This window comes from Algoriphagus boritolerans DSM 17298 = JCM 18970 (genome assembly GCF_900108085.1).
In the GTDB taxonomy this organism is placed as follows: domain Bacteria; phylum Bacteroidota; class Bacteroidia; order Cytophagales; family Cyclobacteriaceae; genus Algoriphagus; species Algoriphagus boritolerans.
The window spans coordinates 1-230686 of the sequence record NZ_FNVR01000004.1 but is presented as its reverse complement, the minus strand read 5'-3'; the positions used below and the strand labels follow the sequence as shown (position 1 = coordinate 230686).

General features: G+C 42.0%; 222 protein-coding genes, 2 tRNA genes and 3 pseudogenes (1 of these 227 cut by a window edge). 74 read left to right on the top strand and 153 right to left on the bottom strand.

Annotated features, from left to right (window positions below):
• The 15 genes from ftsZ to C4S61_RS06210 all read right to left on the bottom strand — a co-directional run.
• A protein-coding gene (gene ftsZ / locus C4S61_RS06285) for a cell division protein FtsZ (RefSeq protein WP_103923956.1) crosses the window boundary here: on the bottom strand, window positions 1-213 show its 5' end (the start). It extends 1410 nt beyond the left edge of the window; the window shows 213 of its 1623 coding nt (coding positions 1-213); it begins with the start codon at window positions 211-213; the stop codon falls past the left edge of the window.
• Window positions 214-330: 117 nt separating this feature from the next.
• Complete coding sequence (gene ftsA / locus C4S61_RS06280) at window positions 331-1638, bottom strand: cell division protein FtsA (protein ID WP_103923919.1); 1308 nt, start codon at window positions 1636-1638, stop codon at window positions 331-333.
• 9 nt (window positions 1639-1647) lie between these two features.
• Entirely contained in the window at window positions 1648-2403 is a 756-nt protein-coding gene (locus C4S61_RS06275; RefSeq protein ID WP_103923918.1) for a cell division protein FtsQ/DivIB, read from the bottom strand.
• Complete coding sequence (murC, locus tag C4S61_RS06270) at window positions 2400-3806, bottom strand: UDP-N-acetylmuramate--L-alanine ligase (protein WP_103923917.1); 1407 nt, start codon at window positions 3804-3806, stop codon at window positions 2400-2402. The genes C4S61_RS06275 and murC overlap by 4 nt, the downstream gene beginning before the upstream one ends.
• The gene (gene murG, locus C4S61_RS06265; RefSeq protein ID WP_103923916.1) at window positions 3803-4915 is read right to left on the bottom strand and encodes an undecaprenyldiphospho-muramoylpentapeptide beta-N-acetylglucosaminyltransferase; all 1113 of its coding nucleotides are present in this window, start codon (window positions 4913-4915) and stop codon (window positions 3803-3805) included. The genes murC and murG overlap by 4 nt, the downstream gene beginning before the upstream one ends.
• A gap of 8 nt (window positions 4916-4923) precedes the next feature.
• Window positions 4924-6096, bottom strand: a complete 1173-nt coding sequence (locus C4S61_RS06260) for an FtsW/RodA/SpoVE family cell cycle protein (RefSeq protein WP_103923915.1) — start codon at window positions 6094-6096, stop codon at window positions 4924-4926.
• Window positions 6093-7448 carry a UDP-N-acetylmuramoyl-L-alanine--D-glutamate ligase gene (murD, locus tag C4S61_RS06255; RefSeq protein WP_103923914.1) on the bottom strand — a complete coding sequence of 452 codons (1356 nt, stop codon included), beginning with the start codon at window positions 7446-7448 and terminating at the stop codon, window positions 6093-6095. Before murD ends, C4S61_RS06260 begins: the two co-directional genes overlap by 4 nt.
• A 9-nt stretch (window positions 7449-7457) precedes the next feature.
• Window positions 7458-8669 (bottom strand): phospho-N-acetylmuramoyl-pentapeptide-transferase, encoded by a 1212-nt coding sequence (gene mraY, locus C4S61_RS06250; protein ID WP_103923913.1) that lies wholly within the window; start codon window positions 8667-8669, stop codon window positions 7458-7460.
• A gap of 1 nt (window position 8670) precedes the next feature.
• Window positions 8671-10134 (bottom strand): UDP-N-acetylmuramoyl-L-alanyl-D-glutamate--2,6-diaminopimelate ligase, encoded by a 1464-nt coding sequence (locus C4S61_RS06245; protein WP_103923912.1) that lies wholly within the window; start codon window positions 10132-10134, stop codon window positions 8671-8673.
• Window positions 10131-12239 carry a penicillin-binding protein gene (locus C4S61_RS06240; protein WP_103923911.1) on the bottom strand — a complete coding sequence of 703 codons (2109 nt, stop codon included), beginning with the start codon at window positions 12237-12239 and terminating at the stop codon, window positions 10131-10133. The genes C4S61_RS06245 and C4S61_RS06240 overlap by 4 nt, the downstream gene beginning before the upstream one ends.
• Complete coding sequence (locus tag C4S61_RS06235; protein ID WP_103923910.1) at window positions 12236-12619, bottom strand: FtsL-like putative cell division protein; 384 nt, start codon at window positions 12617-12619, stop codon at window positions 12236-12238. Before C4S61_RS06235 ends, C4S61_RS06240 begins: the two co-directional genes overlap by 4 nt.
• Window positions 12616-13527 (bottom strand): 16S rRNA (cytosine(1402)-N(4))-methyltransferase RsmH, encoded by a 912-nt coding sequence (rsmH, locus tag C4S61_RS06230; protein WP_103923909.1) that lies wholly within the window; start codon window positions 13525-13527, stop codon window positions 12616-12618. Before rsmH ends, C4S61_RS06235 begins: the two co-directional genes overlap by 4 nt.
• A 4-nt stretch (window positions 13528-13531) precedes the next feature.
• Window positions 13532-13966: a division/cell wall cluster transcriptional repressor MraZ gene (gene mraZ, locus C4S61_RS06225; RefSeq protein ID WP_103923908.1), complete on the bottom strand. Its 435-nt coding sequence runs from the start codon at window positions 13964-13966 to the stop codon at window positions 13532-13534.
• Between the two features lie 405 nt (window positions 13967-14371).
• Window positions 14372-16303 (bottom strand): M56 family metallopeptidase, encoded by a 1932-nt coding sequence (locus C4S61_RS06215; protein ID WP_103923906.1) that lies wholly within the window; start codon window positions 16301-16303, stop codon window positions 14372-14374.
• Between the two features lie 2 nt (window positions 16304-16305).
• A complete protein-coding gene (locus C4S61_RS06210; RefSeq protein ID WP_103923905.1) occupies window positions 16306-16674 on the bottom strand; it encodes a BlaI/MecI/CopY family transcriptional regulator in 369 nt (122 codons plus the stop codon).
• 328 nt (window positions 16675-17002) lie between these two features.
• Here C4S61_RS06210 and C4S61_RS06205 point away from each other — a divergent pair, with 328 nt between their 5' ends.
• From C4S61_RS06205 to C4S61_RS06185, 5 genes are all read left to right on the top strand, one after another.
• Complete coding sequence (locus C4S61_RS06205; RefSeq protein WP_103923904.1) at window positions 17003-18115, top strand: alkene reductase; 1113 nt, start codon at window positions 17003-17005, stop codon at window positions 18113-18115.
• 50 nt (window positions 18116-18165) lie between these two features.
• Entirely contained in the window at window positions 18166-18915 is a 750-nt protein-coding gene (locus tag C4S61_RS06200; RefSeq protein ID WP_103923903.1) for an NRDE family protein, read from the top strand.
• A gap of 12 nt (window positions 18916-18927) precedes the next feature.
• On the top strand, window positions 18928-19902 hold the full coding sequence (locus C4S61_RS06195) for a YpdA family putative bacillithiol disulfide reductase (RefSeq protein ID WP_103923902.1): 975 nt from the start codon (window positions 18928-18930) through the stop codon (window positions 19900-19902).
• A 75-nt stretch (window positions 19903-19977) separates the two neighbouring features.
• On the top strand, window positions 19978-20445 hold the full coding sequence (locus C4S61_RS06190) for an antitoxin Xre/MbcA/ParS toxin-binding domain-containing protein (RefSeq protein ID WP_103923901.1): 468 nt from the start codon (window positions 19978-19980) through the stop codon (window positions 20443-20445).
• A gap of 2 nt (window positions 20446-20447) precedes the next feature.
• A complete protein-coding gene (locus tag C4S61_RS06185) occupies window positions 20448-20906 on the top strand; it encodes an RES family NAD+ phosphorylase (protein ID WP_103923900.1) in 459 nt (152 codons plus the stop codon).
• A gap of 63 nt (window positions 20907-20969) precedes the next feature.
• Here C4S61_RS06185 and guaB read toward each other — a convergent pair whose 3' ends face one another.
• From guaB to C4S61_RS06160, 5 genes are all read right to left on the bottom strand, one after another.
• Window positions 20970-22448 carry an IMP dehydrogenase gene (gene guaB / locus C4S61_RS06180; RefSeq protein WP_103923955.1) on the bottom strand — a complete coding sequence of 493 codons (1479 nt, stop codon included), beginning with the start codon at window positions 22446-22448 and terminating at the stop codon, window positions 20970-20972.
• A gap of 142 nt (window positions 22449-22590) precedes the next feature.
• On the bottom strand, window positions 22591-23358 hold the full coding sequence (locus tag C4S61_RS06175) for a hypothetical protein (RefSeq protein WP_103923899.1): 768 nt from the start codon (window positions 23356-23358) through the stop codon (window positions 22591-22593).
• Window positions 23336-23788 carry an ABA4-like family protein gene (locus C4S61_RS06170; protein ID WP_103923954.1) on the bottom strand — a complete coding sequence of 151 codons (453 nt, stop codon included), beginning with the start codon at window positions 23786-23788 and terminating at the stop codon, window positions 23336-23338. Before C4S61_RS06170 ends, C4S61_RS06175 begins: the two co-directional genes overlap by 23 nt.
• A gap of 208 nt (window positions 23789-23996) precedes the next feature.
• On the bottom strand, window positions 23997-25196 hold the full coding sequence (locus C4S61_RS06165; RefSeq protein WP_103923953.1) for a methyltransferase domain-containing protein: 1200 nt from the start codon (window positions 25194-25196) through the stop codon (window positions 23997-23999).
• 33 nt (window positions 25197-25229) lie between these two features.
• Window positions 25230-26060 carry a hypothetical protein gene (locus C4S61_RS06160; protein WP_103923898.1) on the bottom strand — a complete coding sequence of 277 codons (831 nt, stop codon included), beginning with the start codon at window positions 26058-26060 and terminating at the stop codon, window positions 25230-25232.
• Between the two features lie 53 nt (window positions 26061-26113).
• Here C4S61_RS06160 and prmC point away from each other — a divergent pair, with 53 nt between their 5' ends.
• The 3 genes from prmC (at window position 26114) to C4S61_RS06145 (ending at window position 28222) form a co-directional block, all read left to right on the top strand.
• Window positions 26114-26956, top strand: a complete 843-nt coding sequence (prmC, locus tag C4S61_RS06155; RefSeq protein WP_103923897.1) for a peptide chain release factor N(5)-glutamine methyltransferase — start codon at window positions 26114-26116, stop codon at window positions 26954-26956.
• 85 nt (window positions 26957-27041) lie between these two features.
• On the top strand, window positions 27042-27434 hold the full coding sequence (locus C4S61_RS06150) for a DoxX family protein (protein ID WP_103923896.1): 393 nt from the start codon (window positions 27042-27044) through the stop codon (window positions 27432-27434).
• Between the two features lie 446 nt (window positions 27435-27880).
• Window positions 27881-28222: a hypothetical protein gene (locus C4S61_RS06145; protein WP_103923895.1), complete on the top strand. Its 342-nt coding sequence runs from the start codon at window positions 27881-27883 to the stop codon at window positions 28220-28222.
• An 86-nt stretch (window positions 28223-28308) separates the two neighbouring features.
• On the opposite strand, the gene C4S61_RS22620 is transcribed toward C4S61_RS06145, so the two are convergent.
• Together C4S61_RS22620 and C4S61_RS22270 are read right to left on the bottom strand one after the other, a co-directional pair.
• Window positions 28309-28425: a Fic family protein gene (locus C4S61_RS22620; protein ID WP_407640572.1), complete on the bottom strand. Its 117-nt coding sequence runs from the start codon at window positions 28423-28425 to the stop codon at window positions 28309-28311.
• On the bottom strand, window positions 28392-28535 hold the full coding sequence (locus tag C4S61_RS22270) for a hypothetical protein (RefSeq protein WP_235009824.1): 144 nt from the start codon (window positions 28533-28535) through the stop codon (window positions 28392-28394). The genes C4S61_RS22620 and C4S61_RS22270 overlap by 34 nt, the downstream gene beginning before the upstream one ends.
• A 604-nt stretch (window positions 28536-29139) precedes the next feature.
• Between C4S61_RS22270 and C4S61_RS06130 the strand changes: the two genes are divergently transcribed.
• Window positions 29140-30447, top strand: a complete 1308-nt coding sequence (locus tag C4S61_RS06130; protein ID WP_160111210.1) for a sensor histidine kinase — start codon at window positions 29140-29142, stop codon at window positions 30445-30447.
• Entirely contained in the window at window positions 30422-31099 is a 678-nt protein-coding gene (locus C4S61_RS06125; protein WP_103923891.1) for a response regulator transcription factor, read from the top strand. Before C4S61_RS06130 ends, C4S61_RS06125 begins: the two co-directional genes overlap by 26 nt.
• 69 nt (window positions 31100-31168) lie before the next feature.
• On the opposite strand, the gene C4S61_RS06120 is transcribed toward C4S61_RS06125, so the two are convergent.
• The 3 genes from C4S61_RS06120 to gap all read right to left on the bottom strand — a co-directional run bounded on the left by C4S61_RS06120 (window position 31169) and on the right by gap (window position 37214).
• Window positions 31169-33901, bottom strand: a complete 2733-nt coding sequence (locus C4S61_RS06120; RefSeq protein ID WP_103923890.1) for an outer membrane beta-barrel protein — start codon at window positions 33899-33901, stop codon at window positions 31169-31171.
• A gap of 666 nt (window positions 33902-34567) precedes the next feature.
• Window positions 34568-36139, bottom strand: coding sequence for a SulP family inorganic anion transporter (locus C4S61_RS06115; RefSeq protein ID WP_103923952.1), 1572 nt, complete (start codon window positions 36137-36139; stop codon window positions 34568-34570).
• A gap of 70 nt (window positions 36140-36209) precedes the next feature.
• Window positions 36210-37214, bottom strand: a complete 1005-nt coding sequence (gap, locus tag C4S61_RS06110; RefSeq protein WP_103923889.1) for a type I glyceraldehyde-3-phosphate dehydrogenase — start codon at window positions 37212-37214, stop codon at window positions 36210-36212.
• A gap of 343 nt (window positions 37215-37557) precedes the next feature.
• Between gap and C4S61_RS22265 the strand changes: the two are divergent.
• The 3 genes and pseudogenes from C4S61_RS22265 to cfa form a co-directional block, all read left to right on the top strand.
• Window positions 37558-37991, top strand: a pseudogene (locus C4S61_RS22265) (GTP-binding protein); the annotation flags it as partial.
• 356 nt (window positions 37992-38347) lie between these two features.
• Window positions 38348-38623, top strand: a complete 276-nt coding sequence (locus C4S61_RS06095; protein WP_103923887.1) for a hypothetical protein — start codon at window positions 38348-38350, stop codon at window positions 38621-38623.
• A gap of 105 nt (window positions 38624-38728) precedes the next feature.
• The gene (gene cfa, locus C4S61_RS06090; RefSeq protein WP_103923886.1) at window positions 38729-39844 is read left to right on the top strand and encodes a cyclopropane fatty acyl phospholipid synthase; all 1116 of its coding nucleotides are present in this window, start codon (window positions 38729-38731) and stop codon (window positions 39842-39844) included.
• Window positions 39845-39931: 87 nt separating this feature from the next.
• On the opposite strand, the gene C4S61_RS06085 is transcribed toward cfa, so the two are convergent.
• Entirely contained in the window at window positions 39932-40264 is a 333-nt protein-coding gene (locus C4S61_RS06085) for a TraR/DksA family transcriptional regulator (RefSeq protein ID WP_103923885.1), read from the bottom strand.
• A 227-nt stretch (window positions 40265-40491) separates the two neighbouring features.
• Here C4S61_RS06085 and C4S61_RS06080 point away from each other — a divergent pair, with 227 nt between their 5' ends.
• From C4S61_RS06080 to C4S61_RS06035, 9 genes are all read left to right on the top strand, one after another.
• Window positions 40492-40755 carry a hypothetical protein gene (locus C4S61_RS06080; RefSeq protein WP_103923884.1) on the top strand — a complete coding sequence of 88 codons (264 nt, stop codon included), beginning with the start codon at window positions 40492-40494 and terminating at the stop codon, window positions 40753-40755.
• A gap of 49 nt (window positions 40756-40804) precedes the next feature.
• Window positions 40805-41083, top strand: coding sequence for an acyl carrier protein (locus C4S61_RS06075; RefSeq protein WP_103923883.1), 279 nt, complete (start codon window positions 40805-40807; stop codon window positions 41081-41083).
• A gap of 47 nt (window positions 41084-41130) precedes the next feature.
• Complete coding sequence (locus tag C4S61_RS06070) at window positions 41131-43185, top strand: HelD family protein (protein ID WP_103923882.1); 2055 nt, start codon at window positions 41131-41133, stop codon at window positions 43183-43185.
• Between the two features lie 460 nt (window positions 43186-43645).
• On the top strand, window positions 43646-45184 hold the full coding sequence (locus tag C4S61_RS06065) for a SulP family inorganic anion transporter (RefSeq protein WP_103923881.1): 1539 nt from the start codon (window positions 43646-43648) through the stop codon (window positions 45182-45184).
• A 93-nt stretch (window positions 45185-45277) separates the two neighbouring features.
• On the top strand, window positions 45278-46327 hold the full coding sequence (locus C4S61_RS06060; RefSeq protein WP_103923880.1) for a hypothetical protein: 1050 nt from the start codon (window positions 45278-45280) through the stop codon (window positions 46325-46327).
• An 81-nt stretch (window positions 46328-46408) separates the two neighbouring features.
• Window positions 46409-47674, top strand: coding sequence for an MFS transporter (locus C4S61_RS06055; RefSeq protein ID WP_235009822.1), 1266 nt, complete (start codon window positions 46409-46411; stop codon window positions 47672-47674).
• 485 nt (window positions 47675-48159) lie between these two features.
• The gene (locus C4S61_RS06045) at window positions 48160-48486 is read left to right on the top strand and encodes a hypothetical protein (RefSeq protein WP_146064352.1); all 327 of its coding nucleotides are present in this window, start codon (window positions 48160-48162) and stop codon (window positions 48484-48486) included.
• 722 nt (window positions 48487-49208) lie between these two features.
• On the top strand, window positions 49209-50588 hold the full coding sequence (locus tag C4S61_RS06040) for a Fic family protein (protein ID WP_103923950.1): 1380 nt from the start codon (window positions 49209-49211) through the stop codon (window positions 50586-50588).
• On the top strand, window positions 50564-50761 hold the full coding sequence (locus C4S61_RS06035) for a hypothetical protein (protein WP_146064351.1): 198 nt from the start codon (window positions 50564-50566) through the stop codon (window positions 50759-50761). Before C4S61_RS06040 ends, C4S61_RS06035 begins: the two co-directional genes overlap by 25 nt.
• Before the next feature lie 187 nt (window positions 50762-50948).
• Here the strand turns inward: C4S61_RS06035 and C4S61_RS06030 are convergent, their stop codons facing one another.
• The 7 genes from C4S61_RS06030 to C4S61_RS06000 all read right to left on the bottom strand — a co-directional run bounded on the left by C4S61_RS06030 (window position 50949) and on the right by C4S61_RS06000 (window position 61724).
• The gene (locus C4S61_RS06030; RefSeq protein ID WP_200820545.1) at window positions 50949-52523 is read right to left on the bottom strand and encodes a bifunctional metallophosphatase/5'-nucleotidase; all 1575 of its coding nucleotides are present in this window, start codon (window positions 52521-52523) and stop codon (window positions 50949-50951) included.
• Window positions 52524-53181: 658 nt separating this feature from the next.
• A complete protein-coding gene (locus tag C4S61_RS06025) occupies window positions 53182-53790 on the bottom strand; it encodes a TlpA family protein disulfide reductase (RefSeq protein ID WP_103923875.1) in 609 nt (202 codons plus the stop codon).
• 45 nt (window positions 53791-53835) lie between these two features.
• On the bottom strand, window positions 53836-55263 hold the full coding sequence (locus C4S61_RS06020; RefSeq protein ID WP_103923874.1) for a bifunctional metallophosphatase/5'-nucleotidase: 1428 nt from the start codon (window positions 55261-55263) through the stop codon (window positions 53836-53838).
• Window positions 55264-55523: 260 nt separating this feature from the next.
• The gene (locus C4S61_RS06015; protein ID WP_200820544.1) at window positions 55524-56504 is read right to left on the bottom strand and encodes an efflux RND transporter periplasmic adaptor subunit; all 981 of its coding nucleotides are present in this window, start codon (window positions 56502-56504) and stop codon (window positions 55524-55526) included.
• A gap of 134 nt (window positions 56505-56638) precedes the next feature.
• Entirely contained in the window at window positions 56639-59809 is a 3171-nt protein-coding gene (locus tag C4S61_RS06010) for an efflux RND transporter permease subunit (protein WP_103923872.1), read from the bottom strand.
• 9 nt (window positions 59810-59818) lie between these two features.
• Complete coding sequence (locus C4S61_RS06005; RefSeq protein WP_103923871.1) at window positions 59819-61204, bottom strand: TolC family protein; 1386 nt, start codon at window positions 61202-61204, stop codon at window positions 59819-59821.
• A 118-nt stretch (window positions 61205-61322) separates the two neighbouring features.
• Window positions 61323-61724 (bottom strand): hypothetical protein, encoded by a 402-nt coding sequence (locus C4S61_RS06000; protein WP_103923870.1) that lies wholly within the window; start codon window positions 61722-61724, stop codon window positions 61323-61325.
• A gap of 542 nt (window positions 61725-62266) precedes the next feature.
• Between C4S61_RS06000 and C4S61_RS05995 the strand changes: the two genes are divergently transcribed.
• Both C4S61_RS05995 and C4S61_RS05990 read left to right on the top strand, forming a co-directional pair.
• A complete protein-coding gene (locus tag C4S61_RS05995) occupies window positions 62267-62746 on the top strand; it encodes a hypothetical protein (RefSeq protein WP_146064350.1) in 480 nt (159 codons plus the stop codon).
• Window positions 62747-62801: 55 nt separating this feature from the next.
• Complete coding sequence (locus tag C4S61_RS05990) at window positions 62802-64982, top strand: TonB-dependent receptor family protein (protein ID WP_103923868.1); 2181 nt, start codon at window positions 62802-62804, stop codon at window positions 64980-64982.
• A 237-nt stretch (window positions 64983-65219) separates the two neighbouring features.
• On the opposite strand, the gene C4S61_RS05985 is transcribed toward C4S61_RS05990, so the two are convergent.
• The 5 genes from C4S61_RS05985 to C4S61_RS05965 all read right to left on the bottom strand — a co-directional run bounded on the left by C4S61_RS05985 (window position 65220) and on the right by C4S61_RS05965 (window position 71815).
• Window positions 65220-68315 (bottom strand): efflux RND transporter permease subunit, encoded by a 3096-nt coding sequence (locus C4S61_RS05985; RefSeq protein WP_103923867.1) that lies wholly within the window; start codon window positions 68313-68315, stop codon window positions 65220-65222.
• Between the two features lie 12 nt (window positions 68316-68327).
• The gene (locus tag C4S61_RS05980) at window positions 68328-69845 is read right to left on the bottom strand and encodes an efflux RND transporter periplasmic adaptor subunit (protein ID WP_103923866.1); all 1518 of its coding nucleotides are present in this window, start codon (window positions 69843-69845) and stop codon (window positions 68328-68330) included.
• Between the two features lie 12 nt (window positions 69846-69857).
• Entirely contained in the window at window positions 69858-70097 is a 240-nt protein-coding gene (locus C4S61_RS05975; protein WP_103923865.1) for a hypothetical protein, read from the bottom strand.
• 21 nt (window positions 70098-70118) lie between these two features.
• Entirely contained in the window at window positions 70119-71300 is a 1182-nt protein-coding gene (locus C4S61_RS05970; protein ID WP_103923864.1) for a TolC family protein, read from the bottom strand.
• An 80-nt stretch (window positions 71301-71380) separates the two neighbouring features.
• Window positions 71381-71815 carry a hypothetical protein gene (locus C4S61_RS05965; protein ID WP_146064349.1) on the bottom strand — a complete coding sequence of 145 codons (435 nt, stop codon included), beginning with the start codon at window positions 71813-71815 and terminating at the stop codon, window positions 71381-71383.
• Window positions 71816-72207: 392 nt separating this feature from the next.
• Between C4S61_RS05965 and C4S61_RS05960 the strand changes: the two genes are divergently transcribed.
• Window positions 72208-72408 (top strand): hypothetical protein, encoded by a 201-nt coding sequence (locus C4S61_RS05960; protein ID WP_103923862.1) that lies wholly within the window; start codon window positions 72208-72210, stop codon window positions 72406-72408.
• Between the two features lie 14 nt (window positions 72409-72422).
• On the opposite strand, the gene C4S61_RS05955 is transcribed toward C4S61_RS05960, so the two are convergent.
• The 15 genes from C4S61_RS05955 to C4S61_RS05875 form a co-directional block, all read right to left on the bottom strand.
• Entirely contained in the window at window positions 72423-72674 is a 252-nt protein-coding gene (locus C4S61_RS05955) for a hypothetical protein (protein WP_103923861.1), read from the bottom strand.
• 452 nt (window positions 72675-73126) lie between these two features.
• The gene (locus C4S61_RS05945; RefSeq protein WP_103923859.1) at window positions 73127-74032 is read right to left on the bottom strand and encodes an ArdC family protein; all 906 of its coding nucleotides are present in this window, start codon (window positions 74030-74032) and stop codon (window positions 73127-73129) included.
• 823 nt (window positions 74033-74855) lie between these two features.
• A complete protein-coding gene (locus C4S61_RS05935) occupies window positions 74856-76808 on the bottom strand; it encodes a heavy metal translocating P-type ATPase (protein ID WP_103923857.1) in 1953 nt (650 codons plus the stop codon).
• Between the two features lie 13 nt (window positions 76809-76821).
• A complete protein-coding gene (locus C4S61_RS05930; protein ID WP_103923856.1) occupies window positions 76822-77439 on the bottom strand; it encodes a hypothetical protein in 618 nt (205 codons plus the stop codon).
• A gap of 15 nt (window positions 77440-77454) precedes the next feature.
• A complete protein-coding gene (locus C4S61_RS05925; protein ID WP_103923855.1) occupies window positions 77455-77823 on the bottom strand; it encodes a DUF3703 domain-containing protein in 369 nt (122 codons plus the stop codon).
• A gap of 109 nt (window positions 77824-77932) precedes the next feature.
• Window positions 77933-78349 (bottom strand): Fur family transcriptional regulator, encoded by a 417-nt coding sequence (locus C4S61_RS05920; RefSeq protein WP_103923854.1) that lies wholly within the window; start codon window positions 78347-78349, stop codon window positions 77933-77935.
• A 14-nt stretch (window positions 78350-78363) separates the two neighbouring features.
• Window positions 78364-79566, bottom strand: coding sequence for an efflux RND transporter periplasmic adaptor subunit (locus C4S61_RS05915; RefSeq protein WP_103923853.1), 1203 nt, complete (start codon window positions 79564-79566; stop codon window positions 78364-78366).
• 14 nt (window positions 79567-79580) lie between these two features.
• Entirely contained in the window at window positions 79581-83957 is a 4377-nt protein-coding gene (locus C4S61_RS05910; protein WP_103923852.1) for a CusA/CzcA family heavy metal efflux RND transporter, read from the bottom strand.
• Window positions 83958-84105: 148 nt separating this feature from the next.
• Window positions 84106-84504, bottom strand: coding sequence for a hypothetical protein (locus C4S61_RS05905; protein WP_111390975.1), 399 nt, complete (start codon window positions 84502-84504; stop codon window positions 84106-84108).
• A 57-nt stretch (window positions 84505-84561) separates the two neighbouring features.
• On the bottom strand, window positions 84562-84771 hold the full coding sequence (locus C4S61_RS22260; protein ID WP_103923850.1) for a GDCCVxC domain-containing (seleno)protein: 210 nt from the start codon (window positions 84769-84771) through the stop codon (window positions 84562-84564).
• Window positions 84772-85371, bottom strand: a complete 600-nt coding sequence (merTP, locus tag C4S61_RS05895; protein WP_077353374.1) for a mercuric transport protein MerTP — start codon at window positions 85369-85371, stop codon at window positions 84772-84774.
• Window positions 85368-85736, bottom strand: a complete 369-nt coding sequence (locus C4S61_RS05890) for an ArsR/SmtB family transcription factor (protein ID WP_200820543.1) — start codon at window positions 85734-85736, stop codon at window positions 85368-85370. The genes merTP and C4S61_RS05890 overlap by 4 nt, the downstream gene beginning before the upstream one ends.
• A gap of 98 nt (window positions 85737-85834) precedes the next feature.
• Window positions 85835-87061, bottom strand: a complete 1227-nt coding sequence (locus C4S61_RS05885; RefSeq protein ID WP_103923848.1) for a hypothetical protein — start codon at window positions 87059-87061, stop codon at window positions 85835-85837.
• Entirely contained in the window at window positions 87058-87498 is a 441-nt protein-coding gene (locus C4S61_RS05880; RefSeq protein WP_103923847.1) for a Rieske (2Fe-2S) protein, read from the bottom strand. The genes C4S61_RS05885 and C4S61_RS05880 overlap by 4 nt, the downstream gene beginning before the upstream one ends.
• 12 nt (window positions 87499-87510) lie before the next feature.
• Window positions 87511-88695, bottom strand: coding sequence for a di-heme oxidoredictase family protein (locus C4S61_RS05875; RefSeq protein WP_103923846.1), 1185 nt, complete (start codon window positions 88693-88695; stop codon window positions 87511-87513).
• A gap of 716 nt (window positions 88696-89411) precedes the next feature.
• Here C4S61_RS05875 and C4S61_RS05865 point away from each other — a divergent pair.
• Complete coding sequence (locus C4S61_RS05865) at window positions 89412-89777, top strand: hypothetical protein (RefSeq protein WP_103923844.1); 366 nt, start codon at window positions 89412-89414, stop codon at window positions 89775-89777.
• A gap of 88 nt (window positions 89778-89865) precedes the next feature.
• Here the strand turns inward: C4S61_RS05865 and C4S61_RS05860 are convergent, their stop codons facing one another.
• From C4S61_RS05860 to C4S61_RS05640, 45 genes are all read right to left on the bottom strand, one after another.
• Complete coding sequence (locus C4S61_RS05860; protein WP_103923843.1) at window positions 89866-91047, bottom strand: pentapeptide repeat-containing protein; 1182 nt, start codon at window positions 91045-91047, stop codon at window positions 89866-89868.
• A 135-nt stretch (window positions 91048-91182) separates the two neighbouring features.
• Window positions 91183-91698 carry a hypothetical protein gene (locus tag C4S61_RS05855; RefSeq protein ID WP_103923842.1) on the bottom strand — a complete coding sequence of 172 codons (516 nt, stop codon included), beginning with the start codon at window positions 91696-91698 and terminating at the stop codon, window positions 91183-91185.
• A 165-nt stretch (window positions 91699-91863) separates the two neighbouring features.
• A complete protein-coding gene (locus C4S61_RS05850) occupies window positions 91864-94473 on the bottom strand; it encodes a DEAD/DEAH box helicase (RefSeq protein WP_103923841.1) in 2610 nt (869 codons plus the stop codon).
• Window positions 94473-95465, bottom strand: a complete 993-nt coding sequence (locus C4S61_RS05845; protein ID WP_103923840.1) for a virulence RhuM family protein — start codon at window positions 95463-95465, stop codon at window positions 94473-94475. The genes C4S61_RS05850 and C4S61_RS05845 overlap by 1 nt, the downstream gene beginning before the upstream one ends.
• A gap of 2 nt (window positions 95466-95467) precedes the next feature.
• Window positions 95468-97147: a site-specific DNA-methyltransferase gene (locus C4S61_RS05840; RefSeq protein ID WP_103923839.1), complete on the bottom strand. Its 1680-nt coding sequence runs from the start codon at window positions 97145-97147 to the stop codon at window positions 95468-95470.
• A gap of 21 nt (window positions 97148-97168) precedes the next feature.
• Window positions 97169-97366: a helix-turn-helix domain-containing protein gene (locus C4S61_RS05835; RefSeq protein WP_103923838.1), complete on the bottom strand. Its 198-nt coding sequence runs from the start codon at window positions 97364-97366 to the stop codon at window positions 97169-97171.
• A 96-nt stretch (window positions 97367-97462) separates the two neighbouring features.
• Window positions 97463-97684, bottom strand: a complete 222-nt coding sequence (locus tag C4S61_RS05830; RefSeq protein ID WP_103923837.1) for a hypothetical protein — start codon at window positions 97682-97684, stop codon at window positions 97463-97465.
• Window positions 97685-97993: 309 nt separating this feature from the next.
• Complete coding sequence (locus C4S61_RS05825) at window positions 97994-98311, bottom strand: hypothetical protein (RefSeq protein WP_146064348.1); 318 nt, start codon at window positions 98309-98311, stop codon at window positions 97994-97996.
• Window positions 98312-98566: 255 nt separating this feature from the next.
• On the bottom strand, window positions 98567-99364 hold the full coding sequence (locus C4S61_RS05820) for a cation diffusion facilitator family transporter (RefSeq protein ID WP_103923835.1): 798 nt from the start codon (window positions 99362-99364) through the stop codon (window positions 98567-98569).
• Window positions 99365-99500: 136 nt separating this feature from the next.
• On the bottom strand, window positions 99501-99989 hold the full coding sequence (locus C4S61_RS05815) for a hypothetical protein (RefSeq protein ID WP_103923834.1): 489 nt from the start codon (window positions 99987-99989) through the stop codon (window positions 99501-99503).
• Window positions 99990-100375: 386 nt separating this feature from the next.
• Window positions 100376-102628 carry a multicopper oxidase domain-containing protein gene (locus C4S61_RS05810; RefSeq protein ID WP_103923833.1) on the bottom strand — a complete coding sequence of 751 codons (2253 nt, stop codon included), beginning with the start codon at window positions 102626-102628 and terminating at the stop codon, window positions 100376-100378.
• Window positions 102629-102632: 4 nt separating this feature from the next.
• Entirely contained in the window at window positions 102633-104750 is a 2118-nt protein-coding gene (locus C4S61_RS05805; protein WP_103923832.1) for a copper-translocating P-type ATPase, read from the bottom strand.
• Window positions 104747-105301 (bottom strand): DUF2911 domain-containing protein, encoded by a 555-nt coding sequence (locus tag C4S61_RS05800; RefSeq protein ID WP_103923831.1) that lies wholly within the window; start codon window positions 105299-105301, stop codon window positions 104747-104749. The genes C4S61_RS05805 and C4S61_RS05800 overlap by 4 nt, the downstream gene beginning before the upstream one ends.
• A 77-nt stretch (window positions 105302-105378) precedes the next feature.
• Entirely contained in the window at window positions 105379-105843 is a 465-nt protein-coding gene (locus C4S61_RS05795) for a heme-binding domain-containing protein (RefSeq protein WP_235009820.1), read from the bottom strand.
• A gap of 9 nt (window positions 105844-105852) precedes the next feature.
• Complete coding sequence (locus tag C4S61_RS05790; RefSeq protein ID WP_103923829.1) at window positions 105853-106449, bottom strand: DUF3347 domain-containing protein; 597 nt, start codon at window positions 106447-106449, stop codon at window positions 105853-105855.
• Window positions 106450-106627: 178 nt separating this feature from the next.
• Window positions 106628-108112: a multicopper oxidase family protein gene (locus C4S61_RS05785; protein WP_235009818.1), complete on the bottom strand. Its 1485-nt coding sequence runs from the start codon at window positions 108110-108112 to the stop codon at window positions 106628-106630.
• On the bottom strand, window positions 108096-109070 hold the full coding sequence (locus C4S61_RS05780; protein WP_235009816.1) for a DUF3347 domain-containing protein: 975 nt from the start codon (window positions 109068-109070) through the stop codon (window positions 108096-108098). The genes C4S61_RS05785 and C4S61_RS05780 overlap by 17 nt, the downstream gene beginning before the upstream one ends.
• Window positions 109071-109102: 32 nt before the next feature.
• Window positions 109103-109471 (bottom strand): hypothetical protein, encoded by a 369-nt coding sequence (locus C4S61_RS21645; RefSeq protein WP_146064347.1) that lies wholly within the window; start codon window positions 109469-109471, stop codon window positions 109103-109105.
• Window positions 109472-109898: 427 nt separating this feature from the next.
• On the bottom strand, window positions 109899-110393 hold the full coding sequence (locus tag C4S61_RS05770) for a hypothetical protein (RefSeq protein WP_103923826.1): 495 nt from the start codon (window positions 110391-110393) through the stop codon (window positions 109899-109901).
• Window positions 110394-110563: 170 nt separating this feature from the next.
• Window positions 110564-111094 (bottom strand): hypothetical protein, encoded by a 531-nt coding sequence (locus C4S61_RS05765; protein ID WP_103923825.1) that lies wholly within the window; start codon window positions 111092-111094, stop codon window positions 110564-110566.
• Between the two features lie 70 nt (window positions 111095-111164).
• Window positions 111165-112286, bottom strand: coding sequence for a hypothetical protein (locus C4S61_RS05760; RefSeq protein ID WP_103923824.1), 1122 nt, complete (start codon window positions 112284-112286; stop codon window positions 111165-111167).
• 39 nt (window positions 112287-112325) lie between these two features.
• On the bottom strand, window positions 112326-112991 hold the full coding sequence (locus C4S61_RS05755; RefSeq protein WP_103923823.1) for a hypothetical protein: 666 nt from the start codon (window positions 112989-112991) through the stop codon (window positions 112326-112328).
• Window positions 112969-113895 carry a DUF4099 domain-containing protein gene (locus C4S61_RS05750; protein WP_103923822.1) on the bottom strand — a complete coding sequence of 309 codons (927 nt, stop codon included), beginning with the start codon at window positions 113893-113895 and terminating at the stop codon, window positions 112969-112971. Before C4S61_RS05750 ends, C4S61_RS05755 begins: the two co-directional genes overlap by 23 nt.
• Window positions 113896-113905: 10 nt before the next feature.
• Window positions 113906-114535: a M23 family metallopeptidase gene (locus C4S61_RS05745; protein WP_103923821.1), complete on the bottom strand. Its 630-nt coding sequence runs from the start codon at window positions 114533-114535 to the stop codon at window positions 113906-113908.
• Between the two features lie 11 nt (window positions 114536-114546).
• Window positions 114547-116538, bottom strand: coding sequence for a type IV secretory system conjugative DNA transfer family protein (locus tag C4S61_RS05740; RefSeq protein WP_103923820.1), 1992 nt, complete (start codon window positions 116536-116538; stop codon window positions 114547-114549).
• Window positions 116539-116580: 42 nt separating this feature from the next.
• On the bottom strand, window positions 116581-117417 hold the full coding sequence (traN, locus tag C4S61_RS05735) for a conjugative transposon protein TraN (protein ID WP_103923819.1): 837 nt from the start codon (window positions 117415-117417) through the stop codon (window positions 116581-116583).
• A 6-nt stretch (window positions 117418-117423) separates the two neighbouring features.
• Entirely contained in the window at window positions 117424-118647 is a 1224-nt protein-coding gene (gene traM, locus C4S61_RS05730) for a conjugative transposon protein TraM (protein WP_103923818.1), read from the bottom strand.
• A complete protein-coding gene (locus tag C4S61_RS05725; RefSeq protein WP_103923817.1) occupies window positions 118637-119068 on the bottom strand; it encodes a hypothetical protein in 432 nt (143 codons plus the stop codon). Before C4S61_RS05725 ends, traM begins: the two co-directional genes overlap by 11 nt.
• Window positions 119046-119654 (bottom strand): conjugative transposon protein TraK, encoded by a 609-nt coding sequence (traK, locus tag C4S61_RS05720; protein WP_103923816.1) that lies wholly within the window; start codon window positions 119652-119654, stop codon window positions 119046-119048. Before traK ends, C4S61_RS05725 begins: the two co-directional genes overlap by 23 nt.
• A gap of 2 nt (window positions 119655-119656) precedes the next feature.
• Window positions 119657-120811: a plasmid transfer protein gene (locus C4S61_RS05715; RefSeq protein WP_103923815.1), complete on the bottom strand. Its 1155-nt coding sequence runs from the start codon at window positions 120809-120811 to the stop codon at window positions 119657-119659.
• A gap of 78 nt (window positions 120812-120889) precedes the next feature.
• Window positions 120890-121678: a hypothetical protein gene (locus tag C4S61_RS05710; protein ID WP_103923814.1), complete on the bottom strand. Its 789-nt coding sequence runs from the start codon at window positions 121676-121678 to the stop codon at window positions 120890-120892.
• The gene (locus C4S61_RS05705) at window positions 121675-122337 is read right to left on the bottom strand and encodes a hypothetical protein (protein WP_103923813.1); all 663 of its coding nucleotides are present in this window, start codon (window positions 122335-122337) and stop codon (window positions 121675-121677) included. The genes C4S61_RS05710 and C4S61_RS05705 overlap by 4 nt, the downstream gene beginning before the upstream one ends.
• A complete protein-coding gene (locus tag C4S61_RS05700) occupies window positions 122334-122987 on the bottom strand; it encodes a hypothetical protein (protein WP_103923812.1) in 654 nt (217 codons plus the stop codon). Before C4S61_RS05700 ends, C4S61_RS05705 begins: the two co-directional genes overlap by 4 nt.
• The gene (locus tag C4S61_RS05695; protein WP_103923811.1) at window positions 122984-123646 is read right to left on the bottom strand and encodes a hypothetical protein; all 663 of its coding nucleotides are present in this window, start codon (window positions 123644-123646) and stop codon (window positions 122984-122986) included. The genes C4S61_RS05700 and C4S61_RS05695 overlap by 4 nt, the downstream gene beginning before the upstream one ends.
• Before the next feature lie 11 nt (window positions 123647-123657).
• Window positions 123658-126150: a TraG family conjugative transposon ATPase gene (locus C4S61_RS05690; RefSeq protein WP_103923810.1), complete on the bottom strand. Its 2493-nt coding sequence runs from the start codon at window positions 126148-126150 to the stop codon at window positions 123658-123660.
• Between the two features lie 2 nt (window positions 126151-126152).
• Window positions 126153-126434: a DUF4133 domain-containing protein gene (locus C4S61_RS05685; RefSeq protein WP_077353341.1), complete on the bottom strand. Its 282-nt coding sequence runs from the start codon at window positions 126432-126434 to the stop codon at window positions 126153-126155.
• A complete protein-coding gene (locus C4S61_RS05680) occupies window positions 126434-126739 on the bottom strand; it encodes a DUF4134 domain-containing protein (protein WP_103923809.1) in 306 nt (101 codons plus the stop codon). The genes C4S61_RS05685 and C4S61_RS05680 overlap by 1 nt, the downstream gene beginning before the upstream one ends.
• Before the next feature lie 57 nt (window positions 126740-126796).
• Window positions 126797-127126, bottom strand: a complete 330-nt coding sequence (locus C4S61_RS05675; protein WP_103923808.1) for a DUF4134 family protein — start codon at window positions 127124-127126, stop codon at window positions 126797-126799.
• The gene (locus tag C4S61_RS05670; protein WP_103923807.1) at window positions 127123-127515 is read right to left on the bottom strand and encodes a hypothetical protein; all 393 of its coding nucleotides are present in this window, start codon (window positions 127513-127515) and stop codon (window positions 127123-127125) included. The genes C4S61_RS05675 and C4S61_RS05670 overlap by 4 nt, the downstream gene beginning before the upstream one ends.
• Window positions 127516-127517: 2 nt before the next feature.
• Entirely contained in the window at window positions 127518-127862 is a 345-nt protein-coding gene (locus C4S61_RS05665) for a hypothetical protein (protein ID WP_103923806.1), read from the bottom strand.
• A 2-nt stretch (window positions 127863-127864) separates the two neighbouring features.
• Entirely contained in the window at window positions 127865-128491 is a 627-nt protein-coding gene (locus C4S61_RS05660) for a ParA family protein (RefSeq protein ID WP_103923948.1), read from the bottom strand.
• 10 nt (window positions 128492-128501) lie between these two features.
• A complete protein-coding gene (locus C4S61_RS05655) occupies window positions 128502-129830 on the bottom strand; it encodes a relaxase/mobilization nuclease domain-containing protein (RefSeq protein WP_103923805.1) in 1329 nt (442 codons plus the stop codon).
• Complete coding sequence (locus C4S61_RS05650; protein ID WP_103923804.1) at window positions 129827-130192, bottom strand: plasmid mobilization protein; 366 nt, start codon at window positions 130190-130192, stop codon at window positions 129827-129829. The genes C4S61_RS05655 and C4S61_RS05650 overlap by 4 nt, the downstream gene beginning before the upstream one ends.
• Window positions 130193-130344: 152 nt before the next feature.
• The gene (locus C4S61_RS22555; RefSeq protein ID WP_103923803.1) at window positions 130345-131265 is read right to left on the bottom strand and encodes a helix-turn-helix domain-containing protein; all 921 of its coding nucleotides are present in this window, start codon (window positions 131263-131265) and stop codon (window positions 130345-130347) included.
• The gene (locus C4S61_RS05640; protein ID WP_103923802.1) at window positions 131262-131831 is read right to left on the bottom strand and encodes a GNAT family N-acetyltransferase; all 570 of its coding nucleotides are present in this window, start codon (window positions 131829-131831) and stop codon (window positions 131262-131264) included. The genes C4S61_RS22555 and C4S61_RS05640 overlap by 4 nt, the downstream gene beginning before the upstream one ends.
• Before the next feature lie 689 nt (window positions 131832-132520).
• Between C4S61_RS05640 and C4S61_RS05635 the strand changes: the two genes are divergently transcribed.
• The 3 genes from C4S61_RS05635 (at window position 132521) to C4S61_RS05625 (ending at window position 134020) form a co-directional block, all read left to right on the top strand.
• The gene (locus C4S61_RS05635; RefSeq protein ID WP_103923801.1) at window positions 132521-132928 is read left to right on the top strand and encodes a helix-turn-helix domain-containing protein; all 408 of its coding nucleotides are present in this window, start codon (window positions 132521-132523) and stop codon (window positions 132926-132928) included.
• A 68-nt stretch (window positions 132929-132996) separates the two neighbouring features.
• Window positions 132997-133743, top strand: coding sequence for a ParA family protein (locus tag C4S61_RS05630; protein WP_103923800.1), 747 nt, complete (start codon window positions 132997-132999; stop codon window positions 133741-133743).
• A 7-nt stretch (window positions 133744-133750) separates the two neighbouring features.
• On the top strand, window positions 133751-134020 hold the full coding sequence (locus C4S61_RS05625; RefSeq protein WP_014773269.1) for a hypothetical protein: 270 nt from the start codon (window positions 133751-133753) through the stop codon (window positions 134018-134020).
• Between the two features lie 260 nt (window positions 134021-134280).
• Here the strand turns inward: C4S61_RS05625 and C4S61_RS05620 are convergent.
• The 28 genes and pseudogenes from C4S61_RS05620 to C4S61_RS05490 form a co-directional block, all read right to left on the bottom strand.
• Window positions 134281-135495 (bottom strand): annotated as a pseudogene (locus C4S61_RS05620) (IS256 family transposase).
• A 127-nt stretch (window positions 135496-135622) separates the two neighbouring features.
• A complete protein-coding gene (locus tag C4S61_RS05615; RefSeq protein ID WP_014773267.1) occupies window positions 135623-135853 on the bottom strand; it encodes a hypothetical protein in 231 nt (76 codons plus the stop codon).
• 10 nt (window positions 135854-135863) lie between these two features.
• Window positions 135864-136730 carry a patatin-like phospholipase family protein gene (locus C4S61_RS05610; RefSeq protein WP_014773266.1) on the bottom strand — a complete coding sequence of 289 codons (867 nt, stop codon included), beginning with the start codon at window positions 136728-136730 and terminating at the stop codon, window positions 135864-135866.
• 86 nt (window positions 136731-136816) lie between these two features.
• Window positions 136817-138187: a TolC family protein gene (locus C4S61_RS05605; protein WP_014773265.1), complete on the bottom strand. Its 1371-nt coding sequence runs from the start codon at window positions 138185-138187 to the stop codon at window positions 136817-136819.
• A gap of 11 nt (window positions 138188-138198) precedes the next feature.
• The gene (locus C4S61_RS05600) at window positions 138199-141273 is read right to left on the bottom strand and encodes an efflux RND transporter permease subunit (RefSeq protein WP_014773264.1); all 3075 of its coding nucleotides are present in this window, start codon (window positions 141271-141273) and stop codon (window positions 138199-138201) included.
• Between the two features lie 4 nt (window positions 141274-141277).
• A complete protein-coding gene (locus tag C4S61_RS05595) occupies window positions 141278-142312 on the bottom strand; it encodes an efflux RND transporter periplasmic adaptor subunit (RefSeq protein WP_103923946.1) in 1035 nt (344 codons plus the stop codon).
• Between the two features lie 71 nt (window positions 142313-142383).
• Window positions 142384-142977, bottom strand: coding sequence for a TetR/AcrR family transcriptional regulator (locus tag C4S61_RS05590; protein ID WP_200820542.1), 594 nt, complete (start codon window positions 142975-142977; stop codon window positions 142384-142386).
• 151 nt (window positions 142978-143128) lie between these two features.
• Window positions 143129-143560 carry a PaaI family thioesterase gene (locus C4S61_RS05585; protein WP_014773261.1) on the bottom strand — a complete coding sequence of 144 codons (432 nt, stop codon included), beginning with the start codon at window positions 143558-143560 and terminating at the stop codon, window positions 143129-143131.
• A gap of 52 nt (window positions 143561-143612) precedes the next feature.
• Window positions 143613-144101, bottom strand: a complete 489-nt coding sequence (locus C4S61_RS05580; protein WP_014773260.1) for a luciferase domain-containing protein — start codon at window positions 144099-144101, stop codon at window positions 143613-143615.
• A 13-nt stretch (window positions 144102-144114) separates the two neighbouring features.
• The gene (locus C4S61_RS05575) at window positions 144115-144996 is read right to left on the bottom strand and encodes a dioxygenase family protein (protein WP_014773259.1); all 882 of its coding nucleotides are present in this window, start codon (window positions 144994-144996) and stop codon (window positions 144115-144117) included.
• Window positions 144997-145080: 84 nt separating this feature from the next.
• Window positions 145081-145746 carry an NAD(P)-dependent oxidoreductase gene (locus tag C4S61_RS05570; RefSeq protein WP_014773258.1) on the bottom strand — a complete coding sequence of 222 codons (666 nt, stop codon included), beginning with the start codon at window positions 145744-145746 and terminating at the stop codon, window positions 145081-145083.
• The gene (locus C4S61_RS05565; RefSeq protein WP_014773257.1) at window positions 145746-146123 is read right to left on the bottom strand and encodes a DoxX family protein; all 378 of its coding nucleotides are present in this window, start codon (window positions 146121-146123) and stop codon (window positions 145746-145748) included. Before C4S61_RS05565 ends, C4S61_RS05570 begins: the two co-directional genes overlap by 1 nt.
• Window positions 146124-146234: 111 nt before the next feature.
• Entirely contained in the window at window positions 146235-146720 is a 486-nt protein-coding gene (locus tag C4S61_RS05560) for a hypothetical protein (RefSeq protein WP_014773256.1), read from the bottom strand.
• On the bottom strand, window positions 146692-147045 hold the full coding sequence (locus C4S61_RS05555; protein ID WP_014773255.1) for a nuclear transport factor 2 family protein: 354 nt from the start codon (window positions 147043-147045) through the stop codon (window positions 146692-146694). Before C4S61_RS05555 ends, C4S61_RS05560 begins: the two co-directional genes overlap by 29 nt.
• 83 nt (window positions 147046-147128) lie before the next feature.
• Window positions 147129-147890 carry an SDR family NAD(P)-dependent oxidoreductase gene (locus tag C4S61_RS05550; RefSeq protein ID WP_103923799.1) on the bottom strand — a complete coding sequence of 254 codons (762 nt, stop codon included), beginning with the start codon at window positions 147888-147890 and terminating at the stop codon, window positions 147129-147131.
• 45 nt (window positions 147891-147935) lie between these two features.
• A complete protein-coding gene (locus tag C4S61_RS05545) occupies window positions 147936-148805 on the bottom strand; it encodes an SDR family oxidoreductase (RefSeq protein ID WP_014773254.1) in 870 nt (289 codons plus the stop codon).
• 96 nt (window positions 148806-148901) lie between these two features.
• Window positions 148902-149168, bottom strand: coding sequence for an ArsR/SmtB family transcription factor (locus C4S61_RS05540; RefSeq protein WP_160111209.1), 267 nt, complete (start codon window positions 149166-149168; stop codon window positions 148902-148904).
• Window positions 149169-149538: 370 nt separating this feature from the next.
• Window positions 149539-150537 (bottom strand): DUF2971 domain-containing protein, encoded by a 999-nt coding sequence (locus tag C4S61_RS05535; protein ID WP_103923797.1) that lies wholly within the window; start codon window positions 150535-150537, stop codon window positions 149539-149541.
• A 141-nt stretch (window positions 150538-150678) separates the two neighbouring features.
• Window positions 150679-151884, bottom strand: coding sequence for an SIR2 family protein (locus C4S61_RS05530; RefSeq protein WP_103923796.1), 1206 nt, complete (start codon window positions 151882-151884; stop codon window positions 150679-150681).
• An 87-nt stretch (window positions 151885-151971) separates the two neighbouring features.
• A complete protein-coding gene (locus tag C4S61_RS05525; RefSeq protein WP_103923795.1) occupies window positions 151972-153882 on the bottom strand; it encodes an ATP-binding protein in 1911 nt (636 codons plus the stop codon).
• Between the two features lie 85 nt (window positions 153883-153967).
• Window positions 153968-154612: a tyrosine-type recombinase/integrase gene (locus C4S61_RS05520; protein ID WP_255590697.1), complete on the bottom strand. Its 645-nt coding sequence runs from the start codon at window positions 154610-154612 to the stop codon at window positions 153968-153970.
• Window positions 154610-154756, bottom strand: a pseudogene (locus C4S61_RS22490) (phage integrase N-terminal SAM-like domain-containing protein); the annotation flags it as partial. The gene C4S61_RS05520 and the pseudogene C4S61_RS22490, both read right to left, overlap by 3 nt.
• Window positions 154757-155006: 250 nt before the next feature.
• Window positions 155007-156023 (bottom strand): toprim domain-containing protein, encoded by a 1017-nt coding sequence (locus C4S61_RS05515; protein WP_160111208.1) that lies wholly within the window; start codon window positions 156021-156023, stop codon window positions 155007-155009.
• A gap of 192 nt (window positions 156024-156215) precedes the next feature.
• The gene (locus C4S61_RS05510; protein ID WP_103923792.1) at window positions 156216-157238 is read right to left on the bottom strand and encodes an AAA family ATPase; all 1023 of its coding nucleotides are present in this window, start codon (window positions 157236-157238) and stop codon (window positions 156216-156218) included.
• Window positions 157239-157515: 277 nt separating this feature from the next.
• Complete coding sequence (locus C4S61_RS05505) at window positions 157516-157818, bottom strand: hypothetical protein (RefSeq protein ID WP_103923791.1); 303 nt, start codon at window positions 157816-157818, stop codon at window positions 157516-157518.
• 69 nt (window positions 157819-157887) lie between these two features.
• Window positions 157888-158583 (bottom strand): hypothetical protein, encoded by a 696-nt coding sequence (locus C4S61_RS05500; protein WP_103923790.1) that lies wholly within the window; start codon window positions 158581-158583, stop codon window positions 157888-157890.
• Between the two features lie 2 nt (window positions 158584-158585).
• Complete coding sequence (locus C4S61_RS05495) at window positions 158586-159842, bottom strand: tyrosine-type recombinase/integrase (protein ID WP_103923789.1); 1257 nt, start codon at window positions 159840-159842, stop codon at window positions 158586-158588.
• Between the two features lie 171 nt (window positions 159843-160013).
• Window positions 160014-160086: transfer RNA gene (locus C4S61_RS05490), tRNA-Met, on the bottom strand.
• Between C4S61_RS05490 and era the strand changes: the two genes are divergently transcribed.
• The 4 genes from era to C4S61_RS05470 all read left to right on the top strand — a co-directional run bounded on the left by era (window position 160079) and on the right by C4S61_RS05470 (window position 163321).
• A complete protein-coding gene (era, locus tag C4S61_RS05485) occupies window positions 160079-161047 on the top strand; it encodes a GTPase Era (protein ID WP_262495008.1) in 969 nt (322 codons plus the stop codon). The two genes, C4S61_RS05490 and era, sit on opposite strands and share 8 nt — an antisense overlap.
• A 2-nt stretch (window positions 161048-161049) precedes the next feature.
• Window positions 161050-162363, top strand: coding sequence for a ribosome biogenesis GTPase Der (gene der / locus C4S61_RS05480; RefSeq protein WP_103923787.1), 1314 nt, complete (start codon window positions 161050-161052; stop codon window positions 162361-162363).
• A gap of 76 nt (window positions 162364-162439) precedes the next feature.
• Window positions 162440-162631, top strand: a complete 192-nt coding sequence (locus C4S61_RS05475) for a hypothetical protein (RefSeq protein ID WP_103923786.1) — start codon at window positions 162440-162442, stop codon at window positions 162629-162631.
• 66 nt (window positions 162632-162697) lie between these two features.
• Window positions 162698-163321, top strand: a complete 624-nt coding sequence (locus tag C4S61_RS05470) for a SprT-like domain-containing protein (RefSeq protein WP_103923785.1) — start codon at window positions 162698-162700, stop codon at window positions 163319-163321.
• Window positions 163322-163325: 4 nt separating this feature from the next.
• Here the strand turns inward: C4S61_RS05470 and scpB are convergent, their stop codons facing one another.
• The 4 genes from scpB to C4S61_RS05455 form a co-directional block, all read right to left on the bottom strand.
• Entirely contained in the window at window positions 163326-163886 is a 561-nt protein-coding gene (scpB, locus tag C4S61_RS05465; protein ID WP_103923784.1) for an SMC-Scp complex subunit ScpB, read from the bottom strand.
• A gap of 2 nt (window positions 163887-163888) precedes the next feature.
• The gene (locus C4S61_RS05460; RefSeq protein WP_103923783.1) at window positions 163889-164272 is read right to left on the bottom strand and encodes a TraR/DksA family transcriptional regulator; all 384 of its coding nucleotides are present in this window, start codon (window positions 164270-164272) and stop codon (window positions 163889-163891) included.
• Between the two features lie 248 nt (window positions 164273-164520).
• A complete protein-coding gene (locus C4S61_RS22030) occupies window positions 164521-164691 on the bottom strand; it encodes a hypothetical protein (protein ID WP_200820541.1) in 171 nt (56 codons plus the stop codon).
• Window positions 164692-164755: 64 nt separating this feature from the next.
• Entirely contained in the window at window positions 164756-167269 is a 2514-nt protein-coding gene (locus C4S61_RS05455) for a lamin tail domain-containing protein (RefSeq protein WP_103923782.1), read from the bottom strand.
• Between the two features lie 250 nt (window positions 167270-167519).
• Between C4S61_RS05455 and C4S61_RS05450 the strand changes: the two genes are divergently transcribed.
• The 3 genes from C4S61_RS05450 to C4S61_RS21795 all read left to right on the top strand — a co-directional run bounded on the left by C4S61_RS05450 (window position 167520) and on the right by C4S61_RS21795 (window position 169908).
• Entirely contained in the window at window positions 167520-168509 is a 990-nt protein-coding gene (locus tag C4S61_RS05450; protein ID WP_103923781.1) for an aspartate-semialdehyde dehydrogenase, read from the top strand.
• Window positions 168509-169693: a class I SAM-dependent methyltransferase gene (locus C4S61_RS05445; protein ID WP_103923780.1), complete on the top strand. Its 1185-nt coding sequence runs from the start codon at window positions 168509-168511 to the stop codon at window positions 169691-169693. The genes C4S61_RS05450 and C4S61_RS05445 overlap by 1 nt, the downstream gene beginning before the upstream one ends.
• A gap of 65 nt (window positions 169694-169758) precedes the next feature.
• Window positions 169759-169908, top strand: coding sequence for a hypothetical protein (locus C4S61_RS21795; protein ID WP_160111207.1), 150 nt, complete (start codon window positions 169759-169761; stop codon window positions 169906-169908).
• A gap of 6 nt (window positions 169909-169914) precedes the next feature.
• Here C4S61_RS21795 and C4S61_RS05440 read toward each other — a convergent pair whose 3' ends face one another.
• The 4 genes from C4S61_RS05440 to carB all read right to left on the bottom strand — a co-directional run bounded on the left by C4S61_RS05440 (window position 169915) and on the right by carB (window position 176548).
• Window positions 169915-170829, bottom strand: coding sequence for a DUF4249 domain-containing protein (locus tag C4S61_RS05440; RefSeq protein WP_103923779.1), 915 nt, complete (start codon window positions 170827-170829; stop codon window positions 169915-169917).
• A 5-nt stretch (window positions 170830-170834) separates the two neighbouring features.
• Window positions 170835-173201, bottom strand: a complete 2367-nt coding sequence (locus tag C4S61_RS05435) for a TonB-dependent receptor (RefSeq protein ID WP_103923778.1) — start codon at window positions 173199-173201, stop codon at window positions 170835-170837.
• 160 nt (window positions 173202-173361) lie between these two features.
• On the bottom strand, window positions 173362-173628 hold the full coding sequence (locus tag C4S61_RS05430) for a DUF4834 family protein (protein ID WP_103923777.1): 267 nt from the start codon (window positions 173626-173628) through the stop codon (window positions 173362-173364).
• 100 nt (window positions 173629-173728) lie between these two features.
• Window positions 173729-176548 (bottom strand): carbamoyl-phosphate synthase large subunit, encoded by a 2820-nt coding sequence (carB, locus tag C4S61_RS05425; protein ID WP_103923776.1) that lies wholly within the window; start codon window positions 176546-176548, stop codon window positions 173729-173731.
• Window positions 176549-176876: 328 nt separating this feature from the next.
• Between carB and C4S61_RS05420 the strand changes: the two genes are divergently transcribed.
• Window positions 176877-177512: a peptidoglycan DD-metalloendopeptidase family protein gene (locus tag C4S61_RS05420; protein ID WP_235009815.1), complete on the top strand. Its 636-nt coding sequence runs from the start codon at window positions 176877-176879 to the stop codon at window positions 177510-177512.
• A gap of 6 nt (window positions 177513-177518) precedes the next feature.
• Here the strand turns inward: C4S61_RS05420 and C4S61_RS05415 are convergent, their stop codons facing one another.
• Window positions 177519-178157, bottom strand: a complete 639-nt coding sequence (locus tag C4S61_RS05415; protein WP_103923774.1) for a hypothetical protein — start codon at window positions 178155-178157, stop codon at window positions 177519-177521.
• Between the two features lie 127 nt (window positions 178158-178284).
• Here C4S61_RS05415 and C4S61_RS05410 point away from each other — a divergent pair, with 127 nt between their 5' ends.
• On the top strand, window positions 178285-178533 hold the full coding sequence (locus C4S61_RS05410) for a type II toxin-antitoxin system Phd/YefM family antitoxin (RefSeq protein ID WP_103923944.1): 249 nt from the start codon (window positions 178285-178287) through the stop codon (window positions 178531-178533).
• Window positions 178534-178583: 50 nt separating this feature from the next.
• Here C4S61_RS05410 and xerD read toward each other — a convergent pair whose 3' ends face one another.
• Entirely contained in the window at window positions 178584-179480 is an 897-nt protein-coding gene (gene xerD / locus C4S61_RS05405) for a site-specific tyrosine recombinase XerD (RefSeq protein WP_103923773.1), read from the bottom strand.
• Between the two features lie 136 nt (window positions 179481-179616).
• On the opposite strand from xerD, the gene C4S61_RS05400 reads away from it, so the two are divergent.
• Genes C4S61_RS05400 through C4S61_RS05390 form a run of 3 tightly spaced genes read left to right on the top strand, consistent with a single transcriptional unit; the run spans window position 179617 to window position 181280 of the window.
• Window positions 179617-180099: an RNA polymerase sigma factor gene (locus tag C4S61_RS05400; protein WP_103923772.1), complete on the top strand. Its 483-nt coding sequence runs from the start codon at window positions 179617-179619 to the stop codon at window positions 180097-180099.
• A gap of 44 nt (window positions 180100-180143) precedes the next feature.
• Window positions 180144-180419 carry a hypothetical protein gene (locus C4S61_RS05395; RefSeq protein WP_235009813.1) on the top strand — a complete coding sequence of 92 codons (276 nt, stop codon included), beginning with the start codon at window positions 180144-180146 and terminating at the stop codon, window positions 180417-180419.
• Between the two features lie 15 nt (window positions 180420-180434).
• Window positions 180435-181280 (top strand): hypothetical protein, encoded by an 846-nt coding sequence (locus C4S61_RS05390; RefSeq protein WP_103923771.1) that lies wholly within the window; start codon window positions 180435-180437, stop codon window positions 181278-181280.
• Between the two features lie 371 nt (window positions 181281-181651).
• On the opposite strand, the gene C4S61_RS21790 is transcribed toward C4S61_RS05390, so the two are convergent.
• From C4S61_RS21790 to C4S61_RS05370, 3 genes are all read right to left on the bottom strand, one after another.
• Window positions 181652-181825, bottom strand: a complete 174-nt coding sequence (locus C4S61_RS21790; RefSeq protein WP_160111206.1) for a hypothetical protein — start codon at window positions 181823-181825, stop codon at window positions 181652-181654.
• Between the two features lie 100 nt (window positions 181826-181925).
• Window positions 181926-183608, bottom strand: coding sequence for a DUF885 family protein (locus C4S61_RS05375; protein WP_103923768.1), 1683 nt, complete (start codon window positions 183606-183608; stop codon window positions 181926-181928).
• Between the two features lie 93 nt (window positions 183609-183701).
• The gene (locus C4S61_RS05370; protein WP_103923942.1) at window positions 183702-184109 is read right to left on the bottom strand and encodes a GxxExxY protein; all 408 of its coding nucleotides are present in this window, start codon (window positions 184107-184109) and stop codon (window positions 183702-183704) included.
• Between the two features lie 275 nt (window positions 184110-184384).
• Here C4S61_RS05370 and C4S61_RS05365 point away from each other — a divergent pair, with 275 nt between their 5' ends.
• From C4S61_RS05365 to C4S61_RS05350, 4 genes are read left to right on the top strand one after another with little or no spacing between them, the layout of a single operon-like run.
• Window positions 184385-185272, top strand: a complete 888-nt coding sequence (locus C4S61_RS05365; RefSeq protein WP_103923767.1) for an ABC transporter ATP-binding protein — start codon at window positions 184385-184387, stop codon at window positions 185270-185272.
• A 9-nt stretch (window positions 185273-185281) separates the two neighbouring features.
• Entirely contained in the window at window positions 185282-188926 is a 3645-nt protein-coding gene (locus C4S61_RS05360) for an ABC transporter permease/M1 family aminopeptidase (protein ID WP_103923766.1), read from the top strand.
• A gap of 10 nt (window positions 188927-188936) precedes the next feature.
• A complete protein-coding gene (locus C4S61_RS05355) occupies window positions 188937-189299 on the top strand; it encodes a DUF6922 domain-containing protein (protein ID WP_103923765.1) in 363 nt (120 codons plus the stop codon).
• On the top strand, window positions 189254-189880 hold the full coding sequence (locus C4S61_RS05350) for a nucleotidyl transferase AbiEii/AbiGii toxin family protein (protein WP_103923764.1): 627 nt from the start codon (window positions 189254-189256) through the stop codon (window positions 189878-189880). Before C4S61_RS05355 ends, C4S61_RS05350 begins: the two co-directional genes overlap by 46 nt.
• A 42-nt stretch (window positions 189881-189922) precedes the next feature.
• On the opposite strand, the gene C4S61_RS05345 is transcribed toward C4S61_RS05350, so the two are convergent.
• A complete protein-coding gene (locus tag C4S61_RS05345; protein ID WP_160111205.1) occupies window positions 189923-191074 on the bottom strand; it encodes a DUF4221 family protein in 1152 nt (383 codons plus the stop codon).
• 75 nt (window positions 191075-191149) lie between these two features.
• On the opposite strand from C4S61_RS05345, the gene C4S61_RS05340 reads away from it, so the two are divergent.
• Together C4S61_RS05340 and C4S61_RS05335 are read left to right on the top strand one after the other, a co-directional pair.
• The gene (locus C4S61_RS05340; RefSeq protein ID WP_103923941.1) at window positions 191150-191542 is read left to right on the top strand and encodes a VOC family protein; all 393 of its coding nucleotides are present in this window, start codon (window positions 191150-191152) and stop codon (window positions 191540-191542) included.
• A gap of 37 nt (window positions 191543-191579) precedes the next feature.
• Window positions 191580-191819, top strand: a complete 240-nt coding sequence (locus C4S61_RS05335; protein ID WP_103923762.1) for a VF530 family protein — start codon at window positions 191580-191582, stop codon at window positions 191817-191819.
• 36 nt (window positions 191820-191855) lie between these two features.
• Here the strand turns inward: C4S61_RS05335 and C4S61_RS05330 are convergent, their stop codons facing one another.
• Complete coding sequence (locus C4S61_RS05330; protein ID WP_103923940.1) at window positions 191856-194798, bottom strand: glycoside hydrolase family 3 N-terminal domain-containing protein; 2943 nt, start codon at window positions 194796-194798, stop codon at window positions 191856-191858.
• 247 nt (window positions 194799-195045) lie between these two features.
• Here C4S61_RS05330 and C4S61_RS05325 point away from each other — a divergent pair, with 247 nt between their 5' ends.
• The 4 genes from C4S61_RS05325 to C4S61_RS05310 are packed head-to-tail and all read left to right on the top strand — an operon-like array spanning window position 195046 to window position 199014.
• Entirely contained in the window at window positions 195046-195450 is a 405-nt protein-coding gene (locus tag C4S61_RS05325; protein ID WP_103923761.1) for a hypothetical protein, read from the top strand.
• The gene (gene mutL / locus C4S61_RS05320; RefSeq protein WP_103923760.1) at window positions 195443-197284 is read left to right on the top strand and encodes a DNA mismatch repair endonuclease MutL; all 1842 of its coding nucleotides are present in this window, start codon (window positions 195443-195445) and stop codon (window positions 197282-197284) included. The genes C4S61_RS05325 and mutL overlap by 8 nt, the downstream gene beginning before the upstream one ends.
• Window position 197285: 1 nt before the next feature.
• Complete coding sequence (locus C4S61_RS05315; RefSeq protein ID WP_103923759.1) at window positions 197286-198077, top strand: rhomboid family intramembrane serine protease; 792 nt, start codon at window positions 197286-197288, stop codon at window positions 198075-198077.
• A 1-nt stretch (window position 198078) separates the two neighbouring features.
• The gene (locus C4S61_RS05310) at window positions 198079-199014 is read left to right on the top strand and encodes a rhomboid family protein (protein ID WP_103923758.1); all 936 of its coding nucleotides are present in this window, start codon (window positions 198079-198081) and stop codon (window positions 199012-199014) included.
• Between the two features lie 39 nt (window positions 199015-199053).
• On the opposite strand, the gene C4S61_RS05305 is transcribed toward C4S61_RS05310, so the two are convergent.
• From C4S61_RS05305 to rlmN, 3 genes are all read right to left on the bottom strand, one after another.
• Window positions 199054-199524, bottom strand: coding sequence for a hypothetical protein (locus tag C4S61_RS05305; protein WP_103923757.1), 471 nt, complete (start codon window positions 199522-199524; stop codon window positions 199054-199056).
• 56 nt (window positions 199525-199580) lie between these two features.
• The gene (locus C4S61_RS05300) at window positions 199581-202253 is read right to left on the bottom strand and encodes a TonB-dependent receptor plug domain-containing protein (RefSeq protein ID WP_103923756.1); all 2673 of its coding nucleotides are present in this window, start codon (window positions 202251-202253) and stop codon (window positions 199581-199583) included.
• Between the two features lie 72 nt (window positions 202254-202325).
• Window positions 202326-203390 (bottom strand): 23S rRNA (adenine(2503)-C(2))-methyltransferase RlmN, encoded by a 1065-nt coding sequence (gene rlmN, locus C4S61_RS05295; RefSeq protein WP_103923755.1) that lies wholly within the window; start codon window positions 203388-203390, stop codon window positions 202326-202328.
• A gap of 293 nt (window positions 203391-203683) precedes the next feature.
• Here rlmN and ccsA (C4S61_RS05285) point away from each other — a divergent pair, with 293 nt between their 5' ends.
• The 10 genes from ccsA (C4S61_RS05285) to dnaN all read left to right on the top strand — a co-directional run bounded on the left by ccsA (C4S61_RS05285) (window position 203684) and on the right by dnaN (window position 213520).
• Window positions 203684-204358 carry a cytochrome c biogenesis protein CcsA gene (ccsA, locus tag C4S61_RS05285; protein WP_103923753.1) on the top strand — a complete coding sequence of 225 codons (675 nt, stop codon included), beginning with the start codon at window positions 203684-203686 and terminating at the stop codon, window positions 204356-204358.
• A 1-nt stretch (window position 204359) separates the two neighbouring features.
• Complete coding sequence (locus C4S61_RS05280; RefSeq protein WP_200820540.1) at window positions 204360-204602, top strand: CcmD family protein; 243 nt, start codon at window positions 204360-204362, stop codon at window positions 204600-204602.
• Window positions 204603-204614: 12 nt separating this feature from the next.
• On the top strand, window positions 204615-205031 hold the full coding sequence (locus C4S61_RS05275; protein WP_103923752.1) for a cytochrome c maturation protein CcmE domain-containing protein: 417 nt from the start codon (window positions 204615-204617) through the stop codon (window positions 205029-205031).
• Window positions 205032-205059: 28 nt separating this feature from the next.
• Window positions 205060-207579 (top strand): cytochrome c biogenesis protein CcsA, encoded by a 2520-nt coding sequence (ccsA, locus tag C4S61_RS05270; RefSeq protein ID WP_103923751.1) that lies wholly within the window; start codon window positions 205060-205062, stop codon window positions 207577-207579.
• Between the two features lie 63 nt (window positions 207580-207642).
• Entirely contained in the window at window positions 207643-208227 is a 585-nt protein-coding gene (locus C4S61_RS05265; RefSeq protein ID WP_103923750.1) for a MarC family protein, read from the top strand.
• A 41-nt stretch (window positions 208228-208268) separates the two neighbouring features.
• Complete coding sequence (gene rnhA / locus C4S61_RS05260; protein ID WP_103923749.1) at window positions 208269-208724, top strand: ribonuclease HI; 456 nt, start codon at window positions 208269-208271, stop codon at window positions 208722-208724.
• Window positions 208725-208875: 151 nt separating this feature from the next.
• Window positions 208876-209787: a gliding motility-associated ABC transporter ATP-binding subunit GldA gene (gene gldA, locus C4S61_RS05255; RefSeq protein WP_103923748.1), complete on the top strand. Its 912-nt coding sequence runs from the start codon at window positions 208876-208878 to the stop codon at window positions 209785-209787.
• A complete protein-coding gene (gene gldF / locus C4S61_RS05250; protein ID WP_103923747.1) occupies window positions 209784-210503 on the top strand; it encodes a gliding motility-associated ABC transporter permease subunit GldF in 720 nt (239 codons plus the stop codon). The genes gldA and gldF overlap by 4 nt, the downstream gene beginning before the upstream one ends.
• On the top strand, window positions 210500-212212 hold the full coding sequence (gene gldG, locus C4S61_RS05245; protein ID WP_103923746.1) for a gliding motility-associated ABC transporter substrate-binding protein GldG: 1713 nt from the start codon (window positions 210500-210502) through the stop codon (window positions 212210-212212). Before gldF ends, gldG begins: the two co-directional genes overlap by 4 nt.
• A gap of 183 nt (window positions 212213-212395) precedes the next feature.
• Window positions 212396-213520, top strand: coding sequence for a DNA polymerase III subunit beta (gene dnaN / locus C4S61_RS05240; RefSeq protein WP_103923745.1), 1125 nt, complete (start codon window positions 212396-212398; stop codon window positions 213518-213520).
• 188 nt (window positions 213521-213708) lie between these two features.
• On the opposite strand, the gene C4S61_RS22550 is transcribed toward dnaN, so the two are convergent.
• From C4S61_RS22550 to C4S61_RS05220, 4 genes are all read right to left on the bottom strand, one after another.
• The gene (locus C4S61_RS22550) at window positions 213709-215643 is read right to left on the bottom strand and encodes an OmpA family protein (RefSeq protein WP_103923938.1); all 1935 of its coding nucleotides are present in this window, start codon (window positions 215641-215643) and stop codon (window positions 213709-213711) included.
• A 37-nt stretch (window positions 215644-215680) separates the two neighbouring features.
• Entirely contained in the window at window positions 215681-216169 is a 489-nt protein-coding gene (locus tag C4S61_RS05230) for a hypothetical protein (RefSeq protein ID WP_103923744.1), read from the bottom strand.
• Window positions 216170-216245: 76 nt separating this feature from the next.
• On the bottom strand, window positions 216246-217037 hold the full coding sequence (locus C4S61_RS05225) for a (Fe-S)-binding protein (protein WP_103923743.1): 792 nt from the start codon (window positions 217035-217037) through the stop codon (window positions 216246-216248).
• A gap of 99 nt (window positions 217038-217136) precedes the next feature.
• Complete coding sequence (locus tag C4S61_RS05220; RefSeq protein WP_103923742.1) at window positions 217137-218471, bottom strand: 4Fe-4S dicluster domain-containing protein; 1335 nt, start codon at window positions 218469-218471, stop codon at window positions 217137-217139.
• Between the two features lie 102 nt (window positions 218472-218573).
• Here C4S61_RS05220 and C4S61_RS05215 point away from each other — a divergent pair.
• The 6 genes from C4S61_RS05215 (at window position 218574) to C4S61_RS05190 (ending at window position 221929) form a co-directional block, all read left to right on the top strand.
• Window positions 218574-218646, top strand: a tRNA-Phe gene (locus C4S61_RS05215).
• A 281-nt stretch (window positions 218647-218927) separates the two neighbouring features.
• Window positions 218928-219422: an RNA polymerase sigma factor gene (locus C4S61_RS05210; RefSeq protein ID WP_103923741.1), complete on the top strand. Its 495-nt coding sequence runs from the start codon at window positions 218928-218930 to the stop codon at window positions 219420-219422.
• Complete coding sequence (locus C4S61_RS05205; RefSeq protein WP_103923740.1) at window positions 219419-219853, top strand: hypothetical protein; 435 nt, start codon at window positions 219419-219421, stop codon at window positions 219851-219853. The genes C4S61_RS05210 and C4S61_RS05205 overlap by 4 nt, the downstream gene beginning before the upstream one ends.
• Entirely contained in the window at window positions 219850-220395 is a 546-nt protein-coding gene (locus C4S61_RS05200; RefSeq protein ID WP_103923739.1) for a DUF4252 domain-containing protein, read from the top strand. Before C4S61_RS05205 ends, C4S61_RS05200 begins: the two co-directional genes overlap by 4 nt.
• 30 nt (window positions 220396-220425) lie before the next feature.
• Window positions 220426-220905 (top strand): DUF4252 domain-containing protein, encoded by a 480-nt coding sequence (locus C4S61_RS05195; protein ID WP_103923738.1) that lies wholly within the window; start codon window positions 220426-220428, stop codon window positions 220903-220905.
• A 454-nt stretch (window positions 220906-221359) separates the two neighbouring features.
• Complete coding sequence (locus C4S61_RS05190) at window positions 221360-221929, top strand: hypothetical protein (protein WP_103923737.1); 570 nt, start codon at window positions 221360-221362, stop codon at window positions 221927-221929.
• 92 nt (window positions 221930-222021) lie between these two features.
• On the opposite strand, the gene C4S61_RS05185 is transcribed toward C4S61_RS05190, so the two are convergent.
• The 3 genes from C4S61_RS05185 to C4S61_RS05175 are packed head-to-tail and all read right to left on the bottom strand — an operon-like array spanning window position 222022 to window position 225911.
• On the bottom strand, window positions 222022-223368 hold the full coding sequence (locus C4S61_RS05185; protein ID WP_103923736.1) for a dicarboxylate/amino acid:cation symporter: 1347 nt from the start codon (window positions 223366-223368) through the stop codon (window positions 222022-222024).
• 12 nt (window positions 223369-223380) lie between these two features.
• A complete protein-coding gene (gene aroC, locus C4S61_RS05180; protein ID WP_103923735.1) occupies window positions 223381-224466 on the bottom strand; it encodes a chorismate synthase in 1086 nt (361 codons plus the stop codon).
• Window positions 224466-225911, bottom strand: a complete 1446-nt coding sequence (locus tag C4S61_RS05175; RefSeq protein WP_103923734.1) for a BatD family protein — start codon at window positions 225909-225911, stop codon at window positions 224466-224468. The genes aroC and C4S61_RS05175 overlap by 1 nt, the downstream gene beginning before the upstream one ends.
• A 116-nt stretch (window positions 225912-226027) precedes the next feature.
• Here C4S61_RS05175 and C4S61_RS05170 point away from each other — a divergent pair, with 116 nt between their 5' ends.
• Window positions 226028-226216, top strand: a complete 189-nt coding sequence (locus C4S61_RS05170; RefSeq protein WP_103923937.1) for a hypothetical protein — start codon at window positions 226028-226030, stop codon at window positions 226214-226216.
• Between the two features lie 70 nt (window positions 226217-226286).
• Here the strand turns inward: C4S61_RS05170 and C4S61_RS05165 are convergent, their stop codons facing one another.
• A complete protein-coding gene (locus C4S61_RS05165; RefSeq protein WP_103923733.1) occupies window positions 226287-227528 on the bottom strand; it encodes an ammonium transporter in 1242 nt (413 codons plus the stop codon).
• 33 nt (window positions 227529-227561) lie between these two features.
• Window positions 227562-227900: a P-II family nitrogen regulator gene (locus C4S61_RS05160; RefSeq protein ID WP_103923732.1), complete on the bottom strand. Its 339-nt coding sequence runs from the start codon at window positions 227898-227900 to the stop codon at window positions 227562-227564.
• Between the two features lie 269 nt (window positions 227901-228169).
• On the opposite strand from C4S61_RS05160, the gene C4S61_RS05155 reads away from it, so the two are divergent.
• From C4S61_RS05155 to C4S61_RS05130, 6 genes are all read left to right on the top strand, one after another.
• Window positions 228170-229075, top strand: coding sequence for a sugar phosphate nucleotidyltransferase (locus C4S61_RS05155; RefSeq protein ID WP_103923936.1), 906 nt, complete (start codon window positions 228170-228172; stop codon window positions 229073-229075).
• Window positions 229076-229138: 63 nt separating this feature from the next.
• A complete protein-coding gene (locus C4S61_RS05150; RefSeq protein ID WP_103923731.1) occupies window positions 229139-229360 on the top strand; it encodes a hypothetical protein in 222 nt (73 codons plus the stop codon).
• The gene (locus C4S61_RS05145) at window positions 229357-229596 is read left to right on the top strand and encodes a type II toxin-antitoxin system RelE/ParE family toxin (RefSeq protein ID WP_200820539.1); all 240 of its coding nucleotides are present in this window, start codon (window positions 229357-229359) and stop codon (window positions 229594-229596) included. Before C4S61_RS05150 ends, C4S61_RS05145 begins: the two co-directional genes overlap by 4 nt.
• A gap of 172 nt (window positions 229597-229768) precedes the next feature.
• Window positions 229769-229969, top strand: coding sequence for a type II toxin-antitoxin system HigB family toxin (locus C4S61_RS22615; RefSeq protein WP_103923730.1), 201 nt, complete (start codon window positions 229769-229771; stop codon window positions 229967-229969).
• Entirely contained in the window at window positions 229947-230306 is a 360-nt protein-coding gene (locus C4S61_RS05135; RefSeq protein WP_103923729.1) for a helix-turn-helix domain-containing protein, read from the top strand. The genes C4S61_RS22615 and C4S61_RS05135 overlap by 23 nt, the downstream gene beginning before the upstream one ends.
• 189 nt (window positions 230307-230495) lie before the next feature.
• Window positions 230496-230686: transposase (locus tag C4S61_RS05130; RefSeq protein ID WP_407640571.1), on the top strand; the 191-nt coding region annotated here is incomplete at its 3' end.

Here is a 230686-nt window from a genome sequence, read left to right as displayed (position 1 = left end):
GAGACCTTCGGTGAGATTAGCTCCCAGCTGAAGCCTCAATGGAACGGGTGATGATTTGAGTGCCTGTGCGTCTGTATTGACCACGACAAACTCCACATCTTTAATCCCTTGGGCGTACATGTGGTTTACGGCGTTGCTGCCGCCTCCTCCCACTCCAATTACCTTGATAATTGACTTTTGGTTTTTGGGGAGGTCAAATCTGTAATCTTTCATGTTATCTGACATATTTATTGAATTGGTGAATGTTTTCAGTTTTGATGTATTCTAGAAAGGGATAAAGAGGGAAGTAATCTGCAAGGCGGATTACCTCCCCAATCATAAGCCCTAGTATTAGTATTCTTCCCCGATATCGTCGGAGATTAAATTTTTCAATCTGTCGGTTATTCCTTTAAAGAAATTATTTGCAATAGCTTCTCGTCTAGCAGCAATGGGAGGCTTGATACCTATGTTCGCCTTTCGTTTCAAATAGCCCTCCTCGCGGTTGTCCAGCGCCTTGAATCCCGCGAGAACGAGCCCAACGGAAGTGGCGTACATCGGACTTTTCACTTCCTCGATTACTGATTTACCCAGGTGTTCATTTGGAAATCCGATTCTTGAATCCAGGCCGGTCATGTATTCAAATAGTTGGGAAATGCACTGCAATTGAGAGCCTCCTCCAGTGATCACAATACCGCCGGCAAGCTTTTTATAGTAGCCGCTTTGCATGATTTCGTTTTGGACGATTTCGATGATTTCTTCCATCCTAGCCTGAATGATTGAGGCGAGATTCCGGATGGAAATTTCTTTTGGAGGTCGATTTCTCAGCCCCGGTATCGATACAATTTCATTGGGATTGGCTTCTTCGGCGATTGCTTTCCCAAATCGGGTTTTGAGCAATTCGGCTTGATTCTGCATCAGCATACAGCCTTCTTTGATATCGGCAGTGATGATGTTGCCACCCAGGGGAATTACGGCTGTGTGCCGGATGATATTTTCGTAGAAAATGGCAATATCCGTAGTCCCTCCTCCGATGTCCACAAGACATACCCCAGCCTCCTTTTCATCGTCACTCAACACGGAAAGTGAACTGGCCAAGGGCTCTAAAATCAATTGTTTGGACTCCAACGAAGCCTTTTTGACACATTTGTTGATGTTGTGAATAGCGGTAGTCTGGGCAGTAATGATATGGAAATCTGCCTCCAGACGTGTGCCTGCCATTCCAACAGGATCTTTGATTCCCCCTTCGTAGTCTACGGTATAATCCTGAGGCATCACATGGATGATGCTGTTGCCAGGGGGCACCACTATGTTGTGCATATCTGCCGACAGGCGCTGCACGTCCTCCACGGTGATTTCATCCTCTGTGGGCTGGCGCATGATGCTCCCATGCATGATTTTGCTTTGAATATGCTGGCCGGCTATCCCGACGATGACCTCCACGATGTTTACATCAGCCATATTGGAGCAATCTTCCACGGCTTTTTGGATAGCATGCACCGTCTTTTCGATGTTAGTCACAATTCCTCGATCCACGCCGTCAGAGACTGCCTTACCCATGCCCAGGACTTCGAGTTTGCCAAACTCATTTTTGCGTCCGATGATTGCGCAGATTTTGGTTGTCCCAATGTCCAGTCCTACAATTAATTTGTCGTTTTCCATATCCAAGCTTTATTCACAAACAATTTGATTTTTAAACTTCACGCTGATTCGCTCGTAAGCATTCCAGCCTTTTCTCGGTAATATTTCCTTGTACAGCACTTCGATTCGTCTGAATTTGCTCTCAAAATCAAGTGCATCTCCAAACTCTATCACCTGTTTTCCTACCTGCTGATACACACGGATGTCATCTCTCCTATTAATCTCCAGCTCGCTCACCTGAGCATTCCAAAACTCATTCTCGGTGACAAACCGAATCAACGGCATCAACTCCGGCATCGAATCGACACTCCCCTGATCCATCAATTGCTCGGCGTATGCACCTTCCAAAATCAAGACACGGCTGGTATAGCTTGGCGAAGTGGGAATGATCCTGCCTTCCGTGGTGAGGTATCCATCGGCAGCCATTGGTCTTGCTATTCTTGCGATCGGTTCGTGTTGATTGAGGGTCACTTTCAGGATTCCCTTTTGTCCAATAAAGGTTTCCACTGATTTGATAAAAGGATGACCTGAAAGCCTCGACTCTACCGCTGCCAACGGGACATCCGAGATCGGAAGACCAGCTTGAAGTTCAGGAAACGCGGATTTTAGAATTGCTTCTATTTCTTTTTCTTCAACAAAGTACACTCCACTGACAGCCTTCAGATCTACCTCTAATCCCCGATAGGCTTTGTCTTGGATTTGTTTTTCGACAAAGCCGATAAAGCCGATCAAAACCAGCAAAATGGTCACTAATCCAAGTACTTTTTTGAGTTTTGTCTTATTCATGCCTCAAATTGTTTAGTTCTTGAATGTGTCCATGCAGCAATGCCGGGGACCAATCGATCAATATCTCCTGCACCCATGGTCACCAGGACTTCGGGTTGAGATTCCTTCAGGTAATCCATGACCTGATCTTTACTTATCAATAGTTTCTTTCCTGTATTTATCCCCTCCAATAGCATCGCTGAATTCACTCCTTCGATTGGAAGTTCCCGAGCCGGATAAATGTCAAGCAGCACCACTTCATCGGCAAGGGAAAGACTTTCCGAAAATCCTCGTGCAAAATCTCTGGTCCGGGTAAATAGGTGAGGCTGAAACACGACCGTAATACGCTGAGTCGGATACATCGCCCGGACAGAACTGAGGCAAGCTTTGATTTCCTCAGGATGATGGGCATAGTCATCAATGTAGATGTGACCCGGAGCGTTGGAATGAATCTCAAATCTGCGCTTCACTCCTTTGAAAGTCTTGATTCCGGTTCGGATCTGATCTTCTGTCACACCATGATCTATTGCTACCGCAATGGCCACCAACGCATTTTCCACATTGTGAAATCCTGGGATATGTAGCTCCAAGCCTTTGATTTGGGATTTTGTCCCCACATAATCAAAAAGGAAAATTCCGGGCTTCGCAATGATGTTTTCTGCATGAATTCCATTGGATCTCAAACCATATTCTCTGATTCCGGAACTGATTCCCAGATTTTCGCCAAGTCGATACCAAGCATGAGCCTGTATATAGAGTTTGCCCTTTTTATCCAAAAGCTTGATAAAATCACGGAATCCAGTCAAAATTGTGGCCTCATCACCGTAAATATCCAGGTGATCCGGATCTGCGCTTGTCACTACTGCCTCATTCGGATGAAGTCTGAGAAATGAGCGATCAAACTCATCTGCCTCCACCACGACAATGGTGGCTTCTTTGGACTTACCCGGCAAAATGAGGTTGCTGTTGTAATTCTGGGTGATTCCACCCAAGAATGCGGCAACGGGTTTACCCGCTGATTTCAATAAATGAGCAATCAGCGAAGAAGTGCTCGTTTTGCCGTGGGTCCCTGCCACAGCTATCGAATAGAAATCTTTGGTAATCATCCCGAGCACCTCAGACCGTTTTTTCAGGTTATAGTGTGCTTGAAAGAAATTCAGAAGCACACTGTCCTTTGGAATCGCAGGAGTCCACACCGCTAAGACTTCATCTGGATTAGTCGTAAAATCAAGCGGAATAGAAGCTGCTGTATCCTCGAAACTGATCAGCATCCCTTCCTTTTCAAGCTCCTCGGTCAAAGGAGAAGGGGTCTTGTCGTATCCTGCTACAGGATAGCCTTCATGTCGGAACCATCGCGCCAAGGCACTCATGCCAATGCCGCCGATTCCAAGGAAGTAGACCTTATTTATACCTTTGAATGTCATTGAATCAGTTTTTCCAGTTCGTTCACGATGGCAGTGGCCGCATCCGGCTTAGCCAACTTTTTCATATTTTTCCCCAATGCAGCTGCCAATTCAGGGTTTTGCATCAGCGCTTCTACTTTACTTTTCAATTGCCCGACAGCTTCGGAATCCTTGAGCAACACAGCAGCCTGATGATTCACAAATGCCATCGCATTTTTGGTCTGATGATCTTCAGCCACATTCGGAGAAGGGATGAAAATCACCGGCTTGCCCACCAGGCTGAGTTCGGAAACCGAAAGCGCTCCAGCTCGGGATACGATTACATCTGCGCAGGCATAAGCCAAATCCATCTCCCGGATAAATTCTCTCAGGTGGATATGCTTCAGGTTGGATTCCTCCATTTTGGACAGCATGTCTTTGAAATAGAACTTTCCACTTTGCCAAAGCACCTGATAGCCTGCTTTCTCCAGCTCTGCCATGTCACGGAGAACCGCCAGATTGAGAGTTCGCGCTCCTAATGAGCCGCCTAAAACCAAAATCGTCGTCTTCTCCTCCACCAAGCCAAAGTGCTTGAGCGCCAAATCTCTTTTTCCGGACAAGTCCAGAATGTCTTTCCGTACCGGATTTCCTGTGATTCTGATTTTTTCCGCAGGAAAGAATTTTTCCATTGCCGGATAAGCCACGCAGATGGTTTTTGCCTTTTTGGAAAGAAGCTTATTGGTCAAGCCCGCATAGGAGTTTTGCTCCTGAATGAGGGTTGGGATGCTTTTATTTTGAGCAGCATAAAGAATCGGTCCACTGGCGTAGCCACCCACTCCGACAACCGCATCCGGACGGAAGTCCTTGACGATGCCGGAAGCAATCCGCAAGCTTTTCAAAAGCTTAATCGGAAAGCTCAGATTGTCCAAAGTCAGGCTACGCTGAAGTCCTGCCACGGGCAAGCCTTTGATCTCATAGCCAGCCTCAGGGACTTTTTGCATTTCCATTTTTCCCAAAGCACCCACAAACAGAATCTCACTGGCAGGATGTTTTTCCTTCCAGGCGTTCGCAATGGCAATGGCCGGATAGATGTGTCCGCCTGTGCCGCCGCCGCTGATGAGAATTCGATATGTTTTCTGAGTATTAATGATCTTTGGGTTTATGCTGTTCTTAATCTATTTCGTACTTCAGGTGTAGGTGCAACTTCATCCGAATGATCTCCGCGGCTCACACTCAGGATGATTCCCAGTGCGGTTCCGGTGAAAACCAACGACGTTCCTCCCATACTCAGGAGCGGAAGTGGTAACCCCGTAATTGGTCCCAAGCCAACTGCCACGGCCATATTGACCAAGGCCTGGATGACAAGGGCAAAGCTTAATCCTGCGGAAAGCAAGCCTCCGAAGGCTTTATTGGAATTGGCTACGATGCGCATTCCCCGATACAAAAGCGCGAGGTAAAGGAAAAGCACTGTCGCTCCGCCTACCATGCCGTATTCTTCAATGATGATGGCGTAGATAAAATCTGAATAGGGGTGTGGCAAAGAATTGCGCTGCTCACTGTTACCCGGCCCTTTTCCTGAAATACCCCCGGTCGCAATAGCGATGTAGGATTGCTCTGCTTGGAAAGGAATTTTGCTATCGTCCTCTTTTGATTCCCAGAACGCCTCAATTCTGGAGTAAAATGTTTCACCTCTTTGCCCTGTGAACACAGCGATCGTCAATCCCATAACCCCGACCATGACGACCAAAAGAAGGTATTTTAGAGGAACTCGGCCGATAAACATGATCAACAGACAAGTGATTAAGAGCAAAATCGCCGTAGACATATTGGCCATACCTATCAATGCACAGATAATTCCGATGGACAAAATCACCGGCAAAAACGTACCGGTAAAGTCCTTGATGTTGTTTTGACGCTTGGCCAGCATCGCCGCCAAGGCTGCAATCAGGGAAAGCTTCGCCAAATCTGAGGGTTGGAAGGCCTGATTAATGACCGGGATAGTCAGCCAGCGATTGGCTTCATTGATATTGGAGCCGAATAAGTAGGTAAATGCCAAAAGTGGAATTGACAAATACATGAAAAGTCGAGCATAAAGCGCGTACTTTTTATAAGGCATCTTATGCGCCAGCCACATCACAAAAAGGGATGCAAAAACCAAGAAAGAATGGCGCATCAAATACAATTCGGTATTTCCACCGGCAGTCTTGTAGGCCAAGGTCCCCGTAGCAGAATACACCACCAAGATGCTGAACAAAGACAGTAAAATCACGATCGCCCAGATGATGGGGTCGCCCTTAAACTGCTCGTCTATCCATGCTTTCAGCTGAATCATGCCTTTTGTTTTTCTTTTAATTCCAAAACCGCGCTGCGAAACTGCGCTCCACGGTCCTCATAATTTTTAAATAAATCGAAGCTGGCACAGGCCGGTGACAATAAAACCACTTCACCATAACTTGCCATGTCGTGCCCCCAAGTCACTGCCTGACGGATATCCTGTGTTTCTTTGATTTCTGATATAATTCCCGAAAAAGCATCCTTCAGCTTTTCATTATCCTTACCCAAACAAATAAGTGCTTTGACTTTGCCCTTATCCACCAGATCATTTAAGACTGAATAATCGTTGCCCTTGTCCACTCCTCCCGCTATCCATATCATCGGTTCGGTATAGCTTCCCAATGCGTAATAGGTCGCTTCGACATTAGTGCCTTTGCTGTCGTTGATGAATCGAACGCCATCGATTTCCCGAATCAGCTCCATCCGATGCGGCGCATTTTTAAAGGTCGAATAACCCTCAATCAGCTGCTCTTCCCCCAGTCCTACCATCGTTGCAGCGATTCCTGCACAGAGTGCATTAAGGATATTATGCGAACCTTTGATCGGTAGAATGGAACTTGGGATCTGCACCGTCTTTCCTTCGACTGCTATTTCCAGTGTCTCCAAATCGCTGAATCCGCCTTTTTTCTGTTTTTCCGCAAGGGAAATCCAATAGATTTCAGCAGTTGACTTCTTCATTTCGAGGCCTTTTTGAGTCAAAGGATCTTCCAAAAACATAATTGCTTTTTCGCGGGAAGTCATGTTTTTGAATAGGCTCATCTTCGAAAGAATGTAGTTCTCAATTTTATATTCGTATCGATCCAGATGATCCGGAGTAATGTTGGTAAGGATGGCGATCGTTGGCTTGAAGGTTTGGAATCCATCAATCTGAAAACTCGATACTTCAATCACCCACCAGTTGTGATCCTGATTGACCAATTGTCCAGCCCAGCTTTGTCCCACGTTTCCGGCTAAGCCGACGTCGTAGCCTGCTTCTTTGAGTAGGTGATAGGTCAGTAGCGTGGTGGTGGTTTTGCCGTTGGTTCCGGTGATGGCAATTACTTTTCCGGCGCTGAATCGGTAAGCAAACTCCAATTCGTCAATCACCGGAATACCTTCATTCAAAGCCTTCTTTACCAGTGGCGCCTTTGAAGGAATGCCGGGACTTTTGATAATGAGGTCACATGACAGGACTTTGGACTCGTTGTGTCCTCCTTCCTCAAAGTTGATTCCCGACTCCTGAAGTGCATTTTTCCGTTCGGAAGAAATCAAGCCAGAATCAGACACCCAAACCCCATAGCCTTCCCGCTTGGCGAGCAATGCTGCTCCCAATCCACTTTCTCCGGCACCTAGGATGGCTATTTGTTTCATATCTACTTACTATCTCAGTTTCAAGGTGGCCAAAGTGATCACAGCCAGCAAAATGCCGACGATCCAGAAGCGGGTCACAATCTTGGCTTCATGAATTCCTTTCTTTTGGTAATGGTGATGCAAAGGAGACATCAGGAAAATCCTTCGTCCTTCCCCGTATTTTTTTCGAGTGTATTTGAAATAGCCCACCTGAAGCATCACACTCACATTTTCAACCAGGAATATTCCGCACAGGATGGGAATTAACAGCTCTTTGCGAAGCGTCAAAGCCAATACAGCAATTACACCTCCCAGCATCAGGGAACCCGTATCGCCCATAAAAACCTGAGCGGGATAGGCGTTGTACCATAGGAAACCAATGCAGGCGCCAATAAAGGCAGACGCGAAAATCACCAACTCCCCTGAGTTGGGGATGTACATGATGTTGAGGTATTGGGAGAAAATCGCATTACCACTCAGGTAGGCGAAAATCGCAATCGCCAATCCGATTATGGCCGAGGTCCCAGCTGCCAGTCCATCAATTCCATCGGTAATATTTGCTCCGTTGGAGACAGCTGTGATGATGAAAATCGCCACTAAGATGTAAAGCACCGGCACCATGGATTCTCCAAGGAATCCCAACATCCGCTCATAATCCAGTTCGTTGTTTTTGACAAAAGGAATGGTGGTCTTCAGCGCCTTTACATCTTGAAATGACGGGGTCTCCACGATGCCTTCCTCGATAGAAACCGGAGTAGAAAACTCACGAATCACTACATCGTCATTGTAATAAAGTGTCGCTCCGACGATAATCCCGATTCCGATCTGACCGACGATTTTGAATCGACCTTTCAGACCTTCCTTGTTTTTGCGGAAGACTTTGATGTAATCATCCAAAAATCCAATCAAGCCCAGCCAAACCGTGGAGATCAATAATAGAATGATGTAAACATTATTCAGATTGGCAAAAAGAAGCGTCGGGATCAGAATCGCGGCGATCATCATCAGTCCACCCATCGTGGGGGTTCCTTTTTTCTGAGCCTGACCTTCCAGACCTAAATCCCGTACTGTCTCGCCGATTTGCTTTCTGCGAATCCAATTGATAATGGCTTCGCCGAATGTGATCGTGATGATCAAGGAAAAAACTGCCGCCATCCCCGCACGGAACGAGATGTAGCGAAACACACCCGTCCCCGGGATGTCCAGCACTCGGTCTAGGTAGTCAAAAATGGGATAAAGCATATCAGTTAGTTGTGAATTGTTCTAAGATTTCTGTCACTACTTCCGCGTCGTCGAAGTGGTATTTTACTCCTTTGATTTCCTGGTAGTCCTCATGTCCTTTGCCTGCAATCAGGATGATATCCCCTTTTCGGGAAAGCATCACGGCGGTTTTGATTGCTTCTCTTCGGTCTTCGATGGTCAGTGTTTTCCGGACTTCGGAAGGTCCCACTCCAGCCTGCATTTCCCGAAGGATTTCCATAGGATCCTCAAATCGAGGATTGTCTGAAGTGAAAATCACTTTGTTACTTTCACTCACTGCCAACTTTGCCATGATTGGCCGCTTGGTTCTGTCACGATTTCCGCCACAACCGACCACAGTGATGAGTTGCTCATTTCCGGTGCGTACTCCGTTGATGGTTTTCAGGACATTGTCCAAAGCATCCGGTGTGTGAGCGTAATCCACGATGGCAATGATTCCACCGATAGATATCCGATCAAACCGACCCTTTGCCCCACGGATGGCCGATAAGGTCCGAAGCACTTCCTCTTCCTCTTCTCCCAGCAAAACGGCCACTCCAAGCGCAGAAAGCAGATTGTAAGCGTTGAAAGCACCGATCAGCCGGAACCAGATCTGTTTGCTGTTGATTTCAAGCTCGAGTCCTTCGAGCGTGTTGGAAAGTATCTTGGCCTTGAAGTCAGCGGAAGATTTCAGCGCAAAAGAATGAGGCGTCGCTTTGCAGTTTTGAAGCATCACCGAGCCTCGCCTGTCATCTCCATTTACCAGGGCAAAAGCATCTTTGGGAAGCTCATCAAAGAGCTTTTTCTTGGCCTTGATGTACTCGTCAAAGGTCCCGTGATAGTCCAAATGGTCATGGGTGATATTGGTAAACACAGCTCCAGCCAGTTTCAATCCTGCAATTCGCTCCTGAACTATGGCGTGCGAACTTGCCTCCATGAAGCAATGCGTACAGCCCTCATCCACCATTCTGCGAAGCAAAGCCTGCACGCTAACTGCGTCAGGCGTAGTATGGGTAGCAGGAATCACCTGCTCGTTGATCTTATTTTCTACAGTGGAAAGCAACCCCGAGCTGTACCCCATCGCCTCAAAAAGTTGGTGCAACAGGGTCACTGTGGTGGTCTTTCCATTGGTACCCGTCACAGCTACTACTTTGATTTTTTCGGAAGGATTATTAAAGAAATTGGAAGCGATGATACCCAAAGCTTTGGCTGAATTCACAACCTGTACATAAGTAATTCCTTCGAGGATCTCCTCAGGAAGCTTTTCGCAGACAATCACCGTTGCTCCTTTTTCCAAAGCAGCGGAAATAAATTCATGGCCATCCACCTGCGTCCCGGCAACCGCCACAAAAGCACTCTGAGGCTCCACTTTTCTACTGTCGAAGACAATATTGCTCACGCTACAATCCATGTCTCCAATGGTCGAGGTCAGCGATACTTTATATAATATGTCCTTGAGCACTTTCATCCTAAGACCAGATTTATCGTTGCGTTTGGGGTCAGCTGAGTTCCCGGCAAAATGGATTGCTCCATCACTCTTCCTTTGCCTTTGTAGTTTACTTTGAGCCCTTTGTTTTCGAGGACAAAAAGCGCATCCCGCAATGGCATGCCTGAAACATCCGGCACGACCGCTTTTTCGGTATCATTTATCTTTAGTTCAATTTTCCCTTCTACCAGGGAAGCTTTGATCCAATCCTCAGCCGAGGGGCTTTTGGCCGCCACTCCCAGTTCATCCAAAATCCCCTGAAGCTCTTCTCCTTTTCCGGAAGAAATGAGCGGCATTTTGCTGGTTGTGTTTTCTGCCAAAAATATTTTGGACTGATCCACAGGATTCAGTTCCATGTCCAGCGCATAGATCCGATCAGCGATTTCTTTGAAAACCGGTGCAGAAACATCTCCTCCATAAGCAGCAAAACCCTTGGGACTGTCGATAACCACGATCATGCTGTATTTGGGTCGATCTGCCGGAAAGTAGCCTACAAAACTCGTGTAATATGTTTCGGTATATTTTCCATTGACGATTTTCTGAGCCGTCCCCGTTTTTCCGGCGATTTTATAATTTTCGTTTAGGATATTTCTTGCAGTGCCTCTGGTGACGACACCCTCCAAAAGCTCCTGGAGCTGCTTTACCGTTTTTTCTGAGGCGATTTGCTTACGCAAAACCTGCGGTTCAAAAGTCTCAATCAAGGTATTTCCTCTTCCCACTGCCTTTACAAAAAGCGGCTTCATCATCACCCCGTTATTTGCGACCGCATTGTAGAAAGCAAGGGTATGAATGGGATTGAGTTTGGATTCGTATCCGATGGAGATCCAAGGAAGTGAGGTCCCATACCAGGTTTTGGATCCTGGTTTTTTGAAAAAAGGCTTTCCTTCGCCTGATAACTGCAGGTCAAATGGCTCGGCTATACCTGCCTTATCCATGTAGGCCATATACTTGGATGGACTGGATCCAAAGTGCATATCCACTAGCTTGGAAATCGCCACATTTGAGGATTTCTCAAAAGCTTCCCGAATCGTGATGGTACCAAAGCCGCCGTTTTTGGCATCGTACATCGTCTGATTATAGAATCTGTGCGCTCCGTTACCGGTTTCGATCTTTTCGTTGAGGCTAACTTTATTTTCTTCCAAAAGTGCCAACATCGATACCAACTTGAAAGTTGAACCAGGTTCTGTATTGCCGATGTCACCCACAGCATAATTGTAGCTTTCGGAATAGCCCTTGCCGCTTTTATTGCGCTGCAGATTGGCCATCGCTTTCACATGACCTGTCTTGACTTCCATGACGATTACAGAGCCAAAAGCTGCATTTCGATCAGTCAGTTGTCTCCGCAACGCAGTCTCTGCTACATCCTGAATGTTTACATCCAAGGTGGTAAATACGTCATAGCCGTTATCGGGCTTAATATCTTCGGCATCAAAAACCGGCTTCCACACTCCTCCGGCCAATCTTTGAAACAAGGCCTTTCCGTCTTTTCCTTTGAGATAGGTATTAAAGCTATATTCGATTCCTGCACCGTAATCGTCTTCATTCAAAAAACCAACAGTCCGGCTTGCCAATGAATTAAAAGGTCTGTATCGCTTCTCTACTTTTTCAAAAATCACTCCTCCACCCAAGCGACCTTCCCTGAAAATTGGCCAAGCCATCATTTTTTGCATATCCTGATACCCAATTTGCTTTCTGTTGAGTATCAGGAAACGTTTCTTGTCTCCTCTCGCATCCTGAATCATGCGCTTGTAGGCTGTAGCTGATTTGTCTTTGTAAAATGCGGCGAGGTTTCTGGCAAGTGAATCGATTCCAGACTTGAACTTGGAGTCTTTGGCCATGGTCGGGTCTATCGCAACCCGATAAAAAGGCAAACTCGTAGCCAAAAGGCTTCCGTCGGTCGCATAGATGTTGCCACGTGTGGCGGGCACTTCCCGGTATTGAAAATTAACCTGCTCTGCTTTTGCTCTCCATTTATCTCCCTCCTTCACCTGCACAACTGCGATCTTGTATGGGATCGCGCAGGCAGCCAAAGCAACCAGGAGGAAGACCACTCTTACTCGGAGCACTATGGAGCGTTTTATGTTCACTTTTCTACCACTATTTTGATTGGCGGCTGATTCAATTCATAGATTTCAAGCTTGGCAACCCGCTTCGCCACTTCTGACTGCATGCTGCTCTGCATATATTCTGCTTCCAGGGTGGTGACATCCGCACGGAGATCCTCCACTTCCTGCTGGGCTTTTTCGATTTTTCGGACCATGCTCTCCGCTCGGTGATTGCTGAAAATGTAGATTAGCGCTAGGAGTACAAGGAAACCAACCGGGGGAACAAATTGAACAGGAACTCCTTCGCCCAATATCCCTTTCACATCGAGTTTCTCCTCGATCCAAGTAAAAAGCGTCCTCTTGGGACCTGCTTTCGGGGCATTTCCTTCCTTCAGCTTCTTTTTAAATGTGTTCTGACTCATTTTGCAATTTTTTTGGCTATTCTCAGTTTCGCACTTCTTGCTCTTGGATTAGCAGCTACTTCTTCCTCATCTGCCACTACCGATCCTCGACTTACCGGCTCAAGCGGCCGAATCAGGTTTCCGTAGAAGTCTTTCTCCACTTCACCCTGAAATTTCCCTTTGGCGATCAGATTTTTCACCAATCGATCCTCAAGGCTGTGGTAGCTCATGACTACGAGTCTTCCCTTTGGCTTCAAGAGCTCCACCGCACTAAGCAGCATCTCTTCCAAAGCCCCCATCTCATCGTTGACTTCGATTCTCAGCGCCTGAAAGACCTGGGCGTAGTATTTAAAATCCTTCCCCCTTGGTGCAAATCGCTTTAGAAAAGCAGTAAACCCTTCCGTCGTTTCGAAAGGTGTTTGAGCTCGCTCGGATACGATAGCTTGGGCGAGCGTCTTTGCGTTTTTCACTTCTCCGTATATCCCAAGGATCTTGTGAAGCCTCCCTTCATCGTAGGCATTCAATACATCCTTGGCCTTCAGATCGGCGGATTGATTCATTCTCATGTCCAATTCTCCACTGAATCGCGTCGAAAAACCGCGACTCGGCACATCAATCTGATGGGAGGAGATTCCCAAATCAGCCAAGATCCCGTCCACCTGCTTCACTCCATAAAGCCTGAGGTATCGCTTAATGTCCCGGAAGTTTGCCTGTACAAAAGTGAAACGTTCATCTTTAGGAGCATTTGCCAGGGCATCTTCATCCTGATCGAAACCGTAGAGATGTCCTTTATCCAAATACTTAAGGATTTCTCTTGAATGCCCCCCTCCACCAAAAGTGGCATCGACATAAGTTCCATTGGGATCTATAGCCAAGCCTTCAATGCATTGGGTAAGCATCACCGGGATATGGTAGGCAGAGGTTGTCATGACTTCAGGAGAGGTGTTTTTCCATCTGTTTTGACATTTCAATATCGTCTTCGATGACGAAGTCCTTATATCGATCTGCGCTCCACATTTCTATTTTGCTACCCACTCCAACCAGAATTACATCCTTGTCGAGCCCTGCGTATTCCTGAAAGGCTTTTGGGATCAGGAATCGGCCGGCACTATCCAATTCAACTTCAGTAATTCGAGTGAAAAAAGATCGCTTCAATCGACGGGTCTCTTCATTGTGATCCGAAAGTGCATTTACTTGACTTTCCAGCTTTCGAAACTCCACCATTGGATAAAGCTTAAGACATCTGTCAGCTGCCATCTGTAGCATAAGTGCATTCCCGTTAGCCTCTGGTATTGCCCCCTTGATTTTGGAAGGCAAAACCAGACGCCCCTTGGGATCCAGCTTACAATCATATCTGCAATTGAACATATCCTGACTCTTCTTTTTGATGAGTTTGAAGTAAAAACAAAAGTAGTAAAATCAACTTCACATTCTACCACTTTCCCCCACTTTTTCCCACTTTGAATTAAAAGTAGACAAAAGTTTCATCCAAGCCAATATTTTTTCTAAAAAATCAAAGAAATTTTTATTGATACTCAAGGTGTTAAGACACGCCACAATGTGTCCGAAAAATCCTCAAAATCGAATAAAAAGGCGTTTTTTTTTAAGGAAACAAACTTTCAAAAACAGAGGATTTCAATTCGACATCAAAAAGTGGGAGGATTTCCCATGAATTTCATTAGATTCCTACAAAGGGGGAGCAATTCCCGGCTAAACAATAAAAAAGACCCGCCCAAAGGACGAGTCTAATTATAAGGATCAACACACAATTAATTACTTATTGTCATCTTTTTTTAGCTCTTCCTGAACCAGTTTTTGAAACTCCTGAAGCTTGGCTTGGTGTTCTTTTTGCCAAACTTCCATTCGCTTCTGAAACTCTTCCATCTTGGGCTTGTGAGTGGCCTCCCACTCCTTCAATTTTTGCTCAAATTCTTTGATTTTTGGCTCTTGAGCTGCTTGCCATTCTTTCATTTTCTGTTCGAACTCCTTCATTTTTGGTTCGAATTCTTTTTTCCAGGCTTCCATCTTTGCCTCACGCTCGACTTCTTCTTCCTTCCATTTGGCAGCCCATTCCTCGGAACGCTTGGACCACTCCTGAGCTCGCTGCTCTGCTTGTTTTGCAAACTCTTTTGAGCGCTCAGCCCATTCTTTGGTCAATTTTTCACGTTGTTCTTGGGACATTTTGGTAGTATCCGAAAAGGCCATCATCGGCATGACTGAGCCCATTTCGAAAGCAAAATTCATAGGCTCCAAGAAAGGCATGGCCTCAACTGCAAAGGCATTGAGATTAGATGGGATTTCCATGTTAAAATCAGGGAGAGGAGCCATTTCAAAATTCATAGGCATCATTGGCGCATTCGGAATGTTAAATTCCGGGATAGGAGCACCACTAAATTCTTGAAGTTTATCAAAAGCAATTTTTGTTTTTCCCGAAAGGATAATGGTATCCTCATCTGAAATCAAAGTGTCCCCAGAGATCCTGTAGGAATATCCTCCATCAGAGAAAACCATTACATTTTTCCCGAAATGATAAGACCTTGGACTTTCTGGAGCTTCATATTTTTTGATTACCGTAGTATCAGGAGCGTTAGGGGCAATTGCGTCGAAACCGGCCACGGGTGCTCCGGCGGAAATTGGAGCTACCGGTTCCATTGGTTTCGGTGTGTCTTGCTGTGCGCTGCCCATCAGGCCGGCGCTGAGAAGTAGGGTAAGTAACATAGGGATAGAAATAATAGGGTTTTGAGGATAGTTTTGAGCCGGATAACCAAGCATTCGTTTGATTCTTTGAAGTGTTGGATTTCTCCTTTTACTAGCTGCCAGAGCCAATTCCGGAGGATTTTGCTTCGCAAAATTAAGCACCTCGGCCAAGCTTGTGGCAAGATTTTTAGGTTCAATGCCCGCTTTCATGACAAGATCATCTGCGGCATTTTCTCGAAGCTCTTTGACAGTATTATTCATCCACCAGTAGCAGGGGTGAAAGAAGAAGATAACCTCCAGACCCGAAAGAAGTAGATTGACGATGTAATCATTTCGCTTCACATGCGCCAATTCATGTGCAATAATTGCTTCGAGCTGAGCAGGCGAAAGCTGAAACAGTAAGCCTGCGGGCAGAAGAATAATAGGTTTGAAAGTCCCAAAAGTCAAGGGCGAAATGCACACCGTACTGATTTTCAACCGAACATCTCCTGTCACACCCATTTTGTTGGCTAGACGGTAGGCAATCCTTTGAATCTGAAAATCAACGACTGCTGTAGCGGATTTTCTCAAAATTCGTAATTCCGAGAAGCTGTTGATCAGCCTAAAAAGAAACAAAAGCGCTCCCAAAAACCAGAAATTCACCAATAAGGATATGTTTTGCTCAATCCAAGAGACCACTAGATTTGCTTCGGATCCAATCTGTGATCCACTTGAAAGATTAAGCGATTGATCGGTAAAAACCTTAACATTCCTACCGGTATTTTCCAATGTGACAGTGACAAGCTGAACCTCATACTGATAAGCAAAAGTCACAGCAGAAAATATAAATGCTAAAGCCAAAGCACCTACAGCCAACCCGTATTTTAAGGACGGTTTTGCCCGATGGACGATTTTAAGCGAGATCCACAGCACGGCGGCAATTAAAATAAGCTGCCAAACCGAGTGCACTAAAGTCCATCCAAGGGCTTTCAGCAGACTTTCTGAAACCCAATCGTTTAAAAGTCTCATTGCTAGTTATTTTCGAGTTGGTCTAGAAACGCTCTGATTTCATCTATTTCATCCTTCGAAGGATTGTCCTGTCCCAGGGCCTGCATGACCAGTGCCTTTGACGAACCGTTAAACGCAGTACTCATCAGGTTTTTCAGGAGTGACTTTTGAGTCTCTTGCTGATTTGTCGCCGGTTTGTAAATATGTGATCGGTTTTCTTCATCACGGGTGACCATTCCTTTGGCATGCATGATTTGCATGGTCTTCAAAGTGGTCGTGTAGCGGGTGTCTTTCGTTTCGGACAATCGTTCGTGGATTTGTCGTACGCTTGCCTCTTTCAGTTCCCAAAGCAGGGACAAGATTTCCAATTCAGACTCAGTGGGCTTATTCATGTTTGATAATACGATTTCTTTCGTACCAAAGATATACGAAGCGAATCGTAATCTCAAAAAATAGTACGATTATTTTCGTATTAAAATATGTTAAATACTGTTTCACTGAAATTTACCTGTAATTCCGGAGTGCTTGTACTCCTTTTAGCCCAAGCTTATTTCAAAAAATACGCTCCACTATTTTATTTGGTTTCGGCAATCCAGGTCAAGCTTGGGTCCCCTGTTAAAGGTTGAAGATTGGGTAAATTTATATTTTATTCAACCGGTGAACTAAGAAGGGATCATATTAGTTGTATATACATCTAATTCCAACTATTAATCAACAATCATGAAAAGTACCAATCAACCACTTTTACAGCCAATCCAAGTGGGTGACCTAACGCTAAAAAATCGCGTTTGGATGGCTCCAATGACCAGAAGTAGAGCAGCAAATGCAGAAAACAAAGTTTTTGAACTTCACGAAGAATATTACAGACAGCGGGCTTCGGCAGGCTTAATTATCACCGAAGGATCCCAAGTTTCTCCTCGGGCAGTTGGCTATATCAACACTCCGGGTATTTATTCTGCAGCGCAAACCGAAGCGTGGAAAGGTGTAACCAAAGCCGTACATGAGAAAGGCGGACACATCTTTATCCAACTATGGCATGTAGGCAGGATGTCCCATCCCGATTTTCATCATGGAGAGCTCCCGCTTTCGGCATCAGCCACCAATCCCCACTCAAAATCCTATACTCCGGAAGGATTCAAAGACACGGTAGCTGCCAAAGCAATGACATTGGAAGAAATCAAGCAGACCATTTTGGATTTTAAAAACGGAGCAAAGAACGCCATGGAGGCCGGATTTGACGGGGTGGAAATTCACTCTTCCAACGGCTACTTGTTTCATCAATTCTTCAATGGAACCTCCAACCATCGAACAGATGAATATGGAGGAAGTATCGAAAACCGAGCCCGAATTCTATTCGAAGTGATCGATGCCATCAAAGAAGTGATGCCTGAAAACAGAATCGGATTGAGACTCAACCCCTCCCTTCACGGTGTTTTTGGGATGACCATGGATGAGGAAACCATCCCCACTTTCGACTATATCATCCAAAGACTCAATCAATACGACTTGGCTTACCTCCATCTCTCCGAGCCGTTTACCGATGTAAGTGAAATCCCTTTTGCGGAGCAACACATTGCCAAAAGATACAGATCTATCTACAAGGGTACTTTAGTGATCAATAATGCTTTTGACCAGGAATCAGGTAATAAAGTAATCGAAGACGGATATGCCGATGCAGTTGCTTTTGGCAAACCCTTCATTTCTAATCCTGATTTGCCCGAGCGCTTTGCTGAAAATGCTCCACTTGCCGATTGGGATCAAAGCACATTCTATACTCCCGGGGAAAAGGGATTTATCGACTACCCGAGCCTAAAAGAGGCAGAAGTTAGTTAATTCACCCAGAGGGGCTGTCCGAAAACAGCCCTTTTTTATACCTTTACATCATGTGCTTAGTAGTTTTTTCCTGGAAGGATCACCCAACCTATCCACTCATTCTCAGTGCTAATCGGGATGAGTTTTTTGATCGGCCTACCCAAGTAATTCATCGATGGGAATCAGGAATTATTGCAGGAAAAGATCTTCGTGGGGGCGGAACATGGATGGGTTTTCATCCCGAAGGCAAATGGGCGTTACTGACAAATTACCGGGATTTCACACGGCCTCAACGCGCGGAAATCAGTCGGGGTAAATTGGTGCAAAACTTCCTAGAGAAAGAAGAAGATCCTGTAAACTATTTAGAAAGAATTTTTCTTATTAAAGATAAATACGAAGGCTTCAATCTTTTAGTCTCTGATGGAGAGCGGCTTTTCTACTTCAGTAACTACAAGAATGAAATTCAGGAAATCCAGCCCGGAATTCACGGATTGAGCAATGGATTGATCAATGATCCCTGGCCAAAAGTTGAGTTGGCTAAAAAGCAGTTGTCTGAAACCATATCTGGGGAAATTGAGGAAGATCGACTTCTGACAATTCTAAAATCGCAAGCAACCCATCCGCTGGAAAATCTCCCTAAAACAGGAGCGTCTGAAACGATGGAAATCGGGCTGTCTGCTCAACTGATTCGACTTCCTCCCAATTACGGTACAGTATCAGCCACAGCAGTAATCCGAGATCAAAGAGGAAAAACCGCAATCACTGAACGAACTTTTGATTGGGATCCTTCTATATTTTCAGAGACACGAATACACATTTAAATTATTACAAGAATGGAGAAGTTACACGACCTAATTATTATCGGCGGGGGGCCAATCGGCTTAGCCTGCGGAATTGAGGCAAAAAAGGCAGGCCTGGATTATTTGATTTTGGAAAAGGGCGCCTTGACCAATTCGATCTACAACTATCCGGTCAATATGACTTTTTTCTCCACCTCAGATCGACTGGAGATGGCCAACATTCCCTTTATGTCTGTTGCGGCAAAACCCACCCGGACAGAGGCCTTGGAATATTACCGGAGGATTTTCTTCCATTTCCAGCTAAAAGTCAATCTCTATGAAGAAGTTCAGACCTTGAGCAAAAATGCAGAGACGTTCTCCATAAAAACCTCCAAAGGCAATTACGAAACCAGAAAAATTGTTCTTGCGACGGGCTTTTATGATTTGCCCAACCTGATGGATGTCCCCGGGGAAAATCTCCCAAAAGTACTGCACTATTACAAAGAGCCATGGCCTTTTATCAATCAGAAAGTTCTGGTTGTGGGTGGTGCAAATTCTGCCGTGGACGCTGCATTGGAGACCTGGAGAAAAGGCGCTGAGGTCAGTATGGTTTTATTGAGAGATGAGGTGGACGAAAATGTCAAATATTGGGTGCGTCCTGATATCATGAATCGAATCAAAGAAGGTTCGATTACCGCATACACTCAATCCAAAGTCAAAGAAATCCGGGAACATGAGGTTGTCATCGCAACGCCAAAAGGGGATGTGACTATCGCCAATGACTGGGTTTTGGCAATGACCGGATACCAACCCAATTTTTCGCTTTTGGATCAGCTCGGGGTGGAAATGAGCCTGGACGAAAAACGTCAACCCTGCTACGATCAAACCAATCAAGAATCAAATGTACCGGGTGTGTATTTGGCTGGTGTAGTTTGTGGTGGACTTAATACACGGGAATTTTTTATCGAAAACAGCATCAGCCATGCAGCTGCGATTGTCGACGACATCAAAAGAAAGATGGAAAAATAAATATTGCAAAAAAGATAATCCAAACTTGCAAATAAGAATATTGTTTGTAAATTGGTGTGAATAAAGAATATAGCTATGAGTCAGACATGGAAGATTCGATTCTCAGACCAAAATCCAAAAGTGATTGAGACTGGTATTCGCCCCTATCATTTCTTCAAAGACTCAATATCGCTTGTCAATGAGCAGAGAGAGCCTTATGGAGCTGTTTTGGACTTCCATGAGACTAGTTCTTTCTTTAATTATTTGGATTTCACCACGCATGACATTGCAGAAGTAATGGAAGTAGATCCCAGTACACTTTTCCGCTGGAAAAAGGAAGACAGAAAACTCAGTAAATCGCTTACCAAAAACCTATTGGAGATGGATCAGATTATCGCCAAAGGCATCCGGATTTTTGGCTCTGAAGCCTTACTCTCCCAATGGCTACACACTCCAAATAGTGCACTTGGAGATCAAAAACCCGTCACCCTTCTCAAGAATCCTTACCAGATTTCCTTAGTCGATCAGGCTTTGGAGGCGATTTCTTGGGGTAATATCCTCTAATAATGCGGTATTTCCGGCTGATGGAAAATATACCCGGTAGGGAAAGTCTTGGATATGGACTTGGGCCAGGAAGGTGGAATCAATTGGGTACTCCAATGATCTATGCCTGCGCGGTGAGTTCGCTCAATTTCCTGGAGTTACTAAGCATCAAAGGACCTGTCGTCAGCCAAAGTAAATGGAAGTTGGGAGTGTTGGAGATAGAGGGTCCAGTCCCAGAACTTGATGTGGAATCCTTATCCTCAGACTGGAAAAACCGGCCCTTTCCAAGATCAACCCAAGAATTTGGAACAGCATGGGCGAAAGGAATGCTATCCTCAACTTTAAAAATCCCCTCAATCAGAATCCCTCTCAAAAGTTTTCCTCAGGAGCATAATTTATTGATCAATCCACTACACAGGGAATTTGCAAAAACTGTAAAATTGATCGAGGAATGGGAGGTAACTTTTGAAGTAAATGGATGATTTTCAAACCACAGCAAGTTAAAAAAAGAAGGCCGAGACTAGAGTAGCATCGGCCTTCATACTTTAAGATTTCAAACTATAATTAGGAGCTTCCCGAGTCACACTCACATCGTGTGGATGGGATTCTTTGACACCTGCAGTAGTAATCTTGACGAATTTCCCATTGCGCTGAAGGTCCTCAATTGTTTTTGTACCACAGTACCCCATACCGGCTTGGAGTCCTCCTACCAATTGGTAAAGCACTTCAGAAACCAATCCTTTGTATGGGACTCTTCCTACAATTCCTTCGGGAACCAGTTTTTTGATGTTGTCCTCGGCATCTTGGAAGTATCGGTCTTTGGAACCGGACTCCATTGCTTCGAGGGATCCCATTCCTCGATAGGACTTGAATTTTCTTCCTTCAAAAATGATCATTTCCCCGGGAGCTTCTTCAGTTCCCGCCAAAAGTGATCCGATCATAATTGAACTTCCCCCTGCGGCGATCGCTTTGACCAAATCTCCGGAATATCTAATCCCTCCGTCTGCGATTACAGGTATCCCGCTACCCTTCAAGGCTTCCGCACACTCAAAGACTGCCGAAAGCTGCGGAACTCCAACTCCGGCAATCACTCGTGTTGTACAAATAGACCCTGGCCCTACTCCGACTTTCACCGCATCCGCCCCGGCCTCAGCCAAAGCAATGGCTGCTTCCGGAGTAGCAATATTTCCGACGATTACTTCCAAATCCGGGAAAGCTGCTTTGATTCGTTTACAGGTTTCTATCACTCCTTTGGAATGCCCATGCGCGGTATCGATAGATACCACATCCACTCCGGCATTTATCAAAGCTTCCACACGATCTACGATGTCGGGAGTGACTCCCACAGCCGCACCTACTCTTAGCCGACCATATTCATCTTTACATGCATTGGGCTTATCTCTTCTTTTAAGGATATCTTTATAAGTGATCAGTCCTGAAAGCTTGAATTCATCGTCAACGATCGGTAGTTTTTCAATTTTATATTCTTGAAGAATCTCTTCTGCCTGCTCCAAAGAAATTCCCGACTTGGCAGTGATCAGGTTATCTTTGGTCATAATATCACGGATCAACCGGTTTTGATCTTTGATGAATCGGAGATCACGGTTGGTGATAATGCCTTTCAGCACTTTATCTTCATCAACCACCGGGATGCCTCCGATATGGTATTCCCGCATGATGGTTTCGGCATCACGGACTTTTGAGTCAATATGAAGTGTAATTGGATCGAGAATCATACCGGCCTGAGATCGCTTCACTTTGCGAACCTGAGCCGCTTGCTTCTCAATGGACATATTTTTATGAATGAATCCCATTCCACCTTCAAGCGCAATTGCAATAGCCAATTCAGCTTCGGTCACGGTGTCCATGGCAGCGGATACCAGAGGAATATTCAGTCGGATTTTTTTTGTCAGCTGGGTGGAAGTTTTGGTCTCGCGTGGGAGAACTTCGGAATAACCCGGCACAAGAAGCACGTCGTCGTAGGTGAGTGCTTCGTAAAGGAACTTAGATGAGTTTCGATTCATGGCAAACATTGGTTATAGGTAACCCTATTTGCCCGCCAAAGTTACACACAAAAACCGATGCGATCCCATTGCGATGCAAAAATTGTATCAAAAACCGACTAAAAGCTTGCAGGATAAGCAAGAAACGTTGGAAATCTTAGGTTTAAACCTGCCAAAATCCGTTTCCTTGAATTGCCATCCAGAGTGTGGCTGAACTGAGTAAAAAATAAAGAAGACCAACTATTCCGGAAATTTTCAAACTTTCTTTCCAAAAAAACCAGGCCAACAGGGGCAAGACTTGCAGCGCATGTAGGCCCAAAAAATGGAAAATTCGTAAATCTCCATATGCTTTTGCCCAGCCTAAAAGAAAAATCCCTTCCTGTCCGTCCACGGCACCTACGGTATGACCAAGCCTTCCTGCCATCACAAATCCCTCAAAACCTGCAATCAAAAAAATGATCAATCCGATCTGAATAGCGAGTGCATAGCCCTTGGGCAAATGAGAAACTTTTTTGAAGCAGATAAAAAACCAAACCACAACCAATGAATTTAGCAAGATGGCAATTCCCATTATCTGAAAAATTATGATATCCCAAAATGAGCTGATATTGAAATGTGAAAGTTTGCCTTGGGCAGCTTGGAATGTGATCAAAACCAACTCAATTACCATCAACCAGAAAATCAAAAGACTCATTATTTTTACTTTTTTCGGCTCCCCCAGATAGTCCATCAACCAGCCCATCGTCCAGAAAAAAATGCCTACAGAAATAAAAAATTTCAAAGGCTTGAGCCAGACACTCACGCCTTGCAGTTCCCGGGGATCAACAAATGGAAAAAAGGCCAACAAGGCAGCCAACAAAAAGCAAAATGTGCCTGATTTCGCTAAAAAATAATTTCTTCGATTTAATTCAATGTACCATGTTTTCAGCATAGGGATCCTGAGGAAATTTTTTCAAATAAATCACCCGAATTATGAAATAAAGCAAAAGTCCTGTGGGTCCCAGCATAAAGGTCAATAGTAAACAGGGCAATAAGACCCAGCGATTTATCTTTCGCTTGTCTGCATCATGACAAATCCACATGCCCACAAAAAGATCAAAAACCAAATAGTGAATCCAACCGGCAAGCACAGGCTCATCATTGGAAAAAAGCAGTTTCACGTTAGCTAAAGAATCAAAGCCACCGGGAGCATCTCCTCCGATCCCTTTCAGGATGAAAACAAGATAAACCGCAGCCATTGCAGTAAATACAAAAGAAAAAAGCACTCGGTAGACCCAGCGCTTCTGATATAAAATGAATAAAAGAATCCAGCATATAAATGCCGTGCTGTTTGCAATCGAAAAAATCAGCTCTAGTTTCATTCTGTTTTTTTTACTGAAATTAAAAATAAACTGCTGATTTTTAATTGAATGCAAAAAAACATTTCGGATTATACGCTTTTCTTCCAGTATACAAATATACCCTTGATTTTGGGCTGGGAGACCGAAGAAGTCCAATAATTGGCATTTACTAGTTCATTTGAACTTCGAAGTTAGCTAATGGCAGAGTTCCGTATATCCATAAAAATCTCTATGCGCTCGTCCCTTTTTTCAATAATCGAGCAATATAAAATCCGTCAAAACCACTCTCCTGGGCCAAGACTTTTTGGTCTTCTATCAATTCAAAATCTTTACCTGCTTCACTATCCAAAAACTTCTTAACCTGAAGTTCATTTTCAGATGGTAGTATGCTACAGGTGGCATAGACCATTTGTCCGCCAGGCTTGAGCATCGAAGGGTAACTTTGAAGAATTTCCTGTTGCGTATCCCGCACTTTTTGAATGGACTCAAGGCTTAATTTCCATTTGGTGTCCGGATTTCTTCTCAAAACCCCAAGACCTGAACAGGGGACATCCAACAGCAATCGATCGGCTGATTCCTTCAATCTTTTGATAGTCTTGGTTCCTTCGATGGCCTTTGGTTCAATGATCGAAATCCCATCCCGCCGAGCTCGCAGTTTAGTCTGTTGAAGCTTCCATTCCTCCACATCCATTGCCAGGACTTTACCTTTGTTTTCCATCAAAGCGGCCAAATGAAGGGCTTTCCCTCCTGCACCGGCACAGGCGTCGATTACCCGCATCCCCGGTTCTACCGCCAAGGCTGCAGCTACCAGTTGAGAGCTTGCGTCCTGCACTTCAAAAAGCCCTTCTTTGAATGCCGGATGACGAAAGACATTTTCCCGTTGCTCCAAAACCAGGGCATCAGGATAACCTTTGACGATGTACGTATTGATACCGTCGGCCGCAAGTTGATTTTTGAGTCGCTCACGGGTAGTTTTCAGTGTATTTACTCGAAGAACAACCTCGGCTTCTTCATTAAGCGAATGGATTTCGGCCTCCCATTTATCACCAAGTTCACTTTTGCCCAACTTATGAAGCCACTCCGGTATGGATTCCAGCATGGCAGGATCCTCGATTGACTCGTATTTTCCTTTCAATTTGTCAGGATTGATTCTGGCGAATTCTTCCCACTCCGGAAGTTGATTGCCTTGCATCAACCAGTATGTGCCAAAAAGATCCCAATAGTCTTTAGTTGGACTTAAATGACCGATGAGCCTCCACCAGCGAACCATTTCATAGGTAGTCTCAGCAATGAAGGAACGATCTCTGGCTCCCCATTTGGGATTTGACTTCAGGGTTCGTTCGATGACTTTGTCAGCGTATTGGCCTTCTTCGAATATGGCTTGAAGTGCGGTATGAACTCCGCGAATGGTGTTGTTGTGTAGCTTCATGGGAGGAAAATCTCTCCACAAAGGTAAGGGGAATTACTGAGCTTCGCCTTTTCCTTGAGAAAAGGGTCTCAAATTGACTGAAACACGAATCCCCTCCCTCGCGACAGCAGAGCCAAAATCAATTCTATTTCCATAATTCATTGGATAATTGAAATACCAATCCGGTGGATAATAACCATTGGTAAGTTGAGGATAACCGCTTAAAATTTGTTTTCTGAACTCCAAAAAGTTGGCTTTTATTCCTATCTCTACCCAAGAATTTAATTCCCAATTGAATCCTAGGTCTACTCCAAATCGCCATGTTTCCTCTTTAAATTTTGTTTCTATTGGGCCTGGAATTACACTCAAGCAATTGGCACAACCCCAACCTGGAAATCCAGTGTAAAAAAACTCCGGATAAACTTCAAAAATGCCGTTTTCTCCTGTTCCTTTCATACCATAAAGAGTAAAACTCAAAGCGGTCCTGTTTCCGATTTGGACATCTTTTCTTAGGAACGTCCCAAAGGAAAAAAATTCATTGGTTTTTGCCGCCTGATTATATACCCGTTGATATCCAATAATCTCCTGTCCACCTGGCTCTGTTGGATTAGGATTGTAAAGTGGGAAACTTCTTGGGATATCTTCCTCTCTGTCACGATAGGATAAAAAATCCCCCATCAGCCCCATTGACCATGATTTGCCTAGGCCTATTCCCACAAACGGTCTAATACTTCCATTTAGATTATTGTTTTTTTCTCCGTATGCTCTTAAGCCATCCTGTTTTTGCAAATAAACACCATCAAATTCAACCCAAATTTCTGTTTGGGTAAGCCCGATTAGAGGAAAAGTGAAAAATACAGTAAGGGCAAGTAGCAGTTTTCTCATCGGATTATCTTTTTGTTTTTACCTTTACGTCACCTCTTATTCATTCGCTACACATGGGCGCATTTTTGGAACTCGTAAATCGCTGGAGTTCTCATCTAAAACTTTACCCAAAGCCAGAAGCTGACTCACTCGTTCATTGGCTTTTGGAACATCATCTGGGAATGAGGCGGGTTGACATGATGCACTTTTTAGAAGAAAAAGACCTTCCGGAGGCACTTAAACAAGACTTTGAAAGACTGAAAACCGGAGAGCCGATTCAGTATATTTTGGGTCATGGGCCTTTTTATGGAAGGGAATTCAAGGTAAGCCCTGCCACCTTGATTCCCAGAAATGAAACCGAAGAGCTGGTCCATCTGATCATCAAAGAAAACCCCCAAGCCAACTTGAGGATTCTTGACATCGGGACCGGCACCGGTTGCATTCCGATTACCTTGGCTTTGGAAATGAAAAACCCGGAGGTGTTCGCTGTGGATATTTCAGAAGATGCGCTGGAAATTGCCAAAGAAAACGCAAAGGCCCTTCAGGCAAAAGTTAAATTCCTGCCCTGTGACATCCTTGCCGAAATACCCCCCCTTTCTGATTTGGATCTCATTGTAAGCAACCCTCCCTATATTCCGTTCAGCGAAAAGGAACAAATGCATCGAAATGTACTGGATTTTGAACCCCATTTGGCACTGTTCGTCTCAACCGATGATCCTTTGGTTTTTTACAAAAAAATAGCCGAAAAAGGAAAACACCTGCTAAAACCTCATGGGAAGCTCTATTTTGAGATTAATGAAAGGTTTGGAAATGAAGTTGTCAGGGTGCTTTCAGCCTTGGATTTTAAAGAAATACGGATCATCAAGGATCTCAATGGAAAGGACCGCATCGTATCAGGCCAAAAATCCGGTGAATAACTCAAGCTTGTCGTTTAAATAAAAGAACTTCCCCACCCAAAAACAAAAAATAATTTCAACTCAGAAAATTATCAACTCAACAGCTATGAAAACTAATTTATGGAATGATTTGGCCTTGCTGGTAATTCGACTCGGCGCCGGCGGAATGATGTTAACGCACGGTATCCCAAAGATTGGCCGTCTTTTCGGTGAAGGACCGGTTAAGTTTGCTGACCCATTTGGATTGGGTCCTGAAGTTTCCCTAGGATTGGCAATTTTTGCTGAAGTAATCTGTGCTATTTTGGTGATGGTCGGATTCAAAACCCGACTAGCGACTATCCCTTTGATCTTCACGATGTTGACAGCCGCATTTTATGCGCACTGGAATGACCCTTTTGGAAGAAAGGAGCTGCCGCTACTTTACATTTGTGTATTTATTGGAATCCTGGCTTTTGGAGCAGGAAAGTATGCCGTTGATCATTTCATGAAAAAAAGGTAGCCGATTGTGCTACCTTTTTTTTAAGCTTGGATTAGCGTCTCCAGATCATTTTTTTTCCTTTACAGAATGACCTATATCACTCATTGAGCACGATTAAAAAGCAGCCTCAAAAACATCATCGAAGTGCGGTAGAATATACTGATTCTAAGGCTTTCTGAACGACCTCTAAAAAAAACTGGCCTTACTTCAATAGCCTACTACAACAAGCTCCTACGCAGGAATTAGAAATTGTCAAATTGTTTAAAAAATAGAATCATAGCTACCAGTAGTCTAGAAAAGGTTTTGAATTTTTTAAACTGATTTTCACCTACATCCAATTTTTTTCTTCTATCGTAAATCGCTGGTCAAAAGGAATAACTTTTCTTAAAAATACCCAGTACTGGGTATTTTTAAGAACCTCGTGATTCTTACCTTGGCTCACATAAAATTTTTAGGCTTTTAACACGATGAAAAATAAGAAAAGCGAACTGGCTAATAGAAAAGGGACGAATATTTCTTCAATGAATAATTCTGCAGAAACAGTAAAAAGCGAGCTTCCAGTGACTAAAGATTCACAGATTATTAAAAGAAAAACACTTTTTTCAAAAAGATTTAAATTAAGAATGAACACAAAAATCAAAACCGCTTTAGTAAAGCTACATTACCAAAGGAAACTAAATAAACAGGATCAAATTTTAAAAACCCGCAAGGATAAACTGCAAAAATTCACAATAAACTATATCCCTTTGTGTTCAGATGAAGATTGGGAGGCGATGTCGGATTTTTACGCCAAGAATGCCAAGAAATAATTAACTGGTTATATTTCCGGAAAATCAACTAAATTTTTGAAGTAAAATTTAAACCGAAATATCCTGTTTGAAGAAAAATAAGGCCCTCATTCATTTTTGTATGAGGGTTTTTTGATAGATGCGATCGCTATACGTTTATTTCCATCTACAAAACCGTGATTTTCGATGCTTAAATATAAAATCGTAGCTGCTGCATCTTCCAAGGTTGGGTAAAATCTTCCTCTCCAAATCCTCTGCCAAGCTGTCCTATTGCGCTGGAGAAACTCCCCTCCATTTCTTTGCAAAAGAATCCGGATTCGAAGTCGGATCTCATGGAGGCAATTACACGCTGATAATCCTTTAGACTTGGGAAAATCAGCTGTTTTTTGGTTAAACCTCTTTTATCCAGATTCTCAAGATCCTAGTCATCCAGTAGTTCAAGACCTTTGGAGAAATAGTTGGATCATTCCAGATTTTAACCTTCGGCTTTTTGCTCAATGACTCTACTGAGAATTCTGATTCCAGCTTTGAGCGTTTGGATTTCCTGTTGTTTTTGAGCCAGTCTTCTCTTATTGATGGCATAGATTAGGATAAGGTTGTCCTTATGTCGATTGGATGCCCATTGGCGAAAAAGGGTCGCTATTCGATAAATTTACGCTGTAACCCACTGATAGCATCATATCAAGATCAAAGAGGTTCGTTTTCCATTTTTTACCGTTCGTAATAAGGTGTTCCCTTTTTTACTGTGGCGAAGTAACTTTTGGCTTGGAAAAACAAGACATCAGCTCGATGCTAGTTTTTCCAAAACCCTAAAGCAAAGGTTAAAAGCGTTAAGACGAAGTTAAGAAGTAAGCTTTACTGCAATAAAATAATTAAAATGCCTGATGATTGACAGGTTTCTAAATAGGTGGATAGATTTTGTACGAGATCACATTTACGTGATTACGATCTTGATTTCCATTTCATTGATCGGATTACTTTTTGTTCAATACAACCTAATCAAACTGGAAATTGAGATCCAAAAGGAGAATTTTGACGATGAAATTGATGATGTTCTTTTGGATATGCATCATCGAATCGAGGATGACGAAGAGATTAGCAATAATTTGATTCTGCTCATCGGCGATAAAGTTCCTGCGGATAAACGTGATTCGCTTGAAAAGTATATGATCACCGAAATTAGAGAATTCACAGACAGTATTCTTACCAATCGAGCGCTTGATTTTTTGGATTACGATTTTGCGTTTTACCAACGCTATGAGGACACCATCGCTTTTGCTTCTGCGAGTGATGCCTATCAGCCAGATTATCAAAAATATGCCATCAAAGCCGGGTGGAGAATCCGGGAGGCTTATGGTAAAGGGATTTTCAGATTTGGTCTTTTATTTCACAACAAATCTCTCTATGTGGTTTATCAGATTTTTTCTATTCTTATCATTACAACACTTTTCATCCTGATCTTATTGGGTAGTTTTTTCAGTACGTTTATGGTTTTAAACAGGCAAAAACGAATCTCCCAATTCAAGAATGACTTTATTAATAACCTGACTCACGAACTGAAAACTCCAATTTTTGCATCCTCCATCCTTTATAAAATCATCAAGGAAAAGCGACATGATTTTTCAGGCAAAGAACTTGACCATTATTTGTCACTTTTGGAAAAGGAAAACCACTTACTTAAAAATAAAGTGGAGAAAGTGCTAGAATTAACGGTCTTGGAACGTGAGAATCCCGGCCTGAAGCAAGACGAAATAAACCTGCATGAGATCATCTCGCAAAAAGCGGAAATCTACCGAATAATCATTCAAGAAAGAGGCGGAGAATTGAAAAGCAGTCTGGTTGCAGAAAATCCTTCAATTCAAGGGGATCCTATGCATATTGGCAACATCATCGACAACTTGCTTGACAATGCAATAAAGTATTCTGACAAATCTCCAACGATTGAGATAAGCACTCAAAATCAATCCAAAGCGATAATTTTGACCATCAAAGACAATGGAATCGGTGTGGACAGTATGGATATTCCCTTTATTTTTGATAAATTTTTCAGGGTAAGCCAAGGAAATTTACATCAGACCAAAGGTTTTGGGTTGGGATTGAGTTATGTAAAAATGATAACCGAATTGCATGGAGGCACCATTCGGCTAGAAAGTAAACTGGGTTCTGGGACAGCCGTCATACTTAAGTTCCCTATTTTTGAAATCAACAAAGCACAATCAAATGAATCCAAAAATTCTTTTAGTTGAAGACGATAAGATTCTCGGTTATGCACTAAAGACTTATCTGGAGATGCGTCATTTTCAGGTCAATTTACAGCCCAATGGAGCTGAGGGGTTAAGTGCCTTCAATTCGGAACAATTTGACCTTTGTCTGCTGGATGTGATGATGCCTATCATGGATGGTTTTACGCTGGCAGAAGAAATCAGAAAACTCAATCCAGCTGTACCGGTGATTTTTCTTACTGCCCGCTCGATGAAAATCGACAAGCTTCAGGGCTTTCAAAAAGGAGCTGATGACTACATCGTAAAACCGGTTGACGAAGAGGAATTAATCGCCCGCATCCAAGCGGTTTTAAGAAGAACCAATCCAAGTCCGGTTTCTATTTCTTCCTACTCCATTGGCACTTTGAGTTTTGACTGGCACAGTAGGCGATTGAACGATGGCGCTCAGACCGTAATTTTGACAGATAAAGAAGCGGACTTGCTTCGGCTACTTTGCGAAAGGAAAAACCAACTCCTAGATCGGAAGGTAGTACTTCAGGAACTCTGGGGTAAAGTAGATTATTTTAATCGCAGGAGTATGGATGTCCACATGGCCAAGCTCCGCAAGCACCTTCAACTGGACCCCAAGGTCACGATCATCAACATTCATGGTAAAGGGTTTATCCTGGAAGACTAAGACCAAATCAAGCGATTTATAATCTAAATTTTTTGAAACTGACAGTTAAGCCTGTTTTTTAGATTTCAATTAAAAGTCGTCCCTGGAGGCCCCCAGTGAGAAGTGCCTGAGATTATAAGAAAAGGTAAGCATAGCGTAGCGTTGAAGAACGTTGGTCTGTCGGTCTTCGATGTACAATTCATTGATGTTCCGCCTGATATTCGCATTTTGATTAAAGAGATCAAAAATATTCAGACTGATTTCCCCTCGCTCGTTTTTGAATACTTTTTTGCCCAAGCTCATATTCACCAGCAAAAAGCTGTTGTCGAAACCTTCTGCAAGTCCGGTATTTAGTTGATGACTCATCTCCAGCCGATAGACCAATCCTCTCCAAATGATCCAGTTGTAACTGATGCGGGTATTCTGGTTGAAATAATTGTTGTTGAGGTTCGGCCTCAAGGAGTTATCTACCAAGTTGTAGGTAGATCGGGTAGAAATATTGAAATCCACGCGATCACTGATATTACTGCTAATATTGATGCCACCTCTCAGTCTGGCAGAGTTTACAAAGTTGACTTCGTTATTGATCAATCCCGGTCTTTTCGTGTATTCGATTGCTACATTCAGGTTCATATTGGACTTAATCCAATCCACCGGCATGCCATAATTGGCATAAGACCTTAGATCCCAGTAGCCATCCAGATTGACGGGCCTTGTAAGCTGGGCTCCCCGCTCCAAAATGATACCGTCACCGAGATCTATGGGTGAATCCGCTATCAATGAGCTGCTGGATATCCTGTTTTCTTCAAAAGAGGATCGGATAAATCCGAAAAACGAATGATCAGTCTCAGCATTAGTGCTTGAATATCGGATTCTAAACTGATAGGTAAAGGACTGAATCAGATCCGGATTTCCGCTTCGCAGCTGGATAGGATTGGAGTTATCCACTGCATTTTGGAGTTCTCCTACTGATGGAGTGTTGGTGTAATTGTGGTAATCAAATTCCAGTTTGCGCGATGAATTGATCAGATAATCTATTCTAAGTGAAGGCAAAATATTCGTAAACGACCGCTCCAGATATTCTTCCCGTGGAAACTGCTGGTCATTATTCAGCGATATATGCTGAATTTCTGCTTCCACCTGCATCTTGAATTTCTCCCTATTGTATTGATAGCCTATCTCGGCTTCCTGTAATAGATTGTTGCTTTTGAACGTATTACTGAGAGCGGTATCCAATGCAAATGTGGCGATGTCACCGAATTCATCTTCCAAAATATTTAATGTCCGTTGATCAGAGTCATCGATTCTATTTCCGATCTCATACTCCAATTCCACCATGCCGTATTGACCCAGCGGCTCCGTGTAGGAAAAATCCACCTCCCAGGAAGTTCCTGTCCTGTTTAGGATTATATTTTGGTTTAAGTTCTCTGCACGATCTCCTTCTAAAGCATAGAAAATGTTTTCAGCTTTACGAAAGCCATCATCTTCATCAACATGGTTTCCTGTGTAAAGCCCCAAAGTAAAGCTACGGCCCTTCTTTTTAAATTTTCTGCTGTAATACACATTGTTGGTGAAATCAAAGCGGGTATTGTCTCCAATTCGGGTGTTATTGGTTTGATTGATTAGTTCGGTGCCCGCAGAAGTGATTCCCTGAAAAAATGACGATTCAAGATCTGTTTCTGCCGAAAGATCCGATCGAACGAGGATTCGGTTATTACTGTCCAGATCGTATTCAAATCTCAGGTCAAACTCATGTTCACGGTTCCTTCTGGAATTGGAGTTTTGCTCGGTGTAGCGTTGACCTGCTCCGTCCTCCAATAAGTAATTTCGAACTAACGAGGAATTTCCCAAATTTGTCCGGTCGCGGTATTGGTAGCTGCTGGTAAACTCAATTTTGTCTCCCCAAGAGTCACTGAAGTTGAGACCAAAAGAATTCGTCTTGATGATCCCATCCTGAGGCCTGGTATTTCCCAAACTGTTTGGTTCACCGGAGTAGTCCACAGCGTTGATGTTATTGCTCAATCCGGACACGGTAATTCGTTGATTGTTGTTAAATGCATTTAGACTCATACCAAGTAAATATCGATCATCCGATCCATAGCCTCCTGTCATTTTGCCAAACTGGCCCTTGCGGTGTTCAGGATTGGTAACGATATTGATAGTTTTCTCCTGCTCCCCATCGTCAAAACCACTCAGTGCAGCTTTATCACTCAATCGGTCGTAAATCTGGATACTTTCGATGACCTCGGCAGGGAGATTTTGAAGTGCCGCCTTTACATCAGTTCCAAAAAATGGCTTACCATCCACCAAGATCTGAACAATATTTTCACCTTGAGCTTGCAGTACTCCATCCACCATGCTGATAGACGGCATTTTTTCAACCAGATTTTGGGCACTTGCATCCTTCATCGTTCGAAATGCATCCGCATTGAATTGCGTGGTGTCTCCTTTTTGTGATCCAAGGGATCTTCGTCCACTGATGACGACTTCATCCAAATTGGTCTGGGTCTCTTCCAGTAGAATAATGCCCAAATCCACTAGCCTATTTTCAATTGTAATCGGAATCGAAATGGTTTGATAACCGATGTACCGCACTTCAAAAAGATAATCTCCCGCATTTAGTTGACCGATCTCAAACCTACCATCCTGATCGCTAACCGAACCTGAGACTACTGTGGAATCCTTAGGAACCAACACGATCACTGTAGCACCTGGAAAGCCAAACCCTTCCTTTTTTTCTTGCACCTGACCTCGGATAGATTGGGCCTGAACAGCGGTGAAGGATAGGATAAAGAGAAAACTAAAAATCAGTGCGTATTTCATCTGTTTATAATTTGATTTTTATTGGTCAGATAGCCTGTCCCGATTTTTCTTCGGGAGAATCTCGCATGCATTATAATCATCCCAGTGTGTGACGATCTTCGTCATGCTCGATTTCATCTGTTTATATAAGTTGATTTTTATTGGTCAGATAGCCTGTCCCGATTTTTCTTCGGGAGAATCTCGCATGCATTATAATCATCCCAGTGTGTGACGATCTTTTTGTCACCCTCTTTCATATCTTTTTATAAGTTGTTTTTCAAAGGTCAGATAGCCTGTCCCGATTTTTCTTCGGGAGAATCTCGCATGGCAAATAATCATCCCAGTGGGTGACGTTTTCGTCATGCTCGATTTCATTTGCTTGAGTCTATAAAACCAATGCACAAATGAAAAACAAATAAACAGGCAGTTGGGAGAAGCGAAGGTTAAAAGCGCTTAAGCAATAGTTAAATTGGTTAAGTGAATGTTAACTAGTGGGGTTAAAAGAACATTCATTTTTAAATAGGTAATGCTCATTTTGATGAATCGAGAAGAAAACTTCTGCCACCTATTTTGCCGTGATGAATAAATTTGGGATAAGTTTGAGACACTCGGATGAATCTGCGTGAAAGAAGTGGAGAATAAGGCTAACAGTGTGAACTACTTTTTTTAAGGGAAATACGACTCGGATTATCCAATCCAGAATTTTTTTGAATTGTTGAAGTTTTCCAGGCCAATCAATTCCAAGTCAATATTTTTATGTTTTGCCGTGTCTTTAAAGTCCTCGATGATATCCAAAATATCAGGATGAATGAATACAGATTTGGACCCATCGATCAGAACTTGGTGATTTTCGGGTAGGTGGTCCAAGGTCAGGAGAATGTCGGCTTTGTTAAGAAAGGAAACTTCTTCTGAAAGGCGAATGATAATTTTCTGTTTGCCTTCATTTTCAAGATTTTTGGTAAAATAAGAATGTTTGTAATTGTCTCTTAGTATAAAGAAAATGGCGATTCCGCCACCAACAATAATCCCGGTGATTAGGTCCGTAAACATCACCGTTACAATGGTTATAATGAAGGGAAGAAATTGTTTTTTTCCCTGCTTAAATACTTGCTTGTAAATGGGCAAACTAGTCAGCTTATAGCCGACTACAAAAAGTACAGCTGATAAAGATGCCAATGGGATTTTATTAAGGATTGTTGGAATCATAGCTACGCAGACCAACATGATCAATCCATGGGTAATAGTTGCCGTTCGAGTCCTGCCTCCGGCGGAAACATTGGCTGAAGTCCGGACGATTACAGCAGTAATAGGCAAGCCACCAATTAATCCAGCCACAATATTTCCGATTCCTTGTGCTTTTAATTCCGTATTAGTGGATGTTTTTCTCTTATAAGGATCCAACTTATCCCCTGCTTCTGTGCTGAGCAGGGATTCCAAACTTGCAATAAATGTAATACTGAGTGCAATAGTCAGGATCTCTGGGTTGGTAATTTGTCCAAAGTCAGGGAAAGTAAAAAACCCAAGGAAGCTCCCAAAATCCGCTGCGACTGGCAAAGTGACTAAATGAGATTCGTCTAAAACTAGGCCCGGAAAGTAGAGGGAGTAAAGTAAATTCACTAAAATACTTATTATCACGGCTGCCAGTGCAGAAGGGAAAAACTTGAAAAACTTAAACTTCTTAAGTTTGGGCTTGTCCCAAATAATAATGATCAATAAGGAGATAAAAGTAATAATAGTAGCTCCCCAGCTGATATGATCAATTACGTAAAGTAGTTCGGTGAAGGTATTTCTACCATCATTTTGGGAGAAGGATTCCATTCCCTCAAACACACCATCAATCCCAAATGCATGTGGAATTTGCTTCAGGATAAGCACGAGTCCAATAGAAGCTAGAATGCCTTTGATCATTGCATTTGGAAAGAAATATGCAATTGTTCCTGCTTTTAGATAGCCAAGGATGATTTGGAAGATTCCTGCAAGGACTACTGCTAACAGCACCCCTTCGTAGGAGCCCATAGTCTGAATGGCTGTGAAAACCACTAAGGCCACACTGGCAGCTGGGCCACTCACATTGATGTTTGAGCCACTGAGAAAGCCCACGACAATGCCTCCTATTATCCCGGAAATAATTCCCGAAAACAACGGTGCACCTGAAGCTAAGGATATGCCAAGACACAGGGGCAACGCAATAAGAAAAACGACAAGACCAGCTGAAATATCTGAGGTAAAGTGGGTTTTAAACAAACTTTTATTTAACATAAAAGGGGGTGAGGTATGGTAGAATGGAATAAAAAAAACCGCCCTGAAGCTCAGGGCGGCTACTTTCAGGTTATTTTTTGGCAATAAAACTAAGCAAGTCGACCAGCTTGTTTGAATATCCCCACTCATTGTCATACCATGCGACCACTTTCACAAACGTGTCCGAAAGGGAAATACCAGCTTCAGCATCAAAAATCGATACTCTTGAATCTCCGATAAAGTCAGTGGATACTACCGCATCTTCGGTATATCCCAATATACCTTGCATGGTAGTTTCGGATACTTCTTTCATTTTAGCACATATCTCAGCGTATTTGGCAGGCCTACTGAGTATTACCGTCAAATCAACCACGGACACATTTGGAATTGGAACTCGGAAAGCCATACCAGTAAGTTTTCCGTTCAATTCCGGAATTACTTTTCCCACTGCTTTGGCAGCTCCAGTTGAGGAAGGGATAATATTTTGTCCTGCTCCACGTCCGCCTCTCCAGTCCTTTGCGGATGGCCCGTCTACGGTTTTCTGAGTAGCGGTAGTAGCGTGAACGGTAGTCATCAAACCTTCTTCGATTCCCCAATTATCATTCAATACTTTGGCAATTGGAGCCAAGCAGTTGGTGGTACAAGAAGCATTTGAAACAAATACCATATCAGAGGTATATGAATCTTCATTTACTCCCATTACAAACATTGGCGTGTCGTCCTTGGAAGGAGCAGACATGACCACTTTCTTCGCTCCTGCATCGATATGCCCTTGTGCCGATTCTTTGGTCAAAAATATACCGGTAGATTCGATAATGTAATCTGCACCTACTTCACCCCATTTGAGTGAAGACGGGTTTTTTTCTGAAGTAACTCTGATTTTATTGCCATTGACATAAAGTGCTCCATCTTTCACTTCCACCGAACCCTTAAACTGACCGTGAGTTGAATCATATTTCAGCATATATGCCATGTAATCGACATCAATTAAGTCATTGATCGCCACTACCTGAATGTCTTCTCTTTCTTGCGCAGCCCGAAAAGCGAGCCGTCCGATTCTTCCGAATCCGTTGATTCCTACATTGATTTTTTTCATGATATTTGTTTGATTTGAGTTGAAAATAAAAGGCCAGACTTGAATTTGCCTTCGTTAAAAGCTAGCTAGAGTTGAGCCCTTAGAAAATGTTCAGAGGGTAATTTTCTGGAAATTTTTTGGTCAAAAAGCGAAAAGTGACCATAAAACCTTCCGGGTAATCTGTATTGATTTTATTTAATTGCAAATACAATAAATTTGTCCAAAAAGTCAATATTTTTTCATTTTTTTCAAAAAAAGCATCTTTTTCAGAAGTGATTGACATTATTTTCTGCAAATTTTAAAAATTGTGAAAATCGAATAAACATTAAACAGCTGAATCTGACGCTCTTTTACGATTTTTTTTCTGCTTTTCGGTGGGACCGGAAAAAGTAACAAGGCATTACCATCGGCTGCATCTGACTTTAGGGAAATCGAAAAGCAACGGGGAATATCCGTAGCCACTTCCGTGCTGGGCCTGGTTTACAAAGGAATAAAACTCAACCTTCTTGACCCGCCTGGACACAAAGACTTTTCAGAAAATACTTATCGGACGCTGACTGCCGTGGACAGTGTGAATTTAGTCATTGACAACGCCAAAGGGGTCGAGAAACAAACTCTTAGATTGATGCAGTTTGCTGGATGAGAGACACCTCTGTCATGATCTTCATCAACAAGATGGAACGACCAGAAAATGACCCTTAGGATCTTTTGGATGAGCTGGAAAAAACACGGTCGATCTCTGTGCGACCTCTTACTTGGCCAATCCACAATGGAAGAGATTTTAAGGGAGTCTATAATTACAAAGCATGCTGGATCAGGTCCTCAGATCCTGACTCCCTTCAGGTATTTATGGACGAGGAAGTAGAAATCAGGAAAACTAGAAGATGTTGCAGTCTCGACTGGAGCAAACTTTATAAGCAAAAAAATCCACAACGATTTAAAATGGGTCTCTTCGGAGGGCCTAGGTCAATGTGGGGAAATAGTTATAAATGAAAATTCTACTTTAATCATAGCAGGAAAAACTGACGCTGATTTTTTTTTGATAGCCATCTGGAAAGGCTGAATAACCTATTGGGAAAAGAAACTCAAGAAGATGAACTACAAAACCTGCGTTCCAGAATTTCGATATAAAAAAAGGCTTTGTAATAATTAAATTGACAGCCGCGTCCGAAACAGAACTTCCTGAACGATTGGAAAGAGCTGAAGATGCAACACATGCTTTGCGAGGAGCACTAGAAGAAGAAGTAGTAGAAGAAGGATGTCAAGCCTGTCATCATGCAAGAGCTATACTTCAACGACGGGCTCCTTTGGATCAGGAAATCGCTATGGGGATCAAAATCGTCTTTGATGCCTTGGAGGTACCCTTGACTCGTTTGATTTCAAATGCTGGAAAAGACCCAAAGAGATCTTATCAAAATTGCGATTGGTAAATCCAATTTCTTTGAAGAACATCCTACGCATGGACTCGAAATCAATTTCGTGAGAGCTCAAAAAACACAATTAAAACATTAAAGATCAAACAACTATAATAATAGATGAACAGAAATAAGGAGTTTATCAAAAGACTTTGTGATCAGGCTGGAATCACAATAAACGGTTCAAATCCATTTGATATTCAGATTCATGATGAAAATTTTTTTAACCGAGTGACTTTAGGAGGTTCATTGGCTCTCGGAGAATCTTACATGGAAGGTGTATGGGACTGCAAGGCTTTGGATCAATTTATCGCCAAACTGTTGGATGCAGACTTAGAAACCAAAGTCCAAACCCCGCTTAGTTTTAAGCTCAAGATTTTTTTTCAACGGTTCTTTAATGCTCAATCAAGGGACAAATCAAAAAAACTAGTCTCAAAGCATTACGACATTGGAAATGATTTGTATCAAAAAATGCTTGATCCCTACATGCAATATACCTGTGGATATTGGAAAAATGTAAATAGCCTGGAAGAAGCCCAAATTCAAAAAATGGATCTGATTTGCAGAAAACTAAAATTAGAGCCGGGGATGACGCTTCTCGATATTGGCTGTGGTTGGGGAGGTTTTTCGGCCTACGCAGCCAGAAATTACCAGGTAAAAGTCTTGGGGATTACCCTGTCCAAAGAACAGCAAAAATTAGCCAAAATGCGGAATGAAGGATTACCCGTTGAAATAAAATTACAGGATTACAGAGATGTGGTTGGCCAATTTGATCGAGTAGTATCAGTCGGAATGATCGAACACGTAGGTTATCGCAATTATGGAAAATATATGGATAGGGTAGATCGACTTCTCAAGCCCGATGGAATTACTTTGATTCATACTATCGGCAGTAATAAAACAAATTTCAGCACTGATCCCTGGATTGAGAAGTACATTTTCCCGAACAGTCTAATCCCCTCTATGGCTCAGTTAAGTATTGCCATGGAGCCTTATTTTGTCCTTCAAGATGTTCATAATTTTGGGCCTCACTATGATAAAACACTTATGGCTTGGCTAGAAAATTTCAGGAAATCTTGGCCTGACTTGGAATCAAACTATGGAACCAAGTTTTACCGGATGTGGGAATACTTCCTAAATACCTCTGCTGCCTCATTTCGGATTCGAAAAAACAATCTTTGGCAGATTGTAATGACTAAAAGATCCCTACCTGGAGAATATATTGCTGTGCGTTGAGATTAATTTAATCCCTCTGATAACCCCATAGAAAATCCTATAGGGTTATGCTTTGGAATAAATAGAAAGACTAAAATTCCAAGATCATTATTTCGCGCAGCTGATGCAGTGATTGCTTTCGGGCATAAATAGCAGACGATTGATATTGATCTCCCTGCCACATCGAATGCATTTGCCAAAACCCGAGGTGCCTAATTTTCCCAGCCAGTTGTTCAGGCCTTTGAGTTTAGCTTCATTTTTCTTGATCTGGGCTTCATTGATCGAGCGATTGTTGATAAAATCCATTCGTGAAATCCGACCAATCGCACTATCCAATGCCTCTGGTGCCGAATGCTCCCGAAGGGTGATCAATTCGGTTTCGATTTCTGAGATTTTAGTAAGGATTTTCATCCTCATTTCTTCTTCTTGAGTTTTCTCCATGGATGAATTGTTTGTTCAATAGTTAAAATTATACAAGTCTGAGGCTACTCCAAAACTGAGCAAAAAATTGGATGTCTGTTATAATTTCAGATTCAAATCTGAATAATTCTTGTAAAAAACGTCATTTAACTCTAAATTCGCGACATGTAATCCATACTTACTGAGAAGGTTTTTGAAATTTTTGTCGCCGTAATGACGACTTGTAGTATTTCTCTAAAAGTAAAAGTATGAATTCCCAAAGTGAACTCTTTCACGACATCCGACTAGTCTTCAATCTCCGATACAACAAAAAACCGCAAATCTTACGTCGTGACAGTGTATTCAGCCGGGATTTTGGTTTGAGCCAATCCACTCAAGCCAGTTTTTTAACTGACATAGGAAACATCTACCGGATTCAAATTTCCACTGATGACTTACCTAAAGAGTTCAATCTCGATCAACTAGCAGAAGTGATTATTAAAAAGAAAAATAAGAAGGCATTTGCCCCTTGAGAAAGTGGTCTGCTGAATTTCCTTTTCTCACCCATAAGCTCTCTTAAAAATGGACGATACTGTACAAACAACAAAAGAAAAAATTCTGGAAACTATTATTGGAATTTTGAAAAAACAGAAAAGATTTAAAGACTTCGAAATAACCGGTAAAACTCATCTCGACCGAGACTTGAAAATGAATGCGGTCGAAATAGCTAAATTTGCCCGTGGAATGGAGGTTTCTTTTGGAATACAGATTACCTCTAATACGATGGTATTTCTGAGAGACATGGAAAGCTTGGTGTTTTACATTGATACCCAGATTTTTAAGAAAATAACCCAAGTCTAATCCTTTTCAAATAAGTTACTCCAGCACCCGAGCTTAATCTCAATCATATGAACACTTCAGAACAAGAAGAAAAAAAATATTTGAATCAAATTCTGATCAAAATCAACAAATCGATCGCGGAGATCGATGACCGGGTTGAGACTCAGCTTCGTGATATCAATGAGGCCAAAGCTCACTTGCAGGAGCACAAGCGGGACATGGATCATTTGGAGAAAAATGCCATCCGGGAATCCGTAGGCCAGATCGCCATGATGGGTGATGCCGCTGTCAGCAAAAAAAGGCGGCTACACCGCTTGCGGGACATCCCCTACTTTGGAAGATTTGACTTTCTTCAAAAAGGCAAGACCAAAAATTCTCCAATTTATGTTGGAGTTCACAACTTCACCGATGAGGAAAAAAATGAAAATTTAATCTTTGACTGGAGAGCTCCGATATCCAGCATTTTTTATGATTTTGAACTTGGGGAGGCATTTTTCCAATCCAAAACGGATAAGGTTGAAGGGGAAGTAACTCGCAAACGCCAATACCGAATTCGTGGTGGAAAAATGGAATACATGATCGAAAGCGACCTGACGATTCAAGATGATCTCCTTCAAAAAGAACTCAACAAGGCCTCTTCCACCAAGATGAAAAACATCGTGGCCACGATCCAACGGGAGCAAAATGCCATCATCCGAAATGAAAATGCCTACAACCTTATAATCCAGGGAGTGGCAGGCTCCGGCAAGACCAGTATTGCACTCCACCGAATAGCTTATCTACTCTACAAGCAAAAAGACACGATCTCTTCGGAAGAGATCCTGATCATATCTCCCAATAAGGTTTTCGCCAGCTATATTTCCAACGTCCTACCAGAACTCGGTGAAGAATCTGTCGAAGAAACCAGCATGGAAGACCTCGCAAATCGACTCTTGGAATATGAAATCCAATTTCAGGGCTTTTTCGAGCAAGTTTCAGAGCTGTTGGACAATCCACCCGCAGCACTTCAGGAACGAATAAGTGTAAAGTCTGGGCTGGACTTCCTAAGAAAAATGGATGAGTACATGGTCCATTTGGAAAATAAAGGCTTTGACGCACAGGATATTACGATCAATAAAAAAGTGATCCCGGGTTGGTTTATCCGTGAAAAATTTGAACAGTATAATCGCTTTCCAATCTTAAAGCGATTCAATGAAATCGGTCGGGAAGTCGTCGCCTCAGTCTATCGGGAGTATGGCTATGAAATCACCGGCAAAGAGCGGGCGCAATTGCAGCAGACGATTCGAAAGATGTTTCCTGCCACCAATCTGAGGACGCTTTATAAAAATTTTTACGATTGGCTGGGTAACCCCAAGCTCCTGAAAATGAGAAAAGGAAGTCAATATGAATATTCCGACGTTTATCCTTTGATCTACCTTAAATACAAGCTGGAGGGAATTCAACCTTTTTACAAAGTCAAGCATTTGATCATCGACGAAATGCAAGATTACTCTGCGGTTCAATACCAGGTTTTGAATCGAATGTTTACTTGCCGGAAGACTATTTTGGGTGACATCAACCAGTCAGTGAATCCTTTCAGTTCATCAAATCTGGAAGTAATCCAGCAAATTATTTCTAATTCGGATTGCATGACTATGCTGAAAAGCTACAGGTCCACCTACGAAATCACCGAGTTTACCAAAAAAATCAAAAAGGGTGTAATGGCAGAGCCCATTGAGCGACATGGCAACCAGCCGGTAATTTCCGGCTTTATGAGTATAGGGGATGAAATCGATCAGACGCTAAACAAACTTGTTCAATTTGAGGAGTCAGACCATAACTCCATTGGCATCATTTGCAAAACTCAGGAACAGGCAAACACACTCCACACTGCGATTAAGGAACGGGGCCTCTCGATTGATATGCTCGATGCGACAAGCGCTTCATTTTCCGGGGGAAAAGTCCTGACCACCGCACATCTGGCCAAAGGCTTGGAATTTGATCAAGTCATCGTACCATTTGCCAGCAATACCAATTACAAAACCGAGGCTGACTTACAAATGCTCTATATAGCCTGCACCCGTGCAATGCACGAATTAAATCTCAGCTTCACCGGAAAGCTGACCGATTTTCTAAAGAATTAAAGGACTACTGATACACCCAATTTTACAATCAAGGATCGAGTAAAGAATTAAACTATAAAATGGAGTAATAGTACTTCATTACAGAATTTTATTTTATTTTCAAAAAAAATCCAATTTGACATATTTCACAACAGAATGGATTATAAATACAGGAAGTTTTAAAAAGAAATGAATTCCTTGAGAATATTTTAGTGTTTTCCGAAATCGATTGAATTAATAAAAATGCTCGAAAAATCTATATTCGGAATCAAATTGGGATAGAAAGTGAAATTTAGAATATTGTTTTGTTTTCTGTAAAATATTACCTTCGCATCGCAATGTAAATTTTCAGGTCATCTTTCGCAAAAACGGTAATTTTTAGGGATTCTTCCCCGCGAGGAGCCTCATTTTCTTTACGCTTGGGCATTGCAAACTCTGTTTGATTCTAAGTGAAATTTATTTAACACCCTCCCAATACTTTATGAAGAAATACTTCAACCTATTTGATTTTACCCAACGCGTTGATTACAAAACCGAAGTACTTTCAGGTATTACAGTGGCCCTTGCCTTGATTCCCGAGGCTGTGGCTTTTGCTTTGATTGCCGGCCTTTCTCCCCTTACCGGATTGTATGCCTCATTTGTGGTGGGTTTAGTTACCTCCATCTTTGGCGGAAGACCTGGAATGATCTCTGGTGCCACCGGAGCTATTGCAGTTATTATCATTACCCTTGCACTATCCCATGGAGTTGAGTATGTATTTGCTACCGTAGTTTTGGCGGGTTTAATACAATTGGCAGCAGGGTCTCTAAAGCTCGGGAAGTTCATTCGCTTGGTTCCTCATCCCGTGATTTTTGGATTTGTCAATGGCCTGGCCATCATCATCTTCATGTCCCAGCTTGACCAATTCAAGGGTAGTGATGGCAATTGGTTACAAGGAGCCGCACTTTATATTCTTATTGGATTGGTAGTATTGACCATGTTGATCATTTGGGGTTTGCCCAAACTAACCAAAGCCGTTCCAGCTTCGTTGGTCGCTATTGTTGTTGTTTTTGGAATAGTGGTCGGAGTTGGTTTAGACACCAAAACAGTCGGTGACATTGCAAGTATCAAGGGGGGCTTCCCTCCCTTTCATATTCCTGCAGTACCCTTCAATTTAGAAACCTTGATGCTCATATTACCTTATTCGGCTATCATGGCTGGGGTGGGATTGATTGAGTCACTTTTAACCTTGAATATCATTGACGAAATCACTGAAACCCGTGGACGAAGTAACAAAGAAGCTATTGCACAAGGAATGGCCAACTTGACCTCTGGATTTTTCTCAGGGATGGGAGGATGTGCCATGTTGGGTCAGAGTTTGATTAACGTGTCCTCAGGTGCCCGAGCAAGACTATCCGGAATTGTTGCTTCCGTAATGTTATTAGTGTTTATCATATTCGGATCCAGCCTGATCGAACAAGTACCCATGGCCGCATTGACGGGTTTGATGATTATGGTGGCCATAGGCACCTTCGAGTGGGCAAGTATAAAGACCATCACAAAAATGCCAAAAAAGGACATTTTCCTGATGTTTTTGGTGACCGTCGTAACCGCTGTGCTGCACAATTTGGCCTTGGCTGTTTTGATCGGGGTGATTTTGGCAGCATTGTTCTTTGCTTGGGACAATGCCAAAAGAATCCGTGCCCGCAAGTATGTGGACGAGAATGGAGTAAAGCATTATGAAATGTATGGTCCACTTTTCTTTGGTTCGGTGACCGCATTTGCTGAAAAATTTGAAGTGCTGGACGATCCAAATGAGGTGATCATTGATTTTGCTGAAAGCCGTGTGGTGGATATGTCCGCTATTGAAGCGCTCAACAAAATCACGGAACGATATCATAAAGTGGGTAAAAAAGTTCAATTGAAGCATCTTAGTCCGGATTGTAGAAAGCTACTTGCCAAAGCAGATGAAATTATTATAGTGAATATCATGCAAGACCCTACCTACAAAGTCTTATCAGACAATCTATCCAGCTTCTAAAAAATATAACCTAAACCTGTTGTAGGCGTCCGGTTCGGGAATAGGTACCGGGCTGGACGCTTTTTTTTTCTAACCTTATAACCCAAATTTCAAATGCAACAAAATTCAACTGAAACCAGCGCTGAACTGACGGAAAAAGAGTTGAAAGTAATTTTCACCTCTATCAATCCCATCTTTAGTTTGATTGAACCTTTGAAAAATCTTGAAATCCAAGCGGAATGGATTCCCCTAGTCAAAAGCAGTGAAGCAGGAGAAGATTCATTCACTTTCTCTAGTCTCAAATCAACGTTCGATGCAGCCCAAGAGCAAGAGGCTGATCTAGTAATTGCTGTAGATTTAGATTCAAATCTTTTTTCGATTGGAGTCCGGAAGTTTGCCAAATCTAATTTTCTCCTGCTCAACATCCACCAGCTTACCGTATTGCTGAGCAGTATTTTATTGGAAAATCACTCTGATTTTGACTTATATCGGTCCATTTTAATCACTTCCGCCGCTGATAAGCTCTTTGAAAAACGAAACTTAGGCATCAAAATCCTTTCTGAGATAAAATCACCTATTGCTGAGATTCCTGAATACGATAACATACCCGATGGATCTTTGATTGTATCTGACCAACAGGAACTTGAACTGAAAGGACAGCGAGACAGCATGAGCTACCTGCTAAGCCGAATTATAGATGAAGCCAAAAAGGAGGCAAACCGTGATCGAACACTTTTCGAAAAATTGATTGAGATCTATCAAACAATTGGATATCAGCGGGAAAAACTACTTTCAGTGTCCACAGAAGGGGCTAACCAAAAGCAGTTTTTTAAGAAGATATTTGAAAAATTCCGCAAAAAACCTCCTGTAAATCTCGGATTCGCTGATCTGGTAGCAGTCGAAGATCTACAAAACGGTTCACTTAAAAACCTTCTCAGCGGAAGAATCGTGGCTTCTCGCCTTCCTTTCACCCAAGGCCTTCAAGTTTACCTCACCAACCAAATCCGTTTCCTGATGCTTCTCAAAGGGGACAAAGTCTTTTTCTTTTTCACTTCTGAAGGGAGAACCATAAGCGCGGAAGAAATCGGAAAAATAAATCAAACGTATGATCAACAAGTGGTGAAGTTGCTCAGCGAAATCAATCGCTTAGGATTAGTGGATTAGGAAATCGAGGCATCAGGTCATCAAAGTCCTCGCGCTTATCCTTACTTTTATCGGAAAATTCTTTGCCTTGAAAATATCCCAATGAACTATCTACAATTTGTCAGGAGAAATAGCATCATGGTGGTATTTGGTATCATGATGACCACCCTGTCCAGTTTTGGGCAGACATTTTTACTGGCACTTTACGTCCCTTTTTTAATCGCAGATTTTGATTTATCCAATAGTTCTATATCTACATTTTACGGCATTGCCACAATTTTCAGTGCTTCTATCCTGCCCAAGGTTGGCAAATTAATAGACACCATACCCATCAGGCAGTTTACTTTAGCCACAACTGTTCTTTTTGTAGTTTCTTTACTTATTTTTTCGTTTGCAACAGCATGGTGGGTAATCCCCATTTCCTTTCTGGGACTTCGACTCGCCGGCCAGGGACTTTACTCCCATATTTCCATCACAGCGATGTCTCGTTATTTTGACATCAATCGTGGCAAAGCGATCAGTTTAGCCTCCTTGGGTCATCCCTTAGGGCAAGCAATCCTCCCTGCGATTATTTTGGTGGTTATTGGATGGGTGGGGTGGCGCGAATCACTTTGGATCAATGCCGGTGTAGTCACTTTTGTAGTGTTTGTTTTCACCTTATTCTTTTTGAAAGAGAACATCCTTAAGCCAGAAGGAGAGGAAACTGCAGAATTGGTAAAATCAGAATCCAAAGAAAAGCCCATTCGTCAACGGGATATCATGCGTTCCAAGGAATTTTGGCTATTGGCACCCAATGTCTTCTTTATTCCTTTTGCCATTACTGGCCTTTTTTTCTACCAGATTGCTATCGTTGATTTTAAAGGCTGGTCAGATGGTATTGTGGCCGCTGGACTTTCCATTTATGCTATAGCCGGTGCTTTAAGCACTCTTATGGCAGGACCATTGATCGATAAGTATCGGGCCAAAGCTTTCTTTCCATGGTATTTGATTCCTTTCTTTTTTGCTATCCTAGGACTCTGGTTGATCCCAAACGTATGGTCCATGTTTGTCTACATGTTATTAATGGGACTCTCGGTAGGTTTTGGATCAGCTATTTTGGCAGCGCTACAGGTGGAATTTTTCGGTAAAAAGTACATAGGCTCAGTAAGAAGTCTATTCACCTCCATGATGGTGCTCAGCTCAGCAGTGGGGCCAGCTCTTTATGGGATCATTTTGGATGCCGGATGGGGATGGGAGGTAGTACTACCTGTCAATTTGGCTATTTTATTACCCATAATTCTTCAATCTTTCCGGGCAATGCCACGCTTCACTCGGGCCAAATGGAAGTTTAAGTATAAGAGAATAAAGGCAAGGTGGAACAATCAATAAACCCAATTAATTCTATGTTATGAAGAAGCTATTTTGTGCCATTTTAGCTTTTAAAGTGGATCGCATGCAAGCAGCGAAATCCAGCTTATAATTGTCTTTACCTGAGTTTTACCTTCAATTGCTCCCTGGGGAGCGGTATGTCGGAAATCCCGAATTACAACTGGTTGTTCAAATTCAGCTCTTTTAAAATTTTTCAAATTTGCTCGGTGATAGCCCAGATTAAAGAAATAATTACATCCTCATCTGAAGGCTTAGGAATAGAACAACTCCTTAGATTGCTCCCATTTCATATTGAAAAGAGAGCACTTCAAAGACGACTAAAAAGCCTCAGAGAAAAGAATCTGATTCTAATAAAAGGAGAAGCTCGATCCACAAAGTATTATACAAATGTCCCTGAACAAACTCAGGAATCTGGAAAGATAAAATCAGAAGAGGACAGACAATCGACCATTCCCCTTTCATAAGCAGGCAAAGACGTTTGGGCCTTGATCTCACGTCCTGTTGCACAACGAAAACCTGTCGGAAACGAACGAGGTTTCTTGGAAAATTACCGTCCTAACATCGACAGCTTTCTCACTAAAGAAGAAAAACCAAAACTGGCAGAATGGGGAAATACCAGGAACGAAGAACAGCCAGCCGGAACCTATGCCAGAGAAATAGTAAATCGCCTTTTGATCGACCTATCTTGGAATTCGAGCAGAATGGAAGGGAACACTTATTCGCTTTTGGATACAGAGCTGTTAATCCATAACGGAAAAAACCCCTCGAACAAGTCTCCGATGGAAACCCCTAAAAAAGTTGTGCTGTATTGAAGCAAACATAAAAAAGGGATTGTAAATCATTGATTTATAATCCATTAATTTATTATTATAGTAGCGGGAACAGGACTATTTTAAAATACTGGTTATTAATAGGTTATGACTTATAGAGGACAAATAGGGGGACAGGTTCATTTTGAGGCAACAATTTCAAATTCATTTGAATTGGTTTTAATCTACAACCTAAAATTATCAATAAAATCACGATTTATAAGCCAATTAAGTCATTCGAGATTTGAATAATTTTTTCTTTTTGCCGTAAAGATTCTGATTTTAAAAGAATTTCAGCTACTGAGATCAGAAATCGAATTTTTGTGACTCTGGAATTTAGCCATGCCCAATCCATTTGAGTGATTTCGAATTTCAACCCTCGAACAATTCGTACCGTGCGATATGTACGAGCCGTTCGAGGTGTACGAATTCTGGATTGCTTTTTCTTTTTGCTGTTTGAACCTCTTTCTTGGAGAAGAAAAGCACCACTCGATTACTTTGCACTTCAACTATCAAATTGTGCACATAGCGTGTGCACAATCAAAACTTAGTAATTAAACTCAGCTACAATTCTTCAAAACGACTCGACAAAAGCGGAGAAATAGAGAATCGACATTCTTACCAAAGAATGACGCGATTTAAATATTGCGTCAATTATCGTGACACAATTCTTTTTATTACGTGATTTTTATGATATTATTGTCGCGATACAAATGGGATTGAAGATGAAAAATCGAGATGAGCTACAACTGATTAAAGAAATAATTGCATCATCATCTGATGGCTTAGGAATAGAACAACTCCTTAGGTTGCTCCCATTTAAAATTGAAAAGAGAGCGCTTCAAAGACGACTAAAAAGCCTTAGAGAAAAGAATCTGATTCTAATAAAAGGAGAAGCTCGATCCACAAAGTATTATACAAATGTCCCTGAACAAACTCAAGATTCTGGAAGAATAAAATCAGAAGAGGAGCGACAATCGACCATTCCCCTTTCACAAGATGGCAAAGACATTTGGGCCTTGGTCAAACGTCCTGTAGCACAAAGGAAACCTGTCGGATACGAACGAAGTTTCTTGGAAAATTACCGTCCCAACATCGACAGCTTTCTCAGCAAAGAAGAAAAACAAAAACTGGCTGAATGGGGAAATACTAGGAATGGAGAACAGCCAGCCGGGACCTATGCCAGAGAAATATTAAATCGCCTTTTAATCGACCTTTCTTGGAATTCAAGCAGACTGGAAGGCAACACCTATTCCCTCTTGGATACGGAACTGCTTATCCATAACGGAAAAACCCCCTCGAACAAGTCTCCGATGGAAACCCAGATGATTCTCAACCACAAGGAGGCTATCGAGTTTTTGGTAGAATCGTCTGATGAGGTGGGCTTCAATCGCTATACTTTTCTCAATCTCCATGCCCTGCTTTCAAACAACCTGTTGCCAAATCCGGCTGCATCCGGCAGGCTTAGAACATTTGGCGTGGGAATCACCAATTCCGTATTTACTCCGTTGGGAATTCCGCAACTCATCGAAGAATCTTTTGACCTAATACTGGCAAAGGCAAGCCAGATCAAAAATCCATTTGAACAAGCTTTTTTTGTATTGGTTCAGCTTCCCTATCTCCAACCATTTGATGATGTCAATAAGCGAGTATCCAGATTGGCTGCCAATATTCCGTTAAATAGATACAACCTTGCTCCTCTTTCATTTATAGATGTACCGGAAGAAAGCTATATCAAAGGAATGCTTGGCATTTATGAATTAAACCGAATCGAATTATTCAAGGATGTTTTTCTGTGGGCATATGAGCGATCCGCTATGCGCTATGCCGCCATCCGACAATCTTTGGGTGAACCTGATCCATTTCGTATGAAATACCGGGAAGAAATACGTGGGATCGTCTGCCTAATCGTCAGCAATGCAATGGATAAAGAAGCAGCATCCGAAGCAATAAAATCTGAAGTCAAAAAATTACCAGAACCAGACCAATCTAGGTTCACTGAAGTAGTAGAAACCGAACTCCTCGGACTTCATGAAGGAAATTTTGTTCGCTATCGAATTAGACCCTCCGAATTTTCTGCTTGGAAAAAGAAATGGGATTCTTAGAAAGCATAAAAAACTTGCCAAATCCCCGAATCTCTGTTAAATATCATGCATTCAATTGGCCAGAATTAGAAAAATCTCAGGTGAAAAATCAAAAAAGAGGACAAAATGAGGGACAAATTGGAGGACAATTTGAATCAAACAAAATCAATTTGAATTTACAAACCGCAATATAGAGGGTATAAAACACAAAAGTTGACCGTAAAACGATCAACTATTTATTGAGTATCTGGAACAGGACTATTTTAACTATCTGTTTTTCAATTATTTACAAATCAAAGGGGATAAAAAAAAAGGGCAAATAAAAGTGACCACTCCTGTAATAAAGGTTTTTAAGCCCGATTTAATGCCGGGTTCTCTCTTTTAGTCCTTGATTATTTTAACTTCTCCCATATTCTTAGGAGAAGTTATTCGGCCCAACGCACGGAATTTTTCCAGTGTGAACTCATTTAGCTGGATTTCCATCTTCTCTGTATTTTTTCCATTTCCCAACTCATTATATCGATGGAGACCTTTAAGCATTCCGGTGTGCGTAACAATTTTATAATCCTTCTTCAACTCCAGTTCCTCTCTGTTCACTTTTACATTACTAATCCTGCTACCTGCAGGTTTAGTGTAATCTAAGGAGTAGCTCACTCCACTACTTTGAAGCAGGCCTCCCACCACTTCATATTTATCACCTGGTCTTTGATTAGTGGCCGTTTGCTCCAGAGTAGCTTTTACCTGCTCTCCTGTGAGTATAAGAGTTGCTACTTTTGGTGGATGAGGAAAAAGCCGGTAAAGATTTTCCGGTGTAATTTCTCCCAGCAGGGAGACCCCGTATCCCACTCCCGGCAAAAAGGAAATGTTTGCATCATATTCTTCACGAAGCAAATTGCCTACAAGTTTCTCAAAGGGACTTTCACTTTTATATTGTCTGTCAATTACCTCTGTTGCCGTTGCTATTTTCTCCTCCAGATAATCCTTGTGTGGTGCACGTAGGTTTTCAATGAGGGATTCCATTTCCGGATCCTTTTTGTAGTCGCTCACCCACAATAAATGATGTTGCGCCTTTACACCTGCGAGTTGGTTATTCCTAATTTGTAATTCAACTTCACCCAACGCCGCAGCATCTGACAGAGCCTGAACTATATAGGTGTTGTTTATTTTCTCAGGTTTTGAGATCAGGTCATGGCTGTGCCCGCCTATGATGAGGTCTATGTCGCTGAATTCTTCAGCGGTTAACCTGTCAATAGCAGTGCCCTGGTGGGAAAGCAATACAATTATATCTGCTTTCTCCTTAAGCTCCGGTAAATATTCGCGTATTACCTCATTGCCACGACGAAATTTAAGGTCTCCCATATTATCGATGTTGCCGGTAAGGTTTGTATTGTGATAGGCCAATGAAAGAATTCCAATCCTTGTTCCTCCAATTTCCCTAATAAGGTATGGATTATTGAAAATGCTTTTTCCGGTTCGGATGTCTGTTATATTGGCTGCGCCAAAAGGAAATCCCGCAATTTTCATCAGCTCTTCCGTGCGTTCTCTGCCATAATCAAAATCATGATTTCCAAGGGATAAATAGTCATATCCCAGTTGTTTCATCATAGTAATTACCGCTTCCCCTTCTGTTAAATTCCCCAGTAGATCGTCACTAAAGGTGTCTCCGGCATCCAGCAATAAAACATTGCCGTCACCCTTGGCATTTCTGAGTTCCTTCACAGCAGTAGCCAATACTGCAAAACCTCCGATTTCAGCCTCTCTTTCAAAGGTAATAAGAGTATCCCTCTCCGGATCACCGGTCTGAGAGGTTGCACTACCCAAAGTGGTTTTAAATGGCATATAATTCCCGTGAATGTCGTTTGTATGCAGGATGAAGATAGATTGTGTTTCTCCGGTTTTAGGAGAGGTGATTGTTGTTCCGCTTCCGCAGGAAGTAATAACAGAAAGGATCATCATTAAATTTAAAATTCTTTTTATATTACTAGTTTTCATTTTACAGTAAATTTTAAACCTTTTTTAAATTACTTCTCATTATTAAAAGGCTTCTAATTATTTTTAAATTTACCAATCTTTTGAATTGTTTTTCTCTATTTCTGGGACTGAAATTCAGTTCACCGTATGAGATTCTGTTCCCTGATTTAAAAATTAAACAAATTCTCCAATATTCAGTCATAACTCTTTGAGGCGGCTAACAATTCTCCGTTTTCACCAATTAAATTTGCATTCAGCTTTTTGATGATTATATCGAGTTTTTGCTTTCCGATAATCTTTTTTACTTTCTTGACCTTACCAGAAACACACCATTATCTTTAGGCAATTCCGTTTTTTGCATTTGCATAAAGGACTGCAACCCAATATTCCTACATCGACCTTAAAAGCACTTCAGGGTCACTCCAAACATTGGCCTCCATTTCACGACAATTGACACATCCGTTGACCGATGGTTTATCCTGTTATTTTACACAGGCCAAGGCTGCTTTGAAATCAAAGAATCCCTGAATTCCATGGGGGAGGTCTAGGGATCTCCATATTTTGGATTTGCAGAGGATTCTGAAATACCGATGCGATCGGAACCAAAATAGATTTTTATTTCCCTTCCTTGAAAGCCTATTGGTTATTTTAAATCCAGAAGAAATTCTTTGAAATCTTTAGTATCATAATCCCCCATTCCCAAATGGGTTAGGGCAATTTTTTCGTTTGCGTCAATAACATACGTGGTTGGAATGCTTTGTGAGCTGTACATTTGAGGCATTTGTCCGTCAACACTGTATACTTCAAAGTCGTACCCTTTATTTTTATTAAAGTCGATCGCTTTTTGAAAATTCTGATCTACTGAAAGCATTATAAAAACAACGTCTTCTTTATTGACATCATTGTAAAGCTTATTAATTCCGGGCATTTCGGCGATACAGGGAGGACACCAGGTAGCCCATATATTCATGAAAATTACCTTTCCCCGGAATTTTTCCATGCTTACTTTTTCACCTTTAGAATTGATAAGGTTCATACTAAAATCCGCCTTTGGATTTGAATTAATAGTCGCAACCTCGGCTGTAGCTGATTCTGCTTTCTGTTCCAGATCGGGATTCATGATTCCGGTTACCAGAAGCCCCCGTTGCATAAATCCTATTACTTCAGTATGTAATCCTGTGGCAAAAAGCGTCAATATTATGGCGCCAATTACACTGTATTCTATAAGGCTCTTTTTTGTTTTCTTGTTCATGATATAAGTATTTGGTATTTATTGTTTGTAGCCGTTACCCATTTATTACACCAAAGCAAATAAGTTGTCATCATTAACGTCGAATTTTGGGTGTGCCTTCAGAAATTCTGTCATCGCTTCAACGGCCTTGATATCCATTACCTTTCTGTTTTTTCCAATATTTTTTGGAACACCTTGTGAAGTCACAAAACTCACTTTGAAAATTTCTTTGGGATTGAGCTGCTTTTCGCCAAAATAAATTTCCTGTATACGGTGTCCCACGGGATTTTCTATTCGAAGGTTTATACGTAAACCTGAACACCTTTTAACATATCCGCCCATCTGCTTCATCGGATCAGATGAAAAGGTTCGTTCAAGGTTTTCCTCCAGCATATCAATGATTTCCTGTCCAGTTAAATCTACTGTAGAAACAGGTGGGTTCATTGGAATGATATTGAACAAATCTTCCTCTGTGATATTACCTTTTTCTATAGGTACACCATAGCGCCATCCATTTGAAAAAGAGATTTCAGTACCACTTACATACTTAACAGCATTCAATAACAAATTATCCATAGATGAATTCATGGTATTATACCTATGCAATGTCACTTCAGTACTACCGATCAAGTTATTTTTTACTGATTCAAAAGGTTGTAATATGGTATGGATTATTTTTTCCATTTCTGCATCAGGAGAAATGTGACTCCCTACTTTTAATAATTCGTACTGATGCCCAGTAATTAGTTTGTCCTCTATCTTTAATTTTAAATGACCTAGAAATGACCCGTGGCAACCACATTGAATGACTATTGATTTATTCACCAACACAGGTTCATACAAACGATTGTGTGTATGGGCACTTAAACAAATATCGATACCCGCAACTTTCTTAAGCAGATGCATGTCCTGAGGGAATCCATTGTGAGACAACAAGATGATAATATCAACTTGGTCGTTCTTTAGCTGCTTTATGTATCCAGGTAATTCATCAATTCCATCGGTAATTTTTAGTCCTTCACTAAATTCAGAAGGCGTTGTTTTATCAATAATATTAGAACAAATACCAATCACCCCAATTTTCAGGTTTTCTTTTTGTATTGTTATAAAAGGCTGAAGAAAAAGACTCCCATCCTCATTGTAAACATTTATCCCAAGCATGGGAAAATTTAACTTTGACAACAAGTTTTTTAGCTGTTCTGGCCCGTATGCAAAATCCCAATGACCTACCATGGCATTGAAATAAAGTTCATTTAGCACCGGTATAATCGCCTCACCCTTTGAACTTACTAAGGGTAATGTTCCATGAAAAGTATCTCCTCCATCGAATAATAAAGATGTACTATCTTTTTGTCGAATTCCCTTAATTAGCGTTGAAATTCGGGAATACCCACCCACAGATTCGGTGAATTCATCTCTGTTATTGTAGAACAATTCATTGTGCGGCTCTAAATAACCATGCACATCATTTAGATATATTATATTTAATTCCATTTTATTTTTTATTAAGTTTATTTCTATTTACCATCGTGAACAATTAGCACTTTTTCACGATTTGTATTTACTAAAATTTATACCAATTTTTTTTTAATCTTTTTTAAATTCAAAATTTAAGAAATAAATACTACTCAAATCATCAGAAATAATAATCCAGAATTTTATTTGAATTTATAACATTATAAAAGCCCTCTAAATAATAAGGAATGCCATTATTTAGAGGATTTATTCATCTGGCTCCAATTAACTTGGGATTTTTAGTTAATTATTCCTTCTTTTATTTCTTCCGATGGTTTTAACAGGATATTGTCATTTGGAGAAAGGTTACCAAAGACCTCTGTCAGGCTATCCAACCGTATGCCCTCTTTCACGTCGATACGCTGCATTTTCTTTTCATTCAAAGTCATGATGTAAGTTCCCTTCTGCGTACTAAGTACGCTTTGAGTGGGTACCCAATAGGAAGAGTTTTTGCGTTGTAACTTTAGTTTTACCTGTGCATAATCACCACCCTGCAATTCCCCCAACGGGTTTTTTACATCAAACTCCAAGGTAAGGGAGCGGTCTTGTTGGTCTAGCAATCCCGAAGTGCGGGACAATTCAGCAGAGAATGTTTTTCCCGGTTGCGAACTGACGGTAAAGGTAGCTTGCATGCCTTTTTTTACGGAAGCAGCATGTTTTTCTGGAAGGGATAATGTTAAACGCAACTTATTTCCCTGAGCCATCATAAACAAAGGAAGATTTGCTCCTGTACCTACTAATGCTCCCACAGAAATATTCCGCCGGGTAATCACACCATCAAAAGGCGCTAGGATGCGCAGATATTGCTGGAGCTGTGAAGAGTGGGCAGTACCTGCTTTGGAGGCATTATAAGCGGATTCTGCACTTTCCATTATACTCTTAGCTCTGTCCAGTTCAATAGCTGCCACAGCTCCTTCTGTTTTCGAGGCATCTACCATGCGCTCGTACGCTTGAATCGCATATTGGTAATCGCTAAAAACCTTTTGCTCTGTAGATTTATCGGACAGGTATATCTGATTCATTTCAGGAGCTTCCAATATCGCCAAGAGTTGCCCTTTGCGAACATAATCTCCGCGGTCCACAAGTAACTGCTTTACAAAACCACTTACCCTGGCATGTACTTCTACCTGTTCGAACGGTTTCAGTTCTGCCGGCACTGATATTTCATATTCTGGATTGATGAACTTGACGGGGACTGTAGGATATGTAATAGGCTTCACATCCTTTTTTTGCACCAGTTCATTTTTTTCATCGGGTGAACATGCAGTGAAAAATAATATCAGAACAGTGGCGATTGCCAATAATGACTTATTTCTTAAAATTCGTTGATACATCTTATTTGTTATTTTAAGTTTTATGATATCGTATTTTCTAAATAGTATTTGCTCTCTTCATCATCAGGGTCCAAAGAAGGACTGACATTTTTTGTCTTGGACATCAGGGAAGAAAAGAAATGCGGGAGCAGAAGTAAAATGGTTGCGGTAGATGCAATAAGTCCACCGATAACAGCCCTCCCCAATGGGGCAACCTGCTCCGCACCGTCTCCCAGTCCAATTGCCATTGGTAACATACCGGCAAGCATGGCTGTGGCAGTCATCAATACCGGTCTCAATCTGGACGAAGCTGCCAGCCTTGCAGCATTTGCAGGTTTCAGAGCTAAATTCCTCCGATAAAATTCAGCTTGGTTTACAAGAAGGACAGCGTTCGATACCGAAACCCCAATGGACATGATAATTCCCATGTAAGATTGGAGATTGAGCGTACTACCCGTCAGGAAGAGAATGATGAGACTTCCGGCAAAAACCGCAGGGACCACGGCAAGTATTATCAAGGGTACTTTGAATGATTGGTAGTATGCCGAAAGCATAAGGAATATTGCAATAATAGCGACACCCAAACCAGCCAGAAGGCTGCCCAACGTATCATCCAGAAGCTGCAAGGTCCCCTCGGTCCAAACCGTAGTTCCGCGAGGTGGTTCACCTGCCTCTTTTATTGCATTTTTTACCGCTCGAGAAGCTGTTCCCAGATCCTTGCCATATACGTTGGCTATGACAGTTACATAACGATTCGGGCCTTTACGGTTTACCTGCGCCGGAGCGATTATCCTGCGGATGGTAGCGACATCTTCCAGTACGGGGCGTATGCTTCCTTTTTTCAAAGGCAGAGACCTCAATTTTTCTTCCGAAGACATAATTGACTCTGGTATCTGTACCTGGACCTGGAAGACCAATCCTGACTTGGGATCAACCCACAGGTTTTTGTCTGTAAATCTGGTAGATGAGGTTGCAGTAACAATGCTCCGTGTAATATCCTGCATGGTCAGTCCGAATTGTCCGGCGAGGTCACGGTTTACCTCGATTTCCAAATTTGGATATGCAACGGGTTCGACAATTCGGACATCCCTCAAATAAGGTACATTTTTCAAGTTGGCTTCAATCTTTGATGCATGCGCAAAAGCTCCTAATACTTGACCGGCACCTACTTTAACTTCAATTGGTGTCATGGCTCCCTGTCCCATTATTTTTTCAGTCAGCTCCGTAGGCTCAAAATTGAACTTGGATTCGGGATGATTTTGAGCAATTACTTTTCTGATTTTTTCTTTCAAATCTTCCATTGAGCCACTATAAATCTCTTGATCTACAGACACCTGCAAGACAGCTTCATGCGAAGCATTGGTGAAAAGAAAAATGGCATTGATTGGGGAGCCTGCCGGATGCATACCGACAAAGGCTGAGGTGATGATTATTCCATTTTCAGGAAGCTGCTCTTTAATATCGTCGGTAATTTCCCGAACAAGTTTCTCTGTCACTTCTAGCCTGCTGCCTTGTGGCGCCTGTATCCGTAATTGAAAATCACCACTATTTGAAACCGGCATGACATCCGTACCAACAACGGTTAACAGCAATGCTGATACACCACCGGCAACAACAACATACAGAATGAAAAGGGAAAGCGATTTTTTTGAATACTTACGCATCCTGTAGGAATAATTCACCCTAAACTTTTCAAAGAAAGCCCGTTTCCTTGGTGTGTTGGCGACCTCATGGTGTTTGTTTTTCATCATCCAATTGGCCAGTATCGGTACAAAGGTCTGTGATGCCAGAAAGGAGGCAATCATAGCAAATGCAACTGCCATGGATAAAGGCATGAACATATCTCTTGGGAGGCCGGTCATAACAAAGGCAGGCGTTAAAACGGCAAGGATACAGAACAAGATCAACAGTTTGGGAGTGGAGATTTCAAGCAGAGCATCCACGATGGCCCGATGCTTTCCTTTCCTCATTTCCATATGCTGGTGGATATTTTCTATCGTCACCGTCGCTTCATCTACCAGGATTCCTATCGATAAAGCCAGGCCACTCAATGTCATGATATTGATGGTTTGGCCAAAAAGGTAAAGAACCATAACAGCAGAAAGAACAGCAATCGGGATAGTCAATACGACTATTAAAGCCCCACGGGTATCACCCAAAAACAAGAGTATGATCAGTCCTGTGAAAACGGCACCCAAAATACCCTCATGGATAAGGTTTGAAAGTGACCTTTCGATATAAGTGGACTGATCAAACTCGTATCGGATATTGACATCTTCCGGCAATTGATTTTTCAACATGGGAAGAGCCGATTTAAGGTTCTGCACTGCGTCCAACGTTGAAGCATCTGCCTTTTTGATGATCGGAAGATAAACCGACCGTTTGCCATTAATCAGTGCATATCCGACGGTTTGATCGGCCGCGTCTTCCACACTGGCAACATCCCGGACATACACGGTACGATTGTCACCCGTTTTAATAGGTGTGTTTAAAAATTCTTCAGGGCTCTTTGCTAAGGAGTTTAGTGGAGCCATCAGGTTTTCATCCCCTATTCGAATATTTCCGGCGGGAGAAGGAAGGCTACTCTTCGTAATTGCTACAGTTATTTCCTCGGGACTTAGCCCGTTTGCCTGCATCGCTTCGGGATCAACGTTGATCACAATCGATCGGATATTACCACCGAACGGAGCCGGAGCAGTGATGCCGGGAATCTCTACAAACATCGGCCTTATTCTCGTCAGCACCAGCGTCTGTATTTCATTAACAGACCTCTGATCGCTTTCAAAGATTAGTTGCCCAACGGGAAGTGAACTTCCGTCAAAACGAACAACGATCGGGGGCACGGCTCCGGATGGCAGGAATCCCATTGCCCTTGAAACCGATGTAGAAACTTCACCTGCTGCCTGTGACATATTGGTCCCGGGATAAAAGGTAAGTTTCATCAGGGTTAATCCTTGAATACTTTTAAAATCAATATTCTTTACCCCACCTACAAACAGCAAGACCTTTTGGAACTCGTTGGCCATAAATCCATCCATGTAAGCAGGTGACAATCCTCCATAAGGCATCGCGATGTACATCGCCGGTAATTCCACCTCCGGAAAAATATCTACGTTGATTTTACTTATCGTGCTATAGGAAAAGACAGCTATTGCCAGCACCACCACCATTATGGCAATTGGCTTCCTTAATGCAAATCTTATTAAGTTCATACTTAAAAATTAAAGGTTGTTAAAGAGAAAGTCGAAATCGGCGGTCAGTTCCGCCTCGTAAGCCAGGAGCATCCAATATTCACGGGAAGCCTCGATATGATTATTCTCGGCCTGTTCTAATAAGGTGCGTACCTGCAACAACTCACTGAGTGTGATAAGACCACTCTTGTATCGCGCCAGATACATGTTGTAGGCATCCCGCGATTGGTTTACCCCGAGCCTGGTTTTTTGAAGCTGTTCAGATTGTTGGAAGATTTTTACCTGCGATGCAGTCAGGTCGGCTCGCATAGCCTGCTCGTATTGTGAGTACAGCAGTTTTTCACTTTCAGCTTCTTTAAAGAGCTCTTCTCCTTTGAAATAGTTGGTGCGAAGGCTGGTAATATTCCAAGTGATACCGATACCCACGAGAAAATTATTGGTGTTATTATTAAAACCGTCTTTCCATGCTCCCGATTCGGTCCCATTGGGGTTGATTCCTGTCCCTCTGTAGGCATAACCACCCAGCAAATTCATAGATGGCAATGATGCTCTTTTCTGAGCCTCACCGCTTAATTCATAGAATTGGGCCTGTTTTTCCAGCGCGCTGAGTATAGGATGCGAAGGATCAACAGTGTTATCGGTATTTAAATGATTTCTTTCCGGATTACTGAAACGGTAGGCGGATGCGGTATAATTGACCGTATCTCCGCCAAATAACTCCAATAATTTAATAAACGAGGCTTCCTTATATCCCTTCCATTTATCATTCTCACCCATTGATTGGATATAGGAAGAGGACGCGAGTAAACTATCCGCAGCCGGTTTTAGGCCGGATGCCGACAACCCGGAAGTGGTTTTGCGAATATCATCGAGACGTTGTACGTTCGTTTCCGACCAGTTCAGCTTGGCATCATTATATAAAAGAGAAATGTAACGTTCTGATAATAACTTTTTAAGGTTAAGTAGGTAAGCATCCTTTTCACTCATGGATTTACCGGATAAGGCATTCGCGGCCTCATTTTCCTTGCGAAGTCTGCCGAAGGAAAATAGCTCCCACTCGATTGTAGCGGAACCGAAACTGTTGGCTGCCATATTGCTCCCGTTTAGGGAATTTCCAGAACCGCTTACATTGAAGAAACCTGGTTGCGGGAAAAATGCTCCTGCACTTCCTTCGTATGTACCATAGGTAGTTTGTGCCTGTGCTTTTAGCTGGGGAAGCATTCCGCTTTTTACAGCCCGCTCATTGAGCTTTGCTGCTTCAACAGCTGAATTTTTTACCCCGACACCGGGATATTTCTCTTCTACTTTTGGCCACAAATTGCCTAAAGTATTCTCTTTTGGTTGCTGCCCATACAATGGGAACGAGACAGCAATGGCAAAGCACATGACTGTGATTGCTATAATATGTTTGATCATCCTACTATAGAATTTTTGATAGATCGGAAAAACGATCCATGATTATTAAAATGAAAACAAAAGAAATTCTGCCTATTGAAACCTGGCGGTCAATAGGAAAAAGAAATGTAGGATGGTATTAAAGGATGAGTTTCCGGTATTGGAGAAAAATAGGTAAAGTACCGTAGATCTTTAAATTCCCGTAAAGGGGATGTGATTGTTCCTTGCAGAAAATATAACCTAGCAGGAAAAGAAAAGTGGCCGTTAATAGAAGGGCAGGCAATAAATCGTTTGCGCTGATAGAAATCTCCTGAGAGATTATTGTATCCGCAGTTTCACTGTAGAAACATTTTTCAACCCCGTATCCAGAGATAAGATTGGTTTTTTTAGCTGAGCCTTGTTCCGTATTGACCGGAATATCAGCCAGACTCAAAAGGCCGTTTTTGATTGGGCATGATGTTAACAACACCAAAAGCATAGCAGCGAATACAAAAAAGTCTCGCAACTTATTTTTGGAAATATTTTTTGCAGCCTTATTCATGAAGTGACAAAAGTAGGTTATTAATAGCTCTGCGCACATGAAAGGATTTCAGAATTAGCTATTTTTAACATGCATAATTTTTTCATGGTATGCTTGATCAAGCTGATTTAAGGACCATACTTTAACATTAAACATGCATTAACCAATCTATTTCCACTAGTAATTTTTTCACATTCAGTGATTTACATGCTTTCTTGCCCTCCCCTGGTTTCGCAGACCGAATTCAAAAATCGAAAAGGGTATGCCCCGACCCCACACAAAGAAAACTGAGTCAGGGGCTCTTCCCATTATCCGCAAAGGTAACCCGCTCCCATTCCGTCGAAAATTAGGCTTATCAGTTTTTTAAAAAATGAATGCGACCATTTTATTGACCGATTAGATGTTTAATTAAGACCTGATATTGATTTCAAAATCTGTTTTTTTATCTAAACTTATTTAAATTTACTTTAGCCTTCCCAATGAAAAAATCTGCCCCATTTGTTCTTCTAATCTGCTTTAGCCTATACCACCTCGGATTTTTTGCGGTGCAGTTCCTTATGCCTATGGCAATACATCAACATTGGGAAAATCAGATTTGGGAAAATGACGAAGACTTTCTTGAGGGAAAACTGATCCGAATTCCTTTTGCCATGCCGTATGGGCAGAATCAGGAAAACTTTCAAACGGTGAATTTCCAGATGGAAATTGAGGGAAAAGTGAACCGCGTAATAAAACAACGGTATTTTGAAGATCACCTGGAGGTAGTCGTGGTGAAGGATGAACTCCAAACGAAACTTAATGAACAAGTGAAACTCTGGATAGTTTCTCTCGCATCTGATCAGGGAGATTTTGAGGGGCCGCCTTTACAGAAAGTACTTTTAAAATCCTTCGCAAAAGACTTTGTCCCACGCGTACACGATTTCTCCCTTGCACCAAAACTTACCGAAATATTAATCCGGCATTTTTCTCCTTTTTTAGTCAGCATTCCGAAGGGAATCAAGGATATCCTACTGCTTCCTCCCCAGGGAATCCAGTTCTCTTGAATCTTTTTTCAGGGAAATAATCCCTGAATTTTCCCATCAATTATGACTTCTACTTATGAATTACAAGTATTATTTCTACTTGCTGATGGCCTATTGCTGCCTTTCAGGCAGAGTATATGCACAGCAAGACACTATTAAAACCTTATCTCTCGAAGAGATTAAAATCCAGAATTTCCGACTTCAAAACCCGGTCACCAGTCTCCCCTCAACGAATGGATTGATGATAATCGGAGGAAGGAAATCCGAAGTTATTTCCCTGAGCGGACTGGCTACTAATCTTGCAGAAAAGACAGGCCGTAGTCTTTTTGCAAAGATCCCTTCTGCATTTATTTATGACATGGATGGCACCGGCAATCAAATCAACCTCTCTGTAAGGGGATTAGATGGCCACCGCAGTTGGGAATTCAACGTGCGGCAAAACGGCGTAATGATCAATACCGATATCTATGGGTATCCTGCCAGTCACTATTCCATGCCAATAGAAGCGGTCGGGCAGATAGAATTGATTCGTGGAACCGCCGCACTTCAGTATGGTCAGCAGTTTGGTGGCATGCTCAATTACGTGCTCAAAAAACCCGATCCAAGCAGAAAGTTTAGCCTTGAAAACATCAGTTCCGCAGGTTCTTTTGGCCTCTTATCCAACTGCACCTCAATCGGAGGGACGGTAGGGAAGTTCAGCTATTTTGGGTACTACCAAAAGCGGAATTCCAATGGATACCGAGATAACGGAAAATCAGAGTCTGATGCTCAGCATGTGGAAATTTCGTATCAGTTTAATGATCGGCTAAAAGGCAAAGCAGAACTGAGCAGAAGTATCTTCTTGTACCAGATTCCAGGTCCGCTTACAGACGCACAATTTGAGCAAGACCCGACCCAAGCCACCCGGTCACGCAATTATTACAGTCCTGAAATCTGGGTACCGGCATTGACACTGGAAGGCAGATTGGCAGCTAATACAAGTTTCAGTTTGGTGGGAAGCGGGATATTTGGTCAGAGAAGTTCAGTCACTTTTGATGCACTTGCAAACGTGCCCGACACCATCAATAGTGCAACTTCTGAGTACGCTCCTAGAAATGTGGATATTGATAATTACCATACCCGGACTTTTGAGGCTAGAATTTTACATGGATATACATTAGGTTCTGTTAAAAATGATCTCTCAATTTCAGTTCGATATTTCAATAATTCCTTTGATCGCAGGCAAAGGGGAAAAGGGACGACTGGCACAGACTACGACCTGTCTGTTTTAGGAGATTTTCCCAGAGATATCAACTTGAAAAGTCAAAGCATTGCAGCATCACTGGAAAACCAATTTCACTTAAATGACCGATTTTCAATTTCACCTGGATTACGGATAGAGAATGGAAGTTCAGCAATGAGCGGAACTATCAGTTATGTGGAAGCAGAGCAGGTGCCTCAGGAGATAGAATATGATTTCGTGACTTTGGGGATAAACGCCAATTATCAGTTTTCGCCTTCCAATCGTTTGTATGGAGGAATTTCCCAAGCCAACAGACCAGTTCTGTTTCAGGATATAATTCCCGGAAATCCTCTTACTATAATCAACCCAAACCTTACACATAGCTTTGGATACAATTCGGAAATTGGCTGGGAAACCAGCCCTAAGGAGTCAATGCATTTAAACGCCACCTTATTTTACACATTTATAGGCAACCGCATAGGTAATATTTTAGTGGAGCAAGATGGAACAACTTTGGTTCAAAAAAGTAATATTGGAGACAGTGGAACGGCCGGGGTTGAACTCCTTTGGGACTGGGAATTTCTGAAGAACGATCGCTTTTCCCTTTCCTTTTATACTTCATCGAGTTGGATGCGGGCTCGATATCTTAATGGTTTAGTGGCCGGATCGGAAGGAAATGAAGAAATTATAGGGAATTATGTAGAGGCTGTTCCTGAGTGGATCAGCAGAAACGGGCTAACCGCTTCCTATGGTTCTTTACAATTGGCTCTACAGCATCAGTTTGTAAGCGAATCTTTTTCCGACGCACTCAATACAAAAAGTCCACCTCCATCAGGTGCAGTGGGTTTGGTTCCTTCTTATCACATTTGGGATCTTCAGGGAATTTATACCTATGAAAACCTGACTTTGCGGGCAAGTTTTCAGAATATTTTCGACAACTCCTATTTCACAAAAAGACCTCAAATGTATCCGGGACCAGGCATATGGTCGTCTGATGGAAGAAGTCTTGTTCTTTCAATTGGACTAAAAATATAAGTTGACAGTCAAAAATCTATCGACAATTTAAGTTCGAATCAATCGAAAAGAAAAAGGATTAATTGTTTTATTCTAAATATAATTCTCCAGCCGATACTTTTGTTTGATTTCAACTTTCGTTGATAAGGAAACTTAAAATTCAAAGAGAGGTCATTTCTGACCTCTCTTTTATAGTATTCCTTTCGTTCTGGTCTGAATTAGGTTTGTGGAGTTGCCTCTTTCTGTGAACGAATCAATTTACCCACTCACATTTCCAGGTTTTGGCAGCGAAAGCTCATATACACAAGGAATCACAATCAGGTTCAACACCGTAGCGGATATCAGACCCCCTAAAATCACCACAGCCATCGGGCTTTGAATCTCGTTTCCTGGTTCACTGCCATTTATAACCAATGGGATCAAAGCCAAGCCGGTGGTAAAGGCGGTCATCAGAATCGGGTTGAGTCGATCCAATGCTCCGTGCTTCAGCAATTCCCATCCTTGTAACCCTTCTTTTCTCAGGTCTTCGTATCGGGAAACCAACAGGATTCCGTTACGGGTGGCGATACCAAACAAGCTGATAAAACCGATAGTCGCTGCGATGCTGATGATTCCCGAGGTAAAATACAGAATCAAAATTCCTCCGATCAAAGCCAATGGGAGGTTGATCAGCACAATGGCAGACAGCTTGGTATCCTGGAATTCATAATACAGCAGCAAGAAGATTACCAAAAGCGCCAGGAATGCAGTAATCAACAGCAGTTGAGAAGCTTTTGCTTCGCTTTCAAACTGTCCATCGTAAACCACACGATACCCTACAGGAAGTTGGATTTCAGAGTTGATGACCTCCTGAATATCATTCACCACACCCCGAAGGTCTCTGTTTTGCACGTTGGCGGCAATGACAATGTGCCGCTGTACGTTTTCCCTGCTGACCGAATTGGCACTGCTGACAGAGGAGACCGTCGCCAACTGGTTTAGCGGCAATTGCCCGCCCTCAGGCAGTTGGATCAAAGCACGCAGGATTGCATCCATGGAGTTTCTTGATTCCTTTTCAAACCGTACCATCAGGTCAAAGTAAAACTGGCCTTCGTAGATTTCCCCAGCTTTCTCTCCGGCAAAAGCCACGTCCGCCTGATTCATCAAATCCCCGACCGTCATCCCATAGGCTGCAAGCATCTGTCGGTTTGGAGTAATCCGGATTTGGGGAACTTCAATCTGCTGGTCAACTGCCACATCGGCAATACCTTCGACGGAGCGAATCTGGGTTTCGATATTCTTGCCGATTTCAAAGAGTTTGGGAAGATCATCCCCGAAAACCTTGACTGCAATATTCGCACGGGTACCGGAAAGCATGTGGTCAATCCGGTGGGCGATGGGTTGCCCGAGGGTGATGTTGATCCCCGGTACTACACTGAGTTTGGTTCGGACTTCTTCGAAAAACTGCTCTTTGGTTTTCCCATCCAAGGTGAACGGCACGTCGATTTCTGCCGCATTTACACCCTGGGCATGCTCATCCAACTCTGCACGGCCTGTTCTTCGGGTGACTACTTCGACCTCCGGCATTTCCAGAAGCAAGGTTTCGATCATCTTCCCGGCCTTGTTGCTTTCCTCCAAGGACATTCCCGGAACTCCGACTGCGGAAATCACCAGTGAACCTTCGTTGAACTCAGGCAGGAAACTTCTTCCCAGCTGTGACATCAGTACCAAACTCAACAAAAAAGCTCCCACAGTCAATCCAAGGATCAGTTTTGGGAAGGCAAGCGCTTTTTCAAGAACACTTGCATATTGCTTTCGAAGCCATCGCTCTACTTTGGTCCCTTCCGCCCGTTTCATGAGTACTTTATCATCCTTCAGCAGGAAAGAACACAGGACTGGCGTGAGCGTAACTGCCACCACCAAGGAAGTCATAACCGAGGTGATAAAGGCGATCCCAAGCGGCTGAAGTAATCTGCCTTCCATCCCACTGAGGAAGAACAGCGGTACAAACGACACGATGATAATCAGGGTGGCGATGATGATGGAGCTGCGGATTTCCATCGAAGCATCCTTGACCACTTGGAGAATAGGAAGTCTTTCGGCCAAGGGTTTTCGGATGTTTTCCCTCAATCGCTTGAAAACGTTCTCCACATCAATGATTGCATCATCTACCAAGGCTCCAATCGCGATAGCCATCCCACCCAAACTCATGGTATTGATGGTGTATCCCAAAAGCTGAAGGACAATGATCGTCACCAGCAGGGAAATCGGAATGGCAAGGAGGGAAATCAAGGTTGTCCGCCAATTCATCAGGAAGATGAAAAGCACCAGAATCACGAAGAAAGCTCCTTCCAACAGGGTCTGGTTCAGATTAGAAATGGACGCTTCGATAAAGTCCGATTGACGGAAGATCCTGCTTTGGATATCCACTCCTTTCGGCAAAGTGGTTCTCAAATCCTCTACTGCGGCATCCAGGCGTTCGGTCAGTTCCAGGGTGTTGACTTCAGGCTGTTTCGAAATCGTCATAATCACTGCCGGTTCTGCATTGAGCGAACCGTCTCCGATTTTGTCCGCAGCTCCGATTTTTACTTCGGCAACATCCCTGATCCTTATCGTCTGACCATTGACCTGTTTTAGGACCGCTTCTTCCAGCTGATCCACGGCATAAGCTCTTCCGTTTCCCTTGATCAAGTATTGGTTGCCGTACTCGTTCAGAAATCCTCCCGGAGCGTTTTGGTTGCTTTCTTTTACTTTTTGAAAAAGCTCTTCCAAACCCACCCTATAGTATTTCAGCTTCTCGGGATTGGCCAGGACCTGATACTGTTTGTAATCGCCACCGATGACTACCACATTGGCGATCCCGCCAATGGACTTGATCCTGGGTCTGATCGTCCAGTCTGCCAGAGTTCTCAGTTCCATCGGAGAAAGACTGTCCGATCGAATACCCAAGAGCATGATTTCTCCCATGATCGAAGAGATAGGAGCCATCGTAGGCGTACCCACTCCCTCCGGCAGTACTTCCTGCACCATTGGGATTCGTTCACTCACGATTTGCCTCGCTCTGTAAATATCTGTTCCCCATTCAAATTCTACCCAAACGATGGAAATACCAGCTGCTGAGGAGGAACGGATTCGTCTTACGTTCGGAGAACCGTTGAGTGCGGTCTCCAATTGGTAAGTCACCAATTTCTCCACCTCTTCGGATTCCATGCCGTGAGCTTCGGTCAAAATCGTAACTGTCGGCGCTGTCAAATCCGGAAACACGTCCACATTCATCGTCCGGGCCAAAAACAGCCCAGCCACGCTCAATAATACCGCTGCCAACAAAACCAGAAATCGGTTTTGAAGGGAAAATGATAAAATCCTGTTTAGCATTGGTTCGACGGCTTAGTGTGCATGACCGTGTGCGGGTGCCTGACCTGACATGGATGCCATTTTCACCTGATAAGCTCCCCTGGTTACCACTACTTCTCCCGGTTTCAGTCCGTTTAAAACTTCCACTTCGGACCCGTTTTTCTTACCGACTTGGATATTTCTCCTTTCAAAACTTTCACCGGAAAGCTGTACGATGACAGAGTACTGACCGTAATCTTCTAGGAGCGCTGCGGAGGGAATCGCCGTTCCGTTGGCAGGAATACCCACAGCCAACTGAGCTTCGGTAAAGCTTCCCTCAGGCATTTCTACTCCTTCATTGACTTCGGCAAAAACCGAGAGAAGCGGCTGGTCAGCTTCAACTTCCTTGCCCACGGAAAGGACTTTCCCACCTTTTGCCTTCAGGCTTGACCAGTTGTTTGGACTGGTTTGGTAGAAAATATCCTGTAGTTGTTGGAGTTGGGAAAAGTAGGCCGGGCTCACCCGGACTTCAAGCAGACTGCTTTTGTGGCTGGTTACCGAAAAAAGGGCCGCACCCTGATTCACAAACTGCCCGTTTTGAGCCTGTATGGATTTGATGTATCCGTCGATCGGAGAAATGATCTGCTTTCCCGAACCGGTATAGCCACTGCTTAGCGTTTCAAAGTTAGCTTTGGCAATCATATAGCGCTGCTCCACTCTTTCAAACTCCGCTTTGGGGACAATCTTGGCTTCGAACAGCTCCTTTTTTCGCAAATATTCCGACTGAGCCTGCTCAAATTCTGCTTTGGCCTTTTGGATTTCGGTGTCAAGATTTCCGGTGGTCAACCCAGCCCCACTGACCGTCATGAGCACTTGGCCTTTTCGGACTGGACTGCCTTCCGTAAGCATCCCTTTGGCAAAGCTTACGCTTCCACTGGCAGGGGCGATCAGAGTTTGGTAATCCGAAGGAGCTACTTTCCAAACTCCAGAGGTCGGGATGATATCCAAAATCTCTTTTTCCATCACCGGAGCAGTTTGAAAGTCCATTTTCCAAGCCTGTTCTTTCAGAAAAGAAATGGCGTTGGCATTTTCAGCAGCCACGGGTACACCCTGGACTGCATCTTCAACCGATGCAAAAACCTGCACGTTGCCGACTTCGATCCGGTCAGAATAGTCCGGAGTCTTCAGTTCAAAGACCAAGCGGTATTCACCTGCTTCTTTGGGCTGCAAGGTTGGTGTAAAAATCCCCTGGGAGGAAGGAGCATCCGCGGTGCTTCGGATTCCTTTGTCACCCTTGATCAGATTGACAGTCACAGAACCCTCACGAACGGGTTGATGCCGGTCCAAAACCGTGAAATGTGCGGCAAATCGACTGGGTTGGCCAACCACCAATGCCGGGAATTCAACAAAAAGCTCCGTCTGTCCAGTCCAAATTGTAAAGTTCAAAGCTGGGACAGCACCCTCCTCATGAGAGTGCTCTTCACCATCCTCATGGCTGTGTGCTTCTTGTTCTTCTGCTGACTGGCAAGCCGTGATCAGCAGAAATAATGTCATCATATATATCAATCGCATACCTCTGAGTTTTTAGTGATCCTTGTGTTTTTCTCCGTCCTCATGGGTATGAGTACCGGTGGTATCTTGGACTGTAAATTCTTCCTGAGAAGTTGTATCGTGGCTATGATCTCCGTCCTCGTGGCTATGTTCCTCATCGACATGCTCATGGGAGTCTGGCCCATGCTCATGCGCTTGTTCTTCGGTTGATTTTTTGCCACAGGCAAGGGCAAGTACCAAGGTAGATGCGATTAGAATTTTTGAAGTTTTCATAATGTCGTTGTTTTGGATGTTTTAGAGTTGATGTTTGAGTATGGAGGTATGTGATTGATATAGTTGATGTTGCATTTCCAGGAATGTGTCAAACGCTTGACGGAAGAACTGGATTTCCTGAAAGTATTGGAGAAAAGACAACTCCCCCAGCTGGTAGGCTTGCAGTAACAGTTCTTCTGAATCCAGTGCCGTCAAGGTGCTCTGATACTCTGTGAATTTTGCCCGGAGAAGTGTGTAGTTCCTGTATTCCCGATCGAATTGAGCCCTTGCGAGATTGACTTTGGACAAGCTGTTTTGGGCTTGGAACTCCACCTGAGATTGGGCAGCTTTTACCTTACCCCGACTACCCCAAAGCGGAATAGTCAAACCACCGTAGATTCCTGAATAATAGGAACCCATGACTCCCTGCCTATTGAATCCTGCCGCCAGGTTGGGTAAAACCTTGTTCTTTTCCAGTTGAAGACTTTGCTGGGCAAGCAATTCTTCCTGCTGGATTTGTAGAAGCTGGGGTTCTGACTTTAGCTTTTCCGTCCAGATGCTATCCGAATCCGTCAACCCTGCGAAGACTGGATATTCCTCAGGGATAGCAGTGATCGATGTTCCTCCGTTCAGGTTTTCCAGTTGCCCTTTTAGGTTTTGAATCTGGTTTTCAAGTTGCTGGACAGCGAACTGCTGTTGCAGCCAAGCCACTTTAGCCTTGTTAAGCTCAAGAATACCCACCTCCTCTTTCTGGAAAAGTTGATTCACCTGATCAAAAACTGTTTTGGCTTGTTCGGTTCGGGATGTAAAGACGTCCAGTTTTTTGGAAATCAGGATCAACTCAAGCGCATAAGCCTGGGCCGAGCCAAGAATCTCTTGTCGCCTGGCCTTATACTCAAGTTCATATTGAGATACTTGCTGATTGATCAGGTTTTTCCTCGAGCTATAGACCGTGGGAAATTCGAAGGATTGGGTGATCTGGTATTCGGTATAATCTCCAGTAATGTTCTCACCGAAAGGCAGGTAAAAGATTCCCACTTCCGGATCAGGAAGATTGTTGCCTGACAGAAGTTCAAATCTTTTACCTTCCAGGGCAGTTGAAAGCGCCTGGAGTTCTAGGTTGTTTTGTTCGACTTGTTGTAACAGTTCTTCCAAACTGGTCTGGGAATAGCCCCGCCAGGATAGCAGAAACAGACAACCTGCGAACAGGATGTTTTTTAACATGTGATGTTGGTTTTGGCTAAAACACGGAATTGAAGCGCATTTGATAGCGCCAAGGCATGAAGGAATGTTCCTCCACTAGTTTAGCCTAGAGCAGGTGGACCCCGTAAGGATTTACAGGAAAAAAATGGGGGATCGAGATCGGGATCCTCCTGATTCTTGAGCTTATCATGCTCAATGTTCGGTAGGATCGGTGGATCCTGAATTGAAATAATGGCAACCTCCACAATCTTCCGCTGATCCTTTTTGATCAGGTCGGATTTTTCGTGGTTTACCGTGATGGTTTGTGGTAAATGATTGGAGTGGGTGTGATTCTGAAAGAACAGATCAATGAGGTACTTTTTCTCCGCACTTTCCTCATCGTGACCGTGGTGATGATCATGTGAGTGGCTTGCTTGAGCTCCATGGTGAGAATGTTCTTCATGCTCGTGGTGAACATGTGGTAAAGCCGTATGCATCAGCATCATCCAAAGGATGAGCAGCATGGAGTTGGCTTTTATGGAAAGTGCGAGTCTCACGTTTTCAAATATAGGGATTTAAAAATTTGGATTTATTTATCAACCTGCTGATAAAATAACACTCTTGCAAAAAAGAATTCACTTTCAGGGTAATGGAGGCTAGTTAAGCTAGAAGGTGGGATAAATTTAAAGTCAAGAAAAATGCAATTCTTGCATTGAAGAAGTTACCTGTACCCTTACCAAGGGACCAAGGTATAACTAGGTTAATAATAAGTTTTTGGATAATACTAACCCTAAATAATTTATTCATTAAGTCCCTAAAATTTTCATGCTTTGAATCTCAAACTTGGTCTATTTTTATATAAATACATCTTTATTTATTTACACCAATAAGCTAAACTACTTTGATTCAAAACCGTAAAGTAGTATGTTGAATATCAAACCATCTGATTATGTGGTCAGTCATAAAATTTTTAGGAACCATTTTCATCAGCTTCATAGCAATGATTGGAGCATTAGGATCAGATAATCCTTTTCCGCTTTTTGCGGTTGCATGGGGGATTTGGATACTTTATATCGTAAGCCTACGGACAAAGAGAAAAAAGGAGTTGGACAGAGAGCGGCTAATCCGGGAAATTTTGGATAAGCTTTAAATACAGCAAAAATTTTAAATAGGCATCCCCTTTTCCCTTAATTCCCTCAAGCAGGCTGCTAGTTTGATTTCATCTCCCTCGTCGATTGATGAAATCGCTAACAAACACAATTCCTTTAGGCGGCGTCCAGCTGAAAGCCGCTCATAAGGCAACTTCAAATTAGTGAGACAAATTCTTTTAATCTTCATGCGGATACGCACCTCCAAGGTCACCAATTCCTCCCGGAGACGCTCTTCTTCTAATGTTAATTTTTTTGACAAATTCATGTCAATATTTTAAATACTCGAAATCACTATGGCAAGAATTACTCCCTTTAAAAAAGTGACAAGGTTTTCAAAGTTTATCGAATGGGGATTTCTAACCAAAACTTATAGCCAGTTAGTTTTCTAGATTCCACATCCATCTTTTGGCAGCTAGTTTCCAATCTCCAATTCGATCACCGAATTGCGAACGCCAAAAAGTGGACCGATGAAAATAAAAGAAAATATCTCCTTCTTCTATTTCGAATCTGTGAGTTGAGAAATACAGCCTGACTTGATTTAAAGTAGGTATCCTGCAACCTGATTTTATCCATTTTTTTGCTCCCTTACTCATGTTCTTTTTTATTAAGTGGAGCAATAAACTTCCTGTAAGAATTTCTCTATTTCTCAGAAGTACCACCGGAGGTGGTCAATTTTTAGAGGATAGATCAAAGGAAAAAATGAGTAAAAAAGGGGGATCACTCCTCCCCCTTCTGGTCAATTCCAAGAATATAATTCGCTGCTTGATGTGCCTTTTGGGCAGCATAGATCAACATTTTTGGATCTTCCTGTAATGGCTTAAACCATCCTTTCAGATAGGCCAAGGAGTTTTTGAAATTGGCATCCTTGATTCCTGCAAGTGCATTCAGAAAACTGGCTCCCATTTCGGCAATCAATTCCTCTTTTGAATATTCCACCGAACCAAAGCCAACCAAAGCCGGTCTTTCTGCAAATCTTCCTAATCTGCTAGAATGGCCACTGCTATGGATCATCTCATGAAAAAGTACAGAATAATATTGCTCGTCACCTTTGAAGGATTCCTTATCCGGCATATTGATAAAATCTCTGGAAGGGCTATAAAATGCCTCGTCTCCTTCATGAACAATATTCGGACAGGTGGTATAACCTGAAATGATGGATTCGCAAGTTTCGATTGGGGAAAAAACCCTTTCCTCAGTACCTTCAATGGAAAAATCGATTCCTTCTATCTGATCGATGTTGAAAACCGTCCAGATAAAGGGGGTAAACTTTCTTCCAAAAAGATCCTCGTTTTCTCCTTCTTCATTGGAAGCCTTTCCTTTTACAAACTTGGAAATCTTCCAGAATACGACTTTAGAACCTTTTTCATCCTTTTTGACATTTCCGCCAAGGTGTTTTGCCTGATTGTAGGTCAGAAAATAAGGACTTTTGAATTTCTTGGAGATGGTAACCCAAGCCAGCCAAAGTGCATTGAATCCCAAATAAGGACGGTTCGAAGCATAATTCTTCGGAGAGTTTTTAGGACTCCATACTTGTTCCCAAGTAAGGTTTTCATTTTGGATACCTTCGATGATTTCGTTGGTAACGGTTTCCGCTAATTGGTTGAAATTTTCCCAAGTCTTCATGGTTGCAGAGTTTTAGAGTGTGACAGAAAAGGATTGATAAAGAGATTATTTAGTTGTTCATCAGTCACATAAAGCCCGGTTATATCCAAGGATATTAGGAAGATCGACCCGACACTTAAACTGAGATTTTTCCCGAGTACAAGGGGTAATTTTTTGGGAGTGAAGGGCGATATGTGGGCGTGAAGTGACATTTTTTTTATCCACTGGTATTGAGGTTCTGACCGACATGCAACCCATAGAGTGTGGTTCTGCATAGGGCAAAAGCCTGGGATAAAAAACTGGGAGGCAGTCCGTAGGAGACCCTGTTTTTTAGCTCAGGGCGGAGCGCACTTTTGACTGTTGCAGGTTCGCACTCAACCTTTGCATCGTCGTGTCATACACCGAAGACCGGGGGATTGAGAAGAAAAAAATGGAACGGAGCGCTCACCGACCGAAACGGACAAAAATCTCGATGTACTCGGAAGAAAAATCGGAAACAGGCTTGCCCCCTAAAGGAGGCTCGGGCTACGGCTTCACGAAACGGCCTTCCCGAGTCCCAGGCTTGCCGGGACTTAGAGAAGAGTAAGTGGAGTGAAGCGGTAGCCGTGGGGAGTGAAAGCCCTTTCCTAGAGTGGAGAGAAAGGAGCTGTCATTTGAAAAATGGCTCGAATGAATCGGAACGAAAGGAGTGGGCGAAACGGGGGAAATGACTTAGGGATGTTATTGGAAATCCATTTGAAAAGGAGTCTTTAACTTCAACCGATTGAAGGTAACCCAACCTTAGGAATGCCAACCTTCAGCTAAAGAAAAAGAGGATCGTATCTACACCTGATTGAACTTTGAGTTAAGAGCGCTGTATCCTTACCGCATTCAAAATTGCCAGCAATGCCACTCCTACGTCGGCAAAGACTGCTTCCCACATGGTGGCAAGGCCTCCGGCTCCCAGTGCCAGTACAATGACCTTCACTCCAAATGCCAGACCGATATTTTGCCATACGATCCGTTTAGTCTGTTTGCCCAACTGAATAGCAGTAGCAATTTTTGAGGGCTGGTCAGTCTGAATAACCACATCGGCTGTCTCAATGGCTGCATCACTACCCAAACCACCCATTGCAATTCCCACATCTGCCAGAGCAAGGACAGGAGCATCGTTGATACCGTCCCCCACAAAAGCAATGACACGGCTGGTATCCTTTTTCAATTCTTCTACTTTCTCCACCTTCTGCTCCGGTAACAGATCACCAAACGCTTTATCTATTCCGAGGGATTTTGCCACTTGCTGGGTCACTGCATCCTTGTCTCCTGACAGCATAATCAGTTCCCGAACTCCTAATTGATGTAGCCCCTTGATCGCCTGAGCAGCATCTTCTTTGAGTTCATCCGCGATCACTATATATCCCGCATATTTTTGGTCTACTGCTACATGGATAACGGTATTGACCTCCCCGGCTGCATCTCTATGGGTAACTATCCCTTCCCTGTCCAGCAGTTTTTGATTGCCGACCAGGACATGCTTGCCATTTACTGTTCCTTTCAGGCCGTGCCCGGCAATTTCCTCCTGTTGCTCAGGTTCTGAAATCTTCCCTCCTTGCTTTTTAGCATACTCTGTAATGGCTTTTGCGATGGGATGGGTGGATTTGCTTTCCATTGCTGCTGCCAGACAAAGCCAATCTATTGTGATTCCTTTCATGGTCACGGCTTTCTGAACTTCAAACACTCCCTTGGTAAGCGTGCCTGTTTTGTCCATCACCACGGTATTTACACTGGTCATGATGTCAAGAAAGTTGGAACCCTTAAACAGTATTCCTTTACGTGAGGCTGCTCCAATGCCTCCGAAATAACCAAGTGGAATAGAAATGACCAACGCACAGGGGCAAGAGATCACCAAAAAGATCAATGCCCGGTAAAGCCATTCTTCAAACAAATAGTTTTCCACAAAGAGATAAGGCAGAAAGGCCAATCCAACTGCCAAAAAAGTAACGATTGGAGTGTAAACCCGTGCAAACTTACGTATGAACTGTTCAGTTTTTGCCTTGCGTGAGGTGGCGTTCTGGACTAGCTCAAGGATTCGGGCAATTGAACTTTCGTTGAACCGTCTGTTCACTTTCAAATCAATCAGCCGGTCGAGATTCACCATCCCAGCCAGTACATTTTCTCCTTGGTTATAGGTCGCAGGTTTGCTTTCGCCAGTCAACGCGGAGGTATTGAAACTGCCTTTTTCACTGATCATTTCCCCATCGAGGGGTACTTTTTCTCCAGGTTTAACCTGTATGGTTTCCCCAATTTGTACTTCCTCAGGGTGTACAGACACCGTTTGCCCATCTCTATAAACAGTAGCCGAATCTGGGCGGATGTCCAGCAGGGCTTTGATGTTTCGCTTGGCCCGGTTCACGGCCGCATCCTGAAACAACTCACCGATGGCATAGAAAAGCATTACTGCCACCGCCTCTGGATATTCACCTATGGCAAAAGCCCCCAGTGTGGCTACCCCCATTAGGAAAAACTCAGTAAATACATCACCTTTTATGATGGACTTCCAACCTTTGACCAATACCGGCCATCCCACTGGCAAATAGGCCAGCACATACCAGCCAATGCGGATCCATCCCTGGAAAAACGCAGGCTGTCCCCACTGGTCAGTGGCTATTCCAGCAAGTAGCATGACAAAGCTCACCATACCACTTCCCCAAGTTTGCAGGAAAGTTGGGGAGGTTTTTTCCTCTTCTGTTTTTGGTTTGCCTGGATGCTGGTCAGTGCTGCAGCAGGCTTTATCGTCTAAGTGATTTGTATTAGTCATCGTCTAATCTGTTTTAATCTGTGAAAAAGGAAATGATGCCAGTGAGAATAAGTATGCCACCGGAAATCAGTCCTGCATTATGTTCCAATTTGTGCCAATTGAATCGGTGTAGCCCTTTTTGGGCTAGGAAAACCCAAAAAGTAATCCCTAACACGGAAACGATAGTGTAAAGCAATCCCACAGCCAGGATCATCGGAAAGCCGTGAGTTCCTGCCATAAGGAAATAGGCTTCAATCTCCAAACAGGGCGAAAGAAACATGGTGAATACCAGCAAGGTCACAACCTGCGCTGCACCTGCTTTTTCCAGTTTTTGTTTTTCAACAATATGAAAGTGGTGGTGACGATGGTGTTGAATGACAAAATATATGCCTATGGAAATAAGTAATGTAGGAATGACCCAACGGGTGTAACTGTGTAGCTTTTCAGAAAGTGACAAGCTGAACAAACCCAAAAACACTCCTAACAAAAAGGTACTCAGCGAGTGAGCCAAAGCTGCCATCGCCGCAATGCGAACAGTCTTGATTCCCTCCCATCCAAACTTTTCTTTCAGGGCCAACACCGGCAGCCAATGGCTGGGAATCAGTCCGTGAAGGAGGCTGAGCATAATGGTGCCGGTGAGTAGAGCGGTCATTTTTTAAAGGTTATTTTATTTTTTATACTGATGTATTATTGCCTTCAGATCTGTCGGTATTTCCATGGGCAAGAGTGGCGGAACATTGGCTCCCCCAGTATTCCCTATAGGTACTTTCCCTACAAAGGATTTTACTCCACCTACAAAGAGCCTGAGAATCTGCCCCCGTATTTCCTTCCAGTCTTTGATTTTAAAACCAAACTGAAGCATGAGCCAATGCACCTCAGAGTGCTGGTATGGATAGGGCTGACCAAGGATGTGAGCCCACTCCAGATGCTGCCAAGCTTCCTGTAAAAAACTCTTCCCCAGTTTATCATGATATGCATCCAGTTCTTTTTGATAATGTGGCTTTAAGTCTTTCGGCATGGTGGTGTTAAATTTCATATGTGTATAATCATCCTAGGGTGTGAGGTTTTCCTTGATGCTCGGTTTCATTTCATTGGATGTTTGATTTGAAATTACGTGTAAACCCAATGCACAGTAATTGCAATTTTCATCCTGCACACTTTCCGCAAATCCCCTTTACTACCAAGTTGGATTCTTCCCCTTTGAACATGCTTGGCAGTTCAATTTCAGGGATTTTATACTTGGGCAAACAGAAAGTTTCGCTACACACCCGACAATGAAAATGCACATGCAGGTCCCTTTCGATATTACACTCGCATCCCTCTTCGCATAGGGCGTATTTAGGCGCTCCGGTACCGTCATCGATACTGTGCACCAGTCCATTTTCCTGAAAGGTTTTCAGGGTGCGGAATAGTGTCACCCGGTCTGACTTTTCAAAGGCCTTTTCCAAGTCGGAAAGGCTGATGGCCGTCTCTTGACCTGCCAGTGCTTCCAACACCAACAGCCTCATGGCTGTTGGTCGGATGTCTTTCTGCTTGAGTTTATCTTCGAGTTCTTTGATCATAAGGATGATTCATTTTAATGTGCGTGTCCTTCTCCTTCTTCTTCGGTATTTTTGGCTTTAGCCAACAAGGTGAAAGCACCTTTGGTGACCACTTGAAGGGCACTTAGGTCCTTTTCTGAATCGGCCAAAGAAATCTGGGTATAGCCATCTTCGGTATATCCTTTGATGACTTCCATCATTTCAAAATCATGAACGGTTGCACCGTTTTCTGTTTTTTCTCCTGTATAGGCAAAGACATATTGTTTTCCACCAAACCGAACGATTCCTTCCTCTTGGATAGCCAACACTTCGTTGCTGTCGGTTTCGATCCTTGCAGCTATATACATTCCCGGCTTCAAATCTTCGTGCATCTTTTCTAAGTGGCCATGTACAGTCACCGACCGGTCTTCCCGCACTCCGCTACCTATCAGAAATACTTCTGCTTCCCGCCATTCTTCAGGAGAATTCGCCAATGCAAAGCGGATCCGTTGTCCTTCCTGCACTCTGGGGATGTCGTTTTCATACACGGTAAGTTCCACATGCAGGTCTTCGGCATTGGTAATGTCCATGATCACATCTTGCGGGTTGATGTATTTGCCCACATTGGTATAAATCTCCCGAACGGCACCGTTAACCGGAGCGAAAATATTTACAGAAGCCGAGATATTTCCTTCGCGGATTTTTGCCGGATTGAAGCCAATGAGCTTCAATCGTTCTTCCATAGTTTTAATCCGGGCTTCATTAGCCAGAAAGTCACTTTTGGCTTGCTGAAATGTTTTACCAGAAGCTACTTTTTCATCAAACAGCTCCTTCTGACGGTCAAATTCGGCTTTCAGAAATTCCTGTTTGGCCAGACTCTCCAGGTATTCTTGTTGAAACTGGATGAACTCCGGATTTTCAATTACCACCAATAACTGACCTTTTTTAACCTTTGTGCCAGGCAGCATTTCAGTGTATTTCACAAAGCCTCCATAGGGCATATGGATGGAAATATTGCTTTGCGGGGGCACGTCAATCACCCCGTTGACCCGGAGTTCCGAACCAATAACCCGCTTCTCAAGGCTTCCGAATTTGATGCCTGCCTGCTCAAACTGCGCTTTGGTAAGTTCCACTGTATTCTCACTTTCTGTATGATTCACCTCAATGACTTCCTCATCTTGTGGTCCGCAGGAGGAAATGGTCAACCCCAGGAGAAGAGCCATTGAAGTTTTGCTGATGTATTTGAATATATTTTTCATTGTTGAATGTCTTTTTATTGAACGCCTGAAATGAACTCGATCTGGATAACAGTCTGATTGTACTGGTTGAGAATGTCCAGGTAATTAAACCGGACAGCCAATGCCCGGTTAAGTCCCTGAATGTATTCCACGTAGCCGATTTCCCCGCTTTCAAATCCTTTTTGAGCCTGTTTAAGAATTAGCTCTGCCTGAGGCAGTGCGTTTTGCTCATAATACTCAAGGCTGGTCTGAAATTTTTGGTACTGCTGAATGAGTGAGTTTAGCCTGCCTTGCAGTTGGTTTGTCACCGCTTGCAGCCGTGCTTCGCTTTCCTGCTTTTTCAATTCGGCCGCTTTGATGGCCGATGCTTGGGACTTCGCCCCAAAAATGGGGATGGCCATTCCCACTTGAAATCCGGTGAACCGGTCGCTGGAGGTAAAAGTGACGGGGTTACCATCCAAATCCTGATTAGGTCCATTGAGGGACTGGTTGAAATACCCTGCCGAAAGGTCGGGTAAGAACTTTGCCTTCTCCACCGATTTCTCTTTTTCGGCTACTTCCATTTGTTGGCGAAACCAGGCAAGTGTAGGATTGTTGGCAATTCCTTGCGTATCGAGAAGTACATTGCTCTCCCTTGCTTCCAGATAGCCCATGGCGATATCCCCAATACTATCCAGATTAAGCAAGGTTTGCAGCTGTGTCCTGTGGATTTCGATATCCGACTGGTTTTGCTGAAGCATGGCCTTGAGTTCTGCTACTTGGGACTCCGCAGTTGCTTTTTCAAGCAAATTGGTTTCCCCGGTTTGATAGCGGAGACTGGCCACTTGGACAAATCTCTCGTAAATTTCATCTTGCTCCTGCAGTAATTGTTGTTTGCTTTTTTCCAGCCACAACAAATACCAGGAAACCTTTACTTGCTGAACCAGTTCGTTTTGGGTAGCCGAATGCATCCATTCACTCGCTTCAATCCGTGCTTTGGCCAATTTCTTTTGATTGGCATAAACCGTGGGAAATTCCATGGATTGGGAGATGTTGAACTGATTGTCATTGTTGTAAATGCTGTTGTACTGTCCGTGAGTGAGGCTAAAATTGGTTTTAGCCATATTCCAGCTGGTCCCTTTCAGCTCCCTTTCCTGCTGGGTTTGCAAGTCTGCTGCTTTCAGGGTTGGATTGTTTTGGATCGCAACTTGAATGGCTTCATCCAATGACTGATAGCTGACCAGAGAATCCTGCGCCTTGGCTTTAGGCATCTGAACACAAAGCAAGCCGATAGCCAAAAGTGGAACAATTGCCCCTGGTTTCATCTTTATCCCTCTTTCAAAATAATAGTACAGGATAGGCAGCACAACCAATGTCAGAAAGGTAGCCGTGATCAAACCGCCAATCACTACAGTGGCCAGTGGACGCTGGACTTCTGCACCACCGGACTGGGACAGAGCCATCGGCAGAAAGCCCATGGAAGCCACGGCAGCCGTCATGATTACCGGTCGCAGACGTACACTCGTGCCTTTGTAAATCCGTTCGAAAATATCAGATACACCTTCTTTTTTCAGGTGATTGAATTCACCAATGAGGACAATGCCATTCAGCACTGCTACCCCAAATAAAGCAATGAAACCAACGCCTGCAGAAATACTGAATGGCATATCCCTGAGCCATAAAGCGAAGATTCCCCCAATGGCAGAAAGTGGGATGGCTGTGAAAATGAGGATGCCCTGCTTAATGGAACCGAAAGTGAAATAGAGTAACACAAATATCAATAGCAGGGCTAGAGGCACAGCTAAGGAGAGTCGTTCACGGGCTTCAACCAGGTTTTCAAACTGCCCACCGTAAGACACGGTGTAGCCGGGTGCAAATACGACCGTCTCTTCAATTTTCTGCTGAAGCTCTGTTACTATGCTTTCCACATCCCGGTTACGTACATTGAATGCTACAATGATCCGTCTGCGGGTGTCGTCTCGTTGGATTTGGTAAGGACCTTCCTGGATTTCCACTTCGGCCACCTGATAGAGCGGTATTTGGTGTCCATCCTTCCTAGCGATGTAAAGGTTCTGAACGGACTCTACATCCTCCCGATTGGTCTTATCCAATCGGACCACCAGGTCAAAGCGTCTTTCGTTTTCGTAAACCAGCCCTGCAGACGCTCCGGCAAAGGCAGCCTGGACCGAGCGGTTTACATCCCGGATGCTCAGGCCGTATTTGGCCAATTGATCCCGTTTGTAATTAATGACAATCTGCGGAACACCGGTTACCTCTTCTATATACAAATCTTGAGCACCTTCCACACCGGAAGCCAGCCGTCCTATCTGTTCGGCATATTCCGAAAGCTCATTGAGATCCTCTCCGTATATCTTAACCGCTACATCCTGCCGAACCCCAGTCATGAGTTCGTTAAAGCGCATCTGGATGGGTTGCTGAAATCCGAAAGTAACTCCCGGAATGACCTCCAGAGCTTCGGCCATTTTGTTGGCTAATTCTTCCCTGTTAGAGGCAGAGACCCATTCATCTTTGTTTTCCAGAATCACCATCATGTCAGCAGCTTCTACCGGCATGGGATCAGTTGGGATTTCTCCTGCACCAATTTTAGATACTACCTGCTTTACTTCCGGGAACTGTTCTAGTAGAATTTTTTCTGCCTGAGTCGTTGCCTGGATGGTGTTTTCAAGCGAGCTGCCAGTCATCACCCTCGTTTCTACAGCAAAGTCTCCTTCCTCTAGGGTTGGAATAAATTCCCCACCCATATTGGAAAAGACCCAAAAGGAAGCCAGAAACAAGCCCGCAGTCAGGATTAAGATCAGCGGCCTTTTGTGCATTGACCAACGGATAGCCGGATCGTACAATCTGTGGAAAAAAGCCATGAGCTTGTCCGAAATATTGGGCTTGTAATCAGTGTTCTTGCTCAGAACCAGTGCTGACATCATCGGCACATAGGTTAGCGAAAGGATAAATGCTCCCAGAATGGCAAAACTCACCGTCTGTGCCATAGGGCCAAACATTTTTCCCTCAATCCCCACTAAAGCAAGAATGGGGAGGTACACGATTAAAATGATGATTTCTCCGAATGCGGCGGAATTCCGGATTTTGCTGGCCGACTGGTACACTTCCTCGTCCATTTCATTCTGGGTCAGCTTTCTTCCCAGTTTCAACAAGCCCAAATGATGCAACGTGGCCTCTACAATGATGACCGCCCCATCCACGATCAACCCAAAATCAATAGCGCCCAAGCTCATCAGGTTACCCGACACGCCAAAGAAGTTCATCATTCCAAAAGCAAAAAGGAGCGCAAGGGGAATGACCGAGGCTACAATCAAACCTGCACGGAGATTTCCCAAGAGCAGCAACAAAACAAAGATCACGATCAAGGCACCTTCAGCCAGGTTTTTGCTCACCGTACCAATGGCAGTGTTTACCAATTTTGTTCGGTCCAGGAAGGGCTCGATGGTTACTCCCTCCGGCAATGTTTTTTGTATCTCAGCAATTCGACTCTTTACATTCTCAATTACTTCCGCGGAGTTTTCTCCCTTTAGCATCATCACAATGGCACTCACCACCTCACCCTCACCGTCTCGGGTAGTGGCTCCATACCGCACTGAATTACCAAGCTTTACCTCAGCCACATCCTTTATGAGAACCGGAATTCCATCCGGATTATTTTTGATGAGCATGTTTCGGATGTCGTCCATGTCGCTCACCAGGCCTTCACTTCGGATAAAATAGGCGCTGAGGTTTTTTTCAATGTAAGCCCCTCCGGTATTCTCGTTGTTTTCTTCCAGTGCCTGGAAAATATCGGCAATGGAAACGTTCATGGCCTTTAGTCTATCCGGGTCTATGGCGATTTCATATTGTTTAAGGTAACCGCCAAAGCTGCTCACATCCGCAACCCCTGGAGTACCGAGTAATTGCCTTCGGACAATCCAGTCCTGAATCGTACGAAGTTCACGGGCATCGTATTGATCTTCATAACCCTTCTCGGTTCCCACCACATATTGATAGATTTCTCCGAGTCCGGTAGTGATGGGAGCCATGCCCGGCTGACCTACACCCGGAGGGATTTGTGCTTGTACATCGGTCAGCCTTTCACTTACCTGCTGACGAGCCCAATACACATCCACATCTTCTTTAAACACGATGGTCACCACAGACAAACCAAAGCGGGAAAAGGAACGAATCTCCTCCAACTCCGGGATGGTTGCCATGGTAATTTCGATGGGGAATGTAATTAAACGTTCTACCTCCTCAGCTGCCAGAGATGGGGAGGAGGTGATGACCTGAACCTGATTGTTAGTAATATCCGGTACGGCATCAATGGGAAGTCTCGAAAGGGAGTAGCCTCCCCAAATGATCAAACCAAGCGTGAGCAGGCCTATGATCAGTTTGTTTTTGACTGAAAATTGAATGATTTTATCCAGCATTTTTTAGCATTTATGAATCTGATTTTTTGGATAGACAGGGCAGAAAAAGCCCTTGAATTTTGAGCTGGGGGAGTAAATTGAAAATGCAGGATCACCTCCATGCAACAGCTTGGAAGTAATAACTACTTCAATTTAAATGTCCGGAAAATCAGGCCTTGGGCGGCTGGAATGGGGATTCGGGGTGTTCAGAGCAGAGTGAGAAGCTGTAAAAACCTGTCTGAGTAAGTGTGAAAAAGGATTGGGTGGGTATTTCCACTTTTTCCATTAAAGGGGTAATAAAAATGGAGCCATGGGAACACTGATGCTGGTCATGGAAGGGTAAGTTCTTGTCATGCTCGTCATCATGGTGGTGGTCTTCTTCATTTTGACCGTCTCCATAATGGAAATCAAGAAATTCCAGAAATGAAGTTCCGTCGTGTTCAGACTGCTCCTCGTAGTGTTCAAAAAGTACTGGAAGCTTTGGCAATTCACAGCATAAATCCATAGTAGGCCCCAATGCCTGGATCAGGAACAGAAAACCTAACGATATGGAAAGAATGAATTTCATTTGCCTGCAAAGGAACACAATAATAGGACGCAAGGGTATTGCAAATCGAACAAGATTTTAGCAACAGCTACCGCCATTTTCCTGTATTGGCGGACATTTGACCGTTCCATAACTGCAATACACGCAACAATCTCCTTCTTTTGGTTTTAGCACCTTGTGGCAGTTTTCACATTCATAGAAATACTGACAGGCGTCAGTGGGCATGGTTTCTTCCTTCTGATGGCCACAATTAGGGCAGGTGATGGTTGATTCTAATATGATTTCCATTTATTTCTCTGTTTTATTGGTCACGGAATATCCCGTTGAGTTGATGGCTTGTTGTATTTCCTGAATACCTGTTTTTGTATTGTCAAATTCTACAACGGCATTGCCCAATTCATAAGAAGCAGCTACTCTTAGTATACCATCGAGCTTATTTACTTCGTGCTCGACATGAGTTGCACAGCCCTGACATGTCATTCCTTTGATTTCAAAATTTACGGTCTGTATATCGGACTTCTCTACGATGACCAGTTGCTTGTCGGCTTTGGGGTAGAAAATGTGAGCATAGAGCGGAAATGTTAACATCAGGGCTGCAAAAACCGTGATTATTGATAAGAACTTTTTTGTCTGCCAAAAGCTTGGTTTCTCATCATCTTCACATGCACATTCGATGTCTTCTGCTTTCCTGGCTTTAAGCTTCTGGTACCAGGCAAATCCCAACACAATCACGGTGATACTTACAAAAAAAGGCCGTGCTGGATCCAGCCAGGAGAAAGTGGACGCGATCCCGCTCGCACCGGCCACTAGAGCAAGCACCGGGGTGATACAGCAAAGGGAACTCACTAAAGCGGCTATAAGGCCGCTGGTTAAAAGGGATTTTTTCATAACGTAGCAATTGAATTTGGGAGGTTAAACAAATCGAGCACTGACGAAATGATTCGCTGACTTTGCGCTTCTACTGAATAAAAAATGGTTTGCCCCGATTTTTTAGTAGTCACGACTCCTGCATCCTTCAGCTTTTTCAAATGTTGGGAGACGGCCGGAACTGTCATACCCAAAATGTCTGATAAGTCGCACGGACAAAGTTCATTTTCCTGATTCAGGAGGTACAGGATTTTGAGGCGAACCGCATTACCGGCAAGATTCAGTACATCTGCCAGTTCTAAAAAACCTTCCCCCTTGCTTTTCAAGTCTTCCCTGCACCTATTGATCTGGTCGCTATCGGCAAAGACACGGATGCATGTATTCATAACTTTGTATTTAAGCATTTGCTTAACAAAGGTATGGAGTGGAACTTATTTAAGCAAAGCCTTAAATACTGAAATTACCCCTTTGGAATACAATGCAGTTAAAAGTAGCTTGATAACCCAAATTGCACTCCCCCGATTTTAGCCGGTGGATTTCCCAAGATATCCTGTTGTTGCATGTACCGGTAGTTAAGTCGGATGACGGTTTGTGATACCGGCCTGAAACTGATTGCCGGAACTACTGCCCACAAATCATCAGAAATATTTCCTCCGGTTTCCTCGAAACTTCCCACGTTCCAGTCCACATATTCCAGTCGGCAGGCCAGACTGAACACTGCTTTATCAAAACCTGCCAGTTTTCCTCTCAGGATAGGTTGTACAATGTCTACGAACCCTCCCTTTTGCCGTTCACCATATTGCTGACTATAAGTCTCCGGTACATCAACCAGTACCCAGGCCCATTCGCCAACCAAATAAGTCTTTGTTGCCGAAATGGTAGTATTGAAATCCACCGCTAATACGTCCAGGCGTCTTTTGGCATCCAAAACGAGACCATCTTCCTCAAATCGGTTATAAATCCCCCCCATGTAGGAAAGTCCTATTTCTCCCACCTTGTTGTTTCTGACTGCTATTTTGCCCGTAAACAAGGGTTGCCCATTACTGCTTTCCTCAAAGCGCAGGGCATTTTCTTTTGCTGCCGGGAGGAAAGTTTTGTTTTGATTATTGCTGATGATACTGTTGTCGAAGCCATTGGTCAGGTAAGCTTCATACCCAAAAGCCCAGGCCTTTGAATAATATTTACCATACAGACCAAATCCGACATTGCTCCAGGTGGCTGGCAGCATTTCTGTCATGGCAATTGGCCGATCCACAAATTCCCATTTTGGACCGTCATGATTTTGGTTGAATGCCCCGATGGGATTCATTACCACTCCACCTCGGAGGTTTAGTAGTGGATGAAAAGTTAAATCCAATGCAGCAAATTCGATGGATATTTGTTTTCCACCTTCCTCCAACTCAATCTCAGAGAGGAACTTGATTTTCCTGTGAATCGAAGAGGCGACAAAGAGCGTAAAGCGGGGGATACGAAAACTGTGGCCCTCAGTGATCCCATCTTGGCCCATGTATTGATAATCGGCCTCTACGTACCCGCCAATGGAAGCCGGTAAATTCCCTATCTGAAGAAAAGGACGGTTGTACACTGCATCCATGTTCATGGCTCTGGTATATGAAGTATCGACTGGTACTCTTTTTAACAGCGTACTGTCAATCTGGGCATTTGCAACCAAGGCAAACAAGAAGACTGGAAGGAATAAATATTTTTTCATTTCAAGTCGATCTTCAAGGTGTTTGCTTCAATCCGAACCGGAAAGGTTCGCAAGGGGTCGTCTGCCGGGCCGTTTTGCACCATACCGGTATTGGTGAATTCACTACCATGGGCCGGGCATTGGAGCCTGTCGCCAAAAACCTGAAGTTCTGTGCCTTGATGGGTGCACCGCATCCATAAGGCTTGGTATTCTGTTTCAGACAGCCGGAAAACCGCAATCGGATATTGAAGTGATTCGTGATGCGCTATCACACTTGGCCGGAAGCTGGATTGATCATCCTTCGAATTCACGAATGCATCCAGCGGAACAATCATATAATCCCCTTCAAGGCTAGCCTGAAAATACCTGGTGCCCGCACAGGATGTTAAGCCGGAAATTCCCGTCATGATGCCAAAGCACCCCCATCCACAGGTTTTGATAAACTCATTTCTATTCATGGATTTGGAAGATTATAAGGATTCAAGAAAACGGATCAAAGCAGTTCTATCTTCGGCAGATAGCGACTCAAACTTGGTACGGCTGCTATTTGCCTCACCTCCGTGCAGTAAAATTGCCTCCTCAATGCTGCTGGCCCGGCCATCGTGCATGAGAAAGTAGCTGCCTCCTTGGGAATTTGGAGAAAGACCCAAACCCCAAAGGGGAGGTGTCCGCCATTCGAAAGTTTCAGCAGAGCCTTCGGTTACACCGTCATCCAATCCCGGCCCCATATCATGCAACAACAGGTCTGTATAGGGAAAAAAGGTTTTATTGGACAAAGCTACAATATCAGAGGTTGGGGTGGTCCATTCTGGGGTGTGGCAATCCCCACATTGGATTTGGGAAAACAAAGTCTTACCCTGAATTATTTGTTGGTCATTTTGTGAGCGCTGGATAGGTGCTTTTAGTGTACGGAGGTAAAAAACCACATCCCTGACGGTCTGGTCGCTCACTTCCGGATCCACTTCCAATCCTGAAAAAGGGTCAACTGGTTCAAATGTAGAAGTGATGCCCATGTCCTGGTTGTACGCTGATACGGTCTGCTGGAGCAGATCGATGGTAGCTGCCTTTTTGCCAAAGCGCCCCATATAGCGCCCATTTGCATCTTGATGAAACCACTTAGGAACAAAATAAGCGGGAGGATTTACATAGTTGGGCACCCCGGAAATTCCGTCTCCATCAAGATCATAAGGGTCTGCATTAGTCAGGATCTGCTCATCTGTAAGGGCTGACAGCAAACCCAAGCCCGTGACGGCAGGTGGGGTTAGCTTCATAAATGGTGTTCCTTCCGGAAGTATTTCCGGTGTGTATCCTGGTATAGCTCTATTTTGGAGTTGAGGACCTCCGATAAGCAGGTTGGGAGGCGTATTTGGAGCCGTCTGACCAAAGCGTGTCAGTGTAGTAAACGGATGGCCTTTTCCATCACCAGCATGGCAACTACCACAGGAAGTAGCCACAAATGTAGGCCCCAGACCTGTTCCGGAGGAAAATACCTCATCATTGAAGGCAAAATCCCCGGCCAGAAATCGGGCTTGCTCGCTTGAGTTTAGCCCATCAATTGGGCCGTCTAGAATTTCATCCACTGCCGGTGGCTCGGGAATGATATTTTCACAGGCGAAGGCCAGACAGCCTAGTAGTATCAGAATCAGCTTCTTCACATTCTTATTATTAGAATGGTAAAAGTAATAAGTTAGACTGATCTAACATATATCTTTTATGATAAAAACTTTATTTTCTGAGTAGAATTTTTCCCAGGTTCTTGTGTGACAGTCAGTTGTTTTGATGGTGCGCAGTTATCTGTCCGATAACTTGACGGCTTTATTGGTTAATCGCTTGCACTTGGGGAGGAGGCTCATGCTACGGCTTCACAAAACGGCCTTCCCGAGTCCCAGGCTTGCCGGGACTCGGGAGAAGGGTAAGTGGAATGAAGCGGTAGCCGTGGGGAGTGAAAGCCCTTTCCTAGAGTGGAGAGAAAAGAGCTGTCATTTGGAAAATGGCACGAATGAATCGGAACGAAAGGAGTGGGCGAAACGGGGGGAATTGAGCTATCCTAGACTGCTTTTAAGCAATGTAAATTCTCTTCTTGGAAATAATTGTAGATTTAGCAATAGAATGATACGGTGGATTTCAGGCACAATTCTTGAAAAAATTCAAAAGCAAATGCCTCCCTTCACAGAGATTACCGAGTACTTTGAAACTTTTCTTCTTTTTTCAGAAATAGAAAAGAATTTAATCCAAAGTTGATTTCATCCTCGAAATCGTAAGCAAAAGGAAGAATAAGGAATTGCATTTTAAAAGATAAAGGGGTATTATTAATTTAATAATAGGTCAAAAACCACTAATCGAAATTACATTACTAAATAATATTCTCAAAATGGGCTATTTAATATCGTTTCTATGTACGCTTATATTTTCTTTTCTTTGGAGAAAAGTCAATCTAAAATATGATACCACTAAAAAATATATTGATGATGAATCAAAAACTCTTGCTGGGAACAATATATTCAATTCGAGAATACAACCACTAATTTTCTGGACAAAATGGCTTTTTGGAATATCAATTTTTGTTTTCTCAATCAGCCTTATAATAATGATTCAGGAAAAAATGAATCTTGAAGAAGATAATATTCTAAATAAAGGTCTTACATTTTTAGGGGTTCTAGGCGGGATTGGTCTAGGTATCGGACTAACGAAATACTTTCAAATGGAGGGGATTCAATTAAGAATGAAAGAAAAATGAAACTGATTTCCAAAAAGAGTTTCATTTCTTCAAGATTCCCAAATTAAATCCCAAATCCAATCTTAATTTTTCTTATTAATATAGCTCTCTATTTTAAAATCTTCCTTCCGATAACCACAAGAGTAAGTGAAATCCAAATATATCCAACTATATTTTCTATTGAAACAATTGTGTTCCCTAAGGAACCTTTTGTTAGATCAGGCTTAATATCAGCATAACCTAGACCAGTAAAAATTTGGACACTAAAATTAATTGAATCGCCAAAACTAGAAATATTCAAGAAATTTTCTTTCAAAAAAAGAAATGAAAAAGAAAAAGTTAAAACTATCAATGCAGCAGAAAAGAAAATAGCAGAAATAGAACTCCAATTTTTTGTTGAAAATGCCAGTAAAACATTTTTCATTCTGTGTAATTCCCGAGGAAAAATTCTAGGTTCACTTGAGATTTTTGAAAATTTACTAATTGTATTTTGAAACCATATAACATATTCGGATAATTCCTTATATGGTTCTTGCTCGCTATCTACTGACACATTACAGGCAGAAAATGAAGTATAGTTATTGTATTTACTAAAACTATTTTCTCCGAAAATTGAGATTTTCAATAAACCAAAATACGAGATCTCATTAATTTTTGCCCCTCCCCACATCTTAGATGAAAAATCTATAGCATTTACAAAAGCATTATTCAAATCAGCATTTGTGAAAGAGCCAGATTGATCTCCAAATCTAATGAAGCCAATTCTACAGTTTTTAAATGAGCAATCATTAAGATTACAGTTCAGAAACTCGACATTATAAAATTCAGAATTATCAAATATCCCACAAGAAAGTTGAGCATTCCGTATTATGCAATTTTGCAATCGAATCCATTTCAATGGTATACCTAATAAATCCATCCAACCTCCAGTACTGTAGGTATGAGGAATGTTGGTATACATAAATTGACTTATGGAAATTCCATCAATTAAAATTTGATTAAAATCGATTATAGTTTTTTCTATTTGATAATCTCCACTTCGAACTCTTTCAGAATTTTGAGCAGCTGTTTCTTTTTGAAGAATATTAATTTTTGATTTGATTATTTCTAGCGCCTTTATCCCGGGTTCAGTCTCCCATCTAATCTGCTTCTCGATTTTTTGGCCATATCCAGGAATTATTCTATCCAAAAGATCTCTTGCTTTCGAATGATCTGAGTACCAAACATCAACCAAAGAATCTCCTTGAAGGCCATTTTTCTTTAAAATTCTTTGAATTTGATTTCTATTCATATTGGTAAATTTTTAACTCCATCAATTTCCTTCAACGTACTATCCATCTCGGTAATGGCTTTGATAATTATTTAATAATGAATGATGTTTTTGAAATCGAGGCATCGGACTTTGGGCCTTAATTACCTTGAAAGGCTACCACTCAATTTCCATTGGATTCAATTCCCAGAAACCTCCTTGATAATAATGCCAAATGTTTTCAGGTCCACTTGGCAAGTAATAGATAATATAATCCTTCATTATCTCCGTTTTATAATATGAAACTTCATATTGAAATATTTTCTGAATCAACCCCTTTGAATAACTAAATACAAAAAGGAAAGAAGTGTCCATAAAATCGTTAATCACAACAATCTCAGAATCCCCATCACCCGAAAAGTCATACTCATAGATTGTTAGTTGGGAAATATCATCCCCAATAGGTTGTTCAACGGATCTACCATTATATTCGATTACAATAGAACATGATCCACCAGAACAGGAAGATTTTATTGTTTCTCCAGAAGTTAGTTTCCCAGAGACATAAACATTTTTTTCAAAAGCTTCTAAAATCTGCTTCCTCGCGCCTTGAAACTGTACGTTTGAAAATCTTTCTTGGGCATGAGCTGAAAGACATGATAATGTCAGCCAAAAGAAAATGAGCTTTTTCATATTTATTTATAATTGCTTACTTATTTATTCATTCCTACTTTATACCAAATCGTTACCCGCCACATCAATCTCCTTCATCAACTTAACCGTCCGACCAATACTTAGAAAATTGCCGGTATTGGATTTTGTCCTCGAAGTCTAGGACTCGGCTTTTAGGGACTTTGCCTAGATATCCTTAATTATTTTCAGAAAGTCCTCAAGCTTGTAAGCCCCATCTACCGTACGTCTTTCATAGACCATAAAATACCGGAAATTATTTCCCGCTTTACTTGCCCAAAACGCGCCTAATCGGATTTTTTGTTCAGCATCCAAATGGTCTCCTTTTGTCTCCAATAGGACAGTCTTACCGCTTTTCGTTTGGATGATAAAATCAGGATAGTGGTTTATAAAGCCATTAATCCGGAAGCCTTTTCTGTCAATATTGCGTGACCAAAATGCGATATTGCTCATGTTTCCGATTTCATTGATTACCTGCTCTTCAAAACCATTCATCTTTCCTTCTTTCTCATACAGAGATTTGGTGATATCCTTGGCCGTATCCCCAGGCGATATGCTTTTGGGCAGTGAGTAGGATGATTTGATGAAGACCTTATCCGTATCCAAAAAGTCCTTGAATTTTTGTTCAGCGTAGGATTCAGAAAGCGCGGTAATTTTTTGCTTTATTTTATCCTTATAGGTGTATTCGTTGTTCGCGAAAGCAGAAAACTGCTCATCAGTAAAGTCCTCTAAGATCCGGTTGATATATTTCTCTATTTCCTTGTCAGCAATAGGATACATGTTCCCAATCAAATCCATGATCCTCCTTGTAAAATTCTTAATCCTACTCTCTTTTCTAGCTGGATCAAGTAGAAAGGTCATGACACTTTCTTTGACTATTCCATCCAAGCGAACAAAAGTTGGTGTATGTTCCTTTTTAGTCTCATCCAAATCTACCTTGTAAAGCTCTGAAGTGATGGTGTCAAAAGCGATGTTGGTATCTGCTTTACTCAAAGCAAAGCCTTCCAATAAGTTTTCCTTTTCTAATGGAAGCTCTTCTAAGCCTGAACTGAATAAATCGTTGGAAGGCACCTTGAGATAGAACTGAGGGAGGTTTACTTTCTCCACCTCATCTTTAAAAACCTCTTTTATCGTATATCTTTTCACCAATTTTTGGATTTCGTTGGGCAATACTGGAATACCACTGGATTCCATTTCAGAGACTGCTTTTTCAAAAGCTTCATTTTGTTCAATCGCCGTGTTTTCTATTTCAGATACCGATTCCACTTCTGGATAATCGTCAGAAACTGAAATTCTTGACACATCAATATCTGAAGTGATATCCTCATCTGATTCCGGCTGATTTTGAGTCACACCAAGAGATGGAATTAAGGTAAGCTGTTGTAAAGGATCTGCCGGTCTAGCAGGTTCCACGGCAGTGGAATCAGCCAACTTATAATCTTTATCACTAAATCCCGCCTTGTTCAGCCCCTTTACAATGTTGTCTAGTGTCTCTAAAAATCTGGAAGATGCGGTCAAAACATAACTCACATTAAGCAAGGGGAATTTGTGCTTCATTACATAGGGCTGTCTCAAAACTCGCCCCAAAATCTGCTCCACGTCCACCGCCGAACTCTTGTCTGCCAAAGAAGCCAAAATATAGGCAAAGGGACAGTCCCAGCCTTCTTTAAGTGCATTTACCGTAATGATGAATCGTACTTCACAGTCTCGACTCATCAAGTCGATATTCTTTAATTCATTTAGATTGGCCGTCTTGATTTTGATTTGCTCTTCTGGAATTTTCAACTCGATAAGCTTCTCTTTCAGTTTTTCGAAAGTTGTGTTATCATCAGCATTTCGCGGTTGGGCTTGAAAAAGCACAATCGGTCGAATGTATTTCCCTCCGTTTTTCTCTTCATCCAGTGCCTGTTTCTCAAGTCGCCTCTGAAGCTGCAGGGAAGAGTTGATCACTTCAGTCTTATCCTGATGATTATACACAATCACCGGAAGCTTCACCATATTCTCCTTCTTCAGATCCAGTGCATCTATGAAGCTAATGATGTTGCTGTTTTTGCGAGGTGTAGCAGTTAGGTCCAGGATAAAGCAAGGATTGATTTCCTTAAGCATATCCACACTCAGATCACTTTCTGCGTTGTGACTTTCATCTACCACAACCACCGGATTAAGGTATTTTATAACCGCCCCCAGCGTGATCTCATCATTCTTTTCCAGGAAGCTCTCAAAAGATTGGAGGTTTCCATTTTCCTGAAAAACCTTTCTGTCTTCTTTGTTTTTGGCCTTTAAACTATCGAAGCTAAACACCATTATGTTCAATTGCTCCTTCACCGAGGTTGCATTGAATCCGCTACCCTGAAGCAGGGTTGATTTATCAAAAACCTCAACTTTGTTTCCAAAGTGAGAATTGATTTTTTGTCTATAGGGGTGAGATGGATCTTTAAGATTTTTGATGGTCTGTTCCAAAATGGTAATGGAGGGAACCAGCCACACCACAGCTTTTGGCTTGTCATAGTTAAATGCATCAAAAATAGTCTTGATGGCATTGCAGGCAATAAAAGTCTTCCCTCCTGCGGTGGGTACTTTCAGACAAATATGAGGTACCCGAGGCACATTGTTTTTGTAAGGTTCAATGGCTGTTCCAGGAAAAGGCATCAATGGCGTTTTTGGATGAGCTGACCAAAAATTATGAAATGCCAAGGCGGTGTCCTTGGTTTCTTGCACGCTCTCCAAGAATAGAGACAAATCATTGATGACTTCTTGTTGATAGGGCTTCAGTTCCATTACTTCTTCTTCAATTTTTTCACTTCTTTGTCAAAGTCAGAGATGATTTTTTGCGTTTTGTTAAACTCATCATATTCCTTTACCGCTTTTTTGTCTGCCTGAAGTTTAGAAATCCGGCCTTTTCCGGAAAGGACTCTATATTCATTAAAAGTCAAAAACTTGTTGACGCTTTCCGCCAAGCCTTCCATGGTAAAGGTATTCTCTCGCTCAATCAGCCCTTCGATGTAATCGAAATATCCTGTCACGGTTCTTTCCAATTGTTGGATCTCTTTTTCCTGAAGGTAATTCTTGGCGATGATCACATCCGACTTTAACACTCGGCCATCGGGGCTATTTTTCCAAGTGGTCAGGCCCATGTTTTCTTTTTTGGCGTCAGCTGAGAGATGAATAATTTCAGCGGCCGTCTTACCCGTGATGGCAAAATGAAATTTATTCTGAACCATCGCATAAAAATTCTTGGTGATCTCCGACTTAGGATCATAATCGATGCTGCATTCTGCAAAAATGTCTGTCACCTGCTGGTATATCCTCCGCTCACTTGCACGGATAGAACGAACCCTTCGGAGCAACTCCTTAAAATAGTCCTTACCAAAAGCGGTAGTTCCTTGCTTTAATCGCTCATCATCCAACACAAACCCTTTGATGATAAATTCTTTTAAGGTTTGGGTCGCCCAAATCCTGAACTGAGTTGCTTTGGATGAATTGACGCGGTACCCGACTGAAATAATAGCGTCCAGGTTATAAAAATTAGTTTTGTAGTTTTTCCCGTCCGAAGCAGTTGTTTCCAAAATGGAAATAACTGAATTTTCCTGAAGCTCACCCTCTTCAAAAATATTGGTCAGGTGCTTACTAATTGCTGGCACATTGACTCCAAAAAGCTCACTCATTGCCTTTTGTGTCAACCAAACACTTTCATCCTGAAGGTAAACCTGCACTCGCACTTCTCCAGAAGGTGCGGTATAGAGCAAGAAATTATTTTGTTGTTCACTCATGCTTAGAATCTGGTAATGTCTCTAGGTATCTTCTTAAAAATTAAATGATGCTTCACCATAAATTCTTTGGTGAGCAAACAATTATCGGCGTAGATCACATATTGTTCAGCTTTGGTCTTGATGCTTGCCAGGAAGCTATGATCCAGTGTAGTGATGGCCTCTGATTCGTAGTAGAAATAGTAGGAGGTATCGTTATGCTTCCCAAGAAAATGGGCATTGTCCTCCTGCCTCTCTTCCTTCAAGGGTGTTTTAGTTTCAGTGTACCACACATAGTTTCGGATTTTTGTCAGCCCTACAGATTCATTGAGATTTCCATCCTCATCAAATAGTGACTGGCCTAATTCGTAGAAATCGAAACTCCCTCCTGTGCCTTCTACCTCCTTTTTGTCTTCGCCGTAGCCATTGATTACACGCTTCACCCGCTCCGCGGTAATTGTCTCCGCATAATCTTCCATTTCTATGCAGATAAATCTCCGGTTGCCCCCATCTTGTTTGTTGAGATTAAGTACTGCATGGGCAGTAGTGCCAGAGCCAGAAAAGGAGTCTAAAACAACATCATCTTTTGAAGTAGTAAAACTCAAGATCTCTTCAATTAACTCAGTTGTTTTAGGGTTTTTGAATGGAGTGTTTGTTGTTTCAAAAACGTCCTTAATTGTGTTAGCCCCCTTTCTTCCATCTAACTCAATAACACTAGAAAGTTTTGCGCGATAGTCGAACGCATACAACTTTAGCTCAATAATTTTTGATTCGTCCTCTCCAAAAATTATTCTCTTTCTATCTATTAGTTCATTTAAAGTAGATTCAGGGAACCTGTACCCCATTAACGGCTGCTTACAAGGCTTTTTAGTTATAGGATGAATTACATCATATCTATACCCTTCTTTTCCAGGGTTGTGCACACTTCTACTTCCAGTGTAAACGCCACCACTATCAATGAACTTGTAATCTTCAAATGGCCATAAAAACTGCTTATTTTCTCTAAACCATTTCGTGTATTCAATTTGCAGTTCCTCTGGATCAGAATATCTTTCAACAAACTCTTTCCCAATATTTAAAAGTTTTTCCTTCACATCAAGGTTGGGAGATTTCCATTCTGGAGCTAATTCTGTCTTCTTTTTAGAATAGCACAGAATATATTCATGTTCATTCGCTATTTGTGTTGGATTATTATCTGTAGCATTCTTCCAAATAATATTTCCAACTAGATTAAATGGGCCAAAGATTTCGTCTAGGACAATCTTCAAACTATACAACTCATTATTATCGATTGACACCAACAAAACCCCCTCATCTTTCAATAATTTATGAAGTAAAACTAGCCTAGGGTATATCATGCACAACCATTTGTCATGACGACTTAAATCTTCGCCTTCTTTTCCTACAATTTTATCAAACCAAGATTTAATTCGGGGATGATCAACTCTATCGTTATACTTCCACTCATCTTTTCCTGTATTGTAAGGTGGATCGATATAGATGCACTTGATTTGACCTTCATACTCTGGCAGTAGGGCTTTGAGGGCTTCCAGGTTGTCCCCATGGATTATCTTGTTTCCACTTTGCGTTTCGGTGCTGGTCAGTGTTCCGTTATCAAATCCATAGCTATGCTCCAGTACCTTAAAAGGCACGTCTAGGTGGTGATTGATTACTTTTTCCTTTCCTATCCAGTGTAGTGTAGGCATTGGTTTAAATTAAAGCTGGGTTTACAAATTTTGGCTAGACTTGATGAGTTCTTTCGGGTCCACGCCCAAGATTCTGGCAATTTCAAAAAGTACCTCCAATCGTGGTTGGTGCCGATTTTGGACATAGCCATTGACCATATTGTAGCTTTTGCCCAACTGCTCCGCCAGCCAAGTTTGGGTAATCCCCTTTTGCTCAAGTACTTCTTTGATCCGGTTCATTCCTGAAATTCGTCAGAGACTAAAAATAGAGAATTATCGGGATTATCTCGTTTTTTGAGATAAGCTAAAAAGAAAAAAAGCCCCGGAGGGCTTTTTTCAAGATTCTACCGAATCCGGTTCTTTGACGGAAACGTAAACCGTGTGGGTTTTTCCGTATTGATCTGGTTCTTTGAGCTTCGCGACATTGAACTTCACGAAGGTTTCTCCTTCATATTCGAAGGTGTGGTTTTGAAGCTCAGCCATATTCAGGCTCACTTCCACGATATCCATGTTTTCAACTTGCTTTCCTTTACCGATGTACTTTTTTGAGAATGCCATAGTATTTTGGTTTTAGTTAAAATTTATGCAGGTCATATAGGATGGCCGGGAAAGTGAGAAAAAATTAGAATTTAAAAACTGGGAGGCAGTCAGTAGGAAACCCTGTTTTTAGGAAATTCTGCTGGAAGCCCCAATTTTTTGAAACTGACAGGCTGTCCGACCTTTGTGCATACAATTGGATAAAACCGGACTAGGGCATCGTTTACTCGTTTGACAAGGCTAGGAAAACTACGATTTGGAAGTCTATTGCCATCAAATATTGAGACCCAGCCTTCGACAGAAACCTTCTGTTCTGTTCCAAACCGGAACCTACATCAGTTTACCAAAATCATGGAAGGCGTTTTCCTTCAATAATTCCTTCACCTTTCCTTTTCTAACCTTGTTGGCTTCCATTTGCTCAAAGGACAGCAAAAGCTTCATCAACATAAATCTCAGATCTTTATCGGCAAGATCAATTCCGTTCTGCCGAAACGACTCCCCTATAAAGGATTTGGCATTGTAGGGATAGACCACTTGACCTTTGAACGCTGCATCAGCAGGGTGCACCACTTCATTATACATGTTCATCAGAACTATTCCATCATCTGCCTTATCAAGAAGGCTCAAGGCATTTTGTACTACTTTCATGATACTCATAGGGGTGTGTTAAGTTTCTGATTTAAAATTAGGGAATTGTTGGAAATGAGGAGTTCTCCCTCTACTATGAAGAATCTCTCTTTCCCATCTTTGAAGTTCCGTTTGAGGCTAGTTGAAAGTTCCCCGTTTGTGGTTAGTCTCTCCTAAATATCCATGAGGTTCAATATGGTGCTGTGGGTGAAATTTGCAATTCAACCACCTGTTGACAAACCTATGTTTTAGCAGTAGTGGTTCTTCTGCCGTCCGTCATTTTGAAAGTTTTAAAATTTTAAAAGCTCCTTGTCCGACAATGAAAAACACAAGTGTCCCAACAATAAGGTCGGGATATTTTGAGTTTGTCAAGTATACAAGTCCTCCAGCTACAATTACTCCAAGATTTACAATTACATCATTGGATGTAAAAATCATACTTGCTTGCATATGTGCATCTTTGCTTTTACTTTTTTGCAGTAAATACAAACAAAGTCCGTTGCCAATAAGAGCAAGAATTGAAATAATTATCATTGTCTGAAAAACAGGAACTGGTTCAAGTCCAACAAATCGTCTGATTACTTCCATAAAACCAAATATTGCAAGTGTTAATTGAAAGTAACCTGCCGATTTTGCAATGTTCTTTTTTCGTGTCATTGTCCCACCAACTGCAAAAAGTGCAAGTCCGTAAACAATGCTGTCGGCAAGCATATCTAAACTGTCGGCAACAAGTCCCATTGAGTTTGAAATGAAACCTGTCGTAAGTTCAAGTGCAAAAAAGAAAAAGTTAATGGCTAAAACCTGCCAAAGCAATCTTCTTTCTCTGTCAGTGTTATCGGTTGTTTCTGAATAATTGTCTGCCGAAACAGTGTCAATAATTGAAGTATCAAACTTTAAATTGTCAAGTCGCTTAAAAATTTGGTCGTGATTTTCGGTGTGATAAACGGTCAATTGTCTGTTAGGTATATCAAAGTCCAACAAGTTGATGTTTGTCAAGTCGGCAAGTTTCATCCGTATCATTTGCTCTTCGGATGGGCAGTCCATCTTTGATATTTTGAATGTTGTTTTCTGCATAATTTATTGTTGTCGGTTGGATCCAAACATTACTGCAAAATTCAAGGCATTTCTACTACTTTTTTGATACTCATAGGGGTGTATTAAGTTTCTGACATAAACTTAAGTAATTGTTCGAAATGAAGGGCTCCTTCTATTATTGAAGGGTAATTTCCTCAGCAAGGGGTACTGAAACTTCTCCAGGAGACATAGCTTCATATTCAAATTGTGGATAAACATCACCATCTGCCAGAACATTAACGGTCGCTGAAAGTGGCTGGAAAGAATCATCGGTTTCTCCTCCCAAGTGAACGGCATTGAAAACTAGGCCTAAGCTATGGATCGGAGCTGAAGAAGTAGCTGAAATAGTTGGGACTTCTGGCTCAAAAGAAAGCGTATAAGTATTGCCTTGTTCGATCACTTGAGCCCAGTTGAGTTCGGTCGGCTGATCCAACACCGGAGCGAAAAAAGTAAATGTGCCGCTCAGCATACGATGAACCGAGAAGGTCACCAAATAGTCAGCGTAATTCCCATCCATTTCAACTTCGATGGTCACTGATTTTTCAACAAGATTTGGAGTCTCATCCTCTGAGGAACAGCTAAAAGAAAAAATAGCTACAGCGAGTAATTCCACTAGATAATTCAACTCTTTACTCGAAATAGAAAAGCTTTTTGAGGCGATATCTGTTCTTCAGAAATGCAAGAAAAAAAAGTTTTCTTAGCCATAGAAGAAGAATGAAACAAGAAAAAGGACTCCGAAATCGAAGCCCTTCCATTCCACTTGGCAGATTTTATTGGAGGTAAGTTGCTCCTCAGCAGAGCTTACGTCCTCTTCTAACCTTCCCGAAATTTTAAGGAATTTCTTGGTGAAATCACCAACTACTTTTGACCACTTTACCTATAAAATTGTGACTCGGTTGTTTTTACTGTTCTTGTTATTAACCTGCTTTTCGGAAGCCATACTCTTTTCTGAATTTTGGATTCCACGGCGTCAGTTCCGACTTGGCAATGTGTATGTCTTTTAAGTTGGTATTAATAATTCAAACCAAAGCCTACTCCAAATCCCATATCACTATCATAATGAGTTCTAAATCCGATGTTTTTGCCTGCTATATAGTTCAATCCGACCATGTATTCTTTGTCAGTATTTACCATAATGTTTGCTCTGAATCTTTTTGATACAGGTATGTCCTCTCGTCTCAATTGAACTCTGACATTGCCGTCTTGGTAAACTTCGGTTTGTAGAATAAATAACAAGGGTAAGGTATAGGCAACTCCTACACTGAATTGGGTGCGGTTGTCTTTGGTACTTTTCTGTCCAAAAATGTTTTGCTCTACTTCGTCGTGGCCTAACTTTCGGTAACGCCAATCAAAACCGACAAAAGGCATTAGCCATTGCATTCTTCCAAGATACCTGCCTACGTGCGTTTCACTTTCATAACCGTGCTCATCATTGTACCCTAAACGCCATTCCGCGCCAAAACTCCAACGGGCATTTTGTAGCATTGCCATACCGTCATTGCCATTGGTAGCAAAGTCATTTTGAGCCATAAAGTGTAATTGGTTGCTTTCTTTTTGCAATTTTTTGTAAGCCCAATTTTTGTCAGGCAACAGGGGATTTGGTTCTTGCTCTTCATAACTGAAAACCCGGTTCATCCCTGCCATCATATGATACAGAATGTGACAATGAAAGAACCAATCACCCTCAACATTGGCTTCAAACTCAATTACGTTGGTTTCCATTGGCATAATATCCATTACGTTTTTGAGCGGAGCGTACTCCCCTTGCCCGTTGATCACCCTAAAATCATGTCCGTGCAAGTGCATGGGATGACGCATCATGGAGTTGTTGAACATTGTGATTCTTACAATCTCTCCTTTCTTTATCAAAATTTTATCGGATTCTGCAAGCACTTTATTGTCCATACTCCACACATATCGGTTCATGTTGCCTGTCAGTTCAAATTTCAATTCTCTAACGGGCGCATCTGCCGGAAGTGTAGTGTTGGTTGGTGATTTTAGCATCGCATAATTGAGGGTTACAATATCCGAATTACCTGAACCGTGCTTAGAATGGTCACTATTCTCCATATCCATTTCTGGCATTTCATCCATTTTCATCGGCTTACTTTCGCCTGAAATTTCGGGATACATAACCGTGTTCATATCCATTTGCTGAAGGCTCATATTCATTCCCATATCGTTCATATCGCCACTCATCTTCATCATATCGTTCATCATCTTCATGCCTTCAAAATATTTCAATTTGGGCAATGGACTGACCAATTGTTTGATGCCCGAACCGATGTAAATAGAAGCTGATTTGGTTCTGTCCTCTGCTGTGGCAAGAAACTCATAGGAAGTATTTTCAGCGGGGATAGTTACGATGACATCATAGGTTTCCGACACGCCAATAATCAACCTGTCTACTTCCACAGGATCCACATCGTTGCCGTCATTGGCTATAACAGCCATTTTTCCGCCTGCATAAGTGAGCCAAAAGTAGGAGGAAGCACCACCATTTGAGATTTGCAACCGTACTCTATCCCCTGCTTTGAATTGGGATAATTGGCTTTCATTTATGCCGTTTATTAGAAATTTATCATAATAAATATCACTTACATCCATTGCCAACATTCGTTTCCATTCGTTGGTGAGCTTGGTTTTAAAATGACCTTCTCGGATGGCTTCGGCATAACTTTGAGTGGTTCCTTTTTTGATGGCAAACCAATCGGAAGCATTGTGCAACATCCGGTGGACATTTTCGGGTTTGTAGTCTGTCCATTCGCTTAAAATAATGGGGACGGTCGGCAAATCGTCAATGCCTTTTCTGAAGGTTGGGTCATCATTCCGCTTTTTCAGTATCATGGAGCCATACATTCCTATTTGTTCTTGCAGTCCGCTATGGCTATGATACCAATGTGTACCATGCTGGATAATTGGAAAGGTATATTTGTGTGTTGTGCCTGGTTCAATAGGCATTTGTGTCAGAAAAGGAACACCATCTTCCTTGTTGGGTAAAAACAAGCCGTGCCAATGTAAAGAGGTGCTTTCATTGAGTTGGTTATGTACATAAATTTCTGCTGTATCACCTTCTGTGAAAGTAAGTGTTGGCATTGGTATTTGTCCGTTAACAGCAATGGCCCGTTTTTCCTTGCCTGAAAAATTGACAAGGGTATCCTTTACATACAGGTCGTATCGCACTACCTTTTGCGCGAAAAGCGAGTTGGTTACCAATAGCACAACACCTACTAGCAACAACTTCTTATAAATATTATTTTTCATCAGATTAGGAAATCGAATTATTTAGTTTTAATAGGCTTGCATTAACAGCTACTACAATAGTACTGGCACTCATTAACACTGCACCCAAAGCAGGGCTTAATACAAAGTTTGGATAGAGCACACCTGCGGCAAGGGGAATAGCGATAATATTATATCCTACCGCCCAAATAAGGTTCTGTATCATTTTCTGATAAGTGCGTTTTCCAAAATCTATCATTTTTGCGACATCTCTTGGGTCACTATTTACCAGAATGATATCAGCAGTTTCAGCGGCAACATCGGTACCAGAACCCACAGCTATTCCCACATCTGCCTGTGCCAATGCAGGAGCATCATTTACCCCATCTCCCGTCATTGCTACAATTTCACCTTTGGTTTGGAATTCCTTTATCTTCTCTTGTTTAGTGTGGGGTAGCACATTGGCAAAATAACCGTCCATTCCCAACTCATTACTTACTGCCGCTGCTATCTTTTCATTATCGCCAGTAAGCAAAAACGATTTGATGTTCATTGCCTTTAATTTATTGATCGCTTGTTGCGACCCTTCCCGAATGGTATCCGCAAGGGTAATAATGCCAACGACTTCCTCGTCAATTAGCAAAAAGTTCACTGTTTCGGCATCTTGATTGATATCCTTTGGGATTTCAGGATAGGCTAAGCTCTTATCTTTGAAATAATTTGGTCCGGCCGCTACCACAGACTTACCCTTAACGTTTCCAGATACACCAATTCCCTGCATCAACTGGAAATTCTCAGATTTCCACAACTCAAGATTTTTGTCTTTTAGAGTTTGGAGTACACCTTTTGCAATATGGTGTTCTGAATTTTGCTGGACTGCTGCTGCGTATTGGATGATATCATCCCCAGTATATTTATCTGTCAGCGGAATCGTTTTTTGGACCCTGTGAGATCCTTGCGTAAGTGTTCCGGTTTTGTCAAAAATGATTACGGATAATTTCCTGGTGGTTTCAAAAGCAGTCCTATTCCTGATTAAGAGGCCATTTGTGGCAGAAAGGGTTGTAGAAATAGCAACTACTAATGGGATAGCAACCCCCAAAGCATGTGGGCAAGCGGTAACCATTACCGTTACCATTCTTTCTAATGCAAAGGCTAAATCGCCACTGTTGCTATACCAAAAAACAAAAGTCCCGACTCCAACAGCGATTGCAATAAAGGTCAGCCATTTGGCAACCCGATCTGCAAGATTTTGGGTGTTGGATTTTGCTGCCTGAGCATCCTGCACCAAACTGATTACCTTATTGAGATAGCTGTCTTTTCCGACCCCCGTAGCTTTGATCTTTAAAACGCCATCACCATTTATGGAGCCTGCAATTACTTTCGCTTCCTCTTGTTTTTTCACAGGGACACTTTCGCCGGTGAGCATACTTTCGTTCACAGATGAAGAGCCTTCAATTACCAATCCATCAGCGGCAATTTTTTCGCCCGGCTTTATGATTACCGTATCGTCATTAACAAGTTCATCCAACTTTATTTTAACCGCTTCACCATTGCGTTCAATAGTCACATCATTTGGCAGTAATGCCACCAAAGACTGTAATGCTTTTGAGGCGGCCATTTGGGAACGCATCTCCAGCCAATGTCCCAGGAGCATAATGACAATCAAAGTGGCAAGCTCCCAAAAGAAATCCATGCCGGGAAATCCAAGAGCCACAGCCATACTGTAGAAGTATGCCACCGAAATAGCCAGAGCGACCAAGGTCATCATCCCGATGGCTTTGGATTTTATTTCGCCAACCATTCCTTTTAAAAATGGCATCCCGCCATAAATATAAATGGCGGTACCCAATGCCATTAATACGTACCTATCTCCTGGGAAGGCAATGCTGAATCCTAGCCATTGCTGTATCATATGAGATAGCAGCAAGATGGGAATGGTAAGAATTAAACTTACCCAGAACCGTTTGATGAAATCACTTGTTTGATGCCCTTCGTGTTTGTTATAGTCTTTTTGGGAATGGTTTGGATGGTTTTGGGCTGCATTTTCATGATGGGAATGTTCTGAATTATTTCCAAAAGGCACCAAGTCCATCCCACAAATAGGGCATTTTCCGGGTTCGTCTTTAAGCACCTGAAGGTGCATCGGACACGTATATTTTCTCACTTCTCAGCGTTTTTGAAATCAAACGAAACGCTCACAAACTCCCAACTTATCTCTATTTTGCCTTGGCTTTCATTTGTTTTAACTACCTGATATTGTAAGGATTCAGTGAGATTATCATTCTTTTTTGGCTGGACTTTTATCCTCATCAGATCGTTCTCCGAATTGTAATCATCCGCCAAATGCATATCCCAATCTTTACTAAGTATAAGTATCCACTCCTCTTCATTGGGAATGGTAAAAAACCCATACTTTCCTTTAGCAATTAGTTGATTGTTGATAGTTACATCTTCCGAAAATTCAATCCACGTAGCTTTGTGAGCACCAGTTGCCCAAACTTGTCCATAAGCGACCAGACCATTCCATATAACTCGCCCCCTTACGCTTGGCGAACCATAGTCTATATGTATATGGTTGTCTCCAATCATTGCCATAGTGGATGTACGTGGACTTTTGGCTTTGACAATGGTTTCTTGAGCTTGATGATGTTCATGCTGAGCGAAAGAAACCATAGGTGAAAATGCGAGTAATGATATTATAATTAATTTTTTCATAAATTTTTGGTTAAATTTTAATGTTAGACTATTATTGAGCAAATTGATTTTTTTTAATATTTAGGGAAGTCAATACCCTACTCCATTACTTTTTTTTTCATTTCTTTATCCACCCAATTTACTATTTCAATTTTGTCTAACTCTGATAATTTTGAATCTCTATGAATAAAGGTATAGGACCTAAGAGGCATATCATTTGCTTTTATTTGTTTTGAAATTCTATCTAATTTGTTTTCTTGTTTACGTTTAGAATAGCTACCAAATTCACTAAAATTCAGATTTTCTTTTCCTTCTTTTATATGGTATTCCATTAAAATCCTCCCAGGTTGTATGTATGAATACCAAGGATAATTCGTGTTGTTGCTGTGGCAGTCATAACAGGAGGTTTGGAGGATTTGTCTTACGTTAACGGGTATATCTAATACTTCTGTAATGTGTAAAGGTGTAACCTGCCCCTCATCCATATTGCGGGCAGGCTGGTAAAATTGTATCAATACCAAAACACCAAACCCGATCAGGAAAAATATTTTAAAGTATCTCAATCTTAACATTTAAAATTCCTTTTTTATGGAGCCGCAGGTCAACATTTTGGTGCCAAGATAAGGATTCTTTATTTCCTTGTATTCACTGATCCAAACAGCCCCTTTGCCATTTTCATACATCGGGCAAAAATCTTGGTAGAGTACTTTGGAAGTTCCAAAAACACCAAGGAGGTCATCGACATCCCTACTCAACATGGCAAAATGCTCTCTTTGATGAGCTATATTATTGGCATTGTCGGCAATATGTTCTGCCTGCTCCAGAGCATCATCCATCACTTCGTCATAGATCATTTTCTGCTCGGAAGTAAAAGAATCAACATCAAACTTAGAAATTTCCGATACTATCTTTTCGCCAAATCTTGCTGCATCTTTAGCATTATCTGCTGTCAAGGCATTTTTCAGATTCAGATACTCGGTGATTAGGTTATTCATAGCATCTTCCTTCGTATTGCCAGCTTTTGTTTCAGCCTCTACATCCATAGTCTCAGAATTTGTTGCCGAGGCATCATGATGCTGTTCGTTTGATTCTGCTTCTTTTGTTTCTTTGGATTGACACGCAATCGTACCAAAGGCAAATATTACCGCTATAATTAGTGATTTATTCATTTTGTTAAATTTTAAGTTTTAAATAATTTATTATATATTGTTTTAACAGATTAGCCACAAATAAGCTTTTGCCAATCGTGACATAAGGCTTTTAATTTAATTTGTTCGGATTTGACCATTAGCCTCTTTATTGTACAAAAACATTCATCGGGCAATTTTGCTTACTATTTTTTGTGTTTTATATGACTTCAAAGTTTAGCATCATCCCATCATCCTCATGTTCAAGATTATGGCAATGAACTACAAACTTACCTTTATGCTCAAATTTCAGAATTACTAGTACCTTTTCCTTTGGTGCTACCAGAACAGTATCCTTCCATCCACTTTCCTGAGGCAAAATAGTGTTCCTGCCTCCTGTACGTGACAATATTTGAAAATGAACACCATGGACGTGCATAGGATGGGCTTCATCACCGTCAGTATTATCAAATTCCCAAATCTCAGTGGATCCTAAATTCACGATTTCATCAATCCGGTCAGAGTCAAACACTTTTCCGTTTATTTGATGCATGCCCTCGCGACTGTTCCCCATGCTCATGGTAAGTTTAAAAGGCCTCGTTTTAGTTGCGCCAGATAGTTTAGTAAATGGCAAGAGCGCAGTAGGTAAAGCAAAGTTGTCTTTTTCAGCATTAGTCACATTGAAGCTCATAATTTTATAGCCCTGTACTCCCTGTGCGTCACCCATTCCTGAGAATTGTTTATTCTCGAGGTATATCATTTCACCCACTTTTGCACCGGAAAAATCGACCAAAACATCAGCTCTTTCACCCGGACTAAGCAACAGGCTCTTCATGCTTTCTGATTGCGGCAGCATACCTCCGTCTGAACCGATTACATAAAAATCCGCTCCATTGCTTAAAACGAGATTATAAATTCTCGCAGTGGAACCGTTAAGCACCCTAAAACGGTAAAATCGTGATACCACTTCCAGAAAAGGGCTGTTTGTTCCGTTTACCAATATAGTCTCGCCCATATAGCCAGACATTACTTCAGCCATAGTTGGGTTATATTGAATAGTTCCGTTTGTATTGATGCGTTTGTCCTGGATTATCAAAGGGATCTCATAGGCACCACTGGGTAAGTTAAGTGCTTTTTCTTCAGGGCTTTCTACAATAAACATCCCAGCCAATCCTTCGGTCACCTGCTTTCCCGTTAGTCCATGTAAGTGAGGGTGATACCAGTTTGTACCAGCTTGTTGGGTTATTGGAAATTGAAAATTAAACGAATTGTTGGGCATAATCATGTGATCCGGGTGGCCATCCATAGTGGCCGGGATCACTAAACCATGCCAATGAATATTGGTATGCTCTGACAGTTTATTTGTAAAATTAAGGTTTACATTCTGGCCCTTTTGGGCTCTAATCGTAGGCCCCAGTAACCCATTTCCGTATCCCAGAACAGGTGTTTGCTTTGCATTTGCTAAGGTGTCCATTGCAGTCTGAGCACTTAAGGTTGACGTTGAACTGATCGTCTGAGGGATCTTCAATGGGTTATTAAATATGCCATCCTCTACATTTGGTGCTTCACCCTCCATACCATGGTCCATACATGAGGTCAAAAGACTTGGTCCTGCCGCAATGGCAACTGTACCCAATCCCATTCTTTTTAAAAATTCATTTCTGTTCATATTAGCTTCAAAATTGGAATTAATTAATTTTTTCAACTGTACTTCCGCAGGTCATCATCTTTGACCCATAGTATGGATTCTTGATAGAGCTTTCTTTACTGAGCCAGTTTGCTCCTTTTCCATTGTTGTACATGGGACATTTTTGATAATAAACGGTTGGTACGGTTGTCGAAAGCTTCATCAACTCATACATCGGTTGTGAAAGACCTGAAAAATAAACGCGTTGATCATCAGGATCGGTGGAATCGCTGATCTTTTCTGCATTTTCACTTAATGCTTTCATTTTTACCATCCACACATCATGGGTTTTTGGTTCCAGTTCACCCATTTTCACTTTGCTGATTGCGGTTAAGAGAGCTTTTGCTCTAGTGGATGCTAACTTCCCATCTGATTGAACCAGTGCATCTTTTACTTCAAAATATCGGTCGAAAATGGGCTGAAGTTCACCGGCATTTTGCATCTGCATGTTTTCTGCGGGTTTTTCCCCATTTATAATCCCCATTTCCGCGCCGTGGTTGGCATGGCTTTCCATTTTTACGGGCTGTTCGGAATGTTTTTCCATTTTCATACTAGAGTTCGGTATGATGGCTTCTTTTTTATTTATTCTTTCGTATTGGCAACATTCAGAAAGCATTGCATACGCTTTATCTGGCGCAAGAAACTGGTCGCTATCGTAACCTGCCAATGCAATGCGCTTCAAGATCTCATCTGGATTGGTCAAATTTGCATCATAGGTGATTGTAGCCATTTTGGTTTCTTTATTCCAATCTACCTCGGCTGCATTTTTTACATTACCCGCTTTTTCAATGGTGGCTTCGCACATTTGGCAGTTCCCATAAATTTTTACACTCTCGGTTTTAGTGTTTTTGATTTGAGCATTTATAGCTGTAGACGATAGCAATGCCATGATTGCCATCAATATTTTTATTGATTTCATTTTTTTAAATTTTAATGAGGGAAAGAAATTATTAAGAAAGCCGGAAATTGCTTTCAATTAGACAGTTCTGTGGCTGTAATGGAAAAAAATCAGCCTATTTTAGGCGGTAGCCAAACTGATAAAAAACCTGATGAATAATTGGTTCTCTGATAGTAAAAGATAGATTCGCTCCATTTCAAACCACCTGAAAATTGGGCATTGGTAAGCAATAGCGGAATAGGACTATTGGATGGGCAATGGCAAGCGTGATCCGAACACTGTCCGTTACATCCTTCTGAATCTTTTTCAGAATGACCATTTGCGCAGCATTTCTTGGTTTCAGAATCATATTCGCTGTCACACGTCTCGGTCTTGAGACTCTCAGCTTTTTCGCTCGACTTACCGCAAGCATAGGTATCTGATGGGTTCAAAAAGAATCCAAGAGAAATTAAAAACGCCATGAGTGCAAACTTTTGCATATCTAGGAGACGAAGATACACGATTTTTGTTGTCTTTTTATGGCGCCAATATCAGCCGACACTCCCAAATGAATTGGGCTAACCGCTCTGAAATCTTGGCTTCAGTTCAGATTTGTATTCCTCAAGTCTAACGTTCGAAAAAGAAAACCTTTCATCGACCATTACCGAGAATTTTTTAAAATTCAACAGTTTGTTCATATTGGAACAGCCGTCGCAATTCAAACATTGTTCCCGAAGAAATGTAGGTTTTCCATCGACATACTGAAAAACAAATATCTCGTAAGGATTCTTGCAACATTCATCAATTTTTATCCGACTCCAAAGTTCACAATCCTTGCAAACTATGACGTCATGAAATTGATAATCGTAGGTAATTGAAATGTTGTTGCACCCTAAATTTTTACAGACCAACATAACCTTTACCAAACTATTGAAAGGTAATCTCCTCAGCAAGTGGTACCGAAACCTCTCCGGGAGGCAAAGCCTCATATTCGAATTGCCGATAGACCTCCCCATCCGCCAAAACATTGACGGTTGCTGAAATTGGCTGAAAAGAGTCGGTGGTTTCTCCTCCCAAGTGAACGGCATTGAAAACTAAGCCTAAGCTATGGATCGGAGCTGAAGAAATGGCTGAAATGATTGGAACTTCAGGCTCAAAAGAAAGCGTATAGGTATTGCCTTGTTCGATCACTTGGGTCCAATTGAGCTCAGTCGGTTGATCTAGCACCGGAGCAACAAAAGTAGATGTCCCACTCAGCATACTGTGAACCGAAAAGGTCACCAAATAGTCATCGTAATTACCATCCATTTCAACTTCGATGGTCACCGACTTTTCAACAAGTTTTGGAGTCTCATCCTCTGAAGAACAGCTAAAAGAAAAAACAGCTACAGCGAGTACTAACAGGTAATTCAGATTTCTCATTACATAAAATGGTTTAGTTTAAAATTAAATACTTAAAATTTCAAGGCCGATTGGTCTATTTGACTTACAGTTGTCTACGAATCAATTTCAAGGATATCAGCAAGTAACTTTCTTAAAAAGTTAAGAACCTGGCTGATTAACTATCACAGCCAATATCATACACGGTGGTGTTACTTAGGCGTTTCATTTTTTCTACCTAAGACTTGTATAAAATAACGGTTCAGAAGTCCGGGGCCTTGAAACCTTTTCAAAACTTCGGAACCTGCTTCAAATTCAGCTTTTTTATATTCCTCTTTCTTAGAGTCCAAACTACCGAGGTAAGCCATTTTATAAATTTTGTCGTCAGGATGCTCATGATGAGCTTGTCGAAGCAATTCTTTTCCTTGACTTTCTAAGTCTTCATTATCACCGTATTCATCAGGAAAAATAGAAACTGTCCACCCAGCGATGAATTTGAATTCAGTTAAATTTTGAAAACTTTTTTGCCCCTCTTCATACATTTTTCTCAGCCTTTGTCTAAGATTTATTCTATCGTGAAACTCTGATGAAGCATCTTCAATGGCAATCCAAAGAAAAAAGTAAAAGTGTTTCCAGATTTCAAAATCAGTTGAGTTTCTTTCATAAAGCTCTTTATACAAGGCGAATGCCTCATCAAAGTCTTCTTGGTCTTCTAGTTGTAAAATGTGCCGAATATTTTCCAATATCTTCTATTTAAGCCTTTTCTATAAAAGAGTTAGGTAAAGCGACTAGGATTGGTTCGCTTAACCACCCTCACCTACCCATTTCCTGAGACAGTGAAGGTAAAACGTTCAATTTCTTGAAATCCATGTCATAAAACTGGATTTTCTTAAACTGAGGATCGGCCTCAATCAATACCGGCTGCCCGGTCTCCAAAGTAGCCATTTGGATATTTCCACGACCTAAACTTGAAATAAGCATTTCCTTTTCCTGAGGAGTTACCAGCTCATTGATCGGGAATCTGCCAAGTTCAGATTCCAGGTTGAAGCCATAGTTCTGATAGAATTTCTTGAAGCCATAATTTCCATCCTCGGTCTTTTGATCAAAATCCAATTTGATCCAAATGTTCTCATTTCGCTTCGGAGCTTCGACCGACACTTCATTGCCCTCTCGATCAAACTCAAAAATTTTATGGGACTTAGACTCATGCAGAATCTTGAAGCCTTTGATATCCTGCTCAGGATTAGCATTTTTTAGAAGGGCCTCCTTTGCATCCAAGGCCAGGTTTAAGTTGTCATAAAGATGATGGGATGTTTCATGCTGATTGGTTGATCTATCAAAGTAGGAATAGGAAAGAAATACTTTGCCTTCAGGCATGGATGAAAAGTCTTTGCCGGTTGCTCCATCATAGGATCTCAACAGGTAGCCCTTTGCATAGAGATCGTATGAACCGTGAACATTGATCTTATTCTTCACATTTTCGGCGATGATCTTGGAAGCCTCTTCAGTGCTGGATACTATCATTTCCTTCCCTCTTATTCCCGCATCGTCAATAAAGCTCAAAGTAAACTTGTCGATTAGGATGGCCTTCTTCAAAACAGAAGCTCCTCTGAGCAAATTATAGGCTTCCTTTGCCGTCACGTCATTCCCCTTTCCATACGAAAATGTATTCTGGATCTGATCGTTAAGAGTGACTTTTACGCTATCCAGAAAATAATGGTAGGGCTTCGAAGATCTCAAGAAATTCAGCTCATAATTAACCTTGTCTTTTCCCAGGCTGCCATCCTTTTGCCTAGCACTAAAATCGGCTGAAACTCCGATTTTAAATAACTCCTGTCGCTCAGAAACTTTAGCTTCCAGGGCGGCATTTAACGAAGTGCCAAAGCCAAGGAATTTCAGGTTCTTTTTAAGGAATTCAAGATTATTATTCTCCATAATTTAGAGTGGCCAGCGTTTAAATATAGCAAAACCGTATTAATTGAAATTTTCCCAACTCATCTGATTAAGCTGATAAAAGGACTTTACTCCCTTTTGCTTAGGTTTAAAAGTTCGGATAGTTTGCTTCACCCCAAGGGAGATGCAATAGGTTCGCAGGGAAAAGGTGAATATCGATTCAACCGAACTCTTGGCTTTTTTGGAATTTTTAAGGTGAACCAAATCGCTATACAGATAATAAGTACAGTCATGATCGTGAATTAAATCCTGGATTTTACAATCCATCACCCGACCCAAAATCGAGGAGCTGAAAACGGTATTGATCTTGGCCTTTTTTGAAATCTTCTTGAAAGCTTGATTCAACAAGCTCAAGTCAAACTCAGCCCCGATGATCAAGAAGCCAGCTTCATCAAATGAGATTCTGGATTTGAACTGATTGGCAAAACAGATCAGGGAAGCATAGGAATCAGAGACAAAAATTGTCCGCGAATCTTCTGAAAGATTAAGGACAGAAATTCCTCTGGAAGCCTGCTTATTCCGGTAAAGGCTCAGTATTTCACAATCCACTTTTCCGCCTTGCTCATCAAAAAAATCGAAAACGATCTGGCCCGTTTGATCCTGATGGGCAAACTTGGAAAACAGACCTTGGATAGCCTTATCCACCCCTTTGTAGCTCAAAATATCAAAGGTCTCTGTCAAAGCCATTTTCTTGTCCGAAGCGTTTTCTTGGGTTCTTTCCTTCCTCCGTATCGATGCTGTTTAGCCGCTTGATGACATTGATATCGAATTCATCCCTAATCGCTTTTGGGAGTGAGGAATCTGCCGAAATCTTGGAGTATTCCTCCTTGATGTTGTTCAAATCACGGATTGCATCCCTGTCATTTGGGTTTCGGGAAATTCGTCGCTCTGCTTGTTTTTGAACCTCCTTGATGGCTTGAAGGTATCCTTCGCTATACGCTTTATTCTCCTGGCTCTCCTTTCCTAGCAATTTCTGAACACCGGTGATCAATAGGTAGGACAAGCCCCCATCAATCAAAACTGAAAGGACTAACCCGGATTTATTTGATCTGAGTCCCTTAGGAGCAGATGGCGAAAGTTGAAATGCTGTCCCATCTGCCAACAGCACCGTTTCCCCTTCCTTGTATGTCTTCTTTTGGTGTGGATCGAGTTCTTGCCCATTAACCGATTGAGGAGCTTTGATGTCTCGGGGATTGTAGGAGAGAAATTGTTTGGTTCGCTGATCGTACTCGATAATGTCGGTCTGAATGTTTCCTTCTTTGTCCACATAGCTTTTTTTGATGTTGGCCAATTCTTTCCGGACCAGCTGATTCCGCTCAGAGTCATTCAAACTGGGATGTCGGTTCGGTTCCATGTAAACCGGATCAATCCGCAAGGCAGGATTCCCATCTTCTCCCCTAACTATCGAAAGTCTAGCCGGTAATTTATCGATGTAAATATCCTTCCCTTTCAGATCGGTCAATTCCACGATATCAGTCATTCCGCCATTTTTCAGGGCGTTGACTTCTTTTTCAGGAATGGTAAATTTTCCGTTTTTGATGACTCCAAAAATCTCCAAATCCTTCATCGGTAATCCATTTTGGCTTTTCATAGTGCTTACTTTATGGTTTTGATAAATAAGTTATTGCCTCTTCTTTAGTCGATAGTTTTGAAATCAATTGAATGAATAAGATTGGATTGACATATTCCTTTCCCTTTTTAATACTCAAGTGCAGATGATCGCCAGTAGCTCTTCCTGTACTTCCGGAAATTCCCAGGATCGTACCCGGTAAGACGCGCTCGCCATTTGTTACAAAGGACTGAGAAAGGTGAGCGTAAGTCGATTCATACTTGCCGTGTTGGACTTTGACAAAAATTCCCAAAAGCGAATCATTGCCCACCGACACAACCATTCCATTAAGCATGGAAAGCACCTTTGAACGCTTGGTTTTCAAATCGATTCCCCGATGAAATTTCGTTTCCCCGGAAAATGGATCGGAGCGGTAGCCAAACTTTGAAGTCAGGAAAAAATACTCCAAGGGAAGGGAAGCCAACACAAGTTCCTCCCCTTTTTCCATGGGTAGTTCTCCTTGGGACAACGAATGAATTTCAGTTCTCTCCGCCTCTTGCTTCAATTCAGCCAGCTTGATCACGTTCACGGAAGTCAATTCCTTTCGAAATTCAATGGAATTGAATTGAGGAAATGCCTGGTGAGCGACAAAAAGAAGTATAATCGATAGGTTCCTTTGCATGATTTCAAGGCTTAATCTAGGATTGCCATTTCCCGGTGCTTTTCAATAATCTCGGTAACCTGAAAATGGATTTTCTCAAAGTGCTTGGTCAGGATCTCTTCTTTCTTGCCTTTGAAATCATAGAATTTCGGAGTGCTTCGATAGGAGTTTTCCTCCTGCTTGATCTCCCTCATATCCAAATTGACCCGACAATGAACATTGGATGTTTTGTATTTCCCGTCAAACTGAGTTCCTTCTGTGGCGATAATTCCAGCAATCTCCCCGGTGTGCATAGACGCTATTTTACCCGCAGGAATCAGCGGATCATATCGCTCACTATACGAAATCGAGGTTTTATCCCGATCAATCGAAACACTCTGCCCCAATTGCTTTCGCTTTCCAAACATCATCTCTAACCAGGAAAGCGTATCCTTATGGCGAACTGAACCACAAAGGACATTTCCGATCACCGAGGTCATGGTCGAAGCTGTTTCCTTTCCCTGAAGCTGGTTTAACTGGGGCAGCTCCTGAAGGCCGAGTAAAACCGCTACTTTATTACTCCGGGCAGTTGAAATCAGGTTTTCGATTTTATGGATATAAAAAGTCGGCGCTTCATCCGCTATCAAGGCGGTCGGAAGATTCCCTTTGGTATTTATCAATCGGGTTAGCCGGTTGATAATGACCGAATAGCAGGTTCCTGTGATACTCTGCGTTTCGGTACTATTGGCAAGGACTAGAATGGATGGGCTATTGGGATCTGAGATTTTGAGGTCGAAATCATCCCCGCTGAATACCCAGGCGGTTTCTTTGGTATTCAGTCTGGAAAGGAAAATCTTCAAGGTACCGACCTGCCCTTCCAGCTGTTTGTAAACCTTCTTTTCAAAGGCACTTCGGAAGGGAGATACCATGGATCTGAGTTCGGGATATTTCGTCAGACAGTTAAAAATATCCTCATAGTCCCTGTTGAGAAAATCCAGCACATGGGCGAAGGTGGAATATTTGCCTTCCTCATATCGAGACACAAAAAAGATACAGGCGGAGAGAAAGTTGATGGCGGATTGCTCGAAAAACTTGTCTGCTCCTCCGGACGAATCAGATTTTTGAAGGGATTGAAAAATAGCCTCTGCTGTTTCCGAAGCATTGGCCACCGTCTTCAAATACCTTCTGTTGATCGGATTAATCCTCCTGGAATATTCTACCTCGTCCAGATTGATGACATGGAATTTGAAATTTAGGTTTTTCTTCTTGTCCTGTGCTTTGAGATAGTGGAAGTAGGCAATCTGAGCCAAGTCAGGAAACTTGAAATCATAAAGGCACATTGTAAATCCCTTGCCTATCATCTGACGGATAAAAGGATTAATCACCCCGAAAGACTTACCGGAACCTGGGGTTCCAATCACAAAAGTCCCTCTAAATGGATTGACCAAGTTGATCCATCCTTTCCGGACTTTTCCCCTGAAATAGAACTTCATGGGGATGTTGACGGAATAGGGATTTTCGATTTTTTTGGTGTCTTGCATGAAGGACTCCCCTTCGATATTCCATTCATCCTTTCCCAGTCCCGATTTGATCAATTTCGACACATTGTCCAATGAGGTATGGATCAAAACAGCCCCTATAAATAAACAAAGGCTGTACCCGAGGTCTTGAATGGAAGTGAGATCCATCACCAAAAATGAATCTTCCAGCGAGTAGAGATAGATCGAACCAAAGAATAGCATCAACCCGATGGCCAAGGGAAAAATGATCTGATTTTTCGGGTTTAAATCCAGGTTCTTTCTCGATACTGTACCGATGGCTGAAAGGCAAATCGCTATCAAAATGGCCAATTTGCCAAGAAGCACATTACTGTAAATCTTCAGGTTTTGCAGCTTTTCGAAAAGGGGAAAAAGAAACCTTCCCACCCCATCCATGGCCAACAACTGTGGGGCATAGACAAACATCATAATGTCCAAAAACACCATCAGGTAAACAATGAATTGAAAGGTCGCGTGAAGGCTTTTTAATTCTCTTTTCTCATTCATAGCATGGACTTAATTGAGGGGAAAATCATCTTTTGGTGAAATTCATAGCGTGTCTGCTGCCAAAAGATCAGCGTACTTTATCTCCAAAGAGAGCGTTCTTCCACTGATTTGGGATTCGGAAAGCTCGATGGTGAACACCTTGGAATTGGGGAAGGTGAACTTTTTGAACACGTAGATATTGTGATATTTCTTCTCAAAGCTCTTCGGAGTGAAAAGCTGGTATTCCGGTTCTATCTCTATGGATTGGACATTGGTTGCTTTGGTGATTCGCTTGTCCTCGATCTTAAATCTCAACTGGTCCAGATCAAATTTGAGATTGGTCTTGTTCGTAAAGGAGATGTCCAAAAAGATATAATCGTCAACGGTGTAGATACTATTCACCTGACCGGTAACTCCATACTGGCTGCTTTTGGTGATGTTATCCTTCTTCTTCCCTTTAAATGCCTCTATTGAAAAATACCGAAGCTCTTGGTCGCTCAGGGGAATTTTACCGACCTCCAAGGGACTGGTATTGATAGGGAGAATTTCAATTTGAGTCTTCAGCTGTCGCTCATCATGCGCATACCATAAATCGTACTGCGCGATGAATTTCTGCCCGATAATGGTAACCACTCCCAAAGACTTATTGTAACCATTGAGGTTGGAAACACTGTCGCGGATGGCTTTTACCCGAAACACATTTTCCAATGGAATATCTCCGATCATATTGTCGGTCGAGATATCCACGTATTGGATGGGTTCGGGGGAAAGGAAGTGAAGGGAGATTTCCTCGTCGATATAGATCTTGGGAAGTTGGCTTTTCAACAGCGTACCGTTCTGCTGGGCATAGACCGAAATGGTTACCGCCCAAAGGATAAGAGTTATTATTTTCTGTGTCATGTCAAATCAGTTTTGGTTTTGGATCATTTTTCCGTTTTCCTGCAATTCGTTGGTATCGATCAGATAGACAGAAGTCCCATACTTGATATTGGCCTTGTTCTTTTTGATGGATTTGGAAACGGCTTGGGAAGTTGAGGTAAACATTCGTTGGAGGGCAGACATATACAGTTGGCTCAATTCGTCTGAGTTTGGCTGCATAGTCAGATTCATTCCTCCGGTAGTGTTTCCTCCGAGTTCTTTGGAAAATTCCCTGAAGGCACTGGCCGGAACATACAGGCCTTCCATCCCATCCACGTCATAGATGGAGAGTTTAATCGGGAAGATTCGGTCATTGATCATGACCGAAGAGATGGTCAGCTTCACTCGCTGAGCTTCATATCCGGAAATCAATGCATAGAGATAAGTTCCTCTGCCCACGATTGCATTTCCAATCAGAATATCATCTAAAAGTCGGATTCTCAATCTGGCTCCAAGAGTACCGCTCTTGATATCCTGGTCAATGATTGCTTCGATGAACTTCCCCTTTTTTTCTCTGGTGACGGTATTGAATAAGGTAGCGGACCCTTCTGACTTCTGAACCCGATAAACTGCGTTTTCGGTCTCTTTGGCTACTGGCTGGTTCTCCTTTTCTTTTAGCTGTAGCTCTTGATAAGCCGGATCATTCGCCTTGGAAATGGAGTCTATCACAGCCATCTGCGCTTTGAATAGCTCCATGGGATCTTCGTATTTGTTAGCGGGAACTTGGGTCTTTTTCCCTTCCAGCTGATTGATGGCATTCAGTAATTCTTCATCTTCCTTAGAAAAGCTTTGCTGTCTGGAAAGTTGTGGCAAAACAGATGGGATCGAATTGCCTGTTTCGGGTTTTCCGGAGTAAAGACCTGCGCTTTTTAAAGCGTTGTCGATAGAATCCAGCAGCCGTTTTTCCTCCTCGTTATACAGCGTTTTGATTTGGCTGGATTCTTCAACCTCCAGTTCCAAGCCTTTGATAGCCGTGTATCCATCATTTGCTCTTTTATAGGTTTCTCTCGAAGCATCCAGTTTGGAATCAATCGGTTTTTTCTGGATCTGTTCCGATACTTTGCCGATCTCGGATTGGATTCCACTGAGCCCCTGAACAGGCTCAGCCGGACCGTCTTTGCTGAAGGATTTATACCCGTAAAACAGCAAACACAAAAACGGGAGCATGATAATCGGCAGAATGTATTTGGGTTGTTTGAAGTCAATTTTCATGGGAGTGGTTGTTAAAATATTGCAGTTTCTCAATTGCTTTTTCCAGGTATGCGGAATCCGACTTTGAAATGGAATCCTTGTCGATAATCCGTTCTATCTCAGACTTTAACTCCGCCATTTTCGCAGCTCTCAGGGTCAAATCCTGTAATGCTGAAAATTCCCCTGACAGTTCTCCCGGAATGGCCTTCAGTTCTTTTTTGATATGTTCAGCCTGATTCTCCGGGTTAGGATTCAGCACAAAAAAGGTCAGTATGAAAGAGGCTACGATGAGAAGAAGCATGACACAAAAAATGATTTTGGCATGACGATCCATCAACCCCTTCAAATGGCCATTAACCCCTGCCATGTGAGGAAAAAGCTCATTTTTAAGTTCTTGGAAAATGGTGGTTTCCCGATCCTTAGAAGGTGTTTTTCGAAACATTGCTCAGGTCTTTATTTTCGATGGTTTTCCAATTCGTGATCAATACCCCATGGCTGTTATTCTCACTTCTCGGGATATCTATTAATTCACCTTCGGTGATAATCGATCGGGTGATCGTGGCACTTCTTCGATCTATCTTTTGCTTGCCGTAATACCGGAACCTGTTCTGAACAAGGATAATCGAATCCGTCTGGATAGAAAGCACAGAACTTGAGGAGAGAATGGAATTGAAGTAGCCCTTTTCTTTCAGGTTATTGTATTGACCGACTCCTGTCTCATCCACGAAGTACATAGCCCGACTCATTTGGTATTCGATGTGCTTATCGTCGGGAGTCAGGTTGAAAAAAAGGCTATGAAATAAGTCCACGGCTGCTTTGTACTCAGCGGGCCTATTCATTTGCATATTGGCCTGCTTGGCCAAAATGGGTATATCATTGTCCAGGATATAAATGGACTGCCTTGCGTTGGCTACCTGTTTATAGGCGTAAACCGAAACAAAGCCGCAGATAATGATTGAGGTAATCAGGCTCCCAAGGGAAAGAACCGTTGCCAATCTGATTTTCGATTCAATGTTTTGGATGATCATGGTTAGATTAGTTTAGCTCTTGAAATTGATTTTGAAGCGGAAGATCCCATCCTTCCGGCGGTGGTTGCTGCTGAGGAAATTCCTGAAGTGGAAATGATCCAAGTGGAAATCGAGGGCACGGTAGTGATGGCAATTGCGCTGACAAAAAATGCTACAATCACCAGCCCGAAACTCAAAAAGCCATTGGATGCCAGCCAAGCCATTTTTTCAAGCCGATCTGCTCCACCACCGGTTGAAAGCAAATACTCGTACTTGTCAATCTCTACCTCCAAAGCATATTGTTGGAGCCTTCCTGTTATGTAGAGAATCAAATATGCCACTCCTACATAAAGGTTGACGGAGACAAACCTTGCTATCCAGGTAGTGAACGCATCCCGAAAGGCTGGAAGAATACTCACCACCACTGAAAATGGCCCAAGTATCACCAACACCGTCGAATAGATGATCTGCAACATGAAAATGATATAGACACACACCCTTAGAATCCATATGGCCACCAATTCGATGATTTGGGTAGCGAGCAGTTGAAGGCTGGTTTGCATCCTAATCCTCATTTGGACAATAGGAGCTAGAATCTGATCGGAGAAAAATCCTTTTACCCCATCCACAATCACCATCCCCAAATCTTTATCGGATTCTTGCGCCTGTTCCGATGCCATCTCGGTCACTGCCTGATATTCCACCAGCTGATCGGCCATCTCGATCATGTAGGCCGCCCGGTCAAGTCGCAAAGCATTATTGGTGTCATTTTGGATCCCGAAAAGCGCTTCTGTTTTGGCAGCGATCAAATCGGTAGGAAAAGCTATGATCTGGCAGAAAATTGGCCACCACATCAAAAGAATCACCAACGCAAAAGGTCTTAAAAGGGGCATAATTTCAAGCTTCTTATCCCCTGCCATCATTTCGTAGCATTTGAGACTAAAAAAAATCAGCATGAAAATACAGGCCAAGGTCTGAGCATCTCTCATGAAAGGGTCGGAATGAGCAAAGCCATAATCCCTCATTTCTTCAAAGAAGGTCATCACTCCCCTGTCGTAAATGCTGTTTCCCTGCAAATAGCTTATGGTCTCCTTGTACTGGTCATGGTTGGCCGATTGAGCAAATCCGGGGATTGACAAGCCAAGGAGAATAGATAGTCCTGTGATCAGCTTCTTCATTTCATGTGATTATTAATTGATTTTCAATGGCCACATGGAATGCCCTAGATAGCCATAACCATGCGTGATGAGCCTTTCTCATGGGCATTTTAGGACTTGGGTTTGGTTAGCAATTTTCTTGGCTCTATCCTCCTCGCTTTTTGGATTTGAAAGGGTAATCTCTCCGCTGATTTTCCGCTGGTTCAGCTTTCGGAAGGCAAGCATATTGGAAGACATGTCCAGCTTGTATTGCCACTTTTTAAGGATATCTCTCATTTCAAGCATGATTCTGTGATACATCAGAATCCGTTGTCCTCTTTCCATATCCAGGCTCTTTGCAAATTCATATCGCTCCGAAAGCGAAGCCATGTTGTTTAAGTACCATTGGTAAGCCCCATGATCAGTCATGTAATGGATTACTTCCGCAGGAACACCCTGAAAAGCAGTGGCTTCAGGATTTTCCAGAGGCCTGAGCTCTCGCTTATAGTAGAATTGATAAAGAGGATCTGTCGCTGAAAAAGCTCCTGAAATGCGAGCCATTTCAGCCGTTGCCAAGTTTTTGACCGTATCTGAGTGCTGCTTGTAGTAGTTAGAAGAAATCTGCATGGCCGCTGCCAATCCCAGCCTTTGAGTCTGTTCTCCCCTTGGAGATAATGGCCTTCGGTCCAGATCCGGGTAATTGGGGTGCAAGCCCCAGGTGATATACCAAATCGGATTCGTTGGGATTCCGAGCAGTCTATTGGGTTCAGGATAGAATTTATCCTCATCCCACTGCTTATAGACCATCCGTTCCTGCTGAGCGACAATCGCTTTATCATGGATTGGAGTCTGTCCGTAGCTGTGAATACAAACAGAAAAAAGGATCAAAAATGAGAGAGTCGGCTTCATCGGGTAAGGATTTTCTGTTTGATGATGATTTCATTGATCAATCCTAAATCACGATTGATATAGGCTTGGTAAGGATTGAGGGATCGGATTATCCCATTGGTCTTGGCCCAGTAGATGCTGTTTTTTGCAGCTAGTACCAAAGCAAGAATTACCTGTAATTCCTCCTGTACCGAATCAAGAAGCTCGTCCCGGACATTGTAATTCATCAGTAGATTATCGCCCTCTTTGAGAATAAGTGATGAAACTTCCGTAGCCAGGTTGAGACTTCTGGTTTTTGCCTGGCCCGTGTACTCTTCGACAAAAAGAAAAAGGATGGGATTATCGCCAGCCAACTGGAATGCCTCTGCGGAAATGGAACTGATATCCAAGACAGTCTCAGCTATCATCCTTACCTGTATTGCATCCTTGAACCCTTCATTGATTTGGGTGAGGGAGTTGACAATCATGGTTTGAACCAGTGCCAGGCTGGATGAATTGAGAATGATATCATCAGTGTTTTGCCTGATGATATCCAAAGTTTGGTGATACCCTATTTCACTGACATTTCGTACAGCAGCGTTGGCATTGACTATCGAAAAATGCTCTTTGTCAAATACCACGGTCTGGGGATAAGATTCAACAGCCACGAAACACATGAAAAGAAAAAGGAGATTTTTCATCGGATTAGGGTTTTGGCGTTTTGAATGATTTCTTCTACCAAGGCCATTTCCGTTGCTACATACTGTAGGTAAGGATTGATTCCTCTCTTCCTTTCGAGATAGTGCTGAAGTGATTTGGAAACGGTGTAGGAAAGTCCGTTGATCTCCCTCAGCTCGTCCAGAATATGTTGGAAAAGGATTCTTCTTTCCGAAACTTTCATCTGGTTGACCACTCCGATACTTGCCGAAAGGCCAAAGAGATAATTCAAAAGTGAATAGGATCTTTCGACGAAAACCCGTTCCGACTCTACCGCAAAAAGTACTAATTCCGGATTTTGGCTACAGTAGAAAACGATTTGCTGCTGGTTATCAATAATGGAATTGACCAAGGGCTCAGCCGCAGCACCAATTCCAAAAGCATCGATGACAATGGAGAGTTTGGCAAATCGGTCCTGGACGGCTCGGTATTTCTCCTTTACAGACTTGACCAAATTGGTATTGACCTCCTCGTTGACCGAGTTCCTTCCCTGATTTCCTTTTGCCTCTTTTTGAAGGTTATATTCAGACTTGGATTCCTCGACTAGCTGGTGGAGAAGGGCCACATTGGTTTGAGCAAAACTCATCCCAAGGGTTGCCAAAAAAACGAAGGGTAAAAGCCAAAAAGATTTCATGGTTGGAGGGTTTTGGCTTTTCTGGCTATATCCTGCGCAAGCTGGATATCTACGTTGATGTACCCTTGAAAAGGATTTAGAGCCCTCACAAATCCTTTCATCTGAGCAAAATACATGGCTCGATACATGCCATAAGAGTAGGATCGCAGGATGACCATCTCAGTCAAAATCTGATTGATCAGTTTTGACCGCTCACCTGCATCCATGAGATTGTTTTCTCCTCCCTTCAACACAAATGAACTGACCTCCAAGGCCAAAGAAGTTGCCCTTTGCTGAAATAGGGTAGCATTCCGTTCGGCAAACAGGAGTAAAGCGGGATTCTCTCCGGCTAAGTCCATCACCTGGCTAAGGTCACTTGAAATCCCGGTGGCTATTCGAGCGATTTCCTGCACATTGGAAAGGTTGGTCAAAATCGAACTGACCTCAGAAAGTCCTTTGTAGATTTTGTCCTGCATCGTATTGACAATGGTCAGGTTTCCGGTAATCGCCAGCTGTCCCCGTTCAATCAAAGTCAATCGTTCATTAGTGGCATTCAGCTGAGAATTGATGACCGCAGAATGTGCCGCCGTTGCTCCTGCTACCGCTGGATCCACATAGATAGTTTGCCCTAAGGCAGATCCCGAGAGGATCAGAAATACCAGTATGTTCAAGCTTTTCATCTTTGTAATGGTTAAAAAGTGGCAGTTAGTGTTTCTCTTACCGGGGCCCCTTGCTTGTTGACCTCTCCAAAAAACTCATGGAGTGAAAGCTCAGAAGCCTTAAAATCCTCGACAAAAGCGTCCAGTCCCATTTGGTACCCTCTAAAGGCTTGGATATAGATTTCGATGGCTGATTTTTCTGGCTTTTCCGTGGTATAGGTCAGGTATTGGTACAAGGAAACTTCCACCCCATACACCTCACCGGCAGATCCTCTTCGGATATATACTTCCTTGAATCTTCCCCTGCCCTCATGATTATCCAGCTGATTGATCGTGAAGATCTTTTTCCTTTCATTTTCATTGATGGAAAGCAGGGAGGCGATTTGAGAATAATTGTCTTTGAATTTTGTCTGATCCAAAAGACAGATCGTATCCGAATTATTGATAATACTGTCTTTGACTACCGCATTTCCGATGATATCTCCCAGCTCTTGGGTTACCACTATGGCTTCCCCCCAGAATTTTCGGACTGTTTTATAGAGGTATAGAATGTAGCCTGCCATGAGCGGGGAGGCTATGGCCTTCCAAGCTTCTTCGATGATGAGTGCCTTCCGGTATTTGGTTCGGAACCTCATTTTCTGGATGAAAACATCCATGATAATGAGTGTCACAATCGGGAAAAGCACCTTGTGCTCTTTGATGCTGTCAATTTCAAAAACCACAAAAGATTCGGTAAACAAGGACTGGTCAACTTCCTCATTGAGTAGGTTTTCAAACTCACCTCCCTTGTAAAACTTCTTGAGTACAAAGCGGAATTCTTCAAGTTCAAATCCAATGCTTTCACGCTCTTTGATTTCTGGGATTTTCTCCAGGGCGAATTCATAAAAGCTGTTGAAGCAAAGCCGATCGATAGTGCTTTCCTTGGAGAAAAAAGAGGAATAGTAGGCCGAGATCGTATTGGAAATAACATCGGCTTCAACCTGAGAGACTGTTCCTTCCGCTGTCTTCCACAAGAGGGAAATCAGGGTCAGGAGATAGTCTTTCTTCTCGATGTTGTACTCTTCTTCAGTAATGGAAAAAGGGTTGGTGGTTATTGGCTTTTCCTCGGTGTAAGTGATGTATTTCCCTTGGTAGTATTGGCAAAGTCCGGAATACGAGTGGCCGGTATCGACAATGACTACATCCATCAGCCACTTAGGATTGGGCCGCTTATTCCACATGCAATACTGCTCGATCAGGGCATTCATAAAGAATGATTTCCCCGAACCGGAAGGCCCCAGTACAAACTTGTTTCGATTGTTGATCCGATTGGTTTGCATCGGCAAATCAGCGGGATCAATCTTCAAAGGGATTCCCTGTCGATCCGTAAATCGGATTTGGAATCCACTTATCTCATCCTTGTTCAGTGACTCCTTCAAGAAAAAACATAATGCAGCATCCGATGTGGTCAGGAAGTAATCGTAAACTTTCAACTCAGCGGTATTGCAGGGAAGCAGTGTCCTGAAAAGCTCCAGTTGGTTATAGGAATTTTTATTGGCCACAATGCCCTGTTGGAAAAGGGAGGATTCCACATAATTACAAGCTCCTTGGATGTGCTCCTTCTTGGCAGAAACAACCACATTGAAGTGGCAATTGACCAAAAGCTGGTTATGTCTGGCCACGTCTTCCAATAGCCTGTCGATATCTTCCACACAGATATTATTGGCTGGATCGGGTATCCCGGAATGCCGCTTTCGCTTCAATTCAAGCTTGGTAAGCGTTGATCTCTGCTCAATAATTTCAATGACCTGGTTATAAACTATGGTTTGGAAATTAGGGACATCGAAAAGGAAGGCCATATTATCAACAGGAAACCCTTTGAGGCTATCCTTATCGTTACGCTCCAAATGGGTGGTCACCTTTTCCGGTAGTTCTACTTTGTCGGTATCTACCAAAGTGATCGACCGAAAAGCTCTTTCTCCGCTTTCCACTTGGCTTTCTTCAGCAAGCAGGTTGTCCAGCACAATCTTTTCCTCGTGGAAGTTCATGCTGAGAATCCGTTTCACATATCGGTCAGTCTCAATTCTTGAGAGTGCCTCTGTCTTGATTCCTGCACGTTCAAAAAGGTCGGTCACCTTTCCCAGTGTCTGAATAAAGTCCATTACTGACTTTTGACTGTATCTGCCTTTTACCCGTTTGGTAATCACCAAAAATGTCTTCATTGAAGTATAGGGCCGCCCCTGGAAATGGTCATCATACTTTTGCTGTAGGTATTCTTTTGAGGATTTTTCGCTGTAGGTCTTTCTGGAAAAAATGTCCTGCTTTTGGATCAGATGCCCTTCACCAAGTATTTTGATCAGGTTGGTGTATAGCTGATGAAAGGAATCGTACTTGGAAGAATCCGCTGAATATTGCAGGACAGGATTGTCCAATCCAAGGATGACACCATAGTCACCCTTCAGATTGAATAGACAATGAAAACCATGGATCTGATCTTCAATCCCCAGATAGGGAAGCTTAAATTCATTCCTTTTTTTCCCAAACATGATTACTTTGATTTTAAGGATGTAGCGATCTGAAATACCCCTTTATACCTTGTTTTGCTATGCAGGCCTTTTTTCTGTTGCTGAGAGGTGATGAAAAGTCCGGTAGTCATGACTGATAGGGTAATCACCCCACCTAAAACCATACTGGTTAAGCTTCCGATTAATCCTCCTGAGACGACCGCGATAACTAAAGAAGCGACTCCCCATCCGATGTATTTTCCCTGAAAGCCCCGATATATAAGAGGCTTCTGAAGCCCCTTATATATCGGAAATTGCTTAGCCATCAGACACCGAAAAACGCTTTGATGATCACACTGACCAAGACCAAAAACAGGCAGGAGCCGCCCCATCCCATCAATTCTTTATTGATGTCTTGATCACCGGAATTCCATTTGATGTAAACTCTTACGCCTCCTATCAGCCCTACTACCGCCCCAATAACAAGACAGAGACTGGCTACGGGATCCACATAGGCGAGTAGAGACGATTCTGCTGCGACAATTCCCTGAACACCTTGGGCTCTGGCGGCTGTAGTTGCAAGCATCACAAACAATGCGCTTGAGATCATTTTTTTGGTTCTGTTGAACATGGTGTTTATAGTTTAAGTGAGAAAATATTGACTGTTGATTTTGCTTTTTTTGGGGTGTCAAATCAGTGGGACAGCATACAGTCCGCTGAGAAAAAAGCCAATAGTGGCCAAGAATAGGCAGGCTCCGAACCAACTGATGACCTGAACATCGATCTGATGTCTTCCCATTTGCCAGTTGTTGTAAACCCGAAGACCGCCAAGCAATCCTGAGACTGCGCCCACGACAAATGAGAGTCTGGAAATAGCGACATAGAAACTTTTCATATCGGTCTCGACCTCCTGAAATTTTGAAACTCCCGGAGGGGATTGGCCATAAGTCTCCGATCCCGACAAAAAGAATAAGAGGGAAAGGAGAGCACATAGGAATAGCCGATGAAGGAGCTTCATGAGAACACGACTTTCTTTTTCATTTCAATACTGCCTTCCTTGGCGAGTACAAAGAGGGAATTGAGCGTAGTCACCCCTCCTGTAGATTTGACTGGGCTGGGATCATTGATTTCAAATTCGATATCTTCTGAATCCTCCTCGCTGTTGACCCATACTTCCGTCTGGGAAGCAGATTCTGTCTTGGGCTTCACAGGATCAGGCACCGGGTCATTATCCTCAATCACCGTTGGACTTTCATCAAACTCATTGAGGTCCGTCTGGAATGTGTAGGCATTCCCTGCCGACACTTCTGAAAGTTGTGGTTTGCGCAAAACATCGAAGACGACATTTACCGCATAGTACACCACATAGAAAAGGGATAGGTATAGAAAGAAGTCTGTCCAGCTCATGGCTATAGTTTTTGTATGGATTGTTTGATTTCATTGACCAGTTCTGGATTATTTTCCAGAAAGTCCCAGCACAGGAAATTCACGAAGGAGGTCACGTCCACTCCAAAAGTGGGACTGATTAGCTTCAGTACTTCCTCCGTTCGAGCGTCCATCCGAATCAGCCTTTTGGAATCTCCGTTTACTTCAAAATTCTTGATGGCCTCTATCAGCTCATGGATTCCTTGGCTTCCGATCTTGTCAGTCTCATTACTTTTAGACTTTACCAAAGGCTTTACCTCAGGTTCAGGCAATACCAATTCTGACCTTACTCCTTGGACAAGTTTGCTTATGTAGTCCCCGTTTGCCATGGCTAATCTGCTTCTATATGGTCATCAAATAATTTGTTGAAAATGGGATCCAGGATAGGCACAAGCGATTCCGGAGTGTAGGAGGTAGTGAGTCTTTGGAAGTCTATCCGATCCGATACCGGGGAGGTCAATTCACCAAACTGGCCAAGTGCCTGATTGACGCTCTCCAAGGTTTCGTATTTGACTGATGTTTTGACTCTGTTGGGGATTAGGATAATCCGGCTTTCAGGATTCACCTTTTTGACCACGTAGCAAAATTCAAACGTGCTGGTGACGCTGTATTCATCGTAGCAAAAAGGGCAGATGATCAATTCAGACTCCTTGAGTACCGGCACCAGGTTGTCGTCATCCATTCTCCCAGCAAGATCAATCACGGTGAGAATTTTAGGATCTTGAGCAGCTCTTTTCTGGATAGACTTGAATCCTGGAATATTCGATAGCTCAACTTCATACAACTTCTCATTTTCTAAGAGGTCCGAATTGAGATACTTGTTGTAAAGTGACTGTTGAAAGTCCATATCAAAGACTTTCACCTTTCTTTTCCTTTTCTGGACGGCAAAATTTGAAAACAGCACCGCGAGCGTACTTTTTCCCACTCCACCTTTTTGGTTTGCGAATAGAATGATCATGGCTATCTTTTTATCTAGTGATTTCATTGTCTCCCTTGCGCTTTTTGCTTCTTTTCCTACCGTGCACAGCTTCATCATCGATGTCATTGGCGATTTGGAGTACAAGAACCAGGTCAAAAATCTCTTGACTCTGTATGGCTCTATGGGCTTCGCTATCTTGGAAGTATTGACTTAATGCCAGCTGCTGCTCGGCAGAAAGAATGTCACTGGCAGCGATATCTCCTTGGGCTGTTTTCAGGTAAGAATTCCCATCTCTATTCTCCAACTTCAAAGCGTGGTGTTCCAAGCCTTGCCGAACTGTCGAGAAATCATTGAGAGCAGATTGGAGCCTTACTTTTGCCTCGATCAAATCGATCGGCTTATCCTTGTTCGGTTTCTGGGATTGATAGGATTTACGTTCACCTTCCTGTTCAAAAAATCGCTGGATTGGGAATACTTCAATGCCTTTAAAAATGATCTTATTGGCATGGTCAATCAGGGAATAACCATAAGGCCTTTTTCCATCTTTGCCATGGAATACGAGCTGAACCCCAAATTTATCCCGTATAAAATCACCTAGATCCGATCGATACCCGGTTTGGTTTCCTTTTTTACCGCCGGGTTTAGGTTCAAATAGACAAGTGAGCTTAGTTTGGTAGACCTTGGAATATCTATCCAAAATCGCTTTCAGCTGTTTTGCTCGATCCTTATCCAATTGATAGGATTGGATCTTTTGGTTGAATTCTGAAACAGGAATCTGACCTTGAACTGAACCATATTTGATCAATTCTATCTGCTCACCTTTTTCCCTCACCTTGAATCCCAAGTTTTCGAGGATTAAGAATCCTTGGGCTTTGGTACTGAAGCGAAACTCCATCAAGCTATCCGCAGCTTTCACTGCTTCATGCTTGGGATTGAGTCTCATGATCTCATTGATTGCTTCTTGTGCCCTTAGCTTCTCAAATGAATCACTGATCTTTTTGCCATCCCGATCAATTCTCGATGACACAATATGAACGTGGTTATTTGCCGTATCCTTGTGAAAAACGATCAGGAAAGGGTTATTCCCATAGCCCATTTTATCTATCCATTCATGGGCGATTTCTGTCAGCTCTTCTTTGGAATACTCCCTGCCCTTGCAGCTGATCATGGCATGAAACTGCTTGTCCTTGACGAGTGCATTTCTGTTCGAATGAGTTATCAGGTAATTTTTCACCTCATTCGGCCCCACATCCTTGGTGTCCTGCAAATACCCAAAATTCCGGAGCCTAGTCAGCTCTCCCTTTTCATTTTGGGTTTTGTTCGTGTTGTAGGTCACCCCATTAAATGAACTTGCGCTGGAAAGGATTTTAACTCTCATTTGATTGCCTGATAAATCTGTTTCAAAAACTTGTTCATGAAGTCCCTATGCTCAAGATGCTTGGCCATCTGTTTGGTGTGATTCAGAAAAATCTCCGGGGAAATTTTGTCTCGATACGTATTGGCATGCTTGGCCAACTGGTTGATATTATTGTTAACCCTAGCCTGTTCGGCAACCACCTTATCAATTGCATTTAGGATTCCCTTGGTGTCAATGATCTTGATCGTTTCAGAGCTAAGCTTCATTCTGATCAAGTGACTCAAAGACACACCAAGGGACCTACTTTCCTCCTTCAATCGGGTAAAAACATCCGGCTTTAACCTGACAGATACCCAAGAGAGATTTTCTCTTTTCTCCTTCATGGCTACATGTTGATGGGGGTAAAGAATTGGATTCTCTAGGCGAAAAAAAATACCTAGAACTGCGTAAATGCGATAAATAGGCATATCTGCGTATAGAAAATCGCCTATACGCAGATATGCTTAATCAATGGGTTCGTCCCTTAAAATCTGTTTTATGAATAGGAGTTTAGGGCGTTGATCAGCTCAACTCGGTTTTTGCTGTCCGCCTTTTTAAAAATCGTCTGAAGGTGTTTGTTGACTGTTCTTTCTGAAATAAAAAGTACTTCTGCGATTTCTTTGCTAGTAAGTCCTTGGGCTACTTTCTCAACCACTTCGCACTCTCGCTTGGTAAAGCCCAATTCAGCACATCGTTGGCCGAAAAAAGTACTGGGATCAATCGGTGGCCTCTGGTCGGTATCATTGATTTTTGCAAATACCTTTCTGTTTTCGAAGATCATCTTTCGGATAAACAAAAAAGTAATGATGATAAAGCCACCATTTGTGCAAATTACTTCCACAAATTGGGAAGCATCGACATAGCTAAAAACTGGCAGCAATACCCAAGGCACCGCCGCAGAATAAGTCAAAATTGCTTCCAGTGAATTTTGAGACCCCTCAAATTTCTTTCTAATACTCAGAAAAATGATCACGATCAGATAAATCGCATAAACCAAAGGGATCGCCAATCCATACCAAATGGTTGCGGGAAGATCACCCAGTAATGGAAGCCCAATACAAAAGAAAAGCAGGAATGGAGCTATTAAGAATATCCAGACCCCAATTCGCGCATTCCACCTCAAATCATCCAGTTCGAAAACCCGATAAAAATAGTATGGAAAATATGCTCCCATTACAAACCCGGTTCCATAAGCCAAGTTGATCTGAAGATTCAATGAAATAGGGAGCTCTGGATCTGGGAACAAGCCACCTGCAATATTGTAGATGATCAACAATCCCAAAAGGATCAAATAGTATTGTCGATTCTTTTCAGCAGGATTTTGGAGATATAAAACCAACTGAGAAACAAAAAATAGCACCTCGCACACGACAAAAATAAATGTCGCCAGATGCATGTCAGTTCCAAACACTGTCATAGCAAATCCTTTTTGTAGAAGTAAAATGGAAAACCAAATTCATCGGAAGATGCATAAACTGAGAATCCGAAATTCTCATACCATCTGAAATTTCGCTCGGTGGAAGTTTCCAGGCAGACAGGTAGGTTCTTTTTCTTCGCCAACTCGAGTACAGATTTGAGAAGCATAGATCCTTCTCCTTTACCTTGGTTCTCTGGCTCTACACCGATAAACCAAACGTAAAGAAATGGCTCATTTGGTTGGACCCTTTCGATGCTTGATTCCCTTTTGAGCACCTTCGAAATTTTTGAAATTCCAATTCCCTGGAGAGCCAGTTTTAAGTCCCAAATCCATAGATTAAAAGACTTTCGCTTTCGGTTAGAATACTTGATCAAGACGCATGATTTTCCACTTTCGGAGATATACACCTCTCCGTTTTCCAGACAGTTTGCCAAACTGTACTCCATCAAAATTCTCCTGGAAGTGGCCGAATTACCAACCACAAAATCAACCGATTTATTGCCTTCAAAAGAATTCACTAAAATAGTAATGACTTTTTCTCGATCCTGTTCAATGAATTTTCTCATGGTTCAGTCAATTTAAATTTTACCGAGTTGCGAGGTTAAATCCCTCCATTTTGAATGATTCAGCAAAGAAACATCGGAATGGCAAGTGCGTGTTTGTGAAAAAAATTCGGCAGAATTTGTGTCACAAATACACAACTTGCAAGGAACACGCAAAAGGTTCCTCAACACGCTCTTTCAATTTTACATGCTGAAAAAAGCAAAGATATTTCTTCAACATTCCTCAAACCCACCACTTTCCCGCGAGGAAAAAAAGGTGCTAAAATTCATGGCCTGAGATTAAATCAAGCCCATTTTTCAAAACCAGAATGATGCTTTTATCACTTGAAAAAAGACATCGAAATATTCCTATATCTGTACATATCTATATATAGATATACAGATATGTATATATTCAGAAAACCAATAATTGCCTCACAAAATACATTTGTATGTATATATTTGCCTTAGAGGATCAAGTTATGATCTGCAAAACAGAAAAAGGACTATATTCAATTTCACAGATAACACTTTCTTGATTTAGGCTCTGAACTTAAGATATCAACTAATGAAAAGGTCTGGAAGATCATCCCAATCGAACAATCCGAAAAGACCAACGGATAATTCCTTTTGAATATATCTATTTTTAAAAATATATGGTTTTGCTATATTATTAAAAAAATTTATCGTTTAAAAATAAGAATCACTCATAAATGACTGAAAATCAACGCCTAAAAATCATCCGGAAATTCTTAAAAGAAACCCAAGCAGATTTCGGGGCTTCTTTGGGCTTGACTCAGGCAGGATATTCAGACATAGAACGAGGCAAGAACAACGTTTCTGGAAAGATTAAGATCCTCCTAAAGCGAGAACATAACATCAACCTAAGTTGGTTAGCTACGGGTGAGGGAGAAATGTTTATTACCACCATCGAGGATAGTGAAATGGACTCGGACAAACTAGGGAGCGAGCAAAACTTTTTTGACCGGCTCCAAGCAGAAATCGAAAGACTTCAAAATGAAGTGAAACGCCTAGCTGCTGAGAATAACTCATACAGTGAATTGGTGCGATCAAAGAACCTGATCATCGAGAACTTGGAAACCAGAATTAATCAAAAGTAAATACATATTTATATAAATACTTTTTTATGGAAAAATGTTTTCATATCTTTAGTTAAAACCAAAGAGCCATGAAAACAATCTCCATCATGAATCACAAGGGAGGAACTGGTAAAACCACCTCCTCCATAAACATCGGTGCTGGGCTTGCCAAAAAAGGTTTCAAAGTTTTGTTGTTGGATATCGATTCCCAAGCAAACCTGACTGAGGGACTGGGAAAAGGTGATCCTGAATTATCTGTTTATGATTCCATTCGGGAGAATAAAAAGTTACCGATCCTTAATGTCTCCGAAAACCTGGACTTGGTTCCCTCCTCCATCGATCTGTTGGGAGCTGAAATGGAGATTGTATCCAAAATTGGAAGAGAGCAAATCCTCCATAAACTCCTAAAGCCTATCCGCTCAGAATACGACTACATCATCATTGACTGCCCTCCTTCGGTTGGGTTATTGACCGTCAATGCCATGGTAGCGAGTGACACCATTTTGCTACCATTACAAGGAGAGTACTTTGCTTACAAAGGAGTGGACCGGCTTTTGGGCATAGTGAAAGAAGTCCGGGACAACCTAAACGATAAATTGGAAATCGGTGGAGTGTTTATTACCCAAATCAACCCAAACCGAATCCTGACCAAAACCATTGTGGAGAAACTCACCGAGGATCTCCAGGATAAAGTGTTCGACACCAAAATCCGAATCAACGTAGCATTGGCCGAAGCACAGCTGCAGGGACAAAGCATATTTGACTATGCACCAGACTCGAACGGAGCTAAGGATTATGAACTGCTGGTCGATGAAATTTTAAGCAAGTTAAACTGATAAAAATATGGCGAAGAAACTGAACGATCCTAGCAAGGGAAACAAAAACCTTGGCGCAAAACAAAGAGGTCTCGGAATGCTGATCAACCCTGAATCTGAGATACAACAAAAAGAAAAATCATCAAGCAAAGAGTTTGACACAGAAGATGTGAAAATCTACTCACTCCGGATTCCAACTGATATGTTCGATAAGTTAAAATATGAGATAGGTAGGGAAACCAAGGCTTCAATGAGAGATATGATTCTGACGGCGGTTGCTAAGCATTATGGGATTTAGGAAAAGGTTACTCCTTTTTGCACAATTAAAGCCACCTGAAAGGATGGCTTTGTTTCTTATGAAAGACTTTACGTTTTGCTTGATTTTAATACGGTTTTTTGAACAAAGACACGCACATGTAAAAAATTAATTTGTAGAAAAAGGCTAATCAAGCACTTCAGCCCTAATTACGTTTATACAATGTGGGAGGGGAGTGTTAGCCGAACTCTGTCCTTCCCTTCTCTTGGGGTAACCCAAGAGAAGGGAACTAAATAATTATTTTATTCCGCGTCCAAAACTAACCTCCCCTCAAATCTAATGGCAAACTGTTGGACTGTCAACCCCCAGTTATGGATAGGGGCCGTCCATTTCCGTTCGATCCTCTTTGCAGCAAGATACACCAGTTTCAGCAGTGCCATATCACTTGTGAAAGCCCCTTTTATTTTGGTGACTTTCCTAACCTGCCGGTGATAGCCTTCAACCGCGTTGGTGGTATAAATGATCTTTCTGTTGGGTTTGGTATAGGCAAAATAGGCACTAAGACGTTCCCAGTTGCTGTTCCATGAACGGACCACCACAGGGTATTTCTTCCCCCACTTTTCTTCCAGGTCCAACAGGGCAGACTCTGCCCCGTCTTTGGTATCTGCCCCATAGATAAGTTTCAGGTCAGCGGCAAGCTCCTTCTGCTCCTTACTAGCTACATACTTCAGGCTGTTGCGGATCTGGTGGACGATACAGAGCTGTACCTCAGCCTTAGGGAAAATAGAATGGATTGCTTCAGGGAATCCCGTCAGGTTATCTGTACAGGCGATCAGGATATCCTTTACCCCACGGTGCTGCAGGTCACTTAGGACCTGGAGCCAGAAGTTGGCCCCCTCACTTTCAGAAAGAAACATGCCCAACAGCTCTTTCTTCCCTTATTTGTTGATACCCAAAACATTGTACAGGGCCTTATGCCTCACCTTACCATCTTCCCGCACCTTGAAGTGCATCGCATCAAGCCATACGATACAATATACATCCTCTAAAGGACGGCTCTGCCATTCTTTCACCTTTGGGACCACCCGGTCTGTAATCCCGCTGATCACTTCGGTGGAGACCTCTGTATATACATCTCCCGGATATGGGCTGATATATCCCACATACTGCCTCCCATGCCATACAGGGCGGATCTGGTCTTCCAGACTGTCGGCTAATATGCGCTGCCTTTTTTTCACTATTTTAGGCTCAAAGCCACTTTTTCGGTCCTGTGGGGTCTCGATCGTTACTTCTCCCAGGTTACTCTTGACAATCTTGTTGCCCGTGCCGTTTCGCTTGTTGCCCGATGACCAACCATTTTCTTCATCCCGAAGATGCTCTTCCATCTCTGCGTGGAGCGCCTCTTCCAAAAACTCTTTGAGTATCGGCGCTAAGGCTCCGTCCTTTCGGAACAGGTTGTCACCTGATAAAAACTGTTTTAATACTTTTTTCTTGAATGCTGATTCTTGTTCTTTCATACTGCTCTATCTTAAAATTCAAAGCTTTAGACAGAGTTAAGATTACACACTCGATCGATAGAAATTCCATTATCGGATTTTCATACATTTTGTATTTCTTTTGTGCACTCATGTCAATGTGTTTTAATTATTTAATCAATTTTTCTATAATATAAGCTGGAACCTGGGCTGAATACGCATCTTCATCATTAAGTTGATTTTTGGTAACAAGTTCCAACTCGAAGATTAGCCCTAATACAAAAACCTTATCCATTTTTAGCTCTTGATAGAAGTTGTCATATTTTCTTTTTCCCAATAAATTGATCCCATAGAGATGAAAAACATGAATAATTTTACGGAGTTTAGAATAGCTTCCCATCTCTTAATAATTATAATATTCTATACTTTGTTATTTGTTCACTGGCAACCATTTCCCCTATTTTTATCAGTTCATCTGCTTTATGAAAGTCGAAGGTATTGGCCGAATCATTAGGGATATTGATTAAGATATCCGGTTTGTACCTTTCAATATGCTGCCTGGCAATTTTATGTATCATAGCAGCAGTGGTTGTGGTTAACATAGAATAATAACCTAAACTTCCTTTATCTCCTGATGAAACCAGTTTGGCCATATTTTTCATGAGGCCATTAAGCTGGTTATCGTTCGAATTGTTATTTGGCAAAACATTTTTGTTTAATTCATTTTTTTTATCTCCGTATAGATTTACCACAACAAGAATGTAATCCTGTTTACGTTCTACATACTCAATGGGAACCGGATTTAACACCCCCCCGTCTACCAGCAATAAGTTCTTATACATAACCGGTATAAAAACGGTTGGAATTGCTACCGATGCCCGAATGGCCTCATAAAAACTACCCGATTTAAAAATCATTTCGCGTTCGTTCAGCAGATCAGTAGCTACAGCCGCAAAAGGAATACGCATCTCCTCAATGTTCATGTCGGGGATAATTGTTTTCATTTTGTCAAATACTTTATCCCCTTTCAGTAACCCGGAGGTTGACAAAGCAAAATCCAAAAGTCCCCAGATTACCTGTCGGTTTATTGTTTTTACCCAATCGGTGTATTCGGGTAATTTACCCATCGCGTGGAGTCCGCCAATAACAGCGCCTATAGAAGATCCCGAAATAGAGGATATTTCAAACCCTTGTTTCTCCAATTCATTAATAGCACCAATATGAGCCAGCCCTCTTGAGCCGCCACTTGATAATACTAATGATACTTTCCTTTTCATCTTTTAAAATTCATTCATTAATTTCTATTCTATCATTTAATCCAGATGGTTAGCCATTTCTACTTTTGAGTACAAATAGCATTGCTTTAACGCATGTTCTTAACCTCTCTACTGGTACCGGTAACTTGTAAATAGGTTGATATTGCCAGTTGATATTGAGTTTTGGCTTCAATCAATTTATCAGCAGTTTCTGTTTGCAGTGCTTGTGCTTCCAGTAAGTCCGAAAGGGTGACAACACCACTGTTATAACTGGTCTGCATTACTTTCAGATTCTCATCGGTTTGCTTTACAGTTTCTTCCATCATTATAATTTGACGATAAGATTCGTTTACATCAGTCCAGGCTTTTTCCATCTGAAGCTTTAATAAACCTTTGGTATCATTGAAAGTGTTCTCGGCAATTTGTTCCTTGATTTTATGTTCCTTGATGGCGTGCGAGCCTCCCCACCAATCGGAAATGGGTATAGACACTGTGCCATAAACCAAACCATTGGTAGTAGTATTAGTTCCTTCGTAATAGCTGTTGAAGGAATAACCAGCAGCACCTACAGCTAACTGAGGCATATAATCGCCCCTTTTCATTTTAGTTTGTAACTGCTCTGCTTTTACCGATTGCTGCAACAACTGATATTCTGCCCGGTTTGGTAATGCAGCTTCGATATCGGTGTAATAAGTGTTTGGCAATTGTATGTTTTGCAAATCTTCCTGCAATACCAGCGCTGAGTCATACACTATACCGATGGTTTGACAGAACTGCCTAATCGCTAACTGCTTGCCGCTTTGCAGTTTGCTTTTATTGGTTCTAAGTTCACTTTGCTTTATCTGTACTTTCAACGCATCGTTTTTAATAATTAACCCTGATTTGAAGGCATCCTTTACTTGCTTGCTTACATCGTTTAACAACGCTTCATATTGTGCGATGGTCTTTTCTTTTTCCTGAAGCACTACAATCTGCCAGTATTGTTGTTCTGTTTTTAATAGCGTTTCATTTAAACTTAATTGTTGTTGCTTCTCTTTTACGTCAACTCCCAATTGGGCGAGTTTATTTCCGTTGCTGATTTTTCCACCAACAAAAATGGGTTGGGTTATATTGAGTAATCCAACCGTTGCTCTATCTAAAAGCTGGAGGTTTAAACCTGGAAAATAAGCAAACTCTGTTGCCGTTGCGAGGTTAGCCGGATTGCCGTCATATACCGGCAAATTTCCTCCCGGCATATTGAATTTAATGATGGGGTCCATCGCACGCATAGCAAATGCTGTTGCACTTACTTTAGGAAAGTAGTTGGTAAAAGCATTTTTCTTTACCTCCTGAGCCATCTCCATTTCCAATGCACTGTTTTTAATGTGTACATTATTTTTAATCGCCAAGTCTTTACTTTCTTGTAGGCTCAGCGTTGTCTGGCTGTATCCTTCTGTTATGAGAAATAAAGTGGCAGCTATGATAATTATCTTTTTCATTCTAAAGAATTTTAAGCAATTGATTTCTTAAGTGATTGATGATACATCACAGGCAGCACATACAAGGTAAGTATCATGGATATCAGCAGTCCAAAGCAAACTACAGCACCTAAAGGCCCCCAAAGAGATGAGCCACTTACAATCATCGGCACCACGCCAACGGCAGCCGCAAAAGAAGTGAGAAATATGGGGCGCATTCTACGCTTACCGGCAGCCACCGCTGCTTCCGCCAATAACATTCCGTTCTTGTTGCGGAGCTCTTCAGCATAATCAATCAGGATAATGCCATTGCGCACGACGATACCCATAAGGCTCATTATTCCGAGGAAGGAGGTAAGCCCAAAAGGATAACCGGTAAGTACTAAACCCATAGCCGCACCCAGAAAACTTAAAGGCATGGTCAGCATCACTAAAAAGACTAATCTCGATCGCTTAAACTGGAAAAGCAAAATAAAATAAATCAACATTACGCCTGCCAGCATGGCTTTGCTCAGCGGTGTATAATTTTCCAATTCACTTTCCTCCTCACCGCCATACGTGAGTTGAACATCGGAACCTGTTTTTATTTTTTTGAGTTCCGGCTTTAGTTCAGCTAATATTTTATAAGGTAGCACCCCTCTTTTTACATCCGCTCGCACCGTAATAGTTCGTACACCGTTCCTGCGGATAATTTGCCCTTCGCTCCAGTCGGTGGTTATGGTAGTTACCTGTCGCACAGGAACTGTGGCACTCAAAAACAGGGATGTTACATTTTGATTTTCGATATCATCAAAACCATCTCTTTTATCGATTGGATTAATGACCTTCACATCTACCGGATAATCTCCTTCCCAAACTGTACCTATAGGTATCCCAGAGAAACCAGATGCTATTGAAGAGGCGATTAGTCCTCGGGTCAACCCTAACCGGTTGGCGAGTTCATCATTCACATCTACACGCACACCCTGCCTTTTATTAAGATAATCCGTACGCGCCCATATAACAGCATCGTTTTGTTGCATTATACTTTTTACATTTTCAGCGATGGCTTTTATGGAATCAATGTTGTTACCGGAAATCCGTACTTCAATCGGAGCGGTTGTGCTCAGCATATCCAATTGTTTCATGCGCACATAGGCATTTGGAAAAATATTGCGTTTTGCTTCATATTCATCCAATATTGCCACGGCATCGTCGGCTGTTATGGTATTGACTACCAACTGCGCATAATTTTTTGATGGGAAATTAGGTGCGTAGGTAGTGTGGAAACGTGGTGAGCTGGTACCCATGAAGGAGGCTACATTAACCACCCGACTATCACTCATGAGCAATACCTCCATACTATCGGCAACAGCAACTGTTTGGGCAAGTGTGTATCCTTCCGGTAGATAAATTTCTACGGCAAACTGATTCCTCTCCACTTTTGGAAATAACTGTCGTGGCAACAGTGCCATGATTGCTCCGCCTAATAAAATGGAGAGTAAGCCTACCAGCATGGTCAGCTTTGGTCCTCTGAAGGCACTTTCGAGTGTGCTATTATAAAACTGTTGCACCCAATCGAGTAGTGACTTCTTATCGGCTTTTGCTTCTTCCGCTTCTCCTTTCCTGACTCCTTTTTTGATAAATACATAGCTCATGTAAGGAACCAGAAAGTAGGCCACCAGCATAGACGTAAACAAGGCCACACCAATGGTAACAGGCAGAGAACCAACAAAATCACCGGTCATTCCAGATAAGAAAAATACCAAAGGAACATAGGTAGCGATAATGGCAAGGGTAGCAGAAAATACCGGAACAAAAAGTTCTGTCGCACTTTTCCAGGCAGCATCCCAGGGCGTTTCGCCATGATCTAATTTTTCTACATGACTATCAATAACAACAATGGCATTATCCACCACCATGCCTAATACAACGATTAATCCTGCAAGCGAAACGGTGTGTAGTTCAACACCTAATAAATATAAAATGCCTACGGTTATAAAAATGGTAATGGGGATCGTTACGCCGGCAACCGCAGCTACCCGTAAAGGCAATAACAACATCGTAACGATGATCACAGCGATAATAGCAATGAAAAATTCTTTCAGGAAATGAATAATGGAACGATCTACGGCTGTTGGCATATCAGCAATCTTATCCAGATTTACATCAGAAGAAATTTTAGTCCGGATGGAAGCGAGGGATTGATCCACCTGTTTCCCAAAATCAACAATGTTGTTGCCAGGTTGCATTTCCAATGACACCAGCAAGCTTTTTGCCCCATTGTTTTTTATGAAAGAGTCAGGTTCCTTATATTTTCTAACTACAGTAGCAATATCTTTCATCCGGATGATGTTACCAGCAGGATCGGCATACACGATTTGGTTTTTAATGTCTTCTTCCGATTTGAAATTTGCTGGAATATGTATCGGTGTAATCAATTCTGAATTATTGAGTTCGCCACCGTAATACACAGCACCCTCCAATTGCATGGCGGCAAGCACCGTAATAGGACGCACACCGTAATAAGCCAGTTTAGCATTATCCAGATAAATGGCTATCTGTTCCTGTTGAATTCCGTAGTGTTTTACTTTAGAAACGGCCTTTATTTTTCGCAATTCCGTTTCGATAATTTTCAATTCTTTCTCCAGCTCTTTATAGGTTTTGCTTTCTGATTGTATGGTAAGTAGCAAAGCGGCTGTATCGCCAAAATCATTGTTGGCAATCAGCGCAAGTACCTGCGGTGGCAACTGTAATTTTAATTCGCTGAGGCCGAATTTTATTTTATCCCAAAAGCCATCAGGGTCTTTTACGTTGTTGTTTACTTCCACAAACACAACCAACATTCCTTCTCTGGATATGGAATACGTTTTCTCCCGGTTTACTTCTTTAAAACCGTAAAGAAAACTTTCCACTTTGGTGGCTAATTGGTCTTCCACCTGTTCGGAAGTAGCCCCCGGAAATACACCGATGATCAATCCCTGTCGAATGATGAACTCAGGAAATTCATTTCGGGGCATTACCCAAAGAGAAAATATACCAAACAACACCAACAGACTTGTTATGGTAATGGCTATTTGCTTATACCTCATAGCCAATTCTATGACATTAAACTTATGTGTCGTCATGATGCTATTTTATAATGTTTACCTGTGAGCCCTGGCGAAGTTTGTCTTGCCCTGCCACAATGATTTTATCACCTTCTTTCAAATTTCCGCTGACCAGAATTTTTTGGTCGATTAAAGCAATGGTTTTCACCGCTCGCTTTTGAGCCGTGTTATTTTCTATCACATATACAAACTGCGTCCCTTGTAAATCCTGCTGCATTGCTTTGTTAGAGATAAGAACACCGGTCGCCTTGTTTTGGGTTGCAAAGTTGACTGTACAAACCATACCCGGCTTAATGGCTAAATCAGAATTGTCAACTTCAAGTCTTACCGGATAGGAGTGTGAAAATATATCAGCCGAAACACCAATTTCTCTTACAATACCGGTGATTGTTTTAGAGATAGCTCCAACAGTAATGATGGCCTGATCTCCCTTTTTGAACGAACTGATCTCATCTTCTGGTACGGGAATTTTTACATATACTTTACTGATGTCGAATAATTCAAAAACTGTAATATTTGGAAATACATTCTCTCCCTCCTGAATCGATTTTTTACCTATCACACCCGCTGTAAAAGCATATAGTTTTGTATCGTCAAGTCCTTTTTTTGCAATGGCTGTAGCCGATTTTGCCTGACTTAATCCTGTTTCTACCTCCACCCATTTTATTTCAGACAGGGTACCATTTTCATGCATCGGCATTAACCGGTTATACGCATCCTGTGCCTGTTGTAATTTTTGAAATGCCATCTGGTAGGTGTTCTCCATAGTCGATGGATTTAGTTGTGCCAGCAACTGGCCTTTGTTTACCTGCTGTCCTTCTTCTACTGCTATTTTCGAAACGGTTCCCGGCACCGAGAAACTGAGTGGTGTATTTTTCTTTGGCACCACAACCCCGGAATACCCAACTGTATGGCTTCCTTTAAATTGAATTACTTCTTCTGTTTTAACATTAAGGGAAATGTGCTTCGCACTTTCCGATGATGTATTCTCTCCTGACGAGCATCCGGCCAGGATAACGGAAAACCAAAGAGCGATGTGCAGTTTATTGACTTTCATATTCATTGTTAGTTCTATTAATTACAATTAGACTATTTTAGTTTTTTGGTCGATAATGGGTTAAAAAAAAATTACCTCGCTATGATTCCATAAAAAAGCACGTTCAGCAATCCTTCAAACCGATTTTCTGTTTTTGCATAATTGTTTTTAATGAATAAAGGATATTCTAAACCCTTCAGTGCTGTGACCAGGGCAAAGGCGGTGAGGTTGATGTCTTCTATTTTAAAATCACCTTCTTCAACACCCGTCTTCAATATTCCTTTGATGGTGTTAACCTCTTCGGTGTCATACTTCACTCTGACATTTTCAATGAAACTGTAATGCTCCAGATATTCATCTTTTAAAGCACTGTATAGATTGGTTAATTTGTTAATAACTTTCATTCTTGTTAAAACATAAGCCCGTATTTTTTTTTCAGAGGTAGTTTCTGCATTGATTGCTTTTGCTATGGCAGCACTTAACACATCCGATTCCTTTTCAACGATTGCCTTGAAAATATCTTCTTTGCTTTTGAAGTAATGATAGATGGAACTTTTGCCTTTTCTTGAAGCATGAGCTATTTCATCCATTGTGGTTTTCTTAAAACCATATCTGGCAAAGATGGTTTTAGCGGAATTTAGGATGACCTCACTTACATCGTCTTTAATGTCCATTGTTGTTTCCATTGTTTCTTCCCAAACTATTTATCGACCAAATTAGTTTTTTGGTCGAGTGCAAAGATATACATTTTTTTTAAACCCACTCTTTTAAGAATTCTTTCGGTTGGGGAGTTTAGCTCAAACAAGCTGATTTTTGCATAAATTTGAGCGGCTCATGTTAAGATTCACTCCTTAATGCGCTATACACACATCTTGCGAGGGCGACCGGTTCTTTATTATCGGGCTGAAACAATTCTACATCAACCTTAATGATTGTCTTCCCTTGTTTAATTATTCGTGCTTTTGCTTGTACATCCGCCTTAACGGCTGCATGTAAATAATCAATGCGCATATCAATGGTGTTCAGCCTGTCATTGGGTGAATGTAAAGCCGTTGCCCCGGCCACTCCTCCGGCAGTATCGGCAATGGCGGCCAGAATACCTCCATGCCAGCGGCCTTGTATAAAATCACCAATAAACTCTTCTTTGAATGGAACATGAATATGAACCGAGCCTGCTGTAATCTCAACTATTTTTAAACCGAGTATTTTGTTAGCAGGCATCATGTTTTCGATGGCGTGCTTCAATATTTGAAAATCATTTTCGTGCATGGTTAATTTTTTTTTAGTAGAATTTATTTTTACTGACCCAAACTTCGCCTCATTAATCGCTTATTTCACCTATTGCAAATTGGTAGGAGCGAAAAATAATTTTTTTAATCTCATCGGCCTCCTCTTCGTTTCTGGGCGCGTAAACCATTATGAAGTTTGGCGGCAACCATCCTTTATGCACTACAGGATGCAATTCGCCCCAACCCAGTTCAATTACTTTTTTTACATCACGCTGCGGGAGGCCTAAGTGCATACTGCCATCCGGAGCAGGATGAAAATGCGCAAATTCCGTTTCAACCATAAAAGCATTACAATGTGTGCACATTTTTTCTTCTGACATACACATGGCCTGTGCTCCGGGTACAGAGATTTTGCTATACTCCTTTGAAATATCAGGAAGCGAGAATGCCCAACCAATGAGTTCATCCACCAGCTTTCTGTCTTTTGGTTGTTGATCCAATTGCATGTGAGGATTGCTCGGTGTGGTAGTTGGTTTGGCTCCTGTTCTTTTTGGAAGCTCAAAATCATAATGTAAGGTCATGTTATACTATTGTTTAATGGGTTGATTCAATGATGAAACTACGGTCGCTAAATGCAGGCAAAAGACTTTCATAGGTGTGCTCTATAGTATCGTTGGTATTCAGCATAGCCATAGAATAAATTAGCGGCACATAATGATCGGGAGTCGGGGCAGCCATTTTTCCAAATTTTGTTTTTTCATAATTCATCAAACTTTTTATGTCGCGGTCCACCACTCTCTGTTTTATCCATTCATCAAATTCCTTATCCCATCCATACAAGGTTTTATCGCCTTTGAAAAGTCTGGAACTTGCCAATTGAAGATTATGAACAACGGAACCGCTGCCGATAATCAAAACACCCTTCGTTCTTAATTTCTTCAGTTGAACTGCTAACTCATAGTGGTATTGAGGAGATTGATAATAATCAATGCTCATCTGAAAAACCGGTACATTGGCATCTGGGAAAAGATGACGAAGCATGGGCCAATTGCCATGATCGAAACCCCATTCGGTTGTAGTTCTAATTGCAGGGATGGCTTCTGCTACATTTTTGGCAAATTCCGGAGCACCTGGAGCCATGTATTTTATAGTGTAATATTCGGGAGGGAAACCGTAAAAATCGTAAATCGTTTCCGGCCACGGAGAAACATTTACGTATGTGCCTTTGGTACACCAGTGTGCTGATACTACCAATATGGCTTTAATTTCTTTTGGATATTTTTTTCGTAAGTCAACACCTAAATCAAAAAGATAAGTTAAAAAAGGATTCGCTTTATGAGGAAGGTGTATGTCCATTGGGTTTCCGTGCGAAGTAAAAAGAACCGGAAGGGTTACTTCCTGTTCGGGTAAGCCGGTTATCGAATTGGCCCAGCTCTTTACATTTGAAGTCCCAAAACCTATTGTTGCTGCTCCCATTATTTTTATAAAGTCTGATCGGTTCATTTTACAATTCAAAAGGGAATTTAAATCGGACGCACGTTACTCCGCTACCGGATAAAGTCATTCTGATGAAATAGAAAGTTCTTGCTGGTAATACTTTTCATCATCAACAATGTCCAGCATAAAGCGGGCAACATCTTTTCGGCTGATGGTCATGTTTAGTTTTTTATCGCCTTTAATGCTTACCCGAACTTGCTTCTGCTTTTCACTGCTGCTAAGGCCAACCGGTCGAACAGATGTCCATTTCAGTCCGCTTGTACGAAGTACTCTTTCCTGATCTTCATGACCTGCGTAGGCTACACCAACGTTGGTCTTTTTGATAAGAAATTTAAATATCCAATTTGTTTCTTTGTAGCTATCGCCTGTTCCCCAGGCTGAAACAGTTATCACCCGCTTTACACCGTTTTCATTCATTGCGAAAATTATATTTTTCATACTTGTATACAATAAATCAAGTGGCGAAGTCACTTTTGCCCAAGGCAGGTCAGATTTCCTTCCAATGTTGAGCGCAACAAAGATGGCATGTGTTTCCTTGATAACTTTCCTCACATCATCTATACGCATAGGATTTCCTTCAATGACTTGTAGATTGGGATTTGCAAGTTTGATTTTTTGTTTGTCGCGAACCAATGCTTTTACAACCCAACCTTTTTCCAGGGCTTGTTTTACAATTTCAATTCCAGTTCGGCCATTGGCGCCTAATACGGCTATTGCTTTTATGTCCATTATTTTTTCGTAAAACTTGCCAGCATTTCGGGATTGCGCAGGTAATTACCAATCCAGATCACAGTCAAAATAATGGCAGGCATTATAAACGATTCCTCATGTTGTAGATGAGTGGCAATGGCTCCACCAAAGTGGGCGGTTAACAAAAGAAACCCAAGGGAGGATGTTCTGGGAATAATAAATAAAATGATGAAAATCAATTCGCCAATTCCTATAAACGTGAGGTTATCAATCAATCCCCATTTAGTGAAATTAGTTACCAATTCTTCAGCGTGTGTCAGTTTCATGGTGGCGCTCATAATAACCAACGCACCCACTAGTCCAATTATCACCCATGCGGCAATTTTTCTTGTTTTACTCTTTGTTTGCTTTTCCATGATGGTTTTGTTTACTAAATGAATTTCATTTCCATAAATTCTATACTTAAGCATGATGCTCAAGCAAGAACTGCCAAGTAGTTCACTTACCTGGTTTATATCCGATCAAAATCAGGGCAGGAGATAAACGATTACAGTAATAATCAATCCTGTACCAAAAGCATAGGCAAGCAATTGCCAGGCTCTTGCTCTGTCTTTCACCCTGAATTCTTTTTGATCGATGGTATCTGTTTTCCCCACCTCTCCTAAATTGAACATGTGCCCAAATCCGAAATACACGCAGAACTTATTGTACGCCTGTATGAATCCTGTTGCTCCCATTACTGCCGGAATGAAAACTACAAGTCGCATCCAGTGAGGTGCACTGAACCATAATAAGAGAGAAATGGTAATTACCGTTAGTACCAACCCTGTCCATCCACTTGCTTTTCGCCTTTTGATTTCCTCTCTCCCCATATTGCAGGTTCCGGGAATATATTTTTCATTGGAAGGGTTGCTTCCATTATTTTCATTAAACGATGACATAAAGGCAATGGCTTGATCGAGTGAAATTGCTCTTGTTTTGATTTTAGTTAGTTGAATAATAAAAACGTTCATGAATAATTTGGCCGTCCTTCCATTTTTGCACGGCCACCTGGCACATTTTCATGCGGGGCGCGCCTTTGTAGGTGACATCAAATTCCCATTCTACCATAGTCACATTGTCGCCCACGGCAACTGCTTTTACTTCTGCTCCGTGAAACGTTTCAATCATCTGCATCCCTTGAATTTCCCTTTCCCTGTTGGCTGATTTGCCAACCATTGGGGGTTTGGAGTTTTCCTGCATTACTACATCTTCATGATAATACTTTTCAAAAGCATCCATTTGTTTGCCCGACAGCATTAGCTTGATTAGGTCTTCGATTTTTTCTTTGATGTTCATGGTTTGATATTTTTTCGTGTATAAATAAATTCGGTTTTAGAGCAGATAACTATGTAAGTGCCGATGTTGAATAAACAGAGAATCTAATATGCCGCCATTCCTCCATCTACCACATTAATGGTTGCAGTTATAAATTGGCTATCGTCAGAAGCTAAATACAAAACTACATTGGCTACTTCTTCGGGCTGAACATACCTTCCCAAGGGAACACCTTTTATAAATTCCGCTTTTATTGCCTCTGCATGTCCTGGAGCCATTCCTTCTTCCAGAGAACGCATCATCCGGTTATCAACGGTCCCCGGATTAACTGTATTTACCCTGATTTTTCGTGGGGCAGCCTCCTGTGCTGTGGCTCGCATAATACCAATGGTGGCGTGTTTACTTGCATTATAGGCGGTCATTCCTGAGATGCCAATAAGCCCTGCTACGGAAGATGTAATGATAACACTTCCTCCGTCATTCATTCTTGGTAACACATGCTTCATGCCCAACCAAACCCCTTTCACATTGACAGCAATAACTTTATCAAAATTTTCCTCCGGGTATTCTGTAATTGGCTTTACCACCCCTTCGATCCCTGCATTATTGAAGAACACATCTATTTTGCCAAATTTATCTACTGTTTTCTGTGCATATTTTTCAACATCAGAACTTTGGGTAACATCTGCTACGCAATAATCAACATTTGGTGATTGTAATTCTGTTGCAGCATTTTTCAACGAATCCTCATTTACGTCAACAAGCATTATTTTCGCACCGTTTTGTAAAAAAAGTTTGGCGGTAATCAGGCCGATACTGCCGGCACCACCTGTAATGATTGCAACTTTGTTTTCTAATTTTCCCATATTGGTTTCATTTATGAATTTCTACTATTTAAGGTTTTATTTATCCTACAAGGATTTTGTGCCATATACACTTTTTAGAAAATCCTTTAAATCAAGAGGAGGATGACCAATTAATTTCTTTAATGTATCATCGGCATAATCAAACTCCCCGGCTTTCATGGTCTCGGCAATACTTGCCATCATACCCGTAACATTTTCCGGCAAACCATGTTGCAGCATGCCCTTTTTCAAATCTTCCAGTGGAATATCTACATAGTTTACAGGGGCATTTACAATATCCGAAAGCATAACAGCTATCTCTGTAAAGGTATATGCTTTTAATGCGGTGATATTATACACTTTATTCTGATGGGCAGAAGGGTTGGAAAGTACAACTGCATTGGCCTCTGCCATATCATTTCGTGACGCAAAATTTACCCTTGCATCACCAGCACTGTAATAAATAGCTCCTGTATTGGTAAAATCTCCTAACAACATCGGTAGAAAATCAGCATAATAGGTATTTCCCATAATGGTATAAGGAATTCCTGATGCTTTAATCTCTGCTTCTGTTTTTACGTGATCCATACCTCCACTGAATTTGGAATCAGGGGAAGATTTCAGCACACTGGTGTAAACGATATGCTTTATGCCACTCTCTTTTGCCGCTTTTATGGCATTAGAATGCTGCTCATAACGTCCGGTTATGGAACTTGATGAAACCAGTAAAAGGACATCTACCCCCCGCATAGCCGCAAGCAATGAATCATAATTAAAGTAATCTCCTATGGCAATATCCACTCCTTTTTTTTTGAATGGAGCTCCTTTTTCTTCGGTTCTTACCAATGCCCTAATTGGGGTTTTAGGATTTTTTTTCAATAAAGATTCGATAGTGGCCGCCCCTAAATGCCCGTTGGCTCCTGTAATTAATATCATAATTTTTTGTTTTTAAATTAGTTGGTAGATGTTTTCACAAACTTAATCAAAATTAAAAGATATATTGAAATATATCTATATATTGAATAAAAAAAATTACTTGACCAATTCTTCTTTAAGGGATGTGAGGTATTTTTCTAACAACTTCTTATTTACCGATAAAAGCGAATGTTGTCCATCCTTTTTTGCATGGATAAGTCCGCAATCAAACAGTATTTTAGAGTGGTGTGAAATGGTAGGTTGAGAAAGCGTAAAGTGGCCTTCCAATTCACTGCAACTGATTTCTCCTTTTGCCATGAGTATCTTTAGAATTTTGAACCGCGTGGCATCAGCCAGTGCTTTTGATATTTTGAGCAAATCCATTGTCATTTTGTTTTTTGTAAAGATAATGTTTTGTAAAGAATTTTACTGTTGACCAAAACTAATAGCGAATAAAATAAGGTGCTTTATTGCTGGCCAGGCTGAACTTTATAAGTATAATATACTTAGGGTATGGATGATATTACTGACCTATCTCGAATTCACACTGCCTACTATTTATAGTCTGGCGCGGCTATGGCATGTGCCAAATGCTTGGGGCAATTCGGATGACAACTCTTCTTAAAAATGCGAAGGGTCGGGCCGTTTCTTTTTCTCTCCATGCGTTGGCATATTATTCATAATATTCCCATTCAATAAATTCTAGGTCTTTCCCGTTTGTCGGTTTACATTCAAAGTATTGTAGTTCTTTTGCTTACTTATCAAAAATGTGAAAGATTCTCTTCTTTACGTTTTCTGGAGTTCGCATACCAAAATAGATAGCTTTCAGACTTTCAAGTGGATAATGTCGGATTCTTTCTTCTGGTTCTTGGGGATTTCCAAAGTTTATATGAATCGCTCTCCATTCCTTTTCATATTTCCACGGTGCAGTTTTGGTAGAGAAAACCCATTCTAATTGATGAGCAAAATGATGTGTCCAAGGTTTTGAAAGACCTATCAAATCACAATCGTGTTCATTTTCAAAAACTTGTGAAAACTCGAAAAAATTTATAAACGGCTGTTCGCTCTCATAATTAACTTTTTTAATTCTGTCCCAATACACGTGGGTTTCTAAATCCCATTTGGATAGTCTTTCTTTGTATTTTTTGCAATCTAATTTCCTTCGAGCTTTCCCGATGTAAGGGAAAAGACCTGAATTTTCTAACGCAAACTCTAAACAGATTCCTGAATGCTTGCTGGAATAGTGCGACCACATTAAAAAATCATCATTGCTTTCTGAAAAGCAAGTAGCATAACTATTTTCAAGAAATTTTGACGATATACGTTTAAGTACGCTTTTGAAATTCTCTGAATCAAATTGGAATTCTAGATTGTGTTTCTTTGATGCGGAATCAATAATGCTTTTAATATCAATATCCCAAACTCTTTCTTTTTCATCTTTTAGCTGGTTTATATATTCAAAAACCGTTTGCTGAAATTCTGCAACCTTTGTTCTGTTGTCATTGAATGCAAGTAGGTTTTTGTCGTTCTTCCTTTTTTTGTCAGTTAAGGCATCATTGAGCGATAGGGTTGACTTAAAAAGAAAATAAATCAGATATTCTACTTGCTCGGATTTCTCACAACTAAATTCAATCCGAGCCGACAAATCAAGCGGGTCATTCAATTCGAAGTAGGAAGCGAAGTACAACTCTTGATAGTAAAGTTCCTTAAAAAGAAATTCTGAAAGTGGGCGATATTTATAGAGAATCTTCAATTTCCTGCAGTGGTAATAATTTTTCAGTCAGCTATCCTTGTATGCAGCACAACTTTTGGCTATGAGTATTATCCCTAAGTGGAGCGGCATAGGTGGTGTTACAAGTTTTTTATTATTTATTTTTTATTAAATGAACAGTTTTTATTCAAATTTAAAGGTTTCATCAAAGTATTCCTTTTTGACGATGATGTAAGATGAGGGTATGCCATAATCAAATGTGAATCTTTCAAAGATCAAATCCGGGTTGGGATTATGGATAATAATCTTTGGAAATGTTTTCCGTTTGAGAAATGCCGATTTAAACAATTGATCAGTTCTAATATCAGTTACAGGAAATGAATATCCTATTATATAGATTTCCTCTGCGTTTTCAATTTCTCTTTGTGCTTCAGCCCAAACTCGAGTAAATAATGTTCCAAATAAATCGTATTCTTTATTTTTTACCGGGGGAATTATTAATGGCATAGAATACAAACCTTTATCATTCGATTTTCCTTCAGGCATCAAAGGGTTTTTAATTCTGCTTTTTACTATTGTATAACCTTCAGGAGCAGGTTTACCTATCAAGGGAAGATTTGGTGGATAATAGCCATATGAGAACTCTTCATATCCAGACATGTATCTACCAGCATAGGTTGCATATGGTTTAGTTGCTCGTTCGAAGACATAGAAGTCTTCTACATTAGTTTCCTGGCTTAATTCAAATTTGCCTTCTTTGCTAGGTATAATATGACTTGTAATCCAATTACTAGAACCGTGAAGTTTTAACAACTTCGGGAAATTTCGTTCAATAGATTGATCATCATTATAAATCCAATCATCCCTGAAAACGGCAGAAGGCTGTACAAAATATCCATTTCCACTATTCCAATCAGTTTCTTTCATTAAAGCTCTGTCCATCAAAGTATCCCAATTAAAAGTTATGATTGAGTCTCTCGTAGAAAGTTGTTTAGCTAAATTTTTATGAGTTAAAGATTCATCACCATTCTGAATTTCATTTATTACACTTACAAAAAGAAATATCAATTCATTATAAGCCTTTAATTGTTGAATACCATCTGGGTGTCTAAAAATATTTCCACGATGTAAAGCCTTGTACAATTTTTTTTGAATTTCAGAATGCAGTAATTCGATATCTTCAGAAAAATTCAAAAATTGGAGTGCATCAACTTTATCTCTATCAGATATATAGTTAATTAAATGTCCAATTAATACCCAAGGATTTTCTGAAATTTCAAGTTTTCTAAAGGTTTCAAAAAAGTCTAATGCAACAGGCATTTTCACACCTGTTTTAGATTTGTTATAGCTTTTAGAAGCCCCTGCTCCAAGTATTATTGCTCTTTTCATTTAAAAAATAACGTCAATGTAAGAATCGTAGTTTTGGTTGTGCTGTAGCAATGAAAGGCTCTAATTTCTACAAATTGTTATGGCCTATTAATTTTCTAATAAGTTCATTTGACCGTTAAGCTCTTCTTCCAGTCTTACATTTTCGAGAAATGGTGAATTTTTTACTTTGTCATAAAGATTTAGTAATCGGCTGTTAGCCCGTTTTACTACAGTATCGTAAAGTAAAGGAATTATTTTAGTTCCCCCTTGATGCGTTTCCTGAGCTTCAAGTGGATCAATTTCCGAACCGAGAACGAAACATGTTATTTTATTTTCAGGAGTGACATATCCTTTTTTTGTTAACTCCTTCACATATCCCCATGCTTGACTTTTTTGCTCTGAACTAAGGGGAACACCTGGCTTTTTTAATTCCACTATCGTAAGTCTATCTACGCCAATTTCACCGCCTTCATCATCATATTTAGGATATGAGTAGAGACCTACTGTACTGTCACTTAAAATTGCGAAATCTGGTCTTTTTCTTGAGCCTTTCTCTATTCCTCCGTATAAATTTTGTATTACTGATGTCATTCCTTGATTTGAGGTGTATTCGATAGTTTCGTATTCGGGTCCAAAAATCCATAGGCCCTTTTTGAATAAAGGTTGCAACTCCTGAACCTCATCAGTATCCTTTGAAAGTACTTTGATTTTTAACTGCTCCAATAATTTTAGCCTAAATTGAAGTTCATCCAAAACTATTTTTGCAAGATCCACATTCCATTCTTCTAGAATCTCATTGAGATTATCCAGTTGATTTGGATCAAGTTCATATAGAGCGTGTATAAGGCTGAATTGAGATTGTGATTCCTCCAAATTGGCTAGGATTGTCCCAAGCTTTGCAAGTTCTGTTTCATTAATTGATGGGCATTCCTCCTGCACTTGAGTTATAAACGAATTCCATTTTGTTTGACCAATTAGCCCAATCCTTTTAAGAGTTTGATTATTTTGTGATTTGATGTCATAAAAAGTTTCTTTACGTTTTTCTTTAGAAATATCCAAAACAAAATCTTTAACCTTGTTGAGTACAACCTCATTTACTGATTGAAATTCGTCACTATTTGATTTAAATCCAGACCAATCCGGATGTATGTTTTTTTCGGAATTTAAAATATCTGCCAAAACGATAAAGATAAATCTTTTGGCTTCTATACGTCTTCCGTCAATAAGATGATCCATACCAGTTCCTTTCCACGAACACTCACCAACTAACCTCCCATTCACATGCCATGCAATGCCATGTTGATGGGTAGTTTTGTCAGTTGATAAAGTATCGATTGCAATTAGTTTAACTTCTCCAAAACCTTCCACGGTTAGAATAAACTCCTTAATATTTTTCTCTGGTATATCTAGAAAGGTTATTTTTTCTCCATCAATTGCAACTTCGAAATTTGGGTCAGTAAGGAATCTCATACCAATCTCTCTTTTGATTAAATTAGCCGAGATTATGGGAATTTTGGCATTATCTGCATAAACCATTGTTCCATGTCCAGTTACTCCTTCTTTACTATCTATTTTCTGGAAGAATATTTCGCCTTCATTCCCTTTAAATACTTTTACAGTAACTTCATTATTCTTTTTCCATGTTTTAACAAAGAAAGACGGACCAAAACAAAACCCTGCAAATCGTCCTTTGCCGTTTTTTCCAAAAGCAAGTCGTTTTGAAATAAATGAGTTTTCTCTAGGTATTTCAGCATAAATACCCTGATCTCTTTGCCTATTATATGCCAATTTTCTAAAACGTTTATCAAATTCGGATTCAGACATCCCATGTCCATTATCTCTGATGAAGAAAGAATTGTCTGATTCGTTAGGCCATTTGATTTCCACTTTAGAGGCACCTGCATCCCAAGAATTTGCAATTAGCTCTATTATAGCAATCTTTGGTTCACTCACTATTCCAGTACCAGTAAATGATTCGAGGAATCTCTCGTCAAATAATGCTGTTTGTTTTCCTTCCATGAGTTTTCATTATTAGCTATAATACTTTTTGGTTACAGCATCACCACTTCCCTATTGCCTATATATCACCATTGTCCACAGGTCTTTAGGGATCTGCTGTGACCAAATTAAGGATTTCGTCGATCCCATCAAGTGGACTTTGAATATTTTTATTTGATATCGATAGCACATGCGTATATATTTCAGTGGTCTTACTACTTTCATGACCAAGGAGAGCTTGCACATAACGCAAATTTGTCCCCTTTTGAAGTAGATGAGTTGCAAAACTGTGACGCAAAGTGTGTACAGTCGCCCAAGGGTTTGAATTGCTATTCTTTATTGCTCTTCGAAAAACGGCTTGAATGCTTGTCGCTGAATACTGACCTCCTTCCTGCCCTTCAAATAGCCAATAACTGGGCTTATAAGCTTTGTAATACTCTCTAAGCATTACTAGCAGAATTGGTGAAAGCACAGTTTTCCTATCTTTTTTTCCTTTTCCTCCCTTGATGAAAATGTAACCATCATCAGAATGAATATCTCGTTTTCTTAGGTTTAGATATTCCGACGAAAGGTTGATAGCTTCACTTATTCTTAATCCAGCACTGTAAATAAGCATCAATACAGCTCGGTGCTTTATATTCTCCACACTGCAAAGGATTGCTTTGATCTCTTCCTGACTGAGTACATTGGGCAGCGTTAGGCTTTTCTTAGGTCGTTGGATATCATAAATAGTCCGTTCTCTACCCAGCACGTGTTCATAATACGCCTTAATCGCGTTTATCAACGTATTTTGCGCACTTTCTGAAATTTTATATTTGGTGATCTGATGATAGACAAAGGCTTCTATTTCTTCCTTTGTCACATCCTTAATATTTCGACTTTCAAAAAAAGATAAAAATTGAGTTAATGATGATCAATAGTTCTTTACTGTAGATGGGCTATAGGCTTTAAGAATTAATTTCTGCTCCAAATCTGCCAGTGCCTGGACGGATTGCGTATTCATGATTCTAACTGGTACTGCAACTTTTCTTTCAGATGGCCTGACTTCAGATTTACCTTTATATAACATTTGAAGTTGATCCCAATTAGCTTTTGTATTGACGAGACTCCAAAGTATTCCACTTTAACCCCCAGACCGAATATTGTCACTTGTGAACCCCACCCACCAAAAATGCATTAACATCCTCAAAACCAGAAAAGTGACATCTTTGATCAGAAACATTCGTTTGGATCTTCCAGATTTCCATCGCTTCTGAAGGAATGATTTTCATATTGGAAAGGAGAATTCCAATTTTGTCCCTACTCCCCCTCAATGCCTCCAAATCCCAATCGGTAGGTGATCCTTTTTGAAGGCAATAACGGAATAGCTGGGCTACTCTAATAAAATTAATTGTACACTTCTCTCCCGTAACATCATTATCCAAATAGAGATCAACTACTTCACACTCTTCCAAAACATCCAGAATTAAGCGAAAACTGAGATTGGCAGTACTATTCAGAATAATGGCTTTGAAATCTGTAGCTCTAGAAAGCTTCAGATAACTCAGAAAGTCAAACCAGCCTTCAAAAACTTTGATGCCTTTAACAGTCCCAAGGATTCGAATTGAAGTACCTCCTCCAAGAATGTTCCCCTTAAAAATAGAGGATCGAAGTACCCATCCACCCGATTCATTTGGAAAACCCACTGCGAAATATCGCTTTCCCTTATTCCGCCAATGCACCTCTTTACCGAAAGGAGCAATATCCTGAAGATCAATACCCCTGCCTCGAATGTATTGGATAAGTGCATCATGGCTGATCTCAGCCACCTTTTCCACCACTATTTTCTGGGCAATCTCAGGTTTTTGTCTAGGAACAAATTTTCTTACCGGAACTGATCCAGAGAGGCTTTCCACTGATTCGAAGAAGGTTTTGTTTTCAAATTCCTGGACTGCTGCGATAACGTCTCCGCCCTTTCCTGCGGCATGATCATACCACACATTCGCTTTGTCATCTACGGCAATCGAGCCAGTCCGCTGTTCCAGGAAACCAAAAAAATATTCTTTCCCGTGGATGCCTTCGAATTTCAGAAATCCTGATCTGACCAGGCTATGGAAATAATCCAGCACAGGGAATTCCTGTTTGATTCTGGCAGCCGCTTGTTTTACTTCAGAGTAGTTCATAATATTTACATTTTTATATAAATACATCTATACATAAATAATACATCTTATTGATTTAAAGGAGTCTTATCTTTCCTTTTGTCGTGAATTGTCGGATTACCTGCAAAAAGAAAAAGAGGGGTAGTGGTAAGTGGAAATCGTACGATTCGCACACCTCGTACCCCTCGTACAGTTCGATTTTTACGATTGAGCTTACTCGTCTAACTCAAGTTGCTTGAGCCATTTCCTCACAGCTCCTTCTGACACTCCGAGTTCCTGAGCTATCTTCACATTGGTATGGCCCTCATTTTTGAGATCCAAGGCCTTGGTCTTCATTTGAGATTTATCGACTGGATTCAACTGCTTTAAATGATCGGACTCTTTTCCAAACTGGATAAACCTAAACGAACTGAAATTTGAGTCTTTGCCGATTTTACAGACTAGGACATTTTCGGAGGGATATTTAAAAGCACCATACCTGACTTTTATTTGTTTCAAGTATTTAATGGAAGGGTCTTTTTGACTTTCTCCTACAGCGAAACAAGAATCAATCAGATTAATAAAGCTCTTGCTGCCTTGGATATCGTTTCTATTGATCGGTGCAAACAGGTTCCTCTTTGGAGTATGGGCAATGAGCAAAATCGACCACCCATGAATCTTTTTCAGATTGTTGAGCCTTATTAAAAATGGAGTGGTATTCCTTGCCTTCTCATTATCTGAAATCACACAAGACAGATTATCTATTACGAGGATTTTAGCGCCGGACTTGGAGGCTTGAACCTCTATCTCTTTAAAAAGAAAGCTTTCATACTCTTCAAAAGCCTCATCAAATCCATATGGATTGATTTCTGCTCTCAGGAAAAGGTCACTGAATTCGAAATGATCAAAAAGGATATCTCTTTCCTTATCGTATTGAGCATATCTCATTTCAAATTGCTTGGCTGTCAATTCCAGGTCAAAGTAGATGACTTTAGATGCTTTCAGTTCCATCTCCAATCCCAGGGTTGGAACTCCTTTGGACACACTGTCGATAATTTGTACGGCAAGCAACGACTTACCTTGATTGGTATCAGCGAAGAGAATGCATAGCTCTTCCTCATACCAAAACGGGCCAAAGATCTTTTTGGGAATAGGCTTGGACTTGGCTTCATCCATCCATTCATTGGCGGATTTGATGATTAGGAATTCACCGGAACGGGAATCGTTCGATTTTGTATAATGATTTATTGAAGTCATATTTTTTAGGCAATAAGGTTTCGATTAGCATTTTGGGGTAAATACTACTTTGAATGATTTGTAAACTTTTGGAAATGATCCGGATGGTTATCAGGATCTAACTGGGAGGAGAGTCAGAGTGGTAAAAGTTCAATAAACCGCCTTACCTAGGTTGATTTTGATCAAAAGAATGTTCAACTTGGAATCATGTTTTTAATTGTGAAGAGGTTAAAAGCAAACCAAGGAACTGCTATTGCGCATTTTCAACAAAAGGAAAGGATGGTCATCCTTTCCTTTTTTAGTTCTCAAACTCCCCCTGAAAAAACCTATCCACCTCTCTCTGGTGAATAAATCGCCTTTTACCTCGGTACATGGAGCGAAACTCCTGCCCTTTGGACTCGGAAACGGATTCCATTTTTGAAATCGAGTAATGAGATTTAACGCCAGTTGCCTCCATGAATTCCTGAAGCGACAACCATTCATCTTTTACGGATTTACTAGCCGGATTAATGCTTGAGATTTTCTCTTCCAGATTCTTGAATTTCTCTTCCAGCCATTTTTGGCTAACAGCCGAAAACGGAATAAAAGTGTCTTGATTCATAATGATTTGAGTTTGATTTACTCAAATATAGAGAAAAATAATAAAATCGGTCACTGGTGTCCTTTTTTTTCAATGATTCAAATCAATTGGATTGAGTCGATAATAATGAAGCATTTCGGAATCAAAGCGATCATCCATCCATTTTTTTAAACCTGCAATATTCTGATTCTCATCAATTACCGCCATCCTAAATTGAAGCCTATTTACCTCCGGCCAATTAAATGATTTATAAATCCTGAAAAAATCGAATACCCGTCTGACTTCTTCAATTTCCATGAATCGCTGAAAAAGTGCTAGATCAAGATGCTTTAAACCTGACAAAAACCGGGTAGGACCGGCAGCATTTAACAAATCAATCAAGTCTTGATCAATTTCTGCAAGAATCTCTATCAATTCCTTTTCCTCAAAAACTTGATCAAAATAATCAATGACTTTCTCTAAGGCAGTATTCTCGAAGACCTCATTTACCACCATAGATGGCGTAAACTCAACCGCCAAGACATCCTCAAAATAGTCTCTAAGCAGTTCAATGTGCTTTACTTCGTCTTCAATTAGACTGATCACATCTCTATTGAATTTGCCAAGGATAGAGGACTCACCACCATTTTCATTCACAAATCGTATTCCCAACCTTGATGCAAATTTGGTTTTCGCATTCTTGTACCTTACCATGACATATAAAGGAAAGCTAGCAGCCGATTTTCCAATCTTCTCTAGTTCCTTCCCGTGGTAATGTTTGATTGCCAGTTTAGTTTTCTTTTGCATATTTATCGCTGAATGAAGGAAAGGATTCTCTTATAGGTTTCCACGGTTCTTCTTTCGGTATAATATTTCTTAAGAACCGAGCCGGGCGAATGCCCAAATATCATTCTAATATCATTATCATCCATCCCTAGTCTGTCAGTCCAGGTTCCGAAGGTCTTTCTTCCTACCTTATTGGACAGCACTTCCGGGAATTTAATTTTCTCTGCAAGGACTTTCAAGTTCTGGTTAAACTTCTGCTCCGAAATAGCAACGCCTGCAGGAAACAGATAATCTCCACCTTCATGAAAGTACTTTTTAACTATCCTTTTTGCCGTACCATTAAGAGGGATCCAAAACTCCTCTCCATTCTTCTTTCTTTCCCCCTGAAGCACCATGTGTTCTGGATTTTCTTTTAACAAGTTCCAATCAAATCCATTTTCTGAACGAATTGCTATCAAATCATTATAATACAGAGCGGTATTGCACAGCAAAAGAAAAAGATCCCTGGTAATTTCAAGTCTTCTCTCTTCAGGAGAAAATTTCATTTCAGACAGCAGTTCATACTGCTTATCATTAACGTATATGATTTTATCAGGCCTTTTGGTTGACTCGACATCCAGTCTTTCAAATATTCGCTTCTTAAAAAGAATCCCATACTGGTCACAATATTCTCGATAGATCACCTTAAGCCGGTCAACATATTTCGCTACTGTGGTGTCGGAATTAATATCAGTTGAATCGCTCCGCAAGAAATCAATAAACCCCAAAACAAAAGCCTCATCCAAATCAGCCATCACAGCCTGGCTTTTGTAGCTATCAACCAAATTCTTTAAGGTCACATATACTTTTCTTGTTCCTTCAGCTTTCTTTTTGGTTGCTCCAAATTTGAGAGAGTAATCGATATAGGATGAAATTTTATCACTAGCCCCAGGAGCAATTGTGCCATTGACACCTTTTATTCTTTTGCCTTGGTGTTTTACCAGATATATGTTCTTCAGTTTATCAGCAGTCAGAACCTCACTCCGCTTATAATAATCCTGGATGATTTCTTTGAGATGATGAATTTCCCTTGCAATTACACGATTATGAAAATCCGCGTACAGATATTGACTATTCACCCATTTGAGTGATTTCCCAGACCATGCATTTTTAGGGATTTTTTCAAGGTTAAGATTGATGTAGTGCCTTCCTTTTCGATTAATGCACAAATAGATCGCTTCACCGTCGGGCGACTTTTTACTTTTCGGATTCAAAACCGCGGAAATTTTGAAATCTATCATGGTTCAAAATACCGAAAAAATTCAAGGCGGACAAGAAGGGGGACAAATTGGGGGACAAAAAGGGGGACAAAATCATTAGAATTTATCAGAATCAAATAGATTCGAAATAGCTATAAATGCCTGAAAAACAAAAAACTCCGAACAATTTTTACATTGTTCGGAGTCTAAAAGTAGCGGGAACAGGACTCGAACCTGTGACCTTCGGGTTATGAGCCCGACGAGCTACCAACTGCTCCATCCCGCAATATTGTGATGCAAAGGTAAGGACAAACTCTCAAAAATCAAGTACCTTTGCAAAAAAATTAATAAAAATGCTTTCCCCAACACACAAAGCCGGATTTGTAAACATTGTTGGTAAACCCAATGTGGGCAAGTCCACGCTCATGAATATCCTTGTGGGTGAACGCCTTTCAATTGTTTCGTCCAAAGCTCAAACGACCCGCCACCGAATCTTGGGCCTAATCAATACCGACGAATATCAAATTGTATTCTCTGATACTCCGGGCATGCTCAAACCAAAGTACGAGCTGCATAAAAACATGATGAGCTTTGTGAACATTTCTTTGGAAGATGCAGACGTCATTGTTTTTGTCACAGACCTGTATGAGACCGAAGAGGAAATCGAAGAGGTCATCACAAAAATCAATGCTTCCGGAGTCCCGGTATTGTTGGTAATCAATAAAATCGACCTTGCCAAAGAAGGCCAACTGGATGAAGTCACTGCTTATTGGACTTCCAGAATCAAATCTGAAACCGTCATCCCTATTTCAGCATTGGAAAAATTCAATACTGAACGAATTCTGCAGGAAATTCTGGATCGATTGCCTATTCACCCACCTTATTATGACAAAGAGGAACTAACGGACCGCCCCGAGAGGTTCTTTGCCTCTGAGATCATTCGGGAAAAGATTTTTACCAATTACAAAAAAGAAATCCCCTACAGCACTGAGGTTGCGATCGAAGATTTTTACGAAGAGGAAGTTATTATCAAAATTCGGGCAACCATCTTTTGTGAGCGAGAAAGCCAAAAAGGCATCCTGATCGGAGATAAAGGCAAAATGTTGAAAAAAGTCGGCATTGAATCCAGACTGGAATTAGAGAAATTTTTCGGTAAAAAAGTCTTCCTTGAAACCTTCGTGAAGGTGGAACAAGACTGGCGAAAAAATAAATTAAAACTTAAAAAATTCGGGTACGACCCAACTTAATCATGGCGAATATTGTAGCAATCGTTGGCAGGCCCAATGTTGGGAAATCCACACTTTTTAACCGTTTGGTAGAAGAGCGAAAGGCCATCGAAGACAACATGAGTGGAGTTACGCGTGACCGTCATTATGGACATGCGCAATGGTCAGGGAAATTCTTTTCGGTAATCGATACCGGTGGATATGTCACAGGATCTGATGATCTATTTGAGTCGGAAATCCGTAAGCAAGTCAAACTGGCAATCGAAGAAGCAGATGTTATTCTCTTTGTGGTAGACTGTATTGATAGGCTAACCGATCTGGACATGGAATTCGCCAATGAGTTGAGAGGGATTAAAAAGCCACTTTTTATTGTCGCCAATAAAGCAGACAACCGGGAGAAAGCTATGATGGCTCATGAGTTTTACTCCTTGGGAATCAGTGATTATGAAATTTTCCCAATCGCAGCTGCCAGTGGAAGTGGCACAGGAGACCTCCTTGATGAAGTAATCAAGCACTTTGAAGAGGAAGGAGTGGAAGATCCAGACGCGGGAATTCCTAAAATCTCAATCCTTGGCCGACCAAACGTAGGAAAATCTTCATTTCTAAATGCTTTGCTTGGTCATGAACGGTCCATCGTTACTGATGAAGCAGGGACGACCCGGGATGCAATTCATACGCGATACAAACTTTTCGGCCAGGACTTTATCATTACGGATACGGCAGGAATCCGAAAAAAATCCAAAGTAAAAGAAGACGTTGAATTCTACTCGGTGATGCGATCGCTGCGAACCTTGGAAGAATCGGACGTGATCATCGTCATGGTGGACGCCACAAGAGGACTTGAGGCTCAGGACATCAATTTGATCAGCCTGGCGATTAAAAACAACAAAGGTGTCATGATCATGGTCAACAAGTGGGATCTCATCGAAAAAGACCACAAAACCATGGGGAAAATTAAAGAGGACATGATCAATCGACTCGGCGAGAATAAATGGATTCCGATAATTTTCACATCAGTGGTGGAAAAACAACGAATTTTCCAAGCAATAGAACTTGCAACCAAGGTGTATGAAAACAAAACCCGTAGAATCACCACATCAAAACTGAATGATATTTTACTCCAGGAAATTGAAAAATATCCACCTCCTGCCTGGAAAGGTAAGTACATCAAAATCAAATACATAACTCAATTACCTACCAAAAATCCAGTTTTTGCTTTCTTCTGTAACCTTCCACAATACATCAAAGAGCCGTATACCCGATACCTGGAAAATCGGCTTCGGGAAAACTTTGATTTTGAAGGAGTTCCTGTAAAAATTGTTTACAAAAACAAATAAAAAATATTTGAGCGGCACTTGTTTATTTGCGATTAATACTAGTACATTTGCATCGTAATTAAGAAAACCACAAAAAATGAAAAAGGTATTTGCAATTTTCGCAATCGCTGGCTTGATTGCTACTGCTTCTTGCGGTAACAAGTCAACAGAAGAAGTTACAGTTGAAGAGACTGTAGTAGTTGAAGAAACTCCAGTTGTTGAAGAAGCTCCTGCTGTAGACACTACTGCTGTTGCTGCTGATTCTACTGCTGCTACTCCAGCTCAGTAATCAATCCCGAAAAGGAAAAAAATTAAGGGTCCCTGTATTGGGACTCTTTTTTTATTTTTAAGGGTAATGAATCCCACAGAGCAGTTAAACAGAATTTTTGAAATCCACCTTCCCGCAACTGCGATTGCCTATTGCCTTGAGCTTTGGCAAAAAACGCCTTTTTCATTTCAAGTTCAGAAACCAAGATCTTCCAAACTGGGTGACTTTCGTTATCGAAAGGATCGAAAAATTCAGACCATCACCATCAATTCAGATTTAAACCCGTTTCAATTCCTCCTGACATTCATTCATGAGGTTGCACATTTGCATACGTTCGAAAAGTTTGGGAATTCGCTCACTCCGCATGGAAATGAATGGAAAAAGGAATTTCAAAGTCTAATGTCTCCCCTTTTGACCAATTCAATTTTTCCAAATGACATCCTAATTCCACTTAGGCATCATATGAAAAATCCTTCAGCGAGTTCATCCCGGGATTTATTTTTGATGAAGGAAATGAGCAAATACGATATTCGAAATGATTCGATAGTAGATCAGGTATTTTTATCCGATCTATTGCCGGGAAAAGAATTTTTACTTTCTGGAAGGAAATTCAAAAAGGGAGAAACCAAACGAACCCGGGTTTTGTGCGAAGATGTCAATTCCGGAAAGAAATACCTTATATCCAGGTTAGCTAAGGTCAAACCCGTTTAAACAGCTATTCTCGCTCTTCTCCAATTTGATTTTCAGGTTGGGAAAAATCCTTGGGTTGAGGCAAGTCCTGTATGGAATTAATCCCAAAGTATTCCATGAATTTTTCTGAAGTTCCATAGATCAGCGGCTTACCCACTCCTTCCGATTTCCCTTTGATCTCCACAAGCTCCTTTTCCAAAAGCTTCTGAACAGAATAATCACTGTTAACCCCACGGATCTGTTCTATCTCACCTTTGGTAATTGGCTGCTTGTATGCAATGATCGAAAGTGTTTCTAGCTGCGCTGTAGACAGCCTTTTCTGCGATTGCTGCCGGAGTAAAATACTGATACTTGATCGGTAAGCAGGCTTGGTTAAAAATTGGTACCCGCCACCTAAATGCTCCAGCGCAAATGAAAATTCGTCCTGATTGTATTTTTCTCCTAACTCGCGAATAGCCAATTCAATATGATCCAATGGAACCTCTGAATCAAACATTTCAGTAAGGCACTTCGAAATCTCAACCACCGAAAGTGGCTCAGGAGCACAGAAAATCAACGCCTCAATATGCCTGGAGAGGAAGTCCACCTTTATTTTTTGGCAAGTTTGGCCTCAATGGAATGCATGGTATGAGGGACTGCCCTCAATCGCTCTTTGGAAATCAACTTACCCGTATCCACACAGATCCCATAAGTCCCGTTTTTGATGCGGATGAGTGCATTTTCAAGATTAATGACAAACTTCTGCTGTCGCGCAGCCAATTGACTTAAACTTTCCCTTTCGAGCGTGTCCGCCCCATCTTCCAAAAGCTTCGATGTCGAAGCAGTATAGTCTGTCCCGGAATCATTCTTTTTACTAATACTTTCTTTCAGTGAAGTAAGCTCTTCTTTTGCACTGGCAAGTTTCTGGAGAATTAGTACTTCAAACTCCTTCAGCTCTTCCTGAGAATATGCGGTTTTTTCTTCTTGACTCATTTTAAAAACGCTTTAGATGATAGTTGTGAGACGGAATTCCATCGAATTGGTTCTCTAAAATACGTTGGTCATCGAGATTTGCAAAAATTAAAAAATATTGGATTTTAAGAAGTCAAGCCGTTTGCAGAACTTGAAAAAATCAAATTTTTATTATCATCTCATTGTCAGTTGCTTGCATACTTAAAAGCGAAAGCAAACAGGAAGCTTTTCAATAACTTAGTTAGTTTTCCGTAGAAAATAAAAAACTGTCATGCGACAGCTTTTTCGGTTTGGAGCAATTTTTCCAATCGTCTTTTTAAAACTAATTGATCCGCTTCAATACGATACTTCATTCTTAAATACTGTTGTACTTCATTGAGCTCTTTTCCATCCCGAAGGACAAACTCTTGTAGGGCTAGTGTAATCAGGTCGCGATTCATAGGTCAGGGGTTAAGCTGCGTTAAAATATTAATAATCTGCATTTTAACCTATCAAAAAGTGAAATTATAGACGAGTGGCTACAACAATTGTCTTTTTGATCACTTTCACATTTCCGTCAGGCTCATACAATTCAGCCACTAGAACATAATAACCGGCTCTGACTAATTTCCCTGTAGAGTCTGTTCCTTGCCAGGTAAACAGTCCCGTTGTTCCCAAAATTTGATTTTGAGCCAAAGTATGGATCAATTGACCCGCAGCAGAATAAATTTTAAATGTCCCCATCCAACCCGGTGAGCTCAATTCATACCTAATACTGGTGAATGCTACCCCGCTGCTTCCCTCAGGATCAAAAATTTCAGGGTCAATCTGGATCAAAGTTGATTCAAACTCGACCTCCAGGCTTTGTGAATTTTTTCTCCCAGGAGTGGCATAATCTTCATTTCCAGAAGCTGACTGCCAATTAGACCTAAGCGTTGCAGGCGAATCATCTGAAATTCGCTCCAAAGAAACCCCTTTTGGATCTCTTAAAAGTGGATGGTGAAGAGCTTCATCGTATTCAAAGGATTCTGCCAATTCACCGGAAGGATTAAGCAATATCACAGTTCCTCCTCCAATCGGATAGCTGGGTAAACTTGAAATTTGAAGCAAATTTCCCTGAGCGGATTTTGGATAGCTTAACTTCAATGCGTTCAAATCTGTCGTAATTGCCAAATAAGATTCAGGAGGCAAAATCAGCCCTTGGCTTCCAAAAAGTCTTTTTTGATCTACTTCTCCGGCAGCATTCCGGTTTGCCAATGCCCAACCCTCCAAATTCAAAAAACGCTGACTTGTATTCTTGATTTCCACAAACTTGGGATCTCCCGTTCTCGGATTAAAGAGTACTTCATTGATAATTAGATCCCCGAGCCTGGGAATATCAGGAAGTACAATGGGAAAAATCTGATTCGGTATTTCGTTTCCCAAACAATCCTGAATTCCTTTAATCTCCAGCTGGTAGGTTTGGTTTGACTTAGCGGGACTCTTAAGAAATAGCGACAATAGATTAGCTGATGGAAAGGTCAAGCTATCCACCTCAAGGGATGGGTCGATTACCACATTCTTGACAGATAGGCTTAACAGAAAAGGGCTTGAAAATTCCACGAAAATAGTCAGTGAATCCTTAAAGAAAACAGCTTTTAGCTCAAGAGGCTCCAAGCTATCCGACGGATCAAAAACAGAATTTTGAACCCCAGGTGTCCCCCTGGCTTCAGCTCTCGACGATAGAAGTTGGGAGGTGTTATCACACAAGATAAAAGGATTGGGGACTTCCAGACTGTAGCCGCCATTTGCAAATTCACTCCCTCCCCAGGAAGAAGTAGAATAAGAAATCTGATCGATTAAGACACCGTCACTTGATTTTAATGAAATCTGATCGCCGGAATTAAGCAAAGTCGGCCAGCTTTTCACAGCCAAAACATTCCCGAACTCGACAAACTGCGTCCCTTCGTTTTCGGGAGTCAGAATCAGGTGTTCTCCCGGACGAAGCCAATACTCACTCAATACAGTAGTTGATCGTGAATTGGAGAACATTAGTCCCTCTAACCGAAATTCCTGATCGCCTGCATGAAACAATTCAATGTATTCGACATTGGGTAAATCCTGATCCGCTCGTGGTGCTGGCATAATCTCATTGATGACCAATGCTTTTTCGGCGATGGCAGTAGGATCAAAAAACATAAAGTTAACCGTAGTATCCTGCAAGAAATTGCCTTCCAAGTCTGGAATTTGACGGATTTTCAAAGTATAAGATTTAGCGATTTCGAGCTTTTGCTCAAAAGTTGCAATCGCCAGGGAATCGTTTTTCAGCAATACTTCCTCCGGATTTTCGCCATCAAGCTCATAAGCCAAATTCAAAATGGAAAATACCGGATCAACTTTCTCGGAAAACTGAACCAAAATAGAATTTGAATCATATCCCTTTACCTCAAGGACACTTGGTGGAGTCTCATCTCTTACCAAATCCCCAAATTCAAAATCATCCATCACCCATCGGGCTGCACTTCCTGTCCCGGAACCATAGCGGATATCAATACTTAAATAAACCTCATGAGACGACTTGAAATCATCGGGCAAGTCAATCGAATACCGCTTGAAGTCCCGGTTTTCATTCAGAAATTCTTCATTTGATCCTATCTGGATTGGTTCTGAGAAATCCCCCTCCAAACTTTCGCCCCATGAGTAGAATACCAAAGCTGGACGAGTACCTGTGCCATTTTGAAGTGTTTTTGCATAGAATACGAGCTCAGGATTCTCAAAGCTTGCTGGTGTAAGTCTGATCCAAAGCTTCCCATCAGAAGAACTAATCGGTTGAACAGCGAGTGCTCGACTGCTGTTTCTACCTTGGCCCGCCATTTGGAAAATACGTGCAGAAGTTGCTCTAACCTCATTTCCAAACCATGCCGGGAGAAACTCCTCCGGAAATGACAGGGGTTGAAAATCAGTCTCAAAATCCTGTCTTTGAGCATATCCATGAAAACTTCCAACCCCGATCCATGAGGCTGAAATGAAAAACAGGATCTTTAAAAAGTGCTTTTTCATAAAAAATATGGTCTAAAAAGCCCTACTTAAATATATAAAATCAACCTAAATCCATCCATAATTTTTCAAGAATTGAAAAGAAAAATATTTAACCACTATCCTGAAAATGAACCTGTAGTCCTTACTTTTGCAGACTAAAACCTATTCAACCTATTAAAACTTGAAATCGAGCATAAAGCATCAACGCGCAACCGGATGATGTTCAAAATGTGAGATTCTATAAGGCCTTTAAAAATCAAATCAAAAACTTATGAAACTGGCTGTAGTAGGTGCAACCGGCCTGGTTGGCACCGAAATCCTCGAAGTGCTCGCGGAGCACAACTTTCCGTATTCCGAATTGTTACTGGTCGCTTCTGAGCGGTCTGTAGGAAAACAGATTGAATATAAGGGCAAAAAATACCCCGTCATCGGTCTTGCCGATGCAGTGGCAGCCAAACCTGAAATCGCCATCTTCTCCGCAGGAGGTGATACCTCGCTGGAATGGGCACCAAAATTTGCAGAAGCTGGTACGTATGTGATTGACAACTCCTCGGCATGGAGAATGGATCCAAACAAAAAGTTGGTAGTACCTGAGATCAACGCCAAAGAGATTTCCAAAAATGATAAAATAATTGCTAATCCAAATTGCTCCACGATCCAAATGGTATTGGCACTGGAGCCTTTGCGTCAGCGTTACGGCATCAAGCGAATCGTTGTGTCCACTTATCAGTCCGTCACAGGTACTGGCAAGGCCGCTGTGGATCAAATGATGGCAGAGCGGGCAGGCGAAACTCCTACTATGGTCTATCCGCACAAGATCGATATGAACGTCCTTCCCCACATTGATGTATTCCAGTCAAATGGCTATACCAAGGAAGAGATGAAAATGATCAACGAAACCAAAAAGATCTTCTCTGACGATACGATAAATGTGACTGCTACGACAGTCAGAATCCCAACTATTGGTGGCCACTCTGAAGCTGTAAATGTGGAATTTAAGGTGGACTTTGACCTCGCAGAGGTAAGAAGTCTATTGGAATCTGCGCCAGGAGTGATCGTGCAGGACGATCCTGCCAATTTCATCTATCCAATGCCAATCACTGCGCATAAGAAAGACGATGTTTTTGTGGGTCGACTGAGAAGAGATGAGTCCCAGCCAAATACCCTTAACATGTGGATCGTCGCAGACAACCTGAGAAAAGGTGCGGCAACCAATGCCGTGCAGATCGCAGAATACTTGCTGGAAAATAAACTGGTCTAATGAACTTCGGCGAAGTAAATAGCGCTGAATTCAGACAATTTGTGCAGGATCATCTCAGCGAAGATCCTGCACTTTTGCTTTTTAGGTATCAGGGAAAGGTCGATTTTGACTTAAAAGAAGCTGTGCAGCAAATTTCAGCAAGGCAGAAGGCTGCAAAAAAACTTCCGGAGTGGGTCGCAGACTCCCGTATTAGTTTTCCGGCTTCCATTTCCTTGGAACAAAGTTCTTCCGAGCTGACAGCCAAACATAAGGCAGAAAATCTTTCAGGATCACTGATGATGGACTTGACCGGTGGCTTTGGTGTGGATAGTCATTATTTAAGTCAAGGTTTTGGTAAGGCTATTTATTGCGAAAGACAACCCGAACTTTTTCAGCTTGCAAAAAATAATCTCGAACTACTAAACCCGGGAAAATTTGAATTTTTTGAAGGAGATGGATTAGAATATCTTGAAAAGACCAACCTTCATTTTGACCTGATCTATGCCGATCCTGCCCGAAGAGGAATTGGGAATCAGAAGCTCTTCAAGCTGCAGGATTGCGAACCGGATGTCGTCAGTGCCTGGCCACTTTTTAAAGAGAAATCCAATCAAGTTTTACTTAAAGTTTCACCCATGCTGGACTTGTCTCAGGCTTGGAACAAATTGCCTGATATCCAAAAAATCACGGTGTTGTCAGTGAAAAATGAGGTGAAAGAGCTGTTGCTTTCTTGGAAAAAAGGAAAAGTAGGAGACACAAAAAGGATTACAGTCGTCGATTTGGAAAGTAGTTTTCCAAACTTTGAATTTGAGCCGAAAGCAGAAGAAAACGCGATATCTCAGTTTGGAGAAGTAGAAAAATACCTGATCGAACCCTTGAGTGGCATCTTAAAAGCGGGGGCCTTCAGTCTTTTCGGAGAGCGGTTTGGACTTCGAAAGTTGGAGAAAAACAGTCATCTCTACACTCGTGATGTGGTTCCTGAAGCAATCCCAGGAAGGGTGTTTGAAATCATCCGAGAAATTTCTCCCAAAAAACAGGAAATCAAAGCGCTTTTCCCCTCAGGCAAGGTTAATGTAATCTGCCGAAATTATGTCACAGGAGCAGAGGAATTGAAGAAGAAACTGGGCTTAAAAGACGGTGGAGAGGACTTTTTAATAGGAACTAAAACCGGAAGTGGATTTAAGGTTTTTTGGTGTCACCGTTATTAGCTAAAAAAAATTGGCCTAAAAATATTAAACCAAGAAAAATTCAGATTGCTTAAATGTCAATGCTTATGAGTGAAGCGGAAATCAATCTTCTTGCAACAAGAATCAAATTGCAAATCTCTATTCTAAGGCCGATTTTTTTTGAAAATAAAGAAAAAGTTGGGCAAAAGATTGGGGCGCGATCCCCTGATTACTTTTTGAAGAAATTAAAAAAGTGAAACTGATCAATCCTCCAAAAGGATTTTCAAGATCTTTGAATGGGTATTGCGTGCTTTCAAAATCCCCATTCCATTTTGAATATTACTGTAAACAAGGACAGGTTGGGAAAGAAAATCTCCCCGATTATATCCCTGAAGTCCAACTGTCTCTTCATACCGGTAATAGGATTCAGTTACATGCGAAAAATTAAACTCTACCTCTAAGTCAAACCCTTTTGGAATAGAAACTCTAAATACTATTTCGGAATCCTTACCATTAAGCAATATATCGTTAAACAAAATTCCATCATAGGTCCAAGAGTCACGCTCGTATGCAGGATTGACAGGTTTTGGGTACAGATCACTGAAATAAAAACTATTTGCTTGAGTAGTACTTCGCCCAACAATTCTTCCGGTCAACTCATAGAAATTCCGCCCCTCAAGGTCATCGAATTTCAAGGTAAACTCCATCAAATCACTATTTTCGGAATTGGCATTGGGTCCCAGATTCTTATAAGAAAGTTCCTTGATTGGGGTCAGCTCCGGAAACTGTACTTGACCACTGATTTCTTTAAATTCAGGGCTTTCGGCCAGAATTTCATATTGTTCGCTCTCCTTTAAGTCATAGCCAGCTAAATAATAATAAGCAAATGATTCGAAGGGGTTGCTATTGTCAATAAAACCAAAGGGGATTTTAGTTCCATCCTCAGTTTTAAGGAATACCTGTCCGTCTTTAACATAATCAAACCCATCATATTCATTTCCTTCCAAAATCCCGCTGCTTTTTGTCAGGTAAACACGAATCGTATCTGAGTTTTCAAGAAGCGAATTAATCACTAAGCGTGGTTCTTGGCCGGGAAGTTCCACCTCTAAAAACTGCTCACAACCCATCGTACCCGTCAAGAAAAAAATAGGTGCTATTATTTTTATAAATTTTTTCATACGCTTCAAAAGGTAAATCGGTAAGAGGCAGAAGGCACTATCGGAAACAGACTGAATTGCCTCAGTTGATTTCTTTGCAACTCATAGTTGTAACTGATGTCCATATAGAACGGATTCAGCCTGCTGTAAACGTTGTAAATGGAAACGTTCCAAGTTCGCTTGCCCCATTTCTTTTCTTTGTGAAAATTGATTCCCAGATCCATTCTGTGGTAGCTTCTCATTTGGAAATTATTCCTTGACTCGAAATAATCTACATACAGGCCTCCAAAGCGATTGAAATTACCAACTATGACACTTGCGGCATGTTGGTAGCGTTGGGTAGGGACAGTTATAAAATTTCCAGTACCAAAAACCCATGTACCTGATAGATCAATCCGATCTGACAACTGATGAACGGCCGTTACACTGATGTCATGTCTTCGGTCGTATCGAAATGGAAACCAATCCCCAAAATTGATGTCATCAAATCTTCGCTCCGTTTTGGACAAAGTATAGCCAATCCAGCCGGTGGTTTTTCCGATTTTCTTTTGCAAAAGCACTTCCATGCCATAGCTTCTACCTTCTCCAGAAGACACTTTGTCTTGCCAATCAGAAGTGGTATTTAAGAACGACGCCCCGTCCTGATATTCAATGACACCTTGCATATCCTTGTAATAGCCCTCCACGCTCAATTCCAGTCCATAGCCCAGCTTCCTAAAATAGCCCGCTGCCACTTGCCAGCTTTCTTGTGGACCAATTCGATCCGTAGACGGCACCCACAGATCAGTTGGCAAGCCGAGTCCGGCATTGGTCAGCAAATGGATGAATTGAGCCATCTGTACATAAGAAACCTTAATCGAGGAATTGGGATTCAATAAATACCTCGCGGTAAATCTTGGCTGGAAGGAGGTGTAAGATTTCTCATTAGCTAAAAAGCCTGAAAAATGAGCCCCAATATTGAATTTGAAGCGATCTCCCAGTGAAAAATCATCTTCGATATAAGCTGAAAATTCTCGGCTGTCTGAGGGAGTTCCACCCTCTTGGACTTCGGGCCGTTGATTTTCCCGGGACACAAAGACACCTGGCGTAAAGCGGTGATTGATCCACATACCTCCCCATCGAATGTAGTGATCCGGATTTGGGATAAAGTCAAAATCAGCCTTGAATGCTACATCACGAATCCCGGAAAAATAATCTGAGGAGTAGGTTTCCCGAAATGCACCATCTCCCTGATTAGGAGTAAAGCGATCGTCATAATCTGAAAAAACCCTGAATTTATATTGAGTAAATGTCCCTGTGAAATTGGCAAATAAGCGTTGATTAAAGATATGATTCCAACGAACTGCGGCAATGTTATTTCCCCAACCCAAACCAGCCTCCTCATTACTTTCATTGATTCCTTCCGGTCTCTCCCAGGTATTTTTGTACTTGGAGTAGGCCACATCCTGTCCCCCATAATAGCTTAGATAAAGTCGGTTTTTCTTGTCAAAAATGTGATTCACTTTGGCGTTGAGGTCATAGAAAAAATACCCGACGTCCTCATTCCCTCCGGTTGATTTTCGGATTATCGGCCTTGCTATCATATCCAGGTAAGTTCTCCTTCCGGAAAACAAGAAAGACGTTTTATCCTTTTTAATCGGGCCTTCAAGCGTGATTTTAGAAGCGATCAACCCAATACTTCCCTCTCCTTTAAATTCCTTCATGTTTCCTTCTTTCATGGTAATATCAATTACCGAAGAAAGTCTCCCACCAAATCTGGCAGGAAAACCACCTTTGATCAACTCCACATTATTGATCGCGCCGTCATTGAAAACTGAGAAAAAGCCGAAAAGATGGGAGGCATTGTATACGGGTACACCATCCAGTAAGATCAAATTTTGATCGGGACTTCCGCCTCTGACATAAAGTCCTGAAGTGCCCTCTGAACCGGATTGCACTCCTGGAAGCAGTTGAATCACTTTAAAAATGTCAACCTCCCCCATCAGTGCAGGTAAGTTCTTGATTTCACGAATTGGCACATTGATCGATCCCATCTGAGTACGCTCCTGAATTGGATCTGACCGCTCTCCTTCTATGACTACCTCCTTAAGTAATCCGGAAGCCCTCAATTCCACCGTCAGAAGCGTATCCGATTTCAAGTCGAGAGCCAGCAATTCAGGCTCATAGCCTACATAGCTAAAAACCAGCTCAACTTTTTCCTCAAAGGCGGAATAACTAAAAAACCCATAATTATTGGTAATTGCACCCTTTTGGTTTTTCTTATCAAAAATATTTACACCAATCAGGGTTTCTCCCGAATTTCCATCTTTAACTGTACCACTGATTGTGATTTTTTGGGCAAAAAGGCAAAGTGAGATAAAAGCGAGGAAAACAGTCAATAAAAAAACTTTCATTCGTCAATAACTTAATTTTTGGTAAAAATACTGAAAAAATTAAATCTCAATTAAGCAAGAGAGAGATTTAATGAATCTTAAGGTAGGACTACTTCGCTAATGGCACTTTTACTTTAAATTCTATAATTTTAAGTTAATTAGAAACAAAAAAAGTAAAGGATTATTCCTTCACTTCTTCGTAATCAACGTATTCACCGCCTTCGATATCTTTTTTACGCTTTTCGATTTCCTCTCTAGGGACAAAATCCACATTAACCGAATTCTTAGGACGAGAAGCTTGTTGCTGAGCGCGCTGTTGCTCCATGGCTGCTTCATTCACTTGCCTGGCAAACTTGGCCAGTTTGGTCCGTAGAAAATAGCGGATGAGTTGACCTAGAAGCCAACCCACCCCAAGAAGAATAATTACAAATTTTAATAGTCCACCCATTAATTTTTTGATTTCATCTGTTTATAATTTGATTTTTTTGGTCAGATGGAATGCCCAATTTAATTATCCCCCTGTGTGAGAAGCCATTCTCATGGGCATTTCATCTACTCAAGTAGATATTTCGCTCTGCATATATTTTAAGAAAATAATCGTCCATCAGGTCATCGATAAAGTAAATCGCTTCTCCGGTGGACTTCATTTCAGGTCCGAGTTCCTTGTTTACATTCGGGAATTTGTGGAAAGAAAAGACAGGTTCCTTGATGGCATACCCCTTCTTAAAGGGTTTGAATTCAAAGTCAGTCACCTTTTTCTCCCCTAGCATCACCTTTACGGCATAATTTACATAAGGTTCTCGGTACGCTTTGCAGATAAACGGCACAGTTCGGGAAGCTCTTGGGTTAGCCTCGATGATGTATACTTTATCGTTTTTAATCGCAAATTGGACATTGATCAAACCAACGGTTTTCAGGGCAAGGGCAATCTTGTGTGTATAAGTTTCGATCTGACGGATCACCAGATCACCCAAATTGTAAGGAGGCAATACTGCGTAGGAATCCCCGGAATGAATACCGGCAGGCTCAATGTGCTGCATGATTCCGATGATGTACACTTTTTCTCCGTCACAGATTGCATCTGCCTCCGCTTCGATCGCTCCCTCAAGGAAATGATCCAGCAGAATTTCATTATTCGGAATGTCTCGTAAAACATTCACCACGTGCTGTTCCAGCTCCTTCTCATTGATCACGATTTTCATTCCTTGACCACCTAAGACGTAGCTTGGACGAACCAAAAGCGGGAAACCAATGGTCTTGCAGAGTTCAAGTGCCTCATCGGTATTGTGAATGGTACCAAATTCCGGATATGGAATCCCAATATCCTTTAAAAGCGTGGAGAACCTTCCTCTGTCCTCTGCCAAATCCAAAGCTTCGAAGCTTGTACCGATGATTTTTATCCCGTATTTATCCAGCTTTTCTGCCAGTTTCAAGGCTGTCTGACCACCCAGCTGAACGATTACACCCAGCGGATTTTCCTGAAGAATGATCTCGTAGATATGTTCCCAGAAAACAGGTTCAAAATAAAGTTTATCCGCAACATCAAAGTCTGTGGAAACTGTCTCCGGATTACAATTAATCATGATGGTTTCGTAGCCGCACTCTTTTGCTGCCAACACCCCATGCACACATGAGTAGTCAAACTCAATCCCTTGACCGACACGATTTGGACCTGACCCCAAAACGACCACCTTTTTCTTTTCCGATCTTATGGATTCATTTTCATCTCCGAAAGTGGAATAGTAATAAGGCGTTTTGGCTTCAAACTCAGCAGCGCAAGTATCTACGAGCTTGTAGACACGCTTGATCCCCATTTCCTCATAGCGCTTGTTGAATACCTCGCTTTCGAGACAGTCTACCAAGTGGGCAATCTGACGATCTGCGTAGCCTTTTTTCTTAGCCAAATCCATCAATTCAAAAGGGATGGTATCGATTTTATATTTGGAGATTTCACCTTCCAGGTGAACAAGCTCTTCGATTTGTCTCAAGAACCACTTATCGATTTTAGTCAGTTCGTGAATGGTGCGGAAGGAGATACCAAGCTTGAAGGCATCGTAGATATGAAATAACCTGTTCCAACTTGGATTTTCCAAGGAATAAAGAATCTGATCTTGATCTTTCAGCTCTTTTCCATCAGCTCCAAGTCCATTTCTCTTGATTTCAAGGGATTGACAGGCTTTTTGCAACGCTTCTTGGAAGTTTCTGCCGATGCCCATCACTTCCCCTACGGACTTCATCGACAATCCCAATTTGCGGTCGGAGCCTTTGAATTTGTCAAAGTTCCATCTTGGAATCTTCACAATTACATAATCGATCGTCGGCTCAAAAAATGCAGAAGTAGTCTTAGTGATTGAGTTACTCAGCTCATCCAGATTGTATCCGATGGCTAGTTTTGCGGCAACTTTAGCGATTGGGTATCCGGTAGCCTTAGAAGCCAATGCGGAAGATCGGGATACTCTCGGGTTGATTTCGATTCCAATGATGACCTGATTGTCCGGGCTAACGGCAAATTGCACATTACACCCTCCGGCAAAATTCCCGATGCTGTTCATCATCTTGATCGCGTGATTTCTCATTTGCTGATAGACGGTATCAGGCAGCGTCAAGGCAGGCGCGACCGTGATCGAATCTCCAGTATGGACTCCACAGGGGTCAAAATTTTCAATGGAGCAGACCACGATCATATTGCCGATATTATCCCGCATCACCTCCAGCTCGTATTCCTTCCAGCCCATGATGCTTTGCTCGATGAGCACTTCATGAACGGGAGAAGCTTGAAGGCCCGCCACAAGGTATTTCTCAAAATCTTCTTCTTTTTCTACAAATGCTCCCCCTGCACCACCAAGGGTATAGGAAGCCCGGATAATCAAAGGAAATCCGATCTCTTGCGCAATTTCCTTTCCCTGTAGAAAAGAGGTCGCTGTATGGCCTTTGCAGACTTCTATACCGATTTTTTCCATCAGCGCTTTGAATTTTTCACGGTTTTCAGCCGTGTCGATCGCTGCGATGTCTACACCGATCATTTTTACTCCAAATTTGTCCCAAATGCCTGCTTTGTCACAGTCAATGGCAAGATTTAAGGCCGTCTGACCACCCATTGTTGGTAAGACCGCATCAATATCAGGATGATCGGTTAAAATTTTCTTGATGGAATTCTTATCTAAAGGAAGAAGGTACACATTATCCGCCGTGACAGGATCAGTCATAATTGTGGCCGGATTGGAGTTAATCAGAGTCACAGTGATACCTTCTTCACGAATAGAGCGGGCGGCTTGGGAGCCTGCATAGTCAAATTCACAAGCTTGACCGATCACAATGGGACCCGAACCGATGATGAGAATGTGTTTGATGCTATTGTCTTTTGGCATTATAAAGTGGGATATAGAGAGAAAATGCTTACGTCCAAATTGGCGCAAATTTAGAAAAATTATCCGAAGGAGAAAGTTTAAAGCAGAAGTATAAAGTCAGAAAGCTGAATTACCGGAACCGAAAAAATTAAAAATAGGCGTTTCCAGCTAACTGAAAGGCATAAATAGCGGAAAAAGTCCAAAAACGTAAAAGTGCTAAATTTTTAGATTTTTGACTTTAGATTTCTGACTTTGACTTTTTGAATTTTGGAAATTCCTTGCCAAAACTGAAAGTTGATTTCATACTTTTGATCCTATGATCTGGACTGGCTTTGACTTTTTCCCAATAATGGGAGAAAAATTAAACGATAAAAACACCTTAATCCTTGATTTCACGGAAAAAAATCAGGAATTGAAAACGGTCGATCTTTCAAATACCGAAGATTTTGATCAGTTTGTATTTGACCAGCTGAAGCATAAAAGCAAAAAATTCGGAATTGGTGGCTATCTGGAAAAAAGAGCGATCTACCGACGAAGTGAGGTCTTTGCAACAGCTGATGCAGATTTCAGAAATATTCATCTAGGTGTGGATGTCTGGACAGAAGCCGGCGCGCCTGTCTTTGCACCGATGGACGGAAAAATCCACAGCTTTCAGAACAATGCCGGTTTTGGAAATTATGGTCCAACGATTATCCTCGAGCATACATTAGAGGAGAGAAAAATTTTCACACTTTACGGACACCTGTTCCAAAAAGACCTGGCAAACCTCCAAACAGGGAAAGAATTCAAAGCAGGTGATTTACTGTGTCATGTGGGTCCATTTCCTGAAAACGGCGATTGGCCTCCGCACTTGCACTTCCAAGTGATGTGGGATTTGGGCGAACATTGGGGGGATTATCCCGGAGTGGCAGCGGAGAAAGAGCTGGATTTTTATCGAGAAAATTGTCCGGATCCAAATTTGATCCTGGGATTCGAACTGAAGTAGATCTCCTCAACAACTACATCCATTGACTAGATTTTTGATTCCTTTGGCGACTCCATGCTGAATCACCCCAAAGAGTTCGGCATAGTTTTGATAATCCAGCCCCCCATCTTCATCACTGGTCGTGAGTCCTGAATTGGTAGAGGTGATGGTAAAATCTGATTCGATTTGGCCTGTTTCAGTTGAAATCAGAGCCATTCGAAGTATCGAGCTGATTTCCATATCCGGGACTGGTGCCAAATCATAGGCTTCTTGAGGAGTTTGGTAAGCCCAAGTTTCTCCCACGCGGGTAGGTCCAATTGTTAACCCAATCAGGTAGCTGTATCCCAATTTTGAAGAAAGCTTTTCCCGTTGCACCGGATCATTTAAGTCTTTGATTCCTTCTTTTAGTAGCTCATAGTCCAGTCGATCTAGGACTTCGACTTTATGGAATCCTTCATTCTGAAGCAACGAGATGATTTGTCGTTCGATTTGATTTTTTTGAGAGACACTCAATTGACGGAAACTAGGCTCCCAGGCCAAAGGCAACACCAAAATTCCATCGGTTGGATTCAAACAGACCATGCAGGTCTGTGTAGTGTAAATTTTGGAAGAAGTGCAGGAAACAAAAAACAAGGATACAAAAAGAGCAGAAAGAACTTTTTTCATTATTTTATATTTGGTTATTAAAAGACGAAATTAGGAGATTTTGATTTTTAAAACTTTGAAAAAGGATTTCTTCAAAACTTTTTTTACACATCCATGTACATATATTTTTACAGTTCTCAACTGCCTCATGATTACAACCACCTTATCAGACTTCAGAAAAGACATCAAAAATTATTTTGATCGTGTCACTCAAAACTTTGAAACGCTCATCATTAATCGAGGGAAAGATAATGGCGTTGTTATCATGTCTCAGAGAGAATACAATTCTCTTCAAGCAACCCAACATGAGCTTTCTTCCAGAGAAAATGAGCGGAGATTGGACGCTGCTATTGAAAAATTAAAGTCAGGAAATTCAGAAATCCGAAACTTGTGCTGAGCCTGCCGAAGCATCCCAATTCTGCCGCAGCCAGGCAGGTCCGAAATCCACTATTTTCTCGGGTGAAAATCCGTCAGCACCTGCCTCAGGTAATCCCGATCCAAATGCGTGTAGATCTCCGTCGTGGTGATGCTTTCATGACCCAACATTTCCTGCACAGCTCTCAGATCAGCTCCGCCTTCGATCAAGTGCGTCGCAAAGGAATGTCGAAATGTATGCGGGCTGATGTTTTTTTTGATACCGGCTTGAATTGCGGTCTTTTTTATGATCAGAAAAACCATCACCCGAGTAAGTTTTTGCCCACGACGATTTAAGAAAACAAATTCCTCATGACCCCTTGTCGGAGTCTGGTGCACACGAACTTCTTCCTGGTAGATTTTGAGATACTTTAGCGCATCTTTTCCAACCGGAACCAAGCGCTCTTTGTTGCCTTTTCCCACAATCTTCAAAAAGCCGATTTCAGTAAAAATTTGACTCTTTTTCAGTTCGACAAGCTCACTGACCCGTAAGCCGGAACTGTAAAGCATTTCCAGCATTGCCCGGTTGCGATGACCTTCGGATTCCCCAAGTGGTATGGCTTCCAGTAAAAGCTCAATTTCCTGAAAACTGAGCGTGTCGGGAAGTTTTCGTCCCAGTTTTGGGGCTTCGAGGAGTTGGGCGGGATCTTCCTTGATTTTATCCTCATACATCAGGAAACGATAAAAAGCCTTGATACCGGAGATAATTCGAGCTTGGGAAAAAGCCGAAATCTCCAATGCTGCCAAAGCATTGACAAATCTGCGAAGGTGCTCCAATTCCAGTTCCAAGGGACTTTTCCCTACAAATTCCCTTTCTGCAAATGCTGCCAACTTCTCCACATCCCGGGTATAAGCTTCAATTGAATTTTCGCTAAGCGAGCGCTCAAGCTTGAGGTGATGGCGAAATTGACGGATAAGTTGCTGCCACATGGAGGAGTTGCAAAGTTGTAATGTGGCAAAGTTGCAAAGTTGCCCCAACCTTACAACCTTTCAACTTTGCAACTTTCCAATATTTTTTGAAGACCGTGTCATATAAATATCTTGTTTATTCGATTAAGTAGGGTAAATGAACCGAAACCAGCTCGAAACTTTACTCAGACAGCACCATCGAGAAGCCTATTTGTGGGCGAGACAATGCTGTGGGTTTGATGGAGAAATGGCTAAGGATGTGGTGCAAGTGGCCTATCTCAAGATTCTGGAAGGCCAGGCAAAGCTAAAGGAAGACCGAAATGCAAAAACCTGGTTGTTTTCGATCATCCGATTTACTGCGATCGATGAATTGAGGAAAACCGGAAAGTGGAGTGGCATTGAGAATCAACTTGAGTTGGTCTTTGAGGATACGGAAATTGATGAGACTAACTACGAAGCATTGGTCAAACGCCTTCCGAAAATGCAGCAGGAAGTCCTACTGATGGTGTTCTATCACGACATGACTTTGGAGCAAACTTCGGAAGTGCTGCAATTGCATATTGGGACGGTTCGTACGCATTACGAGCGAGGGAAGAAAAGACTGAAAGAGTGGATTGAAAAAATAAGGATTGAGAAATGATACGAGACGAATCAGAAAAAGAACTGCGCAATTTCTTTCAAATTATGAAAGAAAAAGACCTTGAAATCCCAACTCCGGATTTTCCGGAAGTGGCAAAGGCAAGGGCTGTTAATTGGTGGATTCCGATGGGAATTGCTGCTTCACTGCTGCTTGGGATTTTCCTATTCCCAAAACAAGAGAGCAGTCCCAAAGCTCCTGTAGATGTGATCATCATTACATTGCAGCAAGGAGAAAATCAAGAGCAACAAATTCTCATTGAAGAAAAGACCTTTTTGGAAACTTGGGAATCACCTACTTCCTCATTATTAGCCGAATACTAAACCAACTATTTAACCATGTTAAAAAAATCCCTTTTCCTGCTCTTTTTCCTGATTACAAGACTTGCCAATGCCCAAGATATGTTTCAGGAATACCTTTACTCCGCCGATATTGTGATGAAAAATCGAGACAAAATCTCCCTTACCGATTCGCAGGCTGATAAAATCAAGAAAATCCACAGTACAAATGCTGCTGATTTCAGCACCTTGAAATGGGATTTGGATGCTGAAACTGAAAAGCTGAAAAAGCTATTGGCACAAACGAAACCTGATCCTGAAGCTGTGACCAAACAAATGGATCTTGTCCTGAATCTGGAAAATCAGCTGAAGAAAAAGCAGCTTTCTACCTTGGTGGCAATAAAGAATGAGCTGACTGAAAACCAGATTAATGATTTAAACAAAACAAAAGTCCTAGGAAGAATAACCTCATGGGAGTACGCACCTGGTGGAGCATCACCCACTTTGGGCTCAACTGGAGCAAAGTTTAGAATTGGCAAAGAATTATCAGCTACACCTTCAGAAGGAAAAAGGGCAGTTTCTACTTCAGTGAATGGCTCAAGAGTCTCAGGCGTAGTGATTCAAGATGGAAAATCACCAAAAGCATCATCCGTAAATGAATCAAGTAGATCATCTGTTTACATTCAGAGTTTTCAAGACTCCCAACCTGCTTATTATTTAAAACTTGAAAGTGGCGGACACTTAAAAATCCCGGACGTAAAAGAAATCAATCCAGATGATATTGAGGCCATTGAGGTACTTAAAGATGAAAAGGCAACAGAAAAATTTGGACAAAACGGTAAAAACGGTGCAATAATTTTCACTTTAAAAAAGAAAACTCCTGACGAATCCCCAACAGAATTCTAAATCTTCATATTGGTTAAGTTTTAACAGAAAAGGAGGCTGATTTTCGGCCTCCTTTTTTTATGATTTCATCCTAGTGGGATTCATTCTGGTCGGGAAAAAATCGGTGACAGTTACTTTTTTGGTTAATTCATCTACAAAAAACAAAATCTTAAGTTCAAAATTTCTAGAAGCTCGGTATAGCAAAAACCTCACCTCTTTGGGATCATCGACAAAAGTCTTCTCCCTTGAACTACGATGCGGTTGATATTCTAAGGTTTCAATTTTCTCAAAAATTTCAAAGTCAATCTCGAAAACTCTATTCCGACCAAAGTTTGAATTTAGATACGGATAGACTTCATTTTGGTACCTTAAAATAGCCGAGCGTGTGAATATTATTTCATATCTCTTTCCTTCCACCATTTTTCATTCATTTGTTTAAATTCTTCCAATGAATGAACCCTCCCTTCTTTTATATCCTCCAAAGATTCTTGGAATCTTGCCTCCATTTCTTTTTGGATCATTAAATCCTCAATCCTTTCCAAGGTTTCGGTATTTTCAATCTTCATCACTCGTTGGATGAGATTCAGCTTGAGTTTTTCAGCGTTCACAGGATTACCATTTTAATTGAGAAGTAATCAAATTTACGATTTTTTCTTCAAAGCTGATTCAATCCAAAAACCTCCAGCTCGCCTTATGATTCTTGTCCAAGGGTTTGCCGGTGACTTTTGCTCTCAAGATCTCAATCGGCATCGCATTTTGAGATAGGATCAGGTCGTGAAATTCCTTTTCACCCATCTTACCGGAATCCACCATTTCAGCCCGCAAGGAATAGATTTCAAGCGCACCGATCATGTAGGCGATCTGATAAAGTGGTCCATAATTCCCTTCAAATGAACGTCTGACTTCCGCTTCCGCATTGGCGTATTCGTGTCCTACTTTGTCTACCAACAGGTCAATGCACTCTTGAGGAGTCATTTTTCCCAAGTGATAATTCAGAGAGAATATAATCCGTGCGCATCGATGCATTCTCCAGAATAGCATCCCAACCTTGTCCTTTGCATCACGGGGAAAATCCCGATCCCAAAGCACAAACTCCCAATACAGCGCCCAACCTTCCGTCCAAAAAGGAGTTCCAAACATGCGCCGATGTGTCATCACCCGCTGATTCATAAACTGCTGTAGATGGTGTCCCGGAATTAATTCGTGTTGGACAGTCGCTCGGGAAAAATGCGGGTTATTGCCCCGCATGGACATCATCTTTTCCTCGTGGCTCATTTCGGAAGTGGGGTAGGAAATCTGAATCACTTCCCCTCCCAAAAAGAACGGACTCACGCGCTGTCGCTCCGCAGAAATCATCGTCGTTCGCCAAGTTTCTTTTGCCAATTCAGGAACAGTGATCCAGTCATTTTTCTCCATGATTTCGATGGCTTCCTCACCCAATCTCGCCACTCCCTCAGGCCAAGCTCCAGCTGGTAAATAGGTATTTTTTACCATCTCCAAAGCCGCTTTCCAATCATTCCCAAAACCCAATTCATTGGAAGCCTTGAACATCTCTTTTTCGCACCAAGCGAATTGCTTCTCTGCTTCTGCAATCAACTCCTCAGGTGAATAGGCGATCATTTCAAAGGCCAGCTGCTTTTCCAATGCTTCTCTGCCGATAGGTTTTCCTATGATTCCGCTGCCATCATCTTTTACAGAGTTAGTGTAATGCTCGCGCAATCCTTTGGCATAATCCGTCATGCTTACATTCAACTTTTTCCAAGGCTCTGGCATCCACCAAGTGAATTCCGGGTCGTAATCAAAATAAAAATCGTAAGCTTCTTTGGTTACTCGATTTAAACTTTCCACCGCTGAAGCGGCCAAGTCGGCTTTTTGCCAGGAATCATATTTTGCTGAAGCAGGTAAAACTTTCAATTGCGCATCAATGGTTTTTGAGACTTGATTCCAAATCGCGGCCAATTCCTGAGAATTGGGTTGCTTGGCTCTTCTCCGAGCAGTGACAAAATCTTCCAAAGGTTTCCCAAAAGCAAGTACAGACTGAACTTCGGCAAAAGCCCGTTTGTCCAAGTCCAAAGTCGCCAGTTCCTTTTCCAAATAGTTACGAAAAAGCACATAATCGATCTTGCCATCTTCTGAGAGTGCATCGTAGTTGTAAGCTTGCAGACTTTTCAAATAATCCTGATTGAAGGATTCCATCCGGGAAAAGTACTCCGCAGAAAGTCGATTGGTGTACAATCTGGAAAGTGCTCCCCGATCCGCCTGATAAGTTTGGATCATGGAAACCAGTTCGGTGGCTTTTGCAAAACCAGCGAGAAGAATTAGGGAAAGAATAAGTATCAGTTTTTTCATAGGTATTCAAGAGTTCGTTATCGTAAACTTTGATCAGTAAACCACATTGTCACATAGGAAATATAGAAAACTATCTCCAGTGAAATTAGAGGATCACATAGAATCATAATACCTATTCACAAAGGTTTTTTGCCCTTGGTGGAAGAGGTTAATGACATTGAAATTCAACAAAATACCCTTTGGGATTTGTAAAAGATTCATGTAGTTAATTACCTGAGCTTGATGTATTGGTAAAATCTCGGAAACAGCTTTGATCTCCACAACAATCAGATTTTCAACAAAAAAATCACACCTAAAGTGGCCCACAATAGTGTGATTCTTATACGAAAACGGTAATTCCAACTCTTGCTGGAAAGTCAGCTTCCGTTCGTCGAGCTCAATAGCGAAGCACTTTTGATAAACACTTTCCAAAAATCCTGGACCTATATTTCTGTGAACTTCTATCGCTGCTCCAATGATCTGATAGGATAAATCATCGACTTCTTTTTTGGACTGTCTCATATTTTTCGCTTTAAAAAGTTTCAAATAAATCAACAAGGAATTCTATGTGACTATGTGGTCAGAAGAATACTTTCGGAGATATTCTAGTTAAGATTATTTTTCCAAAATCCCGTGACCATTGGAGGAAATTCTGCATCTAAATAAGGTAGACTGCAATTATCCTTTTTTAAGGAAGGTCTTTAAAATCAATTCCTTATATTCAAAATACAAATACTTAAGCTTTGATGATTTGATGTTTACTTAAAATTTTTCCCAACACACTAGCCCTTCTATCTATGGAACTAATTATTAAAAATCTCTCCAAGACGTATTCGAATGGAGTTAAAGCACTAAACGACATTTCGTTGACCGTCCCTCAGGGCATGTTTGGACTTCTTGGACCAAACGGAGCAGGTAAATCCACCCTCATGCGAACCATTGCCACCCTACAAGACGCAGATTTTGGAACTATCACCCTAAATGGAATAGATGTCCTGAAGGACAAACAGGCCGTGAGAGAGCGACTGGGATATTTGCCGCAGGACTTTGGACTTTATCCACGGATCAATGCGGAGACCATGCTGGATCACATCGCACAGATGAAGGGAATCGGCAATAAGTCTGAGCGAAAGGAACTAGTTGCCTCACTTTTGCAAAAAGTCAATCTTTTTAAAGACCGCAAAAAAGGACTCGGAACTTTCTCCGGGGGTATGCGGCAGCGATTTGGAATTGCCCAGGCTTTGGTCGGAAATCCCTCATTGATCATCGTGGATGAACCAACGGCAGGCTTGGATCCTTCGGAACGGAACCGTTTTTACAATCTGCTTTCAGAAATCGGAGAAAATACCATTGTGATTCTTTCCACGCACATCGTCGAGGATGTGAATACACTTTGCTCCAATATGGCGATCATTTGCATGGGCGAAGTACTGATGCAAGGCAAACCGAAAGAAGGGTTGTCGATTGTTCAGGGAAAAATTTATAAAAAGGCAATCGATAAAAGTGATCTCGAGAAATATCGGAAAGATTACCAAGTGATCTCCACCAAGCTGATTGAAGGAAAGCTCAGCTTGAGAATAGAAAGTGATGAAAATCCGGGAAATGGATTTGTCCCAACGCCTGCGGATTTGGAGGATGTATACTTCAGCTTTATCTCCAAAAAAGTAGATCCCATCACTATTTAATCTTCAGTCATGTTTAAAGATATCTTTCTATTTGAGTTGAAATACAGGTTTAGCCGACCGGCTACCTGGATTTACTTCGCATTTTTGACGATTGTCCCGCTTCTGTTGATTGGATTTGGAAATACGCCTGCCTCAGAAAAAGTTTTTCATAACTCTCCGATTGTCATTGCTAATTTACTGGTTCTGGTATCTCTTTTTGGGATTTTGATTGCCTCAGCAGTAATGGGAGTTCCTTTATACCGGGACTTGGAACATAAGACTGGAACCTTCCTTTTCAGCTACCCAATCGGAAAATTCGGTTATTTCATGGGACGGTTTTGGGGTTCATTTGTGGTCCTCCTGTTCATCTCCATGGGAGCTTTGCTGGGTATTTACCTAGGAAGTTTATTGGGTCCACTTTTTGGGACCGATGCCGAACGCTACGGACCAAATTCCCTCGTCAATTACATTCATCCTTGGTTGACGCTGGTCGTTCCTAACCTTTGGTTGGCTGGAGCCCTCTTTTTCGCACTGATTATTTTTACCCGAAATATCCGATCCATTTACTCTGGAGGTATCGTTATTTTCATCGCGTATTTATTGTCCAATTTCCTTGCCCAGGATATCGAAAATAAGGATTTGGTGCAGCTGATTGACCCTTTTGCGTTGAATTCCTTTGATATTCAGACCCGATATTTGACGCCATTTGAGCAAAATAGTTTTCTATTATCTGTGACTGGAAATCTACTTTGGAACAGAGTTATTTGGGTTGGTGTCGGGCTCATTTTCTTTATTGCTTCTTATTTCAGATTTAGTTTCACTTACTTTTTCCAAACTACTCAAAAGAAACTATCTGAGAAAAAGGACTCCGAAACTGCTCCGGTTGGTTTACTGAAGCGGGTAATGCCGGATTTCACAGCAGATTATCAGTGGAAAAGCTTCATCACGCTGACCAAAATAGAGATCCAGAATGTGCTCAGAGACGTGTACTTTCGGTCAATTTTGCTAGGAGGGATGATCTTTCTCATACTTGATTTCTGGATCGGTATTACGATCTACAGTGTTTCGAATTTCCCCTCTACCTCATTTTTGATGGAGTACAAAGGCTATGATTACCTGCTTTTTGTATTCATTATCATTGTCTTCTTTACAGGAGAATCTTTGCATCGGGATAAATCAACCGGTTATTCTGTCATCAACGATACTTTTCCTGTGAAGGACGGCGTGGTAATCGCCTCCAAGTTTTTCGGAATGGCATTTATTTGTGTGGTTTTGACTACCCTTCCAATCATCGTTGGACTTTTGGTACAGACTTTAAAAGGCTACTTTGATTACAATATTCCAGTCTATCTGATTGACAGTTATCTGATTTCGCTACCTGATTTCCTTCAGATGGTAATGTTGGTTTTTGCTGTTCACCTAGTCGTAAACAACAAATTTGCCGGACACGCCGCTGCCATAGGGATTTGGGTGGTGATGATCATCCTGAGAAATTTCGCCGAATACGATTTTAATCTCTTCTTCTTTAGCTACAAGCCAAGCTATACCTGGAGTGATATGAATGGATTGGGGCATTTTGCAGCCCCTTTGATCTGGTTTAATATCTACTGGACAGCATGGGGAATCTTTTTGGTACTTTTCTTCAGTATTTTCTTCAGCCGTGGAATTGAAGATTCCTGGAAAAGTAGAATAAAAACTGCCAAAACAAGATTGAGAAATCCAGCACCTAAACTCTCCTTTGCATTTCTCGCAATTGCACTGCTTTCTGGGGCATACATTTTTAATTCGGTGGTTTACGAAAATGGCTATCTAACCTCCGAAGAAGGGAAGGAAAGATTAGTCGCTTACGAACAACAATTGAAAAAGTATGATCGAATTCCACAGCCTAAAGCCACCAAAGTCAACATTAAAGCAGATCTATATCCCATGGAACGAAATGCTTTTTTTGAGGCCCAAGTTCAACTGGTCAATAAAACTGACAGCCCGATTGATTCGATCCACTTCAATAGCACAGATTTGACAAATTTCAAAGTCATACTGGATGAGGACACCCTTGCGTATCGGTTTCCTTTGGAATATAAACCAAGAAAATTTCAGCTTTTTGGCAAAAAGCCAGAACGGGAATGGTATAAAATCACAGCCTTGCCCGAGACTATGATGCCAGGAGATACGCTGAACTTTGTCATCATCAGTGAAAAAACAACTTCTGGCTTTCCAAATTCCGGTTATGGACAGGAGCTTGTCTATAATGGCACATTCTACAGCGGAGGGTTGCCTGATATTGGGTATTCTGCAAGTTCTGAAATGAACAGTGACGAGGACCGCAAGAAATATGGACTTCCCCCAAAGCCGGAAGATCTACCGGAACATCGTGATCCTTACGGAGAAAGGACACTACTATTCGCAGATGATGCAGATTTTATTCAATTTGAAACTGTAGTCAGTACGATTCCCAGTCAAATTGCAGTTGCTCCGGGATACTTAGAGCGAGAATGGGAGGACAATGGCAGACGCTATTTCCATTACATTCAGGATACGCCCATCCAGGCCTTTTTCACGTTCGTTTCAGCAGAATTTGATGTGTTGAGAGATGAGGCTGTCATGCCTGATGGAAGCAAAGTAAATCTGGAAATCTTTCACGATCCAAAGCATAAGTACAACCTGGATCGCTTTCTAAGCGCATATCAAGATGGAATCACCTATTTCTCTAAAACTTACGGAGACTTTCAGTTTCGCCAGATGCGATTGATGGAATTCCCACGATATTCCACCTTCGCACAATCCTTTCCCAATACTGTTCCATTTGCAGAAAGCTTCGGTTGGGTAGCGGACTTCAAAGATCCGGATGATTTTGACTACGTGTATTATGTGACCGCTCATGAACTTGCACATCAATGGTGGGGGCATCAGATTACCCCAAACTATACGCGCGGTTCAAACTTGATTTCGGAATCTTTAGCAGAATACTCTGCACTGATTCTGACAAAAAGAAGATATGGTAAGGATAATATGAAGCGGTTTCTCAAGGAAGAATTGGACAACTACCTTTCCGGACGATCCAACGAAGGGAAAAAGGAAAACACCTTCATCAACACCAACCGCGCCTACCAATGGTATTACAAGGGAAGTTTGATTCTGTATGGACTTCAGGATCTGATCGGACAGGACGCCATGGATTCAGCTTTGTACGCCTTCAATCAGGAATTCGGATTGAAAGAAACGCCCCCCTTTCCGGGCAGCTATGATCTTTACCGGCATCTCGATGCGGTCACTCCCGACAGTCTGAAATATTATCTCGACGACACTTGGAACAAAATCACACTTTATGACAACAAAGCTGAGGAAGTTCAGGCCAAACGAATCACAGAAGGGGAATATGAAATTACGCTGAAAGTCAAATCTCAAAAACTCTATTCCGATGAAACAGGCCGAGAAGAAAATGCCCAATACGAATCAGACTACATCGATATTGGAGTTTTTGCGGCTGAAGACAAAGATGAAAATGGCCGAACTCGTGTCAATCCCCTGTATATCCAAAAGCACAAAATCAGACCAGGAGAATCGACCATTACCTTCAAGGTGAAAGGTGAACCTGTGAAAGCAGGAATCGACCCTTACAACAAATTGATTGACCGATTGCCAGATGATAATTCGATTGCTGTAGAAATCAATTAAGCCAAAAGCCATGAAGAAATTCGGGGCCTTTTATTTTGAATACAGTAAATTTGATCAAAGGTCTTTAGTCATGGAGCAAAAAGTAAAACCTGTATTTCACAAGCGCATCTTTTGGGATGTGAATTTTGAAAATCTCGACTATGACAAAAAATACAAATTTGTCATCGAGCGGGTATTTGAGCGTGGTGATGTGCCTGACATTCGCAACTGCAGAAGATACTATGGTGATGAACTGGTGGCAGAGGTGCTGTTGAATGCGAAGTTTTTGCCAGAAATGAGAATATATTTAGCAGCGGCAGTTATTGACCGACCTATTGAAGATTTCAGATGTTACAAACTCAGACGGTCGAACCCGGAACTCTTTCCTTATTAAAAAGACTCTGCGGAATCCCTTGCCTTCAAAACTTTGCATTAGTTGGCGGGACAGCTCTTTCTTTGAAATTTGGACACCGCTTATCTGTTGACCTTGACCTTTTTTCAACTTCAGGATTTGAAAATGACGCAGTGATTTCTTGTCTCCGAAATGAGTTTGGGGAAGATTTCATAGTAGAAGATAAACCTGTCCGATTTGGTATATTTTGTTATATCCAAGGCGTCAAAGTCGATCTCGTTCGACATCCTCATCCGCTGATTGGACCGGTTGAAGTGGTTGATGGCATCCGCTTTTTTTCTGATCAGGATATCATGGCGATGAAGATTCAGCCGATTTTAGGTCGGGGTAAAAAGAAGGACTTTTGGGATATTGCCGAATTGCTTAAACACTACACCGTGAGTGATTTCATCAAAAATCACAAAGAAAAATACAGCACGCAAAATCTACTTATCTCGATACCTCAGGTGATGGTTTATTTTCAGGATGCAGATGAAGATGAAGACCCTGTAAGTCTCAAAGGCCAAACTTGGGGGAAAGTCCAAAAAACCATACAAAAAAAAATAGCTGAACACTTAGCCTAAAGCTTGCTTTGAATGAACGCTTATTAAAATCCCGGAATTAGACTAGTTTCCTTCAAGTTTGATTAACTCAAAAGCCATTTCATCTTCTTTGATTTCCGGATTGTCAGGATGACTCAGAGAGAGGTAAAGTCCTTTTTCTCCTACAAAGAAATTAGTTGGTAAATAAGTGCCTGCTTCGAATTTTGTTTCTGTCAGAAGATTTAGATTTTCATCAAAAACCATCACTACAAAGGGCCCTGGGCTATTTCTCAGTGCTCTTAATTCTTCATCTGTCTCAAAAGAGACATTCGGGTAAGCAAATCGATAATACACTTTGCGAAAAGAATCATAGACCAAGGACTCATAACGCGACTTAGCAAAAGCGTATTCATTAAATCCTCTGCTGTCCACATCTTTTGGAATTGTAGGCATTTGATCATCCAAAAATTGGCTTTTCGCCTCCACTGCTTTCCATTCTTTTGAGTTTTGATCCGAGAAATAAAGGCGGTGATCCCCCATAAAAGAAACCACTTTCTTTTCTCCCTGATTATTGACACTATACTCCAGTTGTTTATTTCCCGAACTTAGGTAATCACGGGGAAAACCCAAAGGCAATAAACGTAAGGCACCTGACTCCAGATTAATTTCAGCTTCCAGAGCCAAACTGTCCAATAGATCTTGGGTATACTCCGTTGGCCTCTTATCTCCACGAACTTTTGCAATCAGCTCTTTCCCAATTACCACCGGTGGAGAAACGTAATAACTGTTATGTGGAAAAATCGTCGAATAGCCACTTGGCAAATCAAATTGAATCCTTTTTTTAATCTTCCCGGAAGTGTCTGTAAGGACGAGTTTGCCTCCATAAGGAGGAAACAAAATAATACTGTCCATACTCAGAACATGGAAATAAGCAATATTGACCCCCTGATCTCCTTCTCTGTCAAATATCAATTCCTTTTTCAAGGATTGAGTTTCTAGATCATAAATTTGAAGAGAATTGGTGATCTCATTGAAATTGAAAAGTAATGGGCTTAATGCTTGAAAAAGCTCCAATCCCATACTGACATTTGATGTCTCATTATCCAATGGGAGAATGATTTTTTCGCCCGAAGCGACGAGACTCCAAGCTTTGACTTCTTCCTTTTTATTTTCGCAGGAAAAAATCAAAACAGAGAAAAGGCAGGCAAATAGCGGAATTGCGGTAAACTTGTACATGATAATTGGTTTAGGAATTAAACTAAAACTAATTCTCCATCTATTGGAGAATTCTTCCGTTTTAAAAACAAAAAAATGAAACAACAACTCGGACAACTCACCATCCTTGTCAGAGAATACGACGAAGCGATCCATTATTACACCACCATTTTGGGTTTTGAACTTTTGGAAGACACCAAAATGAGCGAAACCAAACGCTGGGTTCGAGTATCTCCTCCCGGATCGACTTGCCATTTACTTTTGGCAAAAGCAGCAGATGAAAAACAGCTGGCTCAAATCGGCTTTCAGGCAGGAGGTCGGGTATTTTTATTCCTTTACACCGATGATTTCTGGAGAGATTACAAAAACTATATCGCTCAGGGCGTGGAGTTTATCCGTGAACCCACGGAGGAAGCTTTCGGGACTGTCTCCGTTTTTAGGGATTTGTATGGAAATTTGTGGGACTTGATCGAGCCTGTAAAAAAGTAGGCCGTCTCAGTTTTCAGTATTCAGCAAAATAGCATCCATGGAATCCCAACCAAACAATCCACTTCACGGCGTAAAACTTGCCGATATCGTCGAACATCTCGTAGAAGTCTATGGCTGGAAGGAACTCGGGGAGCGAATCACGATTCGGTGTTTTACGCACGATCCCTCGGTCAATTCCAGTTTGAAATTCCTGCGAAAAACGCCTTGGGCTAGAGAAAGGGTGGAAGGACTCTACCTGAAATCACTCCGTGATGCCAAAAGGAAAAGTGAAGAATAAATCAGGAACGGCTCATTTTCTCCTTGCTCATGCCTCTTACTTTTTCATTGCCTCGTAGATAATGTCGTGGATTTTGGTCCTTATCCCCTCGGTCAGCAGCTTGTTGTTCTCAGCTGCGGGATACACTCGGTTTGACAGAAAAACATACACCAACTGATTTTCCGGGTCTGCCCACACACAAGTTCCTGTAAATCCGGTATGTCCAAAAGTGCTTTTTGGTGCAAATTTACTGGCTGACCCACCTTTACCATTTTCCGGTTCAGGCTTATCCCAACCCCAACCTCTACGACTGATATTTGATTGGCGCTTGGTAAATGCCTCCACAGTTTCCGGTTTGAATAGGTTTACATCTCCGTAAGATCCATTATTCAGCATCAATTGCATCATCACTGCAAGATCATTAGCCGTTCCAAAAAGTCCGGCATGACCGGCTACTCCTCCGTACATTGCAGCACCCGGATCATGGACATAGCCATGAACTTGCCGCTTCCGGAACGCTACATCATTCTCCGTTGGAGCAATATTTTCCAAAGGCATTTTCAGGTACGGTTTGAAGGTCAACGTTTTCAAACCCAGCGGTGCATAGAAATTTTGGTCCAAAAACTCATCCATAGGTTGATTGACAATCCGCTCGACCACAGCTTGCATGAAATACATTGTCAGATCTGAGTACACATATTTATGCGGCCTAGGAAGTAAATCGGACTTTACTGTCCAGTTCCAAATGCTGTCCCGGAGTGCGTCTCTGCCAAACATATCATTGGACACAGGGCTGCTGAATCCGGGTTCCAGAGAAGCGCTATAATAATCTTCCCGCCATTGGCCTGCCGCTACAGTTTTGACATAATGAGGAATAAAGGACTTCAAACCGGCCTCATGAATCATCACATTTTTGAGTTGAAGATTAGCTTTATTAGTACCTTTTAGCTCAGGTAAATAGTCACCCAAGGTTTTATTCATATCCAATTCTCCCCGGCTCTGAAGAAACATGATCGCTTGAGTAGTGGCAAGAACTTTGGTAACAGAAGCCAGATCATACACGGTCTCTTTAGTGACAGGAGCCGTTCGCTTGTAATCCAGGTACCCATAAGAACGCTCAAAAACCACTTTACCATCCTTGAGTACCAAGACATTTCCTCCTGGGGCTGCTTGAATCATAATCATGCGATTGGCCACTTCATCGATTTTATCCAACGTTTCCGAACTCAGCCCAACGCTCTCCGGTATACCGTAGGAAATCCGACCAGCGTCACTCAAGTAGCCACCCACACCATGTGAATATTGCCCACTGACAGTGACAGGTAAAATACCTTTACCCGGTCTTCCTCCAAACAGAACCTGAGGGACTATTTTTTGAGTTTCACTGGAATTTTCATAAGCCAATACCACATTCCCAAATCCCTCCAAAGCCTTGGCTGCGTAAGCGTTTCCAAAGAGTACGGTCACTACATTCTGCCTCTTTTCCAGAAGTCTGATCAATTGAATATCTCCTGGCGCAATCCCGAATGCACGCTGCGGACTGTTCGTCACACCCATCAATCCAACCACGACAACATCATAATCCTCCAGCTTCTTCATCAGATTGTAGTGAGCAGATTCTCCAGCCGCTTTCTCTATCGAAAAATGATCCACGGAGGTATATTTATTCAAATATTCACTAAAATATTCACCGGAATCACCGATACTCAAGCTGGCAAACTTCTGAATGTCAAGATTTTTAAAAGGAAGAATATCATTTTTGTTGGCAGCTACCGTGATGGACTCTGCATAGAGTTTTTCAATTACCTCACCGGTTTTTGGAGTATTAAGGCGTTCGGCAATTTTATAAGTATCAATAGGCTTATACTTATCCAAACCTGCCCAGTATTTTGCCTTGAGGATCTTTTTGACCCGACGGTTGATTTCGGATTCTTTGATGTCGCCTTTTGCTACTGCTTCCTTGATCAGAAGCTTTGCTTTGGGAACATCCTGTGAGTATAAAAGAACGTCATTTCCTGCAAGGAGCGCTTTCAGATCTACTTCTCCGGGTTTATTGACGTTGGCCACACTTCGCATATTTAGAGCATCCGTGAAAATCAGCCCCTGGAAATTCATCCGATTTTGAAGCAAATCAGTAACCACATGCTTGGACAGACTGCTTGGAATATTAGCTCCATTGTCCAAACTAGGTACATTGAGATGAGCGACCATTACCGACATCAAATCCTCTCGGAAAAGCTCCTGATAGGGGTAAAGATCCACTTCCCAGATTTGCTTTTCGGCATGCTTGATAACAGGTAGGGTGTAATGACTGTCACTTTCTGTATCTCCATGTCCGGGGAAATGCTTCGCATTGGCAATGACTCCATTGTCCTGAAGTCCTTTCATGTACGCTACGGCTCTTTTGGTGACGACTTCTTTGTTTTCTCCGAAAGCGCGATATCCAATGACCGGATTATCAGGATTGGAATTGACATCCACGACTGGAGCAAAGTTGATGTGCATACCCAATTCCTTAAACTGACGGGCAATCTCCGCACCCATTTCATAGATTAAATCCGGGTTCTGAATCGCCCCCAAGGTCATTGCCTTTGGAAAATTTGGCACTGAATCGAGGCGCATTCCAATGCCCCATTCAGCATCCATTGCGATAAATAACGGCGTTTTTGACTGTGCTTGATAGTAATTGGTAAGTCTGGCTTGACGGTTGGGTCCTCCTTGAAAGAAAATTAATCCTCCCAGATTTTCGGTTTTCACCAAGTGGCTGATTTCATCGATATGTTTTTGGTCTTTGTTAGAAAAAGCAGCTACCATGAAAAGTTGTCCCAATCGTTGATCAAAGGTCATCGCAGAGAATACACTGTCCACCCAATCCTCCTGACCTATCCGGTCATTGCTATCCAAGGGATCCTCATTGGCCACAAATGGATCCACCTTTCCGGAAGTAAATAATCCGAGCAGTAACACCAGTGAAAACAGTCCCCAAAGCTTCTTATTCATTATCGAGATCAATTATTTATCCTTACCTTTAAAAATGATTTTTGAGCGTGACGAAAGCACCAAACTCCTGGAGTCTTTGGTCACTTCAAAACATCGGAAATAAGACTCCAGTATCAATATAGCAAAGATCAGGCAACATTAAGTAGGCTTTGGGGTTAAAAACGTAAATAAGTGTTTTACGGTATTCACACCGTTTAAATCTCCTTGGTTTATTTTCAAAGCCTGCCTGACCAAAACCGAATAGCGTATGAAATTCCCTTCTATCTTTCGCACCGCCTCTCCCATGCGGTATGATATAAAACCCCGGTATTACGATCCTATCAAGGAAGAGATCGAACAGCGAACCTCCCGGATCAAAAAGGAACTGGAGAACGAGGGTCTTTTGCAACCTGGAGATGAGACGAATTTAAATGGCTATGGAACAGGAATCAGGGGGTCATTTTCGCAGTACAAAGGAATAAAACAGCGGGATACCAGTTTATTCAGCTCAACAGCCATGATCCGAACGCTCCTGTTTTTAGCGATGGTCATGCTCGCGTTCGGCTACATCTATATCGGACCTGAAATTTTCACCTACCTTCTCTATGTCGGCATGATTGCGGCAGGGATTTTCATTTTTTTCAGGCTAAAAAACCGGGCAAAAGATGAGTGACATCATCCAGCTTCTTCCGGATGCAATTGCCAATCAGATTGCAGCAGGAGAAGTAGTGCAGCGGCCTGCTTCCGCACTTAAAGAACTATTGGAAAATGCAGTAGATGCAGGTGCAACCCAAATACAGGTAGTCATCAAAGATGCGGGCAAGCAGCTGATTCAAGTCATCGACAATGGTAAAGGAATGTCTGCAACGGATGCCCGTATGAGTTTTGAGCGGCATGCTACTTCCAAAATCCGGTCTTCACAGGACCTCTTTGCTATCCGTACTTTCGGATTTAGGGGGGAAGCTTTGGCATCCATTGCAGCTGTGGCACAGGTAGAACTGAAAACCCGGCAAGCTGAAACGGAACTGGGGACCCTGATCCAAATCGAAGGCTCTGAAGTAAAAAGACAGGAACCGGTGGCCGTACCGGTCGGCACTTCAGTGGCGATGAAAAATTTGTTTTTCAACGTGCCGGCCCGGAGAAATTTCCTGAAATCCAATCCGGTGGAAATGCGTCACATCGTGGAGGAATTTCAGCGGGTAGCCCTTTCTTATCCGGAGGTTGCCTTCTCACTTTTTCAGCAGGATTTGGAGGTTTTCAGCCTTTCTTCCGGAAAATTGAGTCAGCGAATCGTCAGCCTGTTCGGCAAAAACTACCAGGGACAGCTCGTTCCCTGCAATGAGGAAACACCCCATGTGAACGTCAAAGGCTACATCGGTAAACCCGAAAACGCAAAGAAAACCCGGGGCGAGCAGTTCTTCTTTGTCAACAACCGCTACATCAAAAGCTCCTATCTCCACCATGCAGTGAGCGCTGCTTTTGAGGGTTTGATTCAGAATGATCAGTTTCCCTTTTATGTGTTGTTTCTGGATATCGATCCGGCACACATTGATATCAATGTTCACCCCACCAAGACAGAGATTAAGTTTGACGACGAACGTACGGTGTACGCAGTGATCCGATCAGCGGTAAAACAAGCGCTTGGCGCACATCATGTGATGCCTTCCTTGGACTTCTCGCTGGATGTGAACTATCAGGACAATTGGACCAAAAATCCCGAGACCAAAGTCCAAGTAGATCGGGAGTACAGCTACAAGACTTTCAATACACCGGAATTCAAAAAATCGGCTGTCTCCGGTTGGGAGCGACTTTTTGAAGGCAATTCCAATCCCAGGCCTGCAGTCTCCCAAGATCAGGATGAAGATCAGGAAATACTGACCTTCCCCAGTAGAGCTTCCTCGAATGAGGTGAGAATGATGATTCCAACTCAGGAAAACGAAGCGACTGGGACTACTTTTCAAGTCGAATTGAGCTATATCGTCGCACAAATGTCCACCGGATTGCTTATCGTGGATCAGCAGTCAGCGCACGAACGAATCCTTTATGACCGGTATCTGAGGCAACTTCAATCTGCACAAGGAGCTTCTCAACAATGTCTTTTCCCCCCTACAGTCCAACTGAATGCGGGAGATTTCACCTTGGTCATGGATATGCTACCCGAACTCTACAGCTTGGGTTTTATAGTGGAAGAATTCGGGAAAGACACCGTGGTGATCCAGGGAGTACCTGCTGATGTTCAGGTAAAAAATGAAAAAGAACTGTTTGAAGGATTAGTAGAACAATTCAAAAACTTTAAAAACGAGCTTTCCCTGGACAAGCGGGAAAACCTTGCACGCTCACTTTCCCGAAGGGCCTCCATCAAAAAGGGACAAAAACTCAATCCCCAGGAAATGGAAACCCTCGTTGGTCAGCTTTTTGCCAGTCAAAACCCAAATTATTCTCCCGCTGGGAACAAAACTTTCGTGAAATTGGATTTAAATAGCATTCACTCCTTCTTCGGAAAATAGCATGTTTAGAAATATTACTCCGGTTGTACAAAACCTCCTACTGATCAACATCCTTGTTTTTGTAGTGGCCAATTTTGTATTCCCAGTCTTAAATGAATGGTTTGCATTGTATTTTATTCAAAGTGCCTACTTCAAACCCTTTCAATTCCTTACGTACATGTTTATGCATGCTGACTTTTGGCACTTGTTCAGCAATATGTTTGGGCTTTTGATTTTCGGACCACTTCTGGAGCAGTTTCTTGGGCCTAAGAAATTATTTATTCTTTGGATGGTGTGTGGAATTGGAGCGGGGGTTTTGTATTCAGGCTATTCGATGTATGAGTACAAATCTCTAGAGGACAAAGTTTTAACCTTTGAGCGTAATCCGGATCCTGATTATTTCAATAAATTAGTTTTAGAAAATCGGGGTTACTTTTCTCCTGAAGTTTTTGATTTTGTAGGCGATTTCAGTAAGAATCCTGGGGACCCAATGTATATCGAGCGGGCAGAAAAAACACTTCAGGCCATTTTGCGCCTCCGATCCAATCAACCCATGGTCGGTGCATCCGGGGCGCTATTCGGAATCCTGGTCGCTTTTGCGATGCTATTTCCCAACACCCAACTGTTTCTGCTTTTCCCTCCTATGCCGGTCAAAGCAAAATATTTGGTGGGAGTCTATGCCCTTTACACGATTTATAACGTATTCGTAAACAACCCGACAGATAACGTCGCCCATTTTGCCCATTTGAGCGGATTGATAATCGGGGCAGCATTGGTTTACGGTTGGAAAAAAGACAGAAACAGCTTCTATTGATATGTACGGTGGTTTTTGGGATAATTTAAAAAATGCCTTCAGGCATAGCGACAACAGTCTATATAAGCTGATTGCGATTAATATCTTGGTGTTTTTTGGCCTGTTGATTGCTCGTGTACTATTGACAATCAGTGGATTGGGGGACATTTATCAAGCTGCATTGAGTCAGCTGATGATGCCGGCTTTTCTTCCCAAACTGGCCATGCAGCCGTGGTCGGTTCTCACCTACATGTTTTTGCATGAGGGATTGTTTCACATCCTATTCAACATGCTCTTTTTGTATTGGTTTGGGATGATCATTTACCAATACCTCGGAAGCCGAAAACTTGCCAACCTGTATATCCTAGGCGGTATTTTCGGGGCGGTATTTTATGTTGTGATTTACAATCTGGCACCCTATTTCAGCCAATCCGTAGAAAGCTCCATGATGCTCGGTGCGAGCGCAGGCGTATTTGCTATCGTGGTAGGTGCCGCGACCCTCACTCCTAATACGACCTTCTTCTTAATCATTATCGGTCCGGTCAAGATCGTGTACATTGCTGCCTTTTATGTGATCTTATCCTTTGCCAACTCCATCGGTGCAAATGCCGGAGGAGAAATTGCCCATTTGGGTGGAGCGCTTTTGGGTTACCTCTATGTGACACAACTGCGTAAAGGAAATGATTGGGGAGTTCCGGTGCAGAAAGTCGGTATTTTCTTCGAAAACCTCTTCAATCGAAGCCAAAGCAAAGTCAAAGTCAGCTATCGCAAAGCAAAAACAAGCAGTACCGGGGGCTTGGGCAGCTTTTCATCCAAATCAAACCCAAGCTCACTGGCAAAAACCCAGGAATCAACCCAGGAAGAAATAGACCTTATCTTGGACAAAATTGCTGAAAAAGGCTATGATGCGCTTAGCAAAGAAGAAAAGCGAAAATTATTTGAGTTTAGCAAAAAGTAACAGTTTTCAATTTTTTGCCCGAATGTTCAAAAATCTCGGTTAGAGCGGGAAAGCCAATCCAAACCGAAATCCTGATTCTTGCCTAAACTGACTTTGAAATCTGAATTCGGTACTTAATCCGACCCATTCGGTCAGAACAATGTAGGCCCCAACACCGACATTGGCGCCGACAAAGTTTCGACTGGTACCAGCTTGACCAGGTTGATTATTCTGAAAAGTCTGACTATATCCCGCCACAAAATAGACCTGCGAAGGACCCTCTGTCACATAATACCGGAGATCAAAATTTAAATTACTCGTATTTCCAACTTTTGGGAAATTCTTGATAAAACTGGGCATCACCGCAAATTTGTCCGCAAAGAAGAATTCAGCGCCTGCGCCTGCACCAAATTCTCCAAACCTTAACCCGTAAGTTGCCAAAACATGGATTCGGGCATCCCCTTTCATCTGTGCTTTAGCATGGATTGAGAATACTCCAATAAAAACTAAAAGCAGCAAAGCCTTTTTCATATTTCTCGGTTTTTCTGAAAAAGGTAAGCGGCTTTGATGAGTTTTGCAAGTGTCACTTATTGGATGATTTTGACAGCCCTACCCAATCTCCCTTCAGCATCCATCCCCTCTACGATTATTAGTTGACGCTTTGCGGTGTCAGAATTGTAGAATTCGACCTTTGCATTTCCTCCGGCATCTGTATTAATCATTGGATTCCAAAAAATAGTAGCTCTACTGTCAGTAATGGCATTTTCTGCTGTTTTTTCATCGTACTTGGGCGAATAAAATTCACGTGGGGAATCGTAGCCTCCATATTGAGTCACCAAGGTGCCGCCCACACTTTGATAGCCAATCCCAGCTCCGGTTTTGGTGTAAACTGCGATGACACCATTGGCACCTTGGGCTCCGAAAATCGCCGCCCGAGCAGGATCTTTAAACACATCCACACTGGAGACGTCACGGGGATTGACCTGAAGTAGCGTGGCGGCATCAACCGGGAAATTATCCAATAAGTACAGCGGCCCGGTTCCTGAGTTGACTGATCCAACACCTCTGATCTGAACCGAAACATCCAAACCCGAAACAAAAACCTGTACGCCGGAAACTCTTCCTTGAATGAGTTGGAATACGTTGGTAAAGGCCACGTTACCGGGGATTTTATCAGGATTGATCGTCACATCTCCCGCCCCGTAGATTTTCCTGACTTCCTCTTCTTCTTTCTGGATGGTCTGTGCTTCAACTGTTACACCTTCCAAATCGAGAATATCCTGATCTTCATTGAGCTGCTGAAGTAAGTTTCTGGCTTCAAAAGTTGCCGCGAGTGCAGCTGGCCAGATGATTTGATTTGGATAGGTTCCATTGATCTGGGTAAACACCGGTTCAGGTTTGATGACATCTACCTCCACAAAGTTTTTCACTCGATTATCTTCTGCCGTAATCGTCACCGTAACTGAATCCTGGTAATCCAATTCCCGTAAAATAAAGCGCCCATTCTGCCCAAACTCTGAAGAAACAATTTCAACACCATCCCCGATTATGGCCGTGACTTTACCTCCACCGAGCCCTTTTCTGGACTTCTGCTCTTCGGTGATTTGTCCCTCGATATTGATACCCCGCTCGATGAAATTAGTGATTTCGGGAAGTTTATTCGCAATCACATCATCCCAGGTAAATCGCCTCCAGCCGTGCGTCAACATCACCAAGTCTAGCAACTCCAACGTTTCCGCTTCCTGATCCTTGAAATAATATCCGGGCTGATGGACTCTGCCTCGAAGATCTGAGGTCAACAGCAAAGCTGAGAAAATGGTCCCAAACTCATCGGATTCGTCACTTACCTGATCCGCATCACTGACGGCCATGGAGAATGAACCTTGAATGGGCTGATTCTGGAAGGAACTTGAAAGGTCCAGCCCAATTTTACCTCTCGGACTGACTGTACCGGAACTGGTGAGGTTAAGATTCAGAAAATCATCCTTTTGCACAAAAATCAATCGCTCCAACAAAGGCTTGCCCTCTGTACTCAACACCGTGATGTGATTAATTCCGGAAATCAGATTCTCCTTTGGAATACGGACACCCCACACACCATTGGCCAAGGCTCCCTGTATCATATAATTGATCACTCCCCGGGTCTGCGACACCAGCAAAAGTGAATTGGGATTGTACTCCCCTTGGACGAAAACTGTAATAAAAGCCGCTCCGGGATTATTAACTACCTGAACGACAATACCGTTTGAATCAGCTTTTGGTAGGGGGACAACGCGGGTTTCACCTGTAGATGGATGTGTAATAGTTGCCGTGTAATCTGCTTTAGCCGGCGTTAATTCCACTTTTCCCATTCCGCCAAATCGGGTCGCGAATTTTTGATCGTCAATTTGTCCTTCAATGTCCACCGGAGTTCCGTCAGGATCTATGGCGCGAAATGCCACATTTGCCTTTTTGCCAATCACCCAATGTCCACCCTCTGGCAAAAACTGGATATCTGCCAAACTAAGCGGATATGGCAATCGAATCGTCTGTATCACAGGATAATCTCCATTTTCATAGTACACCAATTCAAGGCTTTGACTGGGATTAGCTTTTTCAGGAATGGAGAAAGAAAATGAGGCTTGTCCCTGGGAGTTGAGCGAAAGAGATTGCTTGTGTAGTTCGGCATCTCCTGCAAGTGCCCGGATTTCCAACGTTTGATTTGCAAGTGGATTTCCCGAACTGGAAACTGCATCGATTTCGACTTGATATTTAACCTGCCCGTCGGAAGAAGTGATTTCTGTAAAATTGACTTTAGGCAAAAATGATCCTCCTGCCCCATCCACGACTACAAATGAAGTGGTCAAAAAATATTCCTCTCCAAAGTTTCGCATCCAGGCTGTATACGCCTTGATTTGGTAAGTTCCTGTTTTACCAAATCTTGGGATTTTAAAATCTCCGGCACCCCGACCGTCTTCTATCTTCACTTTTCGCTGCTCAAGCAGAAGACCAGTCCCGTCAAATATATCGACATAGAGTGTGCGACTCAGCGGTGAAGGAATCTGAGCGCTCCCAGCCATCAAATAGGCGCTAAACCAAACATCCTCTCCCAGGGTATAGGTCCGCTTATCCAAATGCAGGTAAGACTTTTCCGTCGGGTACTCCTTCTGAATGCTTTGGAAGTAGGCTTGGATTTTTTCGGGGAGATTTTCCTGAGCAAAACTTGGGAAAACAAAAAGAAGCAACGCCACAAAAAGCGGCTTGAAAAAAGGAATTTTCATGTGTATAATAGTTGGTTATTAAAAACAGGAGTAATAAAACTACTTATTATTTTAAAAGCAAGTAAAAAAATCTTAAATATTTGACAACTGGGCTACTTCGTTCTTGTTTGCCAGTTGTCCACAGGCAGCATCGATATCCTGACCTCGGGATTTTCGGACTTTGGCAATGATTCCGTTTTGCTCTAAAATGCGGACATACAGCTCCACAGCCTCCTGCTTGGCCTGCCTAAATTCCCCATCATCGATTGGATTGTATTGGATCAGATTAACTTTAGAGGGGATAATTTTGCAAAATTTTGCAAGTGCCCGAGCATGCTTTTCATCGTCATTGATCCCTTCCCAAATGACGTATTCATAGGTCACTTTGCGTTTGGTCTTTTGGTACCAATACTTCAAAGCCTCGCCAAGCTCCTCCACAGGGTTGGAATCATTGATCGGCATGAGTCGGGAGCGGGTTTCATTGATAGCGGAGTGAAGTGATACTGCGAGATTGAATTTAACTTCATCGTCAGCCATCTTTCGGATCATCTTAGTCACACCTACGGTGGAAAGCGTAATTCTCCTAGGTGCCATTCCCAGTCCTTCAGGTGAGGTGATTTTGTCTATTGCCTCGATCACATTTGCATAATTCAGCAAAGGCTCTCCCATTCCCATGAAAACGATATTGGTCAAGGGACGCTGAAAATAAGTTTCCGCCTCTTCTTTGATCGCCACTACCTGATCGTAGATTTCTCCAGGTGTGAGATTCCGCATGCGCTTCAGTCGTGCGGTTGCACAAAAATTACAATCCAAACTGCAGCCCACTTGGGAAGAGACACAGGCTGTGATTCGCTTGGTAGTCGGAATCAAAACCGACTCCACAATCTTATCATCAAAAAGTTTGACGGCATTTTTGATCGTTCCGTCGCTGCTGTGCTGCATCAAGTCGACCTGAATGTGGTTGATGATGAAGTTTTTTTTCAGCATTTCCCGTGTGGCAAGGGAGATGTTGCTCATGTCATCGAAGTTTTTCAGTGACTTATTCCATAGCCAATCATAGACTTGCTTTGCCCGGAATTTCTTATCCCCTTTGGCCAAAAAATAGTCTTCCAGCTCAGTAAGACTCAGTTTTCGAATGTCGATTTTCTGATTTTCCACCCGACAAAGGTAAGGATTGAAAGATTGGAAAATTGTGAAAGGATTGGAAAGTTGTAAGGTTGGATAGTGGTAAGGTTTGAAAGGTTGGATAGTGGTAAGGAAGTTGGGAGGTTTCGGAGTTTGGAGATTAATGTCAGCCTGAACTCCACTGCAAACAAGAGTTTTTTGGTAGAAGAAGTTTTTGGACTTGGGACTGTTTTTTTCATTTTGATAACTGTCGCCTTTTATGAGAAAAATCAGGGGATTCAGGAACTTATGACGTATTTTTGCGCTTGAAAAAGCAAATTCCCAATATGCGCCAATCCTGGTGGAAAATCCTGGCAATCGGACTCCTGATGTACACGCTTACTGCCGGTTTGCTCATGGATGTCCCTCGACTTCCGATCCTGAATGAAACCATCCGGGCCCTTCACTTTCATGTGACGATGTGGTTTGGAATGATTCTGATGTTGGTAGTTGCAGTGATTTATAGCATCAAATACCTGAGAAGCAATAAGCTCGAGCACGACGACATGGCCATTGAATTCACCAATGCGGCCATTCTTTTTGGTGTCTTGGGGATCGTGACCGGGATGCTTTGGGCGAGATTTACCTGGGGAGATTACTGGAGTGGAGATCCCAAGCAAAATGCCTCAGCCATCGGATTGCTCATGTATTTCGCTTATTTGATTCTTCGTGGCAGCATCACCGATCCGCAACAAAAGGCACGTATTGGATCCGTTTACAACATCTTTGCTTTTGCAGCATTTATCCCTTTGATTTTTGTTTTGCCCCGACTGACTGACAGTCTTCATCCGGGAAACGGCGGAAATCCAGGATTCAATGCCTACGACTTGGATTCAAAGCTCCGAATGATATTCTATCCTGCAATACTGGGATGGACGCTCTTGGGCGCGTGGATAGCAACCGTCCGGGTAAGAATCCGTAGAGTGGAGCGAGTGATGGAAGATAGAATTATAAATTCCTGACATGAAAAAAATACTGACTACAGTTCTTTTGATTTTTTCCCTGAACGCACTGGCGCAGGAAAAAATCCCCGTTTCAGAAGCCGACTACACCAATAACTCCGTGGAAATGGCAGACAAAATGCGGGCGGATGGAAAAATCTATGTCCTGGTAGGAATCATTGCAATCATTTTCGTCGGGATCACAGTTTATTTGGTCAATACTGATCGCAAGATTTCCAAACTCGAAAAAAACATTAATTCCTAAAAATCTACTCCCATGAAAAAAGGACACATCATCGGCCTCGGAATCATTGCTATCGCGATTGTGATCATCATGACCTCCATCGGCGATGCAAGCAGCTATGAAAGCTTCAATACCGCTTGGGAAATGAAAGAAGACGGAGAAGATAAATCCATTCATGTAGTCGGTCAACTGAAAAAAGATGAAACCGGTCAAGTGACGGGACTTGAAGTGAGAGAAGACAAGACTTCATTTACATTCCTATTGGTAGACAATGAAGGAACCGAACAGAAAGTGTTTTACAATGAACCCGTACCGGCTGATTTTCAACGCTCTGAGCAAGTGGTGGTGATCGGATCCTATCGGGAAAAAGAAATATTTGTGGCAGACAAAATCCTGATGAAATGCCCCTCCAAATATCAGGAGACCGACGTGCAGGCTGCTGGAATGTGATGTTGAAGGCTATCTCAAGTAAAAAATCATGATTAATACCTTTGTGGGTAATCTTGGCCACCTGATGACCATCGTGGCTTTTGTGAGTGCATTGGTGACTGCATATGCCTATATTCAGTATTTCCGTGCGAATGAAATTGAAAAAGCGAGTTGGAGAAGATTCAGCAGAATAAGCTTTTACATTCATACAGGTTCAACTGTATTGATTGCTTTTTCACTTTTTGAAATTATCTACAATCACCGCTACGAGTACTTTTATGCGTATTCCCACTCCTCCAAAGCGCTTCCTGTTCACTACATGATCTCGAGCTTTTGGGAAGGTCAGGAGGGCGCGTTTATTCTTTGGGCCTTTTGGAACGTGATTTTAGGTGTGATCTTAATCCATACCAACAAATTCTGGGAGGCACCGGTCATGGTGGTTTTCGCCTTGGTTCAGGCTTTCCTGATTTCCATGATTATGGGTGTGGTGATTGGAGATCTGAAGATTGGCAGTTCACCATTTATGCTTTTAAGGGATGCCACGCAGGCTCCTATTTTTCAGCTGAATCCGGACTTTGTCCCTGAGGATGGCACGGGTTTGAATCCCTTGTTACAAAACATCTGGATGGTCATTCACCCGCCTACGCTGTTCCTGGGATATGCTTCCACCTTGATTCCTTTTGCTTTCCTGATCGGAGGGTTAGTGACGAAAAGGTATTCTGAATGGATTCGTCCGGCATTGCCTTGGGCAATTTTCTCCGCCATGATCCTTGGAATGGGTATCATCATGGGTGCTTATTGGGCCTATGTGACGCTCAACTTTGGTGGCTATTGGAACTGGGATCCTGTAGAAAATGCGGTGTATGTTCCATGGTTGATTTTGGTGGCTTCGATCCATACCATGATCACCTTCAAGAAAAGTGCTACTGCCTTGAAGACCTCAATCGTTTTAGTCATCATGAGTTTCATTTTGGTGCTCTACGCCACGTTCTTGGTCAGATCCGGAGTCTTAGGCGATGCTTCAGTACACTCATTCACCGATTTGGGTCTATCGGGACAGTTATTGATTTACATGCTTTTCTTCTTGGCCATTGCCGTGGTCTTGGCAGCGCGAGCTTGGAAGCATATTCCGACTTCGGAAAAAGAAGCTGACGTGTATTCCAGAGAATTTTGGATTTTTCTGGGTGCAATTACCTTGGGCTTGATGGCGTTTCAGGTGATCTTACCTACCTCAATCCCGGCATGGAATGCCTTGGTGGAGAGCTTCGGCGGAATATCAAATATGGCTCCTCCCGCTGATCAGGTGGAATTTTATACCCGATTCCAATTGTGGTTTGCGGTGGCAATTGCATTATTGACTTCGGTTGGACAGTTTTTTTGGTGGCAAAAGATTGACAAAAAGGTACTGAAAGAAGCGCTAGTCACTCCTTACATCGTTTCAGTTTTGATTTCAGCAGCCATCATTGTACTGGCAAAAGTCTATGACTGGAAATACATTATTATCGTCCTGGCAGGCACGTTCACCATTGTCGCCAATGCCGTGATTTTGGCGAAAATCCTGAAGAAATCAACGTTCAAACTAGCTGGTGGCTCGCTAGCTCACATCGGTCTTGGAATGATCTTAATTGGGATCATGTTCAGCTCGGGCTACTCGGATGTAATCTCTATCAATATGTCCGGATTGACCTACAGCAACAGTTGGGAGGATGAGATGAACAAAGAGCACGTCCTACTTTGGATCAACAAACCCACCCAAATGAAGGACTACACAGTCATCTACCGTGGAAGACAAAAAAAGGTCGTAGGCGTACCGGAATACGTGCCCGCAAAAATCCTCGAATCCACAGGCAATGTCAATGAAGCCATTGCCCTTGAAGATTATAAAGAGCACTTCAAAAAAGGCGATATCGTAAAGATTGTTCTTGAGGAAAACGACTACTTCAAGATCGATTACCTTCAAAATGAAACCCTGAAGTTTTCACTCAGCCCAATGTCTCAATTCAACGAAGGCATGGGCGGATTGATCTCTTCACCAGACTCAAAAATCTACTTGAATAAGGACCTGTACACCTACGTGGCAGCCATGAATGACTACGAGGATCCGGAATGGAAAGAAGACGAAAACTACGAGGTCAGTCCCGGCGAGCAATTCCATATCGCTGATTTTGTCACCTATTTCGACGGAGCAGAGGTACTGAAAGAAATCGAGGGCTACCAACTCCAGGAAGGTGACGTGGCGGTAAAAGCTAAACTTCGCGTGCTGGATTATGATACAGAGAAATTACTTGAGCCCACATTTATCATTCGAAATAATCAGGTCGGTAAACTTCCTGTGATTGACACCGAACTTGGACTCAAAGTAAGCTTGGAAAACATCCTGCCCGAACAGAATAAATTTGTATTCAAAGTCAATCAGTACCAAAAAGACTATGTGGTGATGAAAGCTATCGTGAAGCCATACATCAATGTGCTTTGGATCGGGACGATCATCATGCTCATTGGATTCACTGTTGCTATCTTCAGGCGATTTGACGAATTCCAAAAAATGCGGGACAAGGGATTGGAGTAATTTGAAATTCCAAATTCGAAATCGGATTCCATTCTAACTTCTGAAATTACCTAGCTTTGCGCCATGTTAGATTTCAAGCAAATTCTTTCCGTTTCGCTGATTCTTTTTTCTGTCATCGATATTCTGGGTTCGGTCCCCATTGTAATCAATCTGAGAAAGAAAGTCGGTCACATCAAATCTGAGCGGGCCACGCTTGCAGCAGGTCTTTTGATGATTGCTTTTTTGCTTGTCGGTGAGTCTATTCTTCGCCTATTCGGCATTGGAGTGAGTGATTTTGCCATTGCCGGAGCCCTGATCATTTTTGCTTTGGGAGCAGAGATGATTCTAGGTATTGAGCTATTCAAACCTGATCCTGAGGCCACTTCCAGCGCGTCTATCGTTCCCATTGCCTTTCCCTTGATTGCCGGTGCGGGTACACTGACCACCATTTTGACTTTAAAAGCAGAATTTGAGCAGGTCAATATTGCCATCGGAATCCTCCTGAATCTGATTTTTGTCTATGCCGTTTTGAAAAGTACCACTTGGCTGGAAAGTAAACTTGGAAAATCGGGCCTGGATATTTTGCGACGAATTTTCGGAATAATTTTGCTTTCGATTGCAGTGAAAATTTTCAAGACAAATGCATTTCCGGTGGAAGTCATCAACTAATTGACCAAAGGAATTCCGGCAAATTTCCCGATTTTTACCCCATGATTATCATTTTCACAGATGGCGCTGCCAAAGGCAACCCGGGCCCGGGAGGCTATGGAGCTGTTCTGAAATTCGGTCAGCACCGCAAAGAACTTTCTGAGGGATTTCGTCTTACCACCAACAATCGAATGGAGTTACTTGCCGTAATCCGTGCCTTGCAGGAACTGAAATCCGCCGAATTCCCCGTACAAATCTACTCTGACAGCAAGTATGTCGTGGATGCCATCGAAAAAGGCTGGCTGTGGGGCTGGCAGAAAAAAGGATTTAAAGACAAGAAGAATCCTGATCTCTGGCTTCGTTACATTCCCCTTCACCTGAAATACAAGCCAAAGTTTATCTGGGTAAAAGGTCATGCCGGGAACCCTGAAAATGAACGTTGTGACCAACTAGCAGTAGCAGCGGCAGAAGGCTACGGATTAAAGCCCGACACCGGTTACGAGGAGAGTTTAAAGTAAAATGTTTAGCTATTAATTCAATTTGAAACATTAAGAAATTAAGACGATTAAAACTTTATTTCACAAAGAAGGATGAAGTTTCAGTCACTTAAACTTAATTTCCTTAATGAACTTAATGGTTATATAAAAAATCAGAATTAGATTTCCATTTATGTCATTAGAAGTCTCCCGATTAAGTAAGTTTTACGGAACCCAAAAAGCTCTTGACCAAGTGAGCTTTTCCGCAATGCCAGGGAGAATTCTGGGATTTCTCGGACCAAACGGTGCAGGAAAATCCACGACTATGAAAATCATCACCGGATACCTTGGTGCTGATTCAGGTGAAGTAAAAGTGCTGGGCGAAAATGCACTGGAAAATCCAAAGCTCGTCAGTCCAAAAATCGGATACCTACCCGAAAACAATCCGCTCTATCCAGACATGTATATCCGGGAATTCCTGGAATTCTCGGCGGGACTTTATGGGATGAAGGCTTCTTACATCAAAGAACGAGTAGCTGAATTGATCCAAAAAACAAGCCTATTTCCTGAGCAACACAAGAAAATTGGGCAGCTTTCCAAAGGCTATCGACAGCGAGTGGGACTGGCAAGAGCCTTGATTCACGATCCGCAGGTCTTGATCCTGGACGAGCCGACCACCGGGCTGGACCCCAATCAACTTGTAGAGATTCGACATTTGATAAAAGAAGTGGCAGAAAACAAAACAGTCATCCTCTCTACCCATATCATGCAGGAAGTGGAAGCGATCTGTCAAGATGTGGTGATCATCAACAAAGGAAAAATCCTGGCCGAAAGTCCACTTTCCGAACTTAAAGCCGGATCTGGACAAGTTGAATTAGTTCTCGAAACTGAGGAAGAACTAGAGTTAGTATGGTTTGAGAAATTGGAAAAAGTTCGGTTTGGTGGCAAAGGAAAAAAACAATTAGTCGTTGAGACGAGTGATCCTACAGAAAGCCGAAAAGTTCTGTTGCATATCATCACAGCGCGAAGTTTGAATCTAAACAGCCTCAATCAAACCACAAAAAATCTGGAGACGCTCTTCCGAGAAATCACCCAAAACCAATGAAAAGCCTTTTCCTCAAAGAAATCAATTCCTTCTTTGGTAGCCTCACCGGTTATCTGGTGTTGGCATTGTTTCTTGTTGCCTTGGGATTGATTGTGTGGGTTTTCCCGGAAAGCTCGGTGTTGGAATATGGATTTGCTGATCTGGAGGCCCTTTTTTCCTATACCCCCTATGTCTTTACATTTTTGATTCCTGCACTTTCCATGCGTGCGATTTCTGAGGAGCGCAAAACCGGAACCTGGGAACTTCTACGTACCTCTCCCCTTTCATTGATTCAGATTATTTTGGCAAAATACCTTGCCTTAGTGACTTTGGTTTTCTTGGCAGTTTTACCCACTCTGTTATATGCTTACAGCATTTTTCAGCTGGGTGATCCGGTGGGAAATCTTGATCTGGCAGGTTTTTTTGGGAGCTGGATCGGACTCCTGATGATTGGAGCCACCTTTGCTGCGGTTGGATTATTTGCGAGTTCGCTGACTTCACAGCAGGTCGTCGCCTTTGTGTTGGGCGTTTTCCTCTGCTTTGTTTTGTACTTTGGATTCACTGCACTGGCTGAGCTTTTGACCGGGGAGCTAGCCTATTTCGTAGAGGAATTGAGTCTGAGTTATCATTATATCAGTTTGAGCCGTGGAGTGATCAACAGCAGTGATCTTTTCTTCTTGATCGGAATGATCTGGGTGTTTTTGGTAGCTTCTGTTTTGGTGTTGAGAAATAAATGAAAAAGCCAGGACTCCATACCGCCAAGCCTTTTCTGATTCTTATAGCAGGCATTATTGTGTTGACCTTATTGGGTCAATTCCTCCGATTTCGGATCGATCTGACTGCCGAAAAACGTTTTTCAGTTCATCCCGCTACCAAAGCGCTCTTGGAAAATCTGGATCGTCCGATCCATGTGGATATACTTTTGACGGGAGAAAATCTACCCGGAGGGATGCGGAGACTTCAGAAGTCTATGGAGGAAACTGTCCGGACTTTTAATGCTTATTCCTCGGAGAATATTACGGTCTCCTACTTTGACCCCCTTACAGTGGTGGATTCCCTTCAGGAAGAATTCATCTACACGTTGGCAGATTATGGCATCAGTCCGACCAACGTTTTTTTCAACCAAAATGCCGGACAACAAACGCAATTGATTTTCCCCGGAATCCTCGTTTCAGATGATGAATATGAAACCGGGGCGTTAATTCTGAAGGGAGAACGAGGCATGTCGCCCGATCAGACTCTGAATACCTCCATAGAAAATCTGGAATACGAGCTGAGCAATGCCATACGAAAACTGGTGAATCCTGAAAAACAAGCTATTGCGCTGATCACCGGTCATGGAGAGCTTTCCGAAGATGATGGATTTGGAATCGTTGAAGCACTTGACGGACAAAATGAGGTTTTTAAAGTCCCGTTGGAGCAAGCCAAGTCGGTTCAGGATCTGAGTGCTTTTGGAACCATCTTCATTGTAGGACCTAAGCAAACTTACACCGACCGCGAGCTTTTTCTTCTGGATCAATACGTGATGCTAGGCGGCAATCTGGTCGTGGCTGCCGAGGGAGTGGACGTTGACCTGGCGCAGGCGGGTGGAGAAGGCACCTTTTCTTTTCCTTTGGAAAATGAACTGGATCGTCTACTCTTCCGCTATGGTGTACGAATCAACAAGGACCTCATTCAAGATCTGAACTTAAGCTACATTCCTGTCATGGGGGGAAATTTTGGCAATCAGGAGCAGATGATTCCACTGCCTTGGCCATTCTATTTCAATGCAGGTCGAGTCACGACTCACCCCATCACCAAAGCCTTGGATCAGGTGAATTTCCGATTTGCGAGCAGTTTAGACACAGTCAAAGCGGATGGTGTGATCAAAACTCCTTTGATTTTCGGGTCGGAAAATGAAAAAATTCTTCCTGCACCGTCCCGAGTTGCCTTTTCAGATATGGAGCAGGCTCCAAAAGTCGAAGAGTTTACGCTTCGAAATCTTCCCTTAGCCTACTTGCTTGAAGGAGAATTTACCTCACTTTTCAAGAATAGGTTTATACCTGATGGCTTTTCAAAAACCGACTTCAAGGAGAATGGAAAAGGAAAAGTGGTTGTGTTGGGGGATGGTTCTGTCTTTCAAAGCCAAATGAGTTTACAAGGAAATCAACCTTTGTCATTAGGAGAAGACCCTTTTGCCCAAACTACCTATGCCAATAAGCAACTCTTACAAAATCTCGTACAATTCCTCAATGATCCGGATGGCATTATCGCTTCCCGAACCCGCACACTCCAAATCAGACCTTTGAATAAGGTAAAAGTCAGCCAAGAAAAGGTGTTTTGGCAAGGGCTGAATGTAATCCTTCCCGTTCTGGTTTTGAGTCTTTTAGGTGGAATGATACTTTATCTGCGAAAGCGCAGGTATTCAAAAAAGCTAATCGAGACTTTTCTAAAAAATAGCAGATAAATTTTCGGGGAAAGAATCTTTCGACCCATCGAATTAGCATTTTATTTATAAATTTACCCCGCTAGATTTAAAAATTGTCCTAAGCCCTACGATATGAAATCGGGCAGGAAGAAGTACCTCATTTGAGCATTGACTTCTCATCCTATTAGATTTCATGTGATCCTAAAGAAAAAATATAAGTATATGAAATTTATTGTTTCCTCTTCTGCACTTTTGAAGCAGCTCTCTTCCATCAACGGTGTCGTAACGACCAATCCGGTAGTTCCCATTCTTGAGAACTTTCTTTTTGAAATTAAAGACTCCGAATTGACCATCACTGCTTCCGACTTGCAGACTTCCATGATGACTCAGCTTCATGTTGAGGCTAAGGAAGATGGAAATATTGCAGTACCGGCTCGTATATTGATTGAAACACTTAAAAACTTACCGGAGCAGCCGGTTACGTTCAGCATTGATCATGATACGTATGCAGTAGAGATCAGCTCCGACAACGGTCGCTACAGATTGGCAGGAGAGAATGCGACAGATTTCCCAAAAATCCCAACGGTCAACAATGCTACGACTGTGGACATGTCCACCGAAGTGCTTTCCTCTGCGATTTCAAACACGATTTTTGCGACTAGTTCAGATGAACTCAGACCCGCGATGACCGGTGTTTACATCAACTTAAGTGATACCAATACTACCTTTGTCGCAACTGACGGTCACAGATTGATCCGATACAGAAGAGTGGACATAGCTTCGCCCAACAGCGCGAGCCTGATCATTCCAAGAAAAGCGCTCAACCTTCTGAAGTCAACTCTGCCAGGTGAAAACGTCCCTGTCACTGTAGAATTCAACCAATCCAACGCCTATTTCAAGTTTAACAACATTAAGATGATCTGCCGTCTAATCGACGAACGCTATCCCGATTATGAAAACGTGATTCCGGTTGACAATCCAAACCGAATGAATATCGATCGTTTGGAGCTTTTGGGTTCGTTGCGAAGAATTGCCATCTATGCCAATAAAACCACCCATCAGGTAAGACTAAAATTGACCGGGAGCGAACTGATGATTTCGGCGGAAGATCTTGACTTCTCAAATGAAGCAAATGAAAGACTTTCCTGCGATCACGAGGGCGAAGACATCGAAATCGGATTCAACGCCAAGTTCTTGGTGGAAATGCTGAGTAACCTAAGCTGCAAGGAAGTCAGTCTGAGATTCAGTGCACCAAATAGAGCCGGCTTGATCCTTCCAGCTGAGCAGGATGCTAACGAAGACATCCTAATGCTCGTGATGCCGGTGATGCTAAACAATTACGTATAACCTTAACCAATAACCATAAACCAAAGTCCGGATCAATGATTCGGACTTTTTTTGTGGGATAAAAATATCAAGAAAAGGAAAAGCCTGTCGGGATTAAATCCTGGCAGGCATTTTATCTAAAAATCCCGCAGTATCTCAACCGCGGGATTTACAAGTCTTAAACCTTGATTTTAATATCTCATGTCTGATCAATCTTCCCGAATCTCGATGACCTTAAACTCGGTACGTCTGTTGACCTGATGTTCTTCTTCGGTCTTTGCATCCTTGATGATCAATTGGCTTTCACCATATCCTTTAGCCACCAAACGCTCAGCTGCTATACCTTTGGACACAATGTAATCCACAGCGGACTGTGCTCTTCTTTGGGACAAATCTTGATTATAAGCATCACTGGATCTGGAATCTGTATGTGAGCTCAATTCGATGCGAATGGTAGGATTGTCAGCCAAGATTTTGACTAATTTGTCCAGTTCAGCTGCTGCATCCGTTCTGATTTCAGCCTTATCCAAATCGTAATAGATATTGTCTAGCACGATCGCTTTCTCCAAGATCAACTGGTCCAAGATGATGGTGGTGTCGAGGGTTATATTGGTCACCTCCTGAATCAAGGTTGCCGGATCCGGAGTTTTTCCTTTCGTAGTATAAGGGATTGATTTGGAGAAATATCCTCCTTTGGAAGCAATTATGGTGTAGTCCTGATCAGGTGCCATGGTGAATCTCACTCTTCCGCTTGAATTGGAAAAATCTCCGCCTTGTTGTTTGTTGTCCGAACCATACAGCACGACTCGGGTTTGAGGCAAATCAGCTATTGAACCATCTGCCTTTTCTTCCTTGGTAAAGACGTTAAGCAGGACATTGACGATCTTAGGCTTGGGTGTTTTGTCTTCAAAGAAGTAAATATCATCGTCTCCGACTCCCCCTTCCCGATTGGAAGAGATAAATCCCGCTTTTGGATATTCGGTAAAGAAAATCCCAAAGTCGTCATCCTTGCTGTTGATATTTTGTCCAAGATTACGAATCACCTGTTTCCCGGATTCGTCATTTTCTGCCACAAAAAGATCCAATTTACCATAACCGGGATGACCGTCTGAGGAGAAAAAGAACTTCCCATCAGGTGCTATATGTGGGAACATTTCATTCCCTGGAGTATTGATCGTAGGACCCAGATTTACCGGATTTCCAAAGTCACTGTTTGCAAGTCGGGTAGCTTTCCAGATGTCAATTCCACCATATCCTCCGGGTCTATTGGATGCAAAATAAAGCTCGTCTCCATCCGGGCTGAAGGCAGGGGTGGAATTCCACCAAGTTTCGTCTTCATTGACAGGCATCCAAACCGGCTGAGTGAATCCAGCTCCCCGGAAATAAGACGCAAACAAGGCTACTTCGGGCAAATCCTTTGGAGAAGTTGAATTTCCTCTTGAATAAATGATGGTGTTTCCATCCGGACTGATCGCAAGGGAGCCTTGATTCAAGCCTTCTTCATTTCGGAACTCAGGCAAAGGCTGGACAGCACCGACATCAACTTTCAGTCCATCTGCTCTTGTTCTGAAAAGCTTCAGATAGGGAGTACCCGTGGCCGGATAAATACCGGATGCTTGCCTACCGGAGGTGAAGTACAAAAAATCCTCACTTAATAGCGGTGAAAAATCAGCACCCGGAGTATTCAATTCAGTGTAGTTGACAAGAACGTGATTGGGCCAGTAGTCTTCAATCCCTTCCGCCAGCTTAATAGACTCGATTTCGCGCTGAATCCTGGCTAAAAGGGTTTCATCAGAGGTATAACTTTTTGCATTTTCAAACGCCTCGATTGCTTCCTTATTTTTTTGTTGGGCTTTTAGGCTTTGTCCCAAAAAGAAATAATTATTGAAAGTAGGCTCTTCCTTCACCAGCTGCCGATAGTACGGTTCAGACTTTTCGATTCTATTGGATAGCCGATAACTCTCTGCGATGATTTGATTGGCTTCAAGATTAGAAGAATCCTGAGCTAAGATTTGGGTAAATGTACCAATCGCATATTGGTATTGCCCGGATAGAAACTGATCATTACCTTTTTCTTGTAAGCTCTTACAGCCGACAAATGCCAAAAGAGCCAAGGCAGAAATCCATAAAAAATGCTTATTCATCGATAGGTGATTGTAGGTCAATGCTGAATATTACTAATTAATTTGGAAAATACTTATTTAGCCAACTATTTCGGACGGGTTGCCAAAGATTTTGAAGATCGGCTTTGGTCCGAATCAGAGGGTTTATTACTTCTGTTTCCAAGTCGATTTCACCTGCTGAAATTCTGGATTTTAAGCCTAAGGCCGGAATCACTTTCAGTTCACCGGTGGATCGCTTCAGACTGATTTTACCTTGATCGGTCAGATTGATATTCAGGGTGTTTTCCAGCTCTCGCAAAGTTCGCACTAAACTGTCAATCGAACAGCCACTAGCCCCAAGCTTACTTTCATCTACTGCCAAAATCAAAATCTGGCTTTCGATTAGTTCAAAAGAAGTCGACATCAAATTTCCGTGCGTATTCCAGCCCTCGCAAAAGCTCTTCATCCGGTCACGGAGGATTTTTTCATCTGATTCAGAAAGTTTTTGGTCGGCCTGATATACCCAGACCCGGGAATATTCTGGCATTTGATCAAAAGGAAGGTACATACGGTTTGTCTATCGTGCAAATAAAAACCCTTTCTGCATAACGGCAAAAAGGGCTCAATTGATTCAAATTTGGAAATTATATCCCCATGTCTTTGGCGATCATTTCCGCCAGATCATAGACTTTGACATCGGCTTCCCGATTCTTGTTTTTCACTCCATCCGTCATCATGGTCAGGCAAAACGGGCAACCTACCGCAATGGCCGTCGCTCCAGTCGCCAAGGCTTCTTCTGTTCGTTCGATGTTGATATCTTTTTTCCCTGGCTCAGGCTCCTTAAACATCTGCGCACCACCGGCACCGCAGCAAAGTCCTTTGGTTTTGCAGCGCTTCATTTCCACCAACTCCACATCCAAGGCTTTGATGACATCCCGAGGAGCTTCATAGACATTGTTTGCGCGCCCTAAATAGCAGGAATCGTGGAAAGTGATCTTTTTACCCTTGAACTCACCGCCACCCTGCAATCTAACTTTGCCTTCATTGATTAGCTGCTGAAGAAACTGGGAATGGTGAATCACCTCATAGTTTCCTCCCAAGGCGGGGTATTCGTTTTTGATCGTATTGAAGCAATGCGGACAGGCAGTCACGACCTTTTTCACTTCGTAGGCATTCATCACCTGGATGTTTGCAACTGCCTGCATCTGGAAGAGAAATTCATTTCCTGCTCTTCTGGCAGGATCTCCGGTACAGGCTTCTTCCGGGCCAAGTACTGCAAAACTGACACCGACTTTATTCAATATTTTCACAAAAGCCTGCGTCACGGCTTTATACCGCTCGTCAAACGAACCGGCACAACCCACCCAAAAAAGAACCTCGGGGGCTTGACCGTTTGCGGCCATTTCGGCCATGGTAGGGACTTTATATGTTGACATTTTTTAGATTTTAGACGTTAGACACAAGACGCAAGAATCAAGAAGCCAGAGACGAGAAAATAATCATCGGACCTCGGTCATCCAGTATCGGACTTTCAATTACCTCATTTCCTCTTCTTTCAATTTTTCTGCCCAGTTAAAGCGATCCGAAGGGCTAAATTTCCAGGGCGAAAAGCTCGTTTCCATATTTTGGAACATGGCATTCCATTGGGCTGGAGTTCCTGATTCTTCCATCGCCACGTAGCGACGCAATTGAAGAATGATGTTTAACGGATCAATATTGACGGGACAGGCCTCCACACAGGCATTGCAACTGGTGCAGGCATTGATTTCCTCTTTGGTGATGTAATCTCCCAGCAGTGATTTCCCATCGGCAAAACCAGCTCCTCCCGAATCGAGACTTTTCCCGACTTCCTCTGCACGGTCACGCACATCCATCATGATCTTACGGGGGGAAAGCTTTTTCCCGGTGATATTGGCCGGACATTCTGAAGTGCATCGGCCACATTCCGTGCAGGAATAGGCATTCAAAACATTGATCCAGCTGAGGTCATTCACGTCTTTGGCTCCGAATCGACCGATTTCAGCAGGTGGCTCGTTAGGATTATCCACAGGAATTCCCAGCATCATATTTACTTCATTGGTCACCTCAGGCATATTGACCATTTCTCCCTTGGGTTTGAGGTTGGAATACCAAGTATTTGGAAATGCCAGAAAGATGTGCAAATGCTTGGAGTAAGTCACGTAAATGGCAAAAGCTAAAATACCCACAATATGAAACCACCAAGCAAATCGCTCAATGAAAACCAAGGCTCCGTCTGACATCCCCTCAAAGATCGGCATCAACATACTGCTGAAAAACAGTGTGCCCAATGCGAGGTAATGTTCATCCCCCCGATTTGCAAGAATCTGATCCGTGGCATTCATCGTCAGGATGGCAAACATCAAGATGATTTCAATTACTAAAATCAAATTAGCATCCAGAGCAGGCCAGCCCTTAAGTTCCGGTTTGGTAAATCGCTCGACCTTCATCACATTCCTCCGAATCAAAAAAGCCACACAGGAAACCAATACTGCTACGGCCAAAAACTCAAACATATTGATAGCTATAGTATATAGGCCACCTAAAGCTGGGGCAAACAAACGGTGCGTACCTAAAATCCCATCCAGGACAAATTCCAGGACTTCAAGATTGATCACTAGAAAACCCACGTAGATCAGCAAATGGAGAAAAGCCGGAATCGGCCGCGCAAACATTTTTTTTTGCCCAAAGGCTACCAGTGTCATCGTCTTCCAACGGGACTCAGGCTGATCATTTCGGGACTCAGATTTTCCCAAAAGGATATTTCTTCGGAGGAAGTGGATCCTTTTACTCAAAATATACCCCGCAGCGCCCAAAATCAGGACAAATACGAGTTGCTGTAATATGCTCATAGTGATCAGATTAGCTAGTTTTTCGTTTATTTGGGTTTATTTTTTCTTCAAAGCGTTTGTATCAACTAGTCAAAATTCTACCTTTGCATCACTTTACGAGTCGGTGATATAGCTCAGTTGGTAGAGCATCGGACTGAAAATCCGTGAGTCGGTGGTTCGAGTCCACTTATCACCACCCTCCCGATCCCAACGGATCGGGATTTTTTTTGCCCTTTTTTCAAAACTTCCCAGAAATAAAGACGGTTTGTTCATCGATGCAAAATATAAAATAGTCTGCATGCATACTATTTCTGATTCAAATTTATACTCGATCTAGACAATTCAAAATCGCTATCGTTGGACGCTTCAATGATCTAACTCTTACCTTTCGAGTCAGTTTTAGTCTCAGGGAAATATTTTTACGATTTTTCTCTTTGTCTTTGTAACATTCCAGCCTCATCTGCATCATCTTCTTAAATGAATTCATTTTTCGAGACACACATCTGGCCCATGAGAGGCAAGTTGTTCCGGATGGTTTTTCTCTGGACCAAAGACCGGGATCTAGCTGAGGATGTCCTGCAAAATGTCTTCGAAAAAACAGTGGAGCGTCAAAAGGAACTCCAAACACATCCCAACCTAGCGGGCTGGATGGTAAAAAGCTTGAAAAATGAAGTCTTGATGCACCATCGAAAAAATAACCGGATGGATGGATTGGAAGAAATCCAGGAGCCCGCTGCTGAGCAATTGGATTCGCTGGAATCAGAAGAATCACATCGATTAATATTTGATTTGGTAAGTCGTCTTCCTGAAAAGCAGCAAGTGATCTTTCATCTCAGGGAAGTGGAAGAACTGAGCTACGAGGAAATTGCCTTGCAAATGGAAATCAGTCTCGATCAGGTAAAAGTGAATCTGCACCGGGCAAGAAAAACGCTTCGTGAAAAATTAATCAACCAAGGAATCACCAGACAATGACAAGAATCGAAGAATTGTTGGAGAAATACTGGGAGGCGGAAACTTCCCAAAGTGAAGAAAAGGAGCTTCGGGATTTGATTCTTGAAGTTGAAGGTTATGAACAGGAAAAGGCACTTTTCACAGCACTGAATCAATTCAAATCCGAGGAGCCAAAAAATCTAAGAATTCCAAAAGCAAAGACCAGAAAGCTCAACACTACCTGGATCAGCTGGGCTGCTTCAGTCACAATTTTCTTAGGGAGCTTTTGGGGATGGAGAGCTTATGAACAGAAGCAGGCTGAGCAATTAGCTTATGATGAAGTCATGCAGGCCTTCAGCTTAATTCAGTCAAACCTCTTAAAAGGCCAAGACCAACTTGCCCCGATGAATGATTTAAAATACTTGAATACAACCAACCGGCTGTTTCAGCTGGAAGAACCCAACTCAAAATGAAAAAAACAACCCTACTTATCCTATTCTTCTTAGGAATAATCTGGTCTGCATCCGCCCAAGAGGATGCCATCAAGACTTTCTTTGGTAAGTACATGGAAGACGATCGCTTCTCGAGAGTCTACATTTCTCCGAAGATGATGCAAATGGCTGGAGGCTTTCTAAAAAGCAACTCCGATGGAGATGAGGAAGCTCAGGAACTAGGCGTTTTAATATCCAAAGTAAAAGGAATCCGAATCCTTTCTTCGGATGAAGTAGATGGAATGACTCTTTATAAAGAGGCGATGTCTACACTAAATCGCAACAAGTACGAAGAACTCATGGATGTCCAGGACAAAGAAACCAGCCTGAAGTTCATGGTTCGGGAGGAAGGAGGATTAGTCAGGGAACTTATGATGGTGACAGGTGAATCAAAAAGCTTCACGCTGCTCTCCATGCTTGGGGCCTTCACTTATGAAGATCTAAATATGCTTGCAGATAAAACCAACATTCCGGGAATGGATCAATATGGAAAAGGAAGTAAAGGGCCGAAAGGATCAAAATAAATCTCAATTAAAACTAAACTACTTAAAAGAATGAAAAAACTAATTTTAACCTTCTGCTTTTTTGCTGTTGTCTTCGCTGTTCATGCGCAAAGCAAAAGTGTAGCTGCGCTCAAAGAAAAATACAAATCAAATGATGACTTCTTTCAGCTCGAACTTGGGGGAAACTTCATGAATTTTGCGGAAGGCTTTAAGATAGACATCGACAAAAACGCCATGGCTACAGTGGCCAAATCGGTAGAGAAACTGAATTTCTTTACACTTCCTGATGGATCGGATGGCTATGCGGAATTTAAAGCCTTGCAAAAAGCACTTGATCGGGAACGATATGATCTGCTGATGGAAACTTCAGAAGGTAAAAGTGGCGTATCCATCTTTTCCAGAGGTTCAAACATAATCTCCGATTTGGTCATTTTGGTAGAGGATCAAAAGGAAGGAGACCTGATCGTCATCGAGCTTAAAGGAAAATTTACCCAAGAAGCTTTGGCAAAGGCCACCTCCCAGGTTAATTGAGTTTAAAAAAGAACCAACTTTTCAATTTTTATCAGAAAGGCCCGGATTTTTCGGGCTTTTTCTTTTGACATAGATCAAAAATTATTTTTTTTCAAATCCATACAATCGATTGCGAAACAGGTTAATTTATAATTGATGTAATTACATGAATACACTATTTTTCTATTATTCAAAATTTTATTCTGTTTTTTTATTGATTTACCGCATAAAGATGGTTTCGAAATCGATAGCAGGAATAAATTATATTTTTCATAAAATTTTTATTGTTTTGTTAATGATTTAAAAAAAATATGACCGTTTTGTTAAAACATTTGCAATTACACTTCCGTTAGCTATCTTTGTACAGTAATTCGAATTACATCGAAGACCCTGTAACCCAAAATCCCCCCTGATAGAAACTGTCTATCCAGCGGTTACTTACAAAATTTAGAACCTATTCAAACCAACTAGTAAAATGAAAAAATTATTCACTATGCTTTTTGTTGCGGGGATCGCAACTGGAGCGTTCGCTTACAATGATGAGAAGTCTGTGGAAATCAGACAAACTGAGCCAGCTAAAGTTATGGTAGCTGTAAATGATGCACCAAATGGTACAATGACGGTGAAAATTACCGATTCTGAAAATCGTCTGGTTTTGCGTGACCGAATCACTAAAACTGAAGCTTTTGCAAAAAGATATGACTTAAATGCACTGCCGGTAGGTGAGTATTCTGTTGAAGTATCTGATGCAAACGGTACGCTAAGAACAGCTACTTTCAATACTCAGGTGATTGTAAAGCCGCTTGTTTACTCTAGAGTAACTGCAATAGGTAACAATCAGTACAGACTTCTGGTGTCCAATCTGGAAGCAAAAGAAGTTACTTTACAAATATTTGACGGCATTAACCTGATCCATACTGAATTGATTGACAATCCTCAAGGATTACATAAAATCTATACAATCAAGCAGCCAGCTACGCCGGAAGGAATCAGCTTCAAAGTATCCACTTCAAGTGGATTTGAAGCTTATGTCGCAACTCGATAAATTAAACCAACTTAATTAAAAACCCTTCCTGAGGCGCCTCGGGAAGGGTTTTATTTTTTAAGGCAACTCTATTTTTGCCGTTTATTTTTCTCTCAAGCTTCTTCTTGGATACTTTCATTAGCTGTGAAAGGATTGCTCTTTCGAATTAATCCCTCTGGCAATTCACCTTCCGTACTGGCCACCACGGTACATACGACCACATCGCCGGTCACATTTACAACGGTCCTAAACATATCTAAAATCCGATCCGGAGCTATAATCAAAGCTATACCAGCTGCGGGGACTTGAATAGATTCGAGTACGATAATCAACATGATCAAACCAGCTCCAGGTACTCCTGCGGAACCAATAGAGGCTAAGGTAGCCGTTAGGACAATCATTAGTTGCTGGGTGAGACTTAACTCCATCCCCAATGCCTGAGCAATAAATACTGCGGCTACACCCTGATAGAGACTAGTCCCATCCATATTTACCGTAGCACCTAGAGGCAAGACGAAACTTGAGATATTCTCTGATACGCCGATCTCTTCTTCTGCCTGCTTCATAGTGACAGGCAAAGTTGCAGAGCTCGAAGAAGTAGTAAATGCCAAAAGCTGAGCGGGCCGGATCGCTTTGAAAAAATCTTTATAAGGGACTTTTGTAAAAGCGATTAAGATAGCAGGATATATGACCAAAACCATCAAAAACAATCCTCCTAAAACAACCAAACTATATTTTAACAGTGCCAAAAGCAGCTGAACGGCCGAATCGGGATTTTCTCCGGCAATCTCAACAATAAGCGAAGCCATCAACGCAAAAACGCCATATGGTGCCACCATCATGATATAATTGACGATTTGGATAATCACATCATTGAAGCCGTCAAAAAAAGCGATGATCGGATCTGCTTTTGATTTTTGGATTTTAAGTAAAGCTACCCCGACAATCAAGGCAAAAAACACCACTTGGAGCATAGCCGCATTGTCAGTAGTCGCCTGAAATATATTTTCAGGTACAATATCAATTACTGGCTGCAGAGGACTTTGCTCTTTAATTTCCGAAGCCAAGCCAACTTTGGACCCGGCATCTCCCTGGTAAAGGGTCATTAAATTCTCCCTGGTTTCCGTTGGCAAGCTCTTGCCTGGCTTAAAAACATTTACCAGCAACAGTCCAATCGAAATAGCCAATACAGTCGTACAAAGGTAGATACCAATAGTTTTTCCACCTATTCGGCTAAGTTTCGATACATCTCCCAAATTGGAAACACCCACAATCAATGAAGACAGGACCAAGGGAACCGCTATCATTTTTAGCGCATTGATGAAAATAGTACCAATGGGCTTGATGTAATCTAAAGTGTAAGAATTGGGAATTGATGATTTGATGACCAAAAGGCCGAATATCAAACCCAGGACAAGTCCGATGATGATTTGTGTGTGTAATGGTATTTTCTTTCGCATGAAGGCACACTTTTAAATATCCGCTAGTTTATTGCTTTTTGATAACAAAAGATAATCGGCCAGTACCAAGGCCGCCATCGCTTCCACGATCGGAACTGCTCTGGGCACCACACAGGGGTCATGCCGGCCTTTTCCACTGACGATCACAGTTTCTCCTGCTTCATTAAGCGATTCCTGATCCTGCATAATTGTCGCCACAGGTTTGAACGCCACACGGAAGTAAATATCCTCACCATTGCTGATTCCTCCCTGAATTCCCCCGGAGTGATTGGTAAGGGTATGGACTCGACCGTCTTCCTGAACAAATGTATCGTTATGTTGGGACCCTTTCATTTTCACTCCCTCAAACCCACTTCCGTACTCGAAACCCTTCACCGCATTGATGCTCAGCATGGCTTTTCCAAGCTCTGCATGAAGCCGATCGAAAACAGGCTCTCCAAGTCCGGCTGGGGTGTTTTTGATTACACAAGTCACTACTCCTCCGATAGTATCGCGTTCGAGGCGAACAGCGTCGATCAGAGAAATCATCCGATCAGCCATCTCCGGGTCGGGGCAACGGACTATATTTTCTTCCGCCAATTCCAAATTGAACTTGGAATAATCAGAATCAAGTATCAAATCACCGACCTGAGAAACGAAGGCCTGGATAGTAATTCCTTTGGACTTTAAAAATTGCTTTGCTATAGCCCCACCCGCAACTCTCGCTGCCGTTTCCCGAGCGCTTGAACGGCCTCCTCCCCGATAATCACGAATTCCATATTTCTCGAAATAGGTGTAATCTGCATGAGAGGGCCGAAATTTGTCAGCGATATGAGCATAGTCTTTACTCTTTTGATCCGAATTTTGGATGACTATTCCGATAGGTGTACCGGTGGTTTTCCCTTCAAATACACCAGATAAAATCTGGAATTCGTCCTCTTCTTTCCGTTGGGTGGTAATTTTGGATTGTCCGGGTTTACGGCGCTGCATTTCGAGGCGGATCAAATCCTCATCTAATTCCAATCCTGCAGGACACCCCTCCACGATCGCTCCCAAAGCTTTTCCGTGTGATTCACCAAATGTGGTTAGCCTAAAAAGCTTTCCAAATGAATTTCCCATTATTTTTTCTTGATTATCAGAACCGCAAGCAGGGCAACAGCTCCGAGTAGGAGCAGATTAATTACGGTGGTAAAGTAATATTTATATTGCTCGTTTAAAAACTGGTTACTTTCCGCACCAATCCGGTCATAGATCCCTCCCAAACGCTGCCCGGAAAGCGCCTGATTCACCTTACTTTCTCCCGAAACGACAATTTTAGCCGACGGAAGTAAGGTGTCATATACAGCCCGCACAGGATCGAAGTAAATCCACTGGAAGTAATCATCCAATTCATAATTGCCAGCCTCATTGATGGTAATGTAATAATTGAACTCTTTGATTCCAGAAACCCGCCCGTAGCCCCTGTTGATTTGTTGTCTGATGTTCGGGTCAAAGGTATTCAGATTGGCACCTGTCATCCTCTTGGGGGGAGAAATCGAGTTGATATTTCCGACTCCGGTTACTCCAAAATTATATTCAAAGCCCTGCCCGGTTTCGACTTCCAAATTGCCGATGTTTTCACGCAATTGAAAAACTCCGACACTTACTTCATTTTTGAGTGGATGAGGAGGAAGTGGCTTAACTGTAATGGTTTGGGGATTCGAGTAGAATGTTTTGAAATCCTCCAAACGATTAGCACCGAATAAAGTCGGGTTTTTCGCCACACGATATTTGATCATCTCCCAGGGAACTTGTGGTATCTCAATTACCCCTTCGGAAAAAGGAAAAAATGAAGCTTCGTAAACCTTATATCTGATCCATTTTTTATCATTGATCGTCACTACTTCAGGCTCAATGGTGGTAATGTTGAAGTTTTCTTCCCAGACGCTGTTTGGTTTGAGTTTTTTCAAAATCGCATCCAGCTGCCTTCCGGCCTCATAGAATTTAAAGGGCGCCTGATTTTGCTCGGACATGTAAAATGCTACGTTGAGATTGAATCCTTCACCGGCAAAAATCTCCTTTTTGTCCACTGAAACAGAAAAAAAGGCATCGTCATCCAACTCGATGTATTCCGGCTCCTCTGTCACTCTCCCAAAAAAATCACTGAAAGGATCGGATTGATTCCCCCCAAAACCGCCAGTACTGACAGGATCAGTGACGGTGATTCTTTTCCCGGGTGAATCAAAGGACTCCCCGTTGATCAAAATTGAAAAAGCCCCGAGTGTAAATTGCCCTTTCCGCAAGGGCTTATAGTATTGGATGATACTATTTGAGGTGCTCATCTGTCCATTGATGATATTCATCGAAGAGGACTGAGAGATTCCCTGTTTTTGAAATCCCGTAATTTCAGGAAACTGATCGTAGGATTTAATTTTGTCGTTGGAGAGGGTGACTTTGATCGTAAATGTCTCATTTAGGCCGATTTCGTCTGCTCCCAGTTCTATTTGAACTTCCTGGGCTTGTGAAAAATTCACAACCGAAAAAGCAAGACATACGAAAGCGAGAGGAAGAATCGTTTTGAACATGGATGCGAAAATAGGGATAATTCTAAACTTCGAACTTTCAAAAATAACGTAACATCCTTGGAAAAGCCTTCGTATCGTACCTTAAAATCAGTTAATAAACCCAAATGAAGACAGCCATGCTAGAATATGTGAAGACCATTTTGCAAAAAGTCAGCTTTAATGCGTATTTGTTTGAGCGCGAACTGAAAAAGGGGATGAGATATTTAATGCCGACTGAGCTCGAGGAGTTTAAAGATTGGTGTTATGCCACGTTCGGTATGAGTCACCAGCCCATTCTCAACCGTTATTTTAGACCAGCTTATTAATACTTCACAAAATGACAAAAGCCCCGGAGTTTACGCTTCGGGGCTTTTTAGTTAAAATGGTTGGCTGTTTTTAGTCTTTAGTCATAAAGTCCGGATAGGCACGCATGCTGTGTTCATTGATGTCAAGCCCTTCGACTTCTTCTTTTTCATCGACCCGGATACCGATGGTCTTTTTAATGGTAAAGAAAATCAGCCAAGCTGTGCCAAAGCAGAATACAGCCGTCGCGCCGATGCCGATCAACTGGGAAATCACTTGACTCATTCCTGCCAAGTCGCCAAAAAGACCAACCGCAAGCGTACCCCAAATCCCACCAACCAGGTGAACAGAGATAGCTCCGACCGGATCATCGATTTTTATTTTGTCAAATAGCACGACCCCGAATACCACCAATCCTCCGCCTATGAATCCTATAATGATAGAATCCAATATCCCCATTTGGTCTGCACCGGCAGTAATTCCTACCAAACCGGCAAGAATTCCATTAAGCACCATGGTGATGTCATAGGTTTTAAATTTAATATAGGAAACAATCAGGGCTCCGAATGCTCCTGCAGCTGCTGCCAGTGAGGTGGTTACAAAAACTTTTGAAACCAAGCCCGGAGAAGCGCTCAACACGGATCCGCCATTGAATCCAAACCAGCCAAACCAAAGTAAAAATACTCCCATCGTGGCCATGGGGATACTGTGTCCCGGAATGGCTTTCATGCCCTGAGCGGTGTATTTACCGATTCTTGGCCCCAACAAATAGGCTCCAACCAATGCGCCCCAGCCACCTACAGAGTGGACGATCGTGGAGCCTGCAAAGTCATAGAAGGGAGTTTCAAGTGTATTCAGGAATCCTCCGCCCCATTTCCACATGCCGACGATGGGATAGATAAAGGCTACATATAAGATGGAAAAGGTGATAAAGGGTCCCAATTTTATCCGCTCAGCTACAGCGCCGGAGACGATAGTGGCAGCGGTGGCGGCAAACATGGCCTGGAAGATAAAGTCGGTGAAATACGTGTAGCCTGCGTTGTAATTGCTGCTGTCCCAACCTTCCGGCAAGCTAAGTCCCAATCCGCCGAAGCCGAAGAAACTTCCTGCGAAGTCAGCTCCCGGATACATGAGGTTGAAGCCAACGAGGGCATAAGTAAGCAGTCCAATGGCAGGGATAATGGTATTTTTGAAGAGAATATTGACCGTATTTTTAGATCGCGTGAGGCCGGCTTCCAGTGTGGCGAAGCCCAAGTGCATGATGAAAACCAATATGGTGGCAATCATCATCCAGAGATTATTGACCGTGAAAAGGTCTTGAACAGGTTCTTGCATAGGTTTGATAGATGTGGTGATTTTAATAGGTTTTTAAAGTGCAGCTTCTCCGATATCGCCGTTGCGGATTCGATAGGCTTCCTGCACGTCGTAGACGAAGATCTTTCCGTCACCCACTTCCCCTGTTTTTCCTTCCGAAAGGATGCATTGAATTACCCCGGAGGCCAATTCATCAGGCACAACGATTTCCAGCTTGGTTCGGGGGATGTAAGCGGGCTCGTATGCCACCCCCCGGTACATTTCCTGCCGGGCATGCTCAAAACCCATCCCTTTGATCTCGTAAAACGAGAGAAATTTGACACCAAGCTTGGAAACGCAAGCGTGGATTTGGTCAAAGCGAGAGGTTCTGATAATCGCTTCTATTTTTTTCATTTTTCACAATAGATTAAATGGTTTTTTGAGATTATGGCATGAAAGTAAGTGAAAAATTAAATAATACTCCTAAATAGGATAAAAAAACATCCAAAAAATTAAAAAAACGACTCAATATTTGAAAATTAAGGCTTATTAGATACTGTTTGGATTTTAATTCGTGTCAAAAAATTAAAACCCTGTCAAAATAGTAACCAGTATTCTTAAAATAATCTGATTTGGCTGTCGAAGATAAAAACCTAATTTTGCCATCCATTTTAAAAGAAACTATGACTGACAAACCAACACTTTTGGTATTGGCAGCCGGTATAGGCAGTCGATACGGAGGGAATAAGCAGATTGACGGATTTGGCCCAAGTGGCGAAACAATCCTGGAATATTCGATTTTTGACGCCATCCGAACTGGATTTGGCAAAGTGGTCTTTATTGTTCGCCAAGAAATCCTTGAGATAGCAAAGGAAAAATTCCTTCCCAAGCTGGAAGGAAAAATCGAAGTGGACTGGGTCATTCAGTCCTTGGACAGCTTTGTGCCGGCAGAATTGAAGCAAGCAGATCGGGTAAAACCATTCGGTACAGCCCATGCCGTACTTTGCGCTAAGGATGCAATCAAGGAGCCATTCGCTGTCATCAATGCAGATGATTTTTATGGAAAAGAGGCATTTGAGGTCTTGGGCAGATTTCTTTCGACGGAAGTTCGCCCCGACCTTCATGCCATGGTGGGCTATGCGATTCAAAACGTACTTTCTGAAAATGGTACTGTCAGCCGAGGCGTTTGTGAAACCAATGAAAAGGGTCAGCTGATCGGAATGACGGAGCGAACTTCCATTGCTCGTGAAGGTGATAAAATCGTGAGCAAAGGCGAAAATGAAGTGCTGGAAATCGCTGAAAACACGCCTGTCAGCATGAATTTCTGGGGTTTTCATCAGGATGTATTTGCGGATATTGAGAAAATGTGGAATGAATTCTTGCCAGCTAATTTGAATAACCTTAAATCGGAATTCTATATCCCAACCGTTGCAAATAACCTGATCAAGTCCGGAGAAGCCGCCTTTGAAATACTTGAAGGAGGGAAAACCTGGTTTGGGGTCACTTACACGGAAGATAAGCCTGTGGTGATCGAAGCATTGAAGAAGCTGCATGATGCAGGAGATTATCCTGAGGAATTGTGGGGATAGAAGAATGCATCATTTTTGAAGATTAAAGCGTTTTTATTTGTAGATTCCTTAAAATCGGTAACCATGCATATTGAAACTTCAAAAATACATCTGGTCAAAGCTATCCTCAATAGTAATGATGAGGAATTCATTTCAAGGCTTATCGACTTTGTAAATAAAGAGAATGCTGATTTTTGGCATGAATTGACTCCGGAAGAGAAAGCAGAAATTAAAGAAGGTATCAATCAATTAGAACAAGGAAATAGAAAACCATTCCAGGAAGTATTTGATAGAATAAGTGAATGAAGGTTTTTATTTCAGAATTGGCTGAAAAGAGACTTGAAAACTTGAGTGTTTACCTTGTGGAAGAGTGGGGCGTCAAGGTTAAAAGTGAGTTTTTAGCGAAACTGGATAGGAAAATCAGTCAAATATCACTTCATCCTGAAAGCTGTCCAAAATCGGCTGAACTTGGAGGCATTTATAGATGCATGGTCTCCAAGCAAACAATTTTTTATTATCGAGTAGATTTTCAAAAAGAATAAATTGAAATTATCACTTTTTTCGATGTGAGGCAGAATCCTGATAAGTTGAAAAAACTTCTGGGATAGTATCCTAAAGAAATAATCAACGAATTCTTCCCGACAAGTCTTGAAAATCTGAATTCTTTAAACCTTACAGTAGCCAACAACTTGATCCAAGAAGGAAAAGCAGCTTTTGAAAAAGGCTCAATACCGAAACGCTTCGATCCTTAATGAAAAAAGGGTGGTTTTCAATATTCATGGAAATATATATCGGTTAATCTTCGATATCGAGTATAGACTAAAAATCATCTTTATCGTTTGGTTTGGTAGACATCGAGAATACGATAAAATAGACTCTAAAACAATTAGTTATGATAAGCCCAGTAAAAAATAACCAACAATACGAAGATGCATTGGAAAGGGCTTACGAATTAATGCAACTCGAATTACCCGAAGGCTCTATTGATTCTGACGAATTGGAAGTACTATCCATTTTAATAAAAGAATATGAACTGGAACACTTCCCAATTCCTTCGCCTCACCCTTTGGAGGCCATACGGTTTAGGATGGAACAATTGAATCTATCCGAGTCAGATCTTTCTAACATTTTAGGAGCCAGATCCAGAAAATCTGAAACCCTTTCAGGAAAAAGAAAATTAAGTCTTGGGATGATTCGAAAGCTTTATGAAAAATTGAAGATTCCTGCCGAAGTGCTGATCAAGGAGTATTGAAAAAGTCAATTTTTGCTCTATTTTTTTTTCAAAAACCAGTAAAAAATGAGGCTGTCTCAAAAATAGATAGTTTAAAAGGCTAGTCGATTATTCGGCTAGCCTTTCTTGTTTAACTCAAAATTTGTATTTTGAGGTGTGGAAAAACAAGACTCAAATGTAGTCTTTAAGGACTACAATCCCAATCAGTTGATGCTTCTTCCCCCCACTTTGGAAGAGCTCATTCCCGTTCACCATCCTGCCCGGACGGTGAATTCGGTGATAGACCAGATCGATCTTTCTTCGATTACCCGGCTTTATTCGCCAAACGGAGCCAGTAGCTACCACCCCAGAATGCTGTTGAAGATTCTCATTTACGGCTATCTGGAAAATTGCTATTCCTC

What these genes read in the sequence shown, in the direction of transcription:
- C4S61_RS05980 (WP_103923866.1), bottom strand. Translation starts at nt 69,845, where the DNA reads ATGCGATTGATATATATGATGACATTATTTCTGCTGATCACGGCTTGC.
- C4S61_RS06245 (WP_103923912.1), bottom strand. Translation starts at nt 10,134, where the DNA reads ATGAAAGTGCTCAAGGACATATTATATAAAGTATCGCTGACCTCGACC.
- C4S61_RS05450 (WP_103923781.1), top strand. Translation starts at nt 167,520, where the DNA reads ATGAAACTGGCTGTAGTAGGTGCAACCGGCCTGGTTGGCACCGAAATC.
- C4S61_RS06260 (WP_103923915.1), bottom strand. Translation starts at nt 6,096, where the DNA reads ATGATTCAGCTGAAAGCATGGATAGACGAGCAGTTTAAGGGCGACCCC.
- C4S61_RS05495 (WP_103923789.1), bottom strand. Translation starts at nt 159,842, where the DNA reads ATGATAGATTTCAAAATTTCCGCGGTTTTGAATCCGAAAAGTAAAAAG.
- C4S61_RS05675 (WP_103923808.1), bottom strand. Translation starts at nt 127,126, where the DNA reads ATGAAGCTCCTTCATCGGCTATTCCTATGTGCTCTCCTTTCCCTCTTA.
- C4S61_RS05185 (WP_103923736.1), bottom strand. Translation starts at nt 223,368, where the DNA reads ATGCGAAAGAAAATACCATTACACACACAAATCATCATCGGACTTGTC.
- C4S61_RS05460 (WP_103923783.1), bottom strand. Translation starts at nt 164,272, where the DNA reads ATGAGTCAAGAAGAAAAAACCGCATATTCTCAGGAAGAGCTGAAGGAG.
- C4S61_RS05695 (WP_103923811.1), bottom strand. Translation starts at nt 123,646, where the DNA reads ATGAAAAGCTTGAACATACTGGTATTTCTGATCCTCTCGGGATCTGCC.
- carB (WP_103923776.1), bottom strand. Translation starts at nt 176,548, where the DNA reads ATGCCAAAAGACAATAGCATCAAACACATTCTCATCATCGGTTCGGGT.
- C4S61_RS05855 (WP_103923842.1), bottom strand. Translation starts at nt 91,698, where the DNA reads ATGAAAAAGCTCATTTTCTTTTGGCTGACATTATCATGTCTTTCAGCT.
- rnhA (WP_103923749.1), top strand. Translation starts at nt 208,269, where the DNA reads ATGATTATCATTTTCACAGATGGCGCTGCCAAAGGCAACCCGGGCCCG.
- C4S61_RS05760 (WP_103923824.1), bottom strand. Translation starts at nt 112,286, where the DNA reads ATGGAGAATAATAATCTTGAATTCCTTAAAAAGAACCTGAAATTCCTT.
- C4S61_RS05170 (WP_103923937.1), top strand. Translation starts at nt 226,028, where the DNA reads ATGCTAGAATATGTGAAGACCATTTTGCAAAAAGTCAGCTTTAATGCG.
- C4S61_RS05890 (WP_200820543.1), bottom strand. Translation starts at nt 85,736, where the DNA reads ATGAATACATGCATCCGTGTCTTTGCCGATAGCGACCAGATCAATAGG.
- C4S61_RS05165 (WP_103923733.1), bottom strand. Translation starts at nt 227,528, where the DNA reads ATGCAAGAACCTGTTCAAGACCTTTTCACGGTCAATAATCTCTGGATG.
- C4S61_RS06025 (WP_103923875.1), bottom strand. Translation starts at nt 53,790, where the DNA reads ATGAACAAGAAAACAAAAAAGAGCCTTATAGAATACAGTGTAATTGGC.
- C4S61_RS06085 (WP_103923885.1), bottom strand. Translation starts at nt 40,264, where the DNA reads ATGGAGAAAACTCAAGAAGAAGAAATGAGGATGAAAATCCTTACTAAA.
- C4S61_RS05510 (WP_103923792.1), bottom strand. Translation starts at nt 157,238, where the DNA reads ATGACTTCAATAAATCATTATACAAAATCGAACGATTCCCGTTCCGGT.
- murD (WP_103923914.1), bottom strand. Translation starts at nt 7,448, where the DNA reads ATGAAACAAATAGCCATCCTAGGTGCCGGAGAAAGTGGATTGGGAGCA.
- ccsA (WP_103923751.1), top strand. Translation starts at nt 205,060, where the DNA reads ATGATTAATACCTTTGTGGGTAATCTTGGCCACCTGATGACCATCGTG.
- C4S61_RS05800 (WP_103923831.1), bottom strand. Translation starts at nt 105,301, where the DNA reads ATGAAAAAATTAATTATAATATCATTACTCGCATTTTCACCTATGGTT.
- C4S61_RS05810 (WP_103923833.1), bottom strand. Translation starts at nt 102,628, where the DNA reads ATGAAAAATAATATTTATAAGAAGTTGTTGCTAGTAGGTGTTGTGCTA.
- C4S61_RS05475 (WP_103923786.1), top strand. Translation starts at nt 162,440, where the DNA reads ATGAAAAAGGTATTTGCAATTTTCGCAATCGCTGGCTTGATTGCTACT.
- C4S61_RS05550 (WP_103923799.1), bottom strand. Translation starts at nt 147,890, where the DNA reads ATGGGAAAATTAGAAAACAAAGTTGCAATCATTACAGGTGGTGCCGGC.
- C4S61_RS05435 (WP_103923778.1), bottom strand. Translation starts at nt 173,201, where the DNA reads ATGAAAGTTTTTTTATTGACTGTTTTCCTCGCTTTTATCTCACTTTGC.
- C4S61_RS05220 (WP_103923742.1), bottom strand. Translation starts at nt 218,471, where the DNA reads ATGAGCATATTACAGCAACTCGTATTTGTCCTGATTTTGGGCGCTGCG.
- C4S61_RS06175 (WP_103923899.1), bottom strand. Translation starts at nt 23,358, where the DNA reads ATGCTGAAAACATGGTACATTGAATTAAATCGAAGAAATTATTTTTTA.
- C4S61_RS05500 (WP_103923790.1), bottom strand. Translation starts at nt 158,583, where the DNA reads ATGCAAAAGAAAACTAAACTGGCAATCAAACATTACCACGGGAAGGAA.
- C4S61_RS05305 (WP_103923757.1), bottom strand. Translation starts at nt 199,524, where the DNA reads ATGAAAAAGGCTTTGCTGCTTTTAGTTTTTATTGGAGTATTCTCAATC.
- C4S61_RS05830 (WP_103923837.1), bottom strand. Translation starts at nt 97,684, where the DNA reads ATGGCATTCTCAAAAAAGTACATCGGTAAAGGAAAGCAAGTTGAAAAC.
- C4S61_RS05850 (WP_103923841.1), bottom strand. Translation starts at nt 94,473, where the DNA reads ATGGAACTGAAGCCCTATCAACAAGAAGTCATCAATGATTTGTCTCTA.
- C4S61_RS05195 (WP_103923738.1), top strand. Translation starts at nt 220,426, where the DNA reads ATGAAAAAACTAATTTTAACCTTCTGCTTTTTTGCTGTTGTCTTCGCT.
- C4S61_RS05585 (WP_014773261.1), bottom strand. Translation starts at nt 143,560, where the DNA reads ATGCACGAAAATGATTTTCAAATATTGAAGCACGCCATCGAAAACATG.
- C4S61_RS05155 (WP_103923936.1), top strand. Translation starts at nt 228,170, where the DNA reads ATGACTGACAAACCAACACTTTTGGTATTGGCAGCCGGTATAGGCAGT.
- C4S61_RS06010 (WP_103923872.1), bottom strand. Translation starts at nt 59,809, where the DNA reads ATGAACTTAATAAGATTTGCATTAAGGAAGCCAATTGCCATAATGGTG.
- C4S61_RS05570 (WP_014773258.1), bottom strand. Translation starts at nt 145,746, where the DNA reads ATGGACATAAAAGCAATAGCCGTATTAGGCGCCAATGGCCGAACTGGA.
- C4S61_RS05395 (WP_235009813.1), top strand. Translation starts at nt 180,144, where the DNA reads ATGAAAGAAAAAGACCTTGAAATCCCAACTCCGGATTTTCCGGAAGTG.
- C4S61_RS06070 (WP_103923882.1), top strand. Translation starts at nt 41,131, where the DNA reads ATGAACACTTCAGAACAAGAAGAAAAAAAATATTTGAATCAAATTCTG.
- C4S61_RS05580 (WP_014773260.1), bottom strand. Translation starts at nt 144,101, where the DNA reads ATGACCTTACATTATGATTTTGAGCTTCCAAAAAGAACAGGAGCCAAA.
- C4S61_RS06000 (WP_103923870.1), bottom strand. Translation starts at nt 61,724, where the DNA reads ATGAATAAGGCTGCAAAAAATATTTCCAAAAATAAGTTGCGAGACTTT.
- C4S61_RS05390 (WP_103923771.1), top strand. Translation starts at nt 180,435, where the DNA reads ATGTTAAAAAAATCCCTTTTCCTGCTCTTTTTCCTGATTACAAGACTT.
- C4S61_RS05745 (WP_103923821.1), bottom strand. Translation starts at nt 114,535, where the DNA reads ATGCAAAGGAACCTATCGATTATACTTCTTTTTGTCGCTCACCAGGCA.
- C4S61_RS06080 (WP_103923884.1), top strand. Translation starts at nt 40,492, where the DNA reads ATGAATTCCCAAAGTGAACTCTTTCACGACATCCGACTAGTCTTCAAT.
- C4S61_RS05210 (WP_103923741.1), top strand. Translation starts at nt 218,928, where the DNA reads ATGAATTCATTTTTCGAGACACACATCTGGCCCATGAGAGGCAAGTTG.
- C4S61_RS05230 (WP_103923744.1), bottom strand. Translation starts at nt 216,169, where the DNA reads ATGTACCTTCCTTTTGATCAAATGCCAGAATATTCCCGGGTCTGGGTA.
- C4S61_RS06125 (WP_103923891.1), top strand. Translation starts at nt 30,422, where the DNA reads ATGAATCCAAAAATTCTTTTAGTTGAAGACGATAAGATTCTCGGTTAT.
- C4S61_RS22260 (WP_103923850.1), bottom strand. Translation starts at nt 84,771, where the DNA reads ATGGAAATCATATTAGAATCAACCATCACCTGCCCTAATTGTGGCCAT.
- C4S61_RS05445 (WP_103923780.1), top strand. Translation starts at nt 168,509, where the DNA reads ATGAACTTCGGCGAAGTAAATAGCGCTGAATTCAGACAATTTGTGCAG.
- C4S61_RS05145 (WP_200820539.1), top strand. Translation starts at nt 229,357, where the DNA reads ATGAAGGTTTTTATTTCAGAATTGGCTGAAAAGAGACTTGAAAACTTG.
- C4S61_RS05725 (WP_103923817.1), bottom strand. Translation starts at nt 119,068, where the DNA reads ATGTTTCGAAAAACACCTTCTAAGGATCGGGAAACCACCATTTTCCAA.
- C4S61_RS05990 (WP_103923868.1), top strand. Translation starts at nt 62,802, where the DNA reads ATGAATTACAAGTATTATTTCTACTTGCTGATGGCCTATTGCTGCCTT.
- C4S61_RS06215 (WP_103923906.1), bottom strand. Translation starts at nt 16,303, where the DNA reads ATGAGACTTTTAAACGATTGGGTTTCAGAAAGTCTGCTGAAAGCCCTT.
- C4S61_RS06055 (WP_235009822.1), top strand. Translation starts at nt 46,409, where the DNA reads ATGAACTATCTACAATTTGTCAGGAGAAATAGCATCATGGTGGTATTT.
- C4S61_RS06005 (WP_103923871.1), bottom strand. Translation starts at nt 61,204, where the DNA reads ATGATCAAACATATTATAGCAATCACAGTCATGTGCTTTGCCATTGCT.
- C4S61_RS05960 (WP_103923862.1), top strand. Translation starts at nt 72,208, where the DNA reads ATGTGGTCAGTCATAAAATTTTTAGGAACCATTTTCATCAGCTTCATA.
- C4S61_RS05440 (WP_103923779.1), bottom strand. Translation starts at nt 170,829, where the DNA reads ATGAAAAAATTTATAAAAATAATAGCACCTATTTTTTTCTTGACGGGT.
- C4S61_RS05365 (WP_103923767.1), top strand. Translation starts at nt 184,385, where the DNA reads ATGGAACTAATTATTAAAAATCTCTCCAAGACGTATTCGAATGGAGTT.
- C4S61_RS05455 (WP_103923782.1), bottom strand. Translation starts at nt 167,269, where the DNA reads ATGAAAAAGCACTTTTTAAAGATCCTGTTTTTCATTTCAGCCTCATGG.
- ftsA (WP_103923919.1), bottom strand. Translation starts at nt 1,638, where the DNA reads ATGGAAAACGACAAATTAATTGTAGGACTGGACATTGGGACAACCAAA.
- dnaN (WP_103923745.1), top strand. Translation starts at nt 212,396, where the DNA reads ATGAAATTTATTGTTTCCTCTTCTGCACTTTTGAAGCAGCTCTCTTCC.
- C4S61_RS05945 (WP_103923859.1), bottom strand. Translation starts at nt 74,032, where the DNA reads ATGAAGACTTGGGAAAATTTCAACCAATTAGCGGAAACCGTTACCAAC.
- C4S61_RS22270 (WP_235009824.1), bottom strand. Translation starts at nt 28,535, where the DNA reads ATGAGATCCGACTTCGAATCCGGATTCTTTTGCAAAGAAATGGAGGGG.
- C4S61_RS06030 (WP_200820545.1), bottom strand. Translation starts at nt 52,523, where the DNA reads ATGATGATCCTTTCTGTTATTACTTCCTGCGGAAGCGGAACAACAATC.
- C4S61_RS05700 (WP_103923812.1), bottom strand. Translation starts at nt 122,987, where the DNA reads ATGAAATCTTTTTGGCTTTTACCCTTCGTTTTTTTGGCAACCCTTGGG.
- C4S61_RS05335 (WP_103923762.1), top strand. Translation starts at nt 191,580, where the DNA reads ATGGAATCCCAACCAAACAATCCACTTCACGGCGTAAAACTTGCCGAT.
- C4S61_RS05930 (WP_103923856.1), bottom strand. Translation starts at nt 77,439, where the DNA reads ATGACCGCTCTACTCACCGGCACCATTATGCTCAGCCTCCTTCACGGA.
- C4S61_RS05710 (WP_103923814.1), bottom strand. Translation starts at nt 121,678, where the DNA reads ATGAAGCCGACTCTCTCATTTTTGATCCTTTTTTCTGTTTGTATTCAC.
- C4S61_RS05915 (WP_103923853.1), bottom strand. Translation starts at nt 79,566, where the DNA reads ATGAAAAATATATTCAAATACATCAGCAAAACTTCAATGGCTCTTCTC.
- C4S61_RS05225 (WP_103923743.1), bottom strand. Translation starts at nt 217,037, where the DNA reads ATGTCAACATATAAAGTCCCTACCATGGCCGAAATGGCCGCAAACGGT.
- C4S61_RS05825 (WP_146064348.1), bottom strand. Translation starts at nt 98,311, where the DNA reads ATGAAAGTAGTACAAAATGCCTTGAGCCTTCTTGATAAGGCAGATGAT.
- C4S61_RS05865 (WP_103923844.1), top strand. Translation starts at nt 89,412, where the DNA reads ATGGGCTATTTAATATCGTTTCTATGTACGCTTATATTTTCTTTTCTT.
- C4S61_RS05135 (WP_103923729.1), top strand. Translation starts at nt 229,947, where the DNA reads ATGATAAGCCCAGTAAAAAATAACCAACAATACGAAGATGCATTGGAA.
- C4S61_RS06120 (WP_103923890.1), bottom strand. Translation starts at nt 33,901, where the DNA reads ATGAAATACGCACTGATTTTTAGTTTTCTCTTTATCCTATCCTTCACC.
- der (WP_103923787.1), top strand. Translation starts at nt 161,050, where the DNA reads ATGGCGAATATTGTAGCAATCGTTGGCAGGCCCAATGTTGGGAAATCC.
- C4S61_RS06235 (WP_103923910.1), bottom strand. Translation starts at nt 12,619, where the DNA reads ATGAGTCAGAACACATTTAAAAAGAAGCTGAAGGAAGGAAATGCCCCG.
- gldF (WP_103923747.1), top strand. Translation starts at nt 209,784, where the DNA reads ATGAAAAGCCTTTTCCTCAAAGAAATCAATTCCTTCTTTGGTAGCCTC.
- C4S61_RS21645 (WP_146064347.1), bottom strand. Translation starts at nt 109,471, where the DNA reads ATGCAAAAGTTTGCACTCATGGCGTTTTTAATTTCTCTTGGATTCTTT.
- C4S61_RS05690 (WP_103923810.1), bottom strand. Translation starts at nt 126,150, where the DNA reads ATGTTTGGGAAAAAAAGGAATGAATTTAAGCTTCCCTATCTGGGGATT.
- C4S61_RS05905 (WP_111390975.1), bottom strand. Translation starts at nt 84,504, where the DNA reads ATGAAATTCATTCTTTCCATATCGTTAGGTTTTCTGTTCCTGATCCAG.
- mraY (WP_103923913.1), bottom strand. Translation starts at nt 8,669, where the DNA reads ATGCTTTATCCCATTTTTGACTACCTAGACCGAGTGCTGGACATCCCG.
- traK (WP_103923816.1), bottom strand. Translation starts at nt 119,654, where the DNA reads ATGATCATCCAAAACATTGAATCGAAAATCAGATTGGCAACGGTTCTT.
- murC (WP_103923917.1), bottom strand. Translation starts at nt 3,806, where the DNA reads ATGACATTCAAAGGTATAAATAAGGTCTACTTCCTTGGAATCGGCGGC.
- C4S61_RS05920 (WP_103923854.1), bottom strand. Translation starts at nt 78,349, where the DNA reads ATGATCAAAGAACTCGAAGATAAACTCAAGCAGAAAGACATCCGACCA.
- C4S61_RS05360 (WP_103923766.1), top strand. Translation starts at nt 185,282, where the DNA reads ATGTTTAAAGATATCTTTCTATTTGAGTTGAAATACAGGTTTAGCCGA.
- C4S61_RS06060 (WP_103923880.1), top strand. Translation starts at nt 45,278, where the DNA reads ATGCAACAAAATTCAACTGAAACCAGCGCTGAACTGACGGAAAAAGAG.
- C4S61_RS06275 (WP_103923918.1), bottom strand. Translation starts at nt 2,403, where the DNA reads ATGAATAAGACAAAACTCAAAAAAGTACTTGGATTAGTGACCATTTTG.
- mraZ (WP_103923908.1), bottom strand. Translation starts at nt 13,966, where the DNA reads ATGTTCAATTGCAGATATGATTGTAAGCTGGATCCCAAGGGGCGTCTG.
- C4S61_RS05345 (WP_160111205.1), bottom strand. Translation starts at nt 191,074, where the DNA reads ATGTACAAGTTTACCGCAATTCCGCTATTTGCCTGCCTTTTCTCTGTT.
- C4S61_RS06040 (WP_103923950.1), top strand. Translation starts at nt 49,209, where the DNA reads ATGAAAAATCGAGATGAGCTACAACTGATTAAAGAAATAATTGCATCA.
- C4S61_RS05615 (WP_014773267.1), bottom strand. Translation starts at nt 135,853, where the DNA reads ATGGGAAGCTATTCTAAACTCCGTAAAATTATTCATGTTTTTCATCTC.
- C4S61_RS05525 (WP_103923795.1), bottom strand. Translation starts at nt 153,882, where the DNA reads ATGGAAGGAAAACAAACAGCATTATTTGACGAGAGATTCCTCGAATCA.
- C4S61_RS22550 (WP_103923938.1), bottom strand. Translation starts at nt 215,643, where the DNA reads ATGAATAAGCATTTTTTATGGATTTCTGCCTTGGCTCTTTTGGCATTT.
- C4S61_RS06075 (WP_103923883.1), top strand. Translation starts at nt 40,805, where the DNA reads ATGGACGATACTGTACAAACAACAAAAGAAAAAATTCTGGAAACTATT.
- C4S61_RS05715 (WP_103923815.1), bottom strand. Translation starts at nt 120,811, where the DNA reads ATGAAGAAGCTGATCACAGGACTATCTATTCTCCTTGGCTTGTCAATC.
- C4S61_RS06205 (WP_103923904.1), top strand. Translation starts at nt 17,003, where the DNA reads ATGAAAAGTACCAATCAACCACTTTTACAGCCAATCCAAGTGGGTGAC.
- C4S61_RS05640 (WP_103923802.1), bottom strand. Translation starts at nt 131,831, where the DNA reads ATGAGAAAATTCATTGAACAGGATCGAGAAAAAGTCATTACTATTTTA.
- C4S61_RS05600 (WP_014773264.1), bottom strand. Translation starts at nt 141,273, where the DNA reads ATGACGACACATAAGTTTAATGTCATAGAATTGGCTATGAGGTATAAG.
- C4S61_RS05555 (WP_014773255.1), bottom strand. Translation starts at nt 147,045, where the DNA reads ATGAACATCAAAGAAAAAATCGAAGACCTAATCAAGCTAATGCTGTCG.
- ccsA (WP_103923753.1), top strand. Translation starts at nt 203,684, where the DNA reads ATGCGCCAATCCTGGTGGAAAATCCTGGCAATCGGACTCCTGATGTAC.
- rsmH (WP_103923909.1), bottom strand. Translation starts at nt 13,527, where the DNA reads ATGACAACCTCTGCCTACCATATCCCGGTGATGCTTACCCAATGCATT.
- C4S61_RS05635 (WP_103923801.1), top strand. Translation starts at nt 132,521, where the DNA reads ATGACTGAAAATCAACGCCTAAAAATCATCCGGAAATTCTTAAAAGAA.
- gldG (WP_103923746.1), top strand. Translation starts at nt 210,500, where the DNA reads ATGAAAAAGCCAGGACTCCATACCGCCAAGCCTTTTCTGATTCTTATA.
- C4S61_RS05200 (WP_103923739.1), top strand. Translation starts at nt 219,850, where the DNA reads ATGAAAAAAACAACCCTACTTATCCTATTCTTCTTAGGAATAATCTGG.
- gldA (WP_103923748.1), top strand. Translation starts at nt 208,876, where the DNA reads ATGTCATTAGAAGTCTCCCGATTAAGTAAGTTTTACGGAACCCAAAAA.
- C4S61_RS05400 (WP_103923772.1), top strand. Translation starts at nt 179,617, where the DNA reads ATGAACCGAAACCAGCTCGAAACTTTACTCAGACAGCACCATCGAGAA.
- C4S61_RS06160 (WP_103923898.1), bottom strand. Translation starts at nt 26,060, where the DNA reads ATGAGAAAACTGCTACTTGCCCTTACTGTATTTTTCACTTTTCCTCTA.
- C4S61_RS05330 (WP_103923940.1), bottom strand. Translation starts at nt 194,798, where the DNA reads ATGAATAAGAAGCTTTGGGGACTGTTTTCACTGGTGTTACTGCTCGGA.
- C4S61_RS22555 (WP_103923803.1), bottom strand. Translation starts at nt 131,265, where the DNA reads ATGACAGTGTTTGGAACTGACATGCATCTGGCGACATTTATTTTTGTC.
- guaB (WP_103923955.1), bottom strand. Translation starts at nt 22,448, where the DNA reads ATGAATCGAAACTCATCTAAGTTCCTTTACGAAGCACTCACCTACGAC.
- C4S61_RS05790 (WP_103923829.1), bottom strand. Translation starts at nt 106,449, where the DNA reads ATGAATAAATCACTAATTATAGCGGTAATATTTGCCTTTGGTACGATT.
- C4S61_RS05925 (WP_103923855.1), bottom strand. Translation starts at nt 77,823, where the DNA reads ATGAAATTTAACACCACCATGCCGAAAGACTTAAAGCCACATTATCAA.
- C4S61_RS22030 (WP_200820541.1), bottom strand. Translation starts at nt 164,691, where the DNA reads ATGAATCGCGACCTGATTACACTAGCCCTACAAGAGTTTGTCCTTCGG.
- C4S61_RS05355 (WP_103923765.1), top strand. Translation starts at nt 188,937, where the DNA reads ATGAAGAAATTCGGGGCCTTTTATTTTGAATACAGTAAATTTGATCAA.
- prmC (WP_103923897.1), top strand. Translation starts at nt 26,114, where the DNA reads ATGGGCGCATTTTTGGAACTCGTAAATCGCTGGAGTTCTCATCTAAAA.
- C4S61_RS05880 (WP_103923847.1), bottom strand. Translation starts at nt 87,498, where the DNA reads ATGAATAGAAATGAGTTTATCAAAACCTGTGGATGGGGGTGCTTTGGC.
- C4S61_RS05540 (WP_160111209.1), bottom strand. Translation starts at nt 149,168, where the DNA reads ATGGATTTGCTCAAAATATCAAAAGCACTGGCTGATGCCACGCGGTTC.
- C4S61_RS06190 (WP_103923901.1), top strand. Translation starts at nt 19,978, where the DNA reads ATGAGTCAGACATGGAAGATTCGATTCTCAGACCAAAATCCAAAAGTG.
- C4S61_RS05685 (WP_077353341.1), bottom strand. Translation starts at nt 126,434, where the DNA reads ATGGCTAAGCAATTTCCGATATATAAGGGGCTTCAGAAGCCTCTTATA.
- aroC (WP_103923735.1), bottom strand. Translation starts at nt 224,466, where the DNA reads ATGGGAAATTCATTTGGAAAGCTTTTTAGGCTAACCACATTTGGTGAA.
- C4S61_RS06170 (WP_103923954.1), bottom strand. Translation starts at nt 23,788, where the DNA reads ATGAAACTAGAGCTGATTTTTTCGATTGCAAACAGCACGGCATTTATA.
- C4S61_RS05265 (WP_103923750.1), top strand. Translation starts at nt 207,643, where the DNA reads ATGTTAGATTTCAAGCAAATTCTTTCCGTTTCGCTGATTCTTTTTTCT.
- C4S61_RS05985 (WP_103923867.1), bottom strand. Translation starts at nt 68,315, where the DNA reads ATGCTAAACAGGATTTTATCATTTTCCCTTCAAAACCGATTTCTGGTT.
- C4S61_RS05840 (WP_103923839.1), bottom strand. Translation starts at nt 97,147, where the DNA reads ATGCCTACACTACACTGGATAGGAAAGGAAAAAGTAATCAATCACCAC.
- C4S61_RS05860 (WP_103923843.1), bottom strand. Translation starts at nt 91,047, where the DNA reads ATGAATAGAAATCAAATTCAAAGAATTTTAAAGAAAAATGGCCTTCAA.
- traM (WP_103923818.1), bottom strand. Translation starts at nt 118,647, where the DNA reads ATGAAAATTGACTTCAAACAACCCAAATACATTCTGCCGATTATCATG.
- C4S61_RS05350 (WP_103923764.1), top strand. Translation starts at nt 189,254, where the DNA reads ATGTTACAAACTCAGACGGTCGAACCCGGAACTCTTTCCTTATTAAAA.
- C4S61_RS06185 (WP_103923900.1), top strand. Translation starts at nt 20,448, where the DNA reads ATGCGGTATTTCCGGCTGATGGAAAATATACCCGGTAGGGAAAGTCTT.
- C4S61_RS06145 (WP_103923895.1), top strand. Translation starts at nt 27,881, where the DNA reads ATGAAAAATAAGAAAAGCGAACTGGCTAATAGAAAAGGGACGAATATT.
- C4S61_RS05470 (WP_103923785.1), top strand. Translation starts at nt 162,698, where the DNA reads ATGAATCCCACAGAGCAGTTAAACAGAATTTTTGAAATCCACCTTCCC.
- C4S61_RS06150 (WP_103923896.1), top strand. Translation starts at nt 27,042, where the DNA reads ATGAAAACTAATTTATGGAATGATTTGGCCTTGCTGGTAATTCGACTC.
- C4S61_RS05415 (WP_103923774.1), bottom strand. Translation starts at nt 178,157, where the DNA reads ATGAAAAAAGTTCTTTCTGCTCTTTTTGTATCCTTGTTTTTTGTTTCC.
- C4S61_RS05955 (WP_103923861.1), bottom strand. Translation starts at nt 72,674, where the DNA reads ATGAATTTGTCAAAAAAATTAACATTAGAAGAAGAGCGTCTCCGGGAG.
- C4S61_RS06115 (WP_103923952.1), bottom strand. Translation starts at nt 36,139, where the DNA reads ATGTTAAATAAAAGTTTGTTTAAAACCCACTTTACCTCAGATATTTCA.
- C4S61_RS05280 (WP_200820540.1), top strand. Translation starts at nt 204,360, where the DNA reads ATGAAAAAAATACTGACTACAGTTCTTTTGATTTTTTCCCTGAACGCA.
- C4S61_RS05975 (WP_103923865.1), bottom strand. Translation starts at nt 70,097, where the DNA reads ATGAAAACTTCAAAAATTCTAATCGCATCTACCTTGGTACTTGCCCTT.
- C4S61_RS05665 (WP_103923806.1), bottom strand. Translation starts at nt 127,862, where the DNA reads ATGGCAAACGGGGACTACATAAGCAAACTTGTCCAAGGAGTAAGGTCA.
- xerD (WP_103923773.1), bottom strand. Translation starts at nt 179,480, where the DNA reads ATGTGGCAGCAACTTATCCGTCAATTTCGCCATCACCTCAAGCTTGAG.
- C4S61_RS05755 (WP_103923823.1), bottom strand. Translation starts at nt 112,991, where the DNA reads ATGGCTTTGACAGAGACCTTTGATATTTTGAGCTACAAAGGGGTGGAT.
- C4S61_RS05370 (WP_103923942.1), bottom strand. Translation starts at nt 184,109, where the DNA reads ATGAGACAGTCCAAAAAAGAAGTCGATGATTTATCCTATCAGATCATT.
- cfa (WP_103923886.1), top strand. Translation starts at nt 38,729, where the DNA reads ATGAACAGAAATAAGGAGTTTATCAAAAGACTTTGTGATCAGGCTGGA.
- merTP (WP_077353374.1), bottom strand. Translation starts at nt 85,371, where the DNA reads ATGAAAAAATCCCTTTTAACCAGCGGCCTTATAGCCGCTTTAGTGAGT.
- C4S61_RS21795 (WP_160111207.1), top strand. Translation starts at nt 169,759, where the DNA reads ATGAGTGAAGCGGAAATCAATCTTCTTGCAACAAGAATCAAATTGCAA.
- mutL (WP_103923760.1), top strand. Translation starts at nt 195,443, where the DNA reads ATGAGTGACATCATCCAGCTTCTTCCGGATGCAATTGCCAATCAGATT.
- C4S61_RS05575 (WP_014773259.1), bottom strand. Translation starts at nt 144,996, where the DNA reads ATGGGAGCAGCAACAATAGGTTTTGGGACTTCAAATGTAAAGAGCTGG.
- C4S61_RS05995 (WP_146064350.1), top strand. Translation starts at nt 62,267, where the DNA reads ATGGCAATACATCAACATTGGGAAAATCAGATTTGGGAAAATGACGAA.
- C4S61_RS05310 (WP_103923758.1), top strand. Translation starts at nt 198,079, where the DNA reads ATGTACGGTGGTTTTTGGGATAATTTAAAAAATGCCTTCAGGCATAGC.
- C4S61_RS05430 (WP_103923777.1), bottom strand. Translation starts at nt 173,628, where the DNA reads ATGGGTGGACTATTAAAATTTGTAATTATTCTTCTTGGGGTGGGTTGG.
- C4S61_RS21790 (WP_160111206.1), bottom strand. Translation starts at nt 181,825, where the DNA reads ATGAAGATTGAAAATACCGAAACCTTGGAAAGGATTGAGGATTTAATG.
- traN (WP_103923819.1), bottom strand. Translation starts at nt 117,417, where the DNA reads ATGACACAGAAAATAATAACTCTTATCCTTTGGGCGGTAACCATTTCG.
- C4S61_RS05420 (WP_235009815.1), top strand. Translation starts at nt 176,877, where the DNA reads ATGGGAGAAAAATTAAACGATAAAAACACCTTAATCCTTGATTTCACG.
- C4S61_RS05820 (WP_103923835.1), bottom strand. Translation starts at nt 99,364, where the DNA reads ATGCAGAAAACAACATTCAAAATATCAAAGATGGACTGCCCATCCGAA.
- C4S61_RS06200 (WP_103923903.1), top strand. Translation starts at nt 18,166, where the DNA reads ATGTGCTTAGTAGTTTTTTCCTGGAAGGATCACCCAACCTATCCACTC.
- C4S61_RS05275 (WP_103923752.1), top strand. Translation starts at nt 204,615, where the DNA reads ATGAAAAAAGGACACATCATCGGCCTCGGAATCATTGCTATCGCGATT.
- C4S61_RS05190 (WP_103923737.1), top strand. Translation starts at nt 221,360, where the DNA reads ATGAAAAAATTATTCACTATGCTTTTTGTTGCGGGGATCGCAACTGGA.
- C4S61_RS05650 (WP_103923804.1), bottom strand. Translation starts at nt 130,192, where the DNA reads ATGAAGGAGAAAAGAGAAAATCTCTCTTGGGTATCTGTCAGGTTAAAG.
- C4S61_RS05325 (WP_103923761.1), top strand. Translation starts at nt 195,046, where the DNA reads ATGAAATTCCCTTCTATCTTTCGCACCGCCTCTCCCATGCGGTATGAT.
- C4S61_RS05175 (WP_103923734.1), bottom strand. Translation starts at nt 225,911, where the DNA reads ATGTTCAAAACGATTCTTCCTCTCGCTTTCGTATGTCTTGCTTTTTCG.
- C4S61_RS06210 (WP_103923905.1), bottom strand. Translation starts at nt 16,674, where the DNA reads ATGAATAAGCCCACTGAGTCTGAATTGGAAATCTTGTCCCTGCTTTGG.
- C4S61_RS05885 (WP_103923848.1), bottom strand. Translation starts at nt 87,061, where the DNA reads ATGAAAAAATATTTATTCCTTCCAGTCTTCTTGTTTGCCTTGGTTGCA.
- C4S61_RS05625 (WP_014773269.1), top strand. Translation starts at nt 133,751, where the DNA reads ATGGCGAAGAAACTGAACGATCCTAGCAAGGGAAACAAAAACCTTGGC.
- C4S61_RS05660 (WP_103923948.1), bottom strand. Translation starts at nt 128,491, where the DNA reads ATGATCATTCTATTCGCAAACCAAAAAGGTGGAGTGGGAAAAAGTACG.
- C4S61_RS05205 (WP_103923740.1), top strand. Translation starts at nt 219,419, where the DNA reads ATGACAAGAATCGAAGAATTGTTGGAGAAATACTGGGAGGCGGAAACT.
- C4S61_RS05740 (WP_103923820.1), bottom strand. Translation starts at nt 116,538, where the DNA reads ATGAATGAGAAAAGAGAATTAAAAAGCCTTCACGCGACCTTTCAATTC.
- C4S61_RS05845 (WP_103923840.1), bottom strand. Translation starts at nt 95,465, where the DNA reads ATGAGTGAACAACAAAATAATTTCTTGCTCTATACCGCACCTTCTGGA.
- C4S61_RS06020 (WP_103923874.1), bottom strand. Translation starts at nt 55,263, where the DNA reads ATGGAATTAAATATAATATATCTAAATGATGTGCATGGTTATTTAGAG.
- C4S61_RS05835 (WP_103923838.1), bottom strand. Translation starts at nt 97,366, where the DNA reads ATGAACCGGATCAAAGAAGTACTTGAGCAAAAGGGGATTACCCAAACT.
- C4S61_RS05770 (WP_103923826.1), bottom strand. Translation starts at nt 110,393, where the DNA reads ATGAGAAATCTGAATTACCTGTTAGTACTCGCTGTAGCTGTTTTTTCT.
- gap (WP_103923889.1), bottom strand. Translation starts at nt 37,214, where the DNA reads ATGAAAAAAATCAATGTAGGAATCAACGGATTCGGAAGAATCGGACGG.
- C4S61_RS05150 (WP_103923731.1), top strand. Translation starts at nt 229,139, where the DNA reads ATGCATATTGAAACTTCAAAAATACATCTGGTCAAAGCTATCCTCAAT.
- C4S61_RS05605 (WP_014773265.1), bottom strand. Translation starts at nt 138,187, where the DNA reads ATGAAAAAGATAATTATCATAGCTGCCACTTTATTTCTCATAACAGAA.
- C4S61_RS05515 (WP_160111208.1), bottom strand. Translation starts at nt 156,023, where the DNA reads ATGAACTACTCTGAAGTAAAACAAGCGGCTGCCAGAATCAAACAGGAA.
- C4S61_RS05595 (WP_103923946.1), bottom strand. Translation starts at nt 142,312, where the DNA reads ATGAAAGTCAATAAACTGCACATCGCTCTTTGGTTTTCCGTTATCCTG.
- C4S61_RS05545 (WP_014773254.1), bottom strand. Translation starts at nt 148,805, where the DNA reads ATGATATTAATTACAGGAGCCAACGGGCATTTAGGGGCGGCCACTATC.
- C4S61_RS05655 (WP_103923805.1), bottom strand. Translation starts at nt 129,830, where the DNA reads ATGAGAGTTAAAATCCTTTCCAGCGCAAGTTCATTTAATGGGGTGACC.
- C4S61_RS05705 (WP_103923813.1), bottom strand. Translation starts at nt 122,337, where the DNA reads ATGAAAAATCTCCTTTTTCTTTTCATGTGTTTCGTGGCTGTTGAATCT.
- C4S61_RS05530 (WP_103923796.1), bottom strand. Translation starts at nt 151,884, where the DNA reads ATGAAAAGAGCAATAATACTTGGAGCAGGGGCTTCTAAAAGCTATAAC.
- C4S61_RS05670 (WP_103923807.1), bottom strand. Translation starts at nt 127,515, where the DNA reads ATGAGCTGGACAGACTTCTTTCTATACCTATCCCTTTTCTATGTGGTG.
- C4S61_RS05410 (WP_103923944.1), top strand. Translation starts at nt 178,285, where the DNA reads ATGATTACAACCACCTTATCAGACTTCAGAAAAGACATCAAAAATTAT.
- C4S61_RS06165 (WP_103923953.1), bottom strand. Translation starts at nt 25,196, where the DNA reads ATGAAGCTACACAACAACACCATTCGCGGAGTTCATACCGCACTTCAA.
- C4S61_RS05160 (WP_103923732.1), bottom strand. Translation starts at nt 227,900, where the DNA reads ATGAAAAAAATAGAAGCGATTATCAGAACCTCTCGCTTTGACCAAATC.
- C4S61_RS05315 (WP_103923759.1), top strand. Translation starts at nt 197,286, where the DNA reads ATGTTTAGAAATATTACTCCGGTTGTACAAAACCTCCTACTGATCAAC.
- C4S61_RS05630 (WP_103923800.1), top strand. Translation starts at nt 132,997, where the DNA reads ATGAAAACAATCTCCATCATGAATCACAAGGGAGGAACTGGTAAAACC.
- C4S61_RS05970 (WP_103923864.1), bottom strand. Translation starts at nt 71,300, where the DNA reads ATGTTAAAAAACATCCTGTTCGCAGGTTGTCTGTTTCTGCTATCCTGG.
- C4S61_RS05300 (WP_103923756.1), bottom strand. Translation starts at nt 202,253, where the DNA reads ATGAAAATTCCTTTTTTCAAGCCGCTTTTTGTGGCGTTGCTTCTTTTT.
- C4S61_RS05750 (WP_103923822.1), bottom strand. Translation starts at nt 113,895, where the DNA reads ATGAAAAGCCAAAATGGATTACCGATGAAGGATTTGGAGATTTTTGGA.
- C4S61_RS05590 (WP_200820542.1), bottom strand. Translation starts at nt 142,977, where the DNA reads ATGGAAACAACAATGGACATTAAAGACGATGTAAGTGAGGTCATCCTA.
- C4S61_RS05560 (WP_014773256.1), bottom strand. Translation starts at nt 146,720, where the DNA reads ATGAACGTTTTTATTATTCAACTAACTAAAATCAAAACAAGAGCAATT.
- C4S61_RS06195 (WP_103923902.1), top strand. Translation starts at nt 18,928, where the DNA reads ATGGAGAAGTTACACGACCTAATTATTATCGGCGGGGGGCCAATCGGC.
- C4S61_RS05375 (WP_103923768.1), bottom strand. Translation starts at nt 183,608, where the DNA reads ATGAAAAAACTGATACTTATTCTTTCCCTAATTCTTCTCGCTGGTTTT.
- C4S61_RS05505 (WP_103923791.1), bottom strand. Translation starts at nt 157,818, where the DNA reads ATGAATCAAGACACTTTTATTCCGTTTTCGGCTGTTAGCCAAAAATGG.
- C4S61_RS05935 (WP_103923857.1), bottom strand. Translation starts at nt 76,808, where the DNA reads ATGACTAATACAAATCACTTAGACGATAAAGCCTGCTGCAGCACTGAC.
- C4S61_RS05910 (WP_103923852.1), bottom strand. Translation starts at nt 83,957, where the DNA reads ATGCTGGATAAAATCATTCAATTTTCAGTCAAAAACAAACTGATCATA.
- C4S61_RS05565 (WP_014773257.1), bottom strand. Translation starts at nt 146,123, where the DNA reads ATGGAAAAGCAAACAAAGAGTAAAACAAGAAAAATTGCCGCATGGGTG.
- C4S61_RS05340 (WP_103923941.1), top strand. Translation starts at nt 191,150, where the DNA reads ATGAAACAACAACTCGGACAACTCACCATCCTTGTCAGAGAATACGAC.
- C4S61_RS06065 (WP_103923881.1), top strand. Translation starts at nt 43,646, where the DNA reads ATGAAGAAATACTTCAACCTATTTGATTTTACCCAACGCGTTGATTAC.
- C4S61_RS05610 (WP_014773266.1), bottom strand. Translation starts at nt 136,730, where the DNA reads ATGAAAAGGAAAGTATCATTAGTATTATCAAGTGGCGGCTCAAGAGGG.
- C4S61_RS05680 (WP_103923809.1), bottom strand. Translation starts at nt 126,739, where the DNA reads ATGTTCAACAGAACCAAAAAAATGATCTCAAGCGCATTGTTTGTGATG.